We start from the raw sequence: 230,686 nt of genomic DNA on the forward strand, positions 1-230,686 counted from the left end.
TGTGCAAAATCGCAAGATGACGTATACGGTGTGACACCTGCCCGGTGCCGGAAGGTTAATTGATGGGGTTAGTTTTCGGACGAAGCTCTTGATCGAAGCCCCGGTAAACGGCGGCCGTAACTATAACGGTCCTAAGGTAGCGAAATTCCTTGTCGGGTAAGTTCCGACCTGCACGAATGGTGTAACCATGGCCACGCTGTCTCCACCCGAGACTCAGTGAAATTGAAATCGCAGTGAAGATGCTGTGTACCCGCGGCTAGACGGAAAGACCCCGTGAACCTTTACTACAGCTTGGCACTGAACATTGAACCTACATGTGTAGGATAGGTGGGAGACTAAGAAGCAGAGACGCTAGTTTTTGTGGAGTCGTCCTTGAAATACCACCCTTGTAGTTTTGATGTTCTAACGTTGGCCCCTGAATCGGGGTTACGGACAGTGCCTGGTGGGTAGTTTGACTGGGGCGGTCTCCTCCCAAAGAGTAACGGAGGAGCACGAAGGTTGGCTAAGTACGGTCGGACATCGTACGGTTAGTGTAATGGTAGAAGCCAGCTTAACTGCGAGACAGACACGTCGAGCAGGTACGAAAGTAGGTCATAGTGATCCGGTGGTTCTGAATGGAAGGGCCATCGCTCAACGGATAAAAGGTACTCCGGGGATAACAGGCTGATACCGCCCAAGAGTTCATATCGACGGCGGTGTTTGGCACCTCGATGTCGGCTCATCACATCCTGGGGCTGAAGTCGGTCCCAAGGGTATGGCTGTTCGCCATTTAAAGTGGTACGCGAGCTGGGTTTAGAACGTCGTGAGACAGTTCGGTCCCTATCTGCCGTGGGCGTTTGAGAATTGAGAGGGGTTGCTCCTAGTACGAGAGGACCGGAGTGAACGAACCGCTGGTGTTCGGGTTGTCATGCCAATGGCATTGCCCGGTAGCTACGTTCGGAACTGATAAGCGCTGAAAGCATCTAAGCGCGAAGCAGGCCTCGAGATGAGTTCTCACTAGACTTTTAAAGTCTCTGAAGGGCCGTTGAAGACTACAACGTTGATAGGCAAGATGTGGAAGCATAGTGATATGTTAAGCTAACTTGTACTAATTACCCGTGAGGCTTAACCATACAACGCCAAACGCGTTTTATAATTTACGTCCATGTAAATTACTAAAGCCGCACTACGTGCGTTAAAATCTGTTCCAGACAGATTTTTATGTGACAGTTTAAGCGAAGAAGTTAATATAACTAAAGTAGATTACTGAAGACTTTTTATTATCAGAATTCCAAATTTTAGTAAGCTCGATTGAATCGACCTTACACCAAATTTGCTTGGTGACAATAGCGTTTTGGACCCACCTGACCCCATGCCGAACTCAGTAGTGAAACGAAACAGCGCCGATGATAGTGTAGCATTTGTTATGTGAAAGTAGGACATCGCCAGGCTCCAAATTAAAGAAACCCGTTACAGCTATGTGACGGGTTTTTTTGTATTCTAAGCCGTCAGCCGTCAGCCGTCAGCCGTCAGCCGTCAGCCGTCAGCCGTCAGCCGCACAGCTTTCAGTCGTACAGCGTCAACCTAGGCACCGTAGCGGGGGTTGAGTATCTGATACCAAACATATTTAATTTATGATCTATTTTAATTACCTTCTTTTTATGATCTAATACCCATACATTTGTCATTATCATTGAGTTTAGCTTGTCTACTATTCCTAACTTCCCGTATACCAGAGATGCCCGATTAAAAACGCGTTATGAAGTTATTCGCCTCTTTCTCGAAGTAAAAAATCGTACTGTTGTCGCCAAAACCACACGCGTTAGCCGTAGACTGGTCAATGAGTGGGTTACTGCATACTTATCCGATGGACTTAAAGCGCTTGATATTAAAAAACAATCAGGTCGCCCTTGTGGCTTAACATTAAAACAAAAGTGCCAGCTTAAAGATTATATCTGTGCGCACGCAGTGAAAGAAGAAGGTGGGAGGTTGATAGGTGAAGATATACGCAAATACATTTACGATACATTTGGTGTCCAATACAAACTCAATAATGTCTACCGTTTGATGTGTGAGCTTAATCTTTCATGGATAACGTCTCGTTCTAAACATCCTAAACAGTCAATTGAGGCACAAAAAGACTTTAAAAAATTTCCATTATAATACGATCATCACAATTCCAGGCCACGTGGCGCTTGATAGAGTGGATGTGTGGTTTCAAGATGAAGCGCGATTTGGGCAACAAAATACCACCTCAAAAATTTGGGCTAAAAAAGGCACTAGGCCACGTGTTGTGAAGCAACAGCAATTTCTATCCACTCATATTTTTGGTGCAGTATGCCCCGCAACAGGGCAAACAGAGGCGATTATAGCCCCTTATTTGAGTAAGGATATAATGAAACAACACTTACAACTCATTTCAGATGCTACGCCATGTGGACGGCACGCAGTGGTTATTGTTGATCGCGCAAGCTGGCATATGGGTAATGTTGGTGAAGGGATTAAAAATGTGTCGGTGATACCGTTGCCTCCTTATTCACCAGAACTTAATCCGGTTGAGCAAGTATGGGCATGGATGCGAAACAGAGAGTTATCTAATCGTACTTTTTCAGATTATGACGACATTGTGGAGCAAGTAAGTAGAGCGTGGAATGTGTTTCGTTCAAATATTACTAACGTTAAGCATATGTGCTTTAGAGCATGGACAAATTTGATCACTTAATAAATAGTATTGGTATGACACCCACGGATAAAAGAACGCCACGATTAAGCCAGAGCTTTTTCTTTCACATATTTAAATAAGCTTTAAAATAGTGCAATAAGAACTTTTCGTACTCATCTGATCCAACCTACAATAACTAAACAGTGTTTGCGCGATAAGTGTGGGAATATTTGAAATTATACGGGAATAACTGAGACAGTATATTAAAAGGTGTTTCAAATAGTGAAAGTGATAAAAGCGGCCTAAAAATTTGCGCCGCTTTTTTGTTGAAGAAAATTAGGTTTCGTTTTGATCGTCAAACAAGTCGCCTTGAACTTCAGCGCGTTTGAGTTTTATACCAAACATATTTAATTTATGATCTATTTTAATTACCTTCTTTTTATGATCTAATACCCATACATTTGTCATTATCATTGAGTTTAGCTTGTCTACTATTCCTAACTTCCCGTATACCAGAGATGCCCGATTAAAAACGCGTTATGAAGTTATTCGCCTCTTTCTCGAAGTAAAAAATCGTACTGTTGTCGCCAAAACCACACGCGTTAGCCGTAGACTGGTCAATGAGTGGGTTACTGCATACTTATCCGATGGACTTAAAGCGCTTGATATTAAAAAACAATCAGGTCGCCCTTGTGGCTTAACATTAAAACAAAAGTGCCAGCTTAAAGATTATATCTGTGCGCACGCAGTGAAAGAAGAAGGTGGGAGGTTGATAGGTGAAGATATACGCAAATACATTTACGATACATTTGGTGTCCAATACAAACTCAATAATGTCTACCGTTTGATGTGTGAGCTTAATCTTTCATGGATAACGTCTCGTTCTAAACATCCTAAACAGTCAATTGAGGCACAAAAAGACTTTAAAAAATTTCCATTATAATACGATCATCACAATTCCAGGCCACGTGGCGCTTGATAGAGTGGATGTGTGGTTTCAAGATGAAGCGCGATTTGGGCAACAAAATACCACCTCAAAAATTTGGGCTAAAAAAGGCACTAGGCCACGTGTTGTGAAGCAACAGCAATTTCTATCCACTCATATTTTTGGTGCAGTATGCCCCGCAACAGGGCAAACAGAGGCGATTATAGCCCCTTATTTGAGTAAGGATATAATGAAACAACACTTACAACTCATTTCAGATGCTACGCCATGTGGACGGCACGCAGTGGTTATTGTTGATCGCGCAAGCTGGCATATGGGTAATGTTGGTGAAGGGATTAAAAATGTGTCGGTGATACCGTTGCCTCCTTATTCACCAGAACTTAATCCGGTTGAGCAAGTATGGGCATGGATGCGAAACAGAGAGTTATCTAATCGTACTTTTTCAGATTATGACGACATTGTGGAGCAAGTAAGTAGAGCGTGGAATGTGTTTCGTTCAAATATTACTAACGTTAAGCATATGTGCTTTAGAGCATGGACAAATTTGGAGCCTGTAACGGATTCTGTGTAACTGCCCGTTTTACATTTTAAATATGCTTGCTGAGTCGTTCCTCAAATTCAATGATAAAACGACTCATTGCATTTCGCCAGTCACGAATTGGCATCGTCCATTTTTTCGATGCCTCTTTTATTGCCAAATAAATCATTTTTCTCGCAGAGTCGTCATTTGGAAATATCTTACGCTTTTTAATCGCTCGGCGAATAACGCTGTTGAGTGACTCAATGGCATTCGTTGTATAAATGGCTTTTCGTATTGCATCCGGATAATTAAATAACGTGTTTAAATTGTCCCAATTCGCACGCCATGACTTTGCTATTTGAGGATATTGATTGTCCCATTTCTCTGCAAATCGCTCCAACTCCAGCAACGCCTCCTCTTCTGTCGACGAGCGGTAAATCAGCTTCAAATCAGCCGTCACGGCTTTATAATCTTTCCATGAGACATATTTCAATGAGTTGCGAACCATATGCACTATACACAATTGAACATGAGTTTGCGGGTAAGCAGTATTAATTGCATCAGGAAATCCCTTCAGGCCATCTACGCACGCGATTAAGATATCTTCAACGCCCCGTTGGCTTAATTCGGTGAGCACGCTCAACCAAAACTTAGCCCCTTCATTTTCTGAAATCCACATGCCAAGCAATTCTTTATGGCCGTCAATATTAATACCTAAAGCAAGGTAAATAGACTTTTTGATAACGCGCTTATCTTGGCGTATTTTTACAACCAGGCAATCCAAATAAACAATAGGATAAATCGCATCCAGGGGGCGAGATTGCCATTCAGTGACCTGCTCCATAACAGCACTGGTAACACGTGACACCAATGTGGGAGAGATATCAGCGCCATACCACTCATGAAAAGCATTCACGATATCGCGTGTGCTCATTCCTTGGGCATACAGCCATAAAATTTTATTATCCATTGAGGTGAATCGAGATTGATGCTTTTTAACAAGCTGCGGCTCAAAAGAGCCTTCACGGTCGCGGGGCGTATCAAGCTCAAACTCACCGTCTTCTGTCTTGATACGCTTACTTGTTTTACCGTTTCGGCTATTACTGCTCGTGGATTTACTGTGTTTTTGATAGCCTAAATGTTCATCCATTTCTGCATTAAGTGCGGCTTCAACGGTTATCTTTTTTAACATCTGACTAAATTGATTTAAATCGTCAGGTGTTTTAATGCTTTTAGCTGCTTCTTTTGCAAACGCTTCAAGTTCTTCTTTATTCATGTTCATCGCCTAATCCTTAAACTCTTGATAGAGTAAATTATGATAGGCATTTACACAAAATTAGTTACATCCTCCAAATTTGATCACTTAATAAATAGTATTGGTATTACCATTGTTCGCACAACTTCATATATCCATTGAATTGAGCAATCATACTTTTTAGATAACTCATGATGATTGTTACCTCTAAAGTCATTCCAAATTTGGTTGCTTAAAATAATAGAATCAAGCGTCCGGCCTTTACATACATATACCAGCTCACCACCAAAAGTGTGTCTAATCGTATCCACTACATTAACAGCTAAATCAAAAGCAGCTTGCTCCCCAATTGAGGGTTTAGTGCCTTCAGATACTAACTCTAATATAGTTAAAAGCATGCCGTCTGCTCGTTGAGTTGCGCTGTTCTCAGCCATTAGCTAACTCCTCTTGTTTAACCAAGCGCTGATACCATTTTTTAAGCTGCTCTATTAATAGTATAAGAACACTATCATCAAGCCACTCTAAACGTTCAACAGCTACGCCACGGTTAAAGCGCTTAGCTTGGTTTTTGCTCCAGGTTAAAAGTGCCTGCTCTGAGCCATCACGTAAATAACCACCATGCGCCATTTCAATCCAGGTCTGACGCAGTTTATCTAAAGGTGTTTTTTCACCTGGCGCTCTATCGCGCGAGATAGGGCTATTACGGCCCTTACCTCGCTTTTTAGATACAGGCTTAAAACCTTTAGATTTCATGTGTTCAAGTACGCGATCTAATTCTGGAACAGTCATTTCTTTACAGCTGCTTTTACTCGTCAGCGTCACTAAGATTGAACGATATAACTCGTCATCCCACGCTAGCTGAGTTTTAGCAATATGTATCAATTGAATGTAACGAGATTTAGATAATCGCATTGCGCCCCCTAAAGTGACTTACTAACTAAAGGAATTTGCACCCATGCACCCAAATCATTACGCTCATAAAAACGTACATAGGTTTTTGTTGAGCTAAAAATAATGGCATCATCCAATGCTTTCATTGCATCAGCCCATTCATCTGAATCATGGCTAAAACGGTGCTTACTGCGCAGGTTCATGATCTTAGCTTTGCTATATTTACCATCGCTATCAGTCGCAAAGGTATCTTGCACTATCGCCTTTAAAAGCTTTGCTTCATCGCCCAGTAAATCAAGCTGCTCATTCACAACACCATCAATCAACTCTTTAGCCACAATGATCTCAGGGCCAAAGCTCATATCATCCGCAACGCCAAGCTTTACACACTTACGATTATCATAAGACGATAAAGTCACGTTGCCTTTCTTACCGCCAATTTCAACGTTATAACTCTTAGCCATTTCGGCAACAAAGTCATTAACGCGTGTAAAACAACGGCGCTTAAAATCATCATGCGCCGCGCTTAACTGCTTAGCCTCCTGCAACAAGTCACCCACAAGCGTATGCTGAGCTTTATCGTTATCTGAAACCTTATCCATTGGCACTTTAAAGCCACGCGCATTTACTAAAAACTCTTGTTCCATGTTCAACCTCTACTTAAACGTTTTTGTTGTGATTGCCCGTTTACAGGGCGATGAATTGATTGGCTCGTACCGCGTGCATAACCCTCACTTTTAGCATCTTTGGTATTTGCCTTTTTCCCGCGCGTCATTGGCTTAGCACTGGTTAAACTGGGGTAATGTTTAGCAACATAGGCATCAACAAATCCGCTTTGTTTTTCAGTCAAAGCAAATTCTTCAACAACGTGATAAACCCCATTAACCCAACCTTCTGCATATCTATCGCCTCGCGCCACTTTCGTTGCACGCTTACATTGCTTTGGCTGCGATTTAACATAAGTACTTCTATCAAGCTTTAACTTCACCCAAAGCACCTCATAGCAATAGGCCGCTAACTCAGGTTGTGGCGTTATTCCTATAAATGTGGCACTAGTTGGCGTGAACAAACCGCGCTTCATAACGGCCTTAACACCAAACGCATGTTCAATCAGCACAAGTAACAAAGCGTGATAACTAACGATGCGCGTTCCCTCTATTGGGTGATCATGCTCACTCACACAGCTCAACCCAATATCAGCATCAGTCACCTGATATTTACGCATTAACCCCTGAGCCGCCCGCATTGCTGCGGCCGCCTCATGTTCATTGGTTGCACTTTTAGCCAAGGCTAAACACTGCTTAATTTTATTTAAAATGCGCTTATCCATGGCGTTCAACCACCGCTTGCACTTGATGAAAACTATTGCCCTTGCACTTAGGGCATAGCCTTTCGCCAACACCTAAAGCCATATTGAACGTTTCACCAACCCAGCCACAGCCAACCGTTAAGCACTGCATGCCGCCAGCTTGATTAATTGCCACCACTTCACGTTGACCAAATATGTGATCCCAGTTTTTAACTGGCGCATTAACTGCCTTAGCTAATAAAGTTTGCATAGCGCCATCATCAGCTAATATCACTTGGGCTTGTGCCTTAGAAACCGTTAAGGTCTTACTCACTTTTACCTGAGCCATGCCCGTTAATTGAATTTGTACTTGTTCCATGCTCACACCTTATGAACCATTTTTTCTGTGATTTTTTGCTCACCAATATTGGCTGCCACATTCATCACTTTATTAACCCATGTATTAATATGAAGCGGAAAAGACCGATCCATATCTTCATCATCAAACGCCATCCCGTGCTTAATTTTTCCGTAGCACTTACCGCGAATAGCGCCCATTGCATCCTCTGTAAAAATGTCATCCGCGTTCACACCAATACGTTTAAATTTATGGCGAATATAAGCAGGAACATGCAAACCAAGCGGCTGCATTTTTATTTGATTACAACGCCAGGTAAACTCACGCACATTTTGCCCGCCTAGCTTTTTGCTAAGCTCCGTTTGGCCAATTAATACAATCCCCATCACACGCCTAAAGCCATGGGTTAGCTCCCAAATACGCTTTAGTAGTTTGATCACATCAGCGCTTAAATCATGTGCTTCATCAATAATCATCAGGTGCAAATGGCCGTTATTAGCACTTTCAATAAGTGCCTCTTCAACAGCTGCATCACGTTCCTCAGCACTTGGGCGGTGCTTGATCTGTAATGCTCTACAAATTGCACTACTAATAGACTCCGCTGTGATCTTGCGACGATCTAAACGTGCAGGTTGTATTAAAATAACCTCGGGGTTTTCTTGTTGAACGCGATGCGTAAAAGCACGGCGAATAATTGTTTTACCACTGCCACATTCACCAATAAGCGCAGTCATACTTCCTGCACTCGCAGCGCTTAGCATTTCTTCTAAAATCAAACGATGGTTATCAACTAAAAACACATCGTCTTCACAGGTGATCTCATTTTCAAATGGGTCATGGCGTAATTTAAAAAAGCGTTTTGCGTGCATACTTAACATTTCAGGCTCCGGATCTTCATAGTCAGGTTTATCAATAATGGGCGCTTGCTGCTCACACCAACCCCACAACTTATTTAGCTGCTCTGAGCTTGCGCCCTGGTCGTGTAAATACGCCTCTATGTGTGTTTGAATAGCCGCCTTATCACAGGTTTTAGGCCATTCGCCTTGCCGCTTAACACGGCTTAAACTTGCTGTACTAAAGGTTATGCCTTTATGTCTCAGCGCTTTTACTACTTGTGCTTGCTTAACTCCGAGCTGCTCAAACACCTGGCTAAGCTTTGTTATTTTCGCCACTTATTACCTCGCAATTTTTAGCACTGGCGCATGGCTTACACCCCGGTGCAGTTCCTCCACAATGTCATTCACTTGAGTGTCAACAACATCACCTAAACCAGCTATGTAATCTAACTCCATAGGGCGTAAGTTCCGGCCCAGGCGATTAGCCAGCAAAATACGTAAATCCAAACTTTCTAAAACATTCCCCTTACGTTTAGTGGCCTCAGTTACTTGCGCCGTGATCGCAGAATCAGGCGTGATCACTTCTCCTTGAGGTGCTAGGTGGGTTTCATGTTTAATATCTTTTAAATGACTGTGTGCGTTTAAAGCACCATTAAAAGGAGCGGCTTTAGTTTTTTTAGCGCGCTTAATTTCACTCTCGGTGGCATCTTCACCAAACGCCAATTTGTCTGCGGCTTTACCACTGGCTTGAGCTGCGGTATCACTATGGCGTGCTATCTTTTCGCCAATCACAGGGGCATCAAGCCTAAAGCCACTTTCATCAGTGATCACAGGTTCTACTTGATGATAAATAGCCTCGTTAAATTCATTACTCACACCCACTAAAATGGCATGGCTATCATTCACAATCACAGGGCCAACCGTTACTTTCATGCCGTTGCGAACATTGGCTAAATCACTTAAATCATATTCAATGCTTTTCTTCGCTACAGGGTGGCGATAACTAATCGTTAAATCCCCCGCAACCTTACGGGTTTCATCTTGTTTAGTGAGTAATAAACGGCATATTTGTAAATCAGGTAATGCCCGTAAAAAATGGCGATTCTCTGCTTTATAAATATGTTTCCATACATCAAGACGCGGCTGTTTATGGCGGTGATGGCGGCAATTCATGCCTGGTACAACATTGGCGTTAAATGCCTCTTGCCATGCCCATGCAGCGGCATTTAATTCAGCCACACTATCGACAGGCTCAAACAAAATACGGCTTTCAAACTGGGTTTCTACAATGTCATTGGCTTTTTCAACAGCACCTTTTGCACGCGGGTTGCCAGCTTCATGAGGGATATTTTCAACGTTCAGCGCCTTTAAAACATTCTTAATTGCTTTGGCACCATTCGCGCTGCCTTTATCCCACATCAACACTTGTGGCACACCATGGATCGGGCTGCCGTCGTGCTGTTGCCAACACCACATTAAAAACTCAAACATATTCGCTTGGGTTTCGCCCGCCGCTTCAAAGTAAAATAAGCGTATAGCGCCGCTATAGTGATCAACCAACACATAACGCCATACCCTAAAGTTTTTAACCTTCTCAAGGTTGTCAGGTTTATTAGCGTAAAAGTCCGCATCATTCATAAAAGTTTGACGTTTACCTGGCTTACCCGGCGGGTAATACAACAAGCAATAACTAGGGTCAGTTTGATGAACATGATTAGGGCCAAGGCTACGTAATTGCACATGCGGGGTGGCGCGGTCTAAATCATTTACTGACGCATTACGCTGGGCAAGTACACGGCATATCTGGCTGTGGCTTAAACATTCATAACCATTGGCAATTAGCATGCTACGTGCAGTGGTGACGTTCATAACGCGCTTACCATTTTCACGTACACCTTGATTTAAAATAGCCACCAACATGTTCACAGTGTCGTCTGTAAGTGCCGTTGTTCCCGCATCACTACGGCGCTGCTTACCAGAACTAAACCCCGCTTTTTTAAGGGCTCGGTAAAACGCATCTTTACTTAAACCTAATGCATTACACGCTTGCTCACGTATTTGGCTTTTTTTACCGTGGCCTGCGCTTTGTAATTGCTCGCCCCAGTATTCAATAGTTAAACTGCTCATAGATCCCCCGCGTTATCAAAACCCAGTTCAGCTAGAAACTCGCCCGATGGTTTAGCGCTCGCCTGAAAGTGTCCCCAATGGTTTTCTATGGTGTTCCAGCTCAAAGCCACCTGTTCAACAAGCAATTTGTTGTCAGCGTAAAACGCAGCAATGCACGCATCTTTTGCACGGTCATCCATATCAACAAATTGCAATTGCTCGTGCAGGCACATAACTTGATTTAACGATTCATGCATTTGGTTATGCACTTTGTGGAGGCTGGTAAAAAAGTCGCGAACATCGTTTTGCCATTTATTAGGGCTAAACTTTTTCTGGTGTAGCTGCTCTTTAATGTTTTGCATTTCTACCGCGTTTTTACTCGACAACTCGCGGTTTGCTCTTAGCATTGCATCACTAGCGTGTAGCTCTTCTTTAAGTGTGGCAGTCTCTTTTTTATGCTTGGCTTTTAACTCTTCTATTAAATCTTTAACCGCTTCTTTGTCGCCAACTTCAACCGCTTCAGACTCAATAACAAGCGCCTGTTCATCGTCAGGAAGTTGGCGCAAAGCACGCAAGTCACGGTAGCCCAGTTTCATTTGCTGGGCCTGTTCAAAAAACTCTTCTCCAAATCGGTGAAGGTTATTCAATTTTTCATCTACATGCTGTTGGCTGCTACCTAAAATAGATTTGCAGCACTCACCCCAATTACTGACCGTCAGTAACTTTCCATCAGGGTCGGTGTACGTTAAACCCTTGTACGCCTTAAATTCCTTTATTTCATTAAGGATCTTTAATTCACTGACCGTCAGTAATTTTGCAGCAAAGTTAAATGCCTGTGCTTGACCAAGCTTTAGCAGCACATCTTGCTTAGATGCTAAAATGTCTTTGCCTTGCACAATCGCTTTTTCTTGTGCAGGGGTAATATCAACTAGTTCATTTTTTGCCATGGTGTTCTACCTCAACACGTTATAGTTATTGGCTTCAGTTTGCAGCTGACGCAGCGCCGTTCTAAAGTTGTTCTCAACGGTATTGCTGATCTGCACTAAGCTCTTATGCAAGCGCCAACGTTTAGCATTACTGGGTAAGCGCTCAGCAAATCCGCCATGTTCTAAATTAGTTAGAATGCGGGTAATGTCTGCGCCGCTAGTATTTAATGCTTGGGCTAACTTGCCAGGCTCTACACCATCTATTTCATGGCCAGCCATCAGCTCAATTGTTTTTAAAACGCGCTGCACCTGAGCGCTTAAATACTTTTCGCTCATGCTGTTTGCGCCTCGGCAACAGCGTCCATTTCATCAACACAGTGCGGGCAAACTGGCGAGAGCGTTGTGCCACCAGTAATCACCTTGCGCCAACCAACAAAATTAGCCGCATATAGCCACTCACTAGGGGCAATAGGCTTAGATGATTGCTCACTTTTACGGCAGCACGCACACGCGATTTTGGGTAACTTTTCATCGTTTTGTTGAAAATCAGATAGATCTAGGTCTTTGAGTTGCATGATTGTCATCCTTAATGTTGGCTTAGTTCGTCGTCGGGGGCTAAATCAAAGCTGGTTTGAGGTTCGTCGAGCTTTTCAACCTCTAACTTTTGGTAGGCTAAATCCTGCATCAGCAGCACGATTTGATCGGCCACATATTCGCAATTGCCATTACCTTCTTCTAACTGCATGATCAAACCAATAACTTGATTAGCAAATTGGTTAAGATGGGTAAGAGAAGCATGGCTTGGCTTTTTGCCTTTAGGCATATCAATAATTAACTTATCTAGGCTATGGGCCATATACATCAATGGGTATACGCGGCCAGTGGCAGCCATAAATGGAATAAGTAAACTGGCTGGCATATCGCCGCTACCTAAACGCTTATAAAGCATATCGGTACTCATACCACAGCGATCAGCAATACGCGGCACTGACATTTGTTTAGCTTGTTGTGCATGCTCTTTACAAAGCTGTAAAGATTCATTCAAGCTGCGTGGCACTATCCGTGACCAAGCACGGCGACGAGGCTTTACCGCAGTACGTTTATTCATAGCGGCCCCCTAATGCAGTTTGCGCGTTCCAAAAATAAACACTTTTTGGAACTTCCAATACACAGGTTAATTTCACTAAGCTTTTAGCAATCAAATCACTAAGGCTTAAATTATGAATACGCAAATTAATACCGTGATTAACCAACATCACTTTAACCAAAGCCAATTTAGCAACCTGCTTTGCTGGCTTGGTATTAACAACTTGCCCATCGTTAAGCCCAGAGCGCGTGTAACCGCCTATCAATTGCGTAAGCTGCTGCTTAGCTTGTGTAACCAAACTCACACTAAGCGCATTGCCACGGTGCAAACCTTGGCTGCCTGTAAGTGCCCAGTACTGGCTTTGATTGTGTGGCGTTGTCATGAAAATAAACAGCGTGTTCATTGTCATACTCCCGTTTTATCCGTTACTGAATTAGTTATGCGCTGGCTATTAAGCCCAGCAATAATTACCACTCAAGAGGCTAATAACTGTTTAAGCTCTTCAACGCCTTGCTGGCGTAATGCTCCCTTTAAAAGCTTAGGGCGAGAGTACGATTCAACATCAGGGAAAATTTCTTTTACGGGTTTATCAATGAGTTTAGAAATGGCATTGTAGTGGTCAACTAATTTAGGACACCTGATAAGAGGTTTTTGTTAAAGTAGCGTTTCTCTTTTTCTAGCGGTGTTAAATAATCATTAAAACGGTGTGGTCTCACTGACTGATAATAGCCCCAAATATAATCAATAATGGCAGTCCGAGCTTCAGCAATATTCTCATAACCGCCCTTTGGCATCCATTCTGTTTTAAAGCTCCTGAAGAACCTTTCAGTTGGCGCGTTGTCCCAACAGTTACCTTTTCGGCTCATGCTCTGCTTCATGCCATTACAACTTGCCACGGATTCAGCAAACTTCTTGCTAGTGTAATGGGTGCCTTGATCAGAGTGAAACAACACCCCACTTGGCTTTAAGCGCGACTGATACGCCATCTGCAGCGCTTTGGTTGTCAGCATACTGTCAGGCGAATCTGATACAGCAAAGCCAACAATACGACGAGCATATAAATCTAAAACGATAGCTAGGTAGCACCAGCCGCCTTTAATGCGAACATAAGTGACATCACCTGTCCAGACATGATTGGGCGATGTGGGGCTAAAGTTACGGTTCAGTATGTTGTCATGAGCTTTGTGTTCTTCATCACAGTGCTTGTATTTATGCGTCTTTAACTGACAGCTTTTAAGCCCCATGCTGCTCATAAGTTTACCTACCATATAACGGGTCAGCTTGATGCCGTGTTCATTCATTAGTATAGCGGCAATGCTGCGAGCGCCTGCTGAGCGCTTTGAGTCGTTAAATATTTGGCGGACTAATGCTTTAGTTTTGACGGCTTCAAGGCTGATGGGCTTGGGCTTTAGTCCATAGTAGTAACTGCTCCTCAATACCCCAAACAACTTGCATAAAAGGCTTTTACTGGCCTGTTTGTCTTGCTCTGCAAGCTTGCTTATCAGCGATAGCCGTTCAGGCTGTCCAAGGCCAGCAGAGCAGAAGCCTTTTTTAATATGTCGCGCTCCATAGTCAGCCGCTTAACCTGCTTACGCAATTCTTGAAGCTCGCGCTGTTCATCCGTTAAAGCGTTGCCGACTTTAGGCGCTTGGCCACTCATTTCTTGACGGTACTGACTTAGCCATTTCTGCAGGGTAGATTTGCCAATACCCAGTGAGCTTGCCACATCAGGTATGGTGCGGTTGTGATCAGTGACTAAGCTAATCGCTTCTAATTTAAATTCTCGGGTATATTGGTTGCGTTTGTTGGTCATACTATTTTCCTTCTTTGGGTTAGTATAGCCTCTTAGCAGTTGTCCAATTTAATTATGCCACTACACATCAGCAACGCGGCGAGATTGAGTATGGCCACAAACCACACCCGATACAGTGGCAAGATTTACGCCCAAAGCATCAGCAAGCATAGACAAGCTGTAACCTTTGAGCTTAATAGCTTGTTTTATTTCTTGTGCTTTCATAGTACATTACCTTTTTGTAATTAATCCTTTTATGTAGTTTTGGCGAACAGAGCATAAAAGGGTTTAGTTAAGATTCGAGTTAAGTATAGGGTTCATATTTGCACCCTGTCAATATAAAAAGATAAATATATGAAACCTTTTTTATTACAAGAAAGAGAAAGGCTTAACCTAAAACAAAAAGATGTCTTTGAGTCTGTGGGTGTCAGTAAGGTTACTTACTACCGCTGGGAGTCTGGTTCTCCAATCCCATCAGACAAATTAGCAGAGCTTGGAAAGATTGGATTTGATATACATTTTGTAGTAACAGGCGAACATTCTAAAAGGTTAAATAATGAAACCTTTGATGAGCAGGTATCAAAAAAGAAGCAATTAGTAAAAACACCTAGCGCTGATTTTCTGCCAGCAAATCTATTTTATGTGCCGGTAGTTGATGTAGAAGCCTCCGCTGGCCATGGCGCAATGGTGATCAGTGAAGAATATTCAGATAAGAGCATGGTGTTTGATTGCCAATGGCTATCTAAACGCAACTTAAATAAGAGTAATTTGGTGGTTATAACAGCCAAAGGCGACAGCATGCATCCAACCATTATTAGCGGCGAGTCGCTAGTGGTTGATACATCACCATTAGATAACTTTGTAGATGGTATTTATGTAATAGACTTAGACAGCCATCTACTCGTAAAACGCCTACAGAGGCAATTTACAGGCGGTATTAAAATACTGTCAGACAACCCAGCCTACGAGGCTCAACTCGTACCGCAAGAAAGCTTAGATCAACTACACATAGTTGGCCGAGTTGTGTGGATGGGGAAAGATTTGTAATACTGCTTTATAAATAACTATTTAAAGGATTTTAAGTGAAACGGATTTTATTATTTGCACTAATAATGAGTGCCCAACTCAACGCAGCACAAGTATACAAATGCACCGTAAACGGTGTAATCACATTCAGTGATCAGCCTTGTAGTGCTGATGCCCAAATAGTCAAAGTACAATCGGGCAAAAGTAATGCGACAGCGAACCCCAGCCAACTAGTTAACCAATGCTTAAAGCAAGTAAAGCAAACTAGGTCATGGAAAGATCCTGAGTCAGTTAAGGTTGTTAGCCATTTCAAGCGCTGGGAACAGGACGACAGCGGCGCTAGACAGCTGTTAGTTTTAGAAGTAAAAGCTAAAAATGGCTATGGTGCTTATGATGGCACAACATTCTCTGAATGCTTTTTAGATCATAACGGTACTGGGTTAAGTACTGTTCAACATTTCGTAAGAAAATAAAGCTGTAAATATCAATGACCGAACAAACAAAAACACTTAAAGAAAAGATAAGCGAAGATACTGCACTAGCAAGCTGTAAAAAAGTGTTAGTTATTATCGCTATGCTCTTACTAGCCCTAACTTTCTCAGGCGCTAAAATAACAGAAGCTAATACTTTTATTTTTAAATTAACGTTTTCTAAGCCCGGTGGGCTGAGTGATTTACTTCTGTTATCTATGGGCTTTTTATTATTAAAATACTACTCACTAAGTAATGAGTACCTAAAACTCTATCAAGAAAGCTGGGGGAAAAAGGCACTAAAAGATCCTTTTTTTCTCTTGAAAAACCACTATGCGGATAAATCAAGTGGCTTCCTAGTTGAAAGGTTACTCCCATTTCATGATTATAATCATGACACCGACAACCCTAATAGGGACACAGTTAAGTGCGTCCTTATTCCAAATCTATTCTTAAATTCAAAATTAGATATTACAATTTTCGATAACGAGCATGGGGACACAAGATCTAAAATAATACCTTTGTGTGATCTTAAAAATATTAAAATGTATCCTAAAGCAGTATATAAAATATTTTACTTTTGGTTGCACAACCTCTTTAGAGAAAGGGAGTACCTAGAGTTATATAGCCCCATTTTGATAAGTTTCCTCGTTGCTGCGCTAACAGTACCAGCTAAACTAAACCTTTTGTAATAGGTGCATAATGAAAGATCCAAATTCAGAATTAAAAATAGCTTGGACTCAAACATTTAAAGAAACAATTACAGACACTACAAATGCTTTAGCCGCTCTTATCATTTCTATTCTAGTAGTGACATTGCAGCTTAAAGGCATAATCAATTTACCCACTTTAGTGATTAACTTATTGTACGGGTTAATTTTCATATCAAGCATTCGAGTATTAGGTCAATTATTGAGATCTGTTTTTATTCCTGTAAAAAGTAAGTATGAACTTATCAATAAAGAAAAAATCAAACAACAAGAGTCTATTAACTTACTGAGTAAACTGAGGGAAGAGCTTCACAATTTAAATATAGTCCAGCTTCATTGGTTGGAATCATTACGTTATTCAACTCATATAGAGTGCTGTACAGATCATAGCGATATATGCAATTTAAAGAAGTCTGGCTTTATCGATTTTGAGCAATACAAGCTAGCATTTAGGCTGAAACTGACCCCAGAAGGTAAAAAGGTGTTAGAAGAGAGCTGGAAGGAATGGGATAAAATATGTGAAAGTGCAATATCATTATTCTTTCAAGATTTGAAACATAAAAAGTTGGGTGACTTTATATCCTACTTCTCGAAGACAGGCGAAGGTAATATTAATTCATATAACCCTGAACATAGGCCAATCTATACATACATGGTGAAGTATAACAATTCAATATTATTTGATGCGCATACGCATAAAGATGGTTTTTCTATATATCTGATATAGCGAAAGATGTAGCAACTACCTTACTCCAAAAAAAATAATTTTTAATCCAGTTTAAAATTCACTCCTCCTAAAACTTGGCACTCTGGCGCAAACCTTAACGGGATTGCAGGAGTGCCAAGTGCGTTTAACCCTAACCCCATTACCTAATTTAAGCTGTTTTAATCAGCGCCCCGAAGTACAAGCCGCACTTGCGCCGTACTCGCTCAAATTTGCACATTGCATATTGCCCATTCTTTATTTAGAAGGTGGCCTACGTGCTGATGGCGGCTTAAATGACGTAGTAAGTGATCGTGGCGGCTTAACCAAATACGGTATTAGCCAACGTGCATACCCCACTGTAGATATAAATAACCTCACTATTGCCCACGCTATACGGCTTTACCACCGTGATTACTGGCGTGCTATGTACTGCGAGCAACTTGATGATGGCGTTGATTTACTCACCTTAGACGGCGCTATTAACCATGGCAGCTTTGCCATGAGCCAAGTACTGCAACGTGCCAGCGGTGCAAAAGCTGATGGCCGTATTGGCCCTAACACCTTAAAAGCAGTAAGCAGCTGCGCCCCACAAAGTTTAGTTGCCCGCCTTAGCGTAAACCGTGGCCGTAAGTACGCCCGTATTTGTACCAATGATGCCAGCCAAAAGCCCAACCTTGAAGGCTGGTTTAACCGCCTAGCCCATATAAGCGAATACGCCTTTGCTGAGCTTTGGGGGCAACATGGGTAAAAATTGGGAGTGGTCATTAAAAAAAGGCAAGGAGCAGCGCATAAAATTGGAGGTTGATGCACGGATGCACGGCCTGCCTTTTAACCCTAACAATATCCCCTTGCATAGTCATTGCGGCACCATGCAAAGCCACTTTAACAAAGGCTGGCGCTCTGTTAGCGCGATAGACATTGAACTTAGAGTCAATGGCAACCGCGATTACCAACATGCCCGCCAACAGCTGCATAAACGCTTTGGAGGCCAGCATGGCTAATTGGTTTAACTTAGTCGCCCCAGTTACCAAACTGGTTGATGACCTATTCACCAGTGACGAAGAGCGCCAAATTGTTACCAACGAACTCAAACGCATCGAGAATACCGCACAAAGTAAGGTGCTTGAACTTGAGGGCAAAGTCGTTGAGCTACAAGGCCAAGTGCTCGCCGCCCAATCACAAATAATTACCGCTGAGGCTAACGGCGAAAGCTGGCTACAGCGTAATTGGCGGCCCATTACCATGCTGACTTTTTTGATTTTGATCTGCCTTGATTCCTTTGGTGTGCTTGCGTTTCGCTTATCTGAGCAAGCATGGGATTTACTACAGCTTGGCATAGGCGGTTATGTGATTGGCCGTACCGTTGAGAAAGCCGCACCAGGCGTTAAGCACGCTTTAAATAACGTTATCGAAAAAGTAAGGAAACCACGTTGAGTAAATTAGACGATGCACAAAAAATTGAGCAGCACCTGTTAGATGCCGCGCTATCACTACACCGTGAAAAAACCAACAAACCAGGGGCAGAGTTTATGCACTGCCAAGAGTGCGGCATTGATATACCCGCAGCACGGCGTAAAGCGGTTAAAAACTGTAGTACCTGTGTGGAGTGCCAATCTCTCCTTGAAATACAACAACAGCATTACAGGGCTTAGCATGGACTTTATTTTAGAGTGGTACAAAGCCTTTTTAACCGTAGGTGTTGCCATAGTTGGGGCCGCAGCATTGGCTTGGCTACGCAGTACCTTTGTCACTAAAACAACCCACGAAAAATTAGAGCAACGTTTATCTGTTGTTGAAAGCACGATAGAAGAAATGCCCAGCTCTAAAGATATTCACGATCTTGATAAACGCTTAATTGAAGTGAGCACAAAAATAGATGGGTTAAACCCACAACTTACCGACATTAAACGCCTAACCGATCTACTAATGGAAAACGAACTAAGAGGAACCCGCAATGGCGATTAACCAAATTATTGCTGAACATTCGCGCCTGTGCATTTTGCGGGCGTTGAACGAGCAACCTGGCTACGATTTAAACGACAGTATTATCTGCGATATTTTAAAATCGTACTCGTTCAAGTGTGGCCGCGATGAACTGCACACTCACCTCAGCTGGCTTGAACGTAACGGCTACGTAACGATTGAAAAAATAGGCCAAAGCTCCACATGGGTTAGCACTATAACGCCCAGTGGCATTGATGTGGCTGAAGGCACCATTGTTGTTCCAGGCATTAAACGCCCAAGCCCTCGGGGGTAACATGACTGAGCAAGCGCGTAGAACCAAACCCAGTAAGGTTGATTTACTCCCTGAAGATATTAAGAAACACCTAGACGAAATGCTCCGTGATAAGCGTTTTAGCCAAGGGCAAATTCTTGACGAAGTAAACACCTTAATACTCAATGCGGGTCTTGATGAAGAAGCCACAATAAGCCGCAGTGGTCTAAGCCGCCATGCACAAAAAACAGAAGCCATCGGCCAGCGCCTAAGAGACTTGCGCGAATCTACCAAAGCACTCACCGCGCAACTGGGCGATAAGCCCACAGGCGACACCACTAAGTTAATACTTGAGATGGCCCGCTCTTTATTATTTAAAGCCACGATGCAGCAAATGACCAACCCTGATGAAGATGCTGCCGTTGATGTAGGCTTACTAAAAGAAGTGATGCTTGCCTGCCAACGCTTAGAATCCACCGCGATGAAAGCCCACCAACGCGAAAAAGATATTCGTAAAGCCTTTGCAGAAGAAGCCGCCACCACTGCTGAGCACGTTGCAACACAAGCAGGCATGACAGCCGACACCGTTGCACAAATCAAAAAATCTATATTAGGGATTGTTTAACATGATAGCCGCTAATACAGCTGAGCAAATGAATGCTGAAATAAGCCAGTTTAACGCTGACGAAGTATTGCTCGGGTATCAAAAACGCTGGATTGCTGACGACTCCGTTTTAAAAATTGCCGAGAAAAGCCGCCGTACTGGTTTAACCTGGGCTGAGGCTGCCGATGCTGTGTTATGCGCCGCAGCTGCACGCAGTGCCAATGGCTGCAATCATTTTTATGTTGGCTCAAATAAAGAAATGGCCCGCGAGTTTATTGATGCCGCAGCCATGTGGGCAAAAGCATTTAATAAAGCCGCCTCACAAGTGTGTGAAGAAGTCATAAAAAATGAAGATAAAGAGATTCTAACCTTTGTTATTTACTTTAGTTCAGGCTTTAAAATTCAGGCGCTCAGCTCTAACCCGTCTAACTTACGGGGTATGCAGGGCAACGTAACTATAGATGAAGCGGCCTTTCATGATCGCTTAGCCGAAGTACTTAAAGCCGCACTTGCACTAACTATGTGGGGCTCAAAGGTACGTTTAATTTCAACGCATAACGGGGTAGATAATTTATTTAACGAACTGATAAAAGACAGCCGCGTAGGTAAAAAACGCTACTCAGTTCACACCATCACCATTGAAGATGCCTGTCGTGAAGGCTTGTATCAACGTATTTGCCAAATCAAAAAGAAACCCTGGTCACAACAATTACAGCAACAATGGATTGTTGATTTACTTAAAGATACCGCCAGCGAAGACGATGCCCGGGAAGAGTATTTTTGTGAACCTAAAAAAGGCGGTGGCAACTACATACCCCGCGCATTAATTGAAATGGCAATGGTTAAAGGCATTCCTATTGTGACCTATGAAGCGCCTGCTGATTTTATGTCATGGACCGAAGACACCCAAAAATCTGAGATTGAGGCATTTTGTACAGAGCAATTGGATCTGTTTTTAACCACGTTAAATCCTGATCTGAACCATAGCTTTGGGGAAGACTTTGCCCGGCGTGGCGATTTAACCGTATTTGTGCCCCTTGAAATAGCCCGAGATTTATCAAAGCGCGTGCCGTTTTTAATCGAGCTTACCAACCTTACTTACGATATGCAGCGTTATGTGATGCTGTACGTAACTAAACGATTACCCCGCTTACAAGGGCTGGCGTTTGATGCAACAGGTAACGGTGGCTACTTAGCCGAAGCCGCCGCATTACATTTTGGTACTGACATGGTTGAGCAAGTCATGCTTAACGACCCATGGTATAGGGAGTGGATGCCCAAGCTTAAAGCCGAGTTTGAAGATAGAAACATTGCCATACCAAAACACCAAGACATTCTTGATGACTTACAAATGATCACCGTGCGCAACGGCACCCCAAAAATAGATAAAGGCAGTAGCAAAGGCACTGATGGCCGCCAGCGCCATGGCGATTTTGCTGTGGGGCTGGCAATGGCGGTGCGTGCTGCTTGGATGCAAGGCAGCGCGATTGAGTTTACCCCACTGCCAGATAAGCATGCTGAAGGCGACTTTGACTATGACGAACTGGCCGACTACCAAGGCGCGGGGTGTTGGTAATGCGCTGGCGCATACTTTGCCAAGAGCTATTTGCAGCCCAAGAAATTACGCTTGATTTTAGCGCCCCAAATAAAACCGCAGCCATCGACTATGCATTAAAGCTCGATGTGTATGTGATCACCCTAAAACAACTTATACGAGTTAAACCATGCTAGTAGATATTAACGGCGACCCGCTCACACTCGAGACCCTAGACGAAAAACAAACCGACAATAACAGCCGCGTTGCTTCGCTAATGAAAGAGTATGCAGATCATCCAACCCAAGGGCTTACCCCTGCAAAGCTGGCAAACTTACTGCGTGAGGCAGAGCAAGGCAACCTAGCAGCCATGGCAGACTTAGCAAAAGATATGGAAGATAAAGACGGCCATATTAGCTGCGACTTAGGCAAACGCCGCCGCGCCATTGTTGGGTTGGATTGGAATATTAAAGCGCCACGTAATGCCAGCCCATTAGAGCAACGGGATGCCGATATGCTGGGCGAAATTATTGATGATGCCACTTGGTTTTATGATCTGCTTTTTGACTTTAGTGACGCTATTTTAAAAGGCTTTTCACCCAATGAGCTGCAATGGGATTACGTAGAAAAACAGCAAATCATTACTGGCTATGAGTTTCGCGATCAAAACATCTTTAAAACGCACCCAGACAACCGCAATCAATTAATGCTCAATGATGGCAGCGCCAATGGCGAACAGCCCAACCCGTTCGCCTGGGCTATGCATATTCATAAATCAAAGTCGGGTTATGTTCACCGTGCGGGGTTGGTGTCGGTATTAAGCTGGCCGTTCTTATTTAAAAATTATTCGGTACGTGATCTAGCCGAATTTTTAGAGATTTACGGTTTACCTGTGCGTGTGGGTAAATACCCTAGCGGTGCTAATCCAAAAGAAAAAGCCACACTGTTACGCGCAGTAATGAGCATTGGCCATAACGCAGGCGGCATAATCCCCAAAGGCATGGAAATTGATTTTCAAAGCGCTGCGAATGGCCAAGCCGATCCGTTTGAATCAATGATCCGTTGGTGTGAACTTACCCAATCTAAAGCGATTTTAGGCGGTACCTTAACCAGCCAAGCCGATGGTAAAACCAGCACCAATGCGCTGGGTAATGTACATGCTGAGGCACTAAGCTCTATAACCCAAAGCGACTTACATCAAATAGAGCAAACCATTAACCGCGATATTTTATACCCGCTGTATGCGCTTAATGGTAAAAGCTACGCAGGCAATCGCCGCCTGCCACGCTTTGAGTTTGACAACTCCACCAGTGACGAAATGCGCGATTTAGCTTACCCGCTGCGCTCATTGGTTTCGCTTGGTATGAAAGTCCCTAAATCATGGGTGCATGAGCGTTTAAACATTCCTATTGCCAAAGACGGCGATGACGTACTTGAAGCCCCCACAGAGCCAATGAGTAACAATGCAGCCGCATTAAAAGCCAGCTCGCTCGCAGTGCTTAAAAGTGAAGGTATAAGTAACCGGAGCCAAGCACAGCTCGACACGGCACTTGATGCCATTACCAGCGGCGATATGCGCGAAGAATACAAAACCGTATTACAGCCACTGCTTGATAAGCTCAACCAAAGTGAAGAACTGGCCGCCATTGAACTGGCAGAGCTTTACCCCATGCTGGATCAAGATGGCTTAACTGATTTACTCACGCGGTTGTTTTTTGTAAGTGAGCTGTGGGGTTCGCTCAATGCCTAGCGTTAATTTAACCAGCGCTTTTGATAAGCCGCCCGCAGACGCGGTGGCTTACTTTAAATCTAAGGGTTACGCCGTAAGCGATGAATGGCACGATATGTTGACGAGCGCCCATAGCAAAGCGTTCACCGTTGCGCGCGCACAAAATATGGACGTGCTCAGTGCTATTCGTGGCGAGCTAGATGCCGCATTAACACAAGGGTTAACAGCTAAGCAGTTTAATGAGCGCCTAACCCCTAAGCTGCAAAAGCTTGGTTGGTGGGGCAAAGCTAAAAATGCCATGGGTGATGACATACAGCTAGGTAGCCCGTATCGCTTAAACACAATTTACCGTACTAACATGCAAACGGCGTACATGGCTGGGCGTTATCGGCGCATGTTATCGCGTGCTAAAACGCACCCTTATTGGCAGTATGTGGCCATTGATGACGGCCAAACTCGCCCCGAGCACAAGCTATTAAATGGCCGCGTATTCAGGTTTGATGATCCAATATGGCAAACCATTTACCCGCCTAATGGCTGGGGCTGCCGCTGCCGTGTACGTGCATTAACTGAGGCACAAGTTAAAGCGCGGGGCATTACGGTTGAAGATGGCAGTAATTACGTACAACCCTTTGATGCTGAGATTATCAGCCGCGAAACAGGCGATATTAAAACCGTGCCTCATGCCCGGGTAAAACTCCCGCCCGATGATGTAATGACTCCTGATCTAGGCTGGGCATATTCACCAGGGCAAAGCGCTTTTGGCACCGATACGGCCATAGCGCAAAAGCTTGGTAAAGTGCCCGATCCACAATTAAGAGCCGAAACCATCCAAGCCCTTAATAACAGCCCAGCGCGAGAGGCCGCGTTTGAGCTATGGACAAAAGAAAGCCTTGCCCGTGTTGAGCGTTACCAATTAGCTAAGCAAGCAAACAACGCCGCAGGCTTAAAAGCCAATGGCCCACGGCCACAACATAAAACCGTAGTGAGCTTTTTAGCAGACGATATAAACCAACAACTGATTGATAAAGGCATTGATCCTGCCCGTACTTTGGTTTTATCTGAACGAGCACTTGCCCATGCACATAGTGAAAAACACCAACAAAATAATACGGCGTTAAACGTTGAACAGTACAGTAACCTAAGCCGCTGGATAAACCACCCTAATACTCAGGTGCTATGGGAACCTGCCCGTAACCAAGTATTGTTTGTACTAAAGCAAGGTGAAGTGTCGATAAAAGCCGTTGTAAAATATGCGGGCGCAGGGACTGAGTTAGACACATTGATTAATGTGTTTAAAGTAAACAGTAGTGCTATCGAAAGCGGTATCAATGGCGGGTTGTATGAATTGTGGCGGTAGGACGAGACTCGAACTCATATCATATACGCTGTTAAAGCATATAACCGTTACCCATTGGAAACACTACCACCACTACTGATTATTAAATAGGCTATTACGTATGTCAACTATCTCACTTACCCTTGAAGGAACTGGCGTTATAACCATACTTGAACAGTTGGTTGAACGCTTTAACGACTTAAGCGAACCCATGGATGCCATTGCCGCTGTGATGGAAAGTGCCAGCGAAGATGCCCTAGCAGATCAGCAAAGCCCCGTTGATGGTTCGCCATGGCCAGCACTTAGCGATAATTACTTAAAACGTAACCCCAAACGCGTTGGTGGGCAAATACTGCAAGCCACAGCTGGCGGCCTCGCGGCCTCTATTACAGCTGACAGCGGCGACTTTTGGGCGCAGATTGGCAGTAACAAACCCTATGCCGCTATACATAACTTTGGCGGCTTGCCAGAAATGGCACCCGGGCCCGCTGCAATCCCCCAGCGTGAATATTTAGGCATAAACCGCGATAACGAAACCGAATTACTGGTGATACTGGGTGATTTTTTATTAGAAAGCTAAAAACGCCACAACGCCCCCTAAGAGCCTATAAGGTGATTTAGTCGCGTGAATGTTGCAAGTACGGTGTTAACTAAGCTGGAAATGAGGTTAGAAACGTTTCCGAGTGACATTTAGCCAGCTCACTCGGTGGGTTGTGATAAACAAAGTGCCTAAGCCTATTATTTTTTAATCCAGTTTAAAATCCCATTCTAAAGAAATCCTCGATACTGGCTGCAAGTTAATTTACTTGTAGCCAGTTACATGCCGTTAAACACTCACAACATAGACTTACCAAGTACAATCAGGAGCAGTTTGCCACTGGAAGGCATTTCACTTGCTGTACTAACGGCAAGTAAGCCTGCAAACATGGGCCTTGCGGTATGTCGTTTTAATGCCGATGTAACCGCTGATGGCACCAGCCCGCGCGTGCAACTTGCACCCGATGGTTACTTTAGCGCAGGTGATGGCCGCCCAAGCGATACCGAACACAATGCCTGGCTAATGGATGAAACTGCATTTAACACCCTTAAAGCAGATGCCAGCACACGCCAAAACGATTACCACTTTGACTACGAACATCAAACTCTTCATGCGGAAGAAAACGGCAAGGAAGCCACCGCCGCAGGGTGGTTTAACCCCGCCGATTTAGAGTACATACCAGGCGAAGGCTTGTTTGCACTCAATGTGCAATGGACAAAAAAAGCTGCCCAATTTTTACGTGAGGATGAATACCGTTTTATCAGCCCCGTATTTCATTATGGCCCCGATGGCCGCCCCGTTAAATTACGCCACTTTGCGCTGACCAACGAACCTGCTGTTGATGGCATGCGCAAGGTGGCCGTTTTAAAAACCTCAACCCCTGAAAAGGAAACCACCATGAATGAAGCACAACAACTGCTTGCACTTCTGGGCGTAACTGTGGGTGATGGCGAACAGCCTACCGCCGAACACTTTAGCTCAGCAGTCACCGCAGTTAACACGCTTAAAACTAAAGCCGACTCGGCTGATGAGCTAAGCACGAAATTAACCACTGCCAGCACTGAAGTAGCGGCGCTTAAAGCAAGCTCAGGCTCAAGCGTTGACCTATCGAAGTATGTGCCCGTTGCCACTTATAACGCAGTGACCCAACAACTCGCTGTATTAAAAACAGAGAACGACGGTTTAACCGTTGAACAGTCAATTGATGCGGCAAAAGCCGATGGCCGCATTATTGAAGCTGAGGTGTCGTACTTTCAAGACTTAGGCAAACAAAACGGCGTAGCTGTTTTAAAAGCCGCGCTGGATGCTCGCAGCCCAATTGCCGCATTAACGGGCACCACTCAAAGCACCGCTGCACAAAAGAAAAAGGCTGACGAAGAACACAATCGTGATCCTGAATTAACCACTGAAGAACTCGCTGTACTCAAAGCCACTGGCATTGATAAAGCGGCATTCTTGAAAAATAAGGACGCATAATCATGGCCGCTATTGCAAAACGCCAAGGCAAATTTAGAGCCTACCCACTTGCTGCATCGGTTGTACTAACTGGCGATGCACCTGCCATTTTAACCAGCAATGGTTTGCTAACTAACGTTGGCACAGTTGGCACCTGTGCGGGCATTGTGCGCATGGGTGTTGATAACAGCCAAGGCGCTGACAAAGCACAACGTGCAACCGTTGAAATTGGCGAGCATTTATTTGCCAATGCCGGTGATGTGCTCGACAGCCATATTGGCAGCACCGTGTATTTCTCGACCGATGGCCATGTGTCTATCGACTCTGCAACCGATAGCCGAAGCACCGCAGGCAAAGTAACGGAAGTTGCTGCTGAAGGTGTTTGGGTTGAACTAGGAATTTAAACCACTATGGATATTTCAGCCCCATCGTTACGCGCCGTTTTTACGGCCGTTAAAACTGAATTTAATGCAGGCCGTAGCACTTACACGCCTACTTATACGCGTATTGCCACGGTAGTACCTTCGACTACATCAAGTGAAGATTATGCTTGGTTAGGTGAATTTAGCCGCTTGCGTGAGTGGATTGGTGATCGCCATATAAACAAAATGGCCTTGCACTCGTACTCGATTAAAAACAAAAAGTTTGAAGCCACTGAAGGCATCCCCAGCGAATATATTGAAGATGATACGTTTGGCGTGTTAATGGCTAAGTTCCAAGATATGGGCTATGCGGCAGCAACACACCCAGACGAGCTAACCTATGCCTGTTTAGCCAGCGGCTGGAACACCTTGTGTTATGACGGCCAAAACTTTTTTGATACCGAGCACGATGTCGGTGAAGGTGAAAACGAAAAGCTTGTATCAAATATGCAAGATGGCGCGTTAGCCCCTTGGTATTTACTGGATACCCGCCGCCCACTTAAACCGCTTATTTTCCAAAAGCGCAAAGACTACCAGCTCAGTGCTAAAACCGATGCGGGCAACTCTGATCATGTGTTTATGGCCGATGAGTATTTGTATGGCGTAGATGCACGTGTGAACGCAGGTTTTGGGTTTTGGCAACAAGCCTTTGGCTCAAAAGCCGAGCTAACCGAAGCAAACTTTAATAGCGCAATTGAAAAAATGATGGGCTTAAAGTCAGACAAAGGCCGCCCATTAGGCATTAACCCTGACTTATTAGTGGTTGGCCCAACGAACCGCAGTAAGGCTAAAGCACTTATTGAAGCTATGCAAAAAGAAGGCGGTGCATCAAACACCAACTATCAAGCGGTTGAAGTGATGGTTGTGCCTTGGCTTGATTAACCAGGCTTAACACTAACGTTTAGGGTTAGCCCTGCTAGCCCTACTGTTTTATATAAAGGCAGGATATGAAATGTCTAAAAATAGTACTGATACTGGGTGCATCATTGTCACTAACCCGCGCGGTCAAAAGTATCGCCGTGCGGGCCTTACATTTGCCCCAGGTAAAAATAAATTGCCAGCCTCAGATATTAACGAGCAGCAACTTAAGACCCTTAGCGGTGATCCACACATTAGCGTGCAAACTCGTCAAGCGTCTACGCAGCCAAGTTCGCAATCATCATTGGACGATGGACGTGTGGGTGACGCTGTAGCTATTGAGGTTGATTTAGCGGGTATTGATGAAAGCTTACACCCAATTATTGCCATCATGCTTGAGCAGCGCTTCGCTAAAAAGCCAACGGTTGATGAGCTTGAGTATCAAGTGCCCGGTGAAGAAGACGGCCAAACAATCACCATCAAACCAACTGCTGAGCAGCGTAATGCCGCATGGAAAGTATTTAGCAATGCTGTTAAGCAAGGTCAATCATCATGAGTTATGCCAGCACTAATGACATGCTAAAACGCTTTGGCCAGCAAGATTTAGTGCTGCTAACAGAGCGTGAAGACAGCGACCCCGAGCAAATAAATATGCCAATTTTAGAGCAGGCATTAACCGATGCCAGCGCTGAAATTAACGGCTATTTAGCGGGGCGCTATTCACTGCCACTGACGATAGTGCCAACCGTGTTAACCCGTTTGTGTTGCGATATTGCCCGTTACTTTTTAGGCACTGATAACGCGCCAGAGCACATTACTGAGCGCTATCAAAACGCAGTGAAGTTTTTAGCGGCAGTAGGTAAAGGTACGTTATCGCTAGGTGTTGATGAGCTAGGCGCAAATGCCCAGACCGACGACACGGCAGTTATGCAATCAGCAGGCAGCGTATTTGCCCGTGGTAAATCAAAAGGGTTTATCTGATGTTTGACATAACCGATGACTACTTAGCAGCACATGAGCCATTAAAAGCCGCGCTTGAGACTGTGCCCAATATTAAGCAAGTTAATTACATTACTGACTTAGCTGATTTGGGCGAGTCATCACAACGTACACCGTGCTTACATTTCTTATATTTTGGCGACCAATTACCCGATACCGCAAACGCCGGCAATTTAATGCAAATTAAACAAACCTGGTTAGTGATTTTGGTTGTACGCCAAGGCCGTAAAGAAAATGCAGGCACCCACTTAGTTAACACTATTCGCGCATTAGCAGGCAAATTAGCTGGCGATACAGGCCCTTGGCTGCGTGTTAACTCACCAATTAAACCCCGATTCACAAAAGGTTTTGCGTACTACCCGCTGGCCTTTACTTGTCAAATGAGAATGAAAGGAGCACACCTATGAGTGGCTTATTAGTAGCGGGCAATTTTTACATTGACCGATTAAGTAAAACGGGCCAAAGCACTGGTATTTTTGGCCCTATCAATATGACTAAGCTTGAGATCAAAACTGAAGCTGATTCTAAAATCCGTACATCAAAAAAGAAAGACTCTTACGGCCAAGCCCTGGACGATGTAAAAATTGCCAAGCCTGTTGAGCTGTCGATTGAATTTGATGATGTGCCGTCTGAACTGTTGGCGATGGCGCTAATGGGTAAGGTGGTTGATGTTAATCAAGCCAGTGGCAATGTAGTTGATGCCGCTAAAACACTCCCAGCAAACCAAGGTTGGCTGGAGCTTGGCCATAAAAACCTAGCAAGTGAAGGTTTAACAGTTAAGCAAGCTGCTGTTGATTTAGTGTTAGGTACTGACTTTGAAGTGAACTATGCCCTTGGCCTTATTCGCTCCATTAAAGGCGGTGCAGTTGACGCTGGCGGCAGTATTACTGTGAGCTACCAACACAACGCTATGAGCGGCAGAGCTGTTGAAGGTGGTATTGAAAGCCAAGTCCGTGCGCGTATTTTTGGTGAAGGTGAAAACCTTGCCAATGGCAAAGCCATTCAACTTGAAGTATACGAAAGCTCATTAATGCCCAATAAAGCCATCGACTTTGCGGCTAGTGAGTTTGTAAGCGGTGGTTTAACTGGCACGGCTAAAGTGGTGACAGGCAAAAACTCCCCGTTTTTATACACCGAACTCGACGCCTAATTTCCTGTGCGGGGCTGCGGCCCCTTTTTCACACTCTTAAACACCGTTTAAAACTGAGTTAACCCATGGCAGATAAAACCTTAGAATTAGCCCTACGCATAGTTGCTGAGGCCACAGGCAAGCAAAATATTGAGCAACTTGTACAAGAGCTTAAAAATATTGAGCAAAGCGCCGATGCGGCTAATCCTGCTACAAAAAACCTCAGTGATTTACTAAATGAACTTGAACAAAGAGCCAAATCAGCGGCCCCTCAAACTGAGCAGCTTAGTGATGAAATAGACAATGTTAGCACCAGCACAGATAAAGCAGCGCCCGCAGCTAAAAAGCTAACAGATTCAATTGATGAGCTTGAAAACACTACTAAAAAGGCTGCACCAAACACACAAAAGTTCAATGATGAAATAGACAACGTTAGCACCAGCACAAGTAAAGCCGTCCCCGGAGCTGAAAAGCTCTCTGACTCAATTGATGAGCTTGACAATACCACTAAAACGGCTGCACCAAACACACAAAAGCTCAATGATGAAATAGACAATGCAGCTAAAAGCGCAAGTAACGCTGCTCCTAAGGCACAGCAGTACAGCGAGAACTTAGATAACGTAAGCGACAGCGCTCAAAAAACAAATAAACAAATTAAAGAGCTAGAAGCTGCAAGTAAAATCTTAACCGATCAACTCGGTAATATTGAGGCTCAAAAAGCCGCTATTGCTCGTTATGAACAATTATCACAATCGCTTGCAGAAAACGAACGCGCTTACACTCGCGCAGGAACGTCGCTTACTGAACTAGTCACTAAGCAAAAAGCAGCTAAGCAAGCTGATAATGACTATATAGCGGGTATTAAAAAAGCAGAAACTGAGCTTGCAGCGCTTACACAAAAACAAAAAGAAGCAACCACAGATAGCGCACAATACACCGCAGCAATCCAAAAACAGCAAGCTGAACTTAACGAGCTTAAAACAAGCCAGCAAGCCACGGCCAAGCAAGTACTTGAATACAATTTAAACGTAAAAGAAGCGCAAACATCGGTAAATAGCCTAAGTACCACCATCGTTAAAAACCGAGGTGAGTTTAAGCAGCTTGAAGCTACGTTAACGGCTACGGGTAAGGATTTAAATAACTTAAGCGCCGAAACCAAGCAGCTTGATCAGCAACAAGTTGCCGCAAAAATATCAATTGATAATGTTAATACTCGCTTAGAAAGACAACGTAAAGCCCTAAACGATACTGAAAAAAGTGCTGATGGTTTTGGCTCTAGTATTAAACAAGTAACCCAAGACCTACTTATAATGGCGGGTGCATACATTGGCCTTGATAAGCTAAAAGACAGTGTATTAGGGGTTTTATCAGCGGGTGATAGAGCGCAATCATTTAGCGCGCAAATGGCCGCAATGATGGGCAGTATTGCCGCTGGTGAGCAAGCAACAGCATGGATTAAAAACTTTGCCAACGAAACGGGCACTCGCTTAGAAAGCGCCCAGCAAGCATTTGCAAGTTTAAAAACCTTTGGTATTGATCCAATGGCTGGTGCAATGCAGTCATTGGTTGATTACAACGCCAAGCTGGGTGGCTCACAAGAAAAACTAGAAGGTATTATTTTAGCGGCTGGCCAAGCCTGGGCTAAACAAAAATTGCAGGGTGAAGAAATTCTGCAAATGGTAGAACGCGGTATTCCAGTATGGGATTTACTTGCCCAAGTCACTGGCAAAAATACGGTTGAATTACAAAAAATGTCGGAGTCAGGTCAGCTAGGACGCGACACCATGAAAGCCCTGTTTGACGAAATGGGTAAGCAAGCTGATGGACAAGCAGCTAAAAGCCTTGAGCGCTTAAGTGGCCAAGTCACGCTGATTAGTAATAAGTGGGAAGCCTTTAAAATCAAAATGGCTGACTCAGGCGTGTATCAAGTTGCTATCGACTTTATGAAGCAACTGAACAGTGAATTTGATCGTCTAGTGAAAGATGGCAGCATAGATTTAGCCGCTCAAAAAATCAGTGCTTTTTTCAGTAGTATCATCACTGATGGCGGTGAATCATTTAAGGTATTACTCGATAACATAAACGGCTTTATTTCAGGGGCTGAGCGCGTTGTAGGGGCTGTTAGAATTGTTTTCAATGGTTTTACTGCGGGTATTAAAACAGTCGCTATGGCGGCGGTTGACTATACATCATCAATGACAGATGCGTTTGCGAGTGTGCTCGACTTTGTGGGCGCTGATGATTTAGCCCAAAAAGCACAATTCCAAGCAGATGCACTTAAGGCCGTTAGCCAGGGCTTTTATGAATCAATTTTAGAGGATGGTAAAAATTTAAATGCGGCATGGGAGCAGCTAACACAAACCAGTAATGAAGCTATAAAAACAACTGTAAAAGCAACAAATGAACAAGTAGCTGCAAGCACTGAAGCTCAAAAAGCAAATGTTACTACCGTGACAGAAACTGCTGGTAAAGCAGTTAATGATTTGAGTTTGATGATGAGTAAAGCAGGTATTGTTACCAGCGACTCGTTAAAGTCTACTGAAGAACAAGCCAAGCAAGTATATGAAACCCTACAAGAAGCTTATAAGAATAATGAAATCGGCGTGTATGAGCTTGAGCAAGCATATACAAAGTGGGCGGCGGCTGCCATTGATACCGCCTCTGCCACTAAACAAACCGTGCCAGCTTCAGTACAGGCCGCCGCTGCGGCGCTAGGGTTAACCAAAGAGCTTGATGAGCTAATTAAAAAAGCCAAGCAACTCAAGCCTGGCTTTGGTGATAATGCGACTGCGGCGGATGAGTTTTCTGCTGCTTTAAGTAATACCAAGTCAGCTATGGAAAAACACAAACAAGTACTGGACGACTCAAAAGCATCGCTTAAGCAAAAAAGTGAAGCACAAAAAGAGTACAACCGGCTCACTGGTAAAGTCATCGAACAAGAAACCGATTTAGCCCGAGTGCGTGAAATTGAAAGCATGAGCCTGCGTGATTTAAGCGTAGAAAATAAAAAGCTCAACGAAGAGCTTAATGAACTAGCTGCACAATATAGAAACAACGCAATTAGTGCAGATGACTACAACCAACAAAAAGACCGTATTGCAAAGATTTTAGCCGTTGTGAATCAACAGCTAGGCGAAAACAAAACGGCACAAGATGCGGCCACGGCCTCAACTAGAGCTGGTACGCAAGCAACTAATGATCAGGTTAAAGCGAACGAATCAGCATCAAAAAGCCTACGTGAGCAAAAAGAAGAATTAGAGCGTGTTGCAGCATCAGCAAATCGCGCATCAAGCAGTGTAAGTCGTTACAATCAATCGCAACGTGCCAGCGTAAGTGATGTAGTCGATTATCAAGAAGAGAACGGCCGCAGCCCTTACGATTTAGATAGTAAAGAGATCAACGAAGAGCGCGAACGCCGCGCTTATGCTGACACCCAAAATACCCAATTTAATAAGTTTAGCGGCCAAATTGATAACGCAAGCAGTAATAAAGCACTGACTGAGTTATACAACAAAATCAATAAGCAGCTTACATACCTAACGCGTGAGCAAAAGAGCACATTAAACGCAGCCATTAGCGCACAGCAGCAAGCGATAAAAGCGCAAAGCACCACTCAAAAAGCCGTTGAGCAAGTACAGACGTATACGCCTACATCAACGCCAAGCTATACGCCGCCTACAAACAATTATACGCCCAGCAATAAAGCCTCTAACGGCGATTTAAACAGCCTAACAGCTGCTGTACGTGAATTGATAACCGTGCTTAAAAATCAACAGCCGAGCAACGGCAAAACCGTCCGATTAGAACTTGCATTGCCTGGCGGCCAATCGGCCAGTTTATTAGCTGAGTTTGAAGAGCAATTTTTACAAAAACTTGAACAGTTGAGTAACACCCAATGATCGTAATAAATGCACAAAGCCTGGATAACTTTGTTTGGCTCAATGAGTTTGATTACTTGCCAGTCGCAGAGCAAACCGAACGCGCATTAAACGGCGCGCAGCACATTGAAAAAACACTGATACCACAAGGCCGCCCAATTAATTTATACAGTGACTTTGAAGCTGCCAGCGTGTTTACACCTTTATATGAGCATGCACAAACAACCCTCACCGCGTTTGAAATAACTATACGCGGCACTGTGTTTAATGTTGTGTGGGACCACAGCCAAAAAGCCGTAGAAGCCGTGCCGCATACGCATTTTTCAGACTCGGCACCAACGCACTTTCAAAACATTAATTTACGTTTAAAAACGGTTTAACTTAGGAATAAACAATGCTTAGAACCGATTTAAAAATATTTAAACCACAGCGTATTGGCAACGAGCCACACGCTGGCGGCCACCGCACCAGTAACGCGATTGTTAGCGGTAAACTTAACGATGTGTTTAGCTCAATCAGTGACATTGACCATGCCCGATCATCATTTGATCTCGTCAAATTATATCCTGCGCTTAGCACAGACGATTCAAGCCGCTTGCAAGACGCTCACCTGTTTTTAAGCGACCAACCTGACGATCCGCTTGTAAATGTGTTACTCGTTGAGGCTCAAGACCTAAAAGACACCGATACAGTGGCTGAAATGCTGCCGTATTTGTCATTGGCTAGCACAAAGTATCACGGTACTAGCTTATTAACTGCACCAGTAGATGCACAGGGCCAAGAGCTTCGAGTCGAGTCTGCAAGTCGCTCTTTAACACCGAGTATTCAAACGATTACTCAAGCATTAAATTTAAGCCCTGATAGTGAAGTTGGATTTAGAAGCACTCGGGTGCTTAGTTACGGTGATATAACAGAAATAAACATTGAAGTACCTGATTTATTGATTGAGTCCCCGGTATTTAATGCTAGCTATCAAAGCTATAAGTTTACCACCGAATTGTATTTTCCACCGTGGGGTGCAGCCTATGAACGTCAAGTATATAAAGTTGTCACTATTGATTTAAAGCAGTCAGATCTAACTATTACTGGGAATACTATTTCAGTTACGCTTCCTAGATCTTCAGCAGTAACAAAAGACCAATATTTTACCCTGAATTATTTTAGTAAAGACGACTTTAGGTTTCATTCTTTCACTAGCAGCCCAACAATAACGTTAGCAGCGGGTGAGAGTGTTCTACCCGGTTATTGTCGTCTTAAAAAAGCAGGTGAATCGTCTATTTACAAAGCCGATGCGCAAGGTCGTTTTATTGCAAATGGCTACGTATTTGCAACTATTGACTATGAAACTGGTGTAATTACAGATATAGATGGCGCTGACTTCAACGGCTCTGTTGAAGATAACCTTGGTGCTACAATCATCAAAGGTGATAGAAAAACCCGTTCTAAACAGTGGCAATTACCAAACAGCTCGTTTGCTAGAGACTCGCTTTATATCACTTATACAACAACGGATGGCACAACATTCAGTGCATCAAGTGATTTGAGCGGCGCTATAAGTGGCACGAATGCGACTGGTGAAGTGAGCGCAACGGGTTACGTTGATATAACGTTTACGGTTGATGTTCGCCCTGATTCAATTCGTTACGATTACAACGAAGTTTCTCAAGTGACTGTACCCGCACCAGAGGGCGGTTTTGATACATCAAAATTACCGGGCGGTGGCACGGTAGCAATTTTCCATACGTTTAACCCAGTCAGTGTGCAAAACCGCGAGCGCACAGCTGCTGCAACTCTTTCAAGCGGCCAAACGATTACCGTTTTATCTGATGCTGATTTTATCGACATTGTAGACAGCACCGGTGCAAGTTGCTGGTCTGTAACTGATGATAACTACAGCTACGATGCTGCAACGGGTGATATAACTATCAACGCGGGAATAAGCGCATTTTCACCGCCGTTTATTATCACTGCAATTCAGTCAGAGCTTGCACTGATAGATGCAATCGACAGCAACACATTAAGCCTGTTAACGCCGCTAAACCGCGCTTACCCAGCTGGCTCTACAGTTAGCAGCGTACAGGTTTTGGGTGACTTTCAAGCTCAAACTAAAGACGAGCGCACACTCGCGGCATGGCAAAACAACTTTGGTGATTTTGGCGCAGCAGCATCAAGCGCAATCAACACCACTCAATACCCAATTGAACTCACTAACATAGGTGCAATAGCACAGCGCTGGGCAGTCGTGTTTACATCAACTACGGCTTATAACGTGATCGGAGAATCAGTCGGCAACATTTACAGCGGCGACACGCTAAACGACTGTTCGCCGATTAATAGCTTTGCAGGCGCGCCGTATTTCATATTACGTAAAGAAGCGTTCGGCGCAGGCTTAAACCCCGGTGAAGCGTTCTTGTTTGAAACATTAGCCGCAAGTAAGCCAACCATGGTTACGCGCTCAGTATCACCCGGTCACTCTGAAATAGTGCGTGACAATTCAACTTTATCATTTCGTGGAAATAAGGATTAAATTATGGCTCAAACACCAAGCGTTTATAGATGGGATGACGAAGGCGCACCACAGGCGGGTGATTGCACGTTTAGCGAATTAGTTAATATTATAGATAAGTGCTTAGTCACTGGCTACGGTGATAAACCGCCATTAGGATGGGTAAAAGAGTTAAATGATCCGGTGGCTTGTTCTTACAAAAATCTCGGCTCAGGTCATTCTGTTGTGTTTAGCAGTTCAACAGGATTAGACGATGCTGTAGGTGTGCGCGTTCAATCCGCACGCAATGTAATTGACGCTGATAATTTAGAAAATAGAGGTTGGAAACAGGCTTTTACAGTATTTAAAGATAAAAATATAGCGTGGGTAATTTTAGGAACAGATAAAGCATTCTATTGTTTTTTTTGTTATCAAGGTAGCTATAAAATGCCCACTTGGGTTTATCAAACCGGTTTTTTTGTAGGCGACCTATCTAACGCCATATCAGGTGATGATGCTAAATTTATAGCAGTTTGCTCATTTATCAGTGAAAACTTTAATTACATTGTAAACCCCACTGACGCATGGGGTACAAATATTCAGCATTTAAATTTCAACACAACCTCCCCATATAAGGCGTTAAAAATTTATGATACAGATGGCTCATTAGAGCATGGCCTCTATTACCCGCATAAACTATCATTCATAGACCAAAAACCAACGCCAACACTAAGCGTAATTCCGTCCAATACATTAGAAAAGATTTATCTTTTTCATCAGGATTACGCAACAGCATTAGATAGAGAGTCAAAACCAATAATAGAAAGCTATACACGCCCAGCGGTAAGAGGACATTTTCCGGGGCTTTATAGCACGTTAGTTGGGCATCCAGAAAATATGATATGGCCAGCAACGGTAAACTATGGCGACAACTATCTTTTGTTAAAGCATGTTAACAATTGTGCAAATCGTATGGTTATAAATTTAGAGGTGTGGGATGACTAATTTATTTGTAGGTGATTTTTCACCATATGGTTTTATTTTTTATGATGGAAGTGGCACCGGGTATACAGAAGATCCCGGTTCAAAAACCAGCTTACCAATTGAAGTTACACCAGGGCGTTTATATAAATTTCACCCCGTTGGAGGTTCTTCTTCACGCTGCCGTTGTGTTGAAATACTAAATAACGGAGCACGAAGAGATTATCAGGAATACCCAGATGGTAACTGGACTGAACGTGATTATTCACCGTCTCAAGATGTTTCAGCGATACAAATATATTATAAAAGGCCATCGGATACAGCAACGGGCCTTAACTTTATTGATGTAACAATTGATAGTTTTACTGCTGAAAACATAATTCAAACGACTACTGTAAAAACAGGTTTAACGGCAACGCCTGCGTCTAAGTTAAACATAGATTTAGATCCCGATGCCGAACGCCTAATTATTCTTGATAGAGAGAGCGCTAAACGTCTTTATTACTGCAAAGTAAGCGCACCCTTTATTGAAATTATACTGCCTGCAAAATATGGCGTTGACCCATTACTAACCTGCATAATTCTTGATGATAACCTAGCTTATACAGGCGCTATTTTAGATGGAGTAATTGCAGAAATAACAGACTTATCACAATGATTGAAATTAGGTTTCAACAACGTTACTCGCAAGAAATAACGACATCACCAATCAAACTTAGTTTTACCGTTGATGTTGTTGAACCAGTATTAACACCTATCGGTATTGATTTTGTAGCTAGCTGGGTAACTACCGAAGTAATACAAACAGAAGTTAACAACGTTTGGTCTTCAATAAACATTACTAATACTGTAGTTATGCAATGGCTTCATGGTGATACAAATAAACAGGAATTTACATCATTATGGTCTATCAGCTTGCCAGTAGTTAATGATGTGTTGTTGTCATTTAAAACGAACACCAAAATAGAACATAATGAAGCGAGTTCAGATTGGCTAACGAAACTACTTAGAGAAAGCCAGACTACTTCAACATATTGGCTCACATTTTTGGATAGTGAGTTACAAGAAACCTCTCTACACTGGAATTACAGGACAATAATAGAAGCAAAGCATCCCTTTAAATGGTCATCAAACCCAAATTTGAACACCCAACAACTTGTAATACATTACGGCGAAACAGACAAGCAATACATTTGTTACTGGCGAAATCATCCGTTTAAGGGCTATGTAAATTTAGAGTTCACAGCGCCAGCAACGGTGCAAAACGGGCGTCTAGTCATGCGCTTTAACAACCCCGATAAAGTCTGTTACTGGGGCCTACCGGGCGGCTTAGTGCGCGGTGATGATGACGTACCAACCATTGACCGCAAAATCCCCATAGAACCCCAGCTAAGGAATACATACATCATGCAGCCAACCATTAATTGTGTGCGTGTTTCAGATGATTTAAAAATACTAATCAACAGCGTTAATTACTCAATATCTCGCGGCCAATTTAGCGCAACAGCTAATATTAAATTTTGCTCACGCATCGACTTTGAGCGCGCCCTGGGCCACGAACTTAAAATCTCGTTAAATGGCTATGACTTTTATGTCATTTGTGAGCAGCCAAGCACTAGCAACCGCTTTGCTAATCAAAGCTACAGCGCAAGTTGTCGCAGTCGTTTTGCGTTACTATCTAACCCTTACGCTCGCGCTACAAACTACGCCAACCCAACTGCAAAAACCTTAGCGGGGATCATGTCTGACATACTTGTTAATACAGGCTGGTCACTCGACAATAAAATGATCGATTATCCAATCCCTATAGGCGCGTTTACTTATACAAATTTAACCCCAGCTGCGGCACTGTTAAGTGTGGCTAAGTCAGTCGGCGCAATACTCGATATTAACGACGCAACTAAAACTGTCTCAGTAGTCCCAGCATGGCCCGTAATGCCGTGGGACACAGCCAATGCAATTTGTGATGTGATCCTTAACGATTCAATCATACTTGAGCACAGCACTAGCCAAACCATCAACCAAGAGCATAACGCAGTATTTGTACGAGGTGAGCAGCAAGGCGTAGCGTGTAAAATCAAGCGTGCGGGTACGCTTGGCGATCAGTTTGCTAATGATGTTGTAGACACGCTAATCACCCACAATCAAGCAGCACGCCAACGCGGAACGTGTGAGCTGGCTAACAGCGGTAACAAGCAAAACACTACAATCAGAACCAAGCTTTTAGACGACTTGCCACCAATCCGCCCAGGTATGTTAGTTGGCATCACTTACACAGATTCAGTATTTAAAGCGACCTGCGACAGCATGACAATTAACGCCAGTATCAGCGACCAAGGCGCTATTACAGTTAGCCAAACCATACAGGTGATCAGCAATGTCTAACACACTAAACAGGCTCGGCTCAGTACTTGACAAAACCCAACGCACAATAGCAACAATCGTCACAGTTAACACAAACGGCACAACGCTAGTCGAATACAGCGACAGCAGCAAAAGCATTGTGCTAGGTGATAGTGTTCAAACTGGTGCGGTATACGTAGAGAATGGCAGAATTGTTGGTTCAGCACCAACATTGCCATATACTGAAATTGAAGTTTAAATAGAGTATGGATAATTATTAAGGTAAATCTATGAGTGATTTAGAAGTAAGAATATTGATTGCATTGGTGTCATTACTAATTGGTGTAATAGTCGGACATTTTCTCGCTCTCGGCCGAGATATCAGAAGTGAATATAACACAGCAATTACACCTTTGAGGGATAAACTAATAAAAGAAGAAAATGTAAGTGAATCACTAATTAAAGATTTAGAAGTGAACCTTGGATCACAAAGCAAAAAGATAGCCTCTGTCTATACAAATGATTACAAACCTGCAATTGAAAAAGCTAATAAAATGTATTTAGTTAATGATGCTGGGTATATGTGTGTACCTGAAGAGAAGGAAGAAGAGCATGACCTTCTTTTAAAAGAAGCCAATACAAAACTTCTAAATGCAGCAAAACGTAAGCTTTGGTTAAACTACTTTTAAAATACTTAAAATTACGTTTTTCGCAGTTATCGCGCGAAGCGCGGGAAATTTTCGCGCGGCGCATCACTCATCGCTAAATTCTAGCGCTAATTATTTTGGTTTATGTACTAAATCACAGTAAGGAATTAAATGTCTGATTGTAGCTCTAAGTCTAAGCTTATTGTTGATGACTTTATTGCATCGGTTTGCTATGAATATGTGGAAATTTTATATCAAGACGATGATATTTTATTGATCAATAAACCCAGTGGTTTATTGAGCTTATATGGTAAAAACCCAGCTAACTGGGATTCCGTGCATTATCGCCTAGTGCATGGGCAGCCAGGAATTACAGCTGCATTCCCAAGCGCTAAATTGCCGCATCGGTTAGATTATGGTACTTCAGGTATTATGATTGTAGGCCTTAACCCTGAATCAACTAAGCAGCTTAATAAGCAATTTCAAGCTGGGACAATTAAAAAGCACTATATAGCCATGTTGGATGGCTGGTTATTAAATGACGCAGGCCAAATAAACGCTGCCATAGCCAAAGATAAATTACTCTTCCCATTAGTAAAAATTTGTAATGAGACGGGGAAACCCGCAGTCAGTGACTACATCGTATTACAGCGCTTAACATCACCGCAGCGAACGTTAGTGCAATTTACTCCTGTGACGGGGCGTACACACCAACTACGTATTCACAGTCACAGCATTGGGCACCCAATTATTGGCTGTGATCTGTATAAAAACCAACATAGCCAACAACTGGCTGAGCGCTTACAATTACATGCCAGCGATCTGTTTTTTGTACACCCTCGAAGCTCCAAGCAAACGCACCTACATTGCCCACAGCCATTTTGATCGTAAGAATAGATGACCTAACTTTCATGCTTCTCCCCCTATAGCTTACTTTTTTGCCCATTTGACTTGAAGTTAACGAACTGCACCCCATATTAAGTGCATAACGCAGACACTTTGCAAATTGGAGATATATAAATGACTGCAGCACAAAAAGAAACATTAGGCTTTCAAACAGAAGTTAAACAACTATTAAACTTAATGATTCACTCACTTTATTCTAATAAAGAAATCTTCTTACGTGAGCTTGTGTCAAATGCCTCTGACGCGGCTGATAAGTTACGCTTTTTAGCACTGTCAAATGGTGATCTATACCAAGGTGACGCAGACTTACGCGTACGTATCAGTGCCGATAAAGAAAAAAATACCGTGACTATTTCAGATAACGGTATTGGTATGACTCGCGATGAAGTGATCAGCTCGCTAGGGACGATTGCTAAATCAGGTACGGCTGAGTTTTTCAAAAACTTAACTGGCGACCAAAGCAAAGACTCGCAACTAATTGGTCAATTCGGTGTTGGTTTTTACTCTGCATTTATCGTTGCAGATCTTGTGACTGTTCGTACCCGCAAAGCTGGTGAAGAAAAAGGCGTTGAATGGCAATCACAGGGTGAGGGCGAATACACGCTAGAAGAAATTGAAAAAGCAGGCCGTGGGACTGAAATCACTTTACACCTTCGTGAAGATGAAAAAGAATTTGCTGATGAGTGGCGCCTACGTAGTATTGTCACTAAATACTCAGATCATATTTCTACACCAGTACAAATGTACAAAGCAGAAGTACCAGAGTCTGAAGGTGAAGATGGCGAAAAAATTCCAGCTGTCCCTGGAGAATGGGAAAGTATTAACCGCGCTACGGCACTGTGGACGCGTGATAAATCAGAGCTATCTGATGACGAATATAAAGAGTTTTACAAGCATGTAAGCCATGATTGGGAAGATCCACTGAGCTGGGCTCACAATAAAGTTGAAGGTAAAACTGAATACACTAGCTTACTTTATATCCCTAAAAAAGCACCATTTGATTTATGGAATCGCGATCGTCAAAGTGGCTTAAAGCTTTATGTACAACGCGTATTTGTAATGGATGACGCTGAGCAATTTATGCCTAGCTACTTACGTTTTGTGAAGGGTTTACTTGATTCAAACGATTTACCGCTAAATGTATCGCGTGAAATCTTACAAGATAACAAAGTTACACAAGCAATCCGTAAGGGCTGTACGTCACGTACTTTAAAATTACTTGAGCGTATGGCAAAAAATAAAGCCGACGATTACCAAGTATTTTGGAATGAATTTGGTCAAGTGATCAAAGAAGGTCCAGCTGAAGATGCCGCAAACAAAGAAGCGATTGCTAAGTTATTGCGTTTCTCTTCAACTCATACAGATGAAGAAGCACAAAACGTTTCATTAGAACAATATGTTGAGCGTATGAACGAAGGGCAAGACGCAATTTACTACGTTGTTGCTGACTCATTCACTGCAGCGAAAAGCTCTCCACATTTAGAGATCTTCCGTAAGAAAGGTATCGAAGTATTATTGATGAGCGACCGTGTTGATGAGTGGATGATGAGCCACTTAACCGAGTTTGCTGAAAAACCATTTAAGTCAATTACCCGTGGTGACCTAGACTTAGGTAACTTAGATGATGAAGAGACTAAAAAAGCGCAAGAAGAGTCTGAAAAAGAAGTTGCAGGCTTAGTTGAGCGCATCAAAACAGCACTGGGCGATAGCGTTAAAGATGTTCGCTTTACACATCGTTTGACTGATTCACCAGCTTGTGTTGTTGCTGATGACAACGATATGAGCTCACAAATGCAAAAGCTAATGGAGTCAGTCGGTCAAGCTGCTCCTGAAGCAAAACCAATTTTTGAGCTTAACCCTGAGCACCAACTTGTTAAGCATTTAAATGTTGAACAAGACGAAGACAAATTTGCACAGTGGTCACATGTACTGCTTGATCAAGCCTTGCTTGCAGAGCGTGGTACATTAAAAGATCCAGCTGGTTTTGTGACTCGTCTAAATAAATTAATGTTAGATTTGAGCAAGTAGTTGCCCAAAACGTAACATTTTAATAAAAAGGGGACCTTGGTTCCCTTTTTTATGATTGAGACTAATCAATTGGTATAAGTTGCTTGAGTATCGCAGGCGCTTATGGAAGAATTCAGGCTTTATAATAAATCATACTGATACGCTTTTCGTAAAATCAGTATCAAACGAGGACAATGATATGCGCATTATTCTTTTGGGCGCGCCGGGTGCAGGTAAAGGCACTCAAGCTCAGTTTTTGATGGACAAGTACGGTATTCCACAGATCTCTACCGGTGATATGTTACGTGCAGCAATTAAAGAAGGCACGCCACTGGGTCTTGAAGCAAAAAAAGTAATGGATGCAGGTCAGTTAATTTCTGATGACATCATCATTGGCCTTGTTAAAGAGCGTATAACTAAAGCGGATTGTGAGAAAGGTTTTTTACTAGATGGTTTCCCTCGTACCATTCCACAAGCTGATGCAATGAAAGAAAATGGCGTAGTGGTTGATCACGTTATTGAATTTGATGTAGCCGATGAGATCATTGTTGATCGCATGGGTGGACGTCGCGTTCATCCAGGCTCTGGTCGTGTATACCATGTTGTATATAACCCGCCAAAAGTGGAAGGTAAAGACGATGTAACTGGTGAAGATTTAATTATCCGCGCCGATGATACTGAAGAAACAGTACGTAAGCGTTTAGGTATTTATCATGAGCAAACTATGCCATTGGTTGATTATTACCAAGCTGAAGCAAAAGCCGGTAACACGCAATATCATAAACTAGATGGTACCCAAGCTGTTGAAGCTGTTAATCAGCAACTTGCTGAATTATTAGGTTAATAATTCAATTAATAAAAAAACCGCCGATTGGCGGTTTTTTTATTATTGTAATTTACTCATTAGGTAATAAATTACAATGCGCTTAATGCACTCAATACTGGGTCATATTTTGGTTCTGTTGATAAATCAGCGACTAACTGTTTATAAACAACTTTATGACTTGCATCTAATACAAATACGGCACGAGTAAGTAGTCCCATATCTTTAATTATCAAGCCATAATTTTGACCAAAGTCACGCCATACTGAATCAGATAATGCAGTAATTTTATCTATGTTCTCGGCTTTACAAAAACGCTTTTGTGCAAACGGTAAGTCAGCACTAATGGTGAGCATGGCTACATTTGGAAATTGCGATGCGACCTTTTCGTTAAAATGTTTGGTTTGAATACTACACACACCCGTATCTAGGCTTGGCACAACGCTGATTAAAATAGCCTTGCCTTGATAATCCGCTAATGTGATTGGTGTAAATGAACCATCAACCACTTTGAAATCAGGCGCTTTATCGCCAAGTTTTACACCTTGCCCTAATAAAGTGATTGGTTTTGATTGTGCTGATACTTTACCAGCATCTAGCGTGTTTTCGGTCATATCGACTGCAAAGGCCATAGAGCAAAAGGCGCTTAAAGCAAAAGTGAGTGAACGAAGCATAAGGTATTTCCTTTAGAGTTAACGCAATTAGTCTGAGTGTATTATAATCACCTAAGTACACCAAGCGTTTAGTTCAATTTAAAATTGTAATACATGGTTACATTGATTAACATGAAGCAATGATACTGTTTGTACCTTACTAATAAAAATAAAAGCACATTGGCCACGGTATTTATTACCCAATGTAAGCGATCAGAGAGACACTATGCCAACATCGGTTCTAATTTGTGATGATTCTAAACTTGCGCGCCGTCAGTTAGCTCGTTCATTACCCGATGATTGGGATATTAAAGTTGAGTTTGCTGAAGATGGCGTACATTGTCTTGAGCAAATTAAAGCGTTAAGCCCGGAAATATTATTCCTCGATTTAAATATGCCGCAAATGGATGGCTACGAAGTGCTGCAAGCAATTCAAAAACAAGATTTAAATGTATTAACTGTGGTGGTCTCGGGCGATATTCAGCCAAATGCTCATCAACGCGTTATAGAACTTGGCGCGATAGACTTTATTCAAAAACCCTGTGATTCGCAAAAGCTTGCAGATATTATCGAACATCATGGCATTAAAGATAAAGCCATGCGTGAACGGTTATCACACCGTTTAGGGGAGCAAGTTGACCCAGATGTGAGAGACATCTATCAAGAGCTAACCAATGTTGCTATGGGTCAGGCAGGGGACTTACTTGCCCGTTTACTGAATGTATTTGTAGAGTTGCCCATTCCGAATGTTAATATTCTTGAAGTAAACGAATTAGATATGGCCCTGCGTTCAATTGACGCTAATGCGTCTACTTCTGGCGTGTGCCAAGGTTTTATTGGCGGCGGTGTTTCCGGTGAAGCGTTGTTATTACTTAATGATTCAAGCTTTAAAGAAATCGCGTCCTTGATGAATTATCAAGGGGAGCTCAATAAGAAAATTGAGCTGGAGCTATTAATGGATATTAGTAATATCTTGATTGGTGCAATTTTAACCGGTTTATCACGTCAATTAGATATGACCTTTAGTCAGGGTCACCCAGTCGTGCTAGGGCAACACTGTGATGTAGCTGATTTAGTGAAGGCGAATAAATCACGCTGGCAACGTACCTTAGCCATAGAAATTAGCTATGGTATTGAAAATCACAATATAAATTGTGATTTAATGCTGTTGTTTACTGAAGATTCACTAAAAACTTTGAAATACAAAGTTGCTTACCTACTAGAAGACTAACATTATGCCTGCTGCTGATTTTAATATGAATGAAATCCATTGGTTAATGGATATGTTTAACACCGTTGATATTGGTTTGGTGGTATTAGATAGAGATTATAAAGTGTGTATTTGGAATGGCTTTATGGAAAACCATTCAGGTATGCTACCCAGTGCAGTGAAAGATAAAGACTTGTTTGATTTGTTTCCTTCAATAGACGAAAAATGGTTTCGCAGTAAATCTGAGTCAGTGTTTATTTTGAAAAACCGCTCATTTACGATTTGGGAGCAACAGCCGTATATTTTCCGGTTTAAAAACTACCGACCAATTACCGGTAAAGCGGACCATATGTATCAAAATGCAACGTTTATTCCGCTGTCAAATACAATGGGTGAAGTTGGCCATATTTGTATCATAATCTATGACGTCACTGACGTTGCGGTTAATAAAAAAGAGCTTGAAGAAGTCAATCGTCAATTGGAGCAAATGAGTCAAACGGATGCGTTGACACAATTAGCTAATCGCGGTCATTGGGAAAACACGCTTCGCCAAGAGTTTTTGCGGATCAAACGAAGTGCTGGGTGTAGTACTTTATTGATGTTTGATATCGATCACTTTAAAAAAGTGAATGATAAATACGGCCATCGCTGTGGTGATGAAGCACTTCGCAACATTGCAGATTTATTGCGTAAAACATTACGTGAAACTGATATTGCGGGGCGCTATGGTGGTGAAGAATTTGCTGTTACTTTATTGGACACGGACCGCGAAGGTGCTGAAATATTTGCAGAGCGGTTACGTAGCTTAATTGAAAATTCCTCTATTTATTTTGATGAACAGCAAATTAAAATGACAGTTAGCATTGGCTTTGCTTGTTTTCAAGATAGTTTTGAGCGCCATGAAAAATGGATTGAAGCGGCGGATAAAGCACTTTATTTTTCAAAAGAAAATGGCAGAAACTGCATTACTGCCTATCAAGACTTAAACATATCTTAAGACAAAAATGACGCGAATAGCGCCATTTTCTGTTTATTACCTCGAACAATTTATCGCTACAGCGTAGTATGACGAGAATCGTCCGATGGGCATTGTCCAAGTGTGGTCATTTCACCAGCGCTGGATTCTTGCTCTAGCTTTACTTTAAAACCCCACAGCCTGTATAAGTGTTTTAATACTTCATCATGAGACTTAGCCAGCGGAATATTTTGATGTGGGACGTAGCGTAAGGTTAAAGAGCGATCACCTCTAATATCAACATCATAAACTTGGATGTTGGGTTCCCGGTTGCTGAGGTTATATTGTGCTGAGAGTGCGTTTCGTACTGCGTGATAGCCGCTTTCATCGTGAATGGCACCGACTTGCAAGTTTGGGTCTTTTTCGTGATCAATAATAGTAAAAAGCTTAAAATCACGGATCAATTTGGGTGATAAAAATTGGCTAATAAAGCTCTCATCTTTAAAGTTTTCCATCGCAAAATGTAAGGTATCCAGCCAATTACTGCCTGCATAATCAGGAAACCATTGTTTATCTTCTTCAGTGGGATTTTCGCAGATACGACGAATATCCACCATCATATTAAAGCCTAGCGCATACGGGTTAATACCAGAATAATAGTTACTATTATAAGGGGGTTGATACACCACATTGGTATGACTTTGTAAAAACTCTAACATAAAGGAATCAGTGAGTTTTCCTTCATCGTATAAGTGGTTCAAAATTGTATAGTGCCAAAAGGTTGCCCAACCTTCATTCATCACCTGAGTTTGTTTTTGTGGATAAAAATACTGTGAAATTTTCCGTACAATGCGGATCACTTCTCGCTGCCATGATTCAAGCAATGGCGCATTTTTTTCAATAAAGTACAAAATATTCTCTTGTGGTTCAGAGGGAAAATGCCGCTCACGTTTTTTTGTTTCTTGCTGGTGTGATGGGATCGTGCGCCAGAGCTCATTTACTTGTGATTGCAAGTAATCTTCGCGCTCTTGTTGGCGTTTTTGTTCTTCAAATAAAGAAATTTGTTGTGGGCGTTTATAACGATCAACCCCATAATTCATCAGCGCGTGGCATGAATCTAATAAATTTTCGACCTCTTCAATGCCATACTTCTCTTCACAACGGGCAATATAGTTTTTAGCAAACAGTAAGTAATCAATAATTGAGCCAGCATCTGTCCAAGTTTTAAATAAATAATTTCCTTTAAAAAATGAGTTATGCCCGTAGCATGCATGCGCCATTACTAATGCTTGCATGGGCAGGGTGTTTTCTTCCATTAAATAGGCAATACAGGGATCTGAATTAATCACAATCTCATACGCTAACCCCATTTGCCCGCGTTTGTAGTTTTGCTCTGTTTGAATAAATTTTTTACCATATGACCAATGACTGTAACCAATTGGCATGCCAACGCTGGAATAGGCATCCATCATTTGCTCTGCGGTGATCACTTCTATTTGATTGACGTAGGTATCAAGACGATAATGTTCAGCCACACGGGCTATTTCATCTTGGTATTGTTGTAATAACTCAAATGTCCAATCAGGCCCATCACTCATTCGTTTATCGGTCATATAAATACCTCACTGTTCAGCCTAGGCTGCACCTTGGTGTTGACGACTCTTCTTAAATAGCTCTCGGAAAATAGGGTAAATATCTTCAGCAGTACGAATATGTTGAATAGCAAAATTGTCATGGCTTTGACAAATAGCTTGATACTCACGCCACAGGCTCTGATGAGCCCGCGTAGTGATCTCAATATAGGCATAATAACGCACGTCTTTTAACAGCTTATTACGCAAAATCTCACCACACTGTGGTGAGTCATCAGCCCAATTATCACCATCTGATGCCTGCGCCGCATAGACATTCCATTCGCCTGCATGGTAACGCTCTGAGATGATCTCATTCATTAATTTAAGCGCACTAGAGACAATGGTTCCGCCGGTTTCTTGAGAATAGAAAAACTCTTGCTCATCTACTTCTTTGGCTTGGGTGTGATGGCGGATATACACCACTTCAATGTCTTTATAACTACGGGTTAAAAACTGATAGAGCAATATATAAAAGCGTTTCGCCATATCTTTGGTTGCCTGATCCATCGAGCCCGACACATCCATAATACAAAACATCACAGCTTTACTGGTTGGGTGTGGTTGCTTTTCGTAATTACGAAAACGCAGATCATAATTATCAATAAAGGGCACTGTGCCAATACGCTTCTGTAATGCCGCAATTTCTTGCTCAAGTAATGCAATTGCCGCGATATCGGGTTTTTCCTCTGCCATTAATATGCAAAGCTGTGCTTCAAGCTCTGCTAATTGCCGTTTTTTACCCGCGGTCATTGCTACGCGTCTTGCCAGTGAGCCTTGTAAAGAGCGTACTATGTCAATGTTGCTGGGCATACCATCGCTACAAAATCCAGCGCGATGAGTTTTCATTTGTACGAGTTTATCCAGCTGGTTTTGTTGCAGGTTAGGCAGCTCTAAATCTTCAAACAATAAATCTAAATACTCATCTTTTGAAATTGAAAAGACAAAATCGTCTTCGCCTTCGCCAGAATCACTCGCTTCGCCTTCACCCGCGCCACCACTGCCTTGACCACCTTGCGGACGTTGTATTTTATCACCAGTTGAAAATTGATCATTACCCGGGTGTATTTGTTCTCTATCGCCTCCTTTACCTTGGTGAAAAGTCGGCTCACTGATATCCCGTTGTGGAATTGAAATACTTTCTCCACTACTGGTATCAGTGACGCTGCGTTTATTTATCGCATCGGACACCGCTTCTTTTATTTGTTTTTTATAGCGCCTGATAAAACGTTGACGATTTAACGTACTCTTATTCTTACCGTTCAGGCGACGGTCTATAAAATGCGCCATAAAGCCCCCTAAAATACTTCAGTTTGATTGTTATTGTGATTTACGAACTCGTAAATACCACTCAGATAACAAACGTACTTGTTTTTGGGTATAGCCTTTTTCTACCATGCGATTAACAAAGTCCTCATGTTTTTTCTGATCCTCTGCGGATGTTTTCGCATTGAATGAAATAACCGGTAAAAGCTCCTCGGTATTTGAGAACATTTTTTTCTCAATCACAGTGCGTAGTTTTTCATAGCTAGTCCACAATGGGTTTTTGCCATTATTGTGAGCGCGTGCCCGCAGCACAAAATTAACTATCTCATTACGGAAATCTTTTGGATTTGAAATGCCTGCAGGTTTTTCAATTTTCTCGAGCTCTGCATTTAAGGCTTCACGGTTAAATAACTGCCCAGTGTCAGGGTCGCGGTATTCTTGATCTTGGATCCAAAAATCAGCATAAGTGACGTAGCGGTCAAAAATGTTTTGGCCATATTCAGAATAAGACTCTAAGTACGCGGTTTGCAATTCTTTACCAATGAATTCAACATACTGCGGAATTAAATAGCCTTTTAAGTGGCTCAGATAACGTTCTTCCACGTCAGCTGAGAATTGCTCTCGCTCAATTTGTTGTTCTAACACGTAAAATAAATGTACTGGGTTAGCGGCAACCTCAAGGGTGTCAAAGTTAAATACACGGGATAAAATTTTAAATGCAAAGCGGGTAGAAAGCCCGGTCATGCCTTCATCAACACCAGCATAATCCCGATACTCTTGATACGACTTAGCTTTTGGATCAGTGTCTTTTAAGCTTTCGCCATCATACACTCGCATTTTTGAGTAGATGCTGGAATTTTCTGGCTCTTTTAACCGCGACAAAGCAGTAAATTTTGCCAATGTTTCCAATGTGCCAGGGGCACAAGGTGCATTATATAACTCACTATGCTCCAATAGTTTGTCGTAGATTTTTACTTCTTCTGATACACGTAAACAATAAGGTACTTTTACAATATAAACACGGTCTAAAAATGCTTCATTGTTTTTGTTGTTTTTAAAGGTTTGCCACTCTGATTCATTCGAATGCGCTAAAATCATACCGCTAAAGGGCAGCGCACTGATCCCTTCGGTGCCGTTATAGTTACCTTCTTGGGTTGCTGTTAGTAGTGGATGCAGCACTTTTATTGGTGCTTTAAACATTTCAACAAACTCCATTAAACCTTGATTCGCAAGGCATAATGAACCTGAGTAAGCATAAGCGTCAGCATCATTTTGCGCAAAATGTTCTAATTTACGGATATCCACTTTGCCCACTAATGCGGAAATATCTTGATTGTTTTCATCGCCAGGTTCGGTTTTCGCAATGGCAATTTGATTTAATATTGAGGGGTAGCGCTTCACGACCCTAAATTGGCTAATATCGCCATTAAACTCAGATAAGCGTTTAGTGGCCCACGGCGACATAATGGTTTTTAAATAACGGGGTTTAATGCCGTATTCTTTTTCCATTAGCTCTGCATCTTCGTTGGGATCAAACAACGAAAGTGGATGGTCATTAACTGGCGAGCCTTTAATGGAGTAAATGGGCACTTGTTGCATTAAATATTTGAGTTTTTCTGCAATCGAAGATTTACCACCGCCTACAGGCCCAAGTAAATAAAGCACTTGTTTACACTCTTCAAGGCCTTGTGCTGCATGTTTTAAGTAGGAAACGATTTGTTCAATGGCGTCTTCCATCCCGTAAAAATCATTAAAGGCGGGGTAGCGTGCAACCACTCGGTTTGAAAATAACCGACTCAAGCGGGCGTCTTTGGATGTGTCGACCATTTTTGGCTCACCGATGGCCGTTAATAGTCTTTCAGGTGCGCTGGCATAAGCCGATTTATCAGTTTTACAAATTTCTAAGAACTCAGCGATACTGTACTCTTCTTCTTGTGCCGCTTCGTATCGTGCTTGGTAATGCTCAAAAATACTCATAGAGACCTCCGAAAACCTGCTTAAACTAGGTGTTTACAAATTAAAAAAGAAGCAAAGGTTATTTAAAGCTTAGTCATGAATTTAGATTTTTGTGCAATAAAATTAAAAATTTATGTGAGAAAATAAAAAAGACGCCGAAGCGTCTTTTAAATTAAGCTTGCTCAAAACGAGCAATCAATTATGCGAAGTTAGCATTCGCGAATTCCCAGTTAACAAGCGACCAGAATGCTTTTAAGTATTCTGGACGAACGTTACGGAAATCAATGTAGTAAGCGTGTTCCCACAGATCCACAGTTAGGATAGGTGTTACACCGTCTTGAGTTAGTGGTGTTGCTGCGTTAGAAGTATTAACGATGTCTAAAGAGCCATCTGCTAATTTAACTAACCATGTCCAGCTAGAACCGAAGTTATTAACCGCTTTGTCATCAAAAGCTGCTTGGAATGCTGCAAAAGAACCCCATTTGGCATTGATAGCATCTGCAACAGCACCTGTTGCTTCGCCGCCGCCATTTGGCGCTAGGCTGTTCCAGTAGAAAGTGTGGTTCCAAATTTGTGCTGCATTGTTAAATACGCCACCTTCAGAAGAACATACGATCTCTTCAAGTGATTTACCTTCAAATTCAGTACCTGGGATCAAACCGTTAAGTTTAGTCACATAAGTATTGTGGTGTTTGCCGTGGTGAAACTCTAGCGTTTCTTGTGAAATATGTGGCTCAAGTGCGTTAATTGCATATGGTAGTGACGGTAGTTCAAATGCCATTTTTTATCTCCATCTTCTTTTGGTTGATAGTCCAAATAGTAATAGGTAATACCTGTTCAAACAGGGTAGTTGCCTATACCAAATGGGATTATAGTGTTACTATAATTGTTGAGTATTTTACTCAAGTTTTAGCAAACAGCAATGCCAAACAGCAGTGCAAGTGCAAGACTATTTCGATTGCGGCTTTATTTGCCCACTTTAAGATACATATATGAGGCTAAATGAAAATTTTTCAAGCCTTGATATGTTCAGCTATCGTCACTTTTGAGGTTGTAGATGGAAACCATTGATAAAATTAAACAGCAGATTTCTGAAAATCCAATTATCCTTTATATGAAAGGATCGCCTAAATTACCAAATTGTGGTTTTTCTTCACAAGCATCTCAAGCATTAATGTCATGCGGTGAACCGTTTGCCTATGTTGATATTTTACTAAACCCTGATATTCGAGCTGAATTACCAGCTTATGCTAATTGGCCAACTTTTCCACAACTGTGGGTTGATGGCGAATTAATTGGTGGTTGCGACATTATCATTGAAATGTTTCAACGTGGTGAATTGCAACCACTGATCACTGAAACTGCAGCTAAATATAAAGAAGCTGACGCAGAATAACGTTTAGTTTATGCTTATAGAATTAAAAAGCCGCTTGAATGCGGCTTTTTTGTGACTTTTTTAATGCAGCTTCAGAAGCGTGGCAAAATGACATGAACGTTAAGCCCGCCGTGTTTACGGTTATGTAAACTGATTTGGCCATGATGCGCTTCAACTATTTCACGGCACAATGCTAACCCTAAACCGCTACCTGTTGCTTTGGTTGAATAAAATGGGATCAACGCATTTGCCATCACTTGCTCGCTCATGCCTTTCCCCTGATCGCTGACGCTAATATGCGTGCCTTTACTATCTTGTGAAATAGTGACGTTTATAGACTTTGCTGCTGAGCCTGATTCGTTGGCATTTTTGATCAGGTTGATTAGCAACTGCTCGATTTGAGTTGGATCGGCAACGGTCTTAACATCTTTATTTATCTCAAGGGTAAAGCACCATTGGCTCTGTAGTTGTTCGAGTAAAGCAGGCCAATCAAGTGTACTGAGTTGTGGCGTTGGTAATTTAGCAAATTTACCATAACCTTGAACAAACTCATTGAGATGTTTAATACGCTCAGAAATAGTGGCGAAAACCCGCTTTAGCCTTGGTTCATTAACCTTTTCACTGAGTAACTGGCCGCTGTGCAGCATTGACGACATGGGACCGAGTGAGTTATTAAGTTCGTGACTGATGATCCGAATGACCTTTTTCCACACCTCGACCTCTTGACGGCTAAGCTCGCGGGTGAGTTGTTTAAAGACATATAAGTAATGATATTGATTATTAAGTAATAACTTACCAGTAGACAAATGCCATGCTTGAGATTCTTGCTGTTCAGTTTCTATAGAAAATAAACCATCATTGCCGCGCTTTAAAGCATTACTTAATTGTGGGTGAGCATTATTAAGCACTTGCTCAAATTGGCTGCCTTCAAGGGCTACTTTGGCATTAAAAAGATCCCGAGCACTGTAGTTACTGTAAACAATAAAGCCTTTATCATTTCTTAATAGCACCGCTTGTGGTGAGCTTTGTAGCACCTTATCAAGCATCAATTCACGCTGATAAATCCACTGTCTCTCTTGGCGTAATTGCTTTGCCGTTTGATTATACAATTGACATAACTGACCTAATTCATCATTGTGGTTATAGGCAAGTAGGGTGGCTAATTCACCATCTTTAAAATTAAGTAAGCCGGTTTCAAGTGACTTTATACCTTGTACTAAAGTGTGGCTGAGCCGAAAAGATAAATAACTGGCAAGCAGTACTGTGATCAAAGTTGTTGTTATTAGTAATGGCCAGTTTAATTGCGTCAACCAACAGATGATCCAAACCGGAATAAGTGCAGAGACGTTACATAGCAACATTATTCTCTCGGTGATGGGCAATGCGAGTTTATTACTTTGCATCAATAATCAATCTCAAATTTTTGTAAACGTCGATACAGTGCCTGACGGCTTAAGCCAAACTGACGGGCCACTTTAGCAATAACGCCTTGTTGGTCACGCATGGCATTTTCTAGCGCTAGTTTAGTGGGTTCTTGTTTAGTTGGCTGAGTATGACTGGTTAGCGATTGCAGAGCAAAATCATCAAAGGTAATGTCGCCATGAGGCTTGAGTACCGCAGCACGTTTACAGGCGTTTTCTAGCTCTCTTAATTGGTAGAACAGCGCTTTGCCTTCCTCACCTGAGGTGGTGTCATTACTAAAATTCATATCTTGAATAACCAGCGCGATACGTTGGTATTGCACTATTTGTAACGCTTCACGCTGTGTTTTTGCAGTGACAACGTGGTAGTCATGAATTTCTAACAGTAATGACAAGGCTTCTAATATGGCAGGGTTGTCATCGACAATAAGTATTTTTTCCATGTGAATTTAATCGCTGTTTATTTTTATGTAGATAAAGGTTTGTGAAAATGCTACACCGAGTAAATCAAGTGTAGCATAGGTTGGGAGCTGCTTTATATTGTTCGAGTGGCGATACTCGGTGATATGTTGGCGGCACGTTTTGCAGGGCCAAACACGGCAAGTAAGCTCATAACAAACACCATAATGGCAGTGCCTGCGATATAGCTCGGTGGCAGTGCGGCAATTGAAAAGTGCTGCATTAACAATTGCCCAAGTAATAAAGCTGCGATACAACCTAAGATTAAACCAACACCACAGATCATCGCATTTTCAACTAAAAAATAGTAAATAATAGCTGATTTTCTGGCACCTAATGCACGGCGGGTACCAATTTGCTTAGTACGTTTGCTGATATTAAATAAGGTTAAGCCAAAGATACCTAGTGCGGTGACTAATACTAAAATAGTGATGAGCACAATCAACATGCGCATCATCAGTTTATCTGCTGCAACATATTGATTTTTGAGTTCATCTAGACCTTTTATATTGTTGATCACCCGTTTGCTGTAATTTTTTAGCATCAGGTTTTCAACTTCTTTCATCACAGCATCACGTTGGTCTGGTTTGGTTCTAACCACAAATTGTGCGTAAGTTTTGCCTTGAATATAAGGGATCAGCGCCACATTATTTGGGTGACTATCTTTAAGCCAAGGGCCTTTCATTGGCGCTGTTATACCGATAACCGTTAAAGGTAAGTCACCAAAATAAATGGTTTTTCCTAGGCCATCTCCCTTTGGGAAAAGCTCATTGGCTAACGCCTCGGTAACGACAGTGACATTGGTTGTTCTATCTGTTGGCGAATTTGAAATGAGTACTTCATCTTCACTAAAATTACGCCCGGCAATCAATTTTACGCCATATGTGTCTAGGCCGTGTTCATCAATATGAAAGTAAGCGGTGCGCACACTTAGGCTTTCTTGTGGTGCTGGTTTCAAACTAAAGCTTGATGCACTGCCACTACCGGATAGGGGAATACTGCTGCTTTGTGCTGCATTTACAACCCCAGGTAGGGCTCTTAACATCGCTACGTCTAATTCAAACTGTTGGCTGGCATCAATATCTTTACCAAAGGTCATTACATTAAATTTAAACAAGTCTTGCTCAGGGTAACCCGTTTCTTGATTTAAAAAAGCGATTCGGTCCTGGATAATAAATGCCGCATTGCTAACAATGGCAGTGGTGATGGCAATTTGAATTAGTAATAATACAGCCCCGACTTTTGAGCGGCAAAGAGCATGAAATATAGGTTTGATTTCTAACATAATAAGGCTCCTTATTGGCTCTTGAGGTAAATTGCAGGATTGGTTTTACAGACTAACCAAGCAGGATAAAGTCCGGCTACGATGCAGGTTGTTATAGCAATAACAGGTGCACTGAGTAACATGGTGATATCCATGGTGGCGATTGATGAATAGTAATCATAGCTTTGACGAACAGCCCATAGACCCAATTGCGCAAGTACGATACCAACTAAGCCACCAAAACACCCGAGCATAGCCACTTCAACAAGGTGTTGTAAAAACACTTGTCGTTTACTGGCCCCGAGCGCTCGGCGCACACCCACCTCCGGTGCCCGACGCAAAAACTTCGCTAGCAATAAACCAAGGATATTAGCTAAGCACACAGCTAAAAACATAAAGCTTAAGCCGACCAATATTTTGTTGTCTTCACTAACCACATTGTTGTATTGCAGCCATTGATTAACATCACGAAGGTTATACTCGGGTTTTTCTCGGCTAAAGCGGCCGCGCTTTTTTTGCTCTTCAATGTAAGCTGTGAGGTAATTACCGTATGCCGTTTTTTGCTCAGGGGTATCAAGTTGCGCCCAAAATTGGATCCACACAATTTCCGATTGCAGTCTATCTTCGTAGCTGTTGATATTTTCATGTTTCCAACCGTTGCTATTGCCCCAGCTAGTGAGCTCTTTGGTTTTGACTAAGCTAAATGGTAAAAATAAATCTTCAGGTTGATTAAATGCACCATTATTTAAATCATAATACTTAAGGTTGAGAGGCCAGTTAGCAATGACACCGACAACTTGGTAGCTATCGTCATCCAAATAGACTAGTTTGCCAATGGAGTTTTCACCAGCAAACAACTTATCGTTCAGCTCTTTTGAAATCACCACAACAGGGGCAGCAGATTGCTCTTGTTGCTCACTCCAAACACTGCCATAAATAAATGACACATCAAACATATTAAAGAAATCTGGTGTGGTCATACGTGCTTCACCAGTAAACGGCTTTACTTTGTCTGAGTCTAAATAAACTGAAAAACCAGTGCGCATCATGGCCACCTTTTTTTCAGGAACAGCTGCATTTTGTAAATTGACTGCATCTTGATAAGTCAGCTGCATAGGCAGGTTATCATCGGTCCACCAAGTATGCCCTTCATCCATTGTTTGTAATTGCACAGCATAAAGTTGACTGCTTTTTGCAGGGATAGGGTCCGCCGACATCATGTGATAAACGCTTAAACTGGTCATGGTCACCCCAATGCCAATAGCAATGGCTAGCACCATTAACATGCTTACCAGAGGAGTGCGCTTAAAGCTACGCCAACTTAAATCGAGGTAATGTAATAGCATGGCTTAGGCTCCTGCGACATTTCTAAGATTTTGCGCGCCTTGATAAAGGGTAAAGTCGGCGAGTTGACCATCAACCACTTGAATATTGCGTGGTGCTCGCCTTGCAAGTTCGGGATCATGAGTCACCATAATGATGGTCGCGCCGTCACGATTAATTTGCTCCAGCAACTCCATCACTTGACGTGCCATTAAGCTATCCAGATTACCAGTTGGTTCATCGGCTAATAAAAAGCGGGGTTCACCGGCTAGCGCTCGGGCGATCGCTACTCGTTGCTGTTGACCACCTGATAACTGCTGCGGTAAATGCTTGGCGCGAGAAGCCAAGCCTACTTGCTCCAAGCATTGTTCAATGCGGCGTTTACGTTCACTTGCTTTAATACCTCGGTAGCGCAGTGGCACTTCAATGTTTTCATATAAGTTTAAATCAGGAATAAGGTTAAAGCCTTGGAAAATAAAGCCAATTTTTTGATTACGAACATCGGCGCGTTGATTGTCGTTGAGTTTGCCAACATCAATCCCATCAAGCAGGTATTCCCCACTGCTAAAAGGTTCTAACATACCTGCGATGTTTAGTTTACTGATATTGTTCATCTTAAGCATGAGTTGATCCTATTAACTAAGTTTTAATTTTTTCTGTTTTATCTAAGTAATAATGTGGGTGCTTGTTTAAAGTTGTCGTAACTGGATATGATCAGTTGATCACCGGGGCTGACACCTTGTAGCAATTCTATTGCGTTGATACTGCTTGCACCGGTTGTGATTTTTACCAGTTGTGCGGTGTCGCCGATGACTTTGTAAACCTGTGTACCACCTTGCTGCATGAATGCACCGCGTTTAATTTGTAAAACGTCATCACGGTTTTCTAATAAAATGCGTGCTGTTAAGCGTTGATTCTGGCGAATACCTTTGAGCTCTTCGTCAAAGCGCACTCGAGTTGTTACTTCACGATTATTTACTTCAGGTGAAATTGCCGATAACAGGCCAGTCACTTTTTTTGCGCCAAGTGTTAGCTCAACTTCCATTCCGAGTCCTAGCTCATTGGCATAGCTTTCTGGTACTTGCAGCTGCGCTTCAAAATTACTTAAATCGACCAAGGTCATTAACGGCTGACTTTGCGTAACGGCTTCTTTTTGTTGCACCAGTAAGTTACCAACAATGCCGTTGACGCTGGCTTTAATTGTTAAGTTTCTAACTTGGCGGTTTAAGTCATCCACAATCAATTGTTGGCGTGCGAGATCGCGCTCTGCAGCTTTGAGTTCAAATGCGAGAGTGTCTTTAGCAAGTTCAACTTCTTGCTGGGCGTGTTTATATGAAAGCTTGGCACGGGCAAGATCATCCACTGCTTTTTCTAAATCAATTTGGCTGATCAAGTTTTTTTCGATAGACAGCTTAGCACGACGATTTTCCCTGTCTGCCGCATTAAGCTCAACTTGGACGAGATCCAATGTTTTGGTTAAGCTTAACTTTTGTCGGCGTGCTTCTAAGTGCTTACGTTGTAATTCACCATCAAGGCGGGCTAACACCGATTGTTGCTGTTTCAGTTCATTATTGAGTTCTGGGCTATCGACTAACGCGATAATGTCACCTTTACTGACTTCATCGCCGGCTTTAACTTGTAAATCAACATAACCACGCTCAGGGCTGTAAACCTTGGGAGCATTTGCAGCAACAATTCTACCGCTGGCCGCGACATCGCGAACTAAACGGCTCAAATTAACGGTCGCAATTTGTAATGAAGCCCGATCAACGGAAATACTGCCTGGGTTACTGCCCATAAACGCTTGGGCACACAAAGCAATAATGGCCAGTGTCAGTACAACGAGGATAACGGGCTTTTTATAATTGCGCTTTGGTGTCACGCTTATATCTTGTCCGCTGGTGTCTTTAATCATAAGTGATCCTTAGCTATGTCTATTTTCGCAGTAAGTGATCATCAAGCTCACTGCAAGCACAGTGATTGGTGAAACTAAAAATAAGCTGAGAATAAACATAAGTTGTGTCCTGTAATTATCTTTTCATGTTTATTCGAATATCATGCCAATAATTAATGTCTTTACTTTCAATGGATTAATGTTTTTTATGAAAAATGAATGTGTCCGTGGACAGAATAAGTGTCCACGGACACTTATTTTTTAAAACAGCTTTCCGTCTAGGGAAAGGGATCCACTGTTAAAATAAAATTGGAGCGCGTAATTTATGCAATTATGTTCATTTTTATTGATAGTTATGCATGAGTTTGCTAATTCTCAGGGGCGATTGAAATAAGTTTGTTTGAAGTTATTACTCTAAGCCGATTGGGGATAGCGATTTATGCATACGTAAAAAGGTAATAAATAACAATAAAGATAAAATGCATACAATATAAACAGTGAATAAATATTCACTTTTTCGATGGTTTACGTTGACGTAAACTGTAAGTTGGTGGTGTGGTGTTTTTTACAACTTGTTAAATATGACACCAGTGTCATAAAAAAATAACGGGTGAATTATCGCTAAATGTTAAAAATAGACATGAAATAAAAAGATTGTGTTGTAGTGAGAAATATTCAAGAATGTGAATATGTATTCAAAGTGCTATTGACTCAATGTGCAATTGGCGATAGTTTTGACTGTCTGCTAGCAAACCGTCGAGAAGGTCATTCATAGCTAGCTGTTGTAGCAAGGGGAGGGGTCTATGTTATACGACTCAAAATTAGAAAAAGATAATTGTGGCTTTGGCTTAATTGCCCAGGTCAATGGTCAAGCAAGTCATCGCTTAATTCGTACAGCGATCACCGGCTTAGACCGTATGGAACACCGTGGTGGTATTTCTGCCGACGGCAAAACAGGCGATGGCTGTGGCTTATTATTACAAAAGCCAGATAGCTTTTTTCGTGCGATTGCCGCTGAACAAAATTGGCACTTAGGTAAAAATTATGCCGTTGGCATGATTTTCCTAAATTCAGATCCAGTACTTGCGCAAGCTGCAAAAGATATATTGAGTGAAGAACTCGAAAAAGAAACCCTCAATATTCAAGGTTGGCGCGTAGTACCAACTGATGAATCATGTTTAGGACCTATTGCAATAAAGCAGTTACCTAAATTTGAACAAATCTTTGTTAATGCACCTGAGGGCTGGCGTCCAAAAGATTTAGAGCGCCGCTTATATGTTGCTCGTCGCCGTGCTGAAAAACGTTTAGCCAGTGACGAAGGCTTTTATATTGCCAGCTTGTCAGGGTTAGTAACTATCTACAAAGGCTTAATGATGCCGGTGGATTTGCCTAACTTCTATTTAGATTTAGCTGATATTCGCATGACCAGTGCGATTTGTGTGTTCCACCAACGTTTTTCGACTAATACGCAACCACGCTGGCCTTTAGCTCAGCCGTTTCGTTATTTAGCGCATAATGGTGAGATCAACACTATACAAGGTAATCGTCAGTGGGCACGTGCTCGTTCATATAAGTTTGCATCGCCGCTTATTCCAGATTTGCAAAGTGCAGCGCCATTTGTCAATGAAACCGGCTCGGATTCATCAAGCCTAGATAATATGCTTGAACTGTTTTTAGCTGGTGGCATGGATTTATTCCGTGCTATGCGAATGCTAGTGCCACCCGCATGGCAGAAAAACCGTGCGATGGATGATGACTTACGTGCATTTTACGACTTTAACTCAATGCACATGGAACCATGGGATGGCCCTGCGGGTATTGTGATGTCGGATGGGCGCTTTGCCGCCTGTAACTTGGACCGTAATGGCCTGCGTCCGGCACGTTATGTGATCACTCAAGATGGCTTTATTACTCTAGCTTCTGAAGTGGGGATTTGGGATTACACCGCCGATGAAGTGGTTGAGAAAGGCCGCGTTGGCCCTGGTGAATTACTGGTAATTGATACCCAGCTTGGCAAGATTTGGCACTCAGATGAAATTGACCGCGATCTTAAATCTCGCCATCCTTATAAAGCATGGCTTGAAGCCAATGTTAAGCGCCTAACCCCGTTTGAGCAGTTATCTGAGCAAGACGCAGGGAACCGTTCATTTGATGATCAAACATTGCTCAAATACCAAAAAATGTTTGGTTATACCAATGAAGAGCTTGATAGCGTCATTCGCGTAATGGGTGAAATTGGTCAAGAAGCCACTGGCTCAATGGGTGATGACACGCCATTTGCAGTGCTTTCTGAAGGTAACCGTTCATTATTTGATTACTTCCGTCAAAAGTTTGCGCAAGTAACCAATCCGCCAATCGATCCACTACGTGAAAACCACGTAATGTCATTAGCGACCTGTATTGGTAGTGAGCAAAACGTATTTAACGAGACCACAGGTCACGCGAAACGTTTACAGTTTGATACACCAATTTTAATGTATGCTGATATGCAGCAGCTACTTAGTGCCGATCAAGCGCATTACAGCTACTGTAAAATTGATATCACTTACAGCAAAGAAGAAGGCCTTGGCGATGCGGTAACCCGTATTTGTGATGAAGCACAAGAAAAAGCCGCTGGTGGCTGTGTCATGTTGTTTCTAAGTGACCGTAACTTTGACGAAGATAAATTACCAATTCCTGCGGCTATGGCTGTAGGTGCTGTACAAAAGCGTTTAGTTGATAATAACTTACGTTGTGAATCAAACATTATTATTGAAACTGGTAGCGTGCGTGATGCACACCAATTTGCAGTATTAATCGGCTTTGGTGCAACGGCAATTTACCCGTACCTTGCTTATGAATCACTGGTTGCGATGAGCGACTCAAAAGTGATTAACAAAAGCTATTGTGAAGTCACGCTTGCGTATCGTAATGCAATCAACAAAGGCTTGTACAAGATCATGTCAAAAATGGGTATTAGTACCGTGGCATCGTATCGTTGTTCAATGTTATTTGAAGCGGTTGGTTTATCAGACGCTATTGTTGATACCTGTTTTAATGGTGTGGCGAGCCGCATTAAAGGTGCGTGTTTTACAGATTTTGATGACGACCAGCGCAAACTTCACACATTAGCATTGAGTAAGCGCAAATTACTCAGCCATGGCGGCTTATTAAAGTATGTACATGGCGGCGAGTATCACGCGTACAACCCAGACGTTATTCAAACGCTGCAAAAAGCAGTGCGCTCAGGTGAATACAGTGATTACAGCGTATATGCTGATCTGGTTAATAAACGCCCCATCGCCACATTGCGTGACATGCTAGCACTTAAATTGCCAGCAGAAGGTATCAGCATTGATGATGTTGAACCTGCAACAGAGCTATACAAGCGTTTTGACTCTGCAGCAATGAGTATTGGTGCATTATCACCAGAGGCGCATGAAGCACTTGCTATTGCGATGAACCGTTTAGGTGGTTGTTCAAACTCAGGTGAAGGCGGTGAAGATAAGCTACGTTATGGCACTGAGAAAAACTCACGTATCAAGCAAGTTGCCTCGGGTCGCTTTGGGGTAACACCGCACTACTTACGCAGTGCCGACGTTATTCAAATTAAAGTAGCACAAGGTGCAAAACCAGGCGAAGGTGGCCAATTACCGGGTGAAAAAGTCACGCCTTATATTGCCAAGCTGCGTTATTCGGTACCGGGTGTAACTTTGATTTCACCACCACCGCATCATGACATTTATTCAATTGAAGATTTAGCTCAACTTATTTTCGATTTAAAACAAGTAAACCCTAAAGCGCTGATCTCAGTAAAACTGGTATCTGAGCCAGGTGTTGGCACGATCGCAACGGGTGTTGCTAAAGCCTATGCTGATTTAATTACTATTTCTGGCTATGACGGCGGTACTGGCGCAAGCCCGCTTACCTCGGTTAAATACGCAGGGAGCCCATGGGAACTTGGCCTTGCTGAAACACAGCAAGCGCTGGTTGAAAACGGTTTACGCCATCGTATTCGTTTGCAAACAGATGGTGGTTTAAAAACCGGCCTTGATATCATCAAAGCAGCTATTTTAGGTGCTGAAAGTTTTGGTTTTGGTACAGGCCCTATGGTGGCGCTTGGTTGTAAATACTTACGTATTTGTCACTTAAATAACTGTGCGACCGGTGTTGCAACCCAAGACGATACACTGCGTCAAAAGCATTATCATGGCTTACCTGAGATGGCGATGAACTACTTCAAGTTTATTGCTCAAGAAGCGCGTGAGATCATGGCAAGCTTAGGTGTTGCTAATTTAACAGACTTAATTGGTCGTCTTGATTTACTTGAAGCCATTGAAGGTAAAACCGCTAAGCAGAAAAAAATTGACTTATCGTCGGTGATTGCTCAGCCAAATAACCCAACTGGTGAAACCCTGTTTTGTAGTGCGCCAAATTCGTCGCATTACTTAGGCAAGTTAAACGAAACGTTACTTGCTAAAGCACAACAAGCAATTGACGAAAGCACTGGTATTTCACTGGTAAGCCGTATTTGCAACACTGACCGTTCAGTGGGCGCGATGTTGTCAGGCTATATTGCTGATAAACATGGCAACCAAGGCATGGCCGCAGATCCGGTAACAATCGAATTACACGGTACAGCGGGTCAATCATTTGGTGTATGGAATGCCGGTGGCCTTGAAATGACATTGGTCGGCGATGCTAACGATTACGTTGGTAAAGGTATGGCTGGCGGTAAGCTGGTAATTCGCCCACCACTGGGTTCATCGTTTGAAAGCCATAAAGCAACCATTGCAGGGAATACCTGTTTATATGGTGCAACGGGTGGCAAGCTGTTTGCTGCAGGTTGTGCTGGAGAGCGTTTTGCGGTTCGTAACTCAGGCGTGCAAGCGGTTGTTGAAGGCGTAGGTGATAATGGCTGTGAGTACATGACCGGTGGCGTAGTGTGCGTGCTGGGCAATGTAGGCGTGAACTTTGGTGCCGGTATGACCGGCGGCTTTGCCTATATTTTGGATGAGCGTAATGACTTTGAAAAACGCATCAATCCAGAGCTAGTCGAAGTGGTGCTGTTAGATGAGCTAGCATCACACCAAGAGCATTTGCGTGGTCTAATTGCTGAGCATTTAGAACTAACAGGCTCAAGCCGTGCAGAAACTATTTTAGCCAGTTTTGAAGCGTATTTACCAAAATTCAAACTAGTTAAGCCGAAATCAAGTGATGTGAAAAGTTTACTCGGGCATCGCGCTCGTAGTAGTGCTGAACTTCGTGTTCAAGCACAGTAAGGGGGTAGTATGAGCGAGAATGTATATCAATTTATAGACGTGCAGCGGGTTGATCCCCGCAAAAAGCCAATTTCATCACGTAAAAAATCATTTGTTGAAATTTACGAACCCTTTTCAGAGAGTCAAGTAAACTCGCAGGCAGATCGTTGCCTTGATTGTGGTAATCCGTATTGTGAATGGAAATGCCCAGTGCATAACTATATCCCACAGTGGTTAAAGTTAATTCGCACTGGCCGTATCCTTGAAGCCGCAGAGTTGTCACACAGAACCAACAGCTTGCCGGAAGTATGTGGTCGTGTATGTCCACAAGACCGTTTATGTGAAGGTTCATGTACATTAGACGAAGAATTTGGTGCCGTAACTATAGGTAATATTGAAAAATACATTACCGATACAGCATTCAAAATGGGCTGGAAGCCTGATATGTCGTATGTGGTATGGACAGAGAAAAAAGTCGCCATTATTGGTGCCGGGCCTGCAGGTCTTGGTTGTGCAGATATTTTGGTACGAAACGGCGTAAAACCAGTGGTATTTGATCGTCACCCAGAAATTGGTGGCTTGCTTACTTTTGGTATTCCATCGTTCAAACTTGAAAAACAAGTCATGCAAAAACGTCGTGAAATTTTCACCGAAATGGGGGTTGAGTTTAAACTTAACACTGAAGTCGGTGTTGATATCACTATGGATGAAATATTGGCCGAATACGACGCAGTATTTTTGGGAGTGGGGACTTATCAAAGCATGCGTGCGGGCCTTGAGAATGAAGATGCACCAGGTGTTCATGATGCGTTGCCGTTCTTGATCGGTAATACCAACCGCGTCATGGGTTATGACGAATCGAATCAAGCTTACATTGACATGGCAGAGCAAAAAGTTGTGGTGTTAGGTGGTGGTGATACCGCGATGGACTGTGTACGTACTTCAATTCGCCAAGGCGCAGACAAAGTAATTTGTGCATATCGTCGTGATGAAGAAAACATGCCAGGCTCAAAACGTGAAGTTAAAAACGCCAAAGAAGAAGGTGTTGAATTTACTTTTAACGTACAGCCAACCGGTATTGTACTAAACGACAACGGCCACGTAGCAGGCGTTAAAATGGTGAAAACCCAAATGGGTGAACCAGATGAAAAAGGCCGCAGCAGAGCTGAAGTGATCCCGGGTTCTGAGCATGTGATTGAAGCCGACCAAGTACTCATGGCGTTTGGTTTCAAACCACACAAAATGGATTGGTTAGAAAAGTATGATGTAGAAATAAACCACTGGGGCGGCATTAACGCACCAGAGCAAGGTGAATTTACCCATCAAACAACCAACCCTAAAATCTTTGCCGGCGGCGATATTGTACGTGGCTCAGATTTAGTAGTTACCGCAATCTTTGAAGGGCGTAACGCCGCGGAAGGGATCATGGACTACTTAAAAGTGTAATGCTTTAAAGGTTTAAGAATGTAAAAAGCAAGCCAACTGGCTTGCTTTTTTTATGGCTAGGATAATATAGCGATAAGTTGTAAGTTTGATCAGATTTCGCTTCTTAATGAGTAGGGGCTTGATTTTGTCCGATAACATTATTAACCGCCGTTTTGGTGCAAAATAACAAGCTTAATTCCTAGCTATTTTAATTACTTGTTTACAAAGGTAATTATTGGTGAAATTATTAGAGTATGTAATATACGCTGTTTTGGGGTGTTATAAACCACTAAAATGGTGTTCAATAAGCTGTCAGGCAAATCTAGAAATTACGAGAGACATAAAATATGGAGATAGTACAAAAAAAGAAGTCTAATAAGCATACGTTTACTTTTAAGGATGATCATTTTAACTTTGCTTATGAAGATAAGTCAGGGTCTGGTGACACAGATATGAACTATGCTGACTTCCCTCAAAAATCCTCTATCCAAATTGAGCAAAATGAATGGCTTCGAAATGTTGGCTATCTTTGGTGTGCTCTAGGTGTTTTTCAGCTTGGTTATGCTATCTATTCTGATGCATCAATATCAGGAAAAGGTTTTTGGATCATGATCGGTCTCGTTTGTGTTGTGTGGGCTCGCTTTTCAAAAGTTAAATACTCTGTTTTTAAAGCCGAACGAGGTAATGTGTTTGTTATTCATGATAAAAACCATGAGAAAATCATTAATGAGCTCAATGCGCGCAGAAAGTCTCAGCTTCTGGATTGGTATGGAGAGGTTAACTCAGAAAACGAATTAGAGCAGGAGATTGATAAATTCAAGTGGTTGGTAGAGCAAGAGGTTATCTCTAAGGAAGAGTCCGAGAAAAAAATTGCTCTAGCCGAGCTGCTAAATAAAGAAAATTATGAGCTTCCTGGCGAGCGACTAAATTGAATGCTTCCACTTATTCTGTGGCAACTGTATTGCTTCGTTCATAATTGAACGAAAATTTGAACTCGGCTATGGTTAATGCATCAATAAAAATAAATTAAAACGAGTTATTCTACAAGCTCGTGATAACTACTCGCAGGTTCGGCTGTATTATCCATATCACGGAGAGATAAAATTAGTAAATTCATCACAAAAGAGCACAAACTATTATTGGTTCTTGGTATGTCAATGCTTCTTGCCATTTTTGTTGTTAAATGGGCAAATGAAGATAGCCTCATTTATAGACCGCTAATTCAAGACATGCGTTTGGTTGACTCTGTTAAAATTGCGGACGTGTTAGATCAAGAGCGGATTGATTACTACGCTGATGTTAAAAACCATATGCTTTACGTCAACCAAGAGCAATCAGAATTAGCTCGTGTTTCACTTGCTAAAATTGGTATTGTCATTGAATATCCACTAATTACTCAGCACACTGATCTGAATAAAGCATATGATGAATTTATTAAACAAAAGAATGTCGAAGAGGAAACTGGAAAAATATGGCAAAGACCTTGGTTCTTTAAACTAGTTAAATTGGTTATGGGGGCGCTCGTAATTATTATTTTAATCCTTGCCATTGTTCGTCCAGTACTTGCATCAATACTTTACGATGATGAAAAGTAATTATAACACATATGAGCCTTAACTCTGTCAATAGGCACTAGTATTTTCTTTGACCGTTTTTATACAGTGACGGTCAATTCTAAATCAACTCTAATTCAATAAGCAAACTCGTTTACTTCGTCTGTCGATGCGGCTGTTAAGCAAGTAGCTTACGGCAAACACGTATTAAGGAGGGTTTTTAACACTGCATCTGCTGATATTCCTCTAAAGCGCAGCGTCTCTTAACCTCTTTGTGAATAATTCACTAAACTTTTTGCACAAAGAGAAGGGAATGAGAAGTAAATGAGGGTGAACTTGAAGGCTAATTATTGATATGTGAAAACACAATGCATTAATAAAAGTAAGCCCTTATCACCTAAAATAAACCACTCAAACACCTGTCATACCTTCCAAAATGCCAATTAAAGCAACAGCAAATCCTCTTTTTATATTTACGTAAAATTGAAGTAACTGATTGAATCAAAATAGGAACTCGGCTATGGTTGATTCATCAATAAAAATAAATTTTAAAACGAGTTATTCTACAGGCTCGTAAGAAGTACCAGAAGGATCTGCAAATGTCGTACTACAATCCCTTTATTTTAAAGACTGCTGCAAAAGTGTCGTTTCTGCATATTTCATGGCTAGTTGCTCTGATTGGTATCCCGATAGTCTTTTTCAGAGATGGCCTTAATTTCGCTGAAAAGTCATTGCTATTTGTTGGGTTATTACTTTTTTTCTGGTTAGTCTATTTGGTGTGTTGTATTACATTTCATAGGTTAAGTATGCGAAATGAACATAACCGCTTTGGCTACTTAGCGAAAGATGATTTAGAAAAAGGCAAAGAGGTTGGTACACATTTGGAAGGGTGGTAAACATGGTACTTCTAACAAACGCATTATGTTCATTCGCTGCGCTCATTGGGACGCGTTAGGTCTAAATCAGAGGGTAACTGCATTGATCCAAAATTCGTATACAAAAGCGGCATTTATAGCGCTACTAGTGGCCAGCGGCCTCAGCGTAGTTGTGGGGTTTAGCTTTTTCACATTATTACCAGAAGCAAAGGGACTTACTCTGATTTTATTGCTCCTGACACCGTTAGCTATATTCATTAATCTATTCGTTGCTTATAAGATATACCAAGGTAAGAATAGATTCATCAAATTCGCTTTCTGGGTGTATGTAGTTCAAATTGTAGGGTTCGATATCGGTGGTTGGGCGTTCTCTTTGTTACTGGGTTTTACATTTCATATTTCATGGGCGGTAGGTTCATCCTCCATCACCATAAATTTCTTTGCAATCTTAATGTCCGTTCTACTATTTAAGGCAATGCAAAGTGCTAGTAAAACCTCATAGCTTAGTTCTTAAGGAACACAGATCGTATTACTTCCTATTTTAAAACGGCAAATGTCATTATTTTTTCAATGGATTGCCGCTTACAATTTACCGCTAGTAGCTTAAGTACAGGGTGTACCTTACGATTACACTGTGTTTGCTCGATGCAATCCAGAATATCATCCAACCAAAGATAATTGCACTGAATCAGGGATTTGCATTATCGAGTGTTTTATATCACTCAATTGTGCAAAAGCTATTTAAATAACCCCCTGTGTCAGGATAGTTGTCGCCTCTAACTTTTAATAGAGGCAGATATAATGAGACGTCGATTTACACAAGAATTTAAAGTTCAAGCGGTTGAAAAAGCATTATCTCAATGTGATGATGTTCGCTTAGAAGATATTGCAGATGATTTAGGTGTCGGTTATTCAACGTTACAGCGTTGGATAGCACTCGCAAAAAAACATCAACTTGAAACACACCAGACGGGTAGCCAAATGACAGCAGAAAAACGACCACAAGACTGGAGTTTAGAAGAAAGACTCAGCGCGATTATTGACTGTGGTCATTTAGATGAAACAGCCATTAATGAATACTGTCGTAATAAAGGGCTTTACCCGCATCATATTAAGCAGTGGAAGCAAGATTTTGCCCAAGGACCTACAACGAAACTAGCTAAATCAGACAGTAAACAGCTTAAGCAAGAGATAAAACAGCTGCAAAAAGAACTGAATCGTAAAGATAAGGCCTTAGCTGAAACAGCCGCTCTGCTTGTTCTCAAAAAAAAAGCGGATGCACTCTGGGGTTTCAACGAGGACGATTAACAACACTGGCTGAGCGACATGAATTAATAAAGCTTATTACAAACGCGCAGGATTCTGGGGCAAGGAAAGAAAAAGCATGTGAGTTACTTGGGCTGACGGTAAGAACCGTTCAACGTTGGATTGAAGCTGACAATATGACTGACAAGCGAACAAGTACGATAAAACGGCCACCAAACCGTCTCACAGAGTTAGAGCGACAGCGTATTATTAATACGGTTAACTCAACTGAGTATGGGCATTTACCGGCCAGTAAAATAGTCCCTAAGCTGCTTGATAACGGCATATGGATAGCGTCTGAAAGTTCATTTTATCGTGTCATGAAGGCACATAACTTATTAACACATAGAGAAAAAGTAAAGCCGGCAAAGCCGATGAAAAAGCCAAGAGCATTGAAGGCAGTGCGTGCAAATGAAGTGTATACCTGGGATATCACCTATTGTGTGCTCGGAGTTCAGCACTAGCAAGGATTGCTTTAATGAACTACAAGTCTATTTGAAATGCGTAAATTAAATAGCAGAAGCTAGCTAATTTGCGTCGCTACTTGGTTGTGCAAGTAGTTGAGTCTGGGCAGCGGTGACTCATTGTATGCTAATGAGGTGACGTAACCTGCTGACAACGGGAAGTGAGGCGAATTCGTTAAGCCAAGATGCTTCTCTAGACTGAGTATTGGACGGATGAAGAACATGAACCGATTAACCCGCATCTGTGGGCTGAAATGTCGCCACTGCCTACACGAATTAATAGGCAGTATGATACTAATAGAGTGTTATAGGTAGGTGCATTCTATTCGATTTAGTAGATGACAAATATGCATCTATTAATGGACAAAAGTTTACGTCACAATTTAAGCGTTTGAGTATCATCACCTTACAGCACGATAAGGTTAAAGACTGCGATCGGCATCCCCCCCAATATGTTTGAGTTCAAATAGGTGAACCGAGGAAGGCTTGCAGTGAATGTTAAGGGAGCAAGACCCCGATGACACGCAAGTTGGCGGAGCGTTCGTAGTAGTCCGAGATGGGGAAAGCCCATTACATGGCGAAGGGGCGCAGTTTAATTGATTTGCGTGAGCAAATTATCTGACCTTAATGGGGTGAAGACCTTTGATAATCAGTGAAATGCAACGTAAATTAGCAACATGGACAGCAACCGATAAAACGCATCGCGTTAATCGATTACTGCGCCTTATCAGTCACCCGCAATGGCTTTGCCAAGCGGCCGAGGTAACGCTTTCTTCAAAGGGGGCCAAAACACCTGGCATTGATGGGATAACGAAAATTCATTTACAGGCTAATCTGAATGACTACCTAGATGAAATCAGAGATGATTTACTCTCAGGTAATTATCAACCTATGCCTGCCAGAAGAATTTATATTCCTAAAGCCAATGGGAAGCAACGCCCTTTAGGTATACCAACCTTAAGAGACAGGATAGTGCAACGTGCCATGCTCATGGCGATGGAACCAATATGGGAAAATGACTTTCATTCATTATCTTATGGTTTTAGACCTGAGCGAAGCGTTCATCATGCCATTCGTACAGTTAAGCTACAGCTAACTGATGCAAATGAGTCGAGGGGACGTTGGGTAATTGAAGGAGATCTATCAAGTTACTTTGATACAGTTCACCATCAATTATTAATGAAATGTGTGCGAAAGCGTATTAGTTGCCAGAGATTCAATAAATTACTTTGGCGATTTATAAAGGCAGGTCACATTGAACGTAATTTATTCTGTGCTACAAGCGAAGGTGTACCACAAGGTGGTGTTATTTCTCCACTGCTATCAAATATCATGCTCAACGAGTTTGATCAGTATTTGGATAAATGTTACTTAGGCAAGAAAGCACGTAAAAATCGTTGGTACTGGAATCGTACTATTCAAGATAAGCGCAGTATTGCACTAAAGGAAAATAGACAATGGAACCCTGCGGTTGCTTATTGTCGTTATGCCGATGATTTTCTCGTGATTGTCAAAGGTAATAAACAACAAGCAGAAGCAATTCGTGATCAGTGTCGAAACTTCCTTGAAGGTAAGCTAAAACTTACGCTTAATATGGAGAAAACCCATATTACCCATGTAAATGATGGGTTTATCTTCCTTGGACATAGGATTATTCGAAAGCGTGGACCAAAAGGTAATATGCGTGTGGTGTCTGGTATTCCACATGGTAAAGCTAAAGCATTTTCTCATTCATTGAGCCAAGCTTTATCAGGAGATCATAGTTGTAGCAAGATAGACAAAGTTGAACAGCTCAATCGTAAACTTAAGGGCTGGTCACAATTTTATCGACACACTGATTATACCGCTAAAGTTTACAGTAAAATTGATCGTATTATTTTCTGGAAACTTGCTAAGTGGTTGGCGAGGAAATATCGCTGCTCTATTAAGTCATTAATGATGAAATGGATCAAACGGCCAACGCCAAATCAGGCAACGACATGGGTGTTGTTTGGTGAAAGTAATCGCGGTAATTTATGTGGTGCATCACTATTTAGGTTAGTGAGTAGTCCTAAATTACAATTTCGATGGCGATTACCCGAATCAAACCCATATCTTAGAGATGAAATTAGAAACACCGTCACGTCTCGCTATAACGATGTTGCAATGGCTGTTAGCCACAATTAAGCGGAGAGCCGTATGCGCTGAAAGGTGCACGTACGGTTCGGAGAGGAGAAGCAGAGAAATAGTTCGACTACGCTCTGCCTCTTACTCTACTACCAACGAGCGTAAAAGGGCAATTTTTATACTTATATTTAGTGATGGACATTTTTAGTCGAAAGGTTGTCGGTTGGCAAATTCACGACACACAATTAAGTGAATTAGCCGCAGATTTAATGAAGGATATTTGCAGTCGAGAGCAAATAAAGCGAGAGCAAGTTACGTTGCACTCAGATAATGGCAGCCCAATGAAAGGCGCGACATTGTTGGCAACATTACAGGAGCTAGGCATTGTGCCATCATTTAGCCGACCGTCAGTAAGTAATGACAACCCGTACTCTGAGTCGTTATTTAAAACGTTAAAGTATCGCCCAGAATACCCAGAAAAGGCATTTGAAGATATAAGCGCAGCAAGAGAATGGGTAAGCGGATTCGTTGATTGGTACAATAATGAGCACCTACACAGTGGTATAAAATTTGTGACGCCAAATCAACGTCATTCAGGTTTAGATAAAGAGATATTAGCCAAGCGTCAGCAGGTAAACGATGCTGCTAAATTGAATAACCCAAGTCGTTGGTCAGGAAAGTCACGAGATTGGTCAATGATAAACGAAGTAAATTTGAATCCTGAGAAAAAAGAAGAAATGCGGGCGGCATAAAATTTAACTTGAGGCGACAACTAACTTGAAAAACTCCGATAATGATTCACAAAGAGGTTAAGAGACGCTGCGCTTAAGAGCAGACATTAAGACTATATTTAAGTCGCAGAGGTAAAACGCAGACAGTTTTGTACCAATTTCAGTCATTCAGGTATAACTCGTTTCTGCCCCAAAGTGAGTTAACGTAAATGCACTAAGGGTGGCTTTGAGCGAGGGGCGGGCGTTAATCTTTGAAGCTTAAACGTCAGCTTTCCAAGTTATAGCTACCGATATGCCCCTGAATATATGAGAATAAAAACTGAGCCTGAATTCGGATTTAGCGATCAATGGATGCTTGCCTAATTGATTTGCAAAATAAAATGGAATTAGATTTGAAGCTGTTGTAGTTTATTGTTTTTAGATGTGGCTACCTCGCATATTACCCTATAGGATTGAAATAGCTAGAAAATGGAAGATACACAATTTAAAAGTCCATTGTTTGATGCAACCGCGACGTGGAACGGTTTTTCTTATCAAGGAAAAGTCGGACTTTATGTATGTTTAAAGCTTATTAATGATGCATTGCTTCGTAATGAAGATATAGATGAGTTCTGTGAGCAATATAGTATTGAATTCGAATGGTTGGAGGATTTTTCTATACTCCAAAATAACCAGTACATAAGCCATCATCAAGTTAAACATTACAATGATGATAAATTTAGTAGTTATATTGACGCCATTGTTACTATTTTATCAAGACAACAAGGTCGAATATCCGAAAATGATCTATTTAAATATATTAGTTATTATGTTCAGATTAATACCACAGACTTTAATAAAAAGGAATACATTGAAATATTAGTTAGTAGATTAATTGAAGAGAACGTTGTCGACCAAAGCCGATTTATAATAGTAAATAAACTCTCAAACCTAGATGGTTACAATGATGATGTGGTAACTGCGGTTAATAATTACTTAGGTGATTTTATAACTATAAAAGATCAATATTTAAATGGGTGTGTGTACGTCCATACATCAAAAAAAATAAAAATTCCTAATCAAGACCTATCAGATTACAAAGACATAAAAAAATCAAAAGTCAGTTTGAAAGACGGTTCAAAAAGAACACTTAAAAATCATAATGTTATATGCTCGTTTGACAGCAACTCCAACTACGAGCTAACACTTGATGATGCAGAATTAACGAAAAAATTGATTTGTTTAGCTGAATCTATTTTGCAACATCAAAATCCAACCCTTGTTATCACTCATGAAATATTAACTATCTACGTTGCATCAATAAAAGACCTTATTGATAAATATGTTGCACAGAGGCATGAAGATCTAAACCGGGATGAAACAATACGGCTAAGTGAAAAAGTAAAACGAAAATTACCATTCGCAAATATTTTAGCCTGCCTAAAAATGGAAATTATTGATGAATCAAACGATTACTACTGGGAATTAATTTGCCGTGAAAACTTTGAGAATGCATTCCAAAAGCAAATTGATTTTTTAGATGAAGAAAACTTAGTAGAGCGAAGAAACCTCTATAGGCATTATAAAACGACTGATGATAAATATATTAAACAAGGGAAGTTAGCTTTATTGTTAAAAGCATTAAAACCACACCTACCTGTTTGCAATAATTCCAGTAAAAGTAATTACTATCATCAGCATATAGCAAGTGAAAATGATATCAGCGCAGCTTTTTTAAGTTTTCTTGAAAATCTAAACATAGAACACGACGACTGTTTCTTGTTTCCAAAAAATGGTAAACATTTTCATGCAAGTACTATTAGCGTAAATCGCTCAAACCCCCGTCATGCCCAAAAAGCTATTGATACTCTAAAAATAGAATTTAAAGATCGATCTATATATTTAAATAAAGATACTGACTTTATTGTTATCGATTCACCCAGTAACACTGAGTTTTCAGGTCGTCTTGAAAAGTTTGTAGAAGTACCTAACGTGTTAGGCTATGAAGTAACAGATGAAAAACATATAACCTCAACCAAAGATCTTACTTTTGTTCATTATGAATTAGCACAGGAAAAATTAAATGAATAAGGATTTTCTCAATACCATTACTAAATTATTAGGTGAATTAGGCTTGTCTGCTGGTATTTTTAATTTAGTTGATGACGACACAACAGCTCTACAGTCACAAGACTTTATCTTCGTAAGAAACAATAAAGTTGGTGATTATTTTTTATTGGCCGAAATTCAAATATCCGAATTACATTTAGTCAATCGTGATTTACAAATCAGTCTGATGTCATATTTAAACTACTTAATTACTGATGCTGGTGTTAATGATTTACAACCATTAGATGGGGTACCATTTTTAGCGTTAGATAGTAACTTTGAGAAAAACACCACGTTATTGCTATTCACGAATAAAATTGGTGATATTACTAACCTACTTACCCAAATTACTGAAATAGAAGAAAACGAGTATTTTTTTAAAAAACAAGTTGTACTGCTCCCTACCAAGTTTTTAGGTAATTTGGGAAATAAAATATCCAGCTCAACGGATTTTGAAATAACTAGATATTTGCAAAATTGCATGAACGACACTGAAAAGTTTAAACAATTCATGAGCAAGACAAACGAAGACACTGATTATGCAGGATGCGCCCAATTTTTTGAAAAGTTGCCATTTCTACATTTGAAAATAGAAAAATCTGAATCTAACTCTTTACAGAATATGTTCGACAATGAAATAGCAAAAAATACAAATAAATACAGTATTACGATTAACACGGGCGAAGAAGAGGAAGGTAGTAAACTCGCAATCTTAGATAAAAACCTAGAGGAAATTAACAAGGTCGCCTTGAACTACGCGTCAAAAATGGAAGAGTCTGATATCAACTTAGATGCAGAAAAATTGCTTAACAATATACTAGGAAATGGACTTTATGAGTAATTATAAAATTGGTCGATTGCTCGTTAAAAATTTCAAATCTTACACGGAAGAGTTCTCATTTAACTTCAAAAATAAAGATTTAATTATTCTAGATGGTCCAAATGGATTTGGTAAAACAACAATATTTGACGCTATTGAAATAGCGCTGACAGGCACTGTCAGCCGATTTAAAGATTCCAAAATAATTGATACCAAGCAACGACGGAAAAATATGTTGATATCAACTAATGGAGCCGACGGAGTTCCTTCTTTCGTAGTTTTAGAATTAATCGGTAGTAATAAATCTTTGATTATCGGCACTTATATAGAAGCCAAAAAAGGGCAGAATAAAGAATGGCCCGCTCATATTTTTCGTGGAATCTTAAATAGTTGGCCGGATAATGTAGACGATATATCTACTGAAATCAAAGAAGGAAATGGGAAAGTAAATGAACAACTACAGGAAGCGTTAAACTTTAAAGAATTGAATAAAATGTTTACTGTATTCAATTATATACAGCAAGAAGAAACTTTGCATTTTCTTAAGCTCGATGAAAAATCTAGGTTTAAACAAATTGATCACCTATTTGGTATCGATGGTGAAAAAAACGCATTAAATCAATTAGAACAGTTAAAAAGTGTAGTTTCAGATAAAATAAAAGACTTGGAAAAACAAAAAAGAGATAAAACAGCAGAACGTGAAGAACTTCTAACTGAAGAAGGTGAACCTGATGAGATTAGCTTATCTGGAAATACAATCGAACAGCTAGATACAAAAACAATAACGATTGCAAAACTCGTAAAATTTAAAGTCGCGCTTGAGGAATGCAAGAAGATATTAAGCTATGACGGGGAAATTAATTGGTCGCTTATTAAACAAAGATATGAAGTTAAAGAATGGCTTAAAACTGAGAATAAAAATTTAATAAAAAATCTGCTTCTTTTTAGTAAAACCTCAGACTATTCCCGCATTGAATCACTAAGCAAACATATCCAGTGGGTTACCAATACAGTTGAAAAGTGTGCAAATTATTGTGAACTAGTAGATATAGATGTTACTGTAGAAATAGATATTACAGATGTTTTGTTAAATAAAATACAAAAACATTTCAAAAACTTATACGAAGTAAATGAAGACGATATCAATACCTATAAAGCTCTAGTAAATGCCCAAAGTACAACCGAGCAACTTTTGACTAGCATAACCAATTCCAGTGAAACGCTGATTAAAAAGTTAAATAAATACTGCGGCGAAGAAGAAGAGATCATTGAACATTCGGATAATAAAGAAGAAGTTGATTGTCCATTATGCGGGCAACCATATGATGATTTAATCGAACTTAATACAGCATACAAAGAACAAAAGGCTGTTTTCCAAAAATTACAAACAGATACAGGTAAAAAGCTCAAGTTAGCTTATGAAAAAATTATCGATGAGTTAATTACTCCTGTCATCCAACGAAGTAAAGTACGTTATGCAAAATACAGCCAGTATGATGACTCTTACAAAGGTATATTGAGAGACCGCCAGATTAGTAAAGATAGCTTCGATAAAATGTTAAAAACTAAAGCTTGGTTCGACAGCAACCTTGCGAATTATAGTGGATATACTTGCCTTAGCTTATTTGTCGCAGATTATTCTGTTGAGGAAGAATATACCGAAATAAAAACACTATTAGAAACTTTAGACAACAAGCTTTCAGTCAAAGTTGAAGACGAATTTGAACTAATTAAAGCTAAATTAGATGATATTGGTGTAGATGCGAGTACAGAAGTTAATAATTGGCCTTTTTCATTAGAAAATGTTGTTAACGATATTCAGTACATAGAAGATCAAATTAAACTATTAAATAATAATCAATACAGCAAGTTAAATGACGAAATAACAGTGTGTGACACAGGTATATCAAATTATACAAGTATACTAAATGCATTAACTGAAGGGCATAGGATATATAAAACTAACATTACTCGATATGAAAATGAGATAGCCAAAAAAATACAAATACCTTTTTACAATATTAGCAGTAAAATATTACAAACAAGACTTGAATCAGGGATGCCGGCCAGTGGTATTATTTTGGAAGCTCCTGATAAGTTGAGCAATAATGGTTATTATCGTTTTTGTTCAAGTATCGGATCTGAACATGACGCTTGGAGTACAATGAGTTCAGGCCAACTAGCTGGAGTGATTATTGCTTTTATGCTGGCGATGAATAAAGTGTTTCCTACAGGGTTAAAAACGTTATTAATTGATGACCCAATTCAAAGTATGGATGACATAAATATGGCATCATTTATTCAATTGTTGAGGGAAGAGTTTAAGGATTATCAAATTATAATGTCTACACATGAAAGTAGAATCGCAAATTATATATCCTATAAATATCAAACATCTGGCTTATCACCTTTAGCTATAAATTTAAAAAATGAGAAGAAAAATTGAGACTTAATTTAACAATAATTGGCGAGAGTCTACCACTTTCGTGTTTAGCCTGTGTAGATTGATTCGAACGAAGTGAGTCCCAACAATTTATCTTGCCTATCAAAATGTTGGGTGCGCCTTTGGTTTACCCAACCAAACATGCAAAAATTTGAGTCATATAAACGGCTGCTTGTCACTGGATAGTCGACGTTCAAATTTGATAAACCATCCTCTGCTTCTGGCACAGAGCCGTCCTACGGCTCTAAATTGTTTCTGTCCAAAAGAGTGTTAGAGCGACCGAACGGTTATCGCTCTAAGCCGTCATTCAGTTTTAATCATTCATCGTTGGGTTTCGTTGCTCTCAACCACAACCTAAGGTGATAAATTTAACGCCGAACTGTTTTGGCTTTTCCTAGATGTATGGACTCCCTCTCCCTGAGGAGGTACGGTTTTAATCCGACAAAAGATTAACCAAAGGAGTCCATACATGAAAGATACTAATATATTGGCTATTGATTTAGCAAAGAATGTTTTTCAAGTCTGTAAACGAGATCCAAAAGGTAAAGTCCTCTTCAACCGAGAACTTAGCCGAGCAAAACTAAAAGAGATGCTTGTTAAGCAGCCACGCTCATTGGTGGCGATGGAAGCATGTGGTAGTGCGCAATATTGGGCTAGGCTAGCACGTGCTCTTGGTCACGAAGTCAAAGTCATTTCCGCAAGAACAGTTAAGCCTTTCCAAACTAAGCAAAAAACGGATCGTAATGATGCTTTAGCCATCGCAATCGCCGCTTCTCAAGAGCATATCCATGGTGTTCGTGTGCAATCTGCCGAAGAGCAGGCTTTGCAATCATTGGAGCGAGCTCGTCATTTAGCAAAAACACATCAAATAGCACAGAGTAATCAAATTAGGGGCTTACTTGGAGAGTTTGGTATTATTGTGCCACCAAGCTTATCCCAACTTCGTAAGCACATTCCTTTTATTCTGGAAGACGCTGAAAATAGCTTGCCTCAGTCTTTTCGTGAAACACTGAATTATTTATGGCAGCACTTACTACAGCAAATCGAACATGTTGCCATTTTGGAACGCCAGCTCGAAGGCGCTGTAAAATATGATACGACCTGCCAAAAGTTGATGAAGTTAGAGGGCGTCGGCCCCATCGGTGCTTTAGGGCTAGCGGTGCGTTTAGGTCAAGGTGAGAATTTTACCAACGGTCGTGAAGCATCAGCAAATATAGGGTTAACACCAAAGCAACATAGTTCAGGTGGTAAAGAGCGTATTGGGCATATTTCAAAGCGTCATGCAGATAAGCGACTTCGTTCCACTCTTTTCCAAGGAGCGCTTTCTGTTATCACGCAAGTGAGTAAACGTCCAGCCAGAACAAGCAAAGAGCGTTGGCTACAAGCCTTAGTCGAGAGAAGAGGCAAAAAAATCGCAGCGGTTGCTTTCGCAAACAAAACGGTAAGAACAGCTTATGCGATATTAAAGAATGACATGGAATATCAGCCAATCTCATTGGCTTGATATTCCATGTTGAATCAGCAAAGAGCGATGTAAAACAGGTAAGACCGACCAATAGAAGCAAGTTAGGTCCTAAGGCACTTTAGATGCCGCTTCCTAGAGTTTGCCTATTGGTGCGAGTACATTTTAGGGCGAGGTAGCTCCTCAATAAAGCCCGTATATAAGCACGCATCTATACTTGTTTTTAAAGACAGTTTTTTGTTGATTTACTTAGGGAGTCCATATAAGCGCCTAGAACCTCCAACCTAGCAACTCGTCCCTTTAACCTTTAACCTTTAACCTTTTTTCAATGACTCGCTTGCAGGCAATTAAGCCATTCATCGGGTTCTGCTAAAATGAATTCCAAATGGTGGTTTTCTTTGGTAGTTATTTTAATCCCAGATGTTGTGATAGGTAGCATACCGGCTGCTTTGCCTGAGCATTTTTCAACACGAGAGATATTGTTTAGCTTTATCGCGTAACTGCCTAGGCTAAGTTGTTTATTGAGCGCCTCAAAGTGCAGTATATTATCGGTCAAAGTAAGACGACCATCTGCTTTACCGACTCCTAGTTGTAATGTTGCATAACAGCGTTTCAATTGTGTTGCGTTCATTATTCACTCCATCGATTTTATTATTTTCTTGAGTGTATGCGGGTAACCTCAATGTGTCAATCATGTAAATAAAATGTTTTATTTAGGCCGTGTTTACAACAATTTATAAAAAGTTATTAGCACGGTAGAGCATTTTTTGCTGTTTATTTACACGCACAAACGCAAACAAAACCAACGCCATTTGCACACCAAGTGCGAATAAAGTTAGCATCAAATCTACATGACTATCAGTACGTTGCACTAAACCTATCTCTATAAACCAAGCAATAGCGAGCATTAAAATAAGTGAACCATGCAAATAACGCTGTAGGGTAATTTTAAACTGAATATGCTTCCACTGGCTAAATATCAACAGCGCTAAACTCAGTATTGGAATTAACATCAAGCAGCTAGTTGCAATGATTAATAGTGGCTGCCATGCAGAGAAAGACGATGCACCGCCAGTGATAAGGTAGTCATTACAGCCGCTCAGTAGCATTAAGCTAAACAATAGGCTTACTAATTTTGTTGTGTTTGTTTTTTTCATCATTGTAAAAGTGTACTTAGGTTCTTTTCAAGCCTTACAACCGTCAGTAAGGCTTGCTAATGTTGTGTAAAAGGGTGTAATTAATTACAGTCTTAATTGCGTTATTGATTCTGTAAGCAACAGTTTTAAGCATGCGCCATAATTAATTCTTTGGCGTTAGCTTTGGCTGTTTTACTTATATTATCGCCGCCAAGTAAACGGGCAATTTCATCAATACGGCCATGTTTATTCAGTGGTAGCATTTGCGTGAAAGTTTCACCATCAGCAATTTCCTTTGCAACAAAAAATTGCTGATGTCCTGAGCTGGCCACTTGTGGTAAATGGGTCACACAAATAACCTGAGTAGATTTACCCAGTTGGCGTAATAACTTACCAACAGCAGAGGCGGTCGGCCCTGAAATACCCACATCCACTTCATCAAAAATAAGGGTTGGAGTTGTTACTTTTTGCGCAATGATAACTTGAATCGCTAAGCTGATACGAGACAGTTCGCCACCTGAGGCAACTTTTGACAATGGCTGTAACGGTTGGCCTGGGTTAGTCGAAACTAGAAAGGCAATGCTGTCAAAACCTAAGCTATTTGGAGCACGATCATGTTCTTGTTTTAGCGCAATTTCAAACAGGCCGTTTTCCATCGACAGGTTTGCCATACTTGCACTGATCAATTCATTTAACGTATGCGCGGCACTTTGGCGGCTTGCACTCAGTGCGGTTGCTGCACTGTGGTAGTCATCAAGTGCGGTTTGTATTTCGTCATTAAGCTCATTGAGTCTTGCTGAATTGGTACTGATCGATTCAAGCTCTTGACTAATTGACTGATGAAACTCCACTAATTGCTCTGGTTTTATATGATGCTTGCGCGCTAGATCCATCGCACCGCTTAAGCGAGCTTCAACGTCGAGCAGTCGGCTAGGGTCAAGCTCTGTTTGCTCTGCGTAATTGCGAATTTCACGGCTAGCTTCTTCTACTTGTACAGCGGCTTCTGCCAATAATGCAGCAACACTATTTAAGCTTTCATCAAAGTTTGCCAGCTCTGCAAATTGCTGCGCACTATGTTGTAACATTGAGCAGGCGTTTTGTTCGTCACTTTCATACAAGTATTGTAATTCACGTTGGCATGCTTCGAGAATTGTTTGGCTGTGGCTTAATTTGTGATGTTCAGCCTCAATATCGCTAAACTCATCGGCTTGTAAGGCAAACTCATCAAGCTCAGCAACTTGATACTCTAATAGTTGTTTTTGTGCAGCTTGTTGCTGTTGGGCTTGCTCAAGGGCTGTAAATTCTTTTTGTAGGTTTTGACAATGGCGATACTGACTTCGCACATTATCAACAAGGGTATGATGCCCAGCATATGAGTCGAGTAGTTGTAATTGATGCTCGCTTTTCAACAGGTGTTGATGTGCATGTTGGCCATGGATAGAGATCAGATGTTGGCCGAGCTCTTTAAGCTGTGCGGCGGTTACTGGGCTGCCATTGATATAGCTTTTACTGCGGCCATTTTTACAGATCACGCGGCGTAATAAGCATTCTTGATCAGTATTAGTAAGTAGCTGCTGCTCTAAAAATTGTTTGGCAAGAGGCAGTGCAGTAATATCAAACTGCGCGCAAATTTCTGCGCGCTCAGTGCCTGGTCGTACGGCTGAGGCTTCAGCACGTTCGCCTAAACACAATGATAAGGCATCGATAGCGATTGATTTACCCGCACCTGTTTCACCGGTAATAGCAGTCATACCGCTTTGCCATTCGGTGCTTAAATTGCTCACAATTGCAAAATTTTTAATTTCTAACCCAATTAACATACTGTTTATCCATCCAGTCAATTAACTGTTAATTTATACAGTGTTTTGGGTTTTTGCAAATTAATTTTTATTATATTAGCGAGTTTATTTAATGCTCATTTACAGAAGTGTCAAAATTGTTTGCTGGATCAATAGCTTCTTCATAATCATCAGGATTTGCTGATAACTCGCTGGTAGATAAAACTTTGATCAGTGAAGGTAATAATTCATGGTAAAAGGTTTTATTGTAAGCTAAGCCCGCAGTGGGTAATTCACTGACAAAAAAATCTAAGCGCTCTGCGAGCGCATCACGTTCACCGGTGACATAAGTTTTTGCCAGTTCACTGTTAATAGTGCTAATAAGTGACTCAATAATGCGCTCTAAATAAAGTAAGTTCTCGTCGTTGTGAGCTTGCACAACAAAAAAATTACTAACAATGACCTGAATGCGGGGAATGTATTTTGGGCGAATGATTTTTGCTTCACAATACTCATTGAGCTTTAACTTTACATTCGCATTCACTTCGTTGACGCGGGTATTAAATAACTTCTTTTTTGCTGCGAGTGCTTTGCGGCGGTTATTTTCAATCACTAAATAGCTGCCAAGTAGGGTGATCAATAATAATAAAGCCAAGAAAACAACATAAGTCATGAGGCGTTAATTTCCCTGAAAAAGCTAAAGTATCCCCAAAATTAGCCTTTATATATCAATGAACTAATAGTGTTAAAAAATATGGGTAGTGAGGGAACATTCATGGTGTTTTGTGATCTTATGAATCGCTTAAAAACAACAGAACTAAACACCATGAATGCGTCTACTATTTTGCACAATATGCTCCGCGCTGTCACCCCTAACTCTATTCATAAAGCCAGATTTAATACTCTAGTCGCTGCCGTTAAATCTCTTTTGCACTGTCAGCAATGCACCTTGACATCTATTGGTCGCAATTTGGATTCAAAAACAACTGAAAAACATGATATTAAACGTATTGATCGACTACTCAATAACCACGAGCTTTTGCGTGAGTCGACATCGGTTTATGTTCGCTTAAGCCGTTTTGTGGTCACTGAAAAGCATCCCGTCATTTTGGTTGATTGGAGTCATGCAGATACACAAACCAAATACTGTATTCTGCGTGCCAGCATTGCCAGTGAAGGTCGTTCTTTGACCCTGTATCAGGAAAGTGCATTCAGTTTTCAGTATCATTGCCCAAAAGTTCAAAAACGGTTCTTAAAGATGCTCAAACTGATCTTGCCGGGTGACTGCCGGCCCGTAATTGTGACGGATGCGGGCTTTAAAGTTCCTTGGCTCAAAGCCGTGCGAAACAATGGCTGGCATTATATTAGCCGTGTTCGAGGTACGGCACATTTGAAAACGCAGGGCAGCGATGAGTTTGTTCCATGCCAGTCACTATTCAAGAGCAATCAACGTAAGAGCCAGTATCTTGGCGCGACCGAGTTGACCAAAAGTGCAAAATATCAAACTCATGCAGTGCTGGTTGGCAAGGGACATAAGTTATTAAAAAGAGATAAAAAACGTGGTTATAAGGAGCCTTGGCTACTCGTTTCTTCTCTTCCAAAGAGGCACCACTTTCTCGAAAAAGTACTCAAATTATATGGTATGAGAATGCAGATAGAAGCAGGATTTCGAGATCAAAAAAGTGTTAGGTTCGGCTTAGGCTCAGATCTGCACAGGACAAACAAACTCTATCGATTAGACATACTGTTGCTGCTTGCCACACTGGCTCATTGGTTCTCAATGATGCTGGGGGCAGTGATAGACAAAGCAGGAAAGACAGGCGCTTTTCAAGCTAATTCAACCAAAAAAAGACGAGTAGTGTCATGGGCATTTGTTGGGCTGCGATACTTCAAAAAACAGTCCATTAAACTGCGACGGCGAGATTATTTGGCAGGACTAGCCTATTTCGTACAGGTGGTAGTGCAACTCGATTGGAAAAATATGGATGTGAGTGATGTAATTGAAACTTAATGATTATTTCTGGGGATCCCTTAGCTGAAAAAGGTAACAAATAAATTTCAACTATTTTGCTCTAAAGTATGGTTAAGCGCAATGAAATTAATACAAACGACTGCCCCAATTTAACTTGGTTCTTAATACATGATAATACGAGTAATTTTTAGGATGGATCAGACGCAATTTCTTATCTGCTTTTTTAATTAGCACTTCATCGCCAGGTAATACCGCAAGCACCACATGACTATCACAACTAACTTGTAAACTGTCGGTATTTTCCAAGCTCAATTTTAAGCGTACTTCGTTATCTGCATCAACCACTAAAGGTCTACTTGATAGTGTATGTGGAAACATCGGCACTAATGAAATTGCATTAAGCTCTGGGGTTAAAATTGGCCCGCCACCAGAGAGAGAATAGGCGGTAGAACCTGTTGGCGTTGAGACAATTAAGCCATCGGAGCGCTGTGAAAATACAAAGTCATTATTAATAAAGGCTTCAAACTCTATCATATGGGCCACTTTGTCAGCATGTAAAACCGCTTCGTTAACTGCTGAGTTAGCACTTTTTAACTCGGCGTGGCGGTATACTTCCACTTCGAGTAAAAAACGTTTTTCTTCAATGTATTGGCCACTTAGTACTTGTTCTAAACTGGCTTCGAAGCCTTCTGGGTCTAAATCGGTTAAAAAGCCTAAATTGCCTCGATTCACACCAATTACGGCAACATCAAAGCGGGCTAAAACCCGTGCGGCACCTAGCATATTACCATCACCACCGACCACAATGGCAAGATCAGCTCGCTCACCTAGCTCTATCAGTTTGACTAACTTTTCCTTGGGAACATCGGCTAACTGGTGCCCTGTACGTTGCTCTAATAGTACATCAAAGCCCAACGCATTTAAAAAAGTGTACAAGCGCTGTAAAGTTGCAGCTGCGCCACTGTGATTTGGTTTGCCAATTAAGCCTATGGTTTTAAACGGTGATTCCATGATAAATGCATCAATAGTATTAATATCAATAGAGTAACCTATAAATGGTAAGTTTGAAAATAACCTTGAAATAAACTCATTGCGCCCCGATATCCCCTGTATGCAGCAAGATGTAGATACTATGAATTTAAACCCTCGAGATCAGCAAATATTTTCCGCAGTGATGAGCCTGTACTGTAATGGTGAAGGGCAACCCGTGGCGTCGAGTCGTATTGCAAAACAAAAAGGCATGGCTGTATGCTCAGCAACGGTTAGAAATGCCATGTCACGGCTTGAAAAAATTGGCCTGTTATATTCGCCGCATACCTCTGCCGGACGAGTGCCGACCAATGCAGGTTTTGATTATTGGCTAAGTGAGTTTTTCCCACTTGCTGATATAGCCCAATATTGGCAACCAGCACAAGCGCAATTGGTAGAGCTTGCCCATGGATTGAGCCAGCGTTATCAAGTGTGTTGTTGTGTTGGTTTACCACAAGTCAGCTCGCAACATGTTTTTAGGGTAGAAGTATTAGATTTTGATAGCAATGATTGGCTAATATTATTGCTTGATAGAGCAGGGCAAAGTCATAATATTTGTATTCACAAGCCTGATGAGGCGTCAGATACATTGCGTTATCAGTTTGCTACTTGGCTTAATACGGTATTTAGTCAACAAACATTAATGGAAGGCTTGTATCGTATGCAAGCGATGGCAAATACTGCGCCACGTAATTGTCATGATTCATTACACCAATGGACGCGAGAACTGAGTCAAAAGCTAGGCTCAGATAACAGCATAGTCGTTGGCGAAAATTATCTATATCGGAAAATTGATTGTGAGCAAAGCTTAAACATCGGCGTGTCATTTTTAAATTTTGTGGAAGATAAATTAGCATTTAAAAACGGCGTGTCAGTATTAAACACCGCTCAATTGCCATTTACTGATTGTGATGAATTGATGGTGATCAGCGTACCGTATTTTCAAAATCAAGAATATCAAAGTCGTTTTTGTGTAATTTGCCCTAAATCGGCGCAAATTGAAGCAATCATTCAAGAATTTAAATTAATCGAGTCATTTGGCTCTTGAATCTTTTGATTCAATCCCCATAATTACCGCAATTGAAAAGAATTGGAGCACTTAAATTATGTCTGAGCAGACAAAATCACCAGAGCAAGAAGTCGAACTAAACGAAGAATTAGAGCAAATGCAAGCCGAAGTGGAAGCCGCTGTAGAAGCTGCCGATGCTCATGAAGGCGAAGAAGTTAGCCCTGAAGCTGAAATTGCCATGCTGTATGCCGAGCTTGAAGAAGCAAAACAAACGATTGCTAGTCAAAAAGACGGTGTTGTTCGCGCTGCCGCAGATGTAGACAATATGCGTCGCCGTGCTGCACAAGATGTAGAGAAAGCCCACAAATTTGCACTTGAGAAATTTGCCAACGAATTATTGCCAGTTATTGATAACTTAGAACGCGCTATTGAGTTCTCAGACAAAGAAAATGAAACCTTAAAGCCATTGCTTGAAGGGATTGATATGACTGTGAAAAGCTTTAATGATGCCGTTGCAAAATTTGGTGTTGAAATTGTAAACCCACAGGGTGAGCAGTTTAATCCTGAGTTTCACCAAGCGATGTCGATTCAACCAAGTAATGATGTAACACCTAATACTGTATTAGCAGTAATGCAAAAAGGTTACACATTAAATGGTCGTTTATTACGTCCTGCGATGGTTATGGTATCTAAAGCGGCTGAATAAGTAGGTTGCACAGTTAAGTAGATAGCTTAGTAAAAAATGCCCGTTAACTACGGGCATTTTTTTTGTTTCTGGCTCGGTGGCAAAGTTGCGCAATCAGCGTGAGCACTAACGCACTGAACATTAAGCTCGAAAACGGCACTGCACTTTGTGCATGCATCAGCGCTAAAATTGGCCCCACTAATGCACCGCTACCAAAACGTAAAGTACCAATAACTGCTGTAGCTGTACCTGAGCGCTCTTCAAATTGCATTAATATCAGTGCATCGGCATTACTTGCGGTCACCCCTAAACTCATCATTAAGGGGGCTATTGCTGCGACAATAAAATAGAGTGACAGGTGTAATATACTGAATGTAAGTAGCGCACTGCCAGCAACAAAGCCAACCGCTAAACCATAATAGAGCATCTTTCGTGAGCCAACCCTCGGTACTAATCGGGTATTTAAAAAGTTACCAAACATTAGCGCCATTACGTTAAACGCGAATAGAATGCCAAATAGCTGCTCTGACACTTTAAAGTAATCAAGGTACACAAACGGCACTGCAGTTAAAAAGCAAAAGAAGCCGAACGAGACAAACATTGAACTGGCAATATCGGCACGGGTATCTTTATTTTTAAACACGGTTTTATAACTATCAAAAAACAGTGCAAAGCCTTTTAGCGGACTTTTAAAAATAGGAATATCAATGAGGTAAATTTGCACGAGCGCTAAAATTACAAAGCTGTAGCTGGCTAGTACTAAAAAGATCGTTTGCCAGTGAGATAAGCCCATGATCATAGATCCCACAGTAGGGGCTATCAACGGGGCTACCATCATGATCATTGATACATACGACATTCCTTTAGCGGTATCTTGCTTATAGATATGGCGAATGATCCCCGGTACCACAACGGTTGCTGCTGCACCTGTGAATGCTTGAACAGCGCGCAGTACCCAAAACAGATGAATATCATTACAAAAGGCCAATGCGACTGAGCTTACCCCAAATAATGCCAATCCTACTTTGGTGAGTACGCGGCGACCAATTTGATCCGCTATTGGACCAAAAAATAACATGCCTAGCGCATAACCAGCTAAGTACAAACTTAATGATATCTGTACATTGGGCATGGTGGTATTGAGATCATTGGCAATAACTAACATTGCAGGTAAGTACATATCAATTGCCAATGGTGTAATTGCTACAATGCTGGCAAGTAAAGGTAACAGAATGCGTTTATTCAAAGAGACTGAGTCTTGCATGATTCACCCACTAAATAAAAAGAGGCCTATATTGTAACAGCGGTCACTTCCCTTGGGTACTTAGTTTGCACGCTAACTATCATCTTTAACATATAAATAACATAACTTCTGTATTTAGCTGTAAGTGCAATATGTTCAATCGTAGACTGGTTTGCTATTCTAGGGATAATTAAATGTGAGTTGAGGGAATACAATGAAAAAATTAGTTTTGGCTGTGCTTGCCACTGCAGTATTAGCAGGGTGTAAAACATCACCCACAGGACGCACGCAAATTGCACTTTATTCTGATCAAGAGATGAGCCAAATGGGTCAGCAAAGTTTTGCTGACATGAAAAAGAATCAAAAAATTAATAATGATCCTGCTGTTAATACCTATGTAAAGTGCATTGCTGATGATGTGATTGCAGTTTTACCGCAACAATACGCACGCCAAGCTTGGGAAGTCGTTGTATTTGAAGAAGACTCTGCTAATGCATTTGCACTGCCGGGTGGCTACATTGGTGTACATACTGGTTTATTAAAAGTTGCTGAAAATCAAGATCAGCTTGCAACTGTAATTGGCCACGAAGTAGGTCATGTTATTGCCGAACATTCAAATGAACGTGTGTCACAAAGCTCGCTGTTACAAACAGGTATGCAAGCGGGCAGTATGGCGCTTGAAATGGGGAATGTGCAGTACCGCAATGAAATCATGCAAGGGCTTGGTCTAGGTGCGCAGTACGGGGTGATTTTACCATTTAGCCGTTCACATGAATCTGAGGCTGATCAAGTAGGCTTAGATTTAATGGCGAAAGCGGGTTTCGATCCAACAGAATCAGTCACCCTTTGGCAGAATATGAGTAAAGCGGGCAGCAGCGGTACGCCTGAGTTTATGTCTACTCACCCTGCACCAGGTAATCGTATTAAAGAGTTACAAGCGAAGTTACCACAAGCATTGAATGAACAAAAAGCAGCGAATGCAGCGGGTAAAAATCCACAGTGTAAGCTGTAGTATTATTTTCTAAATGCATAAAAAAAGCCTGTGAGCAAAAACTCACAGGCTTTTTAATTTCTTAAATGCTAATTACGAATTTTCAACAGCAGTACGTGGATCAACGTATGGCATGTTGAATGCTTCAGCAACTTCTTTATAAGTTACTTGACCTTTGATCACGTTAAGACCTTTAAGGAAGTTAGCGTCATCAAGTAATGCTTTCTTATAACCTTTGTTAGCAAGGTTAATGATGAAAGGCAATGTTGCATTGTTAAGTGCAAACGTAGATGTACGTGGCACTGCACCTGGCATATTCGCAACACAGTAATGAACTACTTCATCAACGATGAAGGTAGGATCAGCATGTGTGGTTGCTTTAGAGGTTGCGATACAACCACCTTGGTCGATTGCTACGTCAACAATAGCAGAGCCAGGCTTCATCGCTTTAATGTGCTCAGCAGTTACTAGCTTAGGTGCAGCAGCACCTGGAATAAGTACGCCACCAATCACAAGATCAGCTTCAAGCACATGCTTTTCAAGGGCATCAGCAGTTGAGTAAATCGCTTTAACTTTATTACCAAACTGTGCGTCAAGTGCGCGTAGCACGTCGATGTTACGATCAAGTACCACAACATCAGCACCTAGGCCTACCGCCATTTGCGCTGCACTACGACCTACCATGCCGCCGCCGATCACAACGACTTTAGCTGGCTCAACACCTGGTACGCCACCTAATAACATGCCACGACCATGGTTAGACTTTTCAAGTGCTTGTGCGCCCGCTTGAATAGACATACGGCCAGCGACTTCACTCATAGGAGCAAGTAATGGTAAACCACCACGTGAGTCAGTCACCGTTTCGTAAGCAATACATACTGCGCCACTTTTCACTAGGTCTTCAGTTTGTGGAAGATCGGGTGCAAGGTGTAAGTAAGTGAAAAGAATTTGATCTTCACGAAGCATTGCACGCTCAACAGCTTGCGGCTCTTTAACTTTTACAATCATCTCTGCTTTTGCAAAAACGTCAGCAGCGGTTGCTAAAATTTCTGCACCAGCAAGTGTGTAATCTTCGTTAGTAAAACCAATGCCCATACCAGCGTCAGTTTCAACAAAAACTTGGTGGCCGTGATTTACTAATTCACGAACACTCGCAGGAACCATACCTACACGGTATTCATGGTTTTTAATTTCTTTAGGTACACCGATAATCATAATTTCGCCTTGTTAGAACGGGATAAAATTTTTCACTATTATATTCATGACAAGCCAGTTTGTATCACCTTTTTTATTGGTCATGCTAGTGATATAATCTAAAAATATTATTTAAACAGTGTAAAAAACTGGTTGGCCTTATGCATGAGTTATTAGACCGTATTGACCGTAAGATTTTGATGGAATTACAACACGATGGCCGTGTTTCAAATGTCGAACTGGCCCGACGAGTAGGTTTAAGTGCGACCCCCTGTTTAGAGCGTGTTAAAAAGCTTGAACGAGAAGGTTATATTGTAGGTTACAAAGCAGTGGTAGACCCTGCTAAACTTGGCCAAGGTCTGTCTGTGTATGTTGAAGTAACAATAACTAAAACATCACCAGACGTATTTGATGAATTTAGCGCCGCAGTTAAAAAGCACGATGAAATTATAGAGTGCCATTTAGTGTCTGGTAATTTTGACTTTTTACTAAAAACCCGCGTAAACGATATGTCTGAGTATCGAGGCGTGTTAGGCGACATCCTACTAAAGTTGCCAAATGTAAGCGAAAGCCGTACTTATGTGGTAATGGAAGAAGTTAAAGGTGAGCAAGGGGTGATTATTCGCCCTTATATCGGGTGAATTATGCGCCATTTTCTAGTAACTACTTAAGTTGTATTATTGATACATGCCCGATTAATGAAAACCTGTTCATAATCAGGCCATGATGGTTAAGATAAAGTGCAACAAAAAGTATTTCCTGCTAAGGTATTCCATTGCTAAGAGATGAGTACAAAGAAGTACAAAGAAAATGAGGAATAGCGAGTTATGCGCCTAAACGGTGTACAAAGACTATTAGAAACCGGTTTGATAATAAGCACCTTTGCCGCCATATTTATTTTGTGTGCATTGATAAGCTTTGATCCCGCTGATCCTAGCTGGTCGCAAACAGGTTATGAGAGCGTAAGAAACATAACTGGGGCCGCTGGCGCGTGGATTGCCGATATTTTACTACTTACTTTTGGTTGGTTGGCTTATTTAGTGCCCGCTGCGATCCAAATCTTTGGTTATTTATTATTTAAGCAACCGCATAAAATTTTTCAACTTGATTATACAACCTTGTCGCTGCGCGTAATTGGCTTTGCTTTATTTATAACCTCAGCAACGGCCATCAGTAGTATTAATTTTGATGATATTTATAATTTTTCATCGGGTGGGGTAGTTGGGGATGTAATAGCTTCAGCGATGATGCCAGCATTTAATTTTACTGGCACGTCTATTTTATTGCTGTGTTTCTTTTTTGCCGGTTTAACCTTGTTGACGGGTGTTTCTTGGGTACAGTTTGTCGACTTTATTGGCGATTGGATCATGCGTAGTTATCATTTTATTGCGGATCATCTACAAGCATGGCTACAGCGTGAACGAGCAGCAAATACGCCGGTTGCTATTGAACAGCCCTCAATAGCAGAACCAAAAGCTAACAAAGAAACTTCGTCGATTCGCTTTACTGAAGCCAATACAGACACGACACCAGATTATCAAGACGCTCACCCAGCATTTGATGATTTAGACGATATCCTTGATCAAGAGATCAATTTTAGTGCTATTGATGATGAACCTATGGATACCGCAGCGGCCTTAAATGCACTGGATCAAAGTTATGTTGCTGAGCCTGAAAAACCGGTAACAACCGTGGTTTCTCCAGCGCGACCTATGCCGAAGCCTAAGAGCACTTATCAGCCGCCACCTACGGCAAAAGAGAAGTTCGAGCAGTTATTAGAAGAAAAGCCGCCGAGCACCCCTCTGCCAACACTTGATTTACTGGATAGGCCAGACAAAGCGAAAAACCCAATTTCGCCGGAAGAGCTTGAAGCGGTGTCGAGGTTAGTTGAAACTAAACTCCTTGATTTTAACGTGCAAGCTACGGTTGTTGCGGTTTATCCTGGGCCAGTTGTAACCCGTTTTGAGCTTGATTTAGCGCCGGGTATTAAAGTATCTAAAATTACCGGTCTGGCAAAAGATTTAGCCCGTTCGTTATCAGCGGTGAGTGTCCGTGTTGTTGAAGTTATTCCGGGTAAAACTTATGTTGGTATCGAGTTACCTAACAAACATCGTGAGATCGTGCGTTTATCAGAAGTTATCGATGCACCTAAGTTTGAGCAAAATCCATCGCCACTGACGATGGTTTTAGGTAAAGATATAGCCGGTGAGCCAATCTGTGCCGACTTAGGTAAAATGCCGCATTTACTTGTGGCAGGTACTACAGGTTCTGGTAAGTCAGTGGGCGTTAATGTGATGATATTAAGCTTACTGTACAAATCAGGCCCTGATGATGTACGTATGATCATGATTGACCCGAAAATGTTGGAACTTTCTGTTTACGAAGGTATCCCACATTTACTGTGTGAAGTGGTCACCGATATGAAAGAAGCCGCCAATGCGCTGCGTTGGTGTGTAGGTGAGATGGAACGCCGTTATAAGTTAATGTCGGCGTTAGGTGTGCGTAACTTAAAAGGTTACAACCAAAAAGTAATGGATGCTAAAGAAGCGGGTTACCCAATTTTTGATCCATTGTTTAAAGACACCGATGGTATGAAAGAGGGCCCTGATGAGCTTGGCAAGCTGCCAAGCATCGTGGTGGTGATTGACGAATTTGCCGACATGATGATGATTGTTGGTAAAAAAGTTGAAGAGCTCATTGCCCGTATTGCGCAAAAAGCCCGAGCGGCAGGTATTCATTTGATCCTTGCAACACAGCGCCCATCGGTTGATGTAATTACTGGTTTAATTAAAGCGAATATCCCAACGCGGATGGCGTTTCAGGTTTCAAGTAAAATTGACTCGCGTACCATCTTAGATCAACAAGGTGCAGAAAACCTGTTAGGTATGGGTGATATGCTTTATTTACCGCCGGGGACTAGTGTGCCTGTACGTGTACATGGCGCGTTTGTTGATGACCATGAAGTACATGCGGTGGTGAACGATTGGAAAGCCCGCGCTAAACCAAATTACATAGATGAGATTTTAAACGGTGACGCCACGGAAGATATTTTACTCCCAGGCGAAGCCAGTGAGAATGCGGATGAAGAATCAGATCCCTTGTATGATGAAGCCGTCTCATTTGTAATTGAAACAGGCAAGGTATCGGTTTCAAGTGTCCAGCGTAAGCTACGTGTAGGGTATAACCGTGCCGCACGTTTAGTGGAACAAATGGAAACGTCGGGTATTGTGAGCGCACCAGGTCATAATGGTGCCCGTGATGTATTAGTGCCCAATGGTGGAGCAAATTAAATGAAAAAAATTAACTATTTAGCCTTGGCGATCAGCTGCCTTTTATCAGCTTCTGTGTATGCAGACGATAGCCAAGCATTACAAGACAAACTTGCTGGATTAAAAAGCTTTCAAGCGCAATTCGAACAACAAGTGAATGACGACCAAGGTCAGTCAATTATGCAAGGCAAGGGCAATATTGCGCTCCAACAGCCAATGATGATCCGTTGGCAACAAGCAAGCCCTGACGATACCTTATTTGTTTCAAATGGCGAAAAAACCTATTACTTTGACAGCTTTGCAGAACAAGTAACAATTATGAATACTCACAGTTTGATTGACTCAACACCGTTTGTATTACTCACTTCTAAAGATCCTGCACAGTGGCAAAAGTATCAAGTAACAGCCACAGCGGCGGGTTTTAGTGTGACGCCAAATCAAGGTGTTGAAAGTCAAGTAGAGCAATTAGACATTGTATTTGCGAAAGATCAAACAGGTTTAGCGCAACTATTGGTAAAAGACAGCTCTGGGCAATCATCAACCTTTACCTTTAGCGATGCTAAAGTGAATGAAAGTTTAGCTCATTCAACCTTTGAGTTTAATATTCCTGAAGGTGTTGAAATAGACGACCAAAGCCAAGGTGAATAATTACAGTGAGTAATTTAGGCTTTAATTTTAGCCCCGATGTGCGCCCACTTGCGGCGCGTATGCGACCAACCAGTTTAGATGAATATATTGGCCAGCAACACCTATTAAGCCAAGATAAACCACTCTATCAAGCTATTTTAGCAGGGCGATGCCATAGCCTTATTTTGTGGGGGCCGCCGGGTGTTGGCAAAACCACCTTAGCGCAAATTATTGCTAATCATGCCGATGCTGCGTTAATTCAAATGTCAGCAGTCACTGCTGGTATTAAAGACATTCGTGATGCAGTAAGCGAAGCCCGCAATAACTTGGAAGGTCGCGGACAGCGTACTTTGTTATTTGTTGACGAAGTACACCGCTTTAATAAATCGCAACAAGATGCCTTTTTACCACATATTGAAGACGGCACCTTTATATTTGTCGGCGCCACCACCGAAAATCCATCGTTTGCGCTTAATAATGCGATTTTATCTCGTGCCCGTGTGTATGTCCTTAAATCCTTGCAAGAAACTGATCTTCATAATGTTATTGAACGTGCACTAGCAAACGATGATGAGCTAAAAAATAAAACCATTGTACTTGCACAAAATGCTAAAAAAGCACTGTGCCAAGCCAGTGATGGTGATGCCCGCAAAGTACTCAATTTACTTGAACAAGCGATTGATTTAACCGTTGAGCAAAACGGCCAGTATCTGGTTGATGAACACGTACTTAGCCAAGTATTGCCAACGCATTTAGCTAAATATGACAAAGGCGGCGATGAATTCTACGATTTGATCTCAGCCTTTCATAAGTCTGTACGTGGCAGCTCACCTGATGGCGCTTTGTATTGGTATTGCAGAATTCTCGCCGGTGGCGGCGACCCGCTATATGTTGCAAGGCGATTATTGGCCATTGCGACAGAAGACATTGGCAACGCCGATCCGCGGGCGATGGAAGTAGCCCTTAATGCGTGGGATATTTTTCAGCGTGTAGGGCCTAGCGAAGGTGAGCGGGCGATTGCTCAAGCAACCTTGTATTTAGCCAGCGCACCAAAAAGTAATGCTGTTTACATGGCATTTAATCAAGCCAAGCAAGATGCGCAGAACGAGCCAAGTTACCCGGTGCCAGAGCATTTACGCAATGCCCCAACTAATTTGATGAAAGATTTAGGTTACGGCGCAGAATATCGCTATGCTCATAATGAAGATGGCGCCTTTGCCGCTGGGGAAAACTATTTCCCAGAGCAAATCGCAGATAAACGTTATTACTTTCCCACCGAACGTGGTTTAGAGCAAAAAATTAAACAAAAGCTCGATTATCTCAAAGAGCGCGATCAACACAGTGACATAAAACGCTATGACAAGCCTTAAGATATACCTCATGATTGCCGCCGGAGGAGCATCCGGTGCCTGCTTACGGTTTTTTATTAGCGAAACCATGCTAAAACTACTGGGCAGGGGATTCCCTTTTGGCACGTTGGCAGTTAATATTCTTGGTTCATTGTTGATTGGCATATTATACGGTTTGATAGAGCGTGGAATTATCACCGCAAGCCCCGCTAAAACCCTTATCGGAATTGGCTTTTTAGGTGCTTTGACCACCTTTTCGACATTTTCAATGGACTCGTTGGTGTTATTACAACAAGGTCACTTTTTTAAAATGGCCCTCAATATCGTCTTAAATGTGGCGGTGTGTATTTTTATGGCTTGGCTGGGCCTTCAGCTGGTAATGCAAAAAGGTTAAAAACTAACATGTTAGATTCTAAATTATTACGTCAAGATCTCGAGCAAACAGCGGCGCGCTTAGCAGCACGTGGCTACGAGCTAGATACTGCGACTGTCAGCGCACTTGAAGAAAAACGCAAAACTTTACAAGTAAAAACACAAGAATTACAAAGTGAGCGTAACAGCAGCTCCAAAGCAATTGGCCAAGCAAAAGCAAAAGGCGAAGATGCACAACCGTTGTTAGATGCGGTAAGTAACTTAGGTGCTCAACTGGATAGCGTAAAAGCTGAACAAGATGAAATTTTAGAACAGTTAAAGCAGATCTCGCTAGCTATCCCTAACTTGCCTGACGAATCAGTGCCAGCAGGTGCTGATGAATCAGACAACGTTGAGGTTTCAACCTGGGGCGAGCCAAAGAAATATGATTTTGAAGTTAAAGATCACGTTGATTTAGGCCAAGATTTAAACGGCCTTGATTTTGAAATGGGTGTTAAAATCACCGGTTCTCGCTTTACCGTAATGCGTGGTGCTACAGCGCGAATGCATCGTGCGCTAGTACAATTTATGCTAGACACGCACACAGATAAAAACGGTTATACAGAAATGTACGTGCCGTATTTAGTTAATCGCGACAGCCTATACGGCACAGGTCAGTTACCTAAGTTTGCTGAAGACTTATTTCACACTAAAGGTCTTGTAAACGATGATGGTGAAGAGCAAGAAGGTTTTAGCTTAATTCCTACTGCAGAAGTACCACTAACTAATAGCGCGCGTGATGAAATTTACGATGAAAAAGATTTACCAATTCGTTTAACTGCCCACACGCCGTGTTTTAGAAGTGAGGCTGGCAGCTATGGTCGTGATACCCGTGGTCTTATTCGTCAGCACCAGTTCGATAAAGTTGAGCTAGTACAGCTGGTAAAACCAGAAGATTCAATGCAAGCATTGGAAGAGCTAACAGGTCACGCTGAGCAAATCTTACAAGCCCTAGAGCTACCATACCGTAAAGTAATTTTATGTATGGGTGATATGGGCTTTGGCTCTGCTAAAACCTACGATTTAGAAGTATGGTTACCAGCACAAGATACGTACCGTGAAATTTCATCGTGTTCAAACATGGTTGATTTCCAAGCACGTCGTATGCAAGCACGTTTTCGTCGCGCCGGTGAGAAAAAGCCAGAGTTACTGCATACACTCAATGGCTCAGGCCTAGCAGTTGGCCGTACACTGGTTGCGATTTTAGAAAACTACCAACAAGCCGATGGCTCAGTTGTAGTACCAGAAGTACTACGCCCATATATGAACGGGCTTGAAGTAATTAAATAAGCTCGTTAAAGCTTTAGAGCTGTAAGTTTTAAGAAGAGAAGCCGCTGTTTGTAACGAACAGCGGCTTTTTTTGTTAATCAGGGCTTTAGTCAGCAAGGGTAAAGTAAAGTTAGCTAGCTATGAGCTTAACTCGGTGTGAAACTCACCGCGTAGGAATCGGCTTTAGCTATGATAGCTTAATCTTCATATGTAGGACGTGCTTTAGCGCGTTAAATGTTTTGAAAAATATCTGCCAGTCCTTTTTACCTGTTATATCATTGGGATGCTTTTGTCATTAAATAAAGTACTTTATCCAATAGATATACACTTTTTCAGTTTGAATACTGTTTATTTATACCGTTATAATTCATTGCAGTTACGTAGGTTAGGGTAATCACTAGCGAGTGTTTATTGGTATCCTTGGTAATACGCTTTTAGATTTTTTCAGCAACCATTTGGTATTTGAATGAAATATACTAATAACAAAATATATCGTTTTAAAATTTCTCTAATTGGTATTGAACCTCAGATCTGGAGAGAAGTTGACGTTCCTGATAATTACAACTTTTGGGAGCTGCATGTTGCAATTCAAGACGCATTTGGCTGGTTGGACTATCATTTACATGAGTTTATTCCAAACAAAAAAGGACCTACAGGCGGAAAAAATATAGGTTTACCTGAATCAGAGCTTGATGACAGCGTAATTGCTGATTGGGATATTTCCCTAAAGAAATACTTTTCAACTGTTGGTAATTATATTAGTTACAATTATGATTTTGGAGATAGCTGGAACCATGAAGTAAAGCTTATTGGTATATTGCTTGCTGAAGAAAGTAATCAATACCCCCGCTGTATAGCTGGAGAAAGGGCATGCCCACCCGAAGATTGTGGTGGTCTATGGGGGTATCAAGATTTACTTGAGATTATAAATACCCCAACACATGAAGAGTATTCAAATACTGTAGAGTGGCTAAAAGGGCATGCTAAAAACTATTGGCCATTTGACTCTGAAAAATTTAATCGAAAATCAGTTAAATTTTCAGACCCATACAAGAGATGGTGTGTTGCTTTTAATCAATCCTATAATGAATAAAATCTAATCGGGTAACCGGAGGTCTCTAACCTCCAGTTCCGACACCATGCATCATGTGCAGGAAGCAAAAACCAATAGGATCAGGTCTTTCATTTTGATTTTCGCTCAAACAGCAAAAACAAGATCTGATAATCATATAGAAAGCTCCTCGAGTATTTCGATACAGTTGTGTTGAACGACCTAGCCAAGCTAATCACTTTGGCGTTATTAGCAGTAACTTAGCTTCTTGCCATCGGTTAACACTGCGATATTGCCCTTGGCAGTAACAAATACATCCCGCAAACGTCCAGTAACCTCAGGGAATATATGAGTCTGGGTAAATTCACCGTTAGCTAAATTAACGCTGTAGATTTTTTTGTCGACTAAAGTGGTGAGTAGCACATGCTTTTGCAGTACAGCAATAAAAAAGATACAGCAATAAAAAACGAATAAAAAAGAATAAAAAAGACACCCATCATAAAATTTGTATTTCGCCAATTTTTTACTAACGTTTAATTAGTATGAAAATCAAACTGGGTGAAAAATGGCTACTGCAAGAAAACGTCAAGTAAGTTTGGCAGATACAAAATACTATCACTGTATTTCACGTTGCGTTCGGCGTGCATTTTTATGTGGCGAAGACCACTTTACAGGACATTCATACGAGCACCGTAGAGGTTGGGTTGAAGATAAACTGCTAGAGTTAACCAAGGTATTTTGTATTGATGTGTGTGCTTATGCCGTAATGAGTAACCACACCCATTTAGTACTCTATGTTGATGATAAAAAAGTAAACAGGTTGAATGACAAAGCGATTGTTATTCGCTGGCATAAACTGTGTAAAGGCACCTTGCTAACGCAGAAATACGTACAAGGTGAAAAGCTAAGCAAAGCAGAACTCATTTTTTTTAATCAAACGGTCAAGCAATATCGCGAACGCTTATCAAGTATTAGCTGGTTTATGCGGTTGCTAAATGAAGATATAGCGCGCAAAGCAAATAAAGAAGATAACTGCACAGGCAGGTTCTGGGAAGGGCGCTTTAAATCACAAGCACTCCTAGATGAAGCCGCACTTGCAGCCTGTATGGCGTATGTAGACTTAAACCCCATTAGAGCGAAAATGGCTAATAGTCTGGAGGAATCGGACCATACCAGTGTTCAAAAGCGTTTAACAAGCGCGACAGAAGGAAAGCAACCTAAACAGTTACTTCGTTTTGCAGGTATGTCACGTCAAATAATGCCAAAAGGGCTGCCGTTTGAGCTTAAATCGTACCTTGAGCTTGTCGAATTAACGGGGGGAATAATACGGGAGGATAAACACGGACATATTGATAATTCAGGTCTTTCTTTGCTAGAAAGGCTAAATATATCCCCAGAAAACTGGTTAAAACTAACTACTCAATTTACACGTGTATTTCATGGTGCAGTAGGCAGAGCATCATCACACGAAAGTTACTGCGAGAACCCTAAAGTATCCCCAAAATTAGCCTTTATATATCAATGAACTAATAGTGTTAAAAAATATGGGTAGTGAGGGAACATTCATGGTGTTTTGTGATCTTATGAATCGCTTAAAAACAACAGAACTAAACACCATGAATGCGTCTACTATTTTGCACAATATGCTCCGCGCTGTCACCCCTAACTCTATTCATAAAGCCAGATTTAATACTCTAGTCGCTGCCGTTAAATCTCTTTTGCACTGTCAGCAATGCACCTTGACATCTATTGGTCGCAATTTGGATTCAAAAACAACTGAAAAACATGATATTAAACGTATTGATCGACTACTCAATAACCACGAGCTTTTGCGTGAGTCGACATCGGTTTATGTTCGCTTAAGCCGTTTTGTGGTCACTGAAAAGCATCCCGTCATTTTGGTTGATTGGAGTCATGCAGATACACAAACCAAATACTGTATTCTGCGTGCCAGCATTGCCAGTGAAGGTCGTTCTTTGACCCTGTATCAGGAAAGTGCATTCAGTTTTCAGTATCATTGCCCAAAAGTTCAAAAACGGTTCTTAAAGATGCTCAAACTGATTTTGCCGGGTGACTGCCGGCCCGTAATTGTGACGGATGCGGGCTTTAAAGTTCCTTGGCTCAAAGCCGTGCGAAACAATGGCTGGCATTATATTAGCCGTGTTCGAGGTACGGCACATTTGAAAACGCAGGGCAGCGATGAGTTTGTTCCATGCCAGTCACTATTCAAGAGCAATCAACGTAAGAGCCAGTATCTTGGCGCGACCGAGTTGACCAAAAGTGCAAAATATCAAACTCATGCAGTGCTGGTTGGCAAGGGACATAAGTTATTAAAAAGAGATAAAAAACGTGGTTATAAGGAGCCTTGGCTACTCGTTTCTTCTCTTCCAAAGAGGCACCACTTTCTCGAAAAAGTACTCAAATTATATGGTATGAGAATGCAGATAGAAGCAGGATTTCGAGATCAAAAAAGTGTTAGGTTCGGCTTAGGCTCAGATCTGCACAGGACAAACAAACTCTATCGATTAGACATACTGTTGCTGCTTGCCACACTGGCTCATTGGTTCTCAATGATGCTGGGTGCAGTGATAGACAAAGCAGGAAAGACAGGCGCTTTTCAAGCTAATTCAACCAAAAAAAGACGAGTAGTGTCATGGGCATTTGTTGGGCTGCGATACTTCAAAAAACAGTCCATTAAACTGCGACGGCGAGATTATTTGGCAGGACTAGCCTATTTCGTACAGGTGGTAGTGCAACTCGATTGGAAAAATATGGATGTGAGTGATGTAATTGAAACTTAATGATTATTTCTGGGGATCCCTTAGGCGAGAACCTCAACCGAAAACGGCGAACAAACATGAGTAACTGTGAAAAGTTATTCGGGTAGAGCCTAATCCCCCCCAAAATTACTTCCACTGCATAGCGTAGGCATTTTCGTGGCTGTTACTTAAATTTTACAACGAAATTCACTTATTTTGAAACATAAGTTAGTTTTGCAAAGTGATAACCGCGAAGATTCAGCATTTAAGTTTAATTTTGTAGCAGCATTTAAATAGATATATTAGAGTGGGTGTCATAATAATTTTTAGAGTGGGTGTCATAATAATTTATAATAATTTTCACCGCTAGTTTGGTGAGTAAACAATGGCTTTTTAGTCTTAATCAATTGATTTTTAGTATTTAGCTAAAATGCTATCACGCTCACCAGTACTTATTATTTCTTGTAGGCCAAGCTCAAACTTTTTTTTGTAAACGCATTGCATCAGGATGATTGCGAGAAAATGCTAAATAGATATCAGTGCCTTCATTTATAAAAGCGAGTTGCACTTCTTTTGGTAATACTTGTTGACGTTGCAGCAAATTAGCAACTTTAATGAAAATTAACGCACTATCTAAGCGGCCCATCATTAAGCGTTTCACATTTGCCGAATCTGTATTTGCGTCTGCAATGGTAATTGCATTCTTAGCGATTAAATCTAAATGATGTTGTCCATACCCGTAGCCACGGACAACACCAACGGACTGGCCATTAAATTGCTCTCGATTAACAATTTCAAGTGGCTGCTCAGTGTTTTGATAGTAGGCTGAAAATGCCTCGTACAGTGGTGTATCACCGAGTAAATATTTTTGTTTTGTCACAGCATCAATAGGTACATTAAACCCTGCAACATAAGCGGCTGTATCAAGGTAATGCAGTACTCTGGCATAAGGATATACATGAAATTCTACTTCAATATTTTGTGTGGCAAATGCAGCTGTAATAATTTCGTTTGCTAGGCCTGTCCCATCGGCGTTTGCGTAGGGAGGCCACGAATCTTCAGCTGCAATAGTTATTTGTTCTGTCTCAGCCCACACAGTGAAAGTTGATAAAAGTAAAATCAACAAGGTAATTTTTAACATTTTATTTGACGCATTTTGTCCTGATGTAGTTAAGTTTAGGCTTAATTCAAAATTTAACCAATTGAATGACAATTACTATTAATTATTAACCTATCCGTGGCATAGCAGGGAAGGTTGATGTTGGTTTGTGATTAGTAAAGTCTGTGCGGGTAAATTAAAAAGCCGCTGTTGGTAATAAACAGCGGCTTTTGTGTTTTTAAAAGGCCAGTTAAAAAATCAAGCTAATCAACTTGTAGCTACTTAAGCCGAAAATGAGTAATAGCACCGGCAAGATCAATAGATTAACAATAATTGAGTTGGTGTAGTTGCCCATTACATATTTTTGATTGACTAGCCATACAAGGTAAGTGGTCACAATCGGCAGTAATATGCCATTGGCGGCTTGGGCAAAGATGATCACGGCAACAGGGTCTAAGCCAAGTGATGCAACTGCAGCACCAAATACTAAAATAACAATGGCGACTAGTTTGAAACGGCTATTGTTCATGTCATTAGACCAGCCAAGCATGCCACATACGGCGTATGCACCAGCAAGTGGCGCAGTGATAGCACTGGTTAGCCCCGCGGCAAATAAGCCAATCGCAAAAAAGTAATGTGCGGCATTGCCTAGTAATGGCTCTAACTGTACCGCCATATTGGCAGCGCTGATTTTTCCGACCTCTGTGCCGTAAAAAGCGACTGAAGCAGTGGATAAAATAGCAAGCGTTATAACGCCGCCCAGTGTGACGGATATACCCGTATCTAAATTAGTGTGTTTAATGAGCTTACGTTGATCAATGTTCTCATTGTGTTGCGCGGCGAGTATACCTGAGTGTAAAAATAAGTTGTAAGGCACAATAGTGGTACCCACTAAGGCTAATACTGTCGTTGCAGAGCCTTCAGGTATACTTGGTATAAAGCCCGCAAGTACTTGAGCCATAGGTGGTGCAGCCATCACTAAGGTAGAGATAAACACTAAACTCATCAACAGTACTAAAAAGATAAGTGCGGTTTCTACCACTTTATGTTTGCCGCTATAAAGTAATAGGGCGCTGAAAATAGCGATTAAGGGTGTCCAAAGTTGCGCTTCTACTTGAGGGAATATTTCAATTAATCCCAGTGTAGCGCCACTTAGGTTGCCGGCTTCATAAGCGGCACTGCCAACGCCAATAGCACTGATCACTAAGAAGGCGGCGAGAGGTTTAAATAATGGGTGTTGTATATGGGTGCGAAGTGCTTGGGCAAGATCTTGACCCGTAACTACACCAAGACGTGCAGCCATTGATTGCAATAATATAGTCGCTATTACTGAAAACAGTAATGTCCAGATCAGTGTAAAACCAAAATTGGCACCTGCAATACTGGCGGTGGTAATAGTCCCTGGGCCAATAAAGGCAGCAGTAACAAGTAGGCCTGGTCCTAGTCGCATGAGTAACCTTAGAGTTTGTTTAACGTTGGTAACTGTGTTCAGCTACTTGGCTTGATATTTTTTATCAATAAGTTACAGCATACAAGTTAAATTATATTGTTAAAAGAACTAAAGTTAAGCCATGCAATTCACCCAATAGATAAAGCTCACTGGTCTATTTTTTAGCGAAATGAGTCGCCAATATTTACTGTTTTTATCATTGATATAACGAAAAGTAATGAAAGTTAAGACTTCTGTATAATGGTGTATGGCATTAATTATGGTACTTTACGTCAACTTTTTGATATCACTTTGTTAACAGTAAACTAAAAATAAAAACTAAAGCTGACTACTGGAATACAAGCCATCAAAGAACACAAAATTTAAAATTAAAACAGGACCTACCGTGTGAAAAACTTATTACCAGGCTTTAACCTATTTAGTCTAGTACTTTTATTATTTTGCTCCCCAACGTGGGCTGCTGATGGGCAGTTAAATTTAACGACCTCAACAGTGGGCCTAGTTTGCATTGCGATATTTGTTTTAGCGTATGCGGTCGTTATGCTTGAAGAGAAACTGCATTTACGAAAATCAAAACCGGTGTTGGTAGCAGCAGGACTTATTTGGATTTTAATTGGCGCATATTATGTAAACAATGATATGCCTGAAATTACCGAAGCGGCATTTAGGCATAACTTACTCGAATTTGCCGAGCTAATGCTGTTTTTACTGGTGGCGATGACCTATATCAATGCATTAGAAGAGCGTAGGGTATTTGATGCGCTGCGTGCTTGGATGATCCGTAAAGGCTTTAATTATAAAAACTTATTTTGGATCACCGGCTTTTTAGCATTCTTTATTTCCCCGATTGCCGATAACTTAACCACCGCATTATTAATGTGCGCAGTTGTAATGAAGGTTGCTGAAGGCGATAAACCGTTTATTAATCTTAGTTGCATTAATATTGTGATTGCTGCCAATGCAGGAGGGGCATTTAGCCCATTCGGTGATATTACTACCTTAATGGTTTGGCAGGCTGGTTTAGTCCACTTTAATGAGTTTTTAGTTTTATTTTTACCCTCGCTAGTTAATTATCTCGTCCCTGCGACCATCATGAGTTTTTACGTAGCTGATAAACAACCTACCGCGCAATACGAGGATGTAGAACTTAAACGCGGTGCAATCAGAATTTTAGTATTGTTTTTACTGACCATAGGCACTGCCGTAGCAAGTCATAGTTTTTTACATTTGCCGCCTGTGCTTGGCATGATGATGGGCTTAGGCTATTTACAATTTTTTGGTTATTTTTTAAGAATGACTTTGCCAGGATCACTTTCTCGAAAAAGAGCGCATGCAGAGCAACTTGGTGACAATGACCGTTTAGCGAAGCTCGGTAGTGTTGTACCTTTTGATGTATTTAGTAAAGTGTCGCGTGCCGAGTGGGATACCCTATTATTCTTCTACGGAATTGTAATGTGTGTAGGCGGCCTAGGCTTTTTAGGTTATTTAAACTTAATGTCAGAGATGCTCTACGGTAATTGGTCGGCGACAACGGCTAACATATTCTTAGGGGTTATTTCCGCAGTTATCGACAACATACCTGTGATGTTTGCAGTGCTGTCTATGCAACCGGATATGTCACACGGGCAATGGTTATTGATCACCTTAACAGCAGGGGTTGGCGGGAGTTTACTGTCAATCGGCTCTGCGGCTGGGGTGGCGTTAATGGGGCAAGCTCGTGGTTACTATACTTTCTTTGGCCATTTAAAGTGGATGCCAGTCATAGCACTTGGCTATGGTGCGAGTATCATGCTGCATTTATGGCTAAACGTTGATCTTTTCTAATAACGAGAAAATACTGAATAGCAAAATTAAAAGCGAACACGTTGATACCTGTTCGCTTTTTCTTTATGTGGATCGTTAAATTTTGTGAGTCAATTTAAGCCAACAATATTATTTAAATCACCTGAATAATTTGCTCTTGGTTTAAGCGTGATTTTGGCAGTTTGGCATTATAGTCAGTTTGCGTTTCGTGATAACCGATAACAAGTGCAACTTCGCAAATATAACCATCTAACTCATCCGCAAAAAGTTCACTAATTAGCTCGCTATCTACGCCTTCCATTGGGGTTGAATCAATACCTAAACGCGCAACAGCATGCATAGTATTACCCAGTGCAAGGTAGGTTTGTGCTTTGCTCCAGGTGCCATTGTTACCAGATTCATCGGTATTTAAATCAACGAATGCATATGCGCCAAAGGCTTGCTCGCGGTTTTCTGCAGGCGTGCGGCCATTTTTTATATCAGTGTCAATCACTTTTGCATAATCTGCTCGGCTGTATTTTGGGTTGTATGCAAACAAAATAATGTGTGAGGCAGCTTTAATATGAGGTTGATTAAATTGAAACTTGTTAGCAAAAGTATCATGCATACGTTGCTTTGCTTGCTCAGACTCAATAACAATGAATTTCCATGGTTGCGAATTAATTGATGACGGGGATAAACGCATAGCTTGATAGATAACAGCTAAATCTTCTGCCGATACACGTTTAGTTGCATCATATTTTTTTGCTGTGTAACGAGCTTCTAAGTCAGTAATAACCGGGTGTGTCATAATTGGTTCCTGTAGCGAATAATCAAAGCTGTTGAATGGAGCTGATGATAGCGCTTGCATTACTTTTGATAAACAGCATAATTATTGAATCATTATCAAATATATTTAGATAATATGCAGATTGACGATTTAAAACTTATTTTAAAAGTTGCGGAATGTAAAAGTATCACCCTTGCAGCAGCAAAATTGGATATGCGAACAGCAACCGCAAGCGCCGCTATTAAAAGGGTAGAAGCGACATTAGGTGTTGACCTCTTTGTGCGCACTACGCGGCATTTAAGGCTATCAGCAGCAGGTGAACGCTACATTCCACAGTGCGAGCAAGCAATAACCATACTTGAACAAGCTCGGCAAAACCTTAAAGGTGAACATGATGAGATTGAAGGGGAACTAAGGGTGGCATTATCATCTGATCTTGGCCGTAATTTAGTGATCCCTTGGATTGATGAAATTATGGATAGTTACCCTAAGGTGAGTCTACGCACGCATATTAGTGATAGTAACATTGATTTTTACCGCGATTCGGTGGATATAGCACTGCGTTATGGCTCGCCAAATGATGCCAATGTTTACGGATTTAAAATTTGTAACGTGCCCCGTTTATTGTGCGCCACTAAAGAATACGTGCAGCAATATGGTGAACCTCAGCACCCCCATGATTTAGCCCAGCATCAAGGGTTATTTTATCAACTGCAAGATATTATCAATAATGTGTGGGAATTCACCGATGGGCAAAACAAATACAAAGTAAAAATGCAGGGCAAGCGCGCCTCTAATGATGGTGATTTAGTACGGCGCTGGTGTGTTGCTGGCAAAGGGCTTGCCGTAAAATCAGCATTAGATATAGCCGATGACCTACTAAATGATCGAGTCGTTACCCTGATGCCAGGCTATAAACATACCTGTGGCGAACTCTGGCTCATTTGCCCAAGTCGTCAATCAATTACTCCTGCAGTTAGACTATTACGTGATACGTGTCGTGAAAAAGCACGCACGATAATCAGCCAACTAATTGATAAAGGCGTACTTGAACACAGTGTACTTGATGACTAATTATTAAACATATTCTGTGCTACAACGTGGCAATTGAGCATTAAGGGGAGTTTACTATTACTCTGTAGGATCACTTTTATTTGCTTCACGATTTCGTTTAAAAATAACGCCTTTAAAGTTTTTGCTTCAAATAAAAAGCCCGAACTGTATACAGCTCGGGCTAGTTGGTTGGGATATCAAATTTTATAAAGGTGAGTGGCTTACTTTGCTGTCCACCTTGCCGCTAGCCGGAGTTCCATCTACCAGCGCTTCTTTTCCACGCCATTTACGAATTAATCGTTTAGCATCTTCTAGTGCGACATATTGACATGGGATCAGGATGAGCGTGATCACTGTCGCAAATAACACACCAAAGGCCAGCGATACCGCCATTGGGATCACGATTTTAGCTTGTAAGCTGGTTTCCATGATGATTGGTAACACGCCAATAAAGGTAGTGATTGAAGTAAGCATTATCGCTCTGAAGCGCCGTGCACCAGCTTGCATTACTGCATCTTTTATTGCTACACCTTCAGCGCGGGCTTTATTAACAAAGTCCACCATTACTAATGAATCGTTCACAACAACACCGGCTACAGCAATGATCCCGAAGATAGATAAACCGCTCATGGTCATGCCTAAAATCATGTGCCCAAACATGGCGCCAATTACCCCAAATGGGATCACCGACATAATGATTAACGGCTGTGAATATGAGCGCAGCGGTATTGCTAATAAGGCGAAGATAATCATCATTGATAGTGCAAAATCACGCACTTGCTCAGCAACGCTATCCATTTCTTCTTGAATACGTCCAGCAACACTACTTTGTACACCAGGGTAGCTTTTCAATAGAGCAGGTAAGTATTCATCACGAATTTCTTTGGCGATTGCAAACGGCTCTACTTGGTCGGTATCAACGGCTGCCCATACGTTAACGGTACGTTTTGAGTTTTCACGGCGAATACGGTTAACACCATCAACCAGTTTTACATCTGCCACTTCAGCCAGCGGTACTTCTGCACCCGTTGGAGTAATGATCCGGGCACTGGCGATATCGCTGATTGAATTACGCGCTTCTTGTGGGTAGCGGATCATGACTTTCACTTCCTCACCGTCACGTAAAATACGTTGTGCTTCAATACCGTAGTAACTAAAACTGACTTGTGAAGCCACATCAGCAAGGGTAAGGCCCATGCTGTACGCCAATGGTTTTAAATCAAGCTGTACTTCATCGGTGGCGCTTTGCATTGAGTCATTTACATCACCCACACCTTCCATTGTGTTGAGTTTTTCTTTTAACTTTGCCGCTACTTCTTTTAGCTGTTTGGCATCTTTTCCTTCAAGGCGAAAGCTAATATCACCGTCGTCTCGACCACCATTCATGATACTGTCTTGAATCGTTAAGGTTTTAACACCCGGCAACGCTGGCATTTGTTCGCGCCACAGGGCGCTCAAAGCAAAGGTATCAATAGGGCGCAGCTCAGGATCAATTAATATCGCCATAATGCTGGCCTCAGTGCGACCACGTAAACTAACTGACAGGTCGCGTACCATTGCTGTGCCGTATTGCTCTTTTAGTTGTTGATCAACATTTAAAATAACTTGCTCGATTTTCTGTGCTGTTTCTAAAGTGGCTTGCTCTGATGAGGCTAAGTTCATTTCAACTGAGATACGCGGAAAGTCGTGAGGAATTTTAGGGTTCGCGACAAATTTAACTAAACCACCCGCAAACATACCGCCGCTGACAATCAGTACACAAATGAAGCCAATGATGACGGTATATCGGTAATGAATACAATGACCAATAAATGGCGTGTAATAGTTATCTACAAAGCGTTTTAAACCACTATCCATAACTTTACGAAGGCGGTGCAACGGATTTTTAGGATTCGGTTCACGGTGTTTCATCGCCGCTAAGTGGGCCGGTAAAATAAGTTTTGATTCAATTAGTGAGAAAATCAAACACAGAATAATAACCCCACCAATGGCTTTGGAAAACGCAGCGCCAGGGCCACTGGCTAAAGTTTGCGGCAAAAATGCGGCGATGGTGGTTAATACGCCAAATGTGGCAGGCATAGCAACACGTTTCACACCGCGTACAACGTTATCCAGTGAATGGCCGTGCTTTTCAATTTCGGCACTGGCTGATTCACCCACCACGATGGCATCGTCCACCACAATACCGAGTACGAGGATAAAGGCAAACAGTGACGCTAAGTTGATGGTGACATCTAAAAAGCCCATTGGCATCATTAAAAAGGCGCCAAGGAATGACACAGGCAAACCCATCATCACCCAAAACGCTAAGCGCAGTGGTAAAAATAGCGCAAGCACCACCATAACGAGCAGACCGCCCCATACCATGTTGTCGATCATCATGTCTAAACGACCTTCAAGGTAATAAGTTAAGTCAACAATTGGGGTGAGCTTAACACCTGCTGGCAGCTGGTCTGCTTTATCAGCTAAGTATTGCTTTAGCACTTTGGCCACTTTGGTAATATCTTGATCTTTTGAGGCGTTTACTTCAAATGACAGGGAGTTTTTGCCATTATATTTTGAGTATTGCAGGCCTTCTGCGAAGCCATCGTTAATGGTTGCTACATCACCTAGATACACTTGCGCGCCATCAGGCAATAAAATCAGGGGGAGTTTTTCAAACTCATTACCGCGATAGGCTTGTTTTTCAACCCGCATCGAAATATAGCCGTTTTCAGAGCGAATTTGTCCTGCTGACATGTTGGCTGAAAAAGCACGTACGGTGCTGGCAATATCTCTAAAAGTTAAACCGTATTCGCGAAGTTTATCTGGGCTGACTTCAATGCTAATTTCGTAATCAAGGCCGCCATTAAATTCAACGAGGTTGATTTGCGGCAGTGCTTGTAGTTCGTCTTTAATATTATTGCCAAGCTCTTTGAGCTGATAATTGCTCATGTCGCCGTAAAGGGCGAGGATCATCACTTCTTGCTCAAACTTATCATGGCGGACAATGGGGCGCTCCATGTCAGCAGGGAAGGTGTTGATCGCATCAACTTGCATCTTTATTTCATCGAGTACTTCTTTAGTATCGTATTTTTCTTCGATTTCGATCCAGGCTTGAGAAAAGCCACGATTTGAATAAGTAATTTTCCGTTTGATGCCTTCTAAGCCTTCGAGAGCTTCTTCGACCTTAATGGTGATGCCTTCTTCAACTTCTTGTGGGGCAGCACCTGGGTAGACTGCTTGTACGCTGATCCAGTTATTTTCAAACTGTGGGAACATCTGCTTGCGAATAGAAAACGCCGTTAAAATACCGCCTACTAAAATAAAAATCATCAATAGATTTGCTGCAACAGGGTTACGGGCAAACCAAGCAATTAAGCCTTTTTCGCTATGAATGCTCATGGCTTATTCCTCTTTCAGCGCAAGTTGCGTTGCACCGACAGGCTTATCAGCGTCATTTAGTTTGACTTGCATGCCTTCGGTTGGAAAATCTAAAGCCGAGGTGATCAGTTGCTCACCATCATCTAAGCCTTGTGACGCGATGATCATGCCATTTTGTTCTCTAATAATATTAAGGGGCTTAAACGACAGCGTTAAATCGTCATTCATTACCGCTATTTTGCCGTTTTTAACTAAGTGATGAGGAACGATAATCGCATTATCTAGTTCACGACCAGCAATGGTGGCATTGATATAAGAGCCAAAGCGCAGTGGTTGCTCACTGGCATAGGGGGTATCAACTTGTGCTACTAAATAACTCATACGGCTTTTTTGATCAATAACGCCTTCACTGCGAACAATTTTAGCCTGCCATGTGGTTGGCTTACCGGCATAGTCTGCACTGATTGTTACATTCGCGCCGATACCACGGTTAGTTAGGTATTGTAATTCTTTATCAGCCACGGGTAGGCGAATTTCAGCGACCAAAGTTGAACTGAGTGCACCAAACTGACTACCTGGGTTAACAACACTGCCTAAACTAATTGCGCGTTCAGAAATAATCGCATCATATGGCGCTTTGATATACGTACGCTCTAAATTACGGTTTGCACGTTTTTCAGCTGCTTGCGCTGCACGGTAGCGGGCGAGTTTCTCTGCTAACTGTGGTTTGCGTAAATAGAGTTGTGAAGGGATCATTTGGTTTGAATCGTCTTTTATTCGGTCCCATTCAGCCTGTGCTACATGTGCTTGTGCGCGTTCAATCTCTAAGTCCGAGCTTGCTTGTGCCAACCCAGCTTGCGCTTCAATTAACGCCGCTTCATAATCATTTGGATCTATTCGTGCTAGAATATCGCCTTGTTTAACAAAACCACCTTGCACAAATTGCTCAGATACAAACACCACTTGACCGCTTACTTGCGCAACCAGTGGGGTGTGATCTTTTGCTTTAACAACACCATACGATTTAACGTCTAAGGTAATTGCATCAAGGTGAACTGGGTTAACAGAGACCAATGGGCGTGTATCTTGTGCTGGCTTTTCTTCCGGCGGTTGTTTCATTGCTGAAAACGCAACCGCTAGACCTACACCCGCGACTAGCACGGCAATAGGTAGAATGATTTGTTTTTTAGTAGCCACAGGGCTTTCCTCATAATTAGGTGACGCTGTCATTATAATGAAGAAAGTGTTTACAAGGCGTATGAAGATGTAACAAGTCATTACACGATTAACATATTGATGAAATAGATCACAAAAAGGGCAGAGTATGAACACATCAACAATGGCATGTCGGCTTGGCTGTGGTGCATGTTGTATTGCACCAAGCATTAGCTCTCCGATCCCAGGTATGCCAAATGGCAAGAAAGCAGGAGAGCGGTGTATTCAATTAGATAACAATAACTTATGTAAACTATTTGGTGATGAACGGCGGCCAAAAGTATGCAGTGACTTTAGTGCAACAATTGATGTATGTGGCACCAGCAACGCACAAGCATTGCAGTTGATCACCGAGCTTGAACACATGACATAAAAAAACCGCATCTTAAAAAAATGCGGTTTTTATACATATTTTTTTATTTACCAACTATAAGTTGCACTCAGAGTGTATTGCTCACCACGTCCAGGTGTGCCGGGGATCTCTTCAAATGATTCGCCCCATAAGTTATCAGCGGCTAGGGTGATAAATAAGTTATCAAGTGCTGATGGGGTTATTTTTAATGTTAAGTGGGTAAATAGCGCTTCGTCATCGCCATTTCTTAATGTATTTTCATGTTGCTTACGCCATTCATTATCTATTCTAAATTCCAGCAAATCCGTCGGTTGCCAAATCGCACCGAGTGTGACGCGGTGATCAGGAAAGTTTAACGCATAAAAACTGGCATCGATATCTGCTGCACCATAACTTTCTGACTTATGCAGATAAGTGTAACTGCTAATAAGTTCAACAGTATCAAAATGCTTAGTTGCTAAAAACTCAATGCCTGCGGTGTCGATATCAACAGCGTTAGCTGCTCGGGCAGAGGTAGAGTCGAAGCTGTAAGTCCAATCAGTCAGGTTGTCATCTTGGCGATAAAAAATGGCTGAATCTAAGCGCCATGTTTGCTGTTCAAGTAATAAACCAAGCTCTAAGTTCTGGGTGGTTTCACGTTCAAGATTATAGTTACTTCTAAATAACCCACCGGATTCACTGCCACCAATAGCTGTGTATCCGGCTACTTGACTTGCCTGTGCAAACGATAAGTACACTGTACGCTCTGTGCCATCATTATTGAGGGTATTCCAAGCAAGGTCGCCAAGCAGCGAGAATTGCGAGTCGTCTCTGTTGGTATCGTCAAAAGCGGCGCCTAAACGAATAGTCAGTAATTGGTTAGTATCAATCGCAGTTTTGTATTCTGGTAACACGCTGAGTTTATAATAATTACGCGAGGTAAAGTTATTCTCAAGGGTGGTCGATTCAATTGCATCTTCCATGTATTGCGCTGAGTAATTGATTGCAAACGATGCATTATTACTATGGCGACCAGATAGGGCGAGAGCTTTAACTTCTGTTTCATGAAACGCTTCAAATGCACTGGGGTTTTCACGAGAGTAAATATAATGGTCGTTATTTTTACGATAATAAGCGGATACTTCAAAAGAGCTCTGGTTTGCATAACCTTGTTTATGATTAAGCATCAGTAATTGTGTATCAAGATCTTCGGTTTCGTTTACCCCAAATGGCGTGTACAAGTTTGGCCAACCAAAAAACTTTTGCTGTGAGCCGTAAAATAAATCTGTTTGCGATTGCGGACCAGTTAATTGCACGCGGCCAGAGGCACGGGTAAAGTCATGATCGCCGTTGTCTATGGTGCCGTCACTTTGTGAGTGCGCATAGTCACCTTGAAAACCTAACTGCCAATCAGGCTTGCCTGCAAGTGGCACATTGAGCCCTGCATTGATGCTTTGTAAATTAAAATCGTTATTACCCGTGCCTAATGACGCACTGCCGCCAGTATTTATTGGCGTCCAACCAAACGATACTGTACCAACTGAGCTATTCACACCATAGAGTGCATTATCAACGCCAGTAAAAATATCAGCGGTATCGAGCATCTGTGGTGCAATCGGAATTTCAGCAAAGTAATGGCCTGATTGAGGATCGAATAAGGTAGCACTGCCAACCCGAAAACCGGTGTTTTCAAAAATGCCGCCGCGAATAGTGACATCCGCTTGCGCTTCAGCCATATTGCGCGACTGCAGATCAATACGCGGGTCGTATTCTAAATTTGAGATGGGTGCGGCAAAGGTGCCAACAGGTTCATTATTTGCAGTGGCTGACACTTTTACTGTAATTTGTTCTATGTTGTCAGTGTTATTTTTTTCATCAGCCGCAAGTGCTGTGGTTGATAAACTGCAAAAAATAGCAGGTAGGACTAGTGGTACTGTTTTTATCACTTTAAAATCTCTTTACGCTTTTATGTATACTGTGCGATAGCTATTGTTTTTAAGTATTGCCCCATGAGCGAACACGCAATAACAGCGTACTATCTGAATAGGGCGCTATTGTACATTAATTCGTAAAATTGCCTATTAATGGCCCATTTTTAACTTACTTTGATGTGATTGAGGTCTCAATAGATGAATATACAACACGATAATAATCTTAATTTAGACAGTGTTTATTTTGCTGGCGGTTGCTTGTGGGGTGTACAAGAGTTTATCAAGCATTTACCGGGTGTAGTAAGCACAGAAGCAGGGCGTGCCAATGGCACCAGTAACAATACCGCGGGTGAATATGACGGTTATGCTGAATGTGTGCAGGTGGTTTTTGATACCGATAAAGTGGCGTTGAACACCTTGATCAGCTATTTCTTTGAAATTATTGACCCTTACAGTATTAACAAGCAAGGCGATGACGTAGGAGAAAAATACCGTACGGCCATTTACAGTAAGCAGCCAGCGCATCTAAACATAGCGAAAGACTTTATTAGCACTCGTGATGATGCAGACAAAATAGTGGTTGAAGTACTGCCGTTGACAAATTACGTAGCAAGCGATCCAGAGCACCAAGACCGACTAACTAATCATCCAGATGATTACTGTCATATACCACTGGAGTTATTACATAAGTATAAGAAACAGCAAAATAAATAATAGTGTATTTAAATAAAAAAGTGCTAATGGCTTATAAGGTGAGAGTCAAACTTTGTCGTATTTATTCCCCTTTTTAGATTTTCTAGCGTTTTTTTTCTTTCGAGGAAACATATCCCTAAAAAGATAGGGCACAGCTAAAAAGTAGATCCCAGTTCCTAAATAAATAAAAAGATAAAAAAGATAAGTAAATGGCGACGTTGAAAAAAAATAAACGTCAGGTTCGACCCTGTAATCTGTTGGAGTCAGAATATATCCGTCAAATATAAATTTTATCGAAAATATAATAGATAAGAGGCCTATAGCCAAAAATACTAAAGAGAATGCGATTTTATTCAATAGCATTCTCGTATCACTGATATTTACAAGTTTTACTTTTGGTTTCTTTTTTTTATTTTTTGATTGCTTCATTTTTACCAAAAAAAGTAATAATTACTGATACCAATATTCCTACAAAACCAATGCTTGAAAAAAACAGACTGAATTCACTTTTAATATTGAAAATATTTAATAAGCTAGTTATTAACAATAGAAAAACACCAATAATTTTTATAATCGTTAGTGTTTTATTCAAACAAAACCATTCTTGACAAGAGGGACATTGTTTTTCAATAAAAATACTATTCTTGTTAATGTCTTTTATATCTTTAGCTGTAATCTTACTTTTACAATGAGGGCACGTTACTTTCATTTTATTCCTTTAATTCGCCTTTATTTATTTCTCTTAATACTCTAAAGCCGATTTCGTATCCTCGAACATTTTTTGGAATACTCATTCTTTGCGAGTGATGAACATGAGGCTGTGGCATCATCCAGTTAGCTCCTTTTGCGATTATTTGAGTACAAGCACCTATATTATTTGTAGCCGCAGTACCTAATGTATTATCGTGACTGTTTAAATAACATTCATCAACCCATTCTGATACATTTGAAGTTACATCATATAAACCAAAAGGATTTGCTTTTAATATGCCTACTTGCCAAGGATGTCCTTTATCAGTACCTTTTGGGCAGCCTCCTAGATCTCTATCGCAGTGGTCTATGCCTTGCTTGTACTCATTACCCCACCAAAATTTACTATCTGTTCCAGCTCGAGCAGCGTATTCCCATTCAACTTCGCTAGGTAAGCGATAAATATTGCCAGTCTCTTTGCTTAGCCACTTTGTGTACGCGACTGCATCGAACCAAGAAATATTTACCACAGGTTGTTTACCACGTCCCCAGCCTTCATCGTTAGGGCACGAACGTATTCCGGTTTTACAAAATTTATCATATTGCTCAAACGTTACTTCAGTTTCACTTAATGAATAAGGAGACTCTATTTTTGCTTTAAATATAGGGGCTTCATTTTGAAATGAACGAAAATTTTCTCCGCCTATAGTGCCAACTCCAGCCGGAATTATTACCATTTTTGGAGATTTTTCACCATTGGTTAGTTTGTCTTGAATATAAACAACCTTATGGTTAGTGAGTTTTAAACTAGACCAACTAAGATTAAAAAAACCAACGAATATTCCCATCAAAATTATAGATACAAAAAAATATTTAATTTTCAATTTAGATAACATGTTTTACTCATAAATAAAATTTAAGAAGTGGTAATACCAATAACAAAACTTGCTGATTTTTTAGTATTCTCAGGCAAGGTGCGAGCACTTCCATATATTGTAGCTGCAGTTCCAACGCCAGTTGCCATTGATGATCGAGTTAAAAAAGCTTTATAAAAAGAACTTCTTATTAATCGCTGGACTTGTGCTTGGGTGTAAACTTTGGTTGCTTTAGTACCGTCATCTAAAAGAGTTTGACCTCTCAGAACTTGTTTTAAGAGTTTTTGATTATTAATTAACTTTTTGTTGTTAAGCTTTAAAATTTCGACAGCAAGCTTTTTACGGTTTTCACGAGTCATCCCTTTATACATTTTTAATAACTTATTCTGTCCTAGCGCTTTATTTTGACTAAACTTAACTAACAATGAACCAGCCTCTAATCCTGCTTTAGTTAAATCGGCAACTTGAATGACATCTAAAGTAACCATCAAAGTTGAAAAAGTAGGAGATGCATCAAGCCATTGGTTGTATTCTGCATTACCACTTAAATGGTTAAATACACGCCCAGTACCAACTCCACATTGAAAAGTTGCAGCGGTAGTTGATGTCAATGTTAATGGAATTGCAGCCCATGTAGCGCCAAGGCTTGCAGCTCCTCCCCCCATCTCGGCGAACACTAATACCCAACCTGAAGCAGCGCCAGCGCATGAAACAAAAGCATTGAAAGATTCACCGTATAACGAAGAATTAATCTTATCTATTCTTTGTTCGGCCTTCATTTGTTTAGGGAATACAAATTCGCGGATATAAATATTTTTTCTGTCTGCTCTACAGCTTACTCTTAGCACTTTGCGGTTGTAGTGGCTACTTGGATTTACAAGTAAACTACCTGGGTTTACTGAAAGTTTAGCAATACTATCTTTCTCAGCTTCAAAAATTACACCTGCGTGTCTAAATTCTGGATCTGAGTCAAGGGAAGCGTACATTTCTCGGAGTACATCTTTTGGGAATAGCTTTTGAATTTTAAGTACGAAAGTAGGGTCTAATGACATATTATTTATTCCTTTAAATATTTCCGATAATCTAACATATTTTATTTGTTATTTAAATTTCTTTTGTTTTGAATTGAGATTCTGGAATTATTAAATGTTATTTAAAAACAATATTAGACTGATTTACTAACAAAAAAGCTCACTAAAAAGTGAGCTTTTAAAACTATTTATAGCAGATTATTTTGCTAGTTTTTCCGGCGGGAAGCCAGAAAGAATAGTCGCAACAGCATCTTTTACTGCTTCGTTACGCTCTGCAGGAGATTGCTTTTTCTGTAAACGGCCTTCACGGGCACCACGCCATACTAGCTTGTTAGAAGCACGATCAACAACATCAAGGACCAACGTGCCTACATCGTATTCGCGAGTCGTTGTTTGTGTGTTGTAACCCATACCCCAATAGTTCCAGCTCGCACCGTAACCTACGTTAAATGTATCAACGTCAATTTTAGTATCTACAGACGCATGGTAGTTAAGTAATACGTCAGCGGCAGATAAATCAACAAGTGACATGCCTTGTGCTTGTAACTGGGTGTTAACCGCTTCGCGAACACGTTGTTCCATTAACGGACTAATTTGGTAGTTACCTGCATTTGCAAGCGTTGCTTGTGGTAACCAAGCAAATGTTTTGTAGTTACTAAAATCAACCGATTTATCGTAATCAACATCAGGTGTTTTTGCACATGCTGCCAGCATAAGCACAGCTACAGCAATTAGTAAGTTCTTCATGGTGTTTGCTCCTTGGCAAATTTAAGCTCTATTCATTTGATAACATAACATAAAAATAATTCAACGGAATGACATTTTTTACCTATTATCTGCAATTTGCTGGTTTATTACTCAGTTTAGTCGCTCATGGCTGAATGATAAATTAATTTATTAATTAATATATAGCTAAGCTTGTTCATGCTCTACTTCTATCCAATCTTTTTCATCAACCCAGTTTTGCGCACCGTCTTTCACCGAGCGGATCGGCACGATATAGTCACAACTAATTTGTGGCTTAACAGAGGCGAATATTGGCACAAAACCAAAGCTCAATGCCGTTTCAATAATCGCTTTTTGATTTTGCGGGTCGATATCGGCCGCTTCATCAATATAAATTGGAATACGGTATAAGTTTTGTTCTTGGTCACTTAATAAATAGCGGATAAATAGCATACCGCATAATAATTTAATGGTGATCCGCGTACCATTTGAACCAGCTGAATCAATTTTTTCAAAGTGCTCAGTTTCGCCAGCGCGATTAACCACTTCAAAACGAATATCAAATAAGTCAGTTAAGGTTAAACCAGCTTTGTCGGAGGCGAGTTTAATTAAGTGATCTTTGGCTTCGTTTACAGCACTTTCGCTGTACGGTTCTTGGCTTAGTAAATCAAGCGTGTCGCCTTGCTCAAACTGATTTGACGTACTGATGATGGTATCAATACTATCCACTAACATCTTGCGTGGGATCACGTTAATTTTAAACGCTTGCAGGTTAGATATACGGTGCTGACTAATACCTTTGTTAAAGCTGTTCATCTCACGGCGCAGGCGGTCTAAATCTTCCCGCAGGCCTTTGATCGTGGCGGCTACTTCAGTCAATGCAACACGGGCTTGGCGTTCAACCGCATCGCGTTCGTTATCAATATTATGAAACGCGCTAATAAGTTTTTGATATTTACTAAACTCGTCGTTTTCGTTATCAAATTTAGTAATACCGGCATTATAAATATGCAAATAGGTATTACGTACGTTGATATCAAAATTACGTAGCTCTTGGCAGTCTTTATTAAAGTGGTGTACTAAATCGCTGAGATTATCAAAGTCGATTTGAATATCAATCATATACGGGGTGACTTTACCGCTGTATAAATCGAGGGTATGGTCAATGCGCTCCGATTTAACTTGGCGTAGGCGATCGGCTTGGCGTGAAATCAGATCTTTTTTCGATTTAATGATCGAGCGTCTATCACTAATTGAGCCGCTGTTATTTTGAATATCTTGCAGGTAGCTATCAACTTGCTCGCGCTCAGCTAATAACTGCTCTTTTAACAGCGCCTGCGCATCATTTGATTGCAACATAGTTTGGTATTGTTCAAAGCGCTTTAATGCGCTTTCTGCTGCCATTAGTTCATCATATAACGCATCTTTTTCTTTTTGCTTTTCGGCCACATTTGCCGCTACGTCACGCTGTTGCTTGAACTCATTGAGTGACTGTTCAAGGGCGTTGAGTTGCGCAGTAAGTTGCTCTTTATTTTCACCGCTTTGCATTTGCACTGGTGACAGCTTTTTCAATTTAATAGTCGCGCCGGGCAGGGTGAGTACGCCGCCTTTCACGTTATCTGATAATTGTTCTAAAAATGCACCAAAGGCATCTTCGTCAGTAATATCAATATCACCATTACTGGTGGTGGCAAATGAGAGAATATCAGGGTTTAAAATACGCGAAATTTCTTCCACTTCTTTGAGCGATAAATCCTCGCGCATGCGAGTAAACAAATTAAACTCAAGGTTTTTAAGTTGCAGCTTTAAGCTCTTAATTTGTTTTTGCGTTTCACTAATACGGTAATCAAGGGTATGTAAACTTTGCCCTTGGGCACTGTTGATAGAATGCGATAGTGACTCGTAATCTTGCTTTAATTGCCCAAGGCTGACTTTTAAAGTCGCTAAGTTAACCAGTTCAAATTCAGATTTAAGCGCGCCGAAGTCTAAAAACCATTGCTCAATTTGCGTTTGTCTGCGTTCAATATCACGTGATTGCTGGACATAGAGTTGTTGTTTTTGCTCAAACTCGTGTTTTTCGTGCTCAATATCTTCAAGGGCAATATTAAGCTCGCTCAATTGCGCTTCTTGATAAGTATCAAAGTCAATTAAGGCTTGGTCAATTTTAGGCGCGTAGGCGGCAAGTTTGCCCTTGAGTACTGTTTGATTGTCAAGCATTGATTCAAGCGCACTAATTGGCTCTTGCATTGATTCAAGGGCTTTTAATTCTCGCTTTGCACGATTTACTTTATCAAAAGAGCGTCGCCATACTTCATAAAAGTCGACCTTAGAGTTTGACATATGACGTTCAAACACGCGCAACATAAAGCGTTTTACATCAGCGGCACCGAGTTTATGCAAGTTCAAAATACGGCGAAAAATCTCTTTATAAATCGCCGAATCTTGTACGTTATTGAGCGGGATCATTTTTAGATTGATATCGCCATCAAACGGGGTAGCGCCACCTGTAAGCAGGGCATTTAACTCTTGGGCTTTAAGTTCAATTGGGTTAAAACCTTGCTCTTTTAAATGGTTAAATAGCTTTGTGAACTTAATGATGGTTTTGCCTTGCGTATACTGCTCAAGGTCGAGTTTACCTTGGTAACAAAAAAACTGATGTGCATAACCGGCAATCTTGCCAAGACCTGCCACACCAATTACCACAGGGCCATTGGGAAGGTCTGCTTCAAGTAAAATATAGGATTGATCGGAGGCAAAATAAAACTTACGAGTTTCGTCTAAATCATGGCCGTCCCATTCGGTAAGGCGCAAATCGTTAATAAGTGGAAACTGCAGGGCGTTTATTACCGAGCTTTTACCTGTGTTGTTAGGCGCACAAATTGAGCTGCTTTTATCCAGCGGGATCACGCATTTGGCATAGCCTGCGGTATTTAATAATGCCAGCTTACTGAGGCCGTATAGGTTTTTCATTATTCGTCCTCTCCAATATAGGTTTCTTCGTTTACTTCCATTAGCGCATCAATATAACGGTAAATAGGCGCTTGCAGCATAAAGCCATTTTCTACTTCTCGGCAGAGGCCTAAACGTACCATGCGTAAGTACACGTCTTTGCGTAAATCAGAGCCAGAGAAAATTTCGAGCTGATCAAACAAGTGTTTGTTCATTTGCACTAGCGTTTGCATCAGTTCTAAATCGTTTACTTCGTCAAATAAGGCGCGCATTGGATCTTTACCTGAGTTGGCGTAATGCTCAATAAGAATATAAACCGTTAAGGCAATCGCACGGGAGATTTTGCCCATATTGGGTGTACTTTCATCACTGGCAAAGTAATAAAAACCACGGCTGTCGTGTTGTAAATCGTGGCCCAGCGCATTAAACAAGGCACGGTAGGCATCAATTTGTTGATCAAGCTCTTGCCACATTACAGTATCTTGCTCGCTAATATGATAGCCGGTGACTAATTTTTTATTAATCGCTTGTAGATGGCTCAATTCGTCTAAGTTTATCTGTGTCATAACGGTTACTCATTCCCTGTTGAAGATTGCGCTGAGGCAACAGGTTTAGAATCAAATGGTTTTGTATTAAAAGGGAAAAGTGAGAAATGTTGCCCTGCGATTTTCACCCGCATTTTTTCATCACTTTGATTGATTTCAAGCTCAGTGTCGCTGACTAGTTTTTGATATAAAAACAGCATTTCGTCGGCTTCAAGGTCGGGGTAGCTTTCCCCTAAAAAGCTCAATAATGGCAGGGGCTTTTTACGCTTCGCATTGAAGCGCTTTTTAAAGTTCGCTTTCACATTGTTGTAATCTGGAATATTGGGGGTAACAAAAGCGGGCACGTCTTGTTGGTCGGGAAGTTCGTATTCACTGTGTTCAAACTCAACCAGTGCAGCCATATAAGCCACCATGTGACGTTGTTGCCCCAATGAGAACCGCTGTGTGTCAGAGACAAAATGTGGTTGTACGCTGCTGAGCATATTATCAACACCATTTTTACGGACTAAACCAAGCACTTTAGCTGCTTGACGAGTGATCATATTATTACGGCGCAACTCTTCACGCAGTGGCATCAGCATATCAGCACTTTTACGTAAGCTTTCACGGCCAACTAAGTGCATTTCTAATATACGAGTACGTAATCGTTCCAGCATACGTTTATCTTGATACGCTTTACCGCTGCGCTCGATATACTCAATTTGCGTACTTATTTGCGCCTCGATGATATTAAAACAAGCATGAAAATCGCCACGAATATCCACCATTTCCAGCATCGGCTCTATGTATTCATCAAAGGCTTCAATAACGGCTTTGTAGCGTTTTTGCAGCGATTGTACTGCATTGTTAGCTTTTGCTTGTTCAACGATATTTAAAATAGCATTTTCGTTGTGGGCAAAGAGCTTCATTATTTTGCGCACCCGATCATCCATAATACGACTAAAACGGCGCATTTCGTCGTAGTCTTCAATACTGCCTGCGTTATCTAAACGATTGCCCAAGCGAGCTAAATCGTCTACCAATACACTAATTTCTTGGGCTAAACCGAGATGTTCTTCTTGTAATAAAAAAGTGGCAAAATCAGCAATCGCGCGATTAATTTCAAGCTGCGACGACTTAGCCAAAGGAATAATAATATCTTGGTTTAAAAGGCGGTTGGTCTCTTTGTATATACGCTCATTTGACCACGTTGGCTGTTTTTGTTTGATCGTATTTTGTACGTCTTTTAAGCTGAAATCAGCCATCTTAAAACGTTTAAATAGCAGTTCTAACATTCCCCAATGCTCTGTGAGGGTATTTAGTAACTTTTTAGCTGGGATCATAAAGCTCCAGTAACTCTAATTAATACTGTATAGCCTAGGTACAGACTATCAGCGATTTGTCTTATAAAAGTGAATTTGCAATAGTTTTACACAGTCTTTGGTGCTAGACTGTGCGCCGTGTCGTCCTGCGGCATATAGCATACAATTTTTACATTTTTATAAAGGTTGTTCAAACACCATGGTATCTGCAATTATCCTAACCCTGATAACGCTTGCATTTGTGCTCATCGTTATAGAGGATATTATCCATGTAAACAAGGCCAAAACCACGCTTTTCTTTGGTACTTTATGCTGGATTATCTTATTTATCTCGCCGCTCAACGGGCAAAGCCCCGAAAACATACAACATCAACTTGATCACAATATTTTAGAGATTGCCACACTCTGGTTGTTTTTAATGGCTGCCATGACCTTTGTTGCCTATTTAAACTCCAAAGGTTTTATCCAAAATATTGTGCACAGAGTCATGCCAAGTGCAATAAGCGAACGCAAACTGATGTTTTTGATTGGTGGATTCTCCTTCTTATTTTCGTCGATTTCAGACAATATCACAGCCACATTGATTTCGCTTGCGGTGGTGATGTCGTTAAAACTCGATCCGAAAAAGCTAATTAAATACGCCACATTAATTATTTTTAGCGTTAACTCCGGTGGTGTGTCTTTGATCACCGGTGATGTGACGACATTAATGATTTTCCTTGATGGAAAAGTCAGTATTGCTAACTTGTTATTGTTAGTTGTGCCTGCACTGGCAAGTGTAGCACTGCTGGCGATCATGTTGTCGTTTGGCTTAAATGGTGCTGTTGAGTTTACTAAACAAGAAGAGCGCCGCATTGAAAAAACCGATATTACAATTGCAGTTATTTTCTTATCAACTATTTTCGCTACGCTAACACTCAGTGTGCTTTATCATGTGCCGCCGTTGTTAACTTTCTTATTTGGGTTGTCATTAATGTTTTTAGTGGCGCAATTTTTAATGCGCAAAAAAGACGTGAATAAAAAAATTATCGATTATATTCGTGAAATCGAATACGACACTTTATTGTTCTTCGTTGGCGTATTATTACTTGTAGGGGCTTTAAAAGAAGTAGGCATGCTAAGTAAGTTCACGCATCTTTATGAACTAATGCCAGCGCAATATGCTAACTACTTAATGGGTATTTTGTCAGCCGCGGTTGATAACGTACCACTGACGGCCGCTCTGCTTAAAGCTGAAATCGTGATGAGCCCCCAGCAATGGCTATCGTTTACTTATGCAACTGGGGTAGGTGGTTCAATGCTAATCATCGGCTCGGCGGCAGGCATTATTGCCATGAGTAAAGTTAAAGCGCTTACCTTTATGAGCTATTTACGTATGTCGGTGTATTTATTAATAGCGTATACAATCGGTTATATTGGGTCGTATTTAGCAGGTAGTTTTATTTAATAGTCTTTATTATTTAAAACAACTTGACAGCTAGACGTCTAAACGATAACTTTCAAAGCCCACTTTATGTGGGCTTTGTTATTTTAATTGGTAATTATAGAATGCAATTAATCTAACATTCAGAAGAGGTGCGGTATTTAGGTACTTAATGTGAGGCGACGACTGCCAACGACCATTAAGGAGGGAAATATTCGCCGAGAAAAACAACTGCGCGTCACAGTGGTTTTTCGGTTTATGGGGCTGAATCCTCAAAACTGTCACCAATTAGGTGGAGAGCTTCTGGCAGTGGACTTTTCTTATCGAGCACCCCCTTGCCAAGTTCTTCTTGTTTTATCGTGGTATGAACGCCACAAAAGGAGACGACATGAATACCCAATTAGCTGCTAATAACGTGCAACAGTCAGCGAAAAATCAAAAATCAGAGATAGTTGTAGCAAAATTTGGTGGCACCAGCGTCGCTAATTTTGAAGCTATGAGCCGTTGCAGTGAAATTATTGTAGCCGATAACAATGTACGGGTAGTGGCGGTTAGTGCCAGTGCAGGTGTTACCAACCACCTAGTTACCTTGTGTAAAAAAGAGATTTCAAGTGATGAGCGCGTTGAAAATATTGCCGGCGTAATAGCTATTCAAGACGCCATTTTAAATGAGCTTTCACTTGATGCTGATTTAGCCCATGGCTTTGAAGAAACAATTAAAGCATTTAAAGCCTTGGCGAGCGAGCCATTAAAAACAAAGCAGCAACATGATGAGCTACTAAGCTTTGGTGAGCGCTTATCGTCGTATTTATTTACCCAAGTACTGCGTTTAAATGGTTTAGATGCGGTACGTTTTGATGTACGCCAAGTGCTTAAAACGGATAGCCAGTTTTCTAAAGCAACACCAGATGTGGCAGCCACAGCAGCAGCGGCAAAAGAGCACTTGATGCCACTTTTAAAAGAACATGTAGTAGTAACGCAAGGCTTTATTGGCAGTGACGCGCATGGACAAACCACCACCTTAGGGCGAGGTGGCTCAGATTACAGTGCGGCATTACTTGCAGAAGCAGTAAACGCTAAGAGTGTACATATTTGGACTGACGTTGTGGGTATTTTTAGTACTGATCCGCGTTTATGTGTAAAAGCCACGCCGATTGCTCGTTTAAGTTTTGATGAAGCGGCAGAAATGGCGACCTTTGGCGCTAAAGTTTTACACCCGGCGACTATTTTACCGGCCAGCCGCAGCCACATCAGTGTTTTTGTTGGCTCAAGCCGTGAACCAGAGCGTGGTGGCACTTGGATCGAACGTGAAAAATCACAAGTACCAGGTATTCGTGCGGTAACGCAACGTAAAAACCAAATTTTATTAACGCTTAAAAGCCCAGAAATGCTATTGGCGAGTGGCTTTTTAGCCCGCGTGTTTGCAATTTTAAGTGAGTTTAATATCTCCGTTGATTTAGTGACGACCTCTGAGATCAGTGTGGCAATTACGTTAGATAATGCACCTAATGCGTCGCGTCCTGAGCTTGATCAAGAGTGTTTAGACAAACTTGCAGAGTTTTGCCATGTATCGGTTGAAAACAATTTAACCTTAGTGGCGCTGATTGGTTCTGAAATTCAGTTGCGTCAGCAGCAAGTTAATTTAATGCAGGTATTAAGTGATTTTAATATCCGTCTAATTTGCCACGGCGCAAGCACAACTTGTGCTTTTTGGTAGAACAAAGTGAATCGGACTTAGTAGTACAAGCTATTCACAGCCGTTTGTTAGAAGCCCAACACGCCGCGTAACTGCGAAATAGAATTCACCACAGAGCACTGCCAGTCAGTGCTCTTGTCACTTACTACACTAATATCAAATTCATTATATTGGCAGCTCAGCGCTGCTAAATTTGCTTGCGTCAGCTCAGTAAATACATTGGGGCTTAATAGTTTTGCAATGGGTCGAGAAGTGGCTTTCGCCAGCGCTTCTTTTAAAGTCCAAATTCTAAAAAAACGCTCAGCGCTTTGCTGTTGGCTTTGCGTAATTAAATTTACTTCATCTTGATGATAAAAATGCTTAGCGAGTTTTACAAACGGGCGTTGTACACTTATTTTTTCAATATCAAAACCAAACTCAGCCTGCTCTATGTTCAGCGCCGCACCGACAAAGCCATTCGAGTGTGACAAACAACTGCTAAACACCGTTTCGCTGCCGGTTATGTGAATGAGTAACTTGCTGCTTTGCTCGTCAAATTCAGAACTGATCTGATTTGCGGTTAAATGGCTAAACTGCGCTGAACTTTGCTTTACCAAATACTTAAGTAATAGCCGAGTAGCTAAATATTCTTGCTTGGCTTTGATACTTTTGCGCCGTGTAATTACCGCCAGCTCAAAAGGGCTTAAAAGTGCGTGTAAATCAAATTCATCAACATTTAACTGCTGGGCATCAAATAACAATACAGTATTTGTATTGAGTAAGTGTTCGCGGTACTGGTTGATAACTAATCGCTGTTGAAAAAATAAGCCTGGCATAAAATCCACAATTAAGGTGATAAAAGAACAAATATGTTTATATTTTGTGCGGTTGCGCTCTGGTTAATTAAGCCAAGGCAAATTTATTACTCAGTGACTGTGAAATATGGTTTAATTCACAATAATGAAAAATAATAACAGATTGTAGATGTATGGCACAATTGCGTGATGGTTTTCAAAGCCGCCTTGGCTTTGTTTTAGCAGCTTCTGGCGCTGCGGTTGGATTAGGTAATATTTGGGGGTTTCCTACGCAAGCGGCCAATCATGGCGGTGGTGCGTTTTTACTGGTTTACTTTATTGTTATCTTTTTACTGGCCTTACCCGCGTTATATACTGAATTATATTTAGGTCACCAAGCACAAGCGAACCCAGTTAAAGCCCTTAAAAATGCATGGCAACAGCAAGCACCTAATGTTGGAGCTGCCGCTGGCTACTTAGGTTTAGTGGGCGCTATCGTGATGTTGAGCTTTTATTCAATCGTCGCAGGCTGGATGTTGGCTTATGCGCTTGAACCAATAAGCACTTTTTTCGGCTTCACTGAGCTAAGCCAATTTTTACAAACGGATTCTGTGGCGCGTAATTTTATATTTACGCCATTGATGCTAATACTGACTGCCAGCATTATTCTCAAAGGGGTGAAGTCAGGTATTGAAACCTGGTCACGCCGCTTAATGCCGATGTTACTGGTACTGCTGGTCGGTTTAATTGCCTACATAGCAACGCTTGATGGTGCCAACGAAGGCTTTGCTGCCTACTTAGTGCCAGACTTTAGCCAAATACTCGACCCTGGTTTAATTATTGCGGCAATGGGGCAAGCATTCTTTTCTTTGTCACTGGGTGTGGGCTGCATGATGATTTATGGCTCGTATTTGCAGCCTGATGCTAATTTACCACGCTTAACGGCCTCGGTTGCTTTACTTGATACTGGGGTGGCATTTTTAGCGGGCTTATTAATTATTCCAGCTATTTATGTAGCACAACATAATGGTGTGCAAGTGTTTAGCGACGGTAAGTTGATTGGGGAAGGGCAACTGATATTTGCTATTTTACCGCAGTTATTTAATACCATGGGTGAAATTGGCTTAGTGGTTGGTTTATTGTTTTTTGTATTAATGTCGATAGCCTCTTTAACGTCAACAATATCGTCTACCGAAATACCGGTGGCTTTTTTAGTTGAAAACCATCAAGTAGAGCGTAAAAAGGCCACCTTATTGGTCAGTTTAACAGTCCTTGCTGCCTCATCATTGATAATTGTTAACTTTGATTGGCTATTTGGTTTAGTGATCATGGTACTTACTCAGTATCAATTACCTTTAATGGGCTTATTTTACTTTATTACAGTAGGCTGGTTATGGCGCCGAGGTAATCAACTTCATGAAGCATCATCTGGCGTGCGTTTTTGGTTTGCACAGTACATACGGTTTGTATGCCCGGTACTGATGACCGCTGTATTTGCTAATGTAGCGTTTGGTTGATAGTTTAGCTGTCAGTTTTAAGTGTTAATACATAGTGTTATATCCAAGGAGGAATTATGAACATAGATGTGAAAGTACCGGCCTTTCCAGACTCAATACGCACAGCAGACATCGCTAAGCTTTATGTTAGCGAAGGTCAGCTAGTTTATGCTGGTGATGTGTTATTTGATGTTGAAACTGAAAAAGTCGTTTTAGAAGTCATGGCCGACTGCAGTGGCATTATTGAGAATATAACGATTGCAAATGGCGATCCTGTTAACTCTGAGCAAGTTGTAATGACTGTAAAGCAGCTTGCCGATAGCGAAATGCCAGCACGTCCGACAGCTCAACAGCCTCAACCGCGAGTAAACGACTCAGAAAATGACTTTATTGTTTCTCCTTGGTTGAGTAAACTAAATAAAAGTTTAATTATTGCGCTAGCAGTCGGCGCTTTAGCTATCCTTTTTGTGCTGGGTAACTAGCTGCTATGGCCAATTATGTAAACCACCCAAAATATGGCAGCGAGCCAATCGTCTCTGGTAATAGTTATACAAAGCAAGAAATCGACAATGCCCATTGGCGATATGCAAGTTCGAAACAAAGATGACACCCATCCTAAAGTTTGTATTTCCCCAATTTTTTACTAGCTTTAATTTAGTATGAAAAACAAATAGGGTGATCCATGGCAATTGCAAGAAAGCGTCAAGTAAGTTTGGTTGATACAAAGTATTATCATTGTATTTCTCGCTGTGTACGCCGTGCTTTTTTATGCGGTGAAGACAGTTTTACAGGTCAATCCTATGAGCACCGCAGGGGCTGGGTAGAAGATAAACTACTCGCCTTGGCTAAGGTATTTTGCATTGATGTGTGTGCGTATGCAGTGATGAGCAATCATACACATTTAGTGTTGTATGTTGATGATAAAAAAGCAAATAGGCTTAACGACAAAGCCATTATTCTACGCTGGCATAAGCTGTGTAAAGGCACGTTATTGACGAAAAAGTATTTGCAAGGTGAAAAATTAAGTAAATCAGAGCTCATCTTTTTTAATCAAACGGTTGAGCAATATCGAGAGCGGTTATCCAGTATTAGCTGGTTTATGCGGTTGTTAAATGAAGATATTGCCCGCAGAGCCAATAAAGAAGATAACTGCACAGGCCGATTCTGGGAAGGTCGCTTTAAATCACAAGCTCTATTAGATGAAGCCGCACTTGCAGCCTGTATGGCCTATGTTGATTTAAACCCAATAAGAGCAAAAATAGCCAACACGCCAGAAGAATCAATCCATACCAGTGTGCAAAAACGAATTGAAAGTGCAACCACAGGTAAGCAACCTAAAAAGCTATTACGTTTTGCAGGGATGCCAAGCCAAAGAATGCCAAAAGGACTCCCGTTTGAGCTTAAATCGTATCTTGAACTTGTTGAATTAACGGGCCGTGTAATGCGAGAAGATAAGCGAGGATACATTGAAAACACATCCCTTCCTTTATTAGAGCGAGTCAATATTAGCCCAGAGAACTGGTTAAAACTCACAACGCAATTTACCCGCGTGTTCCATGGCGCTGTTGGAAGACCTTCGTCACATGAAAGCTATTGTGATAATTTAGGAAGGAAACGAAGAGCGAATATGAGTAACTGTGAAAAGTTACTTGCATGAGAATCAAACTACTCAGTAAAAATTTAAAACTGCATCATGCAGTTATTGTCATGGATGTAATTTAGGTTTAATAGTGACAATGACCCATTTAATGGATGAGGTGAAAGTAACCAAGTAGCAAAAGATATATTTTAGCCTAAAAGAGTAAATTTAGTGACACAGTTTTGCTTGTTCAATAAGAGTGGCTGTCTGCGCTAGTTGTCGCCATACCACTCATGAAAAGCATTCACGATATCGCGTGTGCTCATTCCTTGGGCATACAGCCATAAAATTTTATTATCCATTGAGGTGAATCGAGATTGATGCTTTTTAACAAGCTGCGGCTCAAAAGAGCCTTCACGGTCGCGGGGCGTATCAAGCTCAAACTCACCGTCTTCTGTCTTGATACGCTTACTTGTTTTACCGTTTCGGCTATTACTGCTCGTGGATTTACTGTGTTTTTGATAGCCTAAATGTTCATCCATTTCTGCATTAAGTGCGGCTTCAACGGTTATCTTTTTTAACATCTGACTAAATTGATTTAAATCGTCAGGTGTTTTAATGCTTTTAGCTGCTTCTTTTGCAAACGCTTCAAGTTCTTCTTTATTCATGTTCATCGCCTAATCCTTAAACTCTTGATAGAGTAAATTATGATAGGCATTTACACAAAATTAGTTACATCCTCAATGGTTATCGCTCATAGCAGCCAGCCAACTCTAATTATTGGTTAAAAGTGTTAAAGCTGATATAAGTTACTTCAGCTTATGCAACTTAACAGGCTTAAGCCAAACTAACTAGGTTGATTTTTTGTCTCTTGGTTTTAAACTTTTTCTAGCATCTAGCATCTAGCATCTAGCATCTAGCATCTAGCATCTAGCATCTAATCCCTCTTTATTTAACTTCATTACTCAAAGGGAGTTGATGCGCGATTTCATGGGCGTTTTGTAATGTGGTTTGGGCAATTTCGCTTAATGCTTCTTTGGTAAAAAAACCTTGGTGCCCGGTGACTAACACATTAGGAAAGCTCACTAAACGTGAAAATACATCATCTTGCATGATTTCATCGCTGCGGTTTTTAAAAAATAACTCTGATTCTTGCTCGTAAACGTCTAGCCCTAAATAACCGAGTTGCTTATTTTTTAATGCAACAATACATGCCTTACTATCAACAAGTGCGCCGCGGGAGGTATTTATAAGCATTACGCCTTTTTTCATTTTACTAAAGGCTTGCTGATCAATTAAATGATGAGTTTGCTCGTTAAGCGGGCAGTGCAATGAGATCACATCACTTTGCGCTAATAAAGTATCAAGATCGCAAAGCGTATATTCACCTTGCTCCGCGTAAGGGTCACATACTAAAACCTTAGCGCCAAAACCGTTAAGAATATTTACTAATGCTAAGCCAATTTTGCCGCAGCCGATAATACCTATGGTTTTTTTGAATAAGTTAAAGCCTAGCAAGCCATTTAAATCAAAGTTATCTTCACGAATACGGTTATACGCTTTATGGGTCTTGCGGTTTAAAGTAAGCATTAATGCCACACAGTGCTCGGCTACCGCTTCAGGGCTGTAAGCTGGGACGCGGCATACTTTAATACCATGCGCTGCTGCGGCTGTTAAATCAACGTTATTAAATCCGGCGCAGCGAAGCAAAATAGATTTTACGCCAAGTGCGGCAATTTGTTTTATGACTGCCTCATTGACTACATCATTTACAAATACGCATACAGCATCAAAATCTTGGCACAATAGTGCGCTTTGTTCATTGAGTGCTTGTTCAAAATGGGTGAGGGTAATGCCTGTGTGATTAGTTAAACAGGCATCAAAAGACGCCTGATCATACTTTTGCGAACTGAAAAGCGCTATTGTTATTTGCGTCATTAAGGGTACTCTCTATCACCATTTTTAAGGTTTCGGGTTTAGTGCGCGGTGCATAGCGCACTGATAACTGTCCCTCAGAGTTTATTAGAAACTTTGTAAAATTCCATTTTATAGCACGGTTTTGTGCAATTCCTCGGGTGTGGGTTTTTAAGTAATTAAACAATGGGTGGGCATCCGGCCCATTCACCATTACTTTACTAAACACTGGAAAGCTAACATTAAACTGTTGCTGGTAAAAGTCTTTAATATCAGCATTGTCTATTGGTTCATTATAGTCAAACTGATTACACGGAAAGGCCAATACAATAAAACCTTGGGCTTTATATTGCTGATAGAGCTTTTCAAGTGCACTTAATTGCACCGAAAAATTACATTTACTGGCGGTGTTGACGATTAAAATCGTTTTACCTTTTAACTGACTAAGAGAAAAATCCTCGCCGTTATAAAGTGGGGCGCTAAATTGATAGATGCTATCCATAATGTACCTGCTGTGAACCGTCCATGAAGAAATTTAATGAAGACTTTTTCATTCGCTTTTTTACTGTTCGGTTGAGATAATCAAAGTATCTTTTTAAGTTACCACTGAAATAGGTCAATTTTATGTCAATGAATGTTTCGTTTATCGGTTTAGGTGTTATGGGTTATCCAATGGCGGGTCACTTAGCTAATGCAGGCCATACAGTTACCGTTTATAACCGTACTACAGCTAAAGCAGAGCAATGGGTACAGCAATACTCGGGCAAAGTGGCACTTACTCCTGCGCTTGCTGCAAAAGGGGCTGATATCGTATTTATGTGTGTAGGTAACGATAACGACTTACGTTCAGTGGTTTATGGCGAAGACGGCGTACTTGCTGGTATGGCTGATGGCACAGTGTTAGTTGATCACACTACCACCTCAGCCGAAGTTGCTCGAGAAGTATCTGCAAAAGCTGCGCTTCAAAATATCGCTTTTATTGATGCACCTGTATCTGGTGGTCAAGCTGGTGCTGAAAATGGTGTACTCACTGTAATGGCAGGTGGTGATGAAGCAGTATTTGCTAAAGTACAACCTGTGATGGCTGCATTTAGTCGTTTTAGCCAATTATTAGGTGAAGTGGGCTCAGGCCAATTATGTAAAATGGTTAATCAAATTTGTATTGCGGGTGTAGTACAAGGTTTAGCAGAAGGTTTACATTTTGCTAAGCAAGCAGGCCTTGATGGCGAAAAAGTAATTGAGACCATCTCTAAAGGGGCCGCCGGCTCATGGCAAATGGAAAACCGCTACAAAACCATGTGGGCAGGTGAATACGAGTTTGGTTTTGCCGTTGATTGGATGCGTAAAGATTTAGGTATTGCCCTTGATGAAGCAAAAAACAATGGGGCTACTTTACCAATGACCGCAACGGTTGACCAGTACTACGCTGACGTACAAGCACTTGGTGGTGGTCGCTATGATACTTCAAGTTTATTGGCACGCATTGAAGCACTACATAAAAAATAAATTGTTATTAAGCGCCTTAATGTATAGTGACTAAGGCGCTTCACTCATTAAAATAAGCAGCTTACCGCTTACATACTCTGCGCGTAGTTATACAGCGCTTTTAGAATAGTCAGATTCTTTTCATTATCGTCATGCTCATGGGCGAGGTTCTCAAGGGTGATCATAAAATCTTGGGCGCTGATCGACGGTTGATCTTCGCCATGCATTAACTTGTTTTGGCAGTATTGACGCCATTGATCGAGCTCATCTTGATTAAGCGATTGTGGCCAGTTACGGGCACGATACTTAAATAATAAGTTATCAAACTTTTTATCTTCAAAATCAAGCTTCATACCCGCCAATTGCTCAGGACTGGCATCACGGATAATAGCAAACTTAGCTTTATCTGCATGGCTAGTAAAACCGTCATACAGCATGTAATCGGTATTAGTGGTTTTGCCGTAATCAGGGCTGTCGTTAAATACTTCAGTGACTTTATCGCGAAGACTTGGATTGGCTTTTAATATTGCTAAGTTCTTTAAGCATTGCTCACGATCAATCCCTAAACGGGCCGCATTCTCTGGCAATAACGTTTTTGCAGGCGCTAAAATAGGGCACTTGTTTAAATGCACCAGCTTTAACCCGACAGGTAGTTCATCATCAGCTAGCTCACTGCGTTTGGTATAAAGGCGAGTGCGCAAGTCTTCAATTGATAAATCTAGTAATACCTGTGGATCTTCGGTTAAGTTAAAACACACCACGGCATTTTTATTAGTCGGATGAAAGCTCATTGGCGCAATCCAACTGGTGCAGCCTTGGGTTGCAGGAATACGTGATGAAGTATGCACCAACGGCGTCATGTTAAATACATCGACCAATTCCGCGAGTGCTTTTTTACCCCGTAGACTAAAAAAGAAGTTATACAGTTTAGGTTGTTTTTCTTTTATAAGCTTTGCTAATGCAATAGTCGCAGTCACATCGCTTAGTGCATCATGGGCTGCTGCGTGTTCAATGCCATTGGCAACCGTTAAATGTTCTAGTTTAAAGCTTGGGCTGCCATCTTCTTTTAACGGCCATTCAATACCTTCAGGACGTAGCGCATAACAAGCACGTACCAAATCAATAATATCCCAACGGCTATTATTGTTTTTGTATTCACGTTCGTAAGGGTCGTAAAAGTTACGGTAAAAGCTATAGCGGCTTACTTCATCATCAAAGCGAATACTGTTATAACCGGCCACACAGGTATTTGGTACACTAAACTCGGCATGGATCTTGGCAATAAAATCGGCCTCAACCAAGCCTTTTTGCATTGCTACCTGGGGGGTAATACCGGTGATCAAACACGCCTCCGGATGCGGTAAATAATCAGCCACGGGCTTGCAATATTCAATGAGTGGCTCACCAATAATGTTTAAATCAAGGTCGGTACGAATACCCGCAAACTGGCTCGGCTTATCCTTTTGTGGGCTCGCCCCCCACGTTTCATAATCGTGCCAATAAATAGTTGCTTGATTTTGCTCTTGATAAGCCATTTAAAAACCCTTTAAGTTAGCTTGGCATGGTTGAAAAACTGCCAAGTTACTAAATTCATGAATTATTTAGATTATGGCATATGGGCGAGGGAGTTTATAGGTTTCGATGATGAAATGATGTTAATCATAATATTCTCAGTGAGCTTAACTGAGGTGGTACGATATTAGTCTTATAGTTTAAGCTAAGTAAGTATTGCTGGTCTTAATATTTGAAAAATACAAAACGGCCAAGTTCCTACCACATGGTGCTCGTCGGGCAATATCAACATTATTCACTGGTAATGGTGCTGCACCGTTCGTAACTTAGAAGATGCAATCAAAATAGAGCTGCAAAAGAAAGAATGATATAGACTTTGTTGACAGTAAATCGGGGGGCTTATCACTATTTAATTATAGAAACCCTAAATTTGGTACGTTGTGGTGGAAATTACCGGCAAAGTCTAAAATGCCGCAAGGACTGCATGTGTCGTTAGATGATGGAGGTTCATTAGGTAAAAATCATTTTACAATTCGACCCCTATACGACATGCCCGTAACCCAGTATTTAGATAAGTTAAATCAATTAGATTCGATGGCTGTTTCTTGTTTTATCGGTGTGCCAAATCAAAATGTAGGATAATTATGTTTTCACGATTAGAACTTAGGCTAATAAAAAGTACCCTTAAAAGTAGAATTGAAAAAGAAACAACAGAGCTTAAGCAGCTCGATGAAGATAGCGATGAATACATGGAAAAAGCTAATGACTTAATGGTGCTTGACGCATTAGTTTCTAAAATAGACAATTCGCAACATTAAATCTTAAAAGTATTACAAGCGAAGCTTTCTTTGCAAGGAACTTTGAGATAAGCGCTAGCTAGTACTTATCTCACCTCTACTTTTAATCCCCCACAACACCCTAAACAACCGCATTAACCCAAGCGTTGAAACGTTAAACCCACCATCACAAATGCAAAATACCTGGAAGCACTGTTGTAGCCCCATTGCCTGCCAGCTTTAGAGCATGTGCGGTTGTATCGCGGGCATAAAATGAAGATAAACAATCCCAAATGGTTTTATTACGGTCTTTTAATACCACCTATTGAGTTTATTTATATCGTTTGTAGGCGTTGAGCCAATACTCTAAAGTTCAGTTGTCGGCAACAAACGCGACTAATTTAATAGGAATATGATCATGAATAAGTTTAAACGATTTGCACTAAAACAATTGCACTTTTACAAAAAAGCAGTGAGTCACAATTTAGAGTATATGAGTTTACAGCATAAAAAGTGATTAACCGTTCGTATCACGCATGATTGCGGTCGCTCAGTTTATTAGACGCGACGCGAGTTGCCAGCAGCGTGGTGGTTTTTCATAATCTGATCTGCGCTGAACACTACTTTTCTCTATAGGCTTACAGTTTATAGAAAAGCCCATATTGATTAATTCAATATGGGCTTTTTGCGTTTATAGCGCAGGGAAGGGCGAGTATGCTGTAAAACCTGCTGTAACTCCTTTGCCGCTATTACTGTATAAAAATTTGCGTGATGGCTATATCTGCTGCAACTACCACAAGTAATGCGGCCATCAATAAATTTATTATTTTAAAGTAGTATGCGTTTGTCATGTGTTTACCTATGGCTCTGCCTGCAAGTGAGTAGCTCGCTGGTGCGCCGAATGCTAATAGTGCGAGAATACATGACCACAACACAATACTGCTGCCAGCAATGCCCGCTGCTGGGAATTGAATGGTGGTGATTGGCAAGGTTGCCGCTAGTGCTTTGGGGTTTAGCAGTTGCATAAATAGGCCGTTACTAAAGGTGAGCGGCTTTGTGCTGGTGGTCTGGTTGTCAAAGTTGACTGGTGTTTTAGCTACCCTCACCGCGATATAGAGAATATATAAACATCCCGCAAAACTTATAACCGGCAATATTTTTGCTGGGATCAGTGCAATTCCTACATAACCTAAAAGTAAAAATAGTAAAAGCATCGCACTTGCTACTCCGGCAAAAAAACCTAAGTGTGCAGTGGTTTTATTATTGATACCACTTTGCAGGCCGAGCAAATTTATTGGCCCAGGGGTATACATTATACCAATGGCGTAAGCGAATATTTCTAACATAGTGAGCCTTTGTAATTTAGCGCGAGATTTGTCGTTGGTATTGCTTGGGCGTCAAACCTAAGGGATCCCCAGAAATAATCACTAAGTTTCAATTACATCACTCACATCCATATTTTTCCAATCGAGTTGCACTACCACCTGTACGAAATAGGCTAGTCCTGCCAAATAATCTCGCCGTCGCAGTTTAATGGACTGTTTTTTGAAGTATCGCAGCCCAACAAATGCCCATGACACTACTCGTCTTTTTTTGGTTGAATTAGCTTGAAAAGCGCCTGTCTTTCCTGCTTTGTCTATCACTGCCCCCAGCATCATTGAGAACCAATGAGCCAGTGTGGCAAGCAGCAACAGTATGTCTAATCGATAGAGTTTGTTTGTCCTGTGCAGATCTGAGCCTAAGCCGAACCTAACACTTTTTTGATCTCGAAATCCTGCTTCTATCTGCATTCTCATACCATATAATTTGAGTACTTTTTCGAGAAAGTGGTGCCTCTTTGGAAGAGAAGAAACGAGTAGCCAAGGCTCCTTATAACCACGTTTTTTATCTCTTTTTAATAACTTATGTCCCTTGCCAACCAGCACTGCATGAGTTTGATATTTTGCACTTTTGGTCAACTCGGTCGCGCCAAGATACTGGCTCTTACGTTGATTGCTCTTGAATAGTGACTGGCATGGAACAAACTCATCGCTGCCCTGCGTTTTCAAATGTGCCGTACCTCGAACACGGCTAATATAATGCCAGCCATTGTTTCGCACGGCTTTGAGCCAAGGAACTTTAAAGCCCGCATCCGTCACAATTACGGGCCGGCAGTCACCCGGCAAAATCAGTTTGAGCATCTTTAAGAACCGTTTTTGAACTTTTGGGCAATGATACTGAAAACTGAATGCACTTTCCTGATACAGGGTCAAAGAACGACCTTCACTGGCAATGCTGGCACGCAGAATACAGTATTTGGTTTGTGTATCTGCATGACTCCAATCAACCAAAATGACGGGATGCTTTTCAGTGACCACAAAACGGCTTAAGCGAACATAAACCGATGTCGACTCACGCAAAAGCTCGTGGTTACTGAGTAGTCGATCAATACGTTTAATATCATGTTTTTCAGTTGTTTTTGAATTCAAGTTGCGGCCGATAGAAGTCAAGGTACATTGCTGACAGTGCAATAGAGATTTAACGGCAGCGACTAAACTATTAAATCTGGCTTTATGAATTGAGTTAGGGGTGACAGCGTGGAGCATATTGTGCAAAATAGTAGACGCATTCATGGTGTTTAGTTCTGTTGTTTTTAAGCGATTCATAAGATCACAAAACACCATGAATGTTCCCTCGCTTCCCACATTTTTTAATTCATTGATATATAAAGGCTAATTTTGGGGATGCTTTAGGCGTCAAACCAAAAATACGTTTGAAGTGGCGGTTTAAATGACTGTTATCGGCGAAGCCTGCATCTAATGCGACTCGCGAGGAACTCAAACCAGATTCTATGTATTTTCGAGCTTGGTTGATCCGACAGTTCAACACATATTGGTGTGGTGTGATGCCAAATTGTTGGTTAAATAGACGAATGAAATGATACTTCGACATAGTCGCGGCAGCTGCAATGTCATCAATCGATATGTCATTAGCTAAGTTTGCCATGATGTAATCTTTGGCCTTAAGTAATAGGGTGTCTTTTTTTGAGCTGATGCTGAGCGGATCAATCGCGCAACCGGTGTGCTTTATGAGCGAATGAGCAATATTAAATAGCGCAGCTTCACCATCAATACGCGTGTAATTGCCACTATGTGTCAGTTGTTTAAGGGCTAGAATTTGCTGCGCTAATACAGGGTCGTTTAATAAAGGGCATGCCACTCTTGGCGCTGCATTTTTAGTGTAGCCCAATGCGTTAAACATCGGTGTAAATTCATCTGGGTGGACGTAGAGCATCACGTATTCTAAGTGCTCAGTTACACCAGATTGTCCATCGTGTATATCATCAGGATTAAAAACAATGACGCCGCCACTTGGGCTTTTATGAAACGCTCGCTGGCAGAAAAAGTCTTGTCGACCTTGTAAGGTCACACCCAGAGAGTATTCTTCATGGGCGTGTTTTGAATAGCTAAAGTCAGTCATCTTCGCATCAAGCAGGGTAAACTGGTTTAATGTTTTATCGTTGATGTACTGAAATTGATTCATGACAGCCTTGCTTTTGTAAGTAACCTATAGCACTTAGTATATGCAGGTTAGAATTTAAAAACTTGAACAAAATTGCGCAATTTCATTTTGCTTAAGTTATATCACTTATTTTTTATTGTTTGTTTTTATTAGTGCTTTTCTTGTTTGCATTCGACTAAAGTCTATAGGTTAATTTTCTTCACCTATCGGGTTTATTTTTATCGTTTGTCGAAATTGAGCTAACACTCTAAAGTTCAGTTGTCGCCAACAAACACGACACGACTTAGGCAAATAATCAAATAGGTAAATAGGAATATAATCATGAAACTTACACTAATTAAAACCATCGCACTTGGCTCATTACTAACTTGCTCAGCAGCTGCTATGGCTGGTGGCAGTGATTATAAATTAATGGTTATTGAAACGGCTACTGCACCACAGCCAGTTGAGCAGTCGTTTAACAGTTGTGCGTTGAATGTTAAATCAAAAAACTACGAGCAAGCTGAAGCAATTTGTACTAAAGCAATTGCACTGTTAAAAGAAAGCCGTGAGTCTAAACTTAAAGTACGTGAGCTTACATCTTACGCATTAAGTAACCGTGGTGTGTCACGCATGATGGCTAAAAACGATGCTGCTGGCTTGTCTGATTTATACGAAGCGTCAAAAATGGCTGACAGCACAATGGTTTCTCATAACCTGACTCGCGCTAAAGAATACCTTTCTCTATAAGTTATTCCTGTATAGCTATAAACAGCATTACAAAGAACCCATATTGATTAGTCAGTATGGGTTTTTGCGTTTTAATTGGTTATGATTTATAGGGCAATCAAAAAAGCCGTTGTTTTAACACAACGGCTTTTTAGTGATTAACTGTTTAAACGTTAAGTTACATTACTCGCATGCCTGGCTCTGAGCCATCATCTGGATTGAGTATGTAAATTTCTTTACCGCCAGGGCCTGCTGCTAACACCATGCCTTCTGACATGCCAAAGCGCATTTTACGTGGCTTTAAGTTTGCAACCATCACCGTTAATTTGCCTTCGATGTCTTCTGGTGCGTAAGCTGATTTTATACCAGCAAACACTTGGCGTGTTTCGCCGCCTAAATCAAGAGTGAGTTTTAGTAGCTTGTCAGCACCTTCAACGTGCTCTGCTTTGGCTATTTTCGCTACCCGTAAATCTACTTTGGCAAAATCATCAAATTCGATTTCAGCGGCAATTGGCTCTTTTGCCAGTGGGCTGTTTGGGTCGATTTTGTCTTTTGCTGCTAATAAACTTTCTTTTGATTCTTCAACCATTTTGTTCACTTTATCCATTTCTACACGTTGCATTAACGGTTTAAACTTATTGATAGGGTGGCTTACCAGCGCAGTTTGCGCGCCTTGCCATGATAGCTCATCATTTAAGAAGTCTTCTACATTGGCCGCCATACCCGGTAATACTGGCTTTAAGTAAGTCATTAATACGCGGAATAAGTTAAGTCCAAGCGAACATACTTGGTGCGCTTCTTCTTGCCTTGCTTCGTCTTTAATTAATACCCAAGGTGCGGCGGTATCAATAAACTGGTTGGCTTTATCAGCCAGTGCCATGATCTCACGAATTGCACGGCTGTAGTCACGGTTTTCATAGTGTTGAGCAACAGTGTCGGTAGCTGCTTGGAATTCAGCTAATAATTGTGGCTCCATTACAGTGTCACTTAATTTACCGTCAAACTTTTTAGTAATAAAACCGGCACATCGACTGGCGATATTAACCACTTTACCAACTAAGTCTGAATTTACACGCAGTGCAAAGTCTTCAAGGTTTAGATCAAGATCGGTAATACCACTGTTAAGTTTTGCTGCGTAGTAATAACGTAAAAACTCAGGATCTAGGTTGTCTAAATAAGTGCGCGCTTTAATAAACGTGCCTTTTGATTTAGACATCTTCGCGCCGTTAACTGTGACAAAACCATGGGCGAATACATTGGTTGGTTTTCTGAATTTTGCGCCTTCAAGCATAGCAGGCCAAAATAAGCTGTGGAAATAGATGATGTCTTTACCTATGAAGTGGTAAAGCTCAGCGTCAGAGCCTTCTTGCCAAAATGCATCAAAGTCGATGTCTTGTTTGTCGCATAGGTTTTTAAAGCTGGCCATGTAACCAATTGGCGCATCTAACCATACATAAAAGTATTTACCTGGTGCGCCTGGGATTTCAAAACCAAAGTAAGGTGCGTCACGGCTGATATCCCACTGCTGCAGGCCATCGGCAAACCATTCGTCTAACTTGTTGGCCATTTCTTGTTGAATAGTACCGGAGTGCAGCCATTCTTTAAGCATGCCTTCAAACGCAGGTAAATCGAAAAAGTAATGCTCAGAATCTTTAAGTATCGGCTCAGCACCCGACATTACAGAGCGTGGGTTGATAAGCTCTGTTGGGCTGTATGTTGCACCACATGCGTCGCAGCTGTCACCATTTTGGTCTTCAGACTTACACGTAGGGCATGTACCCGTTACGAAACGATCCGGTAAGAAAATGCCTTTTTCAGGATCAAACAACTGGGAAATAGTGTGTTTTTTAATATGACCGGCATCGTTTAAGCGATTATAAATAAGCTCGCTTAGTTCTTTGTTTTCTTGGCTGTGGGTGCTGTGGTAATTATCAAATTTGATATTAAAATCAGCAAAGTCGCGTTGACGTTCAATGCTGACATTTTTTACCATTTCTTCCGGCGTGATCCCTTGCTTTTGCGCATTTAACATTATTGGTGTGCCGTGGGCATCGTCGGCGCAAACATAATATGCTTCGTGGCCTTGTAGTTTTTGAAAACGTGACCAAATATCAGTTTGAATATATTCCAATAAATGGCCTAAATGTGTTGGGCCATTGGCATAAGGTAATGCGCTGGTAATGAGGATCTTTCGCTGTGCCATAATCATTCCGAATTGACGGTTCCGGTTAGGGAACGGATGAAAATCATAATATTATCAGCAAACCTAAAGGAAACACCTTAGTGGTTAGCCGATTTTCATTAATTGACTGGTGTTAATGCCCTGAATGTTACATAATTCCGAGGCAATTTTCATCAAAGAAACACTATTTTATTGCTATGTTTGGACTGTCGAAACTATTCTCTTCTAAATCGGTGCAAAAACAACCGATTCTTACTGCTTTAGCAGGGTATCGCAGTGCCGCTTTTGCAGTTGGCATTGATGAAAAATTTATCAATGGTATTGAACCACAAAATGATAACTCACTATTGCTCAATTTAACGCTGCCATTTGCTGCACTGTCTGAAATGCCACAAGTGGCTGAGTTTGTCAGTCACAAGCTTAAACAAACCGTGGTGATCAACGCCAAGGTTGAGCTGCCTGATGCATGCAAATTCAAATCTATAAAACATATCATATTGATCGCCTCTGGCAAGGGCGGGGTTGGTAAATCAACTACAGCTGTGAATTTGGCGGGCGCACTTAGCGCAGAGGGCGGCAAAGTTGGGATTTTAGATGCGGATATTTATGGTCCCTCTATTCCAATGTTACTGGGCTTAACCGGCGCGCCTACGACACAAGATGATAAACAATTACAGCCCTTTGATGCTAATGGCATTAAAGCGCAATCAATCGGTTTTTTAGTGCCTAGTGATGACGCCACGGTCTGGCGCGGGCCAATGGCCTCGGGTGCGGTTAATCAGTTACTTAACGAAACAGCTTGGGGCGAGCTTGATTACCTGATTGTAGATATGCCGCCAGGCACAGGCGATATTCAATTAACAATGAGCCAAAAAGTGCCTGCCAGTGGCACAGTGATTGTTACCACCCCACAAGATTTAGCATTGGCTGATGCGCAAAAAGGCATTGCCATGTTTAATAAAGTTAATGTGCCGGTGTTAGGCTTGATTGAAAACATGAGCCATTTTTTATGCTCACACTGTGGTGAGCCTAATCATGTATTTGGTAAAGACGGCGCAATAAAATTAGCTCAGCGTCATGGTGTGCCTGTGTTGTCAAAAATTCCACTGGCGATTGATATTCGCGAATACTCAGAGCAAGGCAAATTAATAGCAATGGATAACCAAGCTACTGTGAGTAAAACTTATGCTGATGCTGCTCGCTTAATTGCCAGTACGCTTTACTATCAACAACCCCATCATGACTCAGTTGAGATCGTGATTACGGATGATTAACTAATGAGATTATCAGATACCCATATTAAAGAATATATTGCCCAACAACGTATTATTATTGAGCCAAGCCCAACGGATGAAATGATTTCTGGGGTAACTGTGGATTTACGCTTGGGAAATAAGTTTCGTGTATTTCAAGATCATACCGCAGCGTATGTTGATTTAAGCGGGCCTAAAGATCAGCTTAATAAAGCGATGGAATCGATAATGAGCGATGAAATCGTACTAAAAGAGGGCGATGCATTCTTTTTACACCCAGGTGAACTAGCCCTTGCAATGACTTATGAAAAAGTAACACTACCGGCTGATATTGTGGGTTGGCTTGACGGGCGTTCGTCATTAGCACGTTTAGGTTTAATGGTGCATGTAACTGCGCATAGAATTGATCCTGGCTGGTCTGGTAATATCGTATTAGAGTTCTATAACTCGGGTAAATTGCCGTTGGCGCTCAGACCAATGATGAAAATTGGTGCAATGAGTTTTGAAACTATGTCAGGACCTGCTGAAAACCCCTATAACACGCGCAAAGATGCCAAATATAAAGATCAAACCAGTGCCGTTGCAAGCCGTATCAGCGACGACAGCAATTAATTAAAATGCAGTTTTAAATAAAGGCTTACCTTAGGGTAGGCCTTTTTATTGGGTAAAAATATCCTTTGGGTTAATTACTGGCAATTTCACTTAATACTTCCATACTTTAAGTATCTTTTTGCAATGTACTATAGCTAAATTAAATTAAGGTAAAGAATTCAGCGCTTAACAGTGACTTAATATTAAGCGTTACCTACTTGCTTTTAATATCTAAGATATTCGGATTTGAAGCGCATTAGCTATATATGTTTAAAGCACATGGAGTGATAGTGGTTCAGGTAAGTGCATTCGCGCGAACAGTTTTTATAAATATTTTACTAGTACTTTTTAGTGTTGCGGCATCATCGTGTGCGATAGCTGCAAATGATACCGCTGTGACAGGCTGGATCGTACCTGCAAATTCCTCCTTTACAACGGCAAAACCGTTATTACAAAATGCAATCACTACCAAGATTAAATCTGATTTATCACATGTTCGCATAGAAGCAGAGCAAAACTATTGGTTTATTATTGATTTATCTCAGTACCGAAAGTCATCATTAAGCGTTATTTATACTGATAATGCTTACCTATCACATATTAACTTTTACGCTTTAGACGATGATTTTAGCCTGTTAAGCACAGAGCAGAATGATATTAATCCTGTAATTAATAAAGTGTTGCCTCATCAAATATATAACAATGACGGGGCGCACTGGGCTGTAGTTTCTGCTCGTCATAATGATATTTATTGGATCAATATTGGCTTGACTACACAGCAACAGTTTACTGAGTTGGTTAATACTAAACTGCGAAACTTTACATTGATTATCGGCCTGTTGCTGCTGTGTATTTCAATTGCTGGCACTGTTTATATTTTGTCTCATCAAACTACCTCACTTTATTTGCTTGCGTATTTTGGGTGTATTTTAGGCGAGTTTTTAATAGCGAAAGGGATGTTGAATTACTTTAGTTCTGAGCAGTTACCCCTTTGGTTTGCAAAGTTGCAGTTTTCATTTCAAGTATTAGCGCTGGCGGTAATAAGTTTTTGTTTTATCCATTACTTACAATCACAGACTATTTTAAAAGCACGTCAATATAAGTTAGTAGGCTATGTAAGCTTATTTACACGGCTAGCGCATTTTAATCCCAGATTCTAACAGGGTTGAGCGATAATCATCGTCTAGCCCTGCCATTTTCTTTTTTCTCGCCATACTGGCTGTTTTAGTTGTATCTTGTTTAAATAACGCCATGGCTATTTTTCTCATTACGTTAAAAACAAGGGGTCCTTGCTTCTTACGGATTCTTGATTCATCTTCCCTAAAGTTCATATCCAACATCCAATGCATACTTTCAACCTGCCAGTGGCTTCGTACCGCATTAAGTGCTTGCTCCGCACCTAACGCTAACGAACTAATATACCAACGCGTTTCTATCGTGTCTGTACCTGATGATTTATCGTGAACCTCAGCGGTTACTTGAATAACACTCTTTAAGCCAGACCATTGGTAGATTTTATCTAACCAGCTTTTATCAATAAGCAATTGCTGACAAACCCTTGTTTCAATGCGCCCATGCCCTGAGCTTATTTCGGTATGTTTATCATAGTTGCTATTGGTCAATCCTTCGCGCTCACTCTTGTGCCACCAAGCTTCTAATTCACTCTGCATACCTGAATGGTTACCTTTGAGCGCTAGGATATAATCAGCTTTTTGTTTAATTATTTGTTTCGCTATTTCTTGCTGGCAGCCCATAGCATCAAGTGTAATGATGCTATTTTCAATATCTAGCATGGTGAGTAACTCAGGTATGGCTGTGATTTCATTTGTTTTGCTATCAACGGCTGTTTGCCCTAAAACTAACTGGTGTTGGCAGCTCCATGCACTGACGGTATGTAAAGCACTTTTTCTATCTTTGGTTGTAAATGAACGACGTGCAGTTTTTCCATCCATAGCAATAATATCAGCACCCGTGGTTTCAATAAGTGAAGATATCCAAGATTGAAATGCATGCTCTATTTCATCTGATTTTAACCGACAAATGACACGGGCTATGGTGTCGTGTCTTGGAATACCCGCGTTGAAAGCGCCATATCTTTTTAACCAATCAAGTTTTAGATGCCCAAAGTCTTCAATATCCTCCCATCCTTGTGCACCGGAGATTACTGCACTAATGGCTAAAAGGAGAATATCGATAAGCTCATGCTTTTTACAGCGTTCAATGCGAGGATCGGTAATTGAATTAAAGTGTTTCAGAAAAGTAGCGCTCATATTTTACGTGACCAAGGTGATTATTATGCCTTGATCTGATCACTACATATTCTATAAGTTCAATTTATAATGATCTTGCCGTGAGCTTATTTAGTGTTATAGCTATATTAAGTTGCTTTATGAAGCAATCAGCCCATTTTATTGTGATTACTTTGAGCTTGGGCTTTATGCTTGTGCTGCTTAACTATTTATTTTTTTATTGGCGTAGTCATACTAAACAAGCAATCCCGTATGAGTTTTTATTTGTGTGGTGTGCAGTTGTTTTACAAACAATTTTTTGGCAAGCAACCTTGGTGACAGGCTCTTCTCTATACCTAGTTAATGACCTATTAATTGTGCTAAATGCGTTGGCGTTTGTGCTGGCGCTGCTTATGTTTGAACGTAAACGAGTTAAGCAATTCACTTATAGCCTCACCCATGACGATGAAACACAGCTGCCGAATAAAATGTTACTGATAGAATGTCTGGATAGTCAGGTTAACCTAGCAGCTGCGCATTCTATATTGCTATTTAGACCCGCAGTATTGTCGAATGCACGGGCAAATTTTGGTTATGAACACGTCAATGAGCATATAAAAGTGACCATGAACAAATTGGCGCAGCAATTAGCATCGATGAATGTATTGTGTGTTGAAACGAACATACAAGGATTCCGCTCTATTGTCAGACTTGATGATAGTACTTATGCAGTGGTGATCCTTGGCAAGCTAGAGTTAAGCCAAATAGAGCAGGTGGTGTGTGTGATCAATAGTGTGTTTGCTGATGGTATCACTCACGAACGGCTTCATTTAATTGATAAAGTTGATATTGGTGTGGCGAATTACCCGTTACATGCAAGTACGTCTTCTCAGTTGATCCAACGTGGCTTACAAGCATTAGGTGTAAAACCATTGCATGGCGAACGTTGGCATATGTTTAATATTGAAAATGTGACTCTTTCACAGCGCCGTATCGCCATTGCATCAGCCTTAAAAGAAGCGATCGAATTTGACCAGCTGAGTTTGTTTTTTCAACCGCAAATTGACTTAAATACAGGTAAAATACATGGTGGTGAAGCACTACTACGTTGGGAACATCCACAATTGGGGCATGTGCCGCCGGATTTATTTATTCCGATAGCTGAATCATCGGGGATCATTTCTGATCTCACCGAATGGGTCATTACTCAGGCATTGATCTATCAAAAACAGATCACCGCAATATTACCTGAGCATATTGTATCTATAAACATTTCTGCGAAAGACTTACTCCGTAAAGACTTGCCTGTGTTATTTATAACATTGCTAGATGAATTTAAGCTAAATGCCAGCAACATAATGCTAGAGCTGACCGAATCGGCGACGCTTTTTGAAGGTGTAGATATAAAGAATGCACTTAATGATTACCGTTTAATTGGTGTAAAAATAGCCATAGATGATTTTGGCACTGGCTATTCATCTCTGGCTTACTTGAGCAAAATGGGCTTTGATGAAATAAAAATCGATAAGCAATTTGTGATGAACATTGAGTATTCAAAAAATGATCAAACTATTTGTCGCGCAACCTGTGACATAGCGAAATCATTGGGATCTTATGTGGTTGCTGAAGGGATCGAAGATAGCCAAAGTATGATTAAATTACAAAGCTATGGCTGTGAAATTGGCCAAGGTTATTATTTTTCACGGCCTTTAGCGTTTGATGCATATATGCAGTGGCTAGAGCATCATCTAGGAGCCACCCCATCAACTACGCAGGATGAGCAAAGAGCAAGTGGCCTAATCGAGAAAAATAACTATTAAGTGCCCGGTTGCAGGTGATTAAGGTGTCATTGTCAGGATAAATAAGGCCAGAACTCGTGATACCCGATACTAAAAAATGATTAATGATTTGCCCATTTTGGGCAATACAGGCTTCAAAGCTACGTGCGGCTAACTCTTCAGGCATGCTCATATAATATTGCTGATGGTGTTTATCAAATGCGATACATTGCTGTACATAGTGATTGGCGTTTTCACCTGTTGGCCCTAAAAATACACTCTGGTAAAACTTATTTAGCGCTAAGTTGAGCGAATGGGATGGCTCTATAGGATGTTCAAGCCACAGTTTCGATGCAAAATGGTTTTTTGCGTGTGCGGGAAAAACATGCCCGGTAATATGATGATCAAAGGCATGAAACCATTCATGGGCCAGTGCGCCACCGCCGGCATTTTTTGCCAATGCCAGCGTCCGAGTTCGGCTATTATAATGGGCTTGTACGTTTTGCTGGCCGCCATGACCAAAGGCAAAATTGAGCTTTCCTCGAAGACCAATTGCCTTTGGCGGCACTTGCAGAATTTGCGCTAAATCGGCCAGGGCATCATAGATCAAATTAGCACTAATAAAGCGCTCTTCTTTAGTAACCCATTTACCGACCACCATAGTACGAAAGCCAAATGTGTCGCGAATATCATTAAAATCAACTTGGTCATCAAAGCGATAATCGGGGCCTTGGCGGTAAAATCCACGTTTTAAACGGTTATTAGCGGTCATTTTGCTTGATAACGCGCTTTAACATGCTCAGGCATAAATTGAGTCTGTTTATTGTTAAGCGCTTCTAGCACTTGATATAAACCGCTTGGATCGGCATTTTCAATTAACGCTAAACTATGCGCTACCGCTTCTAAGGTTGATAAACTATCTTTGCGCGGGGCTTTACGAATGCGGTAGCGATTGTGTGGAATTGATGCAAAACTGACTTTTTTAAAGTTGTTTAGTGCAGGCGTCAATTGCATTAGCTTAAATGCTTTTTTCCAGGTGCCATCAAGCACAATTAAATGGCTTAACTGCGCGGTAAATGCTTTTGTTGAAGCACATTTATCATCTAACAAGATAGCATCTTCATCAGGGTAGAGCAGAGCTGTTGATGCAATAGGTAAGTTTTCCAAAATGCTAAAATCAGCCTGCGTCTGGCCAATAATAAGTTCACACTGCGTAAGGCAAAGCGTTAATAAGCGCGCTGTATTTTTACTTACTTTGATTTCGTTAGGATCCTGTAAAATAATAATTTTAAGTTTATTATCAAGCACTGATAAATCTTCACAAAGGCAAGTTGATAAGCTAAATTTACAATGAGCACATAGCGAACGAGACATAAAATAATCTATTTATTAGTGATTAGTTGAAAAACCTATTAATTATACGCTGAATGAGACGATTAGTTGGTTTTTTTTCGAGACAAGGATAAAGTACACAATTAACATAAGTTACTAATTTAGTGTGGCATGAGTAAAATAAGGATAAAAAATGAACTCAATTATCATTGATGAAAGCGCATTGGAAAGTATGGAATCATTATTAGGAGAGCAATTTAGTGATACGTTGGTGTTTTGCTGCGCTGAATTTGAACGCTTAGGCGCGGAAGTATTAGCTACTATTCATAATGATATTCAAGTTGCCAGCCGACATGCTCACAGTTTAAAGTCAAACGCTGCGCAATTTGGTGCAACTAGCTTGTCGGAAGTAGCAAGGGAAATTGAGCAAAGTTTAAATAATGACAATACCGCACAGGCTATCGCGGCCTCAGCGCAGTTAGATGGCCAAGTTGCGGGCTCAAAAGCAAAGTTAACTGATTGGTTGCAAAGCCGTTAGCTATCAAACTGAAGCTCATTTCTTGAGGTGTTTGGGTATATTACTCAGACGTGAATTTATTTCAGTTTTAAGGCCTTAAATACACTAGTATTTATCCCCTTTACTAGGGTAATCTAGTGGTTCCACTAGTAGAGGTAAAAATGTCAGAAATTAAAAAGAGTCATAAATTACAAGGCGTTTGTTATGACATTCGTGGGCCCGTGTTAGTGCAGGCTCGCAAAATGGAAGATGAAGGCCAAAAAGTTTTAAAATTGAATATTGGTAATCCGGCAGCGTTTGGCTTTGATATGCCAGAAGATATGCACCGCGATATTATTCGTAACCTTTATTCAGCCCAAGGCTATTGTGACTCAAAAGGCCTCTACTCAGCCCGTGTGGCTATTTATCAGCACTACCAACAACGCGGTTTATACAATCTAGACGTCGACAATATTTATATTGGCAATGGAGTCAGTGAATTAATTCAAATGACGACTCAGGCGTTACTCAATAATGATGATGAAGTATTGATCCCTGCACCTGATTATCCATTATGGACAGCATCAGTGAAATTGGCAGGTGGTAACCCTGTTCATTATTTATGTGATGAAGAACAAGATTGGTTTCCTGATATTGCTGATATTCGCAGCAAAATCACCACAAAAACTAAAGCGTTGGTGTTGATCAACCCAAATAACCCGACGGGTGCGGTTTATGATGATGCGTTATTACAACAGTTAATAGATGTAGCGCGTGAGCATAAGTTATTGTTATTAAGCGATGAGATCTACGAAAAGATTTTATATGATGGTATTACGCATAGCTCTATCGGCGCACTGTGTGATGATGTGCCGATCATTACTTTTAACGGTTTAGCAAAAACTTACCGTGCAGCAGGTTTACGCATGGGTTGGATGGTGCTCAGTGGCCGTACGTCGTTGATGGACGATTTGCGCAAAGGCTTAGATATTTTAGCCTCAATGCGGCTATGCGCTAATGTGCCAGCGCAATACGCGATTCAGCAAGCATTGGGTGGGGTACAGTCAATTGATGATCTGATTAACCCTGGTGGTCGTTTGTATGAACAACGTGATATTGCTTGGCGTGGTTTGAATGCCATTGATGGGATCTCATGTATCAAACCAAAAGGGGCTTTATATGCTTTTGCTAAAGTGGATACCGAACGTTTTAACATCAAAAATGATGAGAAAATGATCCTAGATTTACTCAAAGCAGAAAAAATACTACTTGTGCATGGTAGGGCATTTAATTGGCCTAGCCCTGATCACTTCAGGTTGGTATTTTTACCAAATAAAGATGATTTATCGACCGCGATGGGCAAGATGCAGCGCTTCTTTAATAATTATCGACAAAGCTAAGCCAGTTATACTGGACCTGTAAAAAATAAAAAGCGAGTTCATAGTTAAATGAAGGCTCGCTTTTTTGATCTGAGTTTAAATCAGTAGGCTTTATCAACGCGGACTGTGTTATCTGATAAATACACTAAACGCACGCTGTCACCGGTATTAAAGGTCATTTGACTGTCTTTGTCTTGAACCACCATAAATTGCTCGCCGTTTTCAACTTTGATCATTAATTCAACCAAATGGTATTGGTTATAATGACTGCCTTGTTGGCGGTTATGTGCAACGCTGCCACCAATTACCGAGCCTAAAATAGTTGCGGCGGTGCGACCACTGCCACCACCAAATTGATTACCAATAACACCACCTAATAAAGCGCCGCCAAAGGTTTTCCAACCACTATTTTTATCTTGCACCAGCTCTTGCTCAGTAATGTTACGCACAGATTGCACATTGCCAAACAATACTTGTTGTACAGGCACAGCTTTATTTCGCTCATAGGCTGCAAAGCTTGGATCACTGAAGAGCAGGGCAGTAGATAACCCAATTATGAGTTTATTCATCATTTACCTCCTAAGCTGTTTTACCAGCCAAAGGTTGATTTTTCTCGGGTTTTTCGAATTTCTGTTTCGTCAGCCCATTCGACTAAGCCACTTTTTAAATCCATTAAGCGCATTGTAAATTTATAATACACGTCGGCTTTATCTTCGTTTGACTTCACGATGCTTGATAAGTTGCCATACAGCATATATTGCGCGCCCACTTGCTGACCAAAGGCTACCGCCGTTGAAGGGTCAACTAATGCATCCACATTTTGAAAGTTAAGTTGCTCTCTCACAGCTTCTACACGGCCCATATCAACAAAGCGAAATTTACCGCTGCGTAGTAATTGGGTTGAAATTGAATCAGTGATTGATTCAGTATCAATGTGCTCACTGGTTTTGTTTTTAATACGCTCAACAAATACCACTGGGCGTGTATTCGCGGTCATAGTACCCACGACTGGCGAAGCCAGTAGCGAATCCGTCATTTGGGTTGCAACTTTTTGTAAGTCGGTTGAACCAAAGTTAATATCTGTTGTTTCAACAGCTTGTGCGTCACCATAGCTAACGACCGCTTTATTCGCACAGCCACTGAGCGCTAATGCGCTTAAGCCAAGTAAAGCAAAACCAGAAAGTGCTTTAAGTGTTGGTTTGTTCGATGTGTTTTCAGTATTCATAGTGGTATCCTTTACTTTTTAAATTCTTGCGCTTGCGTTGATACTTCACGAACGGCTAATGAAAATGTCACTGCATCAGATGTTGGTGCAAGGCCAGGTAGCTGCATATTGGCAAAACCAAATAAAGTCAGCGCTTGCCAAGGTGAATGATTGCCTTTGATCACAAAGCCATCTCCGTCGTACCAAGTAAACTGGTACTGCAAATATTGTGACTTTTTATATTGGCTAGACAGTGTCACCACGACATCGGTTAACTGATTAGTTTGGCGAGTCTTTACATCAGTGATTGCCAGTTTTTTAGCTAATTCAGGGTTATCTACTTTTAACTGTTGCTGGTATTGTGCTGAAGCTTGTTCAACACTAATACCTGATGTGGTTGGTCTACTTGTACAGGCTGCCAGTAGACACACCGCTAATAATGGCACTAAATATTTCATGGTAGCTCCTAAAGTTGCACTACATGGGAATTAAAATAGTTGTTAATAGAGGTTAGATAAATCAAGGTTAACCCTTGCTTACTAACGGTAAAGTTTATGTCGCTATGAGCACCAAGTTTTAATACATGATCCCCTGCAGCGAGCTGGGTACGCGCGACACTTATTTGATTGGGCAGCGTCAACCAACTACGGGTATCCGCTTGCTCTGACGCTAAGTTGTAAATATTCGCGAGAATATTGCCGACATCGCCGCCACTGCGTGCTAATTCTGCACGTACTTTTTCTTTTGCTACTAAACGCAATATTTGCCGAGAGACTCTCGCCGGCGTTTGCTCTTCAAGGGTTTTTGCCGCTAATGCTTCTAGGCGTACCAAGGGGCTCAATGGTAAAAGCTGTGCTGCGATACTAATTTTGTTAATTGCGGGTATAAATGCGTTATCTTTATAAACGGGCATCGCTAAACTGTAAAAGCGCGCATCGCCACGGGATGTATAAATCGGTAAACGCAACACAAACTCATCTTTTTCTGGCACTAAACCTTGTTCAACTAGTACCACCACATCACCGCTGTTAGCGGCGCGCTTAGTTGGTTCTCCAAAGCGCTTTTTAAATTCTGCAAAGTCTTGATCAAAGCCTTGTCGCTTGGCAAGCTGCAGTACATCTTGCTGCAAATAGGTATTTTCTGGATTGATCTCCAGCGCTTTTTTAAAATCAATGTAGGCATCATCGTATTGCTTATTACTTTGGTAAAGTAAGCCTGACAAATAAAACGTAAACGCATTTTGGTAGCCATTTTTTACGTTTTTAATCACCTCATCCATGCTGGGATAATGCTTTTGTGCTTCTTTTACGCTGGCATCAAGGTCATCTTGGTTAGCCGTTAATGCATCTGTTTGTACTTTATTAGCGCGGCGCACTTCAACCAGTGCACCTTCAATATCATTTTGATAAACATAACTGAGTGCTTTATAGCTATGCAGCATACTCATTTCATAAGGCGCTGGCGTATACGCTATTACCGAATCATTGGTTAGCAGAGCGTTACTTTGTTCAAGGCCAGCACTGAGTTGTACTTTGGCAGCTTGGCGCTTTATTTCCATTTGCTGATAGACCGCTTCGTATTGTGGTTGCGCGCTATCATATTGGTTATTTAGGTTGTTTAAACGAGCGTGTTCTAATTGATTAAGTAAGTAGTTACTGTGCGATTGCCCATTAGTTGGTAATAGTTGCTGGGCTTGAGCCAAATTATTGCTATTAATTGCTTGGCGTACAGGCGTCATTTGAGTGGCATAATCTGTAAAAAGATCACCAAATCCAATGGTACTGCAGCCACCTAAAATAGCACAAAAGCCAAAAATAACACTACGTTGCACATGGCACTCCTTTTATCACCGTTAATACAGATTAGCATAATCTAATCTGAGAGCGATGATAAACAATGTAAAAAATCGTAAGCACTCATTCTATAATTACGTAACTGAGCTGAAATAGATCAGCAAAGCCGCTAGTTTTCAATTTAGAATATTTCATAATCAAATAAGTAGTCGATTAAATGACGAAAACTCATCGACTTTACTGTGTTGCTAAGTGTTGTGCTATCCCAATACCAATCACTGACACTACGATTACAACAGGTAAACTTTGCGCAATTATGGCAATCCTGTATAAATGATATAACCAGTGAGCAAATTGCTGGCTTTCTTATCAGTTTGATAAATCAATGGCTCGAACGTGGTTGGCTGGTGTCAGCGACAACATAACAAACCATACACGCTGCATGTGCAGTAACGGTTTTAACTAAGGTACACTTTGAAAGCAACATTGTACACGGTACTTGCCTTGCTGGCATTTGCAGCAAACTCTCTTTTATGTCGTATGGCATTAGTTCAAAACTACATAGATGCTTGGAATTTTACTGCGTTGCGGTTACTCAGTGGCGCGCTGTGCTTAGGCTTTATCGTACTTATACAAGCAAAATCAATAGCCAATCCGGCTAATAATAATGACGATATTGAGCTCGACGTGGATGATCGCGGCAGCTGGCGCAGCAGTATCAGCTTATTGGTGTATGCACTTTGCTTTTCAATTGCGTATGTGGAATTAGATACTGGCACTGGTGCGCTTATTTTATTTTCAGCGGTGCAGCTAACCATGATTGGTTGGGGTATTTACAATAAAGAGCGGCTCAGCACTGTGCAGTGGTGTGCATTTATTATCGCTGTGATTGGTTTTGTATATCTGATGTTGCCCTCGGCAACTATTCCATCAGTGATACCAGCACTATTGATGATGCTAAGTGGCGTAGCCTGGGGTATATACAGTATTCGCGGTAAGGTATGTATTTCACCGCTTAAAACCACCACCTTTAATTTTGCCCGTAGTTTATTTGCGTTACCTGTGTTATTTATGATTGGTTTTAGTCATTTATCGGGGCTTAGCTGGCAGGGGGTTGCGCTTGCTTGTGCCTCTGGTGTACTGGCTTCGGGTATTGGTTACAGTATTTGGTATGTTGCTATGCCTTTGTTAAAAAGTAGTCAGGCTGCGGTGGTGCAACTGTGTGTGCCGGTCATAGCGGCATTAGCAGGCATGTTATTTTTAAAAGAAGAACTCAGTATACAGTTTGTGATTGCCAGCGCCGTTATTCTCGGCGCTGTATTGGTGTTTATGTTGGCTAAACAGCCGGGGCACTCACATTCAACACATAGCGCTGATAAAGCTGCGGCAAATGCGCCAAAATAGCGGCTTTGCCCGCAACTTCACTGTTTTCGATAATATCCGTTAAGGCGTCAATACTCTGGTGTTGCATTAACTGTTGCGCTTGTTGAATATGACTAATGTGCCAAGGCTCGGGCGCAACGCCGCCTAAGTCTTGTTGATAAGGACGGTAAAAGCCATAGTCTTCTAAATGATTATCAAGCCACTGAGTCATTGCCGAAAAAGGGCCATTTCCAGTGTATTCGCTCGGCTCTAGCTGCAATTTATAGTCTGCTGACACGGCGGCTTGATCAAAGATGTCAAGATCAGTGCCAAAGTGATGTCGGCTGGTACCTGGCAGTGCAGAGTAGAGCATAATCGCATGGCACTTTTCAATATCCGGCATACTCGCTAAATCAACGTGCTGCTGTTGTTTATTAAGCACCGGACGTTGTCCAGTAAATTTAGCATTCCAGATCAACGCTTGGCGTTCAAAATCCCGAAAGCTAGATGCGATGGCTAGTTCAAAGCCCGCATCACGCGCCGCATTTTGTAAGCGTATAAAGTCGTCAACAATCTCTTTATGCAGTTTATAACCTTGATACTCAACAAGCTGCAGCTCATTTTTACCGCACGCACACTCAGCTAATTGTTGTGCTGTGAGTGTACTTTGGCTCATGTTAACAGCTGCTCTAAAATATGTTCGTAAATATCGGCAAGGGCAATGAGATCGTCACTGCTTACACACTCATTGACCTTATGAATGGTGTCATTACGTGGCCCAAGCTCAATCACCTTTGCGCCCGTTTGGGCAATAAAGCGTCCATCAGACGTGCCGCCAGTGGTTTCAAGTACGGTGTCTAACCCGGTCACTGCTTTTATTGCTGTAACCGTTGCATCAATTAATGGTCCGCCTTCGGTGATAAATGGCTGACCATTAACAATCCAATTCAGCTCATATTCAAAATCATAGTCAGCTAACATATCAACAACGCGTTGCTGTAATTGCTGATGGGTTACTTCAGTACTAAAACGAAAATTAAACTGCACTTCAAGTTCACCCGGGATCACATTACCCGCACCAGTGCCACCATTAATGTTCGATATTTGAAAGCTGGTTGCAGGGAAAAACTCATTACCGTTATCCCACACTGTTTGGCTGAGCTGCGTAAGTAGTGGGGCGGCCAAGTGCACTGGATTTAAGGCAAGTTGCGGATAGGCCACATGTCCTTGAATACCTTTAACGGTTAAAAAGCCTGTTAAAGAACCACGGCGACCATTTTTAACCACATCACCCAATACATTGCGCGATGATGGCTCACCGACTAAGCACATATCAATTTTTTCACCGCGCGCTTCGAGTGTATCAATCACGCGGGTTGTCCCATTGATAAAAGGGCCTTCTTCATCGGAGGTGATTAAAAACGAGATAGAGCCTTTGTGATCGGGGTGTTTTGCAACAAAGCGCTCCGTTGCAACAATCATCGCAGCGAGTGAGCCTTTCATATCAGCAGCGCCGCGACCATGTAGCATGCCATCGGCAAGCAAACCTGAAAATGGCGGGTGTTGCCAGTTTTTTTCAGGCCCAGTCGGTACAACATCGGTATGGCCTGCAAAGCAAAAATGAGGTGACTGTTGGCCTTTTCGTGCCCACGTATTCAAGGTATCAGTGAAAAACATTGACTCAATATTAAAGCCTATTGCTTGTAAACGCTCATTCATCATCGTTTGGCAATCAGCATCTTCAGGCGTGACAGAACGACGTTGGATCAAGGCTTGAGCAAGTTCAATTACTGGATGGATCATGATGCGAAAATCTCATCGTATTGCGCCACTTTAAAACCTAAGTGGTAAGTGTCATTGTGAATTAGTACTGGGCGTTTGATCATCGCTGGTTGCTCTACCAAAATGGCAAGAGCGCTGTCTTTATCAAGATTTTGTTTTTGCTCATCAGTTAATTGGCGATAGGTTGTGCCGCGTTTATTAACTAACTCTTGCCAATCGATGTGATTGGCAAACTCGCTGATCATCGCTAGGTTTATGCCGTCTTTACGATAGTCATGAAACGTATAGTCAATGGCGTTATCGGTTAAATATTTTTTGGCTTTTTTTATAGTGTCGCAGTTTGCGGGGGTTCCGTATATAATAGTGCTCATTCGGATACATCCATTTTAGTGGGTAAAAATATGAAAACAGCTTACAGTTATATTCGTTTTAGCTCAAGCAGACAAGCTGATGGAGACTCTATTCGCAGGCAAACTGAGCTTGCTCGCTCATATGCCAACGAGCATGGTTTGGATTTGCAAGATGTCTCTATTAGTGATTTTGGTGTGAGTGCATTTAGGGGAGGCAACTCAACAGAAGGCGAGTTGGGTACTTTTCTTAAACTGGTTGATGATGGGAATATTCAATCCAATTGCTATTTGCTAGTTGAGTCTTTAGATAGATTATCTAGAGATAAAGTAAGAAAAGCGCTGCGACTGTTTCTATCAATAATCGATAGAGGAATAACGGTTGTTACCTTATCTGATGGCAGAGTTTATTCACCTGATAGCGATAATGACATGGACTTGCTGATGTCAATTCTCATCATGAGCAGGGCGAATAACGAGTCAGAGATGAAATCTAAACGCACTTCATCAGCATGGAACAAAGCTCGTCTCGATGCTTTGAGTGGCATCAAAGCCAAGAACTCAAGATTACCAGATTGGTTGAGTTGGAATAACGATAAGACAGATTTCATAGTTGACCAACACGCAAAGCAAATAATACAAATGGCATTTGAGCTATCGGCTGGTGGATTAGGTATAGAGCTAATAGCTAAACACTTGAACGAACATGGTTATCGAACGTTTAAAAGACAATCTGTGTGGAGGTCTAGTACTATATCCAACCTTCTACGTAATCGAGCATTAATAGGAGAGCATCAGTTTTATCAAAAGAACCCCGATGGTAAAAGGGAAAGTGTTGGTACTCAAATAGCTGACTATTATCCAGAAGTAATATCTAAATCTCTTTTCTTGAACGTTCAACAAGGTATGGATTTACGAAATAAACGTGGTTCAGGGAACCGTTCAGGCCAATTTACTAATTTGTTTACTGGATTGATTCGATGTGGTGAATGTGGTGCAGCTGTAGTTACAAGCAGTCAAACCGTTAAAACGCCACAAGGTTACCTGAAATGTACTTTAAGGTGTGAATCTAAAGCTCGAATGAATTATAAATATACCGAGCCTCAAGTATTAAGTGCATTAGGTTCGTTACAGTCGGTAATTGAGAAATATCGTTCACCGATTGATGATAAAACGGCTTCATTAGAGCTAGAAATTAGAGCTTTAGAGCAGAAAATTAATAGTATAGGACTGTTATTGGACAAAAACTTTACTCCCAGACTTGCAGAAAAGTTACAAGAAGCTGAGTTAGAGCTTGCTGAAAAAGTTGCGTTATTACTTTCAGAACAACAACGAGTTTCTTCCATGCAAAGCAAAGAACGTATTGTTTTGGGACTCGAGCCATTAGAATCTATTGACGACCGTAGAGCCTTTAATTCAAAGCTCCGAAACGTAATTGATAAAATAGAGATGATTGAGCACCCTCATAAAAAGGGTGCAGCTTTAGTCTATTATATTGACATGAATCCAGTGATGGAACAGCACTTTACTAAGCTAAAAGGTGCACATGCTAAAGTATCCCCAAAATTAGCCTTTATATATCAATGAACTAATAGTGTTAAAAAATATGGGTAGTGAGGGAACATTCATGGTGTTTTGTGATCTTATGAATCGCTTAAAAACAACAGAACTAAACACCATGAATGCGTCTACTATTTTGCACAATATGCTCCGCGCTGTCACCCCTAACTCTATTCATAAAGCCAGATTTAATACTCTAGTCGCTGCCGTTAAATCTCTTTTGCACTGTCAGCAATGCACCTTGACATCTATTGGTCGCAATTTGGATTCAAAAACAACTGAAAAACATGATATTAAACGTATTGATCGACTACTCAATAACCACGAGCTTTTGCGTGAGTCGACATCGGTTTATGTTCGCTTAAGCCGTTTTGTGGTCACTGAAAAGCATCCCGTCATTTTGGTTGATTGGAGTCATGCAGATACACAAACCAAATACTGTATTCTGCGTGCCAGCATTGCCAGTGAAGGTCGTTCTTTGACCCTGTATCAGGAAAGTGCATTCAGTTTTCAGTATCATTGCCCAAAAGTTCAAAAACGGTTCTTAAAGATGCTCAAACTGATCTTGCCGGGTGACTGCCGGCCCGTAATTGTGACGGATGCGGGCTTTAAAGTTCCTTGGCTCAAAGCCGTGCGAAACAATGGCTGGCATTATATTAGCCGTGTTCGAGGTACGGCACATTTGAAAACGCAGGGCAGCGATGAGTTTGTTCCATGCCAGTCACTATTCAAGAGCAATCAACGTAAGAGCCAGTATCTTGGCGCGACCGAGTTGACCAAAAGTGCAAAATATCAAACTCATGCAGTGCTGGTTGGCAAGGGACATAAGTTATTAAAAAGAGATAAAAAACGTGGTTATAAGGAGCCTTGGCTACTCGTTTCTTCTCTTCCAAAGAGGCACCACTTTCTCGAAAAAGTACTCAAATTATATGGTATGAGAATGCAGATAGAAGCAGGATTTCGAGATCAAAAAAGTGTTAGGTTCGGCTTAGGCTCAGATCTGCACAGGACAAACAAACTCTATCGATTAGACATACTGTTGCTGCTTGCCACACTGGCTCATTGGTTCTCAATGATGCTGGGGGCAGTGATAGACAAAGCAGGAAAGACAGGCGCTTTTCAAGCTAATTCAACCAAAAAAAGACGAGTAGTGTCATGGGCATTTGTTGGGCTGCGATACTTCAAAAAACAGTCCATTAAACTGCGACGGCGAGATTATTTGGCAGGACTAGCCTATTTCGTACAGGTGGTAGTGCAACTCGATTGGAAAAATATGGATGTGAGTGATGTAATTGAAACTTAATGATTATTTCTGGGGATCCCTTAGGTGCACATGGTACTAATTCAGAAGTCTACGAATTACATAGTGATGATGTTCCAACCTACTTAGGTAGAACAAACAGTAAAAAACCACTTGAATTTATTATTGATGAAACTGAAGATTTATTATCATTTACTCCTGCCGATTGGGACTATAGTTAATTTTATATACTATTAAATGAAAACTCGAAATTGATATAGATACAAGAAGGGCTTATTTGAATATTATGCCCTTCTTAATTTATAAAAAATCTAAAAGTTACAAAATCACAAGAATGTCACAGAAAAGTTGCACTTAATTTTCTTTTAAATCAGTGTGTTAGGTGGTTCTGCGACATTGTTACATTTAAAGTGACAAATATACACACATATATACAGGAGAGTATGGTGGGTAAACTATTTGATTCTATCGAACACGCTCATATAGCTCCTCCTCGGCCAAATATTTGGACATATAAGCATCATAAAAATCCTTAACCAAATCTGTTTTTTTAAGCCAATCTATTCCTTTTTCATATGCTGATTGACATCTATCATTCATATAATACTCATAGTTCAATTTACTTTCCTCTATTAAACGGTTGCCACTGATATCAAAGTTCCATTTTATAAAGTTAAGTGTTGGCCATTCTCCATCATCATATTCCCCAAGAAAATGCGTAGAGATAACTTCATCTCTAAACTCAGCAGCCTTCCATTCACATTTAAATCTTTTTGAATAAACTCCGCCACAAGGGTGTCTGACCTTGTAAATGGCTGGTTCATCATATAGTTTATTTACGTGAACAACTCCAATAAATCCAGTGCTTGCTACCACCTCATTAATTCGACTATCTTTTTTAGCTATATTATTTTGTTTTGCAGAGCATTCTCTGAGGTTCCTCACGCGATTATCAAGTGGGTTATGGTTCATATGGTCAACTTGTAAGTGAGATGGTGGGTTTAATATCATTCTATGAGCATATTCTCTACTAGAGCCATTAGCTCTTCCGCATAACTTCCCATCATTTCTTTTATGTGCTGCAAAAGCGCTAGACTCTAGTATACGAATATTACCTAAATCAATAAGCATAAAATTATTAGCATCGAGGTAAACTTCAACAATAGGTTCGCAATTATAAACTGTAATTACGACTTTTTTTTTGTGCTTGCCATAACCATTAGGAAGCTCAAATCGAAGGCTGTTATCTCTATTATATAAATAATGCTTCATACTATTCCCTCCTGCTTTAAAACTCTGCTAACTGTATTTCTATGGCAACCAACTTTATCGGCAATTGCCGTATGACTTAGGTTTTTGTCCCTTAAATCAATTATTACTTTTCGTTTCGTTCGTGTAATTCTATTCGTCTGCATAATTCCTCCTTGTTTGTTTAGCTGACCTTAATATTTTAATTGATTTGAACTATTACGAACTAAAAAGCACTTGTTTGCATAAGGAAACCAATGTTGGATAACCTATTTGTTATAAGTTAATTAAGTCTAAACAATAAGATACCGTCTTATGGAACTTAAAAGTTTAATATTAAAACTATTAAAAAAAGTTTTAATTTCACTAGTAATTAAATTACTAAAATATTTGGAAGCTAAGAATCTATATTTATAAGGAGCCTAATTATGGCTAAAGTGGGGTATGCACGTGTAAGTACTAAGGGTCAAAGTCTAGAAGTGCAATTAAACGCATTGAAGGATTGTGATGTTGTATTTCAAGAAACTCAAAGCGGAGCCTCTACAGAGCGTTCTGAGCTCAAACGAATGTTAGAGTATGTTAGGGAGGGTGATAGCATTAAAATTACTAAACTGTGCCGCCTAGCTCGTAATACAAAGCATTTGCTTGAGGTAGTAGAGTTTTTAGATTCAAAAAAAGTATCACTCCAAGTTGCTAACTTGGGAATTGATACATCAAGCCCAACAGGCCGCCTTATGGTTACTTTGATTGGTGCTATTGCAACTTTTGAAAGGCAATTGTTACTTGAACGTCAAGCAGAGGGTATTGCATTAGCAAAAGAAAAAGGTAAGTATAAGGGAAGAAAGCCAACAGCTAGAGCTAAAAAAACTCAAGTGAATGAGCTTGTAGCAGATGGTATGAGTAAGTCAGAAGTAGCAAAACATTTAGGTATTAGCCTTTCAACTGTTTACAGGGTAAAGAATGAAAATAATTAAAGATATACTATCTATTGTTCTTCTTATGGCGTCGTCAACGGTTAGCGCGAAAGTTTTGTCCGTTGATGTACTTTCAATTTGCACAGATAATGGTTATTTGAGTCCCTATAATTATGATTTGGTTGATACAATGAACATACAAAGTTTATTGTCAGAAAGGAGGAAGGCCGCTCGATACATTAAAGAAGGTACTCGTTATGATTATGATAAAGTTCTATTTATAGACCAAATTGTTGCAATAAATAAGATTACAGGTAAAAGTCTAAAGGAACAGCCGAGTATCGAGTTCATATGCAATGATGCATTTTCATATGAAGAAGCATCTGCATATTTGGCGTTGATAACGTCTAGTTTGGAAGAAAAATATAGCATTCAAAAGCAGGCTTTAGAAAAAAAAATCCGTATCAGGGATACACAGGATTTTCTCGTCACTGCAATGAACTCTTGTAAAAAAAATGGGATGTATGACGGTCATGCAAGTCTTTCTAAAATATCTAAATCTGACATTTTGTTCCAAACAAACATTGGGGCAACTAAACTAACGGAGGATACAATCTTAATCTACTCGGGTTATGAGGATAATGAAGAGAAACATTATGAAGTTTGTAAATATATTGCTTCTATCATTAACAAAGAAAAGTATGTGCTTTCACCTCAGGAAGTCTTAAATCAGCGAGAAATCGCTGCTAAAGCTCTTGCAGATAAAAAAGCGCAAAAAGATGCTCAAATTCTTGCTGATAAAAAAGCTGAAGCTATTGCAAAAGCAGAAGCTCTACAGATAGCAGCTGAGGTTGAAAGAGAAAAAGAGAGAGTTACTTCTATTAAAAATGAGATAAACATGCTCTCAGAAGAGCTTCGTAGTATCGAAAATAAAATAAATAGAATTACTCCTCGAGCTTCTTTCGTTTTAGTCAAATCAAAGATGGATAATGGAGCTGTACAAGCTATCGTCAATAGCGAATTAGTCGCTATTATTGATCCTAATGGTGTTATAACAAAGCCTGGTCAAATTAATTTACACTTAGTGAAAATGAAAAGCTTATATACAAGAAAAGAATCTGGATTTGATATTCCAGTAACAACTTATGGCATAAATGTAGATCCAGAAAGAGCGTTACGTGAATATAAGACTAGCCCAGAAGGTATAGTAAATTTAAAGAGAGCTGAGGAAATAAAATCAAATATACTTGTATTGAGATCCGAGCTTTAGCTTTTCAAATAACTATAGCCTAGTGATAAATTTGAAAGGCTTTAGAAACCATGTCTTTAGGGTCTTTTTTCTATTTTGATAAGGAATTCTCACAGGGTCTAACCTAAAAATGAAAAAGAATAACTAAGTCTGTAGCACTGTTAACCCCTTATCTCGAACTTTTTTATATCAGAATATCTATTTTAATAGAAAGTAAAATTCAGCGATAAGATTGGCTAATTGTAATAACCTATACGATATTTTCTGTTTGATATATGGGTTTTAAGTGGTTTAACCTGTGTTATAGCTCAATAAAATCAATATGTTACCTTTAATTTGGTGACTTTTCTGATTTTGCACGTAACCCTCCAAAACGCCTCACAGTTACTGATGCCGTAAAGAGTAGTCATATTAATTACTTCTTAGTGATAGTTAAAAGAGTGTCTATCCCAGCGCTTACGTGAGATAGAGAATAATGCATGGGTGTAAGCTGATGGCCGTTGAGCAAAATTAGGCAAGCGAGTAATGGGCTACTGAGATCTCTGAGATCAAAATAGGCGAGTCGCTGACCTTTTGTCACTTTACTGCCATTAAGCTGAGCAATGTGTGTTTGCTTAATGTGTTGCTGTGGGTCTAACTGTAAATTCAGCAGTACTTTTAAGCCATTATTAGCTTGTAGAATAAATTCTGTGCCGGCATTTTTTACTTGTACTAATGTACCATCAAAGGGCGCTAATATTTTGTGATTGCTCAATGCAACCATAATGCCTGGGCCCAGTGTGCCGTAGCTAAAAAATGGTTCTGGGTGCTCAGTTAATGGCATTACCTTTCCGCTAAAAGGACTGCAAATTGCAATACTGTTTGGTGTTAATTGTCGCTGTGGTAAATAGCTAATCTCAAGGTTTTTCATTATGCCAACTTAGTGTCATTAAGTAGCTGATAGCCATCTTTTTTTAATGCTTTCATGGCATCATTAATGCGTTGTTGTTTTACTAGCACATAGTCAGTGTCGTAAGTTGAAATCGCAAAGATAGAGATATTAGCCTTGGCTAAAACCCCAGAAATATTCGCCATGATCCCAGTGAGCGAAAAACCAAGTGGGCCAATAACTTCTAACGCGCGCCAATCATGTTCAGCGTCAAGGCTGTCAATGGCAAACTCACTAGGGCACACAATCGATAATTCATCTTTAGTTTTGGCTACCACAAACATAGACTGGTTAAATAACTCAGGTGGGATCACGGCAGTCACTTCAAGGGTATGAATGGTAAAGGTTGTACTATGTAGCTTTAAAGTTTGCTTAGACATTGCGGACCCTTTTTAATTGTAAAGCTTTCCATCAGCATATACTGATCAATAGTATAGATTATCAGGGTGAAATAAAAGGCCAATGTTGTCCACAATTTCTGTGGATAACATTGGGAGTAGTGAGGTATAAAGTTAATAAGTTATTTATTTTATTGACTATTTCAAATAGGGTTAGATTAACAGCAAGGGCAAAGTGATCAGTGTTTGATCACTTTACTTTAAGCGTTAGTTACCCTGTACTTGTGCTGCTTGAATAGCGGTAAGTGCGATTGTATAAACAATATCGTCGACTAAAGCGCCGCGGCTTAGATCATTAACGGGTTTACGCATGCCTTGCAGCATAGGCCCAATGCTGATCAAATCAGCACTACGTTGCACCGCTTTGTAAGTGGTGTTTCCGGTGTTTAAATCTGGGAAAATAAATACCGTCGCTTTACCCGCCACAGGGCTATTTGGCGCTTTTTTAAGGGCGACGTTTTCCATAATTGCCGCGTCATATTGCAGCGGCCCATCGATGATCAGATCAGGGCGCTTTTGCTGTGCTAATTGCGTTGCTAGGCGGACTTTTTCTACATCCGCGCCAGTGCCAGACGTGCCGGTACTGTAGCTTATCATTGCAACGCGTGGCTCAATACCAAATGCAGCAGCAGAATCGGCTGACTGAATGGCAATATCAGCTAATTGCTCGGCCGTTGGATCTGGATTAATCGCGCAATCGCCGTATACCAGTACTTGATCGGGTAAGAGCATAAAAAACACCGATGAAACCAATGATGAACCCGGGGCTGTTTTTATTAGTTGCAGCGGTGGGCGAATGGTATTCGCTGTGGTGTTAACCGCACCAGAAACTAAACCATCCACTTTGCCACGCTCTAACATCATAGTGCCCAGCACCACGTTATCTTGTAATTGCTCAAGCGCTACAACTTCGGTTAACCCTTTGCTTTTACGAATTTCAACCATAGGAGCAACATAATCGTTGATCACATCTTGGGGTTCGATAATGGTTACGTTTTCGTTAAGCTCAACACCTTGCTGCATTGCGATACGTTCAATTTCTTCGCGATCGCCTAATAAAATGGTTTTTGCAATACCACGTTGACCACAAATAGCCGCGGCTTTAATGGTGCGAGGTTCATTGCCTTCAGGCAGTACAATCGTTTTTGCCGCTTGACGGGCTTTATCTGTAAGTAGATAGCGAAACGCAGGCGGCGACATTTTCCGGGTTTTACCAACGCTTTTAGCAAGGCTATCTAACCAATCAGAATCAATATGGCTGGCATTATGATGCTTAACTTTATCAATACGTTGGACATCGTCACAGGGTACTTCCATATTAAAGTTATGTAACAATAACGAGGTACGCCATGTATCCGCATCGGTACTTAAAATTGGCAAGCCAGTGGCCATGGCCTGTTCGCATAAAGTCATGATCCGTGGCTCTGGTTTAAAGCCACCAGTTAATAAAATTGCGCCAATTTTAGTGCCGTTCATAGCTGACAAACAGGCTGCAACTAGTACATCAGAGCGATCACCTGGCGTGACAAGCAGTACACCTGGCGTAAAATGGCTCAGGATGTTAGACACAGTGCGAGCACAAAATGTGACACTACGCAGTCGTCGATGCGCCATATCACCTTCGTTGAGTATTTGCGCTTTTAAATAGGCCGATAAATCTTTCACCCGCGGTGCCACAAGCTCAAAATTCCACGGGATCGAGCCTAATAACATAAAGGGGTGTTTTCTAAAAATGGGCAGTGACGCTAACCGGTTCAGCTCGTTTTCTAATTTGTCAGGTTCGTGTGATTCAACCAAGTCAGCTCGGGCTCTGCCTTCATCATCCAGTGGGGCATTCACCTTATTAAAAATACAGCCTAATACCCGAGCATGATCAACACTGCCATAATAGCCGGCGGCAATTTCTAATCTGTCTTCAATTTGGTCATTGCTGTCATTGCCGGGAGTGAGTACAAATACAATATCAGCACCAAGGGTTTGCGCGATTTCACGGTTTACTCGCCCAGCATAAGGTTGGCGACGGGTAGGCACCATGCCTTCTATAATAGCGACGACATCATCACCAATGGCATTTTCAAAGCGCTCGACTATTTCTTCAAGTAAGTCATCACCTTTACCATCACCAATCATTTGCTCTGCGTAATCAAGAGCAAAAGGCACGGGAGGGGTAATAGCCGATCCTTGCGTAACAATTTGAGTTGATTTTTCCGGCCCAGTTTCCCCAGAGCGAGGTTGTGCAATCGGTTTGAAAAAGTTAACTTTAACGGTTTTCTGCTCAAGCGCGCGCACTAAACCAACTGATACTGAAGTTAAACCAACCCCCGTTGAGATTGGAACTAGCATAATTCGACGTGCCATTGTTATAGCTCCTGTGCAATTGCGGCGGCATCACGGGCGATCACCCATTCTTCGTTGGTTGGCATGACCACCGCTTTTGTTGAGGCGTGTTGTGAACTTATCACACCTTGCGTGCCAAAGCGGGCTGCAAGGTTTGCGCCGTTATCACAATCAAGGCCAAGGTAGGCAAGTTGAGTAATCACTTTGTCACGAATAATATCGGAGTTTTCGCCAATACCACCGGTAAAAATTAATGCATCAAGGCGCTGCAATGGCACCATAAAGGCTGCCACTTGTTTCGCTAAGCGATAACAAAACATTTCAAGTGCTAAAATGGCTTTTTCATTGCCAGCTACAGCTGCTTCCTCGATAGTACGGCAGTCGTTTGACAATTCACTAATACCAAGTAAGCCGCTTTGTTTATTTAATAAATCGTCAATTTGTTGGGCGTCATAATTTAGTTGCGTGGTTAAAAAGTTAAATAACCCAGGGTCGATATCACCGCTGCGGGTACCCATCATCAAACCTTCCAGCGGCGTTAGGCCCATGCTGGTATCGACACTTTTGCCATTTTTAATCGCGCAGACTGAACAACCATTGCCTAAGTGGGCGCTGATAAAGTTACTTTGCTCTATCGGTTGATCCAGGAGTTCGGCTGTTTGACTTGCTACATAATAATGGCTGGTACCATGGAAGCCATAGCGTCTAACACCGTAGTCTGTGTAGAGCTTATAAGGTAGAGCATATAAATAGGCAACCTTCTCCATGGTTTGATGAAATGCAGTGTCAAACACAGCGACTTGCGGTAATCCTTTAAAGGCGGCTTGTGCTGAGGCTATGCCTAACAAATTTGCATGCCCGTGTAATGGGGCAAGCGTAGCCGCTTGGGTAATGCCCTTAATAACCGCATCATCAATCAGCATTGATTTAGTAAAGTGCTCACCACCATGCACTACACGATGACCCACTGCAATGAGGTTACTTGCTAAATTCTGCTCATTAATAAGTTTAACCAGGGTGTCGATTGCTTCTTTGTGTGCTTGATTGGCTGTCAATTCAAGTAGGTATTTTTTGCCTAAGTATTTGTATTTAATAGATGGCGATGATGATCCTAAGCGCTCAGCCAAGCCTGAAATAATTTCTTCAGAGCTGGTGGCATCTAAAATAGCGAATTTTAAACTTGAACTTCCACAATTAAGAACAAGCACATGGTGTGGCGATGAAGGTTGCGCAGACATATCAGGATCCCATTTTATGACAATATCGGTAAGTGCACATTAAGCTTAGTTGTTATATAACTAAGAATCGAACTAGGTTGACTAAAGTTACCGTGTAAGCGGTCGATAAATTGCAATGTCTATACTAAAGTCTAGTTGACTAAATGTACGTTTATTTTACCTGATTAATTTATTTATGGTAAGTTTAAACCGTGATCAAAAACATGTTTTGGACGAAAAGGTGGAAGGGATTTTACACAGGAATGTTGCCATCAATGTGTTACACTCATTGGGCTAACATTTATAAATACACCAGCGACACCTAGGAGTCATGATGCAAAAAAGTGTGATGTCACAAGTTCAAACTGGTCGTGAATACGCTAAAAAATGGCCGATGCGTAAAGAGCTTGCGCCTATTTTCACGGAGTTTAGAGTGATTAAAGCCACTGAGTTGGCAATTACCGTCATGCCAATTTTGGCAATGCTCACTTTATTCATGCAAATTAATTATTTAGGCAGCAGTTTTTTACCCCAAGCAATCGCCATTGCATTGTTTTTTTTATCGTTACCGTTGCAAGGTTTGCTGTGGTTAGGCAAGCGTGCAGATACGCCGCTTGAGCCAGCAATGGAGCACTGGTATAAAGAGCTGCACAGTAAAATGGTGGCTAACGGCTACCAAGGACACACCCCTAAAGACAAACCTAAATATGCAGAGTTGGCCCATTTACTCAATGATATGTTTGATAAAATGGACCGTGCTTTTACTAAAGAGAATCTGTAAGACGGGTAAATTGACTCACATAAAATGACAAGGTGACAACTTGCTCGCCTTGTTGCTCTAACTGTTGCCAATGCTCTGGGCGAAACTTCCAGGCAAATGGGGTCATGGTTATCAGGTTCTTCACGTCATTAAATGGCACACTTATTTGTTGCTCTAACAATGTTTGCTCTATTAGCTCAAATCCACTCGGTACATTAATGGCTGTATGTGCATTAACATCACGGTAGATGTATTGCTTTAGCTCTTTTAAATGCCAAGGGCCGGGGCTTGCTACAATAAGCTTGCTATCCGGTTTAGCTAAACGCGCTAATTCTGCATCAAATAGCGGTGCAAAAATACTTACTAACACATCGGCCATTTCATCATTAAACGGCGCTTGGCTTATTGACGCTACGCTAAAATTACAATTATCGTATCGTTTTGCGGCGTATTTAATGGCTGACTTAGAAATGTCTACTCCATAAACCTTCGCATCGCACGCATTAGCTATCGCTTGGGTGTAAAAACCTTCGCCACAGCCTAAATCGATAACACACTGTGGAGAGTGCGTTGCTACGCGCTCAGCAATGGCTGTTTGTAAAAACTGATAATGCCCGGTTGTTAAAAATGCACGTCTTGCTTGCACCATATCAAGGTTATCGCCGGGTTGTTTAGAGTTTTTTTGTTGTACTGGCAATAAATTTACATACCCTTCTTTGGCCATATCAAAGCTATGATTATTACTACATTTGAGTACATTAACCTGTAATGTTAGTGATTGTTGGCAAAGCGGGCATTGATAATCAAGACTCATGAGTCTAGGTAATCCTTATCGTAAAAAGTTTTCACCCAATGTGGGCGATAGGTGATCAATAAAGTGATGGCCATACCATTGAGCATCGCTTCTGGAAACCAAATGATGGCACATAAGTAGAGGTAATTTTCACTTAATTCAAACCAATTGTAATTGCCCGTCGCATAATAAAAGACACTCACAGTAATAATCTTCAAACAGGCAATTAAAGCGGCACAAATAAAAGCACAGACAAAAATATAGATGAAAAAATGCCGTGGCAACAGGCTGTAACACAGTATAAATAAGCCATAACTTACTAAAATCGGCAAGTAAGCACTCAGCAGTAACTGTATTGGTAACTGTGCAATGCTAATTTGATTAAAGGCGGCCAATAGCAAGCTGGCAAGCGAAGCGCTTAGTAATGCAAAGCGCCAACCCAGAATAAGTGTGATGGCGGTAACACCAAGAATGTGTAATTCAAGGCCTGGTAATATGCCCGATTTAATGCGCCACAGCAGCATAAACACTAAGGCGCACGCGAACACGCCGGTTTGTCTAGCGGGTGTTGCAAATAGCAGTTGATATTGACGCTGATTAATACTGAGCAAAAAAATACAGCCGGCAACAAGCCAAGCAACTGCTTGTAAATTGCTGCTTATTATCGGGGCTGTAATTAACTCATGCATACAATTAGCTAAATGTTGACCAAATTGGTGCGTGATCAGATGGTTTTTCGATACCACGCAGCTCATAATCAATACCAGCATCAATACAGCGCGCAGACAATGCTGGTGTGGCTAAGACAACGTCAATACGCAGACCACGGTTATCATCAAAACCTTTTGAACGATAATCGAACCATGAGTATTGCTCTATTGTGTCTGGGTGAAGTTCGCGAAATGTATCTTTAAAGCCCCAGTTAAGTAAGGTTGCAAGCCATTCACGCTCTTCTGGTTGGAACGAACATTTACCGGTTTTTAACCAGCGCTTACGGTTTACTTCACCAATACCAATATCAAGATCGGTCGCAGAGATATTGATGTCGCCCATCACAATCACATCTTCATCATTATTATGATGGGTGTCTAAATGGGTCATTAAATCGCGGTAAAACTGGCGCTTGTACGGGAATTTAGTCTCATGGGTGATGTTATCACCTTGTGGGAAATAGCCATTCATCACCGTTAAATCACGGCCATTTTCTTGGCTGACGGTGACACTGATCATACGCTTTTGCGATTCTTCAGTATCAGTTGCAAACCCTTTAACTACAGATTTAGGTTCATTTTTGCATAACATAGCCACACCGTAATGGGCTTTTTGACCATGAAAATACACGTGATAACCCATTTTTTGCACATCTTCGAGTGGAAAAGCTTCATCGTGTACTTTTATTTCTTGTAAACCGATGATATCAGGCTGATGTTTATCAATAATAGCTTGTAGTTGATGCAGGCGAGCTCGCAGCCCATTAATGTTAAATGAAATTACTTTCATGGCTAGACCTTAAATTAGAATTAGCTTTTCGCAGATTATGGCAAATTCTATCATCAAATAAGATCTGGTACATGTGCTTATTCATTAAAAATAAACTGCTCAAATGATGAACAGATTGTGAGTTGTGATTAAATATTGTTAATGCGATTTTAAATAAAATATTAAATATATAATCCAGTTGATTTGTGTTTGTTGGTCTATATAATGCGCAAAAAATGCTCACATTATCACTCCACCCAAGGTAAATCATGAAACTACAATTATTAGCATTGTTTGCGGCTACGGCTGCATTTTCTAATACTACAAGTGCAGCACAATACTTTAATGCAGACCAGAAAATTGAATCTAAACTGTGCTCAATTAGCGCTAACCAAGGATTTACTGCTGCGCGTAAAGTCGCTGCGCAACATGGTGTCTACTTATCACGTCAGTCAAAAAGCATTTTATGTAATGGCGAAGATATTCGCCATATTGCTAAAAAGCGCGATGATAAAATTCACCAACAAAAAGTAATAGAAGTGTTTGCTAAAAACAGTCAAACAGAAACGCAATTGTGTATGACGGCATTGCAACAAGGTTTGGCACCGGTGAAAGCAAAGATTACAGACCTAAACTCTTTGCAATGCAATGGTGAAGTGGTTACTGAGTTTGTTAAACGTTATAAAGGCACAACTATTTGATTCAAATAGGTTGTGCTAATGCGTAATACAATATTAGTGGCTGTTAATAGCCGCTAATATTGTATTTTTGAATAATAACTTTTCCAACCGTTGCATAGTTCTGTCATAATAACGCGTTGAATATACCTCAGCGTCTTGGTGTCTATGGTGACAAAATCGGCTACAAAACGAATTAGTGATGAACAACTTGTTGAGATCATTGAAGCGGCTATTTTTGTTGCTGGAAAACCCCTCAGTAAGCGGCACTTAAAAGAAACGGTATTAAGTGACTTGAGTGTGTCGATGACGCGCATTAACCTCGCAATTGAACAAATCCAAATCCATTATCAAACCCGAGGTATTCGGTTAGTTGAAGTGGGGAGTGGCTTTCGATTTCAAGCGTGTGCGAGTTTAGCGCCTTGGTTAAATAACCTTTGGCAAGAACGCGCACCTAAATATTCTCGTGCCTTATTAGAGACGTTATCACTTATTGCGTATCGACAGCCAATCACCCGAGGTGAAATTGAGCAAGTACGTGGCGTAACTGTTGGCTCTGGTATTATTAAAAGTCTGCTCGAACGCGAGTGGATACATGTTGTAGGTCATAAAGAAGTGCCGGGACGGCCTGCTTTATATGCGACAACAAAACAATTTTTAGATTATTTTTCGTTAACAGGTTTAGATAATTTACCGCCACTGCCAAAACAGCAGCAAAGTAAAATAGACCAGTTATTGAGTGATCCTTCTGTGAGAGAACTATCCGAATGAGTATACAAGGTGAAAAGTTACAAAAAGTCTTAGCAAGAGCGGGCGTTGGTTCGCGTCGCGAGATGGAAAAATACATTGATGCAAATCGTGTCAGTGTAAATGGTAAAGTAGCAAAATTGGGCGATCGTGTTGAAGAAACAGATTTGATCCGAGTTGACGGCCATACCGTTAAAATTGAAGAAAAAGCAGAACGTATTTGCCGTGTCATTATGTATAACAAACCTGAAGGCGAGTTATGTACGCGTAAAGATCCTGAAGGACGTAGAACGGTATTCGATCGCTTGCCGCGCGTTGATGGCGAACGTTGGATTGCAGTCGGTCGTTTAGATATAAATACTGCCGGTTTAATGTTGTTCACCAATGATGGTGAACTTGCCAATCGTTTAATGCACCCAAGCTATGAAGTTGAGCGTGAATATTCAGCTCGTGTATTTGGTGAAGTCACAGCAGAAACCATCAAAAACTTAACCAAAGGCGTTGAGCTTGAAGATGGTATGGCTAAGTTCCTAAATATAAAACCACTGGGTGGCGAAGGTATTAACCGTTGGTATAACGTCACGTTAACTGAAGGACGAAACCGTGAAGTACGTCGTTTATGGCAATCTCAAGATGTAGAAGTATCACGTCTTATTCGTATTCGTTACGGCAAGTTAGAGCTTGATAAACGCCTTCCACAAGGTGGTTGGGCTGAGCTTGAACTAGAGACAGTTAACTACTTGCGTAAAACAGTAAAGTTAGGCCGTGAAACACAAACTAAGTTGTCAGTAATGCCTGAAAAGCGCAAAGATAAGCGCGCTAAAATTAACCAAATTCGCAAAGCTGTTAAAAAACATAATAACCGCATTAAACAAACTAAACGTCGTTAATATTTGTTATACGTAAAGTAAGCCGCTAATGACAAGCGCAGCGTCAATGATCCGTACTTAGTTTTACTAATTACGGATTTTTTTATGGCTATTTAAATCATATTTAGTCGTGTTTAACAGCTTACCTGTCAGCAATAGTTTGCGCAAAGGCTAATAATTCGCGGCGTAACCATTGATGGGGGCTGGCGTGGTGAAGTAATGGGCTCCAGAGCATTTTTACTTCTATCGGCACAATTTGAAATGGCACTGGGCTAATAACCAGCTCAGTGTGCTCGGTTAGCAATTTGGCTTGTCGCCGTGGCAGTGTTGCGATTAATTGCGGTGATTGGCACAGCAGGCTGGCGACCATATAGTGGCGAGTAAACACCCGAATATGGCGAGTTTGTTCAAGTTGCCACAGTGCTTCATCTACCCAACCTAGTTTTTGGCTGCCTGATTTATTGGTCACCGCCGCTTCTGCTCCCCAGCCTGCACGATTAACCCAAATATGTTCACTCGCTAAATATTGTTCCAAGTCCGGTTTTTTTAAATAAGGGTTTGCGGGGTGCATTAAGCAACAGTAATTGTCGCGCCATACACTGGCTTGATGAAACGAGCGAGGCAAACCATTAAAGCGATTGATAGCTAAATCAATGGTGCCTTTTTCCATATCTTGTAGGCTAACATCACTTGGGCTGAGTACATCAAAATTAAGCCCTGGGTGTTTGTTAAGTTGCGCAGTAATAAAAGGGGCGACTAAGGTTGATTCTAAATAATCGTTGGCCATGATGCGAAAAGTCACGTGCGCAGTGCTAGGGTCGAAAATGTCACTGGGTTGAGTAATTGCCTCCGCCATTTTTAATAACGCTTCAATTTCAGGCTTTAAACTCAGTGCTTTTGCGGTTGGGGTCATTGAGCCTGCGGCGCGAACGAGAAGAGGATCGTCAAATAAATCACGTAATCGCTTTAAAGCGTTACTCATAGCAGGTTGAGTGAGTGCTAGTTTATTTGCTGCTTTAGAGACATTTTGCTCATCTATGAGTACATTTAAGTACACAAGCAGGTTGAGATCGACATTGCGTATATTCATTTGATCAATCTTATTCATTCGCTGTATTAATTATCTAAATTAAAGCCTGCTTGCTAAGGTGTGTAAACCTATAATGATAAATAGTCGCCATAAGTGATAAAAATATGCCTGAATTAGAGCCGCAAAACCCGTTATTAAATGAGCCAGAAAACGCGCTACAGCAAGTGATTGCAACTAAATTAGCACGTGCGGTATTTGCAGGTTTTGAAGCCATGTTCGCAGAATTTTTAAATATCACTTTAGGTGCGCAAAGTCGCTTTGAGCAACAGCAATGGCAAGGCGTGCAATCAGCAATGCGTGAGCGATTACAAGTCTACGAACGACAAGTTAAAAGTGTCAGTGAAGCCGTGCGGATCATTGCTTTTCAAGAGCTTCACGAGCCGCTACTTTGGCAACGAGCAAAACACATTTATGGGCAGATGGTTGCTGAGCACGAAAACCAGCCGATTGCGCACACTTTCTTTAATTCGACTTTTGGCTCGATTTGGGACGATAAAAAAATTCGTACTGTGCATTTATTTGTACTCAAAGCCAAATATCGGGCAAAGCCAAGGCCTTTCGATAATTTAGTAAGCCGCATTTCCTTACAAAATGGCTTTACACACGCGGTGCAGCAACTTATTTACCGCCAAGCTTTTCGAGTTAAATTTACCAATCTAGCGAAAGATATTGATAATTTACAAGCTACGCTCAAGTTAGGTGCGAAGCAGCAGTGCCGCCAAGTGTATGAATTAATGAATTTGAATGACGGGTATATTGAATACGCTAATTCGCTGTTTTTTAGAAATAAAGCTTGTTATCTGATTGGCCGCTGCATTGCTAAAAACGGCGATAATATGCCTTTTGCGATCGCTATTTTAAATACTGATGAAGGCTTAAAGTTAGACGCTGTAATGATGGGAGCCGATCAACTGAGTTTATTATTTGGCTTTGCGCGCACTTATTTTATGGTCGATACCGATCAACCTGCGCGTTATGTTGATTACTTATCTGTACTGATGCCTCATAAACAACGCTTTGAACTATTTAATGCCATTGGCTTTATTAAACATGCCAAAACAGAGTTTTATCGCTACAAGGTAGATACTACAAAAAATAGCCCAATTGAGGATAAGTATATTACCGCCCCAGGTACTCCAGGCATGGTGATGCTGGTATTTACCACCCCAGGCTCTGACTATGTGTATAAGGTGATAAAAGATAAGTTTAATGCGCCAAAAACAGCCACCAAAGCACAAGTTATGGCGAAGTATGATTTTGTAAAGCAAGCCGACAGAGTGGGGCGCTTGGTCGACACTCATGAGTTCCGCTATTTGGCGTTTGATTTAAGTCGTTTTAGTGATCAGCTACTTGCGCAAATGCACGGTAACATTTCCAGTTGTATGTCGATTGCTAACAAAGCATTAGTGCTTAAGCATGTGTATGTGGAGCGTAAAATGACCCCGCTTAATTTATATATTAATCAGTGTGATGATAACCAATTGAAGAAGGTAATGCATGATTATGGCCAAGCAATTAAAGACTTAGCGGGGGCGAATATTTTCCCCGGTGACATGCTGATGAAAAATTTTGGCGTTACCCGTTGGGGGCGCGTGGTATTTTATGATTATGATGAAATTTGCCCGCTCACCCAGTGTCAGTTTAGGCAATTACCCAGTAGTGAAAATAGCTTTGATGAACTCAGTAATGAAAGCTATTTCGATGTTGCTGAAAATGACGTATTCCCGAGTCAATTTAAGGTGTTTTTTAGTGCGGATCAGCGCGCATTTAACTATTTTTGTGAGCAGCATAACGACTTATTCAGTCCTGAGTTTTGGCAGCAATGCCAAACGCAAATTAATGCAGGCTACATTTATGATGTTTATCCTTACAAACAAAGTTGGCGATTTGGATAAATTAGCCACAAGTCTGATACGTGTTTAATAAAGTAACAGGTACAATTGATAAAACACTATAAAAAGACAGAACAGGATATTTCATGAAAACACTGATTTTAACTAGCTTATTACTTGCCTCACCGCTTGCATCGGCTAATCCATTGCTAGGTAGTTGGGAGTTTGTAGAAGGGAAATATGCTGTTGATGGTGGCTTTGTTGCAGCCAAAGCACCTGAGCTTACGTCAATTAAATTAATTACCGCCAATCACTTTAACTACATTACGCAAAAAAATGGTGAATTTCATTATGCTGGTGGCGGCAAATACACACTTAAAAACCAACAGTTTGTTGAAACATTTGCGTATGGCAATATCCCTTCATTACTTGGTAAAACCATGGCCTTTGATTACAAAATTGAGGGCAATTTGTGGCATCATTCTTTAACTGAAAATGGTAAGTTAGTTGAAGCCGAAGTATGGCGTAAAATCGATTAAATTTAGTCAACCAACCAAGGAGCGACAATGCAATTTATATCTCATCACGACCAGCAATTGAGCCTAAGCGAAACAGACAAACCACAATTACAGCCTCATGAAGTGTTAGTGAAAGTGGCGGCGGTAGGAGTTAATCGTGCCGATTGCATGCAGCGCCAAGGTAAGTACCCTGCACCTAAAGGCGATAGCCCAATTTTAGGGTTAGAGTGCGCAGGAACTGTGGTAGCGCTTGGGGCTGAGGTAGATAATGACTGGCTTAATCAAGCGGTGTTTACCTTGTGTTCAGGCGGTGCGTATAGCGAATATGTGGCTGTTGATGCAAGCCAACTGATGCCGTTACCCGAGAGTCTCACTGTGGCGCAAGGTGCGGCAATTAGTGAAGTCTATTTAACCGCCTTTGGCGCACTATTTCAGCTTGGCAATTTGCAGCAAGGGCAAACTGCACTTATTCACGCCGGTGCCAGTGGCGTAGGCGGTGCGGCTATTCAAATGGCTAAACGTGTTGGTGCAACGGTGGTGATCACCGCTGGCAGTGATGAAAAATGCCAACATGCTAAAGAACTCTGTGCTGATCACGTTATTAATTATAAAACCACAGACTTTGTCGAATATATGCAACATCATCAGTTAACAGCCAATGTCATTGTTGATCCTGTTGCTGGGCGTTATTTAAATAAAAATGCTGCGATTGCCGCAATGGATTGCCAAATCATTATGTTAGCATTTTTAGATGGTCGCTTTGCAGAAGTAGACTTTGCGCGTTTATTACAAAAGCGTATTTCCTTTCATGCTTCAACACTGCGTAACCGCAGCCAAGCATTCAAGCGCCAACTGCGTGATGAATTTGTCGCCATGTTTTATGATGATATTGCCAATCAACGCTTTGATTTTAATATTTATAAAACGTTACCGTGGCAACAAGCTATGCAGGCGCATGAAATATTAGAGCGCAACGAAAATGCTGGGAAAGTCGTATTATTGGTCGAGTAGTTTAAAAATCGATGTTTGCCCATATAACAGTAGGTAACTAAAAAAGCGATGTAAGGCAAGAACATGAACCCAATTATAGCAACACTGAAAGAACATAACGTTAGCGACGAAAAAGTGCATGAGCTTTTTCAAGCGTTTACACAAAACCCAATGATGGCAATGGCCCTCGTACAGGAACTTGGTATTCCACCAGAGAAGCTGCAAGCGTTAATGGGCTTGGTAATGACTCAGCCACAGTTAATTAAAGAAGCCGCAGCATCTTTAGGTATCACTGATGGCGAGCTTGAAAAAGCCAAAGAGCAGTATAAAAATCAATAAGCGTTGATTTGTAAGCTGTCAGTTCTGGTTTGTAGTAGAAGTAGAGCTGGCAGCTAATTTAAGTGGTTAAATCTGAAATTATGATTTAACCATGTATACGCAATTGGCTAATGGTATTTCATCGGGATAGTTAGCAAATGAGAAACCAAATTTCTGATACGATTTTATAGCACTTTCATTATGTGCTAAAACAAACAAGGAATACTCTTTTAGTTTTAACTCTTGTCGTCCTCGCTCACATAAATGAGACATAAGTATTGCTGCTATCCCTTTACCGCGAAACTGAGGATTCACTACCAATCGACCTAAGTGGCATTTATCTAAACGCTGATAAAATTGCCCAAATGCTAAAAGTTCGGACTCATTTGATATAAGCACAAATGAACTTAGCGAACTCATGTTGAGATCTTCAGTAAACGAATATAAATTAAATGGATACCTGAAATTTGGACCCGACCAATTGGCAAGTTCTTGTTCACTAGAAAACCAATCCATCATTGTTACTAGATGATTCTCTGTAGGATAAATTAACTTCATATTAATTGGGGACTCATTGGCCAATATCAATTGCATATGCGGCCAGTAAGTTATGCATTTTTTGCTGCTCTGACTCTGCAAATTCAATTCCTACATTTAAGCGGTTACCCTGCATTTGGTTATTACGCACATGAGCGCTGATCACTACAGACTCGTTGTCGATAGGGGATAATAAGTGCACGAATACTTGGCGTTTTTTTAGGGCTAAAAATCCAGAGTTAACGTGCACGGTAAAGCGACAGCCGGTGGCGGAAATATCAATGATGATCCCTTGCAGTAGGTTTTCGCTGTCATAATGTTGATCTTTGTTGATACTAATTTTTGCTGGGATGTGGGTTTGTAATCGGTTTACTTCTCGCAGTTGCCGGCTTTCAATTTGTTTAGGGTAAGTAAGGTAGATTAATTTTTCTGGTCGAAATGCAATGGCTAAAATTGTGGTTGAAAATGCCACACACTCACCCCGTTCACCTTCAACAATGTAACGTACTATCGCGCCATTACCTTCTTTTAACACATCACTATATTGATTGTTTTTTGCTTGAGGAGGGTACTTTAAAATTAAGTATTTTCCTGCCTCATAGCCAATCAAGGTTAATTTAAACCTGACTGTTAATGGGTTGGTAAATTGAATATCAATTATTTTGCCTGGTAAGAGGTCTAAACAAAATTTGGCTTTGCTATCGAGTGTTGCTTTGGCTTGAGTAATTTCCATATATTTTGTAGTAATTATTATTTGTTTCCAAATAGTATCCTTTAAAATAGATTAAAAATCACTACGACAAACGAGTGGTATTAACTGTTTATTTTAAGTAGCACAAAGACATACTTTGTTACAAAGTTAACTGAACGGATTGCTTAGGTTTTTGTCTATCTAGAACTACTAAATTAAATGGATCAACACAATGAAATACCTTTATAAAATATGGAAAAATAACCGCTCCCTAATCGTGTTTATTTCGCTTATGTGTGTTTTTAGAAGCGCAGTAGCAGACTGGTATGAAGTGCCTACAGGGTCGATGAAACCGACAATTGTTGAAGGAGACCGTATTTTTACAGATAAAATGGCCTACGATTTACGAGTACCGTTTACGAAAATTTCATTGTTGAAACTAGCCGAGCCGCAAGCGGGTGATATTATCGTATTTGATTCTGTTGCAGCGCAAAACCGGCTGATAAAACGGGTTATCGGTGTGCCAGGTGACAGCGTTGCTTTGGTAGATAATCAGTTAGTGATCAATGGTGAAAAATTAAATTATGATCCAGTGAGTGAAACCGCTATAAATCGCGTAGAGATAGAGAATCTTCATGGTATAAAGCACGCAGTTAAATTGTCTAAACAGCGCTCTGCAATGCAAAATTTTGCACCTGTTATCATTCCTGAAAACATGTACCTAGCAATGGGCGATAACCGTGATAATAGCGCTGACTCTAGAGTAATTGGTTTAGTCCCCAGAGCTGAATTACTTGGTAGAGCAAAGCGGGTTATCGTGTCCCTTGATTACGATGATTATTATTTACCCCGTAAAGATCGGGTTTTAAAAGCACTTTGATTACTAAAGTAGAAATACATGCAGGCATATTTACTTTAGTGTTTTAAAGTTTTCTATTGTGCATGCTTGATAACAGCACCGCAATGACGTGTTGTTATCAAAAACAAGTGACACTGATAAGGTTCTGTATTTAAGATATTTTACTTTCAATGACTTTAATTTTATCGAGTATTTGCTCTGCTTCAAAGGTGAGTTGTGAGTAGCCTTTAATATCGCCATTTCGTTGTGAGATCATGGCTTGTTCAAGTTTGGCACTGTATTGTTTATTAAGTTGTTTCAGTGGGTCTTTTTTAAAAAATGAAAACATTATTGTCACTTGTATTTTTAAATGTATGTAAGCTAATACGTAACATGCACACTAATCGATTAGTATAGGCTGCAATAAATAAAACATCATTACTTACCTGGCAAATAATACAAAGCTAAGAAGTAAATATGTATTACTTTAACTCATTTTGCTCTGTACTTTTCAAACTAGTGTTTATTCCGGGGTAGGACAAGCGGGATGTTCAGCGAGTACTTGAGTAACAATTTGCCCAAACAGAGCGTGTTGTTGTTGCTCTAATTCAAGAGCCGAAGTAAAGGGGATTGCATCGGCTAATTCACCAGTGATAACTTCATAAAAGGTCATGGCGGTCAGCATATTACCTACATAAGAGGCATGATTTCCATCAGCATTGTACAACTTAGCTGTTGGCATTGCGGCTAATACACGATTCCAAACCAGACCTACAGGTGCAACACAACTGAGCTCTTGTTGGCTAATCGATTGATGTAAATTATAGACACGATCAGCTTCAGCAGGATTGCCACGTTGCGGGTGCTCAGGGAATAAAATAGGCATGATATTGTTTGCCTTGGCAGTGGCGATTAAACGCTGCGTTGCTTCTGTTGAATAGTTTGTAGTTCCTGATTGGGAATATTTTTGTCCTTGAAATATAGCGTGGCTCCAACTGTTTTGCTGTAATTGTTCTAAATTTCCAGTCACGGCGACAGTCTCATCTAAAAATCGACCACTTATTGTTACTGTTTCTATTGTACTGTTTGGCAGCTGACTAGTGACAAGTGTTTTAAGCATTACGCCTAATTGCGCACTGTGGCTGTTACCATAAATAATCACCCGGTAATCAGCTATTGCACTATTATCGACAGGAGTTGTATCAGGTTGTGTTGATTGCTCAGGTTTATTACTTGTAGAGCCAGAACCACAGGCTGCCAGGTTGAACAATATTAAGATCCACAATGTAATAGCTAAGCATTTTGACAGCATGATTACTTCCGAATAAGTGTTTTTAAGTAAATAGGGAGTTAGAGATAGCTGAGTGTATATGTAAATTCACAAGTTATCAATTTGGTAACAAAAATGCTACTTTGATAGGTTTAACTGGAGGCAGTTTTGTTTGTTATCAATTACTCATCACATGGTATTAGACTAAAGTCTATGAGTTAATTTTATTCACCTATTAGGTTTATTTTTATCGTTTGTCGAGATTGCCCCAACGCACTAAAGTTTAATTGTCGGCAATAAATACGACACAACTTAGGTAAATCACCAAATAGGAATATAATCATGAAACGTACACTTATCAAAACCATTGCTCTTTGCTCATTATTTACTTGCTCAGCGGCTGTTATGGCTGATCAGAGTGATTACAAATTAATGGTTATCGAGCAAGAGACTGCTCCGTTGCAATTAGAAGAGTCATTTAATAGCTGTGCACTCAATGTGAAGTCAAAAAATTACGAGCAAGCTGAAGCTGTATGTACAAAAGCAATTGCATTGTTAAAGCAAAGTGATCGGCCAAGAATGAAAGTTCGTGAGCTAACTTCATTTGCCTTAAGCAACCGCGGTGTTTCTCGTATGATGGCAAACAATGATGCGGCTGGTCTTTCTGACTTCTATGAAGCAACACAAATAGCAGAGAGCGCAATGGTTTCTCATAACTTGTCGCGTGCTAAAGAAAATCTTTCTTTATAGATAGTTGTTATAAAAGCAAAGTATTTTAGAAAACCCCATACTGGGTATATCAGTATGGGGTTTTTGTTTTTGGATTATCCAGCCACTGGGGTATTGTCCGTGGAAATGCCTTTAAGACTTTTGAGCAGCATATAAATACAGGTGGTGAATAAACAGCCGCCTAAATACAACATAATACCGTTAGCTGAAGCAAATAAATTGGCAGCAAGCAACGGCCCAAAGACCGAGCCAAAGCTGTAACTCAGTAACATGATTTCCGTTGCTGAGACGATTTTTTCAATTGGCAATGCATCACACGCTAAGGTGATGGCAATCGGGTAAAGTGCAAAGCTTGCAGCCCCTAGAATAAAATAACTGGCCATTAATACGTTGAAGTGCACTGCGTGCATAATGCCAACAACGCCCATCGCGCCAAATAAACAAAATAGTGCCATTAATAAGCTTTTTGCCATTCGTGTTGATAAATAACTCACCAGCGGTTGTACTACCATGCCGCCTAAAATAATCACCGCCATCAAGGTGCCAGTAAAAGCGGCTTGCTCACTTTGGGCTGCAATATACACCGGCATTAAACCGTAAATTGGGCCAAGTACTAATCCAGACACTAAGCAGCCTAAAATTGCTGGGCGACTGAGCTTTTTTAACTCAGTTAATTGTAACTTTTGCGAGTGTTGACTCTGCGGTTGCCCAGATTTAATCAACAGCGGTGCTAACATGGCTAAAAATAATAGAGCAATGACAAACAAATAAGGGACTGCGCCACTGGTGCCAAGCGGATCAATAGCCAGTTGACCAACGGCGCTGCCACCGTAAAGGGATGTCATATACAAGCCTAACCGTTTTGCTCGGGCTTTGGCTGTGTCGGTCATTAGTAACCAAGATTCAACCACCACAAATACGCCGGCGACGGCAATACCTGCCACAAAGCGAGTTAAAAGCCACGCACTGGCTTTAGGGAAAATCAGCTGCGCTGCAACGCTGAAAATTAATAATCCCAAAAATGCAAGAAATGCATGACGATGGCCTATTTTGGCAACAATACGTTCAATAAAAAAAGCACCCATTAATAAGCCAAGATAAAACACACTGGCCAGCCAAGAGGCAAGTTCATTATCAAGCTCAAAGGCGCTCAATGACAGTGGTATTAGGCTCATTAAAAAGCCTGATGCGATAGCAAAAAAAGACAAGCCAATGACAGGCGCAAGTGGGTTATTTGGTTTATGATCGCCAGCGTGTTCAACCATTAAAATATCCGATTAAAAGGGCATAAATAATTGCTTGGAGGTGTTTTAATGGCTGGCAATTATTTTTGGTTGGTTAATTTTGCGGCGAATTTAATCCGATTTTGAGCACAAGTAAAGTTATATTTGCATATTTACCCAACATTTTATTTAGAACGATCAGTTAGGTAAAATAACCGGCTATTTACGTCTTTTTGGTATCATTTTCTTAGCTAAATTGTTTAAAATTTGTAGTTGTTTTATCAACCTAAATAATAACTTGATATGCTGTATTTTGGTTTTCTTTATCTAGTAAGGACAGCAGAAAATGAGTCAGCTGAAAATTGCTTTAGTAGGACTTGGTGATATAGCACAAAAAGCCTATTTACCTATTGCCACGCAACATGCGCAGATCGATCCTATTTTTTGTACACGAAACCTCACAACATTAACGCAATTGGCAAAGCAGTATCGAGTCGAAAAATATTTTACAGATTACCAGCAAGTACTGGCGTGCAAACCAGATGGGGTGATGATCCACACGAATACCGAGTCGCACTTTACATTTGCGAAGCAAGCGCTTGAACAAAAAATTGCCACGTTTGTAGATAAGCCACTAGCGTATAGCTTTAGTGAAGTGAGTGAGCTTATTGAGTTGGCGACTAAACAGAATACGCCATTATTTTTAGGCTTTAATCGCCGCTTTTTACCAAGTATGGCCGATATTGCAAAGCCACAAATACGCCATCTTAAATGGCAAAAAAACCGCTTAAATTTACCAGCACAGCCGCGCACCTTTATTTTTGATGACTTCATTCATGTGGTTGATAGTTTATGCCATTTTGCAAATGTAGAGCGTTTTGATCAACTTAACCAGTTACAGGTGTTTTCACAATTAGATCCACAAGGCTTATTGGCAGCCATACATATTAGCTTTGAGTTTGAGGGGCGGTTATTTCAAGGTGCTATGGATAGATTAAGTGGCTGCAATGAGGAAGTTGTTGAAATAACCGGTTTGAATGAAAAGTGGCGGATTGAATCACTAACTAATATGACCACTATGGTTAATGGAATGCAGCAGGGCGCAATGCCAAACGATTGGCAAGCAACGCTTTATAAACGGGGTTTTGAGTCAATGCTAGAGGCATGGTTAAGAGCCGTTAAAGCACAGCAAGTTGATCAATTACAGCTTAAAAAAGATAGCTTAACGCATGAGCTGTGTGAGTGGCTGGTTACACGCGTATAAAACACTAGTAAGCTATTTTACTCTGAAACGATTACAAGGAAGCTGTTATGAAAGTGATGAAATACTTAGGATTTACACTGATTATAGTACTGACTATTGGGCTACTCATACCTGAAAAAATAGTGATCCCAGTAAAAGGTGCTACAGCAAATGATTGGCATCACAATACCTTTTGGTACGGCCCTTGGGGTAAATCAGGTGTGCATAAAGGCATCGATATTTTTGGTAAAAAACACACACCGGTTGTGTCATCCGTCACTGGCATTGTTGTTTACGCGGGTGAACTTAACCGTGGTGGGAAAGTAGTGGCTGTACTTGGCCCTAAATGGCGGTTTCATTATTTTGCCCATTTAGAAAGTTACTCTGTTCATGCCGGTAGCATAGTGTTTAGTAATGATGTGATTGGTAGCTTAGGAGACACGGGGAATGCAGCCGGTAAACAACCTCATGTACATTACTCTATTTTATCTTTATTGCCATACCCATGGTTAATGACCACACAAAGCCAAGGCTGGAAAAAGATGTTCTTTTTAAATCCCCATGAAAAATTGCGCGGGTTGTAAAATAAATAGCGTTATTTTCAGATTTATTGAGTTGCTTGCTTTAAAATACAGGTAATTAATTTTATTAAGGAATTCAGCAGTAATGAATTCTATTCCAGTTAGCCTGTTTGGTCGGGTGTTTGCGAGCAAAGCACGCTTAGCGTTTGATCAGCATACGCTTGTTATTCGACAAGCTAATTCAATTACTACTATCGGTTGGCATGAATTGTTGGCGCCATTATCTTTCTCTTATGGGGTTTTCGGGCAAACTATTCGCTTTGCCACAGCTGAGCAAAACTATACATTTTTGATGCGAGCATATGGCACTCACCGACAAATTAAAACGAACTGTGAGCAACATTGGCTACACGCAAATATGACTAAACTTAATGCAGTATTGACTAAAATATCGCAGTTTGTTGAGTTGCGATATTTACGTCAATCTCATGTGGCCAGTTTAAAGCAAGCTGCACTTGCAGAATATAAACGCTGGTTACCTTGGATAAAACAAAGCCCAGCACTTCACTTAGTTGCTAATAAAATAACCTTACTTGAACAATATGCTAATTGGCATGAACAACTCACCATCCACCTACAACAGCGCTACCTTACTAAACAACTTAAATTACATGCCCGTTTTTTTGATGCGGTCGAGACTAATCCTTTAACACTCAGTCAAAGGCAAGCGTGTATTATTGATGACGACAACAACTTATTGTTAGCTGGGGCGGGTACCGGCAAAACCAGTGTAATGATTGGCCGAGCAGGTTATTTAGTCACAAGTCAGCAAGCACAATACAGTGATATTTTATTGTTAGCTTATGGCCGAAAAGCAGCTGATGAAATGGATGAAAGGATTAAAAATAAACTCGCCAGTGATAAAATAAAGGCTGCAACCTTTCACAGCATTGGTCTTGCGATTATTGCTAAAGTTGAACATGCCAAACCCAGCATGAGTGTGCTTGCCCAAGATGAACAAGCAAAAGCTAAATGGGTGCAACAATGTTTTGAGTCACTGATTGATAACAACGAGCGTTATCGCACTCTAGTGCTGGATTATTTTAGTAAATATTATTACGTCGAAAAAAATGAGTTTGATTTTAAAACCTTAGGTGATTACTACAGTTATTTAAACGATAACGATATTCGCAGTCTTAAAGGCGAAAAAGTAAAAAGCTTTGGCGAACTGTACATTGCTAATTGGCTATTTTATCACGGCATAGACTATCAGTATGAAGCGCCGTATAAAGTGGCTGTAAAAACCGTACAATGCAGCCAGTATAAGCCTGATTTTTACTTGCCTGAGTACGATATTTATATTGAATATTACGGCATTGATGAAGCTGGCAATACGGCGCCTTACATTGATAAAGCGCAATACCATGGCGCAATTGATTGGAAAAATACCACTCATGCCAGTAATAACACTCACTGTATAGCTTTGACTTATGGGCAACATAAACAAGGCAAGCTGTTAAGTGAACTTGAACAAGCGCTTTTAAGTGCGAACATACAAACGCAGATATTGCCCGTAGAATCACTGCTCGAAAGCTTAAAAGAAACTGGCAGGATCACCGTATTAGCTGCGTTATTTAGTCAATTGCTTAGTTTATATAAGGCGGCTTATTTAACTGATGCCGATGAAGTTGATGTTATTAAACGATCCCTTGATGTCAAGCAAACAACGCAAGCGTTGGCGCTATTAAAACCAATTATATTTAACTACAACGCTTACTTGCAACAGTGCGGTGAAATTGATTTTGAAGATATGATCAGCAAAGCAATTGGCTATGTTGAGTCAGGCCAATTTGTCTCTCCTTGGCGCTATATTATGGTTGATGAGTTTCAGGATATTTCACACTCTAGAGCGCGATTAGTTAAAGCCCTGCGTGATAGCCGTAAAGGGTGTTCGGTATTTGCTGTGGGTGATGATTGGCAAGCTATTTACCGCTTTAGTGGTGCAGATATAAAGTTAACCACACAGTTTAAAACGTATTTTGGTTTTACCACCGAAGCGCAATTGGACACTACTTTTCGTTTCAATAATAAAATAGCCGAGGTTGCTTCAGCATTTATTAGTAAAAATCCTGCGCAACTTAATAAAACCATCACGTCTTTAACTCAAGTAACGCAGCCTGCGGTATCAATATTAAGACGCGGCAATAAAGCGCCGACTACTTTAAATCATTATCACAGCGAGCTACCTGAGCTTGCTAATGGCGCGATAGATGATGTGCTTAATGCAATTAGCGGCACAGTGTGTAAACCCACGACGGTATATTTTTTGGCACGTTTTTGGTTTCAACTGCCAACCCATACAGATATTAACGCCATGCAAGCGAAATATCCGCTGTTAAAAATTCAGTCGCAGACCTTTCATGCAGCCAAAGGCAAAGAGGCTGAATATGTGGTGATCATCGGCTTGCAAAAAGGGAAACATGGTTTCCCCTGTGAAAAAGTAACGCCCGCCATTATTGATGCATTACTGCCTGATCAAGAAAGTTTTCCATTTGCTGAGGAGCGACGGTTATTTTACGTCGCACTGAGCCGCGCTAAAAAGCGGGCCTACATAATTGCAGATATGGCTAATGCAAGCAGTTTTGTAACAGAGCTAATAGCCGAATATGATGTAGAGCTTAATGAATTTAACACTGACATAGCGCAAACGCATAGCAGTGAAATTAATTGTATGCGCTGCGATACCGGGGTATTAAAAGAGCAAACGGGGCGCTTTGGGCTATTTTTCAGTTGTTCGTTATTTCCCCGTTGCGAACATAAAGAGAAGCCTTGTCAGCAATGCCAAAGCCCAATGACCCGCAGCCGCCATGCTGGATTTAAATTGTGCGTTAATGAGTCGTGCAATCACATGCAGCCTCTTTGTGATAAATGTGGCGCTGAAATGGTATTGCGTAATAGCAAAAAAGGGCAGTTTTGGGGGTGCAAAAATTTTAAAGGTAATGATCCACTCAGCTGTAAAAATGGTAAAGACACTACAGCAATTAAATGGCCAGAGCAGGTTTAAGCGGGCTCTTTGTATGAGCCCCTTAAAATGATTATTAAGTAATTTATTGCATCCTAAATTCGGATAATAAGTGCAATTTCTCAGATTAGATGGCCAGCTGTTATAATTCGGCCATTTTCTCGCCAAAGGAAATTGCTTTAATGAAATATAAACAGCTGACACAAGAAGAAAGATACCAGATTTACGCGTTAATAAAAGCAGGAAATAACCAAAAGCAGATAGCTGAAGAACTAACTCGTTCACCGTCATCTATTTCTAGAGAGCTAAAACGCAATAAAGGACTTAAAGGCTATCGGCCTAACCAAGCCAATAACTTTGCTGAACAAAGACGTAAGTCATCTTTCAAAGCAAGTAAGTTAACAGAGGACGTCACTCACTGGATTAATAAATTGTTGCATGACGGACTTTCCCCTGAGCAAGTGGCAGGCCGCTTAGCTTTAGAGAAACAGGTCGTTTTACATCATGAAACAATTTATCAATATATTTACAGAGACAAGGCTCGTGGTGGCAAGCTACATAAGACACTCACTCGTGCATGTAAAAAGTATAAAAAACGCTATGGAAGCTATGATAAACGTGGACAGATAGTTAATCGAGTCAGCATTGATGAACGCCCAAGTATTGTGGATTCAAAGTCTAGGATTGGTGATTGGGAGGGCGATACAGTGATAGGTAAAGGGCGTAAAAATGCGCTTGTCACAATGGTTGAACGTAAAACGTTATATACAGTCGTTCACAGAATTGAAAGCAAGCATGCGAAAATAACAGCCGATGCGCTGATCACGTGTATGACACCATATAAAGGTAAGGTTATTACCGTGACGTTAGATAATGGAAAAGAGTTTGCTCACCATGAGCATGTTGCACAAAAATTAGAAGCTGATGTGTATTTCGCTCATCCCTATTCATCATGGGAGCGGGGCATAAATGAGAATACCAACGGCTTACTTAGACGCTTCTTCCCCAAGGGAACTGACTTTATGGCGCTAAGTGAAGCAGAGATACAGGCGGCAGTTGATAAGCTCAACCATCGGCCAAGAAAAACAAGAGGGTATAAAACCCCTCATGAATTATTTACGGGGCAATCAGAAGTTCTGGTGGCTGCATAATGATTGCACTTAATACTTGAATTCAAGCATTATTACTGCCAATTGGTGATATAAACCAATCCCTACCGTGACGTTAAATGCGAAGGTAATACCCAGAGAACTGAGCATTGCCAAGCCAATATCTGCTTTTGGGATGGCAGCTTTAATAGCGGCAGGGGCGGCTATATAGGAGGCACTGGCTACTAAGCTTGCTAGCACCACTACAGATCCAAGCTCGAGCTGTAAGGCTGTGCCGACAGTGACTCCAATCATTCCTAACAACAGCGGTGTGACTAAAGCAAATAATGCAACCCGCCAGTGATGCCAAGGAAGAGGGCGCAGTGTTTTGGCTGCCGTTAATCCCATTTCCAGTAAAAATAACGCCAGTACGACTTTAAAGCTGCTAGTCAGTAGGTTGGTGACTTGGCTGCCTTGTTGTGTGCCGTAAAGCATGCCGATAATAACGCCACCGACTAACAGAATGATGCTTTTATTGGTTAGCGTCTCATGCCAGAGTGTTTTTAATGAAAGCGTGCCTGTGTTGTTATTTTCTCTATTAAGGCGTCTGTAAAGTAATAACCCTACAATTATTGCCGGTAATTCTAGCATCACTAAATAAAGTGTGACCTCTGCACCAACGCGCAGCTGAGACGATTCTGCATACGCTAATGCAACGGCAAATGTCCCTGCACTTACCGAACCGTAGTGCGCTGCAATACTTGCGCTATTGGCGACGGAGAGTTTTACTAAGTATTTTAAAACAGGATAAAGCATTAACGGAATAAACGCGCCCAACAACATTACGGTGCCCATTTCTGGTAGCAACTGCCAACTCAGATTACCATGTAAAACCATGCCGCCTTTTAAACCAATTGTTAGCATTAACAACAAACTGAGCGTTTCGTAGGTCGCTTGCGGTATTTTTAAATCAGATCGCAATATCCCAGCAACTAAGCCTAAAACAAAAAACATCACAACAATATCTGGCACACTTTTCCCCTTTGTATTTGAAGTGGCGCTATTGTAGTGAAAATATTGCATAGTAAATAATAAAATGATTGATAGTTATGTATAGGTTATTATCAATGGGTTGTTGATTAATTTTTCTTTAGTGAGGTAGGCATGGATCTAAGACATATATCTTTTCGGCTACTTGAAGTATTTATGAGTGTGGTAACAACGGGGTCTATTAGTAAGACCGCAAGAGCGCTACATTTAACTCAGCCTACGGTATCGTTGCAAATTAAGCGTTTACAAGAGTCAGTTGGCGAACCTTTAATCTTAATGCAACAACAAAAGTTAACGGTGACCGAAGCAGGGCTAGAATTATTTAAAACCTGCCAGCAAGTATTTGGTCAGTTTAATGATTACAAAGACTTTTTAGCCCAGCTCAGGGGAGGAGAGCGCGGCCGTTGTAAAATTGCCATGGTCAATACTGCGCAATACATTTTGCCTAAACTACTTGGCCCGTACAGTAATTTGCACCCATATGTTGAGTTGCCCCTAGAAATAGGTAATAGGGCGGAAGTTTTAGCGCGTTTTGAACGTGGAGAAGACGATATTTATGTATTTAGCCACCCACCATCTTTAGAGCATGCAAAAGCAGCGCGCTTTTTACAAAACCCGCTTGAGTTCATCGTGCCTAGCGAACACCCACTTGCAGCAGCCTCTGCGGTAACATTAGCTGAACTGACCCACTACCGATTTTTATTAAGAGAGCCCGGCTCAGCAACGCGGACGTTATTTGAAAGCGAATTACAAGGACGAGGCTTAGTGCTAAGTGACAGCGTACAGATGGCCAGTAATGAGGCGATTCGGGTTGCAGTATCATCTGGAATGGGCATTGGAGTACTTTCTCGTCATGTGCTGCCTAAAGGGGAGCAGGGATTTAAAGTACTCACTGTTAGCGATACTCACTTAGCCAGTCATTGGTATTTTGTGATCCGTACCGATCGGCACTTATCTCATGCTGCACGTAGCTTTTTACAATTTGCAGAGCTTAACTTAGCGCGCTATTTAGATGCTCGTTGGGTGCGCAACGAGCTGAACCAACTTGAGCTAAACTGAGTATAAATTATTTTTTCTACAATTATTTAAGTGTGGGGGTTGAGTCGCGCAAAATTAAATTTGGCTGGAATATATGGCTAATGGTAATGCCAGTGTGCTTATAAATATCTTTAAGCACTAAGTTTGCAGCCATTTTGCCCATCTCTGGTACTGGGTTATTGATAGTGGTAAGCGTAGGATATAAATAATTGGTAAATATGACATTATCGTAGCCTATTATGGCAAGATCACTGGGCAGATCAAAGCCGTGCTCTCGAGCATACTTCATAGCTCCAGAGGCCATTTCATCATTAGCGCACACCAGTGCGGTAAAGGAAGCTTTGTTATCAATGAACGATTTTAAGCCATCATTACCGCCGGTTTCTTTAAAGTCGCCAATGTAAAATAAGTTTTCATCAAACTCGATATCAAATTCTTGAAGGGCTTGTTTATGGCCTTTGAGTCGATCAGATGCATCTATTTTAAATTGTGGACCTGCAATATAAGCAATATTTTTATGCCCTCGAGTGATCATAGTTTTAGTTGCTAAATAACCACCCATTACGTTGTCTAGACTTATGCAGTTATCTTTAATTTCTTCAACATAGCGGCTCATTAAGTAGATGGGGGTTTTACCTTTACTCAGTTCAATTAAGTACTCGTTTGAGACTGCTTCAACATGGGCAATAATGGCATCGCAATTGCGGCTAATTAAAAATTCAAAGCCATTTTTTTCCTTGCTTTCATCACTGTGTCCTGGGGTTATAATGACGTGCTTGCCTGCAGCGCGAAGCTGCTCTTCAATCGCTGACATCATTTGGCCGAAAAATGGGCCATCTAATTCTGAAACTAAAATACCCACACTACTGGTTCTACTTGAAGCAAGTGAGCGGGCAATAGAGCTTGGTTGATAACCAAGCTGTTGCATTGCTTCCATTACTTTCTTTTTAGTTTTTTTACTCACGTAATCATTATTGTTCAGAACTCTGGACACAGTCGACAAGGATACACCTGCAAGCTCTGATACCTGATAAATTGTAGCCATTGATTTCCTAACGTTAATGCGCTGTTTTATAATACTTTTTATAAGCAGTTTTGAATATAACTTGTAATTTACACATTACTGCGTCTAATTGCCAAGTCTTCTGTAATTTTTTGCGTCATTTGCGAAGTAAGTGGGTATATTAGCATCAAAATTGCCCCTAAGAAGGCAAATGCAGCAGGTATCCAACTCATTAATAGTTGCATGCCGGGTAATGATTGCTTGATAGTTGCTTCGTCCATACCGTTATAGCCGTAACCAGCTAACACAACCAGTACTAGAGCACCTGCAAAACCACCACCGGTTTTTTGTACAAAGGTACCTGCAGAGTAAATTAAGCCCGTGGCACGGCGTTTGTTTTTCCATTCAGAATAATCAGCAGAGTCACCTAACATACTAAAAAACAGCGTAGGCATCATTGCGGCAAAAAACTCCGCTGCGCAACCAAAGGTAAATATCGCGACAATATTATCACTTGGCACCCAATAGAATGCGGTCGTTAATAAACCGCTTAATACCAGCGATAGAACAAATAAATTACGTTTGCCAATCATCTCGGCCAATTTACCGGTAGCAAGGGCGCCAAAAATAGAGACGATTAACAACGCGACAAAATATTGCCCAGCCATAAGCTCATCAGCCACTTGGTACTTAAAGTAATAGGCAATAACACCATATTTAATACCATTAAACATCATGGTTAAAAAGCCAATGCCAAGCAGGATAAGCCACGGTTTATTGGTTAATAAATCAACCATGTCGCGCTGCGAGCCTGTTAAATTCGATTGATCTTTGTTGAGTAGTTTTTTAATAACGAAAGTCATTGCCGCCATAATTACAGCGAAAAATATGCCACTGTAGATATCACGATAGTAAAAAAATAAGGTGGTTGCGAGCAGCGGTAAAATAATAAACGGTAGGTTTTTAGTTAAATCTTTGAGCTCTGATTTTAAACTTCCCTGGTTAGATGCATGGGGAACTACACGCTCTTTTGTGGATACAAAAGTGATTACCATAAGGGCTATCAATACTGCGGCAAATAAATACATAGTTAATTGATAGCCTTTGGCATTATCACCAGCACCAAAGTAAGCCACTAATTCGGGTAAAAACCCCATAACCATTAATCCGCCTGCAAAGGCCCCAGCAAAACGAAAACTAGATAGCTTAGTTCGCTCGGTATGATCTGGGCTCATAACCCCCATTAAGGCCGAATAGGGTACATTACTGACTGTATAGGCAAGCGTTAAACCAATATAAGTGACGTAGGCGTAAATTAATTTATTGGTTTCATTAAAATTAGGCGTGGTAAAACACAGCACCATAAACAAACCTAAAAAGGGCGCAGACCAAAGGATCCATGGTCTAAATTTTCCAAACCGAGTATGCGTTCTATCTGCAATCATGCCCATAATAATATCGGTAACACCATCTGAGAGGCGCACAACCAAAAATAGCATGGCTGCTGCTGCAGATATGCCAAAGGTGTCGGTATAAAACACGGCAAGGTAGGCAAGGGCACCACGCCAAACTAAATTAGCGCCAGCATCGCCCATGGCATAGCCGACTTTTTCATATAAAGGTATTTTATTCACTGTGTGTGTTTCTTATCGTTGTTTTAAGTGACTAGCCGATTTTATTTTAAACATCGGCTAGCATAAATTACCGGCTTGTGATCAAGTTACTGTATGCATGACCACTGGCTTTCACTGTACGTTGTTGGGTATGGTAATCAACATATACAATACCAAAGCGCTTCAAGTAGCCTTCAGCCCATTCAAAGTTGTCCATTAAGCTCCAAGCAAAATAGCCGTCGACGCGTACACCTTGTAAAGTTGCATTGTGTAGCGCTGTTAAATGTTGCTGATAATAGCTAATACGATCTACATCATTTACTTCGCCATTATCGATTGTATCCTTCATGGCTGCACCATTTTCAGTAATATAAATTGGTGGCAGAGTATACTTTTCGTTTAACGAGACTAACAATTCGGTTAAAGCTTGCGGGTATATTTCCCAACCAATATCAGTTAGTGGACCTTGATGAGGGCGCTCGTCGTAAAAGTCATGCTCACTTGCTTGATAATGAAGGCGAGTATAAAAGTTAACACCAAGGTAGTCTAAAGGCTGTGCGATGATCTCCATATCACCTGGGTGAATATCAGGACGCTGTTCAATTGGTAATTGTTCGATAATATCAGGGTATTTACCTTCCATTACAGGGCGCATATACCATTGATTTATATAATCATCTGCAAAAGCAGTGGCTTTTAAGTCAGCTTCACTTTGGCTAACTGGGTAGCAAGGAGTAAAGTTTAGCACTATCCCATTTAGCGCGTTGGGGCTGTTTTTAGCAAGTTTTTGCATTGCTAAACCATGTCCCAGCAATAAGTGATGGGCTGCTTTGCGGCCAAATTCACGGCCCACTTTACCGGGTGCATGAACACCAATTTCATAGCCTAAATAAGAACTACAAAATGGTTCGTTTAGTGTTGCATAAGAATAAACGCGTGCAGCAAAAGCTTGGCTGATTAAATCTACATAGTTAGCGTATTCAAAAGCAGTATCACGATTAAGCCAGCCGCCTTTATCTTCTAAGTGTTGCGGTAAATCCCAGTGGTAAAGGGTTACAAAAGCTTTGATGTCGCGACGTGCAAGTTCATCTAAAATATCTGTATAAAACTTAACACCAACTGGGTTTAAGCTGCCATCGGCTTTGATCACGCGCGGCCAAGATACCGATAAACGATAAGCATCAACACCTAAAGAGGCTATTAATTCAATATCGTTTGCCCAGTTGTTATAGTGATCACAAGCAATTAAACCGTTTGAATTATCGGCAATCTTACCTGAGGTGGCGCAAAATGTATCCCAAATACACGGTAGTCGGCTATCTGCACCACCTTCAATTTGAAATGATGCTGTTGCAACACCAAAAGTAAACTCGTTGCTAAGTAGCGGTGAGTTAGCGGGTAAAGATAATTGTTTCATTAATAGAAAACCTCTGCTTGCTTATACAGTTTGTAAATACGTTTTTATAGTAAAAATGCAATAAATGTGAAAGCGCTTCCATGTTTAATTTGATTAATGCTCTAGCATGGTATTTAATACTATTTCAGGAAGCGCTTCCATATTAAGGTTAGAGGCTATTTCTTAGCAGGTCAATAGTTAAATTTAGATAACAATAAATACTTTTTATTGTTCATAGCAAAAGTGGCATATCGATTTAGTCCCATTGATGCTATGAGCAAGCAAACGCATAAACTAATGACGGCTTCAGACAGGTTAAGTAGATATTTTGTTGTGTTGTCCAAAGCCCTTTAATTATTTAAAGGGCTTTTTTTATGCCTTAAATGGTTGGGCAGTATTGTTGCAAAAACGCTTGATGAGATGGCAGTGCTGCAACGCGTTGGCTGATCTGTTGCTTAATACTTGTTAAAAAACGGGTTAATTCTTCATCAGTCATTAAACTGGCTATTAAGTGATACTGCTCAGGCTTAATACCTTGGCCTAGCATCACTTGTACCCATGAGTCGACCCTAAATATATCGCCATCATCTAAAAACACCCGTCCTGTGCGTTTAAATAAGCTAATTTTATGCGCTAGGGTTTCCGGTACGTCCATACTCTTACAGTGCCGCCAAAATTCACTATCAGTGCGCTCAGTCACTTTGTAATGCAACACAATAAAGTCACGAATATTTTCGATTTCACTTTTTAGCTGTTTGTTATATTCATTGACTGCTTGCTCAGTGATGCCATTAAATGGAAATAGCCGCATAAAGCGAATAATACCTGACATGATCAGGTGAATACTGGTTGATTCAAGCGGCTCGACAAAGCCACTGGCAAGCCCTAGGGCAAGGCAGTTTTTATTCCAACCTTTACGCCTGCGACCTGTTTTAAACTTGATGATTTTTGGTTCGGTCAAAGTGTCACCTTGAATGTTTTCAAGCAGTAACTGCTTTGCTTGCTCATCCGCTAAATAGCGACTGCAATAGACCAAGCCATTACCAACCCGCTGTTGTAACGGTATTTGCCATTGCCAGCCTGCCTCATGGGCTATGGCGCGGGTGTAGGGTTTTATATCCTCACCAATGGCTGTTGTTTGCACCGCAATAGCACTATCGCAGGGCAGTAAATGAGACCAGTCTTCGTAACCTGTATGCAGCGCTTGCTCAATGAGTAGGCCGCGAAAGCCAGTGCAGTCAATAAAGAAATCCCCCTCAATCGTGTTGTTGTCAGCCAGTGTTAAGCTGTTAATTGAGCCTGAGTCTGGGCATTTATTGACGCTGGTAATTTTACCTTCGAGGCGAGTAACCCCTAAGTTTTCTGCAAACTCACGTAAAAATAATGCATAACGACTGGCATCCATGTGAAATGCATAGTTAATCGGGTTTTGTTGATTAAAGGCAAACTTGTTCTGTTTCGCCGCTTGCAGTTCATAACAGTATTGGCCAAATTCAGACTCTAATCCTAATGACAAACTGTGCAGCCAAAAGTGATGAAATTCACCCGCCCAGCACTCTTTACCTGTCATGCCGAATGAGTGAATGTACTGTGTATTTGTTTGTCCCCAGTTTTCAAAACTAATGCCTAATTTAAAACTTGCTTGCGTGGATTGCATAAATTCTTGCTCATTAATACCGAGTAATTTATGAAAGGTGCGAATGGGCGGAATTGTCGCTTCACCAACGCCGACCGTCGCAATTTCGTCAGACTCAATCAAGGTGACATTAATATTTTTACCAACTAATTTACTTAGAGCAGCAGCGGCCATCCAACCGGCTGTGCCACCGCCTGCTATTATCACGTTTTGAATAGTGTTATTGGATTTCATAGGTGAGCCTTTTGATCAGGTGTTTGCTCGAAGAGCTGTTTTAATAATGCACGATTTGTTGGTAACTTGCCGAAGGGAAGACCTCTTCATTTTCAATAAAGTCAAAACGACTCGGTGGTTGATATTGCCAAATTTTAATCAGCTCTGCTAAACGAGGAGGGGTGCTCGCTGCGGTTTTTATATCCAGCCAGTATTGGCTGTCATCACGCTCACTTAAGATATAATGTAATTTTAAAAAGTCGATAACCCGTTGCCAGCGATAACTAAAGCGTTGATTGAATCGCGTTGCTAATAGGGTCATATGGTTGCGCTCTTGCGGCATTTGTTCACTTAGCATTGTCAGCGATAATTCCACCATGGCAAGCGCGGAGGCTTCCAACGGCTCTATAAATCCTTGCGACATGCCAATGGCAATACAGTTTTTTATCCAAAACTGTTTTCTATACCCTGGGGTGAAATTCAGTTTGCGAGTATGCAACTGTTCGGCAAGTTCTGCGCCTACCGATTGTGCCGCATAGCTTTTTAAAAGAGCAACCGCTGTATGCTCATCACAGTATTTATCACAGTAGGTATAGCCAATACCACGGCGGCTAGGCAGGCCGATATCCCAGATCCAGCCATGCGGCTGCGCTGTTGATAACGTTGCACTAGCAATCTCTTGTTGTTCATTGGTATAGGGCAGGTGTGCGGCAATTGCACTGTTATTAAATAAGGTATGCTGTTGATTTATAAACGCCGAATTATAATGTTCAGCAATTAAGCGCCCACGTGCACCGGAACAATCAATAAATAAGTCACCCGTTATATCACCGTGCTGTTTAGTTGTTAATGAGCGAATATAGCCTTGGTCATCATTATTAACAGCCACTACATCGTCGACAATATGGCATACACCCAGTTGGTTTTCGCAATGTTCTTTTAAGAAGCTCGCAAATTTGCCCGCATCTAAGTGATAACCGTAATTAGTCACCGCAGCGTACTCTGGTGTGGTGACTTGTTTTGGAGCAAGACCCGCTTGGCAAACAAAGCTTTGCATATTTAAGGCGTCAGCGTACTTTTGGGTTGCAGCATGTTGCTGCCAATAAGCATGCAGGTTGGTTTCTAAATAACCTTGCGGCGTCATAAAAGGGTGGTAGTAATTCTCACCCGGATTTAAATTGCGCCAGTTTATAAACTTTGAGCCTTGTTTGAATGAGGCATCGCAGTGCTTTAGAAAATCGATTTCTTTAATACCGATGCGCTTTAACGTATTACGCATTGATGGCCAAGTGCCTTCACCGACACCCGAAATAGCAATATTGGCGGATTCAATCAGAGTAATCTGTTTATCTGGATGCTCAGCACTAAGCAAGCCTGCACTTAGCCAACCTGCAGCACCGCCACCTAGTACCACAATGTGTTGTATTTTTTTATTCATTGTGTGCTCTTCTGTTGTCTAATTTAAACGACAAAAGCCGCTAACAGGTAGCGGCTTAATATTCATTAAGATGGTGAGTTAAAAATACCATTACTTAAAAGTTATAGCGCATGCCTATGTTATAACGCGCACCATTTTGCTCCAAGTTCCATAATTGCGCTTGGTAACGACCATGTTGACGCATATTTTGTTCAGTAATATTAAGCCCTTCAACGAAGAATGACATTTTTTCATTGAAGTTGTAGGCAATATTAAAGTCAATTTGATAATACTCTTCAGTGAAGCTCGGCTCATTTACATAACGTGCGGCACTATTTAAGAACTTATCACGCCAGTTATAAGCAATACGGGCTTGAAACTTATCGTTTTCGTACATCGCAATGAAGTTAGCTGTATCACTCAAACCTACAAGGGCAAATTGAGTAGTTGTTGGATCCGCAGCCACATTAAAGTCTATATCACCATTTACAATGGTGTAGTTAGCTTGCAAGCCAAAGCCACTTTCGCCAAAAAAGTGCTGTACTGCAAGCTCGTAGCCATCGATTTTTGCATCTTTATTATTAGTGGGTACCTGCGCTGTAAAGTCCATAAGTGGATCATCAGCATTAGGTAACACATCATAGGCTGCTTCAAACTCGTCGTAGCTCATTGAGTCAAAAGCAACACCATTCTCCATTGCAGCAACCATTTGGAATAAGTTTGCATCGGTAAATGCTAAGCCTCTTGCTTCAAGCTCTGCTTTAGCTGCTTCGGCGCGCGGGCCCGCAGATGCATCACGTAAACCATAGTAGTTTTGTGTCATGGGTGTTAAGCCAATAAAGTTATCTACTTTTTTATTAAAGTAGCCGACTGACACATAACTTACATCAGTAAAGTACCATTCTGCAGAAACATCAAAGTTATCAGATTCCAGCGGTACAAGCCCAGGGTTACCCGTCGCAGCGGGTGCATTGGTAGTGCCTGGAATAATACTCGGGCCTGTTGGAACACCTACCGTTGTCGCAGAACTTAAATTGTCATAAGTAGGGCGGGCAATCGTTGTGCTGTAAGAAGCACGCAGCGTGACGTCTTCAACCACGTTAATATCAAAATCTAAGCTCGGTAAAAAGTGGTTATAGCTGGAACTTAACGAGTAATCATCTTTATCTGTACCATAACGTACGTTAAAGTCATTATTACCTTCCCATGCGACTGCATTAGGTAAGTCGATATTTGCAGTTGAAGTTATGTCGGTTGTCTCGTAACGGGCGCCAATAACTAAATTAAATGGCATACCACTTAATTCGTTACTGTAGTTGTACTGCACAAAGGCTGCTTTGATGTCTTCTTTTATCGTGCGATTGGTTGCAAATGCGCCATCCGCAGCAAAATTAAAACCATATTGCTCTGCTGCCCAGTAACCAATTTGTGAAGCGCTCCCAGTGAAACCTTGATCAAACGAGCCGCTGATATCGTAATCATCAAATTCAGCTAAGAAATTAGTGGGATCTAGGTATCCGTCAGGCAGTTCACCAGGGTTTTCAATCCCCCAGTTCCCCATAGTATTACGCGTAAGCGATTGTAGAGACTGGCTTTCCATAGAGCGTGATTTAATACCGAAATCTATGCTGCCGTTATCCATTACATAGTTACCGTGTAGTCGAAACTCGTCAACGGTTGATTCTTGGCTGGCAAAGTTTGCATCTAAGATCGAAGTCCCTACATCAGCTTGCTCCAGAGCACCTGTGCAGTTTAAGTTTTCGCGACTGCAATCATCAAAATCAATCACCATAGATGGCAGATCTCTGCTGAAATCAACTTGTTGCGCTGCAACCACATTTGCACCTAAACCGGCATTTATCCAGCTGCCATAAGGTGCATCTGGTTTGCTGATTGCTTTTGAACTATGAGCATCAAACATGAAGCGAAGTTGGTCGTTAAAGTAGTATTCAAGATTTAAACCAATTGAGTTATTTTCATTTACTTGGTTTTGTTCTTGTAATGCTAAACCCAAATCGCGAGTCGATAAATCACGGCGTTCTTCTTGATAATAAATTGGCGTTTTAACGTCGTTATCATCAAAGATTAAATGAGTTTTGTAGTTATCCATCCAAATAGATTGCTCTGCACGTGCTTCAAATAATTCTTGTTGAGAATAAGTATAATCAAGCGTTGCGGTGAGTGAGTCTACAGGGCTGTATTGCAAGGTGAGTTGTGCATTGGTTCGAGTACGTTCACGATCAGCAATGGTGTAACGTAAATCAGATGGCATTGAATAATATTGGCCCATTGCAGGGGCGAATATCATCCGCCGCTTGTGGAATTGTACCGTCGTACTCAGTGGTTCGCCATTCGCCAACAAATGCGCCCGTTGCTGAGCTGTCACGTTGTTGCATACTGGCGGTAAGTGATGCGCCAAATTTGGCGTCTTCATCCGTCCAACTAAATATGCCTGAAATTTCAGGTGTAACATCATCACCAACACGGTTGGTCGTATCATGCTGTGCTTTTACACCAATATTAGCCACTAGGCCTGGGTTATCAAGAGGGCGAGCAGTATTGATATTGATTGTTGCGCCAATACCACCTGATGCAATGCTGGCTTTACCTGTTTTATATACTTCGACTGATTTAACACTTTCAGAAGCAAGGTTAGCAAAGTCATAGGCGCGAGAGTTTGGTGCGCCGCCGCCCGCAGGAAGAGATGCCGCAGGCATAGTACGACCGTTTAGCGTCACCATATTATAATCAGGGCCAAAACCACGAACGGTTACTTTAGAGCCTTCGCCGTTGCTACGATCAATCGAAACACCGGTGATACGTTGCAAAGATTCTGCGAGGTTAGTATCAGGGAACTTACCAATGTCTTCAGACGAGATGGCATCAACAACGCCTGATGAGTAACGTTTCAGTTGTGTTGACTCTTTAATACTACCTTTAAAACCAGTGACTTGAATAACTTCAAGTGCTTCTTGTTTCTCAACTTCAGCCGCATAGGCTGATAGCGTGGTTGCTGCACCTAAAATCAAAGATAAGCTGGTTGCTAACTTTGTTCTTTTAAAAATATGACTCGACATTAGGTTTCCCCTCGTACTGTTATCATTATTATTAACCGCTTTAATTGATAGCGGTATTATCGTGTGTGGAAGCGCTTCCAGAAATGGTTGTGGGTATTTGTGGTAGCGCTTCCAGAGAAGGCTAGTGGAATTTTTATGTTACGTCAACAAATGAGTTTAATTAATTGGAATAAAGTTGTGGCTAAAATGTATCTAAATATTTTTATCTAGTCGCATGGCTACAGCGTACGATTAAAATAGGCTTACGTGCTATGGCACGATATGAGTGTTAAATCGCGACCACGACTTGGTTGCGACCATTATGTTTAGCTTGATATAACCCTTTATCTGCTTGTGCAATTAAGTCATTGATATTACTATCTTTCGAGCGTTTAATTACGCCAATGCTAAGTGACAAAGAAATACTCTGCTGCCTATAGATAAACGGTTGGTTTTTAATAGCAAGCCTGATCCGCTCTGATAAAGCATGAGCATTTTTTTCAGATGTATTAGGCAGTAAAATCGCAAATTCTTCATCGCCGATACGGGCAATAATATCGTGCTCACGTAACTGTGCTTGAATTTGTTTAGCAACCCATTTTAATGCCTCATCACCTGTATCATGGCCAAATTGATCATTCACTTTTTTTGAAAAAATCAATATCAATCATTAGCGCACATAATTCTTTTTGACAACCGTTGGCTTGCTCTAAATGTGTCGCACTGAGGTTTAAAAATGCGCGTCGATTAAGGAGCCCGGTAAGGGGGTCCAAATTTGCTAAATCAGTCAACACTTGCTCTGATTCTAAGAACATTAAAACAGGCCAGACTAACGCGGTGCAAGTGGAGAGCACAATATGGCTAATTAAGATTACTGCCAGAGCCTGTTGAGTATCTACCACTGATGTTGGCGCAGAAAGTAATAGGGCGGCTTGGCAAAACATCAATATCGCATGCACAACAAAACAAATTTGTAACACTAAAAAGTGGGTAATACGGCCCAGGTGCAACGTTTTTAATGCATAAGCGGCATAACAAAAGCAGCAGGCAATTAATGTTGTGGTATAAAGCTGCCCAAAAGAAGAACTATAAATAGGCAGTAAAATTACTCCCGATGCCAGTAACACTCCAAGGCATGCAGAGAATTTTGTTCTCTCAGTGTTATTATATGCATGGATACCGAGGATTGCCGCCAAAGGCGTGGCGATGATGAATAGATCTGCTAAGTAGTGTGATACAAAATCTAAATCAATAAATGCTCGTAGCGCAGCTGTGATCTGCGCTAGTACAAAAATAAAACAAGAGCAGCACCAATACAAATAGGTTTTTTGTTTTTTGAGCACATACAAAGACATCAAAAATGAGCTAATGATGGAATTAAGTAGTATGGAGATTATGATGATAGTGGGTAAATGCATCATGTGTGGTACTTCCTGCGCGCCAAACCTAATTGCCCTTATGATACCTTTTATAATGTTCTTAATTATTATGTACTATTTGGTTAATAGCAAGATAATAAAAAGGGACTAATAAAAGCACTTACCTTAATAAATTTTCAAGTGCTTTTGGTAGTGTAGGGTAGTTAAAGCTAAATTGCTGTGCCAGTACTTTGTTAGGCACAACAAATTGTCCATAAAGTAATAAATCAGCCATTTCACCCATCACTAACTTCAGAACAAAACTAGGCATAGGAATAACAGCAGGGCGGGTGAGAGCTTTGCCTAATTGGCGGCTGAATTCTTTATTGTTTACCGGGTTAGGTGCTGTAGCGTTAATTGCCCCGCTAAGGTTATTATTATCTAACACAAATAAAATAAGCTCAACCATGTCATCAATATGGATCCACGACATGCCTTGCTCTGCAGTGCCAATTGGCCCACCTAAGCCTAATTTAAATGGAGGCAACATTTTCGCCAGTGCACCAGCGTGTTTAGCTAATACGATCCCGGTACGCAGTGTACAAACGCGGGTGTTAACTGATTGTGCTGCAAGTGCAGCTTGCTCCCACGCATCACACAGCTGATGGCTAAATTCCGGGTTTATAGCGGTAAAGCTTTCATCAATCAGGGTATTATCTTGACGTCCATAAAAACCAATGGCACTGCCAGAGATAAACGTATGAGGCGGTGTTTGGCAGTGTTGGATTGCTGTAACTATTTGCTGAGTTAGCAGAATGCGGCTATCAAGTAGGCGTTGCTTTTGTTTGTCGCTCCAACGTTTATTCACAATAGGCTCGCCAGCAAGATTAATCACGCAATCAACACTGTTAAAATCAAGGTTTTCTATAGAGTCTACGGCTAGAATGTTTGCACCGAGTAATTGCGTTGCTTTATTTAGATTGCGTGTTAACACTGTTAATTGATGATTTTCAAGCAAACGCGGGCATAAATGACTGCCTATTAAACCGGTGCCGCCAGTAATGAAGATATGCATAGTGTTAACTCAGTTAATTAATTTATAGTTATTATACGTACACAAGACGGGTTTGATCACTTTACAATGATTTCATTCTCGTTACTTTTCACATACACTAATTGCAATTTATATTTTCAAGGATCGTAGTTTGGCTAGTTTAACTGGGGTAAACCGAAGTTTAGTTATTTTTGCAGCGTTAGTTATTGTATTGGCAGGTGTAAAGTCAGCTAGTGTGATTGTTATTCCATTTGTATTGGCAACGTTTATTGCCATTATTTGCAATCCATTATTAAGCTTTTTTGGCCGCTATAAAATCCCAAAAGGGTTGGCTATTATGTTGGTAATGCTGATGGTGGTTGGCATTGGTGTTAGTTTAGCGGGTTTAGTAGGGCAATCATTAACTGACTTTTCGCAGCAGTTACCACAATATAAAGCCCAACTTAAAGAACAGTTTATTTTGCTCGTGGATACGGCAGCAAAATACAACATCTTGATCAATAAAGAACAAATAATAGCAATGTTTGATCCTGGTAAGATCATTGATGTGGCAACTGGAATGCTCACCGGTTTAGGTGGCGTTATGGCCAATTTATTTTTAATTATTTTGACTGTGGTGTTTATGTTGTTTGAAGGGCCAATGCTCAGCCATAAAATACACATGGCATTGGATGATCCTGACCGTAAAATGCAACAAATTGACCGTTTTTTAGAGTCAATTAACTCTTACCTAGCAATTAAAACTGTGGTCAGTTTAGGCACTGGCGTGCTTGCTGGGATCTTGCTATGGCTGTTAGATGTTGATTACTTCGTATTATGGGCTGTGATGGCCTTTATGTTTAATTATATTCCTAATATTGGCTCTATCATTGCCGCTGTCCCTGCGGTATTGCTGGCGCTGATCACGCAAGGGCCGTTTGTAGCGAGTATGGTGGGCCTTGGTTATTTAACGATCAATACTGTGATGGGCAATATTGTTGAGCCTAGATACATGGGCAAAGGCTTAGGGCTATCAACCTTAGTGGTATTTTTATCATTAATTTTTTGGGGCTGGCTGATGGGCACGGTAGGTATGTTGTTATCAGTGCCGTTGACTATGATTGTTAAAATAGCCCTTGAAACCAGTGAAGAAGGGCGCTGGCTGGCAACTTTATTAGGTAATGGTGAAGAATTAGAGGAACAGCCTGAGTAGCCTTTTAGGCTAAATGGGCTGCTTTAATACCGCTATGTGCTGCTCTAAAATACGTAATTCACAGCGCTTATAGACAATTGCAGCTTGGGTTCCGTTGGGGATCTTTTGTAAATAGCGCCACTTACAGCTATCTTCTAAATATTTGCTTTGGCTTGTTATGCTGCGTTTGAAAATCGGTAACAACTGTGTGTTACCAGTTTCTTCTTCAATCTTGTTTAAATCTAAAGTGATCTTATTTACCCAAGTTTGCTGGATGCGCGTTAAACTTTCTATTTGTTTATCTAAACATTGCAGATAGCTTTTGGCTTCATCAGGGGTTGCTTGATCAACTAAACTGCATGGCTCATCTGCCTGTGTTGTAGCACTAAGCAGTAAAAGCAGTGTGCAGCTTACCAAACGCCGATTATTTTTTATCATTATAATTAAACTCTAAAATAAATTTTGCGCCACCTAACGTATCAGCATCTAAAATAGTCAGGGTGCCGTGATACGACTTTACTAAGTCTGACACAATTGCCATTCCCACGCCGTGACCGCTTTCGTAGGTATCTAAGCGAGTACCTCGGGTGAGTAATGACTGACGTTTATCAACAGGGACACCTGGGCCATCGTCACTAATTGTTATTGCCAGAGTGCGTTTTTGGACTACTTGTATATCGACCTGTGAACGGCAAGCTTTACAGGCATTATCAATTAAGTTGCCAAGTAGTTCTAGGAGATCGGTTTTATCTCCTAAAAAATAATTTTTATCAGTGACATCGCAGGTGAAAATAATGTCTTTATCTCGATATACCTTGCCCATCGCATTGAGAATTGAATCGAGCACAGGTTTAATGACTGTTTGCTTTTTCCAGGTATCGGACGCACCGCTTGCTGCACGCTTTAATTGATGCTCGATCATCACATTGATCCGATCAAGCTGCTCTTGAGCGTCGGCATCATTAGCCAAGGGACTTGATTTAAGTACCGCTAGGGGCGTTTTTAAGGCATGAGCTAAATCACTGAGTGAGGCGCGATAACGCTCTTTTTGGCGTTGTTGAGTTTCGAGCAATAAATTTAAATCGGCTTTTATTGTTTGCAGTTCAACAGGGTATTGCCCTTTGATTTCTTGTATGTCGCCGGATTCAATGGCTTTTATTTCTTTATCTAAGCGTTGTAATGGTCGCGCACTCCACACAAAACCTATCGCCATTAATGCGGCAATGGCAACACCCATGACATACATCCAGTTTACTAGGGTTTGTTTAAAACCATCCATTAACCGGAGTAAAGCATCATTGCGTCTTAATAAAATAAAGCGGGCGTGTTCGGATTGATCAATATTATTTAAAATAACAGTTAAGCTGAGTTGCCAGTACACGTTATTTCTATATTCCACGCGACGAAAATCGGCAGCACCGGCTTTGGTTTCTATCTCGTCAGGCACAAAGTTTACATTTACCGCAGATTCAGAGTGCCAAACAGGCTGTTCATCACGATAAATCATTGCATAGGTATCAGAATTTAGGCGATTTAGCTCAGGCGCTAAAATGGTGCTTGGCATAATAATACCGCGCTCAGTAAAATCGACTTCTGAAATTAATGAATATAAATGGGCTTCGAGGGTTTTTTCGGTGGCATCTACTAATGATGCATAGTACGCCTTGCCAATCGAGAAAAACAAAATGGGTAAGGCGACTAATAAAACAAAGACAAGGATAAATCCTTGCCTTACTTTTAACGGTATTTGCGATGCTACCACTGACTTTTGAGCCTGTAACCACGTCCGCGTAATGTTTCTACAGGGTTAAGTGTGCCATCAGGGTCGAGTTTTTTACGTAAGCGCAATACGAATACTTCGATCACGTTTGAATCTAAATCAAAATCTTGATCGTAGATATGCTCAGTTAACTCAGATTTTGAGATCACTTTTTGCGGATTCACCATTAAATACTCAAGTACTTTGTATTCGTAGGCGGTCAAGCTTAGTTCTCTATCATCAACCCACACTTGCTGTGAGCGGGTGTGAATTTTGATCGGCCCGGCCGTCATTTCTGGATTAGCTTTACCTGCACTGCGGCGAATAAGCGCGTTACAACGAGCGATTAACTCTTCAACATGAAATGGTTTTGTCAAATAGTCATCAGCACCCGCATCAAGCCCTTCAACCTTATCTTGCCAACGGTCACGGGCTGTTAAAATAAGGATTGGAATGGTAATACCTTGGGCTCGGGCTTTATTAATAAGCTCAATCCCGTCTATCTTAGGTAAACCTAAATCTACCACAGCCATATCAAGAGGGTACTCAGTGATGTGGAATAAACCCGCTTCGCCATCATGACAAAGGTCAACACTGTAGCGTTCTTTTTCTAGCGCATTACGCAAGTTATCTGCTAAGTGTAAATCATCTTCAATTACTAAAATTCGCATTTATTAATCCTTTTTCACTTCGCCGGTCTTTTTATTGACATGAACGTCGACGACATGGCCGTCCGATTTTAAAATTCTTACGGTATAAATATCGTTAAGTACGGTAATTTTAAGAGTTTTACCATCTTCGGTTTTTTTAGCAAGCTCAACAGCTTGTTTTTTATTGATCTCAGTTTTATTGCCTTGAGATGCAGCTTGGCTATTAGTCGAAAATACACTCAAAAATAGCACAATGAAGGCGATGCTGAGAGCTAACACAGTACGCATGATGGGAAACTCCTAAACCAGACCTGAATAGTTTAATGAACCAAGTAGCTAAAATTCAAGTAAAACCACTAAATTCTATGATTCAATGCAATGGATTTTAATTAACAACCCGTGAACAAACACTGAATTATTGTGCTTAGGCGTAAAGTGTTTATATCAATTGAATTAATACCTTGCTCAAATAAAGACTAAAATTCTATCTGGTTGTTGGCATTATTTAGCTAGGGAACACTTTTTTAAATGGTTTTACTACTGAGTTATCATAAACGCCACCGCTTACATATGGATCTGCAGCCGCCCATTCACGTGCGGCTTCTAATGAGTCAAATTCAGCAATTACCAAAGAACCAGTAAAGCCAGCCTCACCTGGGTCTGTACTATCAATTGCTGGTAACGGGCCTGCTGTAAATAATCGGCCTTGTTCATCTAATGCTTGTAAGCGTTCTAAATGAGCAGGGCGGGCGGCTTTTCTGTGTTCTAAACTATTTTCAACATCAGTTGAGTAAATCATATACAACATGGCGTATTCTCTAATATTAATAGTATGAAATTGTTCTGATACTAGCACAGCAGATTTAATAGGCGAATAAATTACGATTAGTTTTCGCTTTGTGGTCAATCAATAAGCGGGTTTACAGCACTAAACTATTTTTAAACGGAATCTGCTTGAAAAGCTCACTGCAACACTGGTAGAGTCGCTAAAATGATACAAAATAATAATAAGGTTTTTAAATGAGCGATACTCGTGAGCATTTTAGCTCCCGCCTCGGATTCATATTAGCGGCTGCTGGTTCAGCGGTAGGTATTGGTAATTTGGTTGGGTTTCCTGTCTCAGCTACAAAAAATGGCGGCGGTGCATTTTTACTCGTTTATGCGTTATTTGTGGTGTTTATTTGTTTACCAGTCATGATGGCCGAAATGGCGATGGGTCGCCAAGCGCAAAAAGATCCACTTGGCTCGTATAAATTATTATCGGGTAATGATAAAAAGTGGAGCTTTGCTGGTTTTTTAGCGGTATTAACGCCGTTTATGATAGCCGTTTTCTATATGGTAATAACGGTCTGGATTTTTGGTTATTTGAGCCAAGTTGCCATTGGTAACTTAGATGTGTTGGCTGATCCAAAAAGCTTTGGGGTGTTTATTAACAGCTCTAGCGTGTTTGGTTATATGGCGGCAGTGGCTATCATAGTGAACCTAATTTTAGTTGGCGGTGTTAAACAAGGCATTGAAAAAGCTGCTAAATTCTTAATGCCTGCGCTGTTTGTTTTGCTAATTGCATTGGTGGTTTATGTGTTGACACTGGATAATGCAATGGCGGGTGTAAAGTATTATATTATTCCTGACTTTACCAAAATGAATGCCAGTGTATTGAACGGTGCATTAGCGCAAGCGTTTTTCTCGCTATCATTAGGTATGGGTATTTTGATGACATACGCATCCTATATCTCGAAAAAAGATGACATTGTGGGCAGTGCTAAGATGGTAGCACTGACGGATTCATTGGTGGCGTTTATTGCTGGTTTAATGGTACTACCTGCTATTTTTAGTTTCAATCCAGATACTGATCCGGCTAAGTTATCAGATTCTTCAGTGTCGATGATTTTTGAATTCTTGCCGAAAATTTTACTCGCATTACAAACTGATATTGGATACATAGGTGCTTCAATTGTGGCATTTATATTCTTCTTGTTAGTGTTTTTTGCCGCTATCACCTCGTTGGTATCGATTGTTGAAGTGCCAACAGCAACGTTAAGTGATCGCAAGGGCATCAGTCGTAAAATGGCATTATTGATTTTAACTGGCAGCATTGGCCTGTTGACTGTTTTATGTACCATGTCATTTGGTATGGTTGAGAGCTTAACGTCATTCACTAATTATGGTGGTGGTTCGAAAAGTTTATTTGATATTGTTTATGATGTTTTTTACGACACGATACTACCGCTAAATGGTTTAATGGTGTGTTTGTTTGTAATGTATCGCTGGAAAAAGGTACGTTTAAGTGAAGAGCTAAGCCAAGGTTGTCCGGGCTATACGGGTAGCTTTACTGAAAAGTACGTTAATTTTTCACTGTCAACTTTCATTCCGGTGATTTTGTTACTGATTTTTGTAAATACCGTAGCGACTAAGTTTTTTGCGATGAGTATTTTCGGATTTTAAGCCAGTTATTCACTACGAATAAAAACCGTGCCGATCCTGATCAGCACGGTTTTTTATTGCCTAAAGCTATTCTCTTATGTCATTGCGCCAGAGTCCAAGTACTGGCCAATTCCCAAAGTAAACATCCACAATCCCCATAGGCTATGTTCAATAACACACACAAAGGTAGAACGGCTTTGTGCATAGGTGAATGAAAACAATAAGCCACCAATAAAGGCCAGTAAAACGGCGACCCAGTTAGCATAAACAATATGCGCTAATGCAAATACAGTTGCACTGATCACGATACGAATACTCTTTTTTGGCATGATGCGTTTATAGCGGTGAAAAAAGTAGGTTCGAAATATTAACTCTTGCGGCAGCACTGATAATAGCGGATACAAGAGCAGCAACATAAGCCAGTCATGGAAGGAATTACGCGGTAGCAAAAACCAATTACCTTGGTTGATGATGCCGTAAAATACCCCAGAGAATAGTGCGCCAATAAAAAAGAAGCTAAATAATCGACGTTTCACCGCAGAAAATTCACCAAAGCTGGTGAGTCTAAAGCGTTTAAAGTGCGGATCGCCAAGTAGCAACATGCCACAGACGCTCATTAATACAATGAGTGCGGGGATCAACCAATTAGCTAGGTGAGCGCGAAGGTAAAAACCTAGCAAAGGCAAGCAAACAAATATCAGTGTGAATTCAAACCAGCGGTATTGATTGGCGTTCAAGGTCGTCTCAGCGTGATTTTGTATAACAGGCTATCAAGCTAAGACGACAGATTTATGACATTATGAGGGCTTGTTCTCGTCGGCTTTAGCCTCGTCTTCATCAGGTATATATTTATACAACATGATGATAGAGGCAAAAATACTGACAAAGGTAATAGCCATCAGCCCAAATACTTTAAAGTTAACCCAAAAATCGAGAGAGAAATTATAAGCAATATAAATATTGAGTGCTGCAATTGCGGCTGTAATTGCAACCCATAGTAAGTTGAGTTTGTCCCACAGTGGTTCAGGTACGCTATTGGCTTGCTCTGTCTCTGTGGCATTATTTAACACCGAACTCAGTGCTTGCTTGACGAGATTCTTGCCTATAAAGTAGCGGCTGAATAATAGCGTTAAAGACAGCAGCGCATAAATAATTGTGGCCTTCCATTTTACAAACTGCTCATCATGAAAAACGAGTGTTAACGTGCCTAAAATGACCGCGATGGCAAAAAATAACCACTGCCGCGCTGGTACTTTAGCCGTTGTAAAATAAGAATACGCAACTTGAATAAGCGTGGTGCCCATTAATAGCGCTGTTGCCCAGTAAATATCAACTAACTTGAAGACCGCAAAAAATAAAACTAACGGAATAAACTCGATTAATGCATGCATATATTGCTCAAAATGTGATGCTAAAAAATAATTGCACAGGTTGTATCAACTTATTGTGTTATTTACAAGGTTGACTTAGTGGTTACTAACCCTTAGCCTGCGTGTCTTTGTATCAATCATTACCAAAATCCACTGAACAGTCACTGAGTAAGTGGTATTTTTAGGAGCATTTTATGAATAAAGCAGAACTTATCAGTGCTATGTCAGCGCACAGTGAATTAACCAAGAAAGATTCTCAAGCGGCTTTGTCAAGTATGTTAGCTGTTATTACACAATCATTGTCGGAAGGCGATCAAGTACAAATTAATGGTTTTGGTACATTTGCCTTGAGTTATTACCCAGCACGCACAGGGCGCAACCCACAAACCGGCGCGGTGATTGAAATTGCAGGGGCTAATAAGCCGGTGTTTAAAGCCGCTAAAGCCTTGAAAGACAGAGTGTGAAGCGTTTAACATAACCAACAAAAAGGGCCTAAATAGGCCCTTAGTCTTAGAAAATAACTTTAAAGTGCTGTAGCAGCTTTCATACTCGCTACAAATGCTGTTAAACCGCTGAGCATTGCATCAGGATTATTCAGGTTTGCTTCAATAATTTTAACCACGGCAGAGCCAGATATTGCCCCCGCAGCACCGGCATTGAGTGCCGCTTTTACATCCTCTGGGGTAGAAATACCAAAGCCAAGTAACGCAGGCGCACTGTGGTATTCTTTTAACTTAGTGACGATAGAAGAGGCTGGCATTTGTGCTTTGGTTTCAGTGCCTGTTACACCCGCACGTGAAAGCAAATAGGTATAACCACGGCCATAAGAGGCACATTCACGTAATGTATCATCGGGTGCGTTAGGCGTGGCAATAAAAATTGGGTCGATGCCATTGCTCATTGCCGCTTTGCGAAACATTTTAGATTCATGCAGCGGTACGTCTGCCACTAAAATTGAATCAACACCCACCGCTTTGGCGTCTTTATAAAAAGCCTCTAAACCGCGTTTGAATACTAAGTTTGAATACAACAGCAAACCAATTGGTATATCAGCATTGTATTCACGTACTTGCTTAATAATATCAAAGCAATCTTGGGTGTTAATATTAACCGCAAGGGCGCGAATGTTCGCCGCTTGAATTACAGGACCATCTGCGATTGGATCTGAAAATGGAATACCCAGCTCTAAGGCATCAGCACCGCCATCAATTAAGCTTTTAATGATTTCAACACTGAGTTCTTTGTTGGGATCGCCAATGGTTACGAATGGCACGAACGCACCTTGATTTTGCTCGCTTAATGCAGCGAACATTTTTCCATAGCGATCTGTTTTTAGCGGGGCTGGCTGGCTCATAGCTGATCTCCTTTTGAAAGTACATCCATAACGTGTGCTAAATCTTTATCACCACGGCCGCTTAAATTCACTACTAAAATAGTGTCTTCAGTTTGTTGTTCTGCATATTTTAATGCGTAGGCAAGGGCATGGCTTGATTCAAGCGCTGGGATAATACCTTCGTTTTTAGCCAATAATTGAAATGCTTCTAATGCTTCGGTATCGGTGATACCGACATATTGTGCGCGACCCGTTTCATGCAAAAAGGCATGTTGTGGACCGACCGCTGGATAATCAAGACCGGCTGAAACTGAATAAGACTCTTCGATTTGGCCATCATCATTTTGCATAATGTAAGTATAAGTACCGTGTAAGATACCTTTTGTGCCCTTACAGATGGTTGCGCCATGCTCATGGGTATCAAGACCTTTGCCAGCAGGCTCAACACCAATGAGCTTAACACTTGGCTCGTCAATAAAATCAGTAAACATACCAATGGCGTTAGAGCCACCACCCACGCACGCAAGCACCGCATCAGGTAGGCGACCTTCCGCTTTTAATACTTGCTGCTTTGCTTCTTCACCAATCATTTTTTGGAACTCACGAACCATAGTTGGGAATGGGTGTGGGCCTGCCGCTGTGCCAAGTAAGTAATGCGCTTCTTTGTAATTTGCAGACCAATCCCGTAGCGCTTCGTTGACGGCATCTTTCAGTGTCCCTGAGCCTGCGGTAACAGGAATAACGGTCGCGCCCATTAATTTCATTCTGAATACGTTTGGTTGCTGACGTTCTACATCTTTAGCGCCCATATAAATCCGGCATTTTAATCCCAATAATGCGCAGGCAAGTGCCGTGGCAACACCGTGTTGGCCTGCGCCTGTTTCAGCAATAACCTCTTTTTTGCCCATGCGTTTTGTTAGCAGTGCTTGGCCTAACACTTGATTGGTTTTATGGGCACCGCCGTGTAATAGATCTTCACGTTTTAAATATAATTTTACTTTTGGGTTTTTTATTAAGTTACGGGTTAATGTCAGTGGCGTAGGGCGCCCTGCATATTCATTAAGTAACTGTTCAAACTCAGATTGAAATGCAGCATCTGTTTGTGATTTGTTAAACTCGTTTTCTAGTTGTTTTAGTGCAGGTACTAGCAATTCAGGGACAAACATGCCGCCAAATTCGCCGAAGTAAGCTGGATTATTCATAAGAACCTCAATATTTACGGATGCTGATAAACGCATCGTTTAATTTGTTTTGGCATTTTTTACCGGCACTTTGCTCAACCCCAGAATTTAGGTCAAGACCATGAGCGCCTTGGTATAGTGCACCTTGAATGTTGTCGGCATTTAAGCCACCAGCGAGCATAAATGGGCTGCTGGCATGTTCTAAAATTGACCAATCAAAGGTTTTCCCTGTGCCACCTGCTTGTGTATCGCTGTGGGTGTCGTATAGATGGCGATCAACTCCAGCAAGCGGTGTCGGTAGACTGTCTTTAACAGCTTGCGCTTTCCAAATCTGACAGCTACTTGGTAGCAAAGGACGCAATTGGTTAATATAGGTTTGGTCTTCTTGACCATGTAATTGTACAGCGGCAAGTTTTAAGCTCTGCGCGTGCTCTACAACGTCTTTAATGCTGGCATTGACAAATACCCCAACGAAAGCAAGTGGGGCACTTTGAGTAATTTGCAAAGCGCAATCTAAATCAACATAACGAGGTGATTTAGGTGCAAAAATGAGCCCACCAAATACAGCACCACTGTTATAAGCATTCATGGCATCTTCACTGCGGGTTAAACCACAAACTTTGTTTTCCCCTAAGATCACACGACGACAAGCGCGTTCTAAATCACGCTCAGTCATCAGCGAGCTGCCGATCAAAAAACCATTACATAGAGGCGCAAGGCGTTTCACATCTTGATGGCTGTAAATACCGGATTCGGAAATAACCACTTTATCGTCAGGAATAAGCTTACGTAGTTGTTCGGTGGTCGCTAAGTTGGTACTTAAATCACGTAAATCACGGTTATTAATACCGATGATCTGGGCATCAAGGGCAAGTGCTCTATGCACTTCTTGCACATTACTTACCTCAGTCAGAATAGCCATATTTAAGCTCTGCGCTACAGCTGCAAGTTGTTGATACTGCTCGTCATCAAGAACTGACAACATTAATAAAATGGCATCACCACCATAAATACGCGCCATATAAATTTGGTATTCATCAATAAAGAAGTCTTTACAGATCAATGGCTGTTCAACTTGGCTGCGGACAAATTCTAAGTAATCAAAACTGCCTTGAAAATATTTTTCATCAGTGAGCACACTGATACAGCTGGCGTAGTTTTTATACACGCTGGTGATCTCAGCTAAATCAAACGGCTCACGAATAAGACCCTTTGACGGTGAGGCCTTTTTGCATTCCAAAATAAATTGCGTACCAGGCGCTGCAAGGGCTTGATAAAAATCACGATTAGTAGGTACTGCTTGATGTTTAAAGCTTTCAAGCGGGCGTTTGGCTTTACGCGCTTCGAGCTCTATTTTTTTGTCTGCGACTATTTTGTCTAATACATTAGCCATTAGTTACCTCTGAATTTGCGACTGCTTTATTACTTTGCTCTACTATGGCGTTTAATGTGCTTAATGCGCGGCCAGTTTGTAATACGGTTTTAACGTGCAGAGCGGCGCTTTTAAAATCATCCGCTTTATTGGTTAAATAAAGTAACGCGGCAACATTTACAATGATGGCTGCATTATGAGCGTCTGTGCCGTTACCCGCTAAAATTGCGCGACTTGCCTCTGCGTTATATTCTGGACCTTCACCGGCTAATTGTTCAAGTGAATAGTTTGCAAGACCAAAATCCGCAGGGGTTAGTGTGTATTGGGTGATTTCACCATTATTTAGCTCTGCAACCGTGGTTTTGCCGTGCAAGGCGATTTCATCGGTACCTGAGCCATGCACAACCATAGCGCGCGGTGTACCTAACGTTTTTAAGGTTTGTGCCATTGGCAGGCATAAACTTTCGTCATAAACACCTAATAGTTGTACATCGGGCGCGGCAGGGTTTGCCAATGGGCCTAATATATTAAAGATAGTGCGGGTTTTTAAAGTGGTACGTACTCCCATCGCGTGGCGCACACCGCTGTGGTAATGGGGCGCGAACAAAAAAGTAAAGCCTGTTTGCTCTAAACAGGCAACCGCTTGAACAGGTGACATATCGATATTTATGCCCAGCGCTTTGAGTAAATCGGCAGAGCCTGAGTTACTAGATACACTGCGATTACCATGTTTGACCATATTAATACCGCAGGCTGCAGCAACAATTGCTGCAGTGGTACTAATATTAATCGTGTTTGAACCATCGCCACCGGTGCCGCAGCTATCAGCTAAATTAGTGGCTGTGGTGGTAAATGATACGGCGTTGGCGCGCATTGACGCTGCGGCGCCAGCAATTTCATCACTGACTTCACCTTTGATTTTTAGTGCCACTAAAATGGCGGTCAATTCAATGTCGTTTACATAGCCCTGCATGATGGCATCAAATAATTGCTGGCTTTGACTAAAGCTTAATGATGATTGCGTTAATAACACATCAATCATTGCGCCAATGCTCACCTCATTGGCTGATTGTTGGTTTACTGACATACGATCCTCTATTGCTGTGCATTGGCTAAAAATTGCATACTTTGTTGAAGTAGCGCGGCGCCATTTGGCGTCAAAATAGACTCAGGATGAAATTGATACCCAAGCGCTTTATCATCATGGTGATAAATTGCCATCGGAATTGTTTCATAATGAGCTATCACGGCTACACTCGCGGGTACTTTAGTGGCCATTAACGAATGATAGCGGGCCACTGGCATACGTTTTCCCATTCCGGCAAAAACAGGGTGTTCACCCAGCTCAATAATGGATGATTTCCCATGGACAGTTTCGCCAGCATGACCGATAACACCGCCATAACTTTGTGTCAGCGCTTGTTGACCTAAACATATCCCTAGCATCGGGAAACGGCCTTTACATAACTCTATTAAGGCCATTAAACACCCCGCTGCTGTGGGCGTGCCAGGGCCTGGTGAAAGGACTAAAATAACTGGTTTAGTCTCGCTGCACATTTTGTCAAAAATTACCTGCGCATCTATGTTGTTACGATATACCACTAAATCGCTGCCCAACATAGAAAGTTCATCGACTAAGTTATAACTAAATGAATCAAAGTTATCTAAAAAGTAGATTTTCACGTCGCTTAGTTTGTTGATTAATTGGCTCATGTTAGTGTCCTTGATAAGTCGATTGAATCGCTGTGATCACCGCTTGTGCTTTAGCGCGGGTTTCATTTGCTTCAGATTGTGGATCTGAGTCATAGACGACTCCGGCACCGGCTTGCACGTAGGCGATATTATTTTTAACAAAGGCCGAGCGAATCACAATACAGCTATCCATAGCGCCATCACCGGTTAAGTAGCCAACAGCGCCACCATAACTACCACGGCGTTTTCCTTCGGTTTGACGAACCAGTTCAGCAGCGCTGACCTTGGGAGCGCCGACTAAGGTGCCCATATTCATGCATGCTTGGTAAGCGTGTAGGGCGTCTAGTTCAGGCTTTAATGTGCCTACAACCCGTGACACTAAATGCATCACTTGCGAATAACGGTCTACTTTTAATAACTCTTTAGCGTGGCGAGTACCGGGTACGCTAATTCGTGCCACATCATTACGGGCTAAATCGACTAACATTAAGTGTTCAGCGCGTTCTTTTTGATCGTTGCGTAATTCAAGTTCAATACGGCTGTCTAAGTCAGGATTGATTTGACCATTGGCAAACTTACCTCGGGCGCGGGTGCCTGCAATTGGATACACTTCGACTTGTTGAGTTTGCGCACAAAACTTTAAGGCAGATTCTGGTGATGCGCCAAATAGTGCAAACTCGCTATCACGCATATAAAACATATACGGGCTTGGATTTTGTTTTTTCAGTTGGCTGTAGGCATGCAGCGGATCAGCACAGGCTAAAGAAAATGTCCGTGATGGCACGACCTGAAAGATATCACCATCGACAATGTGTTTTTTTAGTGTGTTTACCTGCTCGCAATAGTCGGCATCACTAATATCAACGCTTACTTCGCTGCTGCCTATGCTTAACTGTGCACTAAAGCTATCTGCTTCATCGCATAATGCATTTAAGCGCTCAAGTTTTTTACCTACTTCAAAGCAGTTGGCATGAACATCCGGGCCATTAAATACATTGCCAATCAATTCTGTGGTTTTGGCTTGATGATCAATCACAACTAAGGTTTCAGCTAGGTAAAATACATAATCAGGGCAACTGTTTTCACCATCAGGCACTTCGCTTAACTGCTCAAAGTTAGCCACCATGTCATAAGCAAATACGCCACCTAAAAATAATGAAAACGGATTTTCGGTGGTACTGCTTATATTATTGATACAGCTGCGCAGTGCACTAAATGCGTTATCGGCAACTAATTTAGACGCTTCGTCAATATTACTGTCGGTGCCTTGATACTCAATACTTAAGGTTTGCCCGTCTAATTGCGTACGGCAATTATCAAGTTTAGTTTTTAAGTAGGGGAGTAATTGTTGGCCATTGTTAGATTGTGCTGTCACTGTGACAGTTTTACCGGTACAGATAATTTTTAATGCACAATCGACCAAAATTAAACTTTTTACGCTGTCTTTCGAGTCAATTTCAGCCGACTCTAATAACAGTGAATTGTCTTTATCAAGTAACCCATATAATGCCAATGGGCTGTGAATATATTCTCGTACTTCGGTGATGCTGGTAACTTCACCTGGCGTTGTTGTTATATGACTAAAAATCAAACCTCATTCCCTCAAAAAAATAAACCCCGCAAGCTACGCTGTGCGGGGTTTGAATAACGATACTTAAATAAAATTAAGATAGACCATTACCGTCCCGCTATACCAGGCGCCACCACCAATGATGTGTAAAAATTGCTACGTTATTCATGTTTGTTACCCTAAAATTTAAATATAAAAAAACCCGCAATAAGCGGGTTTAGAATGTGTTAGACACGACAATTCGTCACCCGATAATTTACGAGTGCCACCACCAGATTGTGTTTTGGATTGAATTGATCATTGTTTTTGTTCTTTGTGTGTCTTAAGTGGCTACAGTAAACCGTATCAACAGTATTAGTGTCAAGTATTTATTTAAAACAATTTATTAAAAAATTTTGTTATACTTAATAACAACTTTCGCACATTTAATATGAGCAGTCTTCTCTTTTGATAAAATACGATTTACATAGCCACACAACGCATTCTGATGGGCAACTCACTGTTGAGCAATTATTGTTGCGTGCAGTTGAAAAAAATATCGACGTGTTTGCGATCACCGATCACGATACTACTGCAGCGATAAAGCCAGCACAGGCTTATATACAAAGCCAAGCGCTGCCACTTAAATTGATCAATGGGGTTGAAATTTCCACCAAGTGGGAAAGTTTTGAGATCCACATTGTGGCATTAAACGTAGATATTGATGAGCCAACGTTAACTAACTTATTGACGATACAGCAACAAAAGCGCGCTGATAGAGCAATCGAGATTGGTCGTCGATTAGAGAAAAATGGGTTTGATGGTATTTATCAACAAGCGCAAGCGCTTGCCGAAGATGCGCAAATAACCCGTGCACATTATGCCCGCGCTTTAATTGCTCGCGGTGTGGCAACGACTATACCTGGGGTGTTTAAAAAGTACCTAGGACGCGCCAAAACAGGGTATGTGCCAAGTGATTGGTGTGATATGCAAACGGCCATTGCTGCTATTCATGCCGCAGGAGGCGTTGCTGTCGTAGCACATCCTGGGCGTTATCAAATGTCGAATAAGTGGCTGCGTAAATTATTGACTCAGTTTAAGAGTGCGGGAGGGGACGCAATGGAAGTTGCTCAGCCACAACAAGCACCATCTGAGCGACAGTTTTTAGGCGAATTGAGCCGCGAGTACAATTTACTGTGTTCGCAAGGATCTGATTTTCATTTTCCTACTAGTTGGCTAGAATTAGGAAAAAACTTATATTTGCCAAAAGATTGCCAAGGCGTTTGGCAATCTTGGGAAGGGCAAGAAGGAGACGTACATGAGTGATTTTTTTCATATTCATCCGGATAATCCACAACCACGATTAATTAAACAAGCCGTGGATATTATTAAACAAGGTGGCGTGGTGGTATACCCCACTGATTCTGGGTATGCAATAGGTTGTAACTTGGGTAATAAGCAAGCGAAAGAACGTATTGAACGTATTCGTGGCATTGAAAAACACCATAACTTTACCTTGGTGTGTCGCGATTTATCTGAGTTATCGACGTATGCGCGGGTAGATAATCAGTTGTTTAGGCTTATTAAAAACAATACACCAGGGCCATACACGTTTATTTTCAAAGGCACTAAAGAAGTCCCTAAACGATTATTAAACGATAAAAAGAAAACCATTGGAATCCGCGTTATTGAACACCCGATCACCTGTGCAATTTTAGCTGAATTGGGCGAGCCTCTAATGTCCTGTTCGCTTATATTACCTGGCGAGCAATTTACCGAATCGGATCCAGATGAAATACGCGATCGCATTGGTCCACTTGTTGATTTGATTATCCATGGAGGCTATTTAGCAGAGCAAGCAACCACAGTGATTGATTTATCAGAAGATACAGTTGAAGTACTGCGGGTTGGCTGTGGCGATACAGCACCGTTTGAATAGTATTGTTTGAGTAGCATCGTGCGATGACGCAGTTACCCACTGATAACGTAACTCAACAGCCAGCGCAGCAAAAGCTGCCGCTGGCTTTTTTGCATGGCAAAGAAGTTATTGATACACCTGAAGATTTATATATTCCACCGGATGCTCTAGAGGTTATTTTAGAAACCTTTGAAGGGCCACTTGATTTATTACTTTATTTAATTAAAAAGCATAAGCTCGATATTTTAGAACTGTCTATTTTTAGTATTACTGAACAATATGTTCGCTATGTTGAAATGATGAGTGAGTTTCAGTTAGAGCTGGCTGGTGAATATTTAGTGATGGCGGCGCTGTTAGCACAAATAAAATCGCGTTTGCTATTACCTAAACACGAAGAGCTTGAGGAAGAAGAAGATCCACGTGCTGAACTTATACGCCGTTTACAAGAATATGAACAATTTAAAAAAGCGGCGGAAAATCTTGATGAAGTGCCCCGAGTTGGCCGCGATATATACCTTGCCGAGGCTCTAGTGCCAGAGCAAGATAAACAAGCACTATTACTCCCCGATGTTGATTTGAAAGACTTATTATATGCACTTAGTGATGTAATGGCGCGGGCTAAAACTTTTGAGCATCATCAAATAACTGCTGAAGCACTGTCAACCCGCGAGCGCATGAGCCTGATTTTAGCGAAACTCTCCAGTGCGGGCACACAATTAGCGTTTAGCGAGCTTTTCACCTTAGAAGAAGGGCGCAGTGGTGTTGTGGTCAGTTTCATCGCCATGCTAGAACTGATTAAAGAAAACCTGATCACGTGTTTGCAAGTTGAACCCACAACGCAGATATACATAGGTTTAGTTGAAAATAATTAAAGTGATTTCCATCAGCCTCTATAATGTGGTGAGTCTATAAAGCTCCACCTGTTTATGGAGTATATTTATGCGAGGATAAAAAAAAGGTACATTTGTCATTCATCAATAAATTTATAAGGAATTAATGATATGTTATTAAAGTTCAATGCCCTATGGGATGCCCATCCTTACCCAAACCACCCATGCGATAAAAGTCTGTTTAAAAAATCAATGTGCAATCCGTATGGGAGTAGCATTGGAAAAAGCAGGTGTCGATACTTCATCTTTTGATACGATGTACCCACAGCGACGATGTTACCCTGGTTTGAAACATAGCCCAAAACATATTCTTGCTGCACAAGAGTTAGCCAATTGGATTTCTTCTCCAAGAAGCTCTTCATTTGGCACTAAAGAAGTAATTAAAGGAGGTGCTTTGTCTGTATTAAAGGGTAGAAAAGGAATTATTTTTATTATGAACGGTTGGGGCAGTACCGATCACATTGACTTATGGGATGGGGAATATTTAAAAGGTGGTGATGCAGATTGGCTTAATTTGGGAGATCAAGTATGGTTTTGGGAAATATTGGTTTAAAAATACGGCTATTAAGTTTATTAACTTCGTTTATGTTGGTTGCATGTGTCAAGGCTGATGTAAAATTAGACTCTGAAAAGTGCATAGTTAGTAAAGGTAAACAAAGTATTAAGCTTCAATTAGCAGCTCCTTGTTCTTTGGTAAAAGCAGATAATAAAGGTCATAACTTTTTTCTGTATGAAGATGTAAGGGTTTATATTATTGCAGGGGCACCGGCGTCTATAGATGAGTTATCTAGATGGTCAGTAAAAGCTGAAGATGAATGTACGTTACAATCACAAGCTATTTTTATTAGCGATAATAAACTCACTAGCTCAACAGTGCGTGATAAAGGCTTAACTTGCCCTCGTATCGGCTTAGATGAAAAAATCTATTTAGATTTTTTAAAAGAGTCTGTATAGCCTTACTTTAATTAGAGTCATAATGAATAGAGGGTGAGCCAGTCACTCTCGATTAACTATTTTTTTCATTTCATATTTCGTAAATAGCTCGAATTTGAATATTTGCTTCCTCCTGTGCATATACGCACACAACTTGTTTGTTTATCGCTATTTTATTTTATCTGGGGAAGGGCTATGCTGTTGTTATTGGATAGCGGAGTCAGTAAACATGTTTAAAAACACAAAATCTTCGTATGGTATTGTTGCAATTGCATTACATTGGTTAATGGCTGCAATGGTAATTGGTTTGTTTGGCCTTGGTTTATACATGGTTGAACTCACATACTATGATAGTTGGTATAAAGGTTCTTTAGATTTGCACAAAAGTGTCGGAATTACGCTGGTGGCGTTATTAATATTTCGCTTTGCTTGGCGTGCATTAGGTACACAACCGGAACCTTTATCAAACAGTAGTCCGGTGTTAAATAAAGTGGCACATACAGCACATCTATTTTTATATGTGTTGCTTTGTATCATCGTTATTTCAGGGTATTTGATTTCTACTGCTGATGGTCGTTCGATTGAGGTGTTTACGTTGTTTAGTATTCCCGCAATTGATTTTTCAGTAGCTAATCAAGCAGATATTGCAGGTAAAATTCACTACTATGTGGCGTGTAGCTTAATAGGACTTGTGGTATTACATGCACTTGGGGCGTTAAAACATCATTTTATCGATAAAGATAAAACCTTAATTAGAATGATCAAACCACAAAAGGATGATTTATAAATGAAAAAATTACTTTTATCAGCTGCCGTTGCTACAGCAATGCTTGGTACTACGGCTGTACATGCTGCGGACTACGTTATTGACACTCAAGGTGCCCACGCATTTGTAAATTTTAAAATTAAGCATTTAGGTTACAGCTGGTTACATGGCCGTTTTAATACCTTTGATGGTAGCTTTAGTTATGATTCAGCCAACCCGAATGCGTCACAAATCATGGTAAACATTGATACTAAAAGTATCGATTCAAACCATGCTGAGCGTGATAAGCATTTACGTGGTGGTGACTTTTTAAATGTTGATAAATTCCCTAAAGCTACATTTAAAAGCACATCAATCAAATTTGATGAAGATGGCGATGAAGCTGACGTGACAGGTGAATTTACTCTACATGGCGTTACAAAAACAATTACCTTTGAAATTGATAAAATTGGTGAAGGTAAAGATCCATGGGGTGGATACCGTGTTGGTTTTGAAGGCGAAACTAGCTTGAAATTGGCTGACTTTGGTATTGATTACAACTTAGGCCCAGCATCAACACATGTCGATATTGGTTTATATATTGAAGGTGTTCGTAAGTAACATACTTTATAAATCACAGTAGATTAAAAACGCCTCACTTAGTTGAGGCGTTTTTGTTTATTTGTAGGCGTTGCTCAAGCAAGGGTTTAAGATTATCGGGCAGCCAACGTAATAACACTTCTCTATAAGCTGGTTGTTGTTTTACCTGCTCCAGCGCTGCATTTAATACATTAACCTGTTCAATACCCTGTTCATTGTTAGTACATCCAATATAGCCATAACTAAGCTCAGGTGCTTCTGTGAGCGGCAATTGCATTAGTTCATCATCAAAGCTCATCGATTTTGCTAAATAATAATGCTCACTTGGGTAGCCTAATAAAATATCAATGCGTTTTTTCTTCAGCATGTAAGTCAAGCTGGCTAAGGTATCTCGCCCGGGGCGAATAATAATCGACGCATCGGCACTATTATTAATGACCGAATCAATTGCATCTCCATATGAGCGGCTCATAGAAATACCTAACGCGAGTTGATATTTACTCAGTAGGGCTTGTAATGATACGGGCTTATTAATATCAAGTTTTAGCCGCTGCGCAAGCTCTTTATGAATAGCAACAGAAGGCGATAGGCCAACCGTGGAGGTTTGCTCGCTAAAGTAGATGTGTTGCTTTCGATGTGGACTTTGGTAAAGAGACAACATGCAGTAAGTGTAATTAGGGTTGGTAAGCTCTTGAATGGTTCGACTCGATGGTAAAATAGTACGTTTGAATGTATAAGCAGGAAGTTGTTGCTCAAGCAATGTGATCACACTTTCATCACGACCGGTGCCTGCATATTGATCGTTAAAAATATAGTAAGGGGCAAAGTCAGCGACGACCCAATTGATTGTTTTAGCGTGCACGGGAGCGCCAATTAACAATAATGAAAATGCAAAAAGAAAAGCAAACTGCATTAATTCAACCACAGATAAATGAATAATATGGTTAAGTGTAGCAGTTGTAATTTAAAGGGGGGCATAAAAAGCAAAACGCCAGCATTTGCTGGCGTCATTTAATTGCAATAATGTTAAACACGATTGCTTAGTTGGCTTTTAACCATTTAACAAACTGACGTGCGTCACTTGCTTTAGTGAACAAGGCATTTTTTAAACCTTGCGTATCAGAAAAAATAACACGTTGTTTATTTACTGAAATTGATTGCACTGGATGTGCTATTTGGATCATAGATCCGTTGTAACTATAAGACATAATAAAACTCACTTTTTTCTTGTTATCTTTAATGTGCGCTAATTTCTTTATTAGCTTTCAAAGCACAATTAGATAGACCGTGTTGTGTTTAGCTTCATTACAGTGTTGACGATCTTTATGACATTTATGCGACTATTAAAAAAATATGCCGTAGTCTGAATTGGGGTTCTCGCCGTACAATAACTTAGCTCTATAATATACGTTTTGCGGGGCTTACTGGATCAGGGTAAAGAGGTTAACCGCGAGGCTTTTTTAGGACCAAGAAGCGACTTTACCCCAGTACTTTTATTTAGGCAAGCGTTATTTTTAAATTTATTGCTAGTCATGTGGTTTTAACTATTGTATTTTATTTAGGTAAAGTGTCGAGAGTAGCTATGTTTCTGTATTACTCGCCTTAACCCACAAATAATAAGAAGTAACTATGCAATATATAATCGTGAGTGATATTTTTGGCAGAACTGCGCATCTAACCCATTTCGCACGACAATTGCACGGCACGAGTATTGTGGTCGATCCCTATCAGGGTCAATTGCAGGCTGTAAAAGATGAGCAACAACAATACTATGCCTTTATGGCTAAATGTGGGCACGATCATTATCTTAAAAAACTTAATATTATCCTCTCTCGTGTTGCAAAACCGACTACGTTAATTGGTTTTAGTGCCGGTGGATCTGCCGCGTGGCGAAGTCAAGCAGCAGTAAAAAATCCGCACATAAAAAATTAGTCGCTTTTTATCCGAATCAAGTCTGTCACCATTTAGATGTGGTTGCAACTATGGAATGCGAATTTATTTTTGCAAAGCAAGAAGCGCACTTTGATGTATTAGCTATTGCGACTAGTCTAGCTCAGCAAGCAAATGTGACATGTCAGCTAGTCGATCACGGTCATGGCTTTATGAACCCACTATCAAACTGTTTCGATAGTGTTGCTTATCAGCAATATAGCGAATACTTAATTGCCGAAAAAATAATCAATTAACCACTGAATTTTCTACTTTGTAATAAAACACGACTATAATTACTTTTTAAGCTTATAAAATAATTATAAATTATGGCATCACAACACCTGCTTTATAGTCACTTTTTATCTAACCCTGTAGCTAAACCGCCTTGTCGCATGAGCAATGCAAAGATGTACGGGTTTTTTGCAAAAATTGACCCGCTCAAAGTTCAAAATTATATTGATTCGACACTTAATCTTGTTGCCACAGATGAGCTGTATTTTAAAGGGATCGGTGAGTACGCATTGTTGACGTTCACGGATATAGAAAAAATAGCCTCATTAACTCCTCCTTTTAGTGAGCAGGGTTGGATGCAAGAAACCGATATAATTATTTGGTTGCCGATTGCACAAGTTGAAAAGCAGGGCACTGATGAAGATATCACTCACCTCTATTGGTACCCGGCGTTTATTTGCGTCAATAATATTTATGCATTAATCAATGGGCGAGAAACATGGGGATACAACAAATATTTATGTGATTACCAGATGCCCAGCTCAGTTGAGATGCTCACTGATTTCTCAGTATCGCTTGATTGCTTTAAGCACTTTTCACCCAGCTCAAAATTACAATCACAGCAATTGTTTACTGTTACGAAAAATACAGCTACGCAAACCGGCGGTCTATTATCTGCCCTAGAGGATTTTGGTGAGCAGGTTGCCAATTTATTCGCAGGCGATCATCTTGGAATAGATTTGTCATTGCTAAAACAGTTATTAAGTGGCTTTGTAAATCCTCAAATGGATCAAATATTATTCAAACAATTTCCTGATGGTCAAGGAGATAAAGCTGTTTATCAAGCTGTATTACATTCCCCTTCAGAAATAAAAAAAATCCATCAGTTTAAGCTTCTCAGTGGTGATTATCAGTTACATTTGCAGCAAGTAGATAGCTTCCCTCTAGCGCAAATGTTTGGCCTACAGCTAGGATCGCAAGCTGTTCATCTGCCGTTTTATATCAAAATGGATTTTGATCAACTTCACGCAACACAAATACTCCCAACGTAAAGGCATCAGTATGGAACAAGAAAAAATAGCCATTATTGGTGGTGGTGTAGCAGCAATGACCGCTGCGTTATACCTAACTGAGCAAGCTAATTGGCAGCAGCAACGGCAAATAACGGTTTATCAGCAAGGTTGGCGTTTAGGAGGCAAAGGTGCCAGTGGCCGCAATAAGGCAATGGGACAACGTATTGAAGAGCATGGGTTACATGTCTGGTTTGGTGCCTATGTTAATAGTTTTAAAACCATTGAAACTGTGTATGATAAATTACAACGCCCGTCGACGAGTGCATTGAGCACTTGGCAACAAGCGTTCAAACCTCATAGTTTTATAGCTTTGCAAGAGCACATTGATGAACAATGGCAAACTTGGCCTATTAATTTTCCACTCTTACCGGGCAACCCTGCTAATGGCAGTTTAGATATTACCGTCTGGGATTTTGTAAAAATGACCCTTGCGTGGTTAAAAGAGTGGATCCCGCAATGTGAGTTAGCGGCCACCGGACGCACTAAAAGCACGCAATTAACCACAAAAAAGCCGCGTGATAAGTATTTATTACAGCATTTTTATCAGCAAGTTAGCGCACTGGTTGCTGATAGCAGTTCTGCATGGCAAACGTTTACCAACGATATACAAAATCTCAATCAAGAAATCACTTCTACCCCCAGTCTACTGGTCGATAAGCTTAATCAGTTTGTGCAAAGCAACAATACATTGCAGCCGCATTTATCAGAAAAAAAAGATAGCTTAGTGATTTGGTATATCGTCAGAAAATTAAAGCGCTGGCTTAGTGAAGAGATCATAGAGTTGCTAGATGATAATGCGGAGCTTAGACGAATTTATATTTGCGCTGATCTGGCAATCGCAATGCTAGTTGGTCTGATCAAGGATAAAGTTTACCGTGATGGCTTTGCCGTAATTAATAAATACGACTTTCGCCAGTGGTTATTAAAAAATGGCGCAAATAAACAATACAGTGTTGATTCTGCCCCTGTGCGAGGATTCTATGATTTAGTTTTTGCCTACCCGCAAGGCGATTTTAATAAGCCAAATGTAGAAGCCGGAGTAGCTGCAATTGCTATGCTTAGAATCGCATTGTGCTATCGCGGCGGTGTAATGTGGAAAATGCAGGCGGGAATGGGTGATGTGATTTTTGCACCGCTGTATGAATTGTTAAAACAACGAGGCGTGAAGTTTGAGTTTTTCCACCAATTGCAGCAGCTCACCCCTGGCGTTGATAGTACTGGCAAACATTGTGTAGAAACAGTGCTATTTCAACAACAAGTAAGCTTAAATACACCGCAAGAATATCAGCCATTAGTGAATGTAAAAAATCTGCCTTGTTGGCCAAGCGAGCCACTTTATCAACAAATAGACTCAGTACAAGCTGAATTATTACAGCAAAATAATATAAATTTAGAATCATTTTGGAGTGACTGGCCAGCGCGCTATAAAGCGCATTTTGGTGCAGAACTTCCGACTAAAACACTGCAGGTTAATGAGGACTTTGACCGACTGATACTGGGTGTTTCGGTTGCATCACTGGAGCATGTTTGCCCGCAACTTTTGGCGATCGACGCAAATTTTGCTGCACAAGCAAAAAATGTACTGTCAGTTGCCACTCAGGCCAGCCAGCTTTGGTTGACTAAAACAGATCAGCAACTGGGCTGGCAATATATGCCAGCAAGTGAAGAAGGCCCTATTTTGAGTGGTTTTAGTGAACCATTTGATACCTGGGCTGCAATGCAAAATTTAGTTGAGAAAGAGCAATGGCCTGTAAATGATACGCCACAAAATATAGCTTATTTTTGTAGCGCATTTCCCTGCCAAGCATACCCGCCGCAAACTGATCATAGCTTCCCGGCTCGGGCTAAAGCACAAGTGAAAGCGAATTTAAGCCAATTAGTAACCACAAATTTGCAGCCGCTATGGCCATCAGCTTATAACAATAATGATTTTGATTGGTCGGTTTTATATGCCAGCAATGCAACTGAGCAAGCGCGGTTAGATCAGCAGTATTGGCGAGTGAATGTTGATCCAAGTGAGCGTTATGTGTTGTCAGTTACAGGCTCAAGCCAATACCGTTTAGCAACGGATGGTACTGTGTTTAGTAATTTATTGATCACCGGGGATTGGATAAAAACAGGCGTTAA

At 41.0% G+C, this 230,686-nt stretch carries 223 protein-coding genes, 2 rRNA genes, 5 pseudogenes and 1 riboswitch (2 of these 231 only partly in view); of the genes and pseudogenes, 124 read left to right on the forward strand and 106 right to left on the reverse strand.

Annotation, left to right across the window (positions count from 1 at the left end; all coding sequences use genetic code 11):
* The 6 genes from NDQ71_RS00815 to NDQ71_RS00840 form a co-directional block, all read left to right on the forward strand.
* Window positions 1-1,112: ribosomal RNA gene (locus NDQ71_RS00815) — 23S ribosomal RNA — on the forward strand; it begins 1,877 nt to the left of the window's first position.
* 203 nt (window positions 1,113-1,315) lie between these two features.
* Window positions 1,316-1,430, forward strand: a 5S ribosomal RNA gene (gene rrf, locus NDQ71_RS00820).
* Window positions 1,431-1,683: 253 nt separating this feature from the next.
* Window positions 1,684-2,142 (forward strand): winged helix-turn-helix domain-containing protein, encoded by a 459-nt coding sequence (locus NDQ71_RS00825; RefSeq protein WP_301561660.1) that lies wholly within the window; start codon window positions 1,684-1,686, stop codon window positions 2,140-2,142.
* A gap of 25 nt (window positions 2,143-2,167) precedes the next feature.
* The gene (locus tag NDQ71_RS00830; protein WP_301561659.1) at window positions 2,168-2,701 is read left to right on the forward strand and encodes an IS630 family transposase; all 534 of its coding nucleotides are present in this window, start codon (window positions 2,168-2,170) and stop codon (window positions 2,699-2,701) included.
* Between the two features lie 424 nt (window positions 2,702-3,125).
* Window positions 3,126-3,584, forward strand: coding sequence for a winged helix-turn-helix domain-containing protein (locus NDQ71_RS00835; protein ID WP_301561660.1), 459 nt, complete (start codon window positions 3,126-3,128; stop codon window positions 3,582-3,584).
* A gap of 25 nt (window positions 3,585-3,609) precedes the next feature.
* A complete protein-coding gene (locus NDQ71_RS00840; protein WP_301562072.1) occupies window positions 3,610-4,158 on the forward strand; it encodes an IS630 family transposase in 549 nt (182 codons plus the stop codon).
* A 16-nt stretch (window positions 4,159-4,174) separates the two neighbouring features.
* Here NDQ71_RS00840 and NDQ71_RS00845 read toward each other — a convergent pair whose 3' ends face one another.
* The 16 genes from NDQ71_RS00845 to NDQ71_RS00920 all read right to left on the reverse strand — a co-directional run bounded on the left by NDQ71_RS00845 (window position 4,175) and on the right by NDQ71_RS00920 (window position 14,871).
* Window positions 4,175-5,383 (reverse strand): IS256 family transposase, encoded by a 1,209-nt coding sequence (locus NDQ71_RS00845; RefSeq protein WP_192543251.1) that lies wholly within the window; start codon window positions 5,381-5,383, stop codon window positions 4,175-4,177.
* 83 nt (window positions 5,384-5,466) lie between these two features.
* A complete protein-coding gene (locus NDQ71_RS00850; RefSeq protein ID WP_301562073.1) occupies window positions 5,467-5,796 on the reverse strand; it encodes a Mor transcription activator family protein in 330 nt (109 codons plus the stop codon).
* Complete coding sequence (locus NDQ71_RS00855) at window positions 5,789-6,274, reverse strand: gp16 family protein (RefSeq protein WP_301562074.1); 486 nt, start codon at window positions 6,272-6,274, stop codon at window positions 5,789-5,791. The genes NDQ71_RS00850 and NDQ71_RS00855 overlap by 8 nt, the downstream gene beginning before the upstream one ends.
* 8 nt (window positions 6,275-6,282) lie before the next feature.
* Window positions 6,283-6,900: a DUF3164 family protein gene (locus NDQ71_RS00860; RefSeq protein ID WP_138555779.1), complete on the reverse strand. Its 618-nt coding sequence runs from the start codon at window positions 6,898-6,900 to the stop codon at window positions 6,283-6,285.
* Between the two features lie 2 nt (window positions 6,901-6,902).
* Entirely contained in the window at window positions 6,903-7,583 is a 681-nt protein-coding gene (locus tag NDQ71_RS00865) for a DUF2786 domain-containing protein (RefSeq protein WP_301562075.1), read from the reverse strand.
* On the reverse strand, window positions 7,576-7,920 hold the full coding sequence (locus NDQ71_RS00870) for a hypothetical protein (RefSeq protein ID WP_301562076.1): 345 nt from the start codon (window positions 7,918-7,920) through the stop codon (window positions 7,576-7,578). The genes NDQ71_RS00865 and NDQ71_RS00870 overlap by 8 nt, the downstream gene beginning before the upstream one ends.
* A gap of 2 nt (window positions 7,921-7,922) precedes the next feature.
* Complete coding sequence (locus NDQ71_RS00875) at window positions 7,923-9,071, reverse strand: ExeA family protein (protein WP_301562077.1); 1,149 nt, start codon at window positions 9,069-9,071, stop codon at window positions 7,923-7,925.
* A 3-nt stretch (window positions 9,072-9,074) separates the two neighbouring features.
* Window positions 9,075-10,862, reverse strand: coding sequence for a hypothetical protein (locus NDQ71_RS00880; protein WP_301562078.1), 1,788 nt, complete (start codon window positions 10,860-10,862; stop codon window positions 9,075-9,077).
* On the reverse strand, window positions 10,859-11,788 hold the full coding sequence (locus NDQ71_RS00885; protein WP_301562079.1) for a hypothetical protein: 930 nt from the start codon (window positions 11,786-11,788) through the stop codon (window positions 10,859-10,861). Before NDQ71_RS00885 ends, NDQ71_RS00880 begins: the two co-directional genes overlap by 4 nt.
* A gap of 6 nt (window positions 11,789-11,794) precedes the next feature.
* The gene (locus NDQ71_RS00890; protein WP_138555785.1) at window positions 11,795-12,103 is read right to left on the reverse strand and encodes a hypothetical protein; all 309 of its coding nucleotides are present in this window, start codon (window positions 12,101-12,103) and stop codon (window positions 11,795-11,797) included.
* On the reverse strand, window positions 12,100-12,342 hold the full coding sequence (locus NDQ71_RS00895; protein ID WP_301562080.1) for a hypothetical protein: 243 nt from the start codon (window positions 12,340-12,342) through the stop codon (window positions 12,100-12,102). The genes NDQ71_RS00890 and NDQ71_RS00895 overlap by 4 nt, the downstream gene beginning before the upstream one ends.
* A gap of 11 nt (window positions 12,343-12,353) precedes the next feature.
* Window positions 12,354-12,875, reverse strand: a complete 522-nt coding sequence (locus tag NDQ71_RS00900; protein ID WP_301562081.1) for a hypothetical protein — start codon at window positions 12,873-12,875, stop codon at window positions 12,354-12,356.
* The gene (locus NDQ71_RS00905) at window positions 12,868-13,257 is read right to left on the reverse strand and encodes a hypothetical protein (protein WP_301562082.1); all 390 of its coding nucleotides are present in this window, start codon (window positions 13,255-13,257) and stop codon (window positions 12,868-12,870) included. Before NDQ71_RS00905 ends, NDQ71_RS00900 begins: the two co-directional genes overlap by 8 nt.
* A gap of 220 nt (window positions 13,258-13,477) precedes the next feature.
* The gene (locus NDQ71_RS00910; RefSeq protein ID WP_201608432.1) at window positions 13,478-14,410 is read right to left on the reverse strand and encodes an IS3 family transposase; all 933 of its coding nucleotides are present in this window, start codon (window positions 14,408-14,410) and stop codon (window positions 13,478-13,480) included.
* Window positions 14,356-14,667, reverse strand: coding sequence for a transposase (locus NDQ71_RS00915; RefSeq protein ID WP_201608430.1), 312 nt, complete (start codon window positions 14,665-14,667; stop codon window positions 14,356-14,358). The genes NDQ71_RS00910 and NDQ71_RS00915 overlap by 55 nt, the downstream gene beginning before the upstream one ends.
* A 60-nt stretch (window positions 14,668-14,727) precedes the next feature.
* Complete coding sequence (locus NDQ71_RS00920; RefSeq protein WP_301562083.1) at window positions 14,728-14,871, reverse strand: hypothetical protein; 144 nt, start codon at window positions 14,869-14,871, stop codon at window positions 14,728-14,730.
* Window positions 14,872-15,000: 129 nt separating this feature from the next.
* Between NDQ71_RS00920 and NDQ71_RS00925 the strand changes: the two genes are divergently transcribed.
* The 34 genes from NDQ71_RS00925 (at window position 15,001) to adk (ending at window position 44,471) form a co-directional block, all read left to right on the forward strand.
* Complete coding sequence (locus NDQ71_RS00925) at window positions 15,001-15,693, forward strand: S24 family peptidase (RefSeq protein ID WP_301562084.1); 693 nt, start codon at window positions 15,001-15,003, stop codon at window positions 15,691-15,693.
* A 35-nt stretch (window positions 15,694-15,728) separates the two neighbouring features.
* Window positions 15,729-16,145, forward strand: coding sequence for a DUF4124 domain-containing protein (locus NDQ71_RS00930; protein ID WP_301562085.1), 417 nt, complete (start codon window positions 15,729-15,731; stop codon window positions 16,143-16,145).
* Between the two features lie 14 nt (window positions 16,146-16,159).
* A complete protein-coding gene (locus tag NDQ71_RS00935) occupies window positions 16,160-16,834 on the forward strand; it encodes a hypothetical protein (protein WP_301562086.1) in 675 nt (224 codons plus the stop codon).
* 10 nt (window positions 16,835-16,844) lie between these two features.
* Window positions 16,845-17,579, forward strand: a complete 735-nt coding sequence (locus NDQ71_RS00940; protein ID WP_301562087.1) for a hypothetical protein — start codon at window positions 16,845-16,847, stop codon at window positions 17,577-17,579.
* 118 nt (window positions 17,580-17,697) lie between these two features.
* Window positions 17,698-18,306: a glycoside hydrolase family 108 protein gene (locus NDQ71_RS00945; protein ID WP_301562088.1), complete on the forward strand. Its 609-nt coding sequence runs from the start codon at window positions 17,698-17,700 to the stop codon at window positions 18,304-18,306.
* Window positions 18,299-18,559: a hypothetical protein gene (locus NDQ71_RS00950; RefSeq protein WP_301562089.1), complete on the forward strand. Its 261-nt coding sequence runs from the start codon at window positions 18,299-18,301 to the stop codon at window positions 18,557-18,559. The genes NDQ71_RS00945 and NDQ71_RS00950 overlap by 8 nt, the downstream gene beginning before the upstream one ends.
* Window positions 18,552-18,992, forward strand: a complete 441-nt coding sequence (locus NDQ71_RS00955) for a 3TM-type holin (protein ID WP_182702642.1) — start codon at window positions 18,552-18,554, stop codon at window positions 18,990-18,992. The genes NDQ71_RS00950 and NDQ71_RS00955 overlap by 8 nt, the downstream gene beginning before the upstream one ends.
* Window positions 18,989-19,210, forward strand: coding sequence for a TraR/DksA family transcriptional regulator (locus NDQ71_RS00960; protein ID WP_301562090.1), 222 nt, complete (start codon window positions 18,989-18,991; stop codon window positions 19,208-19,210). The genes NDQ71_RS00955 and NDQ71_RS00960 overlap by 4 nt, the downstream gene beginning before the upstream one ends.
* 1 nt (window position 19,211) lies before the next feature.
* Window positions 19,212-19,523, forward strand: coding sequence for a DUF2730 family protein (locus NDQ71_RS00965; RefSeq protein ID WP_301562091.1), 312 nt, complete (start codon window positions 19,212-19,214; stop codon window positions 19,521-19,523).
* Window positions 19,513-19,815 (forward strand): hypothetical protein, encoded by a 303-nt coding sequence (locus NDQ71_RS00970; protein ID WP_301562092.1) that lies wholly within the window; start codon window positions 19,513-19,515, stop codon window positions 19,813-19,815. The genes NDQ71_RS00965 and NDQ71_RS00970 overlap by 11 nt, the downstream gene beginning before the upstream one ends.
* Before the next feature lies 1 nt (window position 19,816).
* Complete coding sequence (locus NDQ71_RS00975) at window positions 19,817-20,398, forward strand: DUF3486 family protein (RefSeq protein ID WP_301562093.1); 582 nt, start codon at window positions 19,817-19,819, stop codon at window positions 20,396-20,398.
* A gap of 1 nt (window position 20,399) precedes the next feature.
* A complete protein-coding gene (locus tag NDQ71_RS00980; RefSeq protein ID WP_301562094.1) occupies window positions 20,400-21,953 on the forward strand; it encodes a terminase family protein in 1,554 nt (517 codons plus the stop codon).
* Window positions 21,953-22,108, forward strand: coding sequence for a hypothetical protein (locus tag NDQ71_RS00985; protein ID WP_171039040.1), 156 nt, complete (start codon window positions 21,953-21,955; stop codon window positions 22,106-22,108). Before NDQ71_RS00980 ends, NDQ71_RS00985 begins: the two co-directional genes overlap by 1 nt.
* Window positions 22,102-23,661 carry a DUF935 domain-containing protein gene (locus tag NDQ71_RS00990; RefSeq protein WP_301562095.1) on the forward strand — a complete coding sequence of 520 codons (1,560 nt, stop codon included), beginning with the start codon at window positions 22,102-22,104 and terminating at the stop codon, window positions 23,659-23,661. The genes NDQ71_RS00985 and NDQ71_RS00990 overlap by 7 nt, the downstream gene beginning before the upstream one ends.
* Window positions 23,654-25,000, forward strand: a complete 1,347-nt coding sequence (locus NDQ71_RS00995; RefSeq protein ID WP_301562096.1) for a phage minor head protein — start codon at window positions 23,654-23,656, stop codon at window positions 24,998-25,000. Before NDQ71_RS00990 ends, NDQ71_RS00995 begins: the two co-directional genes overlap by 8 nt.
* Window positions 25,001-25,100: 100 nt before the next feature.
* Complete coding sequence (locus NDQ71_RS01000) at window positions 25,101-25,559, forward strand: phage virion morphogenesis protein (protein ID WP_301562097.1); 459 nt, start codon at window positions 25,101-25,103, stop codon at window positions 25,557-25,559.
* A gap of 240 nt (window positions 25,560-25,799) precedes the next feature.
* A complete protein-coding gene (locus tag NDQ71_RS01005; protein WP_301562098.1) occupies window positions 25,800-26,993 on the forward strand; it encodes a phage protease in 1,194 nt (397 codons plus the stop codon).
* Between the two features lie 2 nt (window positions 26,994-26,995).
* Window positions 26,996-27,376 (forward strand): hypothetical protein, encoded by a 381-nt coding sequence (locus NDQ71_RS01010; protein WP_301562099.1) that lies wholly within the window; start codon window positions 26,996-26,998, stop codon window positions 27,374-27,376.
* 6 nt (window positions 27,377-27,382) lie between these two features.
* Window positions 27,383-28,276 carry a Mu-like prophage major head subunit gpT family protein gene (locus NDQ71_RS01015; protein ID WP_182702630.1) on the forward strand — a complete coding sequence of 298 codons (894 nt, stop codon included), beginning with the start codon at window positions 27,383-27,385 and terminating at the stop codon, window positions 28,274-28,276.
* A 70-nt stretch (window positions 28,277-28,346) separates the two neighbouring features.
* Window positions 28,347-28,808 carry an HI1506-related protein gene (locus NDQ71_RS01020; RefSeq protein WP_301562100.1) on the forward strand — a complete coding sequence of 154 codons (462 nt, stop codon included), beginning with the start codon at window positions 28,347-28,349 and terminating at the stop codon, window positions 28,806-28,808.
* Entirely contained in the window at window positions 28,805-29,233 is a 429-nt protein-coding gene (locus NDQ71_RS01025; RefSeq protein ID WP_301562101.1) for a gp436 family protein, read from the forward strand. Before NDQ71_RS01020 ends, NDQ71_RS01025 begins: the two co-directional genes overlap by 4 nt.
* Complete coding sequence (locus tag NDQ71_RS01030) at window positions 29,233-29,658, forward strand: hypothetical protein (RefSeq protein ID WP_301562102.1); 426 nt, start codon at window positions 29,233-29,235, stop codon at window positions 29,656-29,658. The genes NDQ71_RS01025 and NDQ71_RS01030 overlap by 1 nt, the downstream gene beginning before the upstream one ends.
* The gene (locus NDQ71_RS01035) at window positions 29,655-30,401 is read left to right on the forward strand and encodes a hypothetical protein (RefSeq protein WP_301562103.1); all 747 of its coding nucleotides are present in this window, start codon (window positions 29,655-29,657) and stop codon (window positions 30,399-30,401) included. Before NDQ71_RS01030 ends, NDQ71_RS01035 begins: the two co-directional genes overlap by 4 nt.
* A gap of 65 nt (window positions 30,402-30,466) precedes the next feature.
* Window positions 30,467-34,279 (forward strand): tape measure protein, encoded by a 3,813-nt coding sequence (locus NDQ71_RS01040; RefSeq protein WP_301562104.1) that lies wholly within the window; start codon window positions 30,467-30,469, stop codon window positions 34,277-34,279.
* Window positions 34,276-34,638: a hypothetical protein gene (locus NDQ71_RS01045; protein ID WP_301562105.1), complete on the forward strand. Its 363-nt coding sequence runs from the start codon at window positions 34,276-34,278 to the stop codon at window positions 34,636-34,638. Before NDQ71_RS01040 ends, NDQ71_RS01045 begins: the two co-directional genes overlap by 4 nt.
* Before the next feature lie 14 nt (window positions 34,639-34,652).
* Window positions 34,653-36,785, forward strand: coding sequence for a hypothetical protein (locus tag NDQ71_RS01050; RefSeq protein ID WP_301562106.1), 2,133 nt, complete (start codon window positions 34,653-34,655; stop codon window positions 36,783-36,785).
* Between the two features lie 3 nt (window positions 36,786-36,788).
* Window positions 36,789-37,748 (forward strand): hypothetical protein, encoded by a 960-nt coding sequence (locus NDQ71_RS01055; protein ID WP_301562107.1) that lies wholly within the window; start codon window positions 36,789-36,791, stop codon window positions 37,746-37,748.
* A complete protein-coding gene (locus NDQ71_RS01060) occupies window positions 37,741-38,382 on the forward strand; it encodes a hypothetical protein (protein WP_301562108.1) in 642 nt (213 codons plus the stop codon). The genes NDQ71_RS01055 and NDQ71_RS01060 overlap by 8 nt, the downstream gene beginning before the upstream one ends.
* The gene (locus NDQ71_RS01065) at window positions 38,379-40,109 is read left to right on the forward strand and encodes a hypothetical protein (protein ID WP_301562109.1); all 1,731 of its coding nucleotides are present in this window, start codon (window positions 38,379-38,381) and stop codon (window positions 40,107-40,109) included. The genes NDQ71_RS01060 and NDQ71_RS01065 overlap by 4 nt, the downstream gene beginning before the upstream one ends.
* Complete coding sequence (locus NDQ71_RS01070; protein WP_301562110.1) at window positions 40,102-40,326, forward strand: hypothetical protein; 225 nt, start codon at window positions 40,102-40,104, stop codon at window positions 40,324-40,326. The genes NDQ71_RS01065 and NDQ71_RS01070 overlap by 8 nt, the downstream gene beginning before the upstream one ends.
* A 31-nt stretch (window positions 40,327-40,357) precedes the next feature.
* A complete protein-coding gene (locus tag NDQ71_RS01075) occupies window positions 40,358-40,756 on the forward strand; it encodes a hypothetical protein (protein ID WP_301562111.1) in 399 nt (132 codons plus the stop codon).
* A gap of 129 nt (window positions 40,757-40,885) precedes the next feature.
* Window positions 40,886-41,599 carry an RluA family pseudouridine synthase gene (locus NDQ71_RS01080; protein WP_301562112.1) on the forward strand — a complete coding sequence of 238 codons (714 nt, stop codon included), beginning with the start codon at window positions 40,886-40,888 and terminating at the stop codon, window positions 41,597-41,599.
* Between the two features lie 135 nt (window positions 41,600-41,734).
* Window positions 41,735-43,648, forward strand: a complete 1,914-nt coding sequence (gene htpG, locus NDQ71_RS01085) for a molecular chaperone HtpG (protein WP_283710880.1) — start codon at window positions 41,735-41,737, stop codon at window positions 43,646-43,648.
* Window positions 43,649-43,826: 178 nt separating this feature from the next.
* Complete coding sequence (gene adk, locus NDQ71_RS01090) at window positions 43,827-44,471, forward strand: adenylate kinase (protein WP_016709192.1); 645 nt, start codon at window positions 43,827-43,829, stop codon at window positions 44,469-44,471.
* A gap of 71 nt (window positions 44,472-44,542) precedes the next feature.
* Here the strand turns inward: adk and tpx are convergent, their stop codons facing one another.
* Entirely contained in the window at window positions 44,543-45,124 is a 582-nt protein-coding gene (tpx, locus tag NDQ71_RS01095) for a thiol peroxidase (RefSeq protein WP_192542662.1), read from the reverse strand.
* 205 nt (window positions 45,125-45,329) lie between these two features.
* On the opposite strand from tpx, the gene NDQ71_RS01100 reads away from it, so the two are divergent.
* On the forward strand, window positions 45,330-46,334 hold the full coding sequence (locus tag NDQ71_RS01100) for a response regulator (RefSeq protein ID WP_301562113.1): 1,005 nt from the start codon (window positions 45,330-45,332) through the stop codon (window positions 46,332-46,334).
* Between the two features lie 4 nt (window positions 46,335-46,338).
* Window positions 46,339-47,310 carry a diguanylate cyclase gene (locus NDQ71_RS01105; RefSeq protein ID WP_192542660.1) on the forward strand — a complete coding sequence of 324 codons (972 nt, stop codon included), beginning with the start codon at window positions 46,339-46,341 and terminating at the stop codon, window positions 47,308-47,310.
* A gap of 56 nt (window positions 47,311-47,366) precedes the next feature.
* Here the strand turns inward: NDQ71_RS01105 and NDQ71_RS01110 are convergent, their stop codons facing one another.
* The 4 genes from NDQ71_RS01110 to NDQ71_RS01125 all read right to left on the reverse strand — a co-directional run bounded on the left by NDQ71_RS01110 (window position 47,367) and on the right by NDQ71_RS01125 (window position 52,902).
* Window positions 47,367-48,881 carry a SpoVR family protein gene (locus NDQ71_RS01110; RefSeq protein ID WP_192542659.1) on the reverse strand — a complete coding sequence of 505 codons (1,515 nt, stop codon included), beginning with the start codon at window positions 48,879-48,881 and terminating at the stop codon, window positions 47,367-47,369.
* Window positions 48,882-48,902: 21 nt separating this feature from the next.
* On the reverse strand, window positions 48,903-50,189 hold the full coding sequence (locus tag NDQ71_RS01115) for a YeaH/YhbH family protein (RefSeq protein WP_192542658.1): 1,287 nt from the start codon (window positions 50,187-50,189) through the stop codon (window positions 48,903-48,905).
* Window positions 50,190-50,219: 30 nt separating this feature from the next.
* A complete protein-coding gene (locus NDQ71_RS01120; protein ID WP_192542657.1) occupies window positions 50,220-52,142 on the reverse strand; it encodes a PrkA family serine protein kinase in 1,923 nt (640 codons plus the stop codon).
* Window positions 52,143-52,320: 178 nt separating this feature from the next.
* Entirely contained in the window at window positions 52,321-52,902 is a 582-nt protein-coding gene (locus NDQ71_RS01125; protein ID WP_192542656.1) for a Fe-Mn family superoxide dismutase, read from the reverse strand.
* 276 nt (window positions 52,903-53,178) lie between these two features.
* Here NDQ71_RS01125 and NDQ71_RS01130 point away from each other — a divergent pair, with 276 nt between their 5' ends.
* The gene (locus NDQ71_RS01130) at window positions 53,179-53,517 is read left to right on the forward strand and encodes a Grx4 family monothiol glutaredoxin (RefSeq protein ID WP_064665960.1); all 339 of its coding nucleotides are present in this window, start codon (window positions 53,179-53,181) and stop codon (window positions 53,515-53,517) included.
* A gap of 71 nt (window positions 53,518-53,588) precedes the next feature.
* Here NDQ71_RS01130 and NDQ71_RS01135 read toward each other — a convergent pair whose 3' ends face one another.
* From NDQ71_RS01135 to NDQ71_RS01160, 6 genes and pseudogenes are all read right to left on the reverse strand, one after another.
* Window positions 53,589-54,899 carry a PAS domain-containing sensor histidine kinase gene (locus NDQ71_RS01135; RefSeq protein WP_225736721.1) on the reverse strand — a complete coding sequence of 437 codons (1,311 nt, stop codon included), beginning with the start codon at window positions 54,897-54,899 and terminating at the stop codon, window positions 53,589-53,591.
* Complete coding sequence (locus tag NDQ71_RS01140) at window positions 54,899-55,360, reverse strand: response regulator (protein WP_192542655.1); 462 nt, start codon at window positions 55,358-55,360, stop codon at window positions 54,899-54,901. Before NDQ71_RS01140 ends, NDQ71_RS01135 begins: the two co-directional genes overlap by 1 nt.
* Before the next feature lie 92 nt (window positions 55,361-55,452).
* A complete protein-coding gene (locus NDQ71_RS01145) occupies window positions 55,453-56,661 on the reverse strand; it encodes an ABC transporter permease (protein WP_192542654.1) in 1,209 nt (402 codons plus the stop codon).
* Between the two features lie 11 nt (window positions 56,662-56,672).
* Window positions 56,673-57,986 (reverse strand): ABC transporter permease, encoded by a 1,314-nt coding sequence (locus NDQ71_RS01150; protein WP_192542653.1) that lies wholly within the window; start codon window positions 57,984-57,986, stop codon window positions 56,673-56,675.
* A 3-nt stretch (window positions 57,987-57,989) separates the two neighbouring features.
* Window positions 57,990-58,559: pseudogene (locus tag NDQ71_RS01155) on the reverse strand (ABC transporter ATP-binding protein); the annotation flags it as partial.
* Window positions 58,560-58,624: 65 nt separating this feature from the next.
* Window positions 58,625-59,878: an efflux RND transporter periplasmic adaptor subunit gene (locus NDQ71_RS01160; protein ID WP_192542652.1), complete on the reverse strand. Its 1,254-nt coding sequence runs from the start codon at window positions 59,876-59,878 to the stop codon at window positions 58,625-58,627.
* A 782-nt stretch (window positions 59,879-60,660) separates the two neighbouring features.
* Here NDQ71_RS01160 and gltB point away from each other — a divergent pair.
* The 14 genes and pseudogenes from gltB to NDQ71_RS01230 all read left to right on the forward strand — a co-directional run bounded on the left by gltB (window position 60,661) and on the right by NDQ71_RS01230 (window position 80,411).
* Entirely contained in the window at window positions 60,661-65,118 is a 4,458-nt protein-coding gene (gene gltB, locus NDQ71_RS01165) for a glutamate synthase large subunit (protein ID WP_192542651.1), read from the forward strand.
* Between the two features lie 9 nt (window positions 65,119-65,127).
* On the forward strand, window positions 65,128-66,543 hold the full coding sequence (locus tag NDQ71_RS01170; protein ID WP_192542650.1) for an FAD-dependent oxidoreductase: 1,416 nt from the start codon (window positions 65,128-65,130) through the stop codon (window positions 66,541-66,543).
* A 326-nt stretch (window positions 66,544-66,869) separates the two neighbouring features.
* Complete coding sequence (locus NDQ71_RS01175; RefSeq protein WP_064665969.1) at window positions 66,870-67,454, forward strand: hypothetical protein; 585 nt, start codon at window positions 66,870-66,872, stop codon at window positions 67,452-67,454.
* Window positions 67,455-67,673: 219 nt separating this feature from the next.
* Window positions 67,674-68,117 carry a hypothetical protein gene (locus NDQ71_RS01180; RefSeq protein ID WP_084448100.1) on the forward strand — a complete coding sequence of 148 codons (444 nt, stop codon included), beginning with the start codon at window positions 67,674-67,676 and terminating at the stop codon, window positions 68,115-68,117.
* Window positions 68,118-68,674: 557 nt separating this feature from the next.
* A complete protein-coding gene (locus NDQ71_RS01185; protein ID WP_064665971.1) occupies window positions 68,675-68,971 on the forward strand; it encodes a hypothetical protein in 297 nt (98 codons plus the stop codon).
* Window positions 68,972-69,053: 82 nt separating this feature from the next.
* Window positions 69,054-69,452 carry a hypothetical protein gene (locus NDQ71_RS01190; RefSeq protein ID WP_157586679.1) on the forward strand — a complete coding sequence of 133 codons (399 nt, stop codon included), beginning with the start codon at window positions 69,054-69,056 and terminating at the stop codon, window positions 69,450-69,452.
* A 299-nt stretch (window positions 69,453-69,751) separates the two neighbouring features.
* Window positions 69,752-70,258: a transposase gene (locus NDQ71_RS01195; protein ID WP_301561746.1), complete on the forward strand. Its 507-nt coding sequence runs from the start codon at window positions 69,752-69,754 to the stop codon at window positions 70,256-70,258.
* A gap of 134 nt (window positions 70,259-70,392) precedes the next feature.
* A complete protein-coding gene (locus NDQ71_RS01200; protein WP_301561747.1) occupies window positions 70,393-70,719 on the forward strand; it encodes a hypothetical protein in 327 nt (108 codons plus the stop codon).
* 642 nt (window positions 70,720-71,361) lie between these two features.
* Window positions 71,362-72,885 (forward strand): group II intron reverse transcriptase/maturase, encoded by a 1,524-nt coding sequence (ltrA, locus tag NDQ71_RS01205; protein WP_192543234.1) that lies wholly within the window; start codon window positions 71,362-71,364, stop codon window positions 72,883-72,885.
* 80 nt (window positions 72,886-72,965) lie between these two features.
* Window positions 72,966-73,577: pseudogene (locus NDQ71_RS01210) on the forward strand (transposase); the annotation flags it as partial.
* A 447-nt stretch (window positions 73,578-74,024) separates the two neighbouring features.
* Entirely contained in the window at window positions 74,025-75,626 is a 1,602-nt protein-coding gene (locus NDQ71_RS01215; RefSeq protein WP_301562114.1) for a hypothetical protein, read from the forward strand.
* A complete protein-coding gene (locus tag NDQ71_RS01220; protein WP_192543189.1) occupies window positions 75,619-76,485 on the forward strand; it encodes an ABC-three component system middle component 1 in 867 nt (288 codons plus the stop codon). The genes NDQ71_RS01215 and NDQ71_RS01220 overlap by 8 nt, the downstream gene beginning before the upstream one ends.
* Window positions 76,478-78,910, forward strand: a complete 2,433-nt coding sequence (locus tag NDQ71_RS01225) for an AAA family ATPase (protein ID WP_192543190.1) — start codon at window positions 76,478-76,480, stop codon at window positions 78,908-78,910. The genes NDQ71_RS01220 and NDQ71_RS01225 overlap by 8 nt, the downstream gene beginning before the upstream one ends.
* A 466-nt stretch (window positions 78,911-79,376) precedes the next feature.
* Window positions 79,377-80,411, forward strand: coding sequence for an IS110 family transposase (locus NDQ71_RS01230; RefSeq protein ID WP_301562115.1), 1,035 nt, complete (start codon window positions 79,377-79,379; stop codon window positions 80,409-80,411).
* A gap of 283 nt (window positions 80,412-80,694) precedes the next feature.
* On the opposite strand, the gene NDQ71_RS01235 is transcribed toward NDQ71_RS01230, so the two are convergent.
* From NDQ71_RS01235 to NDQ71_RS01250, 4 genes are all read right to left on the reverse strand, one after another.
* Window positions 80,695-81,000 (reverse strand): GRAM domain-containing protein, encoded by a 306-nt coding sequence (locus NDQ71_RS01235; RefSeq protein WP_192543218.1) that lies wholly within the window; start codon window positions 80,998-81,000, stop codon window positions 80,695-80,697.
* A gap of 103 nt (window positions 81,001-81,103) precedes the next feature.
* Entirely contained in the window at window positions 81,104-81,529 is a 426-nt protein-coding gene (locus NDQ71_RS01240) for a hypothetical protein (RefSeq protein WP_192543219.1), read from the reverse strand.
* Between the two features lie 122 nt (window positions 81,530-81,651).
* Window positions 81,652-83,325: a DNA repair protein RecN gene (gene recN / locus NDQ71_RS01245; RefSeq protein ID WP_064665977.1), complete on the reverse strand. Its 1,674-nt coding sequence runs from the start codon at window positions 83,323-83,325 to the stop codon at window positions 81,652-81,654.
* An 88-nt stretch (window positions 83,326-83,413) separates the two neighbouring features.
* A complete protein-coding gene (locus NDQ71_RS01250) occupies window positions 83,414-83,956 on the reverse strand; it encodes a hypothetical protein (protein ID WP_301562116.1) in 543 nt (180 codons plus the stop codon).
* 120 nt (window positions 83,957-84,076) lie between these two features.
* Between NDQ71_RS01250 and NDQ71_RS01255 the strand changes: the two genes are divergently transcribed.
* Complete coding sequence (locus tag NDQ71_RS01255; RefSeq protein ID WP_301562640.1) at window positions 84,077-85,294, forward strand: IS4 family transposase; 1,218 nt, start codon at window positions 84,077-84,079, stop codon at window positions 85,292-85,294.
* A gap of 87 nt (window positions 85,295-85,381) precedes the next feature.
* Here NDQ71_RS01255 and nadK read toward each other — a convergent pair whose 3' ends face one another.
* A complete protein-coding gene (nadK, locus tag NDQ71_RS01260; RefSeq protein ID WP_192542904.1) occupies window positions 85,382-86,266 on the reverse strand; it encodes an NAD(+) kinase in 885 nt (294 codons plus the stop codon).
* Window positions 86,267-86,366: 100 nt separating this feature from the next.
* On the opposite strand from nadK, the gene NDQ71_RS01265 reads away from it, so the two are divergent.
* Both NDQ71_RS01265 and grpE read left to right on the forward strand, forming a co-directional pair.
* Window positions 86,367-87,332, forward strand: coding sequence for a hypothetical protein (locus NDQ71_RS01265; RefSeq protein WP_064665980.1), 966 nt, complete (start codon window positions 86,367-86,369; stop codon window positions 87,330-87,332).
* A gap of 58 nt (window positions 87,333-87,390) precedes the next feature.
* Window positions 87,391-87,999 carry a nucleotide exchange factor GrpE gene (grpE, locus tag NDQ71_RS01270; RefSeq protein WP_064665981.1) on the forward strand — a complete coding sequence of 203 codons (609 nt, stop codon included), beginning with the start codon at window positions 87,391-87,393 and terminating at the stop codon, window positions 87,997-87,999.
* A 43-nt stretch (window positions 88,000-88,042) separates the two neighbouring features.
* Here the strand turns inward: grpE and NDQ71_RS01275 are convergent, their stop codons facing one another.
* Window positions 88,043-89,242 (reverse strand): Bcr/CflA family efflux MFS transporter, encoded by a 1,200-nt coding sequence (locus NDQ71_RS01275; protein ID WP_192542905.1) that lies wholly within the window; start codon window positions 89,240-89,242, stop codon window positions 88,043-88,045.
* Between the two features lie 193 nt (window positions 89,243-89,435).
* Between NDQ71_RS01275 and NDQ71_RS01280 the strand changes: the two genes are divergently transcribed.
* Complete coding sequence (locus NDQ71_RS01280; protein ID WP_064665983.1) at window positions 89,436-90,233, forward strand: M48 family metallopeptidase; 798 nt, start codon at window positions 89,436-89,438, stop codon at window positions 90,231-90,233.
* A 72-nt stretch (window positions 90,234-90,305) separates the two neighbouring features.
* Here NDQ71_RS01280 and ald read toward each other — a convergent pair whose 3' ends face one another.
* The gene (gene ald, locus NDQ71_RS01285) at window positions 90,306-91,427 is read right to left on the reverse strand and encodes an alanine dehydrogenase (RefSeq protein WP_064665984.1); all 1,122 of its coding nucleotides are present in this window, start codon (window positions 91,425-91,427) and stop codon (window positions 90,306-90,308) included.
* Window positions 91,428-91,567: 140 nt separating this feature from the next.
* On the opposite strand from ald, the gene lrp reads away from it, so the two are divergent.
* From lrp to NDQ71_RS01330, 9 genes are all read left to right on the forward strand, one after another.
* Window positions 91,568-92,047, forward strand: a complete 480-nt coding sequence (gene lrp, locus NDQ71_RS01290) for a leucine-responsive transcriptional regulator Lrp (protein WP_016707458.1) — start codon at window positions 91,568-91,570, stop codon at window positions 92,045-92,047.
* A 186-nt stretch (window positions 92,048-92,233) separates the two neighbouring features.
* A complete protein-coding gene (locus NDQ71_RS01295) occupies window positions 92,234-94,696 on the forward strand; it encodes a DNA translocase FtsK (RefSeq protein ID WP_064665985.1) in 2,463 nt (820 codons plus the stop codon).
* Window positions 94,697-95,323: an outer membrane lipoprotein chaperone LolA gene (lolA, locus tag NDQ71_RS01300; RefSeq protein WP_064665986.1), complete on the forward strand. Its 627-nt coding sequence runs from the start codon at window positions 94,697-94,699 to the stop codon at window positions 95,321-95,323.
* 5 nt (window positions 95,324-95,328) lie between these two features.
* Window positions 95,329-96,672: a replication-associated recombination protein A gene (locus NDQ71_RS01305; protein ID WP_192542906.1), complete on the forward strand. Its 1,344-nt coding sequence runs from the start codon at window positions 95,329-95,331 to the stop codon at window positions 96,670-96,672.
* Window positions 96,659-97,045: a fluoride efflux transporter CrcB gene (gene crcB, locus NDQ71_RS01310; protein ID WP_192542907.1), complete on the forward strand. Its 387-nt coding sequence runs from the start codon at window positions 96,659-96,661 to the stop codon at window positions 97,043-97,045. The genes NDQ71_RS01305 and crcB overlap by 14 nt, the downstream gene beginning before the upstream one ends.
* A gap of 8 nt (window positions 97,046-97,053) precedes the next feature.
* The gene (gene serS / locus NDQ71_RS01315) at window positions 97,054-98,352 is read left to right on the forward strand and encodes a serine--tRNA ligase (protein ID WP_192542908.1); all 1,299 of its coding nucleotides are present in this window, start codon (window positions 97,054-97,056) and stop codon (window positions 98,350-98,352) included.
* Between the two features lie 445 nt (window positions 98,353-98,797).
* Window positions 98,798-99,424, forward strand: coding sequence for a plasmid pRiA4b ORF-3 family protein (locus NDQ71_RS01320; RefSeq protein WP_192542909.1), 627 nt, complete (start codon window positions 98,798-98,800; stop codon window positions 99,422-99,424).
* 523 nt (window positions 99,425-99,947) lie between these two features.
* Entirely contained in the window at window positions 99,948-100,907 is a 960-nt protein-coding gene (locus NDQ71_RS01325; protein ID WP_301562117.1) for a transposase, read from the forward strand.
* Between the two features lie 58 nt (window positions 100,908-100,965).
* Window positions 100,966-102,183, forward strand: coding sequence for an IS4 family transposase (locus tag NDQ71_RS01330; protein ID WP_301562640.1), 1,218 nt, complete (start codon window positions 100,966-100,968; stop codon window positions 102,181-102,183).
* A 433-nt stretch (window positions 102,184-102,616) separates the two neighbouring features.
* Here the strand turns inward: NDQ71_RS01330 and NDQ71_RS01335 are convergent, their stop codons facing one another.
* Both NDQ71_RS01335 and NDQ71_RS01340 read right to left on the reverse strand, forming a co-directional pair.
* A complete protein-coding gene (locus NDQ71_RS01335; RefSeq protein WP_192542722.1) occupies window positions 102,617-103,282 on the reverse strand; it encodes an ABC transporter substrate-binding protein in 666 nt (221 codons plus the stop codon).
* 208 nt (window positions 103,283-103,490) lie between these two features.
* A complete protein-coding gene (locus tag NDQ71_RS01340) occupies window positions 103,491-104,690 on the reverse strand; it encodes an Nramp family divalent metal transporter (protein WP_301562118.1) in 1,200 nt (399 codons plus the stop codon).
* Between the two features lie 387 nt (window positions 104,691-105,077).
* Here NDQ71_RS01340 and nhaD (NDQ71_RS01345) point away from each other — a divergent pair, with 387 nt between their 5' ends.
* Entirely contained in the window at window positions 105,078-106,514 is a 1,437-nt protein-coding gene (gene nhaD / locus NDQ71_RS01345) for a sodium:proton antiporter NhaD (protein ID WP_192542720.1), read from the forward strand.
* A 112-nt stretch (window positions 106,515-106,626) separates the two neighbouring features.
* Here the strand turns inward: nhaD (NDQ71_RS01345) and NDQ71_RS01350 are convergent, their stop codons facing one another.
* Entirely contained in the window at window positions 106,627-107,283 is a 657-nt protein-coding gene (locus NDQ71_RS01350; protein WP_192542719.1) for a nitroreductase family protein, read from the reverse strand.
* 114 nt (window positions 107,284-107,397) lie between these two features.
* Between NDQ71_RS01350 and NDQ71_RS01355 the strand changes: the two genes are divergently transcribed.
* Window positions 107,398-108,336, forward strand: coding sequence for a LysR family transcriptional regulator (locus tag NDQ71_RS01355; RefSeq protein ID WP_192542723.1), 939 nt, complete (start codon window positions 107,398-107,400; stop codon window positions 108,334-108,336).
* 183 nt (window positions 108,337-108,519) lie between these two features.
* Here the strand turns inward: NDQ71_RS01355 and NDQ71_RS01360 are convergent, their stop codons facing one another.
* The gene (locus NDQ71_RS01360) at window positions 108,520-111,699 is read right to left on the reverse strand and encodes an efflux RND transporter permease subunit (RefSeq protein ID WP_192542718.1); all 3,180 of its coding nucleotides are present in this window, start codon (window positions 111,697-111,699) and stop codon (window positions 108,520-108,522) included.
* Window positions 111,700-111,702: 3 nt separating this feature from the next.
* A complete protein-coding gene (locus tag NDQ71_RS01365; RefSeq protein WP_192542717.1) occupies window positions 111,703-112,875 on the reverse strand; it encodes an efflux RND transporter periplasmic adaptor subunit in 1,173 nt (390 codons plus the stop codon).
* A gap of 127 nt (window positions 112,876-113,002) precedes the next feature.
* Here NDQ71_RS01365 and NDQ71_RS01370 point away from each other — a divergent pair, with 127 nt between their 5' ends.
* Entirely contained in the window at window positions 113,003-113,266 is a 264-nt protein-coding gene (locus NDQ71_RS01370; protein ID WP_301562119.1) for a YkgJ family cysteine cluster protein, read from the forward strand.
* Between the two features lie 47 nt (window positions 113,267-113,313).
* Here the strand turns inward: NDQ71_RS01370 and NDQ71_RS01375 are convergent, their stop codons facing one another.
* Complete coding sequence (locus NDQ71_RS01375) at window positions 113,314-115,170, reverse strand: TonB-dependent siderophore receptor (RefSeq protein ID WP_301562120.1); 1,857 nt, start codon at window positions 115,168-115,170, stop codon at window positions 113,314-113,316.
* Between the two features lie 183 nt (window positions 115,171-115,353).
* Between NDQ71_RS01375 and NDQ71_RS01380 the strand changes: the two genes are divergently transcribed.
* Window positions 115,354-115,869, forward strand: a complete 516-nt coding sequence (locus NDQ71_RS01380; protein ID WP_301562121.1) for a peptide-methionine (S)-S-oxide reductase — start codon at window positions 115,354-115,356, stop codon at window positions 115,867-115,869.
* Between the two features lie 388 nt (window positions 115,870-116,257).
* Here the strand turns inward: NDQ71_RS01380 and NDQ71_RS01385 are convergent, their stop codons facing one another.
* The 7 genes from NDQ71_RS01385 to NDQ71_RS01415 form a co-directional block, all read right to left on the reverse strand.
* Window positions 116,258-116,557: a hypothetical protein gene (locus NDQ71_RS01385; RefSeq protein WP_064666001.1), complete on the reverse strand. Its 300-nt coding sequence runs from the start codon at window positions 116,555-116,557 to the stop codon at window positions 116,258-116,260.
* Between the two features lies 1 nt (window position 116,558).
* On the reverse strand, window positions 116,559-117,434 hold the full coding sequence (locus tag NDQ71_RS01390) for an SUMF1/EgtB/PvdO family nonheme iron enzyme (RefSeq protein WP_064666002.1): 876 nt from the start codon (window positions 117,432-117,434) through the stop codon (window positions 116,559-116,561).
* Window positions 117,435-117,454: 20 nt separating this feature from the next.
* Window positions 117,455-118,465 (reverse strand): hypothetical protein, encoded by a 1,011-nt coding sequence (locus NDQ71_RS01395; protein ID WP_301562122.1) that lies wholly within the window; start codon window positions 118,463-118,465, stop codon window positions 117,455-117,457.
* A 177-nt stretch (window positions 118,466-118,642) separates the two neighbouring features.
* A complete protein-coding gene (locus NDQ71_RS01400; protein WP_301562123.1) occupies window positions 118,643-119,191 on the reverse strand; it encodes a DUF4136 domain-containing protein in 549 nt (182 codons plus the stop codon).
* A 165-nt stretch (window positions 119,192-119,356) separates the two neighbouring features.
* Window positions 119,357-122,140 (reverse strand): ATPase, encoded by a 2,784-nt coding sequence (locus NDQ71_RS01405; RefSeq protein ID WP_301562124.1) that lies wholly within the window; start codon window positions 122,138-122,140, stop codon window positions 119,357-119,359.
* Entirely contained in the window at window positions 122,140-122,685 is a 546-nt protein-coding gene (locus NDQ71_RS01410) for a hypothetical protein (protein ID WP_064666006.1), read from the reverse strand. Before NDQ71_RS01410 ends, NDQ71_RS01405 begins: the two co-directional genes overlap by 1 nt.
* Before the next feature lie 5 nt (window positions 122,686-122,690).
* A complete protein-coding gene (locus tag NDQ71_RS01415) occupies window positions 122,691-123,986 on the reverse strand; it encodes a hypothetical protein (protein ID WP_301562125.1) in 1,296 nt (431 codons plus the stop codon).
* Between the two features lie 178 nt (window positions 123,987-124,164).
* On the opposite strand from NDQ71_RS01415, the gene nhaD (NDQ71_RS01420) reads away from it, so the two are divergent.
* Window positions 124,165-125,412, forward strand: a complete 1,248-nt coding sequence (nhaD, locus tag NDQ71_RS01420; protein ID WP_064666008.1) for a sodium:proton antiporter NhaD — start codon at window positions 124,165-124,167, stop codon at window positions 125,410-125,412.
* 115 nt (window positions 125,413-125,527) lie between these two features.
* A riboswitch (Lysine riboswitch) is annotated at window positions 125,528-125,699 on the forward strand.
* 77 nt (window positions 125,700-125,776) lie between these two features.
* A pseudogene (lysC, locus tag NDQ71_RS01425) lies at window positions 125,777-127,176 on the forward strand (lysine-sensitive aspartokinase 3).
* Here lysC and NDQ71_RS01430 read toward each other — a convergent pair.
* Complete coding sequence (locus tag NDQ71_RS01430) at window positions 127,153-127,899, reverse strand: 4'-phosphopantetheinyl transferase superfamily protein (protein WP_064666010.1); 747 nt, start codon at window positions 127,897-127,899, stop codon at window positions 127,153-127,155. The pseudogene lysC and the gene NDQ71_RS01430 overlap by 24 nt on opposite strands.
* Before the next feature lie 152 nt (window positions 127,900-128,051).
* Between NDQ71_RS01430 and NDQ71_RS01435 the strand changes: the two genes are divergently transcribed.
* The 3 genes from NDQ71_RS01435 (at window position 128,052) to NDQ71_RS01445 (ending at window position 131,010) form a co-directional block, all read left to right on the forward strand.
* Window positions 128,052-129,374 (forward strand): sodium-dependent transporter, encoded by a 1,323-nt coding sequence (locus NDQ71_RS01435; RefSeq protein WP_064666011.1) that lies wholly within the window; start codon window positions 128,052-128,054, stop codon window positions 129,372-129,374.
* A 56-nt stretch (window positions 129,375-129,430) separates the two neighbouring features.
* Window positions 129,431-129,835 carry a biotin/lipoyl-containing protein gene (locus NDQ71_RS01440; protein WP_301562126.1) on the forward strand — a complete coding sequence of 135 codons (405 nt, stop codon included), beginning with the start codon at window positions 129,431-129,433 and terminating at the stop codon, window positions 129,833-129,835.
* Window positions 129,836-130,035: 200 nt separating this feature from the next.
* A complete protein-coding gene (locus NDQ71_RS01445) occupies window positions 130,036-131,010 on the forward strand; it encodes a transposase (RefSeq protein WP_301562127.1) in 975 nt (324 codons plus the stop codon).
* 206 nt (window positions 131,011-131,216) lie between these two features.
* On the opposite strand, the pseudogene NDQ71_RS01450 reads toward NDQ71_RS01445, so the two are convergent.
* The 3 genes and pseudogenes from NDQ71_RS01450 to NDQ71_RS01460 all read right to left on the reverse strand — a co-directional run.
* A pseudogene (locus NDQ71_RS01450) lies at window positions 131,217-131,600 on the reverse strand (transposase); the annotation flags it as partial.
* Window positions 131,601-131,880: 280 nt separating this feature from the next.
* The gene (locus NDQ71_RS01455; protein ID WP_301562641.1) at window positions 131,881-132,861 is read right to left on the reverse strand and encodes a 2-hydroxyacid dehydrogenase; all 981 of its coding nucleotides are present in this window, start codon (window positions 132,859-132,861) and stop codon (window positions 131,881-131,883) included.
* Window positions 132,827-133,348, reverse strand: a complete 522-nt coding sequence (locus NDQ71_RS01460) for a glutathione peroxidase (protein WP_064666015.1) — start codon at window positions 133,346-133,348, stop codon at window positions 132,827-132,829. The genes NDQ71_RS01455 and NDQ71_RS01460 overlap by 35 nt, the downstream gene beginning before the upstream one ends.
* Window positions 133,349-133,470: 122 nt before the next feature.
* Between NDQ71_RS01460 and NDQ71_RS01465 the strand changes: the two genes are divergently transcribed.
* On the forward strand, window positions 133,471-134,352 hold the full coding sequence (locus NDQ71_RS01465) for an NAD(P)-dependent oxidoreductase (RefSeq protein WP_192543128.1): 882 nt from the start codon (window positions 133,471-133,473) through the stop codon (window positions 134,350-134,352).
* A gap of 68 nt (window positions 134,353-134,420) precedes the next feature.
* Here the strand turns inward: NDQ71_RS01465 and sbcB are convergent, their stop codons facing one another.
* Complete coding sequence (gene sbcB / locus NDQ71_RS01470) at window positions 134,421-135,866, reverse strand: exodeoxyribonuclease I (RefSeq protein WP_301562128.1); 1,446 nt, start codon at window positions 135,864-135,866, stop codon at window positions 134,421-134,423.
* A 445-nt stretch (window positions 135,867-136,311) separates the two neighbouring features.
* On the opposite strand from sbcB, the gene NDQ71_RS01475 reads away from it, so the two are divergent.
* Window positions 136,312-136,485 (forward strand): hypothetical protein, encoded by a 174-nt coding sequence (locus NDQ71_RS01475; protein WP_283710848.1) that lies wholly within the window; start codon window positions 136,312-136,314, stop codon window positions 136,483-136,485.
* Between the two features lie 2 nt (window positions 136,486-136,487).
* Entirely contained in the window at window positions 136,488-136,661 is a 174-nt protein-coding gene (locus NDQ71_RS01480) for a hypothetical protein (protein ID WP_283710847.1), read from the forward strand.
* A gap of 707 nt (window positions 136,662-137,368) precedes the next feature.
* Here NDQ71_RS01480 and NDQ71_RS01485 read toward each other — a convergent pair.
* The 3 genes from NDQ71_RS01485 to NDQ71_RS01495 form a co-directional block, all read right to left on the reverse strand.
* A complete protein-coding gene (locus NDQ71_RS01485; protein WP_064666018.1) occupies window positions 137,369-137,965 on the reverse strand; it encodes a LysE family translocator in 597 nt (198 codons plus the stop codon).
* A gap of 81 nt (window positions 137,966-138,046) precedes the next feature.
* The gene (locus NDQ71_RS01490; RefSeq protein WP_301562642.1) at window positions 138,047-139,264 is read right to left on the reverse strand and encodes an IS4 family transposase; all 1,218 of its coding nucleotides are present in this window, start codon (window positions 139,262-139,264) and stop codon (window positions 138,047-138,049) included.
* A 49-nt stretch (window positions 139,265-139,313) separates the two neighbouring features.
* Entirely contained in the window at window positions 139,314-140,141 is an 828-nt protein-coding gene (locus NDQ71_RS01495) for an AraC family transcriptional regulator (RefSeq protein WP_192540663.1), read from the reverse strand.
* 300 nt (window positions 140,142-140,441) lie between these two features.
* Between NDQ71_RS01495 and NDQ71_RS01500 the strand changes: the two genes are divergently transcribed.
* Window positions 140,442-140,849 carry a hypothetical protein gene (locus NDQ71_RS01500; protein WP_064666020.1) on the forward strand — a complete coding sequence of 136 codons (408 nt, stop codon included), beginning with the start codon at window positions 140,442-140,444 and terminating at the stop codon, window positions 140,847-140,849.
* 157 nt (window positions 140,850-141,006) lie between these two features.
* Here the strand turns inward: NDQ71_RS01500 and metG are convergent, their stop codons facing one another.
* Window positions 141,007-143,031, reverse strand: a complete 2,025-nt coding sequence (gene metG / locus NDQ71_RS01505) for a methionine--tRNA ligase (RefSeq protein ID WP_301562129.1) — start codon at window positions 143,029-143,031, stop codon at window positions 141,007-141,009.
* A gap of 176 nt (window positions 143,032-143,207) precedes the next feature.
* Between metG and apbC the strand changes: the two genes are divergently transcribed.
* The 3 genes from apbC (at window position 143,208) to NDQ71_RS01520 (ending at window position 146,014) form a co-directional block, all read left to right on the forward strand.
* The gene (gene apbC, locus NDQ71_RS01510) at window positions 143,208-144,284 is read left to right on the forward strand and encodes an iron-sulfur cluster carrier protein ApbC (protein WP_301562130.1); all 1,077 of its coding nucleotides are present in this window, start codon (window positions 143,208-143,210) and stop codon (window positions 144,282-144,284) included.
* Between the two features lie 3 nt (window positions 144,285-144,287).
* A complete protein-coding gene (gene dcd, locus NDQ71_RS01515) occupies window positions 144,288-144,875 on the forward strand; it encodes a dCTP deaminase (RefSeq protein ID WP_064666023.1) in 588 nt (195 codons plus the stop codon).
* A gap of 269 nt (window positions 144,876-145,144) precedes the next feature.
* On the forward strand, window positions 145,145-146,014 hold the full coding sequence (locus NDQ71_RS01520) for a hypothetical protein (RefSeq protein ID WP_301562131.1): 870 nt from the start codon (window positions 145,145-145,147) through the stop codon (window positions 146,012-146,014).
* On the opposite strand, the gene NDQ71_RS01525 is transcribed toward NDQ71_RS01520, so the two are convergent.
* Window positions 145,988-147,124, reverse strand: coding sequence for an ISAs1 family transposase (locus NDQ71_RS01525; protein WP_024602346.1), 1,137 nt, complete (start codon window positions 147,122-147,124; stop codon window positions 145,988-145,990). The genes NDQ71_RS01520 and NDQ71_RS01525 overlap by 27 nt on opposite strands.
* Before the next feature lie 119 nt (window positions 147,125-147,243).
* Between NDQ71_RS01525 and NDQ71_RS01530 the strand changes: the two genes are divergently transcribed.
* Complete coding sequence (locus tag NDQ71_RS01530) at window positions 147,244-148,902, forward strand: bifunctional diguanylate cyclase/phosphodiesterase (RefSeq protein WP_301562132.1); 1,659 nt, start codon at window positions 147,244-147,246, stop codon at window positions 148,900-148,902.
* On the opposite strand, the gene NDQ71_RS01535 is transcribed toward NDQ71_RS01530, so the two are convergent.
* Both NDQ71_RS01535 and NDQ71_RS01540 read right to left on the reverse strand, forming a co-directional pair.
* Window positions 148,850-149,632 carry a CLCA_X family protein gene (locus tag NDQ71_RS01535; RefSeq protein WP_192540667.1) on the reverse strand — a complete coding sequence of 261 codons (783 nt, stop codon included), beginning with the start codon at window positions 149,630-149,632 and terminating at the stop codon, window positions 148,850-148,852. The genes NDQ71_RS01530 and NDQ71_RS01535 overlap by 53 nt on opposite strands.
* The gene (locus NDQ71_RS01540; RefSeq protein WP_192540668.1) at window positions 149,629-150,234 is read right to left on the reverse strand and encodes a tRNA-uridine aminocarboxypropyltransferase; all 606 of its coding nucleotides are present in this window, start codon (window positions 150,232-150,234) and stop codon (window positions 149,629-149,631) included. The genes NDQ71_RS01535 and NDQ71_RS01540 overlap by 4 nt, the downstream gene beginning before the upstream one ends.
* Before the next feature lie 151 nt (window positions 150,235-150,385).
* On the opposite strand from NDQ71_RS01540, the gene NDQ71_RS01545 reads away from it, so the two are divergent.
* The gene (locus NDQ71_RS01545) at window positions 150,386-150,730 is read left to right on the forward strand and encodes an Hpt domain-containing protein (RefSeq protein WP_064666027.1); all 345 of its coding nucleotides are present in this window, start codon (window positions 150,386-150,388) and stop codon (window positions 150,728-150,730) included.
* A gap of 140 nt (window positions 150,731-150,870) precedes the next feature.
* Window positions 150,871-152,088: a pyridoxal phosphate-dependent aminotransferase gene (locus NDQ71_RS01550; protein ID WP_064666028.1), complete on the forward strand. Its 1,218-nt coding sequence runs from the start codon at window positions 150,871-150,873 to the stop codon at window positions 152,086-152,088.
* 80 nt (window positions 152,089-152,168) lie between these two features.
* Here NDQ71_RS01550 and NDQ71_RS01555 read toward each other — a convergent pair whose 3' ends face one another.
* Genes NDQ71_RS01555 through NDQ71_RS01570 form a run of 4 tightly spaced genes read right to left on the reverse strand, consistent with a single transcriptional unit; the run spans window position 152,169 to window position 155,102 of the window.
* The gene (locus NDQ71_RS01555) at window positions 152,169-152,636 is read right to left on the reverse strand and encodes a glycine zipper 2TM domain-containing protein (protein ID WP_064666029.1); all 468 of its coding nucleotides are present in this window, start codon (window positions 152,634-152,636) and stop codon (window positions 152,169-152,171) included.
* Between the two features lie 20 nt (window positions 152,637-152,656).
* A complete protein-coding gene (lpoB, locus tag NDQ71_RS01560) occupies window positions 152,657-153,292 on the reverse strand; it encodes a penicillin-binding protein activator LpoB (RefSeq protein ID WP_064666030.1) in 636 nt (211 codons plus the stop codon).
* A gap of 11 nt (window positions 153,293-153,303) precedes the next feature.
* Window positions 153,304-153,729: a YcfL family protein gene (locus tag NDQ71_RS01565; RefSeq protein WP_301562133.1), complete on the reverse strand. Its 426-nt coding sequence runs from the start codon at window positions 153,727-153,729 to the stop codon at window positions 153,304-153,306.
* Between the two features lie 8 nt (window positions 153,730-153,737).
* Window positions 153,738-155,102 carry a COG3014 family protein gene (locus tag NDQ71_RS01570; RefSeq protein ID WP_192540670.1) on the reverse strand — a complete coding sequence of 455 codons (1,365 nt, stop codon included), beginning with the start codon at window positions 155,100-155,102 and terminating at the stop codon, window positions 153,738-153,740.
* 436 nt (window positions 155,103-155,538) lie between these two features.
* On the opposite strand from NDQ71_RS01570, the gene NDQ71_RS01575 reads away from it, so the two are divergent.
* The gene (locus tag NDQ71_RS01575; protein WP_192540671.1) at window positions 155,539-156,468 is read left to right on the forward strand and encodes an EamA family transporter; all 930 of its coding nucleotides are present in this window, start codon (window positions 155,539-155,541) and stop codon (window positions 156,466-156,468) included.
* On the opposite strand, the gene NDQ71_RS01580 is transcribed toward NDQ71_RS01575, so the two are convergent.
* From NDQ71_RS01580 to NDQ71_RS01590, 3 genes are read right to left on the reverse strand one after another with little or no spacing between them, the layout of a single operon-like run.
* The gene (locus NDQ71_RS01580; protein WP_192540672.1) at window positions 156,401-157,102 is read right to left on the reverse strand and encodes a M15 family metallopeptidase; all 702 of its coding nucleotides are present in this window, start codon (window positions 157,100-157,102) and stop codon (window positions 156,401-156,403) included. The two genes, NDQ71_RS01575 and NDQ71_RS01580, sit on opposite strands and share 68 nt — an antisense overlap.
* A complete protein-coding gene (dapE, locus tag NDQ71_RS01585) occupies window positions 157,099-158,229 on the reverse strand; it encodes a succinyl-diaminopimelate desuccinylase (protein WP_192540673.1) in 1,131 nt (376 codons plus the stop codon). The genes NDQ71_RS01580 and dapE overlap by 4 nt, the downstream gene beginning before the upstream one ends.
* On the reverse strand, window positions 158,226-158,579 hold the full coding sequence (locus NDQ71_RS01590) for an ArsC family reductase (RefSeq protein WP_301562134.1): 354 nt from the start codon (window positions 158,577-158,579) through the stop codon (window positions 158,226-158,228). Before NDQ71_RS01590 ends, dapE begins: the two co-directional genes overlap by 4 nt.
* A gap of 30 nt (window positions 158,580-158,609) precedes the next feature.
* On the opposite strand from NDQ71_RS01590, the gene NDQ71_RS01595 reads away from it, so the two are divergent.
* From NDQ71_RS01595 to NDQ71_RS01605, 3 genes are read left to right on the forward strand one after another with little or no spacing between them, the layout of a single operon-like run.
* Window positions 158,610-160,142, forward strand: a complete 1,533-nt coding sequence (locus NDQ71_RS01595) for a recombinase family protein (protein WP_301562135.1) — start codon at window positions 158,610-158,612, stop codon at window positions 160,140-160,142.
* A 58-nt stretch (window positions 160,143-160,200) separates the two neighbouring features.
* Window positions 160,201-161,418 (forward strand): IS4 family transposase, encoded by a 1,218-nt coding sequence (locus tag NDQ71_RS01600; RefSeq protein WP_301562640.1) that lies wholly within the window; start codon window positions 160,201-160,203, stop codon window positions 161,416-161,418.
* Window positions 161,418-161,597, forward strand: coding sequence for a hypothetical protein (locus tag NDQ71_RS01605; protein WP_301562136.1), 180 nt, complete (start codon window positions 161,418-161,420; stop codon window positions 161,595-161,597). The genes NDQ71_RS01600 and NDQ71_RS01605 overlap by 1 nt, the downstream gene beginning before the upstream one ends.
* Before the next feature lie 244 nt (window positions 161,598-161,841).
* Here the strand turns inward: NDQ71_RS01605 and NDQ71_RS01610 are convergent, their stop codons facing one another.
* Entirely contained in the window at window positions 161,842-162,648 is an 807-nt protein-coding gene (locus tag NDQ71_RS01610) for an HNH endonuclease (protein WP_301562137.1), read from the reverse strand.
* The gene (locus NDQ71_RS24365; RefSeq protein WP_367318005.1) at window positions 162,645-162,791 is read right to left on the reverse strand and encodes a helix-turn-helix domain-containing protein; all 147 of its coding nucleotides are present in this window, start codon (window positions 162,789-162,791) and stop codon (window positions 162,645-162,647) included. The genes NDQ71_RS01610 and NDQ71_RS24365 overlap by 4 nt, the downstream gene beginning before the upstream one ends.
* A 261-nt stretch (window positions 162,792-163,052) precedes the next feature.
* Here NDQ71_RS24365 and NDQ71_RS01615 point away from each other — a divergent pair, with 261 nt between their 5' ends.
* Together NDQ71_RS01615 and NDQ71_RS01620 are read left to right on the forward strand one after the other, a co-directional pair.
* A complete protein-coding gene (locus tag NDQ71_RS01615) occupies window positions 163,053-163,598 on the forward strand; it encodes a recombinase family protein (protein WP_301562138.1) in 546 nt (181 codons plus the stop codon).
* A complete protein-coding gene (locus NDQ71_RS01620) occupies window positions 163,585-164,808 on the forward strand; it encodes a hypothetical protein (RefSeq protein ID WP_301562139.1) in 1,224 nt (407 codons plus the stop codon). Before NDQ71_RS01615 ends, NDQ71_RS01620 begins: the two co-directional genes overlap by 14 nt.
* 394 nt (window positions 164,809-165,202) lie before the next feature.
* Here the strand turns inward: NDQ71_RS01620 and NDQ71_RS01625 are convergent, their stop codons facing one another.
* The 4 genes from NDQ71_RS01625 to NDQ71_RS01640 form a co-directional block, all read right to left on the reverse strand.
* A complete protein-coding gene (locus tag NDQ71_RS01625; RefSeq protein ID WP_192540675.1) occupies window positions 165,203-165,697 on the reverse strand; it encodes a PTS glucose transporter subunit IIA in 495 nt (164 codons plus the stop codon).
* Window positions 165,697-166,095 carry an ACT domain-containing protein gene (locus NDQ71_RS01630; protein ID WP_064666040.1) on the reverse strand — a complete coding sequence of 133 codons (399 nt, stop codon included), beginning with the start codon at window positions 166,093-166,095 and terminating at the stop codon, window positions 165,697-165,699. Before NDQ71_RS01630 ends, NDQ71_RS01625 begins: the two co-directional genes overlap by 1 nt.
* A 225-nt stretch (window positions 166,096-166,320) precedes the next feature.
* On the reverse strand, window positions 166,321-168,471 hold the full coding sequence (pta, locus tag NDQ71_RS01635) for a phosphate acetyltransferase (RefSeq protein WP_192540676.1): 2,151 nt from the start codon (window positions 168,469-168,471) through the stop codon (window positions 166,321-166,323).
* Window positions 168,472-168,473: 2 nt separating this feature from the next.
* Window positions 168,474-169,688 carry an acetate kinase gene (locus tag NDQ71_RS01640; RefSeq protein ID WP_192540677.1) on the reverse strand — a complete coding sequence of 405 codons (1,215 nt, stop codon included), beginning with the start codon at window positions 169,686-169,688 and terminating at the stop codon, window positions 168,474-168,476.
* Between the two features lie 313 nt (window positions 169,689-170,001).
* Between NDQ71_RS01640 and yfbV the strand changes: the two genes are divergently transcribed.
* A complete protein-coding gene (yfbV, locus tag NDQ71_RS01645) occupies window positions 170,002-170,448 on the forward strand; it encodes a terminus macrodomain insulation protein YfbV (protein WP_064666043.1) in 447 nt (148 codons plus the stop codon).
* Here the strand turns inward: yfbV and rlmA are convergent.
* From rlmA to xthA, 3 genes are read right to left on the reverse strand one after another with little or no spacing between them, the layout of a single operon-like run.
* The gene (rlmA, locus tag NDQ71_RS01650) at window positions 170,432-171,241 is read right to left on the reverse strand and encodes a 23S rRNA (guanine(745)-N(1))-methyltransferase (RefSeq protein WP_192540678.1); all 810 of its coding nucleotides are present in this window, start codon (window positions 171,239-171,241) and stop codon (window positions 170,432-170,434) included. The genes yfbV and rlmA overlap by 17 nt on opposite strands.
* Window positions 171,238-171,909, reverse strand: coding sequence for an energy-coupling factor ABC transporter permease (locus NDQ71_RS01655; protein ID WP_225736478.1), 672 nt, complete (start codon window positions 171,907-171,909; stop codon window positions 171,238-171,240). Before NDQ71_RS01655 ends, rlmA begins: the two co-directional genes overlap by 4 nt.
* 4 nt (window positions 171,910-171,913) lie before the next feature.
* Complete coding sequence (gene xthA / locus NDQ71_RS01660) at window positions 171,914-172,720, reverse strand: exodeoxyribonuclease III (RefSeq protein WP_192540679.1); 807 nt, start codon at window positions 172,718-172,720, stop codon at window positions 171,914-171,916.
* A gap of 248 nt (window positions 172,721-172,968) precedes the next feature.
* Here xthA and NDQ71_RS01665 point away from each other — a divergent pair, with 248 nt between their 5' ends.
* The 3 genes from NDQ71_RS01665 (at window position 172,969) to rluB (ending at window position 175,013) form a co-directional block, all read left to right on the forward strand.
* Complete coding sequence (locus NDQ71_RS01665) at window positions 172,969-173,400, forward strand: exonuclease III (RefSeq protein ID WP_192540680.1); 432 nt, start codon at window positions 172,969-172,971, stop codon at window positions 173,398-173,400.
* A gap of 144 nt (window positions 173,401-173,544) precedes the next feature.
* On the forward strand, window positions 173,545-174,147 hold the full coding sequence (scpB, locus tag NDQ71_RS01670; RefSeq protein WP_064666047.1) for an SMC-Scp complex subunit ScpB: 603 nt from the start codon (window positions 173,545-173,547) through the stop codon (window positions 174,145-174,147).
* Window positions 174,144-175,013 carry a 23S rRNA pseudouridine(2605) synthase RluB gene (rluB, locus tag NDQ71_RS01675; protein ID WP_192540681.1) on the forward strand — a complete coding sequence of 290 codons (870 nt, stop codon included), beginning with the start codon at window positions 174,144-174,146 and terminating at the stop codon, window positions 175,011-175,013. The genes scpB and rluB overlap by 4 nt, the downstream gene beginning before the upstream one ends.
* A gap of 121 nt (window positions 175,014-175,134) precedes the next feature.
* Here rluB and NDQ71_RS01680 read toward each other — a convergent pair whose 3' ends face one another.
* Window positions 175,135-176,082, reverse strand: coding sequence for a LysR family transcriptional regulator (locus tag NDQ71_RS01680; RefSeq protein WP_064666327.1), 948 nt, complete (start codon window positions 176,080-176,082; stop codon window positions 175,135-175,137).
* A 104-nt stretch (window positions 176,083-176,186) separates the two neighbouring features.
* Here NDQ71_RS01680 and aceK point away from each other — a divergent pair, with 104 nt between their 5' ends.
* The 4 genes from aceK (at window position 176,187) to NDQ71_RS01700 (ending at window position 179,761) form a co-directional block, all read left to right on the forward strand.
* Window positions 176,187-177,977, forward strand: a complete 1,791-nt coding sequence (gene aceK / locus NDQ71_RS01685; RefSeq protein WP_301562140.1) for a bifunctional isocitrate dehydrogenase kinase/phosphatase — start codon at window positions 176,187-176,189, stop codon at window positions 177,975-177,977.
* A gap of 83 nt (window positions 177,978-178,060) precedes the next feature.
* A complete protein-coding gene (locus NDQ71_RS01690; protein ID WP_064666050.1) occupies window positions 178,061-178,453 on the forward strand; it encodes a hypothetical protein in 393 nt (130 codons plus the stop codon).
* A gap of 27 nt (window positions 178,454-178,480) precedes the next feature.
* A complete protein-coding gene (locus tag NDQ71_RS01695) occupies window positions 178,481-179,443 on the forward strand; it encodes a zinc-binding dehydrogenase (RefSeq protein ID WP_301562141.1) in 963 nt (320 codons plus the stop codon).
* A 63-nt stretch (window positions 179,444-179,506) separates the two neighbouring features.
* Complete coding sequence (locus NDQ71_RS01700) at window positions 179,507-179,761, forward strand: DUF2999 family protein (RefSeq protein ID WP_192540684.1); 255 nt, start codon at window positions 179,507-179,509, stop codon at window positions 179,759-179,761.
* 78 nt (window positions 179,762-179,839) lie between these two features.
* Here NDQ71_RS01700 and NDQ71_RS01705 read toward each other — a convergent pair whose 3' ends face one another.
* Together NDQ71_RS01705 and NDQ71_RS01710 are read right to left on the reverse strand one after the other, a co-directional pair.
* On the reverse strand, window positions 179,840-180,298 hold the full coding sequence (locus tag NDQ71_RS01705) for a GNAT family N-acetyltransferase (protein ID WP_301562142.1): 459 nt from the start codon (window positions 180,296-180,298) through the stop codon (window positions 179,840-179,842).
* Window positions 180,299-180,311: 13 nt separating this feature from the next.
* Window positions 180,312-181,010 (reverse strand): flagellar brake protein, encoded by a 699-nt coding sequence (locus NDQ71_RS01710; protein WP_301562143.1) that lies wholly within the window; start codon window positions 181,008-181,010, stop codon window positions 180,312-180,314.
* 190 nt (window positions 181,011-181,200) lie between these two features.
* Between NDQ71_RS01710 and lepB the strand changes: the two genes are divergently transcribed.
* Window positions 181,201-181,848, forward strand: a complete 648-nt coding sequence (lepB, locus tag NDQ71_RS01715) for a signal peptidase I (RefSeq protein WP_301562144.1) — start codon at window positions 181,201-181,203, stop codon at window positions 181,846-181,848.
* A gap of 130 nt (window positions 181,849-181,978) precedes the next feature.
* Here the strand turns inward: lepB and NDQ71_RS01720 are convergent, their stop codons facing one another.
* Both NDQ71_RS01720 and NDQ71_RS01725 read right to left on the reverse strand, forming a co-directional pair.
* Entirely contained in the window at window positions 181,979-182,155 is a 177-nt protein-coding gene (locus NDQ71_RS01720; RefSeq protein ID WP_157586687.1) for a DUF6435 family protein, read from the reverse strand.
* Between the two features lie 174 nt (window positions 182,156-182,329).
* Complete coding sequence (locus NDQ71_RS01725) at window positions 182,330-183,118, reverse strand: hypothetical protein (RefSeq protein WP_301562145.1); 789 nt, start codon at window positions 183,116-183,118, stop codon at window positions 182,330-182,332.
* A gap of 300 nt (window positions 183,119-183,418) precedes the next feature.
* Between NDQ71_RS01725 and NDQ71_RS01730 the strand changes: the two genes are divergently transcribed.
* Window positions 183,419-183,826, forward strand: a complete 408-nt coding sequence (locus tag NDQ71_RS01730) for a hypothetical protein (protein ID WP_301562146.1) — start codon at window positions 183,419-183,421, stop codon at window positions 183,824-183,826.
* A gap of 74 nt (window positions 183,827-183,900) precedes the next feature.
* On the opposite strand, the gene NDQ71_RS01735 is transcribed toward NDQ71_RS01730, so the two are convergent.
* Window positions 183,901-185,070 (reverse strand): MFS transporter, encoded by a 1,170-nt coding sequence (locus NDQ71_RS01735; RefSeq protein ID WP_301562147.1) that lies wholly within the window; start codon window positions 185,068-185,070, stop codon window positions 183,901-183,903.
* A 304-nt stretch (window positions 185,071-185,374) separates the two neighbouring features.
* On the opposite strand from NDQ71_RS01735, the gene NDQ71_RS01740 reads away from it, so the two are divergent.
* From NDQ71_RS01740 to NDQ71_RS01755, 4 genes are all read left to right on the forward strand, one after another.
* Window positions 185,375-186,292 (forward strand): Gfo/Idh/MocA family protein, encoded by a 918-nt coding sequence (locus NDQ71_RS01740; protein ID WP_192540688.1) that lies wholly within the window; start codon window positions 185,375-185,377, stop codon window positions 186,290-186,292.
* Window positions 186,293-186,339: 47 nt separating this feature from the next.
* On the forward strand, window positions 186,340-186,855 hold the full coding sequence (locus NDQ71_RS01745) for a M23 family metallopeptidase (protein ID WP_192540689.1): 516 nt from the start codon (window positions 186,340-186,342) through the stop codon (window positions 186,853-186,855).
* Between the two features lie 82 nt (window positions 186,856-186,937).
* Entirely contained in the window at window positions 186,938-189,856 is a 2,919-nt protein-coding gene (locus tag NDQ71_RS01750) for a UvrD-helicase domain-containing protein (RefSeq protein ID WP_301562148.1), read from the forward strand.
* Between the two features lie 140 nt (window positions 189,857-189,996).
* On the forward strand, window positions 189,997-190,965 hold the full coding sequence (locus NDQ71_RS01755) for an IS30 family transposase (RefSeq protein ID WP_086959932.1): 969 nt from the start codon (window positions 189,997-189,999) through the stop codon (window positions 190,963-190,965).
* Window positions 190,966-190,974: 9 nt separating this feature from the next.
* Here NDQ71_RS01755 and NDQ71_RS01760 read toward each other — a convergent pair whose 3' ends face one another.
* Complete coding sequence (locus NDQ71_RS01760; RefSeq protein WP_301562149.1) at window positions 190,975-191,934, reverse strand: sodium-dependent bicarbonate transport family permease; 960 nt, start codon at window positions 191,932-191,934, stop codon at window positions 190,975-190,977.
* Between the two features lie 132 nt (window positions 191,935-192,066).
* Here NDQ71_RS01760 and NDQ71_RS01765 point away from each other — a divergent pair, with 132 nt between their 5' ends.
* Entirely contained in the window at window positions 192,067-193,011 is a 945-nt protein-coding gene (locus NDQ71_RS01765) for a LysR family transcriptional regulator (RefSeq protein WP_301562150.1), read from the forward strand.
* 22 nt (window positions 193,012-193,033) lie between these two features.
* Here NDQ71_RS01765 and NDQ71_RS01770 read toward each other — a convergent pair whose 3' ends face one another.
* The 9 genes and pseudogenes from NDQ71_RS01770 to NDQ71_RS01810 form a co-directional block, all read right to left on the reverse strand.
* Window positions 193,034-194,035 (reverse strand): LacI family DNA-binding transcriptional regulator, encoded by a 1,002-nt coding sequence (locus NDQ71_RS01770; protein WP_064666062.1) that lies wholly within the window; start codon window positions 194,033-194,035, stop codon window positions 193,034-193,036.
* Window positions 194,036-194,103: 68 nt separating this feature from the next.
* A complete protein-coding gene (locus NDQ71_RS01775; protein WP_301562151.1) occupies window positions 194,104-195,627 on the reverse strand; it encodes an MFS transporter in 1,524 nt (507 codons plus the stop codon).
* 67 nt (window positions 195,628-195,694) lie between these two features.
* Window positions 195,695-197,023 (reverse strand): GH1 family beta-glucosidase, encoded by a 1,329-nt coding sequence (locus NDQ71_RS01780; RefSeq protein WP_283710812.1) that lies wholly within the window; start codon window positions 197,021-197,023, stop codon window positions 195,695-195,697.
* Between the two features lie 358 nt (window positions 197,024-197,381).
* A complete protein-coding gene (locus tag NDQ71_RS01785) occupies window positions 197,382-198,872 on the reverse strand; it encodes a tryptophan halogenase family protein (RefSeq protein WP_301562152.1) in 1,491 nt (496 codons plus the stop codon).
* A gap of 40 nt (window positions 198,873-198,912) precedes the next feature.
* Window positions 198,913-200,289, reverse strand: coding sequence for a tryptophan halogenase family protein (locus NDQ71_RS01790; RefSeq protein WP_301562153.1), 1,377 nt, complete (start codon window positions 200,287-200,289; stop codon window positions 198,913-198,915).
* A 94-nt stretch (window positions 200,290-200,383) separates the two neighbouring features.
* Window positions 200,384-203,345: pseudogene (locus tag NDQ71_RS01795) on the reverse strand (TonB-dependent receptor).
* 268 nt (window positions 203,346-203,613) lie between these two features.
* On the reverse strand, window positions 203,614-203,985 hold the full coding sequence (locus NDQ71_RS01800; protein WP_301562154.1) for a GGDEF domain-containing protein: 372 nt from the start codon (window positions 203,983-203,985) through the stop codon (window positions 203,614-203,616).
* Window positions 203,960-204,745, reverse strand: coding sequence for a GGDEF domain-containing protein (locus NDQ71_RS01805; RefSeq protein WP_301562155.1), 786 nt, complete (start codon window positions 204,743-204,745; stop codon window positions 203,960-203,962). Before NDQ71_RS01805 ends, NDQ71_RS01800 begins: the two co-directional genes overlap by 26 nt.
* Window positions 204,746-204,863: 118 nt before the next feature.
* A complete protein-coding gene (locus tag NDQ71_RS01810; RefSeq protein ID WP_192540699.1) occupies window positions 204,864-205,757 on the reverse strand; it encodes a TIGR01777 family oxidoreductase in 894 nt (297 codons plus the stop codon).
* Window positions 205,758-205,887: 130 nt separating this feature from the next.
* On the opposite strand from NDQ71_RS01810, the gene NDQ71_RS01815 reads away from it, so the two are divergent.
* Window positions 205,888-206,928: an AI-2E family transporter gene (locus NDQ71_RS01815; RefSeq protein WP_192540700.1), complete on the forward strand. Its 1,041-nt coding sequence runs from the start codon at window positions 205,888-205,890 to the stop codon at window positions 206,926-206,928.
* Between the two features lie 9 nt (window positions 206,929-206,937).
* Here NDQ71_RS01815 and NDQ71_RS01820 read toward each other — a convergent pair whose 3' ends face one another.
* The 5 genes from NDQ71_RS01820 to NDQ71_RS01840 form a co-directional block, all read right to left on the reverse strand.
* Window positions 206,938-207,345 (reverse strand): hypothetical protein, encoded by a 408-nt coding sequence (locus NDQ71_RS01820; RefSeq protein ID WP_301562156.1) that lies wholly within the window; start codon window positions 207,343-207,345, stop codon window positions 206,938-206,940.
* Window positions 207,332-208,669 (reverse strand): ATP-binding protein, encoded by a 1,338-nt coding sequence (locus NDQ71_RS01825; RefSeq protein ID WP_301562157.1) that lies wholly within the window; start codon window positions 208,667-208,669, stop codon window positions 207,332-207,334. Before NDQ71_RS01825 ends, NDQ71_RS01820 begins: the two co-directional genes overlap by 14 nt.
* The gene (locus NDQ71_RS01830; protein ID WP_016709350.1) at window positions 208,663-209,337 is read right to left on the reverse strand and encodes a response regulator transcription factor; all 675 of its coding nucleotides are present in this window, start codon (window positions 209,335-209,337) and stop codon (window positions 208,663-208,665) included. Before NDQ71_RS01830 ends, NDQ71_RS01825 begins: the two co-directional genes overlap by 7 nt.
* Before the next feature lie 3 nt (window positions 209,338-209,340).
* Window positions 209,341-209,604 (reverse strand): PepSY domain-containing protein, encoded by a 264-nt coding sequence (locus tag NDQ71_RS01835; protein WP_192540703.1) that lies wholly within the window; start codon window positions 209,602-209,604, stop codon window positions 209,341-209,343.
* A 217-nt stretch (window positions 209,605-209,821) separates the two neighbouring features.
* Window positions 209,822-210,124, reverse strand: coding sequence for a YciI family protein (locus NDQ71_RS01840; protein WP_064666074.1), 303 nt, complete (start codon window positions 210,122-210,124; stop codon window positions 209,822-209,824).
* A gap of 212 nt (window positions 210,125-210,336) precedes the next feature.
* On the opposite strand from NDQ71_RS01840, the gene NDQ71_RS01845 reads away from it, so the two are divergent.
* Entirely contained in the window at window positions 210,337-211,761 is a 1,425-nt protein-coding gene (locus NDQ71_RS01845) for a sodium-dependent transporter (protein ID WP_301562158.1), read from the forward strand.
* A gap of 74 nt (window positions 211,762-211,835) precedes the next feature.
* On the opposite strand, the gene NDQ71_RS01850 is transcribed toward NDQ71_RS01845, so the two are convergent.
* Both NDQ71_RS01850 and NDQ71_RS01855 read right to left on the reverse strand, forming a co-directional pair.
* A complete protein-coding gene (locus NDQ71_RS01850) occupies window positions 211,836-212,477 on the reverse strand; it encodes a CPBP family intramembrane glutamic endopeptidase (protein WP_192540705.1) in 642 nt (213 codons plus the stop codon).
* Window positions 212,478-212,537: 60 nt separating this feature from the next.
* Window positions 212,538-213,131 carry an inner membrane-spanning protein YciB gene (locus NDQ71_RS01855; RefSeq protein ID WP_301562159.1) on the reverse strand — a complete coding sequence of 198 codons (594 nt, stop codon included), beginning with the start codon at window positions 213,129-213,131 and terminating at the stop codon, window positions 212,538-212,540.
* Window positions 213,132-213,304: 173 nt separating this feature from the next.
* Between NDQ71_RS01855 and NDQ71_RS01860 the strand changes: the two genes are divergently transcribed.
* Window positions 213,305-213,574 carry an HU family DNA-binding protein gene (locus NDQ71_RS01860; protein WP_192540707.1) on the forward strand — a complete coding sequence of 90 codons (270 nt, stop codon included), beginning with the start codon at window positions 213,305-213,307 and terminating at the stop codon, window positions 213,572-213,574.
* 59 nt (window positions 213,575-213,633) lie between these two features.
* Here NDQ71_RS01860 and trpA read toward each other — a convergent pair whose 3' ends face one another.
* Genes trpA through NDQ71_RS01890 form a run of 6 tightly spaced genes read right to left on the reverse strand, consistent with a single transcriptional unit; the run spans window position 213,634 to window position 220,279 of the window.
* Window positions 213,634-214,464, reverse strand: a complete 831-nt coding sequence (gene trpA, locus NDQ71_RS01865) for a tryptophan synthase subunit alpha (protein WP_301562160.1) — start codon at window positions 214,462-214,464, stop codon at window positions 213,634-213,636.
* Window positions 214,461-215,645: a tryptophan synthase subunit beta gene (gene trpB / locus NDQ71_RS01870; protein WP_192540709.1), complete on the reverse strand. Its 1,185-nt coding sequence runs from the start codon at window positions 215,643-215,645 to the stop codon at window positions 214,461-214,463. Before trpB ends, trpA begins: the two co-directional genes overlap by 4 nt.
* A 7-nt stretch (window positions 215,646-215,652) precedes the next feature.
* Window positions 215,653-217,017, reverse strand: a complete 1,365-nt coding sequence (gene trpCF, locus NDQ71_RS01875; protein WP_301562161.1) for a bifunctional indole-3-glycerol-phosphate synthase TrpC/phosphoribosylanthranilate isomerase TrpF — start codon at window positions 217,015-217,017, stop codon at window positions 215,653-215,655.
* Entirely contained in the window at window positions 217,010-218,038 is a 1,029-nt protein-coding gene (gene trpD, locus NDQ71_RS01880) for an anthranilate phosphoribosyltransferase (RefSeq protein WP_225736484.1), read from the reverse strand. The genes trpCF and trpD overlap by 8 nt, the downstream gene beginning before the upstream one ends.
* A gap of 53 nt (window positions 218,039-218,091) precedes the next feature.
* Window positions 218,092-218,697, reverse strand: coding sequence for an aminodeoxychorismate/anthranilate synthase component II (locus NDQ71_RS01885; protein ID WP_192540732.1), 606 nt, complete (start codon window positions 218,695-218,697; stop codon window positions 218,092-218,094).
* A 13-nt stretch (window positions 218,698-218,710) separates the two neighbouring features.
* Window positions 218,711-220,279: an anthranilate synthase component 1 gene (locus NDQ71_RS01890; RefSeq protein WP_192540712.1), complete on the reverse strand. Its 1,569-nt coding sequence runs from the start codon at window positions 220,277-220,279 to the stop codon at window positions 218,711-218,713.
* A 426-nt stretch (window positions 220,280-220,705) separates the two neighbouring features.
* Here NDQ71_RS01890 and NDQ71_RS01895 point away from each other — a divergent pair, with 426 nt between their 5' ends.
* The 7 genes from NDQ71_RS01895 (at window position 220,706) to NDQ71_RS01925 (ending at window position 225,344) form a co-directional block, all read left to right on the forward strand.
* Entirely contained in the window at window positions 220,706-221,563 is an 858-nt protein-coding gene (locus NDQ71_RS01895; RefSeq protein ID WP_192540713.1) for a PHP domain-containing protein, read from the forward strand.
* Window positions 221,556-222,176 carry an L-threonylcarbamoyladenylate synthase gene (locus NDQ71_RS01900; protein ID WP_064666086.1) on the forward strand — a complete coding sequence of 207 codons (621 nt, stop codon included), beginning with the start codon at window positions 221,556-221,558 and terminating at the stop codon, window positions 222,174-222,176. Before NDQ71_RS01895 ends, NDQ71_RS01900 begins: the two co-directional genes overlap by 8 nt.
* 23 nt (window positions 222,177-222,199) lie before the next feature.
* Complete coding sequence (locus NDQ71_RS01905; protein ID WP_301562162.1) at window positions 222,200-223,027, forward strand: ScpA family protein; 828 nt, start codon at window positions 222,200-222,202, stop codon at window positions 223,025-223,027.
* 235 nt (window positions 223,028-223,262) lie between these two features.
* Window positions 223,263-223,598, forward strand: coding sequence for a T6SS effector amidase Tae4 family protein (locus NDQ71_RS01910; RefSeq protein ID WP_283710795.1), 336 nt, complete (start codon window positions 223,263-223,265; stop codon window positions 223,596-223,598).
* Complete coding sequence (locus NDQ71_RS01915; protein WP_301562163.1) at window positions 223,574-223,999, forward strand: hypothetical protein; 426 nt, start codon at window positions 223,574-223,576, stop codon at window positions 223,997-223,999. The genes NDQ71_RS01910 and NDQ71_RS01915 overlap by 25 nt, the downstream gene beginning before the upstream one ends.
* A 208-nt stretch (window positions 224,000-224,207) precedes the next feature.
* The gene (locus tag NDQ71_RS01920) at window positions 224,208-224,765 is read left to right on the forward strand and encodes a cytochrome b (RefSeq protein ID WP_192540717.1); all 558 of its coding nucleotides are present in this window, start codon (window positions 224,208-224,210) and stop codon (window positions 224,763-224,765) included.
* Window positions 224,766-225,344 (forward strand): YceI family protein, encoded by a 579-nt coding sequence (locus tag NDQ71_RS01925; RefSeq protein ID WP_192540718.1) that lies wholly within the window; start codon window positions 224,766-224,768, stop codon window positions 225,342-225,344.
* 34 nt (window positions 225,345-225,378) lie between these two features.
* On the opposite strand, the gene NDQ71_RS01930 is transcribed toward NDQ71_RS01925, so the two are convergent.
* The gene (locus NDQ71_RS01930; RefSeq protein WP_064666093.1) at window positions 225,379-226,236 is read right to left on the reverse strand and encodes a TIGR02285 family protein; all 858 of its coding nucleotides are present in this window, start codon (window positions 226,234-226,236) and stop codon (window positions 225,379-225,381) included.
* Window positions 226,237-226,363: 127 nt separating this feature from the next.
* Window positions 226,364-226,507, reverse strand: a complete 144-nt coding sequence (locus NDQ71_RS01935) for a hypothetical protein (RefSeq protein ID WP_167542961.1) — start codon at window positions 226,505-226,507, stop codon at window positions 226,364-226,366.
* A gap of 445 nt (window positions 226,508-226,952) precedes the next feature.
* On the opposite strand from NDQ71_RS01935, the gene NDQ71_RS01940 reads away from it, so the two are divergent.
* The 4 genes from NDQ71_RS01940 to NDQ71_RS01955 all read left to right on the forward strand — a co-directional run.
* Window positions 226,953-227,255 (forward strand): hypothetical protein, encoded by a 303-nt coding sequence (locus NDQ71_RS01940; RefSeq protein ID WP_301562164.1) that lies wholly within the window; start codon window positions 226,953-226,955, stop codon window positions 227,253-227,255.
* 50 nt (window positions 227,256-227,305) lie between these two features.
* Window positions 227,306-227,509, forward strand: coding sequence for a hypothetical protein (locus NDQ71_RS01945; RefSeq protein WP_301562165.1), 204 nt, complete (start codon window positions 227,306-227,308; stop codon window positions 227,507-227,509).
* Between the two features lie 72 nt (window positions 227,510-227,581).
* On the forward strand, window positions 227,582-228,538 hold the full coding sequence (locus tag NDQ71_RS01950) for an acetoacetate decarboxylase (RefSeq protein ID WP_192540720.1): 957 nt from the start codon (window positions 227,582-227,584) through the stop codon (window positions 228,536-228,538).
* A 10-nt stretch (window positions 228,539-228,548) separates the two neighbouring features.
* Window positions 228,549-230,686, forward strand: the 5' portion of a protein-coding gene (locus NDQ71_RS01955) for an NAD(P)-binding protein (RefSeq protein ID WP_064666096.1). The gene runs 106 nt beyond the window's last position; only the first 2,138 of its 2,244 coding nucleotides appear in the window; its start codon is at window positions 228,549-228,551; its stop codon lies off the right edge, out of view.

The sequence above is a fragment of the Pseudoalteromonas sp. KG3 genome, assembly GCF_030436385.1.
Taxonomy (GTDB): Bacteria; Pseudomonadota; Gammaproteobacteria; order Enterobacterales; family Alteromonadaceae; genus Pseudoalteromonas; species Pseudoalteromonas prydzensis.

Coding starts and splice junctions, on each gene's coding strand:
- NDQ71_RS00845 (WP_192543251.1), bottom strand. CDS start 5,383: ATGAATAAAGAAGAACTTGAAGCGTTTGCAAAAGAAGCAGCTAAAAGC.
- NDQ71_RS00850 (WP_301562073.1), bottom strand. CDS start 5,796: ATGGCTGAGAACAGCGCAACTCAACGAGCAGACGGCATGCTTTTAACT.
- NDQ71_RS00855 (WP_301562074.1), bottom strand. CDS start 6,274: ATGCGATTATCTAAATCTCGTTACATTCAATTGATACATATTGCTAAA.
- NDQ71_RS00860 (WP_138555779.1), bottom strand. CDS start 6,900: ATGGAACAAGAGTTTTTAGTAAATGCGCGTGGCTTTAAAGTGCCAATG.
- NDQ71_RS00865 (WP_301562075.1), bottom strand. CDS start 7,583: ATGGATAAGCGCATTTTAAATAAAATTAAGCAGTGTTTAGCCTTGGCT.
- NDQ71_RS00870 (WP_301562076.1), bottom strand. CDS start 7,920: ATGGAACAAGTACAAATTCAATTAACGGGCATGGCTCAGGTAAAAGTG.
- NDQ71_RS00880 (WP_301562078.1), bottom strand. CDS start 10,862: ATGAGCAGTTTAACTATTGAATACTGGGGCGAGCAATTACAAAGCGCA.
- NDQ71_RS00885 (WP_301562079.1), bottom strand. CDS start 11,788: ATGGCAAAAAATGAACTAGTTGATATTACCCCTGCACAAGAAAAAGCG.
- NDQ71_RS00890 (WP_138555785.1), bottom strand. CDS start 12,103: ATGAGCGAAAAGTATTTAAGCGCTCAGGTGCAGCGCGTTTTAAAAACA.
- NDQ71_RS00895 (WP_301562080.1), bottom strand. CDS start 12,342: ATGCAACTCAAAGACCTAGATCTATCTGATTTTCAACAAAACGATGAA.
- NDQ71_RS00900 (WP_301562081.1), bottom strand. CDS start 12,875: ATGAATAAACGTACTGCGGTAAAGCCTCGTCGCCGTGCTTGGTCACGG.
- NDQ71_RS00905 (WP_301562082.1), bottom strand. CDS start 13,257: ATGAACACGCTGTTTATTTTCATGACAACGCCACACAATCAAAGCCAG.
- NDQ71_RS00915 (WP_201608430.1), bottom strand. CDS start 14,667: ATGACCAACAAACGCAACCAATATACCCGAGAATTTAAATTAGAAGCG.
- NDQ71_RS00920 (WP_301562083.1), bottom strand. CDS start 14,871: ATGAAAGCACAAGAAATAAAACAAGCTATTAAGCTCAAAGGTTACAGC.
- NDQ71_RS00925 (WP_301562084.1), top strand. CDS start 15,001: ATGAAACCTTTTTTATTACAAGAAAGAGAAAGGCTTAACCTAAAACAA.
- NDQ71_RS00935 (WP_301562086.1), top strand. CDS start 16,160: ATGACCGAACAAACAAAAACACTTAAAGAAAAGATAAGCGAAGATACT.
- NDQ71_RS00940 (WP_301562087.1), top strand. CDS start 16,845: ATGAAAGATCCAAATTCAGAATTAAAAATAGCTTGGACTCAAACATTT.
- NDQ71_RS00950 (WP_301562089.1), top strand. CDS start 18,299: ATGGGTAAAAATTGGGAGTGGTCATTAAAAAAAGGCAAGGAGCAGCGC.
- NDQ71_RS00955 (WP_182702642.1), top strand. CDS start 18,552: ATGGCTAATTGGTTTAACTTAGTCGCCCCAGTTACCAAACTGGTTGAT.
- NDQ71_RS00965 (WP_301562091.1), top strand. CDS start 19,212: ATGGACTTTATTTTAGAGTGGTACAAAGCCTTTTTAACCGTAGGTGTT.
- NDQ71_RS00970 (WP_301562092.1), top strand. CDS start 19,513: ATGGCGATTAACCAAATTATTGCTGAACATTCGCGCCTGTGCATTTTG.
- NDQ71_RS00975 (WP_301562093.1), top strand. CDS start 19,817: ATGACTGAGCAAGCGCGTAGAACCAAACCCAGTAAGGTTGATTTACTC.
- NDQ71_RS00980 (WP_301562094.1), top strand. CDS start 20,400: ATGATAGCCGCTAATACAGCTGAGCAAATGAATGCTGAAATAAGCCAG.
- NDQ71_RS00985 (WP_171039040.1), top strand. CDS start 21,953: ATGCGCTGGCGCATACTTTGCCAAGAGCTATTTGCAGCCCAAGAAATT.
- NDQ71_RS00990 (WP_301562095.1), top strand. CDS start 22,102: ATGCTAGTAGATATTAACGGCGACCCGCTCACACTCGAGACCCTAGAC.
- NDQ71_RS00995 (WP_301562096.1), top strand. CDS start 23,654: ATGCCTAGCGTTAATTTAACCAGCGCTTTTGATAAGCCGCCCGCAGAC.
- NDQ71_RS01000 (WP_301562097.1), top strand. CDS start 25,101: ATGTCAACTATCTCACTTACCCTTGAAGGAACTGGCGTTATAACCATA.
- NDQ71_RS01005 (WP_301562098.1), top strand. CDS start 25,800: ATGCCGTTAAACACTCACAACATAGACTTACCAAGTACAATCAGGAGC.
- NDQ71_RS01010 (WP_301562099.1), top strand. CDS start 26,996: ATGGCCGCTATTGCAAAACGCCAAGGCAAATTTAGAGCCTACCCACTT.
- NDQ71_RS01015 (WP_182702630.1), top strand. CDS start 27,383: ATGGATATTTCAGCCCCATCGTTACGCGCCGTTTTTACGGCCGTTAAA.
- NDQ71_RS01020 (WP_301562100.1), top strand. CDS start 28,347: ATGTCTAAAAATAGTACTGATACTGGGTGCATCATTGTCACTAACCCG.
- NDQ71_RS01025 (WP_301562101.1), top strand. CDS start 28,805: ATGAGTTATGCCAGCACTAATGACATGCTAAAACGCTTTGGCCAGCAA.
- NDQ71_RS01030 (WP_301562102.1), top strand. CDS start 29,233: ATGTTTGACATAACCGATGACTACTTAGCAGCACATGAGCCATTAAAA.
- NDQ71_RS01035 (WP_301562103.1), top strand. CDS start 29,655: ATGAGTGGCTTATTAGTAGCGGGCAATTTTTACATTGACCGATTAAGT.
- NDQ71_RS01040 (WP_301562104.1), top strand. CDS start 30,467: ATGGCAGATAAAACCTTAGAATTAGCCCTACGCATAGTTGCTGAGGCC.
- NDQ71_RS01045 (WP_301562105.1), top strand. CDS start 34,276: ATGATCGTAATAAATGCACAAAGCCTGGATAACTTTGTTTGGCTCAAT.
- NDQ71_RS01050 (WP_301562106.1), top strand. CDS start 34,653: ATGCTTAGAACCGATTTAAAAATATTTAAACCACAGCGTATTGGCAAC.
- NDQ71_RS01055 (WP_301562107.1), top strand. CDS start 36,789: ATGGCTCAAACACCAAGCGTTTATAGATGGGATGACGAAGGCGCACCA.
- NDQ71_RS01060 (WP_301562108.1), top strand. CDS start 37,741: ATGACTAATTTATTTGTAGGTGATTTTTCACCATATGGTTTTATTTTT.
- NDQ71_RS01065 (WP_301562109.1), top strand. CDS start 38,379: ATGATTGAAATTAGGTTTCAACAACGTTACTCGCAAGAAATAACGACA.
- NDQ71_RS01070 (WP_301562110.1), top strand. CDS start 40,102: ATGTCTAACACACTAAACAGGCTCGGCTCAGTACTTGACAAAACCCAA.
- NDQ71_RS01075 (WP_301562111.1), top strand. CDS start 40,358: ATGAGTGATTTAGAAGTAAGAATATTGATTGCATTGGTGTCATTACTA.
- NDQ71_RS01080 (WP_301562112.1), top strand. CDS start 40,886: ATGTCTGATTGTAGCTCTAAGTCTAAGCTTATTGTTGATGACTTTATT.
- htpG (WP_283710880.1), top strand. CDS start 41,735: ATGACTGCAGCACAAAAAGAAACATTAGGCTTTCAAACAGAAGTTAAA.
- adk (WP_016709192.1), top strand. CDS start 43,827: ATGCGCATTATTCTTTTGGGCGCGCCGGGTGCAGGTAAAGGCACTCAA.
- tpx (WP_192542662.1), bottom strand. CDS start 45,124: ATGCTTCGTTCACTCACTTTTGCTTTAAGCGCCTTTTGCTCTATGGCC.
- NDQ71_RS01100 (WP_301562113.1), top strand. CDS start 45,330: ATGCCAACATCGGTTCTAATTTGTGATGATTCTAAACTTGCGCGCCGT.
- NDQ71_RS01105 (WP_192542660.1), top strand. CDS start 46,339: ATGCCTGCTGCTGATTTTAATATGAATGAAATCCATTGGTTAATGGAT.
- NDQ71_RS01110 (WP_192542659.1), bottom strand. CDS start 48,881: ATGACCGATAAACGAATGAGTGATGGGCCTGATTGGACATTTGAGTTA.
- NDQ71_RS01115 (WP_192542658.1), bottom strand. CDS start 50,189: ATGGCGCATTTTATAGACCGTCGCCTGAACGGTAAGAATAAGAGTACG.
- NDQ71_RS01120 (WP_192542657.1), bottom strand. CDS start 52,142: ATGAGTATTTTTGAGCATTACCAAGCACGATACGAAGCGGCACAAGAA.
- NDQ71_RS01125 (WP_192542656.1), bottom strand. CDS start 52,902: ATGGCATTTGAACTACCGTCACTACCATATGCAATTAACGCACTTGAG.
- NDQ71_RS01130 (WP_064665960.1), top strand. CDS start 53,179: ATGGAAACCATTGATAAAATTAAACAGCAGATTTCTGAAAATCCAATT.
- NDQ71_RS01135 (WP_225736721.1), bottom strand. CDS start 54,899: ATGCAAAGTAATAAACTCGCATTGCCCATCACCGAGAGAATAATGTTG.
- NDQ71_RS01140 (WP_192542655.1), bottom strand. CDS start 55,360: ATGGAAAAAATACTTATTGTCGATGACAACCCTGCCATATTAGAAGCC.
- NDQ71_RS01145 (WP_192542654.1), bottom strand. CDS start 56,661: ATGTTAGAAATCAAACCTATATTTCATGCTCTTTGCCGCTCAAAAGTC.
- NDQ71_RS01150 (WP_192542653.1), bottom strand. CDS start 57,986: ATGCTATTACATTACCTCGATTTAAGTTGGCGTAGCTTTAAGCGCACT.
- NDQ71_RS01160 (WP_192542652.1), bottom strand. CDS start 59,878: ATGATTAAAGACACCAGCGGACAAGATATAAGCGTGACACCAAAGCGC.
- gltB (WP_192542651.1), top strand. CDS start 60,661: ATGTTATACGACTCAAAATTAGAAAAAGATAATTGTGGCTTTGGCTTA.
- NDQ71_RS01170 (WP_192542650.1), top strand. CDS start 65,128: ATGAGCGAGAATGTATATCAATTTATAGACGTGCAGCGGGTTGATCCC.
- NDQ71_RS01175 (WP_064665969.1), top strand. CDS start 66,870: ATGGAGATAGTACAAAAAAAGAAGTCTAATAAGCATACGTTTACTTTT.
- NDQ71_RS01180 (WP_084448100.1), top strand. CDS start 67,674: ATGTCAATGCTTCTTGCCATTTTTGTTGTTAAATGGGCAAATGAAGAT.
- NDQ71_RS01185 (WP_064665971.1), top strand. CDS start 68,675: ATGTCGTACTACAATCCCTTTATTTTAAAGACTGCTGCAAAAGTGTCG.
- NDQ71_RS01195 (WP_301561746.1), top strand. CDS start 69,752: ATGAGACGTCGATTTACACAAGAATTTAAAGTTCAAGCGGTTGAAAAA.
- NDQ71_RS01200 (WP_301561747.1), top strand. CDS start 70,393: ATGACTGACAAGCGAACAAGTACGATAAAACGGCCACCAAACCGTCTC.
- NDQ71_RS01215 (WP_301562114.1), top strand. CDS start 74,025: ATGGAAGATACACAATTTAAAAGTCCATTGTTTGATGCAACCGCGACG.
- NDQ71_RS01220 (WP_192543189.1), top strand. CDS start 75,619: ATGAATAAGGATTTTCTCAATACCATTACTAAATTATTAGGTGAATTA.
- NDQ71_RS01225 (WP_192543190.1), top strand. CDS start 76,478: ATGAGTAATTATAAAATTGGTCGATTGCTCGTTAAAAATTTCAAATCT.
- NDQ71_RS01230 (WP_301562115.1), top strand. CDS start 79,377: ATGAAAGATACTAATATATTGGCTATTGATTTAGCAAAGAATGTTTTT.
- NDQ71_RS01235 (WP_192543218.1), bottom strand. CDS start 81,000: ATGAACGCAACACAATTGAAACGCTGTTATGCAACATTACAACTAGGA.
- NDQ71_RS01240 (WP_192543219.1), bottom strand. CDS start 81,529: ATGATGAAAAAAACAAACACAACAAAATTAGTAAGCCTATTGTTTAGC.
- recN (WP_064665977.1), bottom strand. CDS start 83,325: ATGTTAATTGGGTTAGAAATTAAAAATTTTGCAATTGTGAGCAATTTA.
- NDQ71_RS01250 (WP_301562116.1), bottom strand. CDS start 83,956: ATGACTTATGTTGTTTTCTTGGCTTTATTATTATTGATCACCCTACTT.
- NDQ71_RS01255 (WP_301562640.1), top strand. CDS start 84,077: ATGAATCGCTTAAAAACAACAGAACTAAACACCATGAATGCGTCTACT.
- nadK (WP_192542904.1), bottom strand. CDS start 86,266: ATGGAATCACCGTTTAAAACCATAGGCTTAATTGGCAAACCAAATCAC.
- NDQ71_RS01265 (WP_064665980.1), top strand. CDS start 86,367: ATGCAGCAAGATGTAGATACTATGAATTTAAACCCTCGAGATCAGCAA.
- grpE (WP_064665981.1), top strand. CDS start 87,391: ATGTCTGAGCAGACAAAATCACCAGAGCAAGAAGTCGAACTAAACGAA.
- NDQ71_RS01275 (WP_192542905.1), bottom strand. CDS start 89,242: ATGCAAGACTCAGTCTCTTTGAATAAACGCATTCTGTTACCTTTACTT.
- NDQ71_RS01280 (WP_064665983.1), top strand. CDS start 89,436: ATGAAAAAATTAGTTTTGGCTGTGCTTGCCACTGCAGTATTAGCAGGG.
- ald (WP_064665984.1), bottom strand. CDS start 91,427: ATGATTATCGGTGTACCTAAAGAAATTAAAAACCATGAATACCGTGTA.
- lrp (WP_016707458.1), top strand. CDS start 91,568: ATGCATGAGTTATTAGACCGTATTGACCGTAAGATTTTGATGGAATTA.
- NDQ71_RS01295 (WP_064665985.1), top strand. CDS start 92,234: ATGCGCCTAAACGGTGTACAAAGACTATTAGAAACCGGTTTGATAATA.
- lolA (WP_064665986.1), top strand. CDS start 94,697: ATGAAAAAAATTAACTATTTAGCCTTGGCGATCAGCTGCCTTTTATCA.
- crcB (WP_192542907.1), top strand. CDS start 96,659: ATGACAAGCCTTAAGATATACCTCATGATTGCCGCCGGAGGAGCATCC.
- serS (WP_192542908.1), top strand. CDS start 97,054: ATGTTAGATTCTAAATTATTACGTCAAGATCTCGAGCAAACAGCGGCG.
- NDQ71_RS01320 (WP_192542909.1), top strand. CDS start 98,798: ATGAAATATACTAATAACAAAATATATCGTTTTAAAATTTCTCTAATT.
- NDQ71_RS01325 (WP_301562117.1), top strand. CDS start 99,948: ATGGCTACTGCAAGAAAACGTCAAGTAAGTTTGGCAGATACAAAATAC.
- NDQ71_RS01330 (WP_301562640.1), top strand. CDS start 100,966: ATGAATCGCTTAAAAACAACAGAACTAAACACCATGAATGCGTCTACT.
- NDQ71_RS01335 (WP_192542722.1), bottom strand. CDS start 103,282: ATGTTAAAAATTACCTTGTTGATTTTACTTTTATCAACTTTCACTGTG.
- NDQ71_RS01340 (WP_301562118.1), bottom strand. CDS start 104,690: ATGCGACTAGGACCAGGCCTACTTGTTACTGCTGCCTTTATTGGCCCA.
- NDQ71_RS01350 (WP_192542719.1), bottom strand. CDS start 107,283: ATGACACACCCGGTTATTACTGACTTAGAAGCTCGTTACACAGCAAAA.
- NDQ71_RS01355 (WP_192542723.1), top strand. CDS start 107,398: ATGCAGATTGACGATTTAAAACTTATTTTAAAAGTTGCGGAATGTAAA.
- NDQ71_RS01360 (WP_192542718.1), bottom strand. CDS start 111,699: ATGAGCATTCATAGCGAAAAAGGCTTAATTGCTTGGTTTGCCCGTAAC.
- NDQ71_RS01370 (WP_301562119.1), top strand. CDS start 113,003: ATGAACACATCAACAATGGCATGTCGGCTTGGCTGTGGTGCATGTTGT.
- NDQ71_RS01380 (WP_301562121.1), top strand. CDS start 115,354: ATGAATATACAACACGATAATAATCTTAATTTAGACAGTGTTTATTTT.
- NDQ71_RS01385 (WP_064666001.1), bottom strand. CDS start 116,557: ATGAAAGTAACGTGCCCTCATTGTAAAAGTAAGATTACAGCTAAAGAT.
- NDQ71_RS01390 (WP_064666002.1), bottom strand. CDS start 117,434: ATGTTATCTAAATTGAAAATTAAATATTTTTTTGTATCTATAATTTTG.
- NDQ71_RS01395 (WP_301562122.1), bottom strand. CDS start 118,465: ATGTCATTAGACCCTACTTTCGTACTTAAAATTCAAAAGCTATTCCCA.
- NDQ71_RS01400 (WP_301562123.1), bottom strand. CDS start 119,191: ATGAAGAACTTACTAATTGCTGTAGCTGTGCTTATGCTGGCAGCATGT.
- NDQ71_RS01405 (WP_301562124.1), bottom strand. CDS start 122,140: ATGAAAAACCTATACGGCCTCAGTAAGCTGGCATTATTAAATACCGCA.
- NDQ71_RS01410 (WP_064666006.1), bottom strand. CDS start 122,685: ATGACACAGATAAACTTAGACGAATTGAGCCATCTACAAGCGATTAAT.
- NDQ71_RS01415 (WP_301562125.1), bottom strand. CDS start 123,986: ATGATCCCAGCTAAAAAGTTACTAAATACCCTCACAGAGCATTGGGGA.
- nhaD (WP_064666008.1), top strand. CDS start 124,165: ATGGTATCTGCAATTATCCTAACCCTGATAACGCTTGCATTTGTGCTC.
- NDQ71_RS01430 (WP_064666010.1), bottom strand. CDS start 127,899: ATGCCAGGCTTATTTTTTCAACAGCGATTAGTTATCAACCAGTACCGC.
- NDQ71_RS01435 (WP_064666011.1), top strand. CDS start 128,052: ATGGCACAATTGCGTGATGGTTTTCAAAGCCGCCTTGGCTTTGTTTTA.
- NDQ71_RS01440 (WP_301562126.1), top strand. CDS start 129,431: ATGAACATAGATGTGAAAGTACCGGCCTTTCCAGACTCAATACGCACA.
- NDQ71_RS01445 (WP_301562127.1), top strand. CDS start 130,036: ATGGCAATTGCAAGAAAGCGTCAAGTAAGTTTGGTTGATACAAAGTAT.
- NDQ71_RS01460 (WP_064666015.1), bottom strand. CDS start 133,348: ATGGATAGCATCTATCAATTTAGCGCCCCACTTTATAACGGCGAGGAT.
- NDQ71_RS01465 (WP_192543128.1), top strand. CDS start 133,471: ATGTCAATGAATGTTTCGTTTATCGGTTTAGGTGTTATGGGTTATCCA.
- sbcB (WP_301562128.1), bottom strand. CDS start 135,866: ATGGCTTATCAAGAGCAAAATCAAGCAACTATTTATTGGCACGATTAT.
- NDQ71_RS01475 (WP_283710848.1), top strand. CDS start 136,312: ATGCCGCAAGGACTGCATGTGTCGTTAGATGATGGAGGTTCATTAGGT.
- NDQ71_RS01480 (WP_283710847.1), top strand. CDS start 136,488: ATGTTTTCACGATTAGAACTTAGGCTAATAAAAAGTACCCTTAAAAGT.
- NDQ71_RS01485 (WP_064666018.1), bottom strand. CDS start 137,965: ATGTTAGAAATATTCGCTTACGCCATTGGTATAATGTATACCCCTGGG.
- NDQ71_RS01490 (WP_301562642.1), bottom strand. CDS start 139,264: ATGAATCGCTTAAAAACAACAGAACTAAACACCATGAATGCGTCTACT.
- NDQ71_RS01495 (WP_192540663.1), bottom strand. CDS start 140,141: ATGAATCAATTTCAGTACATCAACGATAAAACATTAAACCAGTTTACC.
- NDQ71_RS01500 (WP_064666020.1), top strand. CDS start 140,442: ATGAAACTTACACTAATTAAAACCATCGCACTTGGCTCATTACTAACT.
- metG (WP_301562129.1), bottom strand. CDS start 143,031: ATGGCACAGCGAAAGATCCTCATTACCAGCGCATTACCTTATGCCAAT.
- apbC (WP_301562130.1), top strand. CDS start 143,208: ATGTTTGGACTGTCGAAACTATTCTCTTCTAAATCGGTGCAAAAACAA.
- dcd (WP_064666023.1), top strand. CDS start 144,288: ATGAGATTATCAGATACCCATATTAAAGAATATATTGCCCAACAACGT.
- NDQ71_RS01525 (WP_024602346.1), bottom strand. CDS start 147,124: ATGAGCGCTACTTTTCTGAAACACTTTAATTCAATTACCGATCCTCGC.
- NDQ71_RS01530 (WP_301562132.1), top strand. CDS start 147,244: ATGAAGCAATCAGCCCATTTTATTGTGATTACTTTGAGCTTGGGCTTT.
- NDQ71_RS01535 (WP_192540667.1), bottom strand. CDS start 149,632: ATGACCGCTAATAACCGTTTAAAACGTGGATTTTACCGCCAAGGCCCC.
- NDQ71_RS01540 (WP_192540668.1), bottom strand. CDS start 150,234: ATGTCTCGTTCGCTATGTGCTCATTGTAAATTTAGCTTATCAACTTGC.
- NDQ71_RS01545 (WP_064666027.1), top strand. CDS start 150,386: ATGAACTCAATTATCATTGATGAAAGCGCATTGGAAAGTATGGAATCA.
- NDQ71_RS01550 (WP_064666028.1), top strand. CDS start 150,871: ATGTCAGAAATTAAAAAGAGTCATAAATTACAAGGCGTTTGTTATGAC.
- NDQ71_RS01555 (WP_064666029.1), bottom strand. CDS start 152,636: ATGAATAAACTCATAATTGGGTTATCTACTGCCCTGCTCTTCAGTGAT.
- lpoB (WP_064666030.1), bottom strand. CDS start 153,292: ATGAATACTGAAAACACATCGAACAAACCAACACTTAAAGCACTTTCT.
- NDQ71_RS01565 (WP_301562133.1), bottom strand. CDS start 153,729: ATGAAATATTTAGTGCCATTATTAGCGGTGTGTCTACTGGCAGCCTGT.
- NDQ71_RS01580 (WP_192540672.1), bottom strand. CDS start 157,102: ATGAGCCAAAGTACACTCACAGCACAACAATTAGCTGAGTGTGCGTGC.
- dapE (WP_192540673.1), bottom strand. CDS start 158,229: ATGATCCATCCAGTAATTGAACTTGCTCAAGCCTTGATCCAACGTCGT.
- NDQ71_RS01590 (WP_301562134.1), bottom strand. CDS start 158,579: ATGAGCACTATTATATACGGAACCCCCGCAAACTGCGACACTATAAAA.
- NDQ71_RS01595 (WP_301562135.1), top strand. CDS start 158,610: ATGAAAACAGCTTACAGTTATATTCGTTTTAGCTCAAGCAGACAAGCT.
- NDQ71_RS01600 (WP_301562640.1), top strand. CDS start 160,201: ATGAATCGCTTAAAAACAACAGAACTAAACACCATGAATGCGTCTACT.
- NDQ71_RS01605 (WP_301562136.1), top strand. CDS start 161,418: ATGATTATTTCTGGGGATCCCTTAGGTGCACATGGTACTAATTCAGAA.
- NDQ71_RS01610 (WP_301562137.1), bottom strand. CDS start 162,648: ATGAAGCATTATTTATATAATAGAGATAACAGCCTTCGATTTGAGCTT.
- NDQ71_RS24365 (WP_367318005.1), bottom strand. CDS start 162,791: ATGCAGACGAATAGAATTACACGAACGAAACGAAAAGTAATAATTGAT.
- NDQ71_RS01615 (WP_301562138.1), top strand. CDS start 163,053: ATGGCTAAAGTGGGGTATGCACGTGTAAGTACTAAGGGTCAAAGTCTA.
- NDQ71_RS01620 (WP_301562139.1), top strand. CDS start 163,585: ATGAAAATAATTAAAGATATACTATCTATTGTTCTTCTTATGGCGTCG.
- NDQ71_RS01625 (WP_192540675.1), bottom strand. CDS start 165,697: ATGAAAAACCTTGAGATTAGCTATTTACCACAGCGACAATTAACACCA.
- NDQ71_RS01630 (WP_064666040.1), bottom strand. CDS start 166,095: ATGTCTAAGCAAACTTTAAAGCTACATAGTACAACCTTTACCATTCAT.
- pta (WP_192540676.1), bottom strand. CDS start 168,471: ATGGCACGTCGAATTATGCTAGTTCCAATCTCAACGGGGGTTGGTTTA.
- NDQ71_RS01640 (WP_192540677.1), bottom strand. CDS start 169,688: ATGTCTGCGCAACCTTCATCGCCACACCATGTGCTTGTTCTTAATTGT.
- yfbV (WP_064666043.1), top strand. CDS start 170,002: ATGCAAAAAAGTGTGATGTCACAAGTTCAAACTGGTCGTGAATACGCT.
- rlmA (WP_192540678.1), bottom strand. CDS start 171,241: ATGAGTCTTGATTATCAATGCCCGCTTTGCCAACAATCACTAACATTA.
- NDQ71_RS01655 (WP_225736478.1), bottom strand. CDS start 171,909: ATGCATGAGTTAATTACAGCCCCGATAATAAGCAGCAATTTACAAGCA.
- xthA (WP_192540679.1), bottom strand. CDS start 172,720: ATGAAAGTAATTTCATTTAACATTAATGGGCTGCGAGCTCGCCTGCAT.
- NDQ71_RS01665 (WP_192540680.1), top strand. CDS start 172,969: ATGAAACTACAATTATTAGCATTGTTTGCGGCTACGGCTGCATTTTCT.
- scpB (WP_064666047.1), top strand. CDS start 173,545: ATGGTGACAAAATCGGCTACAAAACGAATTAGTGATGAACAACTTGTT.
- rluB (WP_192540681.1), top strand. CDS start 174,144: ATGAGTATACAAGGTGAAAAGTTACAAAAAGTCTTAGCAAGAGCGGGC.
- NDQ71_RS01680 (WP_064666327.1), bottom strand. CDS start 176,082: ATGAATATACGCAATGTCGATCTCAACCTGCTTGTGTACTTAAATGTA.
- aceK (WP_301562140.1), top strand. CDS start 176,187: ATGCCTGAATTAGAGCCGCAAAACCCGTTATTAAATGAGCCAGAAAAC.
- NDQ71_RS01690 (WP_064666050.1), top strand. CDS start 178,061: ATGAAAACACTGATTTTAACTAGCTTATTACTTGCCTCACCGCTTGCA.
- NDQ71_RS01695 (WP_301562141.1), top strand. CDS start 178,481: ATGCAATTTATATCTCATCACGACCAGCAATTGAGCCTAAGCGAAACA.
- NDQ71_RS01700 (WP_192540684.1), top strand. CDS start 179,507: ATGAACCCAATTATAGCAACACTGAAAGAACATAACGTTAGCGACGAA.
- NDQ71_RS01705 (WP_301562142.1), bottom strand. CDS start 180,298: ATGAAGTTAATTTATCCTACAGAGAATCATCTAGTAACAATGATGGAT.
- NDQ71_RS01710 (WP_301562143.1), bottom strand. CDS start 181,010: ATGGAAATTACTCAAGCCAAAGCAACACTCGATAGCAAAGCCAAATTT.
- lepB (WP_301562144.1), top strand. CDS start 181,201: ATGAAATACCTTTATAAAATATGGAAAAATAACCGCTCCCTAATCGTG.
- NDQ71_RS01720 (WP_157586687.1), bottom strand. CDS start 182,155: ATGTTTTCATTTTTTAAAAAAGACCCACTGAAACAACTTAATAAACAA.
- NDQ71_RS01725 (WP_301562145.1), bottom strand. CDS start 183,118: ATGCTGTCAAAATGCTTAGCTATTACATTGTGGATCTTAATATTGTTC.
- NDQ71_RS01730 (WP_301562146.1), top strand. CDS start 183,419: ATGAAACGTACACTTATCAAAACCATTGCTCTTTGCTCATTATTTACT.
- NDQ71_RS01735 (WP_301562147.1), bottom strand. CDS start 185,070: ATGGTTGAACACGCTGGCGATCATAAACCAAATAACCCACTTGCGCCT.
- NDQ71_RS01740 (WP_192540688.1), top strand. CDS start 185,375: ATGAGTCAGCTGAAAATTGCTTTAGTAGGACTTGGTGATATAGCACAA.
- NDQ71_RS01745 (WP_192540689.1), top strand. CDS start 186,340: ATGAAAGTGATGAAATACTTAGGATTTACACTGATTATAGTACTGACT.
- NDQ71_RS01750 (WP_301562148.1), top strand. CDS start 186,938: ATGAATTCTATTCCAGTTAGCCTGTTTGGTCGGGTGTTTGCGAGCAAA.
- NDQ71_RS01755 (WP_086959932.1), top strand. CDS start 189,997: ATGAAATATAAACAGCTGACACAAGAAGAAAGATACCAGATTTACGCG.
- NDQ71_RS01765 (WP_301562150.1), top strand. CDS start 192,067: ATGGATCTAAGACATATATCTTTTCGGCTACTTGAAGTATTTATGAGT.
- NDQ71_RS01770 (WP_064666062.1), bottom strand. CDS start 194,035: ATGGCTACAATTTATCAGGTATCAGAGCTTGCAGGTGTATCCTTGTCG.
- NDQ71_RS01780 (WP_283710812.1), bottom strand. CDS start 197,023: ATGAAACAATTATCTTTACCCGCTAACTCACCGCTACTTAGCAACGAG.
- NDQ71_RS01785 (WP_301562152.1), bottom strand. CDS start 198,872: ATGAAATCCAATAACACTATTCAAAACGTGATAATAGCAGGCGGTGGC.
- NDQ71_RS01790 (WP_301562153.1), bottom strand. CDS start 200,289: ATGAATAAAAAAATACAACACATTGTGGTACTAGGTGGCGGTGCTGCA.
- NDQ71_RS01805 (WP_301562155.1), bottom strand. CDS start 204,745: ATGATGCATTTACCCACTATCATCATAATCTCCATACTACTTAATTCC.
- NDQ71_RS01810 (WP_192540699.1), bottom strand. CDS start 205,757: ATGCATATCTTCATTACTGGCGGCACCGGTTTAATAGGCAGTCATTTA.
- NDQ71_RS01820 (WP_301562156.1), bottom strand. CDS start 207,345: ATGATAAAAAATAATCGGCGTTTGGTAAGCTGCACACTGCTTTTACTG.
- NDQ71_RS01830 (WP_016709350.1), bottom strand. CDS start 209,337: ATGCGAATTTTAGTAATTGAAGATGATTTACACTTAGCAGATAACTTG.
- NDQ71_RS01835 (WP_192540703.1), bottom strand. CDS start 209,604: ATGCGTACTGTGTTAGCTCTCAGCATCGCCTTCATTGTGCTATTTTTG.
- NDQ71_RS01840 (WP_064666074.1), bottom strand. CDS start 210,124: ATGTTGTATATGATTTACTCAACTGATGTTGAAAATAGTTTAGAACAC.
- NDQ71_RS01845 (WP_301562158.1), top strand. CDS start 210,337: ATGAGCGATACTCGTGAGCATTTTAGCTCCCGCCTCGGATTCATATTA.
- NDQ71_RS01855 (WP_301562159.1), bottom strand. CDS start 213,131: ATGCATGCATTAATCGAGTTTATTCCGTTAGTTTTATTTTTTGCGGTC.
- NDQ71_RS01860 (WP_192540707.1), top strand. CDS start 213,305: ATGAATAAAGCAGAACTTATCAGTGCTATGTCAGCGCACAGTGAATTA.
- trpA (WP_301562160.1), bottom strand. CDS start 214,464: ATGAGCCAGCCAGCCCCGCTAAAAACAGATCGCTATGGAAAAATGTTC.
- trpB (WP_192540709.1), bottom strand. CDS start 215,645: ATGAATAATCCAGCTTACTTCGGCGAATTTGGCGGCATGTTTGTCCCT.
- trpCF (WP_301562161.1), bottom strand. CDS start 217,017: ATGGCTAATGTATTAGACAAAATAGTCGCAGACAAAAAAATAGAGCTC.
- trpD (WP_225736484.1), bottom strand. CDS start 218,038: ATGATTGATGTGTTATTAACGCAATCATCATTAAGCTTTAGTCAAAGC.
- NDQ71_RS01900 (WP_064666086.1), top strand. CDS start 221,556: ATGAGTGATTTTTTTCATATTCATCCGGATAATCCACAACCACGATTA.
- NDQ71_RS01905 (WP_301562162.1), top strand. CDS start 222,200: ATGACGCAGTTACCCACTGATAACGTAACTCAACAGCCAGCGCAGCAA.
- NDQ71_RS01915 (WP_301562163.1), top strand. CDS start 223,574: ATGGTTTTGGGAAATATTGGTTTAAAAATACGGCTATTAAGTTTATTA.
- NDQ71_RS01920 (WP_192540717.1), top strand. CDS start 224,208: ATGTTTAAAAACACAAAATCTTCGTATGGTATTGTTGCAATTGCATTA.
- NDQ71_RS01925 (WP_192540718.1), top strand. CDS start 224,766: ATGAAAAAATTACTTTTATCAGCTGCCGTTGCTACAGCAATGCTTGGT.
- NDQ71_RS01930 (WP_064666093.1), bottom strand. CDS start 226,236: ATGCAGTTTGCTTTTCTTTTTGCATTTTCATTATTGTTAATTGGCGCT.
- NDQ71_RS01935 (WP_167542961.1), bottom strand. CDS start 226,507: ATGATCCAAATAGCACATCCAGTGCAATCAATTTCAGTAAATAAACAA.
- NDQ71_RS01940 (WP_301562164.1), top strand. CDS start 226,953: ATGCAATATATAATCGTGAGTGATATTTTTGGCAGAACTGCGCATCTA.
- NDQ71_RS01945 (WP_301562165.1), top strand. CDS start 227,306: ATGGAATGCGAATTTATTTTTGCAAAGCAAGAAGCGCACTTTGATGTA.
- NDQ71_RS01950 (WP_192540720.1), top strand. CDS start 227,582: ATGGCATCACAACACCTGCTTTATAGTCACTTTTTATCTAACCCTGTA.